The organism is Bacillus thuringiensis, from assembly GCF_001182785.1.
Taxonomy (GTDB): Bacteria; Bacillota; Bacilli; order Bacillales; family Bacillaceae_G; genus Bacillus_A; species Bacillus_A thuringiensis_S.
Genome location: NZ_CP012099.1, coordinates 3681550 through 3912235 on the forward strand (window position 1 = coordinate 3681550; position 230686 = coordinate 3912235).

The following is a 230686-nucleotide window of genomic DNA, read 5'->3' on the forward strand; positions in this document are numbered from 1 at the left end:
GTTGTTTCGCATCAGACTCGCTTTTAATATCGATTTTCCAGCCTGTTAATTTAGCTGCAAGACGCGCATTTTGTCCACGCTTACCGATAGCTAATGATAGCTGGTGGTCTGGAACCACAACAGTTGTTGCTTTTTCATCTTCATCTACAAGTACTTTAACAACTTGTGATGGGCTTAAAGCATTTGCAACATATTCAACTGGATCATTTGACCAGCGAACGATGTCAATCTTTTCACCTTTTAGTTCATCTACAACACGTTGTACACGTTGTCCTTTCGGTCCTACGCAAGAACCAACTGGATCAACATCAATGTTTTCTGCATGCACAGAGATTTTAGAACGATCTCCTGCTTCGCGCGCTACAGAGCGAATTTCTACAGTTCCATCATAAATTTCTGGAACTTCCATTTCGAATAAACGTTTTAAAAGACCAGGATGTGTACGTGATACGTAAATTTGTGGTCCTTTTGTTGTCTTTTCTACTTTTGTAATAAATACGCGAATACGATCATGTGGCTTATATTGCTCATTTGGCATTTGCTCACTTACAGGTAATAAAGCTTCTACTTTACCTAAGCTTACGTAGATGAAACGAGCATCTTGGCGTTGTACAATACCAACCATAATGTCTTCTTCACGATCACTAAATTCTGAGTAAATAACACCACGTTCTGCTTCACGAACTCGTTGTGTTACAACTTGTTTTGCAGTTTGCGCTGCAATACGACCAAAATCTTTTGGCGTTACTTCAATTTCTAGTACGTCGCCATCTTGGTAGTTTGGATTAATTTGTCTTGCCTCTTCTACAGAGATTTCAAGACGTGGATCAAACACATTATCAACAACGTCCTTACGTGCTAAAACTTGAATTGTTCCCACTTCTGGGTTAAAGCTCACACGAACGTTTTGTGCTTGGTTAAAATTGCGTTTATAAGCAGAGATTAACGCTGCTTCAATCGCATCAATAATAATATCTTTACTAATACCTTTTTCTGACTCTAATACGAGCAAAGCATCTAACAACTCAGTGCTCATGAAGATCCCCCTTCTTACTAAAACGTAACAGCAAGTCGCGCATTTGCAACTTTATCCATTGGAATTTGGATTTCTTTTTTACGTGTTTTAATTGTTAATAGTAGTGTAATTGTAGTACCGTCGTAGGAAAGTAACTTTCCTTCAAACATCTTTTCGCCATCAATCGGCTCATATGTTTTAATTGCCACTTGTTTTCCTACCGCTTGCTGGAAGTCTTTCTCTTTCTTTAATGGGCGTTCTGCTCCAGGAGATGATACATCCAAAAAGTAAAGGTGAGGAATTGGATCCTCTTTATCTAAAGCTTCGCTTAAACGTTCACTTACCGCACCGCATTCTTCAATGTCGACTCCCTTTTCAGAATCGATGAATACGCGTAAGAACCAGTCTTGTCCTTCTTTCACATACTCTACATCTACAAGTTCAAGATTTAACTCTTCAACGATTGGCTGCGCAAATGCTTCTACAACTTCTGTGACTTTCTTATCCATAAACAGCCTCCTTCCTGCCGCCATGTACCATTTACAAGAAAAGATCCCGTTCATAAGACGGTCTATCTTATTCTTTCTCGTTAGCTAACAAAAGCCCCTGCCGTTAAGCAGGGAATATCTGTCTTAGTATTACCAAATTTAAGAAGTAAAACTTGTAACAAAATATGTATATACGACAGAAATGTCTTTACTATCTACATGAATAAAATGTAGATAGTAACACGAAAGAGTGGGTTTCCCCACTCTCTTTTTCACAAAATATACATGACATGGTTATCTCGGTTTATAGTATACCATAGCAAATATTGATTTGCAAAGACTTTTCCTACCTATTAGAACAGTGATAATTGGTTTTGATCCGGCAAATCTCCTAAACAACCTTGGCTATCTAAATACTCAATAATTGTTTTCGAAACCTTACTCCGCTGCTGTAAGTCTTCTTTTGATAAGAAGTCTCCATTTTTACGCGCTTCCACAATACTTAAGGCTGCGTTCGTACCAAGACCAGGCACTGCATTAAATGGAGGAATTAAAGTATCCCCATCAATAATAAACTCAGTTGCATGCGAGCGGTATAAATCGACCTTTTGGAATGAATATCCACGCTCACACATTTCCAGTGTCATTTCTAGTACTGTTAATAAACTCTTCTCTTTCGGCGCTGCATCCAATCCTTTTTGAGCAATTTCATCAATTTTCACACGTATGGATGCTGAACCTTTCGCCATCGCCTCTACGTCAAAATCATCTGCACGAACTGTAAAATATGCCGCATAGAATAAAAGTGCAAAATGTACTTTAAAGTATGCGATACGCACAGCCATAAGTACGTAAGCAGCCGCATGGGCTTTAGGGAACATGTATTTAATCTTCTTACATGAATCAATATACCAACCTGGTACATTATTACCTTTCATGTCATCTTCCCATTCTTCCGGTACACCTTTACCTTTACGAACCGACTCCATGATTTTGAAGGCTAATGATGGATCTAAACCTTGATAGATTAAATATACCATGATGTCATCACGACAACCGATAACTTCACTCAGCGTACATGTACCGTTATAAATTAACTCATTTGCATTACCCAGCCATACGTCAGTACCATGTGACAGCCCAGAAATTTGGACCAATTCTGAGAATGTCGTTGGTTTTGTCTCTTCTAACATCTGTCTTACGAATTTCGTACCGAATTCTGGGATACCAAGTGTACCTGTTTTACAGTTAATTTGTTCTTCCGTCACCCCTAACGTTTCTGGACCAGAGAAAATTTTCATTACCTCTGGATCATCCGTTGGGATTGTTTTCGGATCAATACCACTTAAATCTTGTAACATACGAATAACGGTCGGATCATCGTGTCCTAGTATATCAAGTTTCAATAAATTATCATGAATCGAGTGGAAGTCAAAATGCGTTGTTCTCCACTCAGCACCAATTGAATCAGCAGGAAACTGTATTGGTGAGAAATCAAAGATATCCATGTAATCTGGCACAACGATAATACCACCTGGATGCTGTCCAGTTGTACGTTTTACCCCTGTACATCCCGCTACTAAGCGATCAATCTCTGCATTTCGAATTGTTAAATTGTGATCATTTGCATAACCTTTTACATATCCATAAGCTGTTTTTTCCGCAACTGTACCAATCGTTCCAGCACGGTATACATAATCTTCACCGAACAGTACTTTCGTATAGTTATGGGCACGTGGTTGGTATTCCCCGGAGAAGTTCAAATCGATATCGGGTACCTTATCTCCTTTGAATCCAAGGAACGTTTCGAATGGGATATCATGTCCATCTTTTACATATGCCACATTACATGTCGGACAATCTTTATCTGGTAAGTCGAAACCAGAGCCTACCGAACCATCATTAAAGAATTCAGATTGCTTGCATTTTGGACAGACATAGTGTGGTGGTAATGGGTTTACTTCTGTAATTTCCATCATCGTTGCAACGAACGATGAACCTACTGAACCACGCGAACCTACTAGATATCCGTCGACTAACGATTTTTTCACAAGCTTATGTGAGATTAAATAAATAACGGCAAATCCATGTCCAATAATACTTTTCAATTCTTTTTCTAAGCGAGCCTCTACAATTTCTGGTAGTTCTTCACCATATATACTGCGTGCCATTTTATAACTCATATCACGTGTTTCATCATCGGCACCCTCAATTTTAGGTGTATATAGATCATCTTTTACCGGACGAACATCACCAATTAATGACGCAATCTTTTGTGTATTCGTTACAACAACTTCTTTCGCTTTGTCCTCACCTAAAAATGAAAAACACTCTAGCATTTCATCAGTTGTACGGAAATGTACTGGCGGTAATGAATGTCGATTTAACGGATTTGCCCCGCCCTGTGAACTAACTAAAATTTTACGATACATTGCATCTTCTGGATCTAAGTAATGCACGTTCCCTGTAGCGACAACTGGTTTATCTAACGTCTCACCTAGTTTTACTAAGTTAGAGATAATTGTTTTTAATTGTCCTTCATCTCGAACGAGTTCACGCTCTACTAAATGACGCAACACCTCTGGAGGCATTACTTCAATGTAATCATAGAACTGTGCAATTTCTTCTACCTCTTCAGGAGCTTTTTGCATCATCGCCTCAAATACTTCACCTTTATCACAAGCCGTTCCTACTAAAATTCCTTCACGGTATTTTTTTAATAGTGACCTCGGTACTCGTGGTACACGGTAAAAGTAATTAAGGTGAGAATATGAAACAAGTTTATATAAATTTTTCAACCCAACATCTGATGTGGCAAGTAACGTTATATGACTTGGACGGCCACGCTTATACGCATCCCCTTGTCCCATGCTATCATTTAATTGATCGTGATATTCAAATCCCTTTTCAATTACATCTTTCAACATTTTCACAAGCAAATATCCCGTCGCTTCTGTATCATAAATCGCACGGTGATGTTGCGTTAATTCAATATCAAGTTTTTTACACATCGTATTTAATCGATGATTTTTCATTTCCGGGAATAAGAATCGTGCAAGTTCTAACGTATCAATAACTGGGTTATTCGTTTTTTCTATCCCAGCCTTTTTAAAACCTACATTAATAAAGCCCATATCAAAGCTTGCGTTATGGGCAACAAGTGTATGGTCACCCATCCATTCTTCAAACTTTTTAAACACTTCGTCCACTTCTGGCGCATCAGTTAACATATCATCTGTAATACCTGTTAATTCAATAATCGTCGCTGATAATGGTTGATGTGGATTTGCGAAAGATTCAAAGCGATCAATGATTTCGCCACCCTTTACTTTTACGGCAGCCAACTCAATGACTGTATCGTATACAGCTGATAAACCTGTCGTCTCAACGTCGAAAACAACATACGTTTCCTCCGCAAGTAAACGATGCGCTTCGTTATATGCTATCGGTACACCATCATTAACTAAATTCGCTTCTACACCGTATATAACTTTAACTCCAGCTTTTTTTCCCGCAGAATATGCCTCTGGAAACGACTGAGCCACAGCATGGTCTGTAACCGCAATAGCTTCATGTCCCCATTTACCTGCTTGGGCAACAAGCCTAGAAACAGGAGTAACAGCATCCATTTGGCTCATCGGAGTGTGCAGATGAAGTTCTACACGCTTTTCACCTTCTGGCGCTTTATCTTTACGAGACGGCCCTGTTATTTCATTAATATCATTTGCAATCATTACTAAATCTCGAACGAATGTATCGTTTTGAACAGAACCACGTGCTTTCACCCACATTCCTTTTTTCAAGGATTGCAGCATTGGAATATCTTCTTTGTCACGTGAGAACATTTTAATCATAATAGAATCCGTATAATCTGTTATTTTTAAAGTTAATAACGTACGGCCACTACGAAGCTCTTTTGTCTCTACATGGAAGACATATCCTTGAACCGTTTTTCTTCGTTCTTCATCTTGAATTTCTCGCATCGGTGTAATCTCTTCATCCGGCTTAATAAGATACCCGAGTGTAATCGGTCCTTCATACACAACGCTACTTTCTTCAGCTTGCTTCTTCGCCATTTCTTCCATAGCTTGTATAACACGCTCGCGGTCTTCTTGCTGAGTTTGCTCACGAAACTTTTGCATTTCTTCTGCATTTTGCTGTATATGTGTGTCTAACTGGAAACGCGGGAATCCAAAAACTTCGTATTGATCCCCCACTGGTTTCGCAACGTTTTTCTTTAAAGCAGTAGACTCCAGCTCATTATTCACATTTATTAGCAACTTCACTCCATTCACCTGCGGAAGTTGCTTCTTTAAGTACGCGAACATGGGTGAAAATGTAATTCGTTCCGTACAAAGTGGCCAATACGCCCTTACTTCTTCTTCTGTAAATTGTTTATTCTCTGTTTCTAATGCAAATGTTGTTCTTGCAATATGAGAAAATGATTGCTTAAGCTTTGTTTCTAGCAATTCATATAATTCTGTAGGCAAAATACGTGGCACTTGTAAATCAAAATGCCAACTTTTATTCGCTTTATCAATAACGAGTCTTTCAATACCACCGCCTTGTAAATATTGATTTATAAGGTCGTCTGGTATTTGCAACTGCTGGAGCAAAATTTGAAATCGCTCTTGTTGTTCATTTGTTAAAGACATAAGCACTCTCCTTCCATTTGCTATTATAAATTGAAACGTACTACAAAGAAAGATTTCTTCCTTCTTCTTTTACAAAATACGTTTACAAAGAAAGAGAAGGTACCCCATTACGAGGTACCTCTTCTTATTTTAAAATATTTGCAATATATGTTTGAAGTTCTTCTACTTTTACTTCTTCAGACTCACCTGTAGCACGTATTTTCACTTCTACAATACCTTCGTCTGCTTTTTTACCAACTGTAACGCGAACTGGAAGACCGAATAAATCTGCATCTGCAAACTTAACACCTGCACGTTCTGCACGATCGTCTAATAACACTTCATAGCCTTGTTCTTGTAATGAGTTGTAGATATTTTCACCCATTTCACGTTGTGCATCAGATTTCATATTTACTGGAATTACATGCACATGGAACGGTGCTACAGCTTTTGGCCAAACTAAGCCGTTCTCATCGTTAAACTGCTCTGCAATTGCTGCCACTGTACGAGATACACCGATACCGTAACAACCCATAATAAGTGGTTGTGTTTTTCCGTTTTCATCTAGGAATGTTGCGTTCATTGCTTCACTATAACGAGTTCCTAATTTGAATACATGACCAACTTCAATTCCGCGTGCGAAAAGAATTGTTCCGTTCCCATCTGGAGATTGGTCTCCTTCTTGAATGAAGCGTAAATCTGTATATTGACTTACTTTAAAGTCACGTTCTGGATTTACATTTACATAATGGAATCCTTCTTCGTTCGCTCCTGAACATCCGTTAACAATTGATGCTACAGCGTGATCAGCAATAATTTCAATATCACCTGTTACACCAATCGGTCCTAATGAACCAATTTCACAATTTAATAATTCTTTTACTTCTTCATGAGAAGCAAGCTCAACAACTGAAGCGCCGTATACATTTTTCACTTTCACATCGTTTACTTCGTGATCACCACGAACAAGTACAACTACTAATTTCTCATCTACTTTAAATACCATAGACTTAATGCACTTGTCAGCTGCAATGTTTAAGAATGCAGATACTTCTTCGATTGCTTTTTGGTCTGGTGTTGCTACTTTTTCAAGAGCTTTTTCTGCTTCGTCACTCTTCGTATACGTATCTACAACAGGAGCCATTTCGATGTTTGCTGCATAATCAGATGTGTCAGAGTATGCAATTGTATCTTCACCAACATCAGATAATACCATAAATTCATGTGTATCTTTTCCGCCCATTGCCCCAGAATCAGCAATAACTGCACGGAAATTCAAGCCACAACGAGCAAAAATGTTAGAGTATGCTTTATATAAGCGATCGTATACTTCATCTAAGCTCTCTTGTGTAGCATGGAAAGAGTATGCATCTTTCATTAGAAACTCTCTTCCACGTAATAAACCGAAACGAGGTCTTTGCTCATCACGGAATTTTGTTTGAATTTGATATAATGTTAACGGTAATTTTTTATATGATTTCACTTCATCACGCACAAGATCCGTAATTACTTCCTCATGTGTCGCTCCTAATGCGAATTCACGAGCGTTACGATCTTTCATACGCATTAATTCAGATCCGTATGAATACCAACGACCTGATTCTTGCCATAATTCTGCAGCTTGCATAGCTGGCATTAATAATTCTACAGCTCCTGCACGCTCCATTTCTTCTCGAACGATACGTTCTACTTTGTGTAATACTTTTAATCCAAATGGTAGAAAACTATAAATACCAGAAGCATTTTGACGCATAAAACCTGCGCGAAGTAATAATTGATGACTCTTAATTTCAGCATCAGCTGGAACTTCACGTAATGTAGGACTGAATACCATACTTTGTTTCATTTATTTGCACCTCTTCATTTTACTCTTACACGCAGTAAAACCCCTCACCTCGAATTAGGTGAGGGATTTTATTCTACGAGCTCTATTTCATTATTAGTTTCATTCTATTTTACAAGAAAAACTTACGAATGTCATTCCATGTTACAACTAACATTAATAACATTAATAATGCAAAACCAATAAAATGAACCATTCCTTCTTTTTGACGGTCAATTGGTTTCCCTCGTAACGCTTCAATTAAGAAGAAGAATAAACGGCCACCATCTAAAGCAGGAACTGGTAATAAATTAAATAAACCAAGATTAATGCTTAGAACTGCCGCTAAACTTAGTACACGCGTAAATCCATAATCTACAACTTGATCTGTTAGATTATAAATTCCTACTGGACCTGACAACTCATTAATAGAAAATTGACCAGTTACTAATTTCACAAGAGATTCAAAAATTAGTTTCGTCCATTGGTACGTTTGTTCAAATCCTGATTTAATAGAACCCATTACTGTTTTCTCTACAGGAGAATAAACACCAATTCTACCAACTTCGTCTTTTCCTTCTTTATCAAGTGTTGGCGTTACTTTCACATTAAACTGTTCATTATCACGCTTTACTTGTAACGTAATCTCTTTATTCGGGTTTTCACGTACAATATTAACAACATCTTTCCATGTACTTGTGTTTTTCCCATCAATCGCTTGAATTGTATCATTCTCTTTCAGGCCAGCTTGCTGTGCTGCACTATTATCCATCACTTTTCCGACCATTGGTTTGTCAATAGGAACCCCTTGTACAAATCCAAGAATCACAAAAATAACAAATGCTAAAATGAAGTTCATTGCAGGACCCGCAAAGATTGTTAAAGCGCGTTGACCCAATTTTTTAGAACCAAATTGCCTGTTATACGGAGCAATTTGGATTTCTTCTCCAGCAGTAATGATATGAGCCTTTTCATTCACTCGGAATGTTTGAAGCTCTTCCTCATACTCTTCATAGCCTGAAATCGTTAGATTATGCTCTAAATCAGCTTGTTCGACTTCAATAACACGAACATTTGGATATTTTTCATATCCATCAAAAACTAATTTCACAGCTTCGTCTTTTTCATTTAGCACAAGGCCAACCTTTTTCCCTGGCTTTAACTCCACTGTATCTGCATCCTCGCCAGCCATTCTTACATAGCCACCAAGAGGCAGTAATCGAATCGTATACACCGTTTCATTCTTTTCAAATGAGAATATTTTCGGACCAAAACCAATCGCAAACTCGCGGCATAAAATGCCTGCTCTTTTCGCGAAATATAGATGCCCTAGCTCATGGAAAAATACGAGTGCACCGAAAATTAATATAAAGGCAATCGCTGTATTCAATTCCATAACCACCTTTGCTAAATTTGTTCCATCACAAACCGTCTTGTGGCTGCATCAATTTCCAGAATTTCCTCTAAGCTCGGACGTGCAATGACATTGTGATGGTTCATTGCTTTTTCAATGAGGTCTTCCACTGTTAAGAAACCAATTCTCTTTTGTAAAAAAGCTTCAACAGCTACTTCATTTGCTGCGTTCATTACAGCTGGCATACTTCCACCTGCTTTTCCAGCTTCATACGCAAAACGTAAACAACGGAATCGTTCTTGGTCCATTTTCTCAAAATGCAACGTCCCTATTTCCCATAAGTTTAACTGTTTTGTGTCTGAAAGAGGCAATCTATCAGGATATGTAAGTGCGTATTGAATTGGTACTCGCATATCAGGTGAACCAAGCTGCGCCATTACACTACGATCTTCAAATTCAACCATAGAATGGATAATACTTTCTTTATGTAAAACAACATCGATTTGCTCATAAGGGATACCAAAAAGCCAATGTGCTTCAATTACTTCTAGTCCCTTATTCATCATTGTAGCAGAATCAATTGTAATTTTCGAACCCATTGACCAGTTTGGATGTCGAAGCGCATCTTCTACGGTCACATGATGCAATTCATCTCTCGTTTTATCACGGAAACTTCCACCAGAAGCCGTTATAATAAGACGAGAAATTCTTTTTTCATTTTCACCATTCAAGCATTGAAAAATAGCCGAATGTTCACTATCTACTGGAAGTAACGAAACATTATGTTTTCGTGCTGCTTCCATTACAAGATGTCCTGCAGTTACTAACGTTTCTTTATTTGCAATTCCAATTGTTTTTTTCGCCTCAATCGCACGAAGTGTCGGTAACAACCCTACGCTACCTACAACAGCATTTACTACAATCTCCGCATCTGGATGTAATGCTACTTCTAAAAGTCCTTCACTACCATATACAATTTTTGTATTACCAGAAACAGCTTGTAATTTTAAAACATCTTCCTCTCTTTGCACAGAGACGATTTGCGGAGAAAATTCTTGAATTACCTTTACTGCGTAGTCAATATTTTTCCCTACAGAAAAAGCAACGAGACGGAATTGGTCTGGGTGCGAGCGTAATACATCTAAAGTTTGTGTACCAATTGATCCGCTTGCACCTAATAAACTAATGTTTTTCATGACTCCAACCCCTCGTTCATTTATTAATTGTATTGTAATAAGAAGTAGAGAATTGGTAAAACGAATAACCAACTATCTGTTCGATCTAATATACCACCATGCCCAGGTAAAATTGTACCTGAATCCTTTACGCCATAATGACGTTTAAAAGCAGATTGTACTAAATCACCAATTTGTCCAAAAATAGAAATGATAATTGTCAGCACAATTAAAATTACTACATTCGATTCGACTGGGAAGAACACGTTGTAAACAAGTGCCACAATAATTCCACAAACGATGCCGCCTAATGAACCTTCAATCGTTTTATTTGGACTAATTTCTGGCCACAATTTTCTCTTGCCCAATGCTTTCCCTACGAAATATGCGCCTGAATCAGTAGCCCATATAACAAATAATGCACAAAACACATATTTAATTCCTAATATTCTCGTTTCATTTAAATATAAGAATCCCATTGCCACATATGTCGTTGCCATTAGTAAAAATGAAGCATTATCAAAAGTAAATGTATTCTTAGAAAGGACTGTATATGATAAAAGTAATAAAACAATCACAAATGTGATTTCCAATTTACCTAATCCAATCCATGTAAACAGTTCTGATGCACTACTTGGAATTAAAAGAATCCACAATAATACTGCAGCTAAAACTGTCGGTACTGAAATAAGCGTAAGCTTATTCATACGAATTAATTCATATAAACCTATAGAAGCAAGTGCATACACTAAAACCGTAAAAGGCACGCCACCGTATATTACGATGGGAATGAATAGCGCGGCAGCAACCACTCCAGTAATAATTCTCTGTTTCACTACCAAACCCTCTCTTTCTACACGCCTCCGAATCTGCGCCCTCTATGTTGAAAGTCAGTAATCGCATTTAGCAAATGTTCTTCTTTGAAGTCTGGCCAATACACATCTGTAAACCAAAACTCCGAATATGCAATTTGCCATAACATGAAATTACTAATACGTAGCTCTCCGCTTGTTCGGATTAACAACTCTGGATCAGGTAAAGAACTCGTCATTAAGTAGGAGGAAAGCATTTCTTCACTTACCTCTTCAGAACGAATTTTTCCTTCCTCATTATCTTTCATCATATGTTGCACAGCAGAAACGATTTCATCTCGACTTCCATAGTTTAACGCGAAATTAAGAATTAATCCCGTATTCTCTTTCGTATCTTCCATGGCTTTCTCCATCGCTCTGCGTGTATGCGTAGGAAGACGATCTTTTTGCCCTATTACTCGGACTTGTACATTTTCTTCAATCAATTCTGGTAAAAATGTACCTAGAAATTCTTCTGGAAGCTTCATTAAATAATCAACTTCCTTTTTCGGTCTTTTCCAGTTCTCAGTTGAAAAAGCATAAAGAGTTAACACTTTCACATTAAGTTTACTTGCAAATTTTGTAATTTTCTTTACAACTTGCATACCTTCATGATGTCCCGCAATACGAGGCATTGCTCTCCTCTTTGCCCATCTTCCATTCCCATCCATAATGATGGCAATATGTTCTGGGATATATCCTTTTTTCACTTCTTCAACGAGATGATCAAACGATGTGTCCTTTTTACCTTTAAAAAAAGGAAAGTTTTTAAACATCATTCATACCCTCCAACAAGCAGACGTATGCCTAAAAGTGTAAAAAGACCCCCTTAAGAAGAGGGTCATATTTGCGAAGTTATCGCTATTACACTTCCATGATTTCTTTTTCTTTGTTTTTTGCGATTTCGTCAACTTTTGCAATATATTTATCTGTTTCTTTTTGGATATCTTCAGTATATCCTCTTAAATCATCTTCTGTAATCTCGCCAGCTTTTTCAAGCTTCTTAAGATCATCATTTCCGTCACGACGTACGTTACGAACAGCTACTTTTGCTTCTTCAGCATATTTTTTCACAACTTTAACAAGATCACGACGACGCTCTTCTGTTAATGCAGGGAATGCAATACGAATTACAGTTCCATCATTAGAAGGGTTTAAGCCTAAATCTGCTTTTAAAATTGCTTTTTCGATATCACCGATAGAAGTTTTATCATAAGGTTGAATTACAAGTAAACGTGCTTCTGGAACTGTAATGTTCGCTAATTGCACAACTGGTGTTGGTGCACCATAGTAATCAACTTGTACCTTATCTAATACAGACGAGCTTGCACGACCAGCGCGAACTGTTGCTAGTTCACGAGAATAAGCAGCAACTGCTTTTTCCATTTTTTCATTTGAAGATTTCAATACTTGTTGTCCCATATTTATTTCCCCCTTACAACTGTTCCAATATTTTCGCCTAAAACGGCACGTTTAATATTACCTTTTTCCATAACTGAGAATACAATTAATGGAATATCATTATCCATACATAGAGAAGAAGCTGTAGAATCCATTACACCTAAACCTTCTTTTAATACATCTAAGTAAGTAAGCGTTTCGTATTTCGTAGCTGTTGGGTCAATAGATGGATCTGCGCTATATACGCCATCCACATTATTTTTCGCCATTAAAATAACGTCTGCTTCGATTTCCGCTGCACGTAATGCTGCTGTTGTATCTGTTGAGAAGTATGGATTACCTGTACCTGCTGCAAAGATAACAACACGTTTTTTCTCTAAGTGACGAACTGCTTTACGGCGAATGTAAGGCTCTGCCACTTGACGCATCTCAATTGAAGTTTGTACACGAGTTTGGATTCCAATATTCTCCAAGCTATCTTGAAGAGCTAATGAATTCATAACTGTAGCTAACATGCCCATGTAATCTGCTCCTGCACGATCCATGCCCATTTCACTTCCAATTTTCCCACGCCAAATGTTACCGCCACCAACAACAACAGCAACCTCTACATCAAGTTCTGCAATTTCTTTCACTTGTTCTGCAACTGACTTAATAACAGTTGGATTAATTCCAAATCCTTGCTCTCCAGCTAAAGCTTCTCCACTTAGCTTTAAAACGACACGATTATATTTCGGTTTACTCATAATGAACCTCCAATTGCTTACATCTTTATTTTAAAAAAGGGAACACAATGTGTTCCCTAATCTGTATTAGTTACTACCTTTTACTTGGTTCATTACTTCTTCAGCAAAGTTGTCTTCGCGTTTTTCGATACCTTCACCAACAGCGTAGCGAACGAATCCTTTTAATGTTCCGCCTTTAGACTCAACGAACTGACGAACTTTCATATCAGGGTTTTTAACGAATGCTTGGTCAAGTAAGCAAATCTCTTCGAAGAATTTGCCTAGACGGCCTTCAACCATTTTTGCAACGATTTTTTCAGGCTTGCCTTCGTTTAATGCTTGTTGTGTTAATACTTGACGCTCATGCTCAACTTCTTCAGCTGTTACAGCATCGCGGTCGATGTATTTAGGGTTAACTGCAGCGATGTGCATTGCAACATCTTTAGCAGCAGCTTCATCAGTAGAACCTTCAAGAACTGTTAATACACCAATGCGTCCACCCATGTGTAGGTAAGCGCCGAATGCATCTGCATCAGTTTTTGATACGATTTCGAAACGACGAAGTGTAAGTTTTTCACCAATTTTAGCGATTGCTTCGTTGATGTGCTCTTCAACGTTTTTACCGTTTTCCATTGTTTGAGCCATAGCTTCTTCAACGTTAGCTGGTTTGTTAGTTAATAAGTGAGCAGCTAATTCTTTAATTAGTGTTTGGAAACCTTCGTTTTTCGCAACGAAATCAGTTTCAGAGTTTAATTCTAAGATTAAAGCGTCGTTACCGTTTGTTTCGATGAAAGTTAAACCTTCAGCAGCAATGCGGTCTGCTTTTTTAGCAGCTTTCGCAATACCTTTTTCGCGTAAGAAGTCAATTGCCTTCTCCATGTCGCCGTTAGTTTCTGTTAAAGCTTTTTTGCAGTCCATCATACCTGCGCCAGTTTTTTCACGTAATTCTTTTACCATTTGAGCAGTGATTGCCATATTTTTCATCCTCCTAAAATATGTATTTATACCTTTTATAAAGGTGTTTATACCTTAAAAAAGGTGATAAAAGGCCGAACCCCTTATCACCTTTCCAACTTTGTTACGCAGTAACAGTTTCTTCACCTTGTTTTGCTTCAAGGATCGCGTCTGCCATTTTAGATGTAAGAAGTTTTACAGCACGAATTGCATCATCGTTTGCTGGGATAACGTGATCGATTTCGTCTGGATCACAGTTTGTATCAACGATACCGATGATTGGAATGTGTAATTTGCGCGCTTCAGCAACTGCAATACGCTCTTTACGAGGGTCTACTACGAATAATGCACTTGGAAGACCTTTCATATCTTTAATACCGCCTAAGAATTTCTCAAGACGCTCTAACTCTTTTTTAAGTTGAACAACTTCTTTCTTAGGAAGTACTTCGAAAGTACCATCTTCTTGCATTCTTTCGATGTCTTTAAGACGCTTGATACGCTTTTGGATTGTTTGGAAGTTTGTTAAAGTTCCACCTAACCAACGTTGGTTAACGAAGTACATACCAGCACGAGTTGCTTCTTCTTTAATAGCTTCTTGTGCTTGTTTTTTAGTACCTACGAATAAGATGTCTCCACCTTCAGCAGCGATGTCACGCATCGTTCTGTAAGCTTCCTCAACTTTTTTCACAGTTTTTTGTAAGTCGATGATGTAGATACCGTTACGCTCTGTGAAAATGTAACGCTTCATTTTTGGGTTCCAACGACGAGTTTGATGTCCGAAATGAACACCAGCTTCAAGCAATTGCTTCATAGAAATTACTGACATAATATAGTTCCTCCTAAATGGTTTTTGATATCCTCCGTTTACTTCATCTCTAAGCGAAACTACAAACGTAGCACCAACACTTAAATCAGTAAACGTGTGTACTTTGTACTGACACCACTGCTTACTATATCATACTGAAATATTACAATCAAGTCGAAAATGCGAACAATGTAAAACTTTCTTTGTTCATACTCGAATTCTAGTATTACCAACCTTCATTTCTTTTAAGCAAAAAAGTAAAACACAATTAATAGTTTTCCCAGAAACCACGCTTATGGCACTTTTCACAAGCGCCATCAATCCATTGCACAAAAAAAACTCTCCTCGATCGAGGAGAGTTTTTTATAAATTAGTTTGTTTTTAATTTAGCAAGTTCCTGTAGAAACTTGTCGTTTAACACTTTAATGTATGTTCCTTTCATACCTAAAGAGCGAGACTCAATAACACCAGCACTTTCTAATTTACGTAGTGCATTTACGATTACAGAACGAGTAATTCCTACACGATCAGCGATTTTACTTGCAACAAGTAAACCTTCTGTTCCATTTAATTCTTCGAAGATGTGCTCAATTGCTTCTAACTCACTGTAAGATAATGAGCTGATCGCCATTTGAACAACAGCTTTACTACGTGCTTCCTCTTCGATTTCTTCTGCTTTTTCACGTAAGATTTCCATACCTACAACAGTTGAGCTGTACTCAGCAAGGATTAAATCATCATCTAAGAACTCTTGACCAAGACGAGCTAATACTAATGTACCTAGACGCTCACCGCCACCAACGATTGGTACGATTGTAGTTAAACCTTGACCAAATAATTCTCTGTTTTCTACCGGGAATGCTGTATAAGCACTGTTCACATCTAAATTTGAAGATGTTTCTGTAATGTTGAATAAGCTTTGTGTATATTCTTCCGGGAACTGACGCTCTGCAAGCATTTGTTTCATACGCTCATTTTCGATTTGTTGGTGAATTGCATAACCTAGTAATTTACCACGACGACTTACAACGAACACGTTTGCTTCAATTACTTCACACATTGTGTCAGACATTTCTCTAAAGTTTACAGGCTTCCCTGCAGCGCTCTGTAATAACGCATTTAATTTTCTCGTTTTTGCTAATAATTCCATTTCAAAAGTTCCTCCTACATGTTACTTACATATTTTTTCATCACTTGGAAACTAGGGCGAGTCACCTGATGACACTATTACAAAATAAACTGGCTCACATCTTTATTTTTAGCAATTGTTGCTAATTTCTCCTCAACGTATTGAGGTGTTATCGTTATTTTTTCTAACGTAATTTCAGATGCTTCAAACGATAAATCTTCAAGGAGCTTCTCCATAATCGTATGAAGTCTTCTTGCTCCAATATTATCTGTATCCTGATTAACTTGATAAGCAATCTCAGCAATCTTACGAATAGCTTCGTCTGAAAATTCAATTTCTATACCTTCAGTCGCTAATAATGCCATATATTGTTTGATTAACGCATTGTCAGGCTCGATTAATATTTTAACAAAATCATCTGTTGATAATTTTGTTAACTCTACTCGAATCGGAAATCTCCCTTGCAATTCCGGAATTAAATCCGACGGTTTAGACATATGGAACGCTCCAGCTGCAACGAATAAAATATAATCCGTTTTTACTGATCCGTATTTTGTCGCAACATTCGACCCTTCTACAATTGGCAAAATGTCACGTTGCACACCTTCACGTGATACATCTACGCTATTCGACTGCTTACCAGCAATTTTGTCAATTTCATCGATAAAAATAATCCCGAGCTGTTCAGCACGATAAACAGCCTCTTGTGTAACTTCATCCATATCAATTAAGCGCTGTGCCTCTTCATTTGTCAAGAGTTTTCTTGCTTCTTTTACAGAAAGTTTACGTTTTTTCGTTTTTTTCGGCATAAAACTTCCTAATGCATCTTGGAAATTCATTCCCATTTGCTCCATGCCAGTTCCTTGTAACATATCAAACATAGAAGACTGTTGCTCGGTCACTTCAATCGATACAATTTCGTCTTCAAGAAGCCCTGCAGCAAGCTTTCTCTCCACATCTTGACGTTTCTTTTCGATTTCACCATCTTCTTGTGTATCAGACGTTTGACTCGAATTTTGAGCACCACCAAAAAGCATCTCTAATGGATTTTTAAATCCAGATTGCTTCTCCGGACTCGGTACTAAAATTTCAACAAGACGTTGATTCGCTTGCTCTTCTGCTTTATCTTGAACTTTCACTACCATTTCTTCTTTTACGATGCGAACAGATGTTTCTACGAGGTCACGTACCATCGACTCTACATCTCTACCCACATATCCAACTTCTGTGAATTTTGTAGCCTCAACCTTAATAAAAGGTGCTCCAACGAGTTTCGCCATTCGTCGTGCTACCTCTGTTTTCCCAACACCTGTCGGTCCAATCATCAAAATGTTCTTAGGTGCTATTTCATCACGTAAATTTTCAGCCAATTTACTGCGACGGTATCGATTTCTCAACGCTACAGCAACCGCTTTCTTTGCGTCTTTTTGGCCGATGATGTATTGATCTAATTTTTCCACAATTTGGCGCGGAGTAAAATGTAAATGCATATAAAATGCCTCCCTTACGATTCTACAATTCTTCAACAATTATGTTGTGATTCGTGTAAACACAAATATCGCCAGCAATCTCTAAACTCGCTTTCGCAATTTGTTTCGCTGTTAAGTGTTCACTTGCATATTGCTTTAAAGCACGACCTGCAGAAAGTGCATAATTCCCACCAGATCCAATTGCTAAAATACCATCATCCGGTTCAATCACTTCTCCTGTACCTGAAACAAGGAGCATAGTTGTTTTATCCATGACAATGAGCATCGCTTCTAGCTGACGTAACATTTTATCGCCACGCCATTGTTTTGCCATTTCAACAGCAGCACGCTGCAAGTTGCCATTATACTCTTCTAATTTTCCTTCAAACATTTCAAAAAGAGTAAATGCATCAGCAACTGAACCTGCAAAACCAGCTAAAACTTTACCTTGGAAAAGCCTGCGAACTTTACGAGCTGTATGTTTCATTACAACAGCATTTCCCATTGTCACCTGGCCATCTCCAGCCATTGCACATTCTCCATTATGATGAACTGCAAATATCGTTGTAGCGTGGAAATTCCCCATAGAAAAAACTCCTTTATTTGTTTTTATAGCTTTTAAAGCAATTTATGCCCGCGGGTGATGCTTCATGTAAACAGAACGCAATCTTTCTTTAGAGACATGCGTATAAATTTGTGTCGTCGACAAATTCTCATGGCCTAATAGCTCCTGTACAGTACGTAAATCCGCCCCTTCATCTAACATATGTGTAGCAAATGTATGCCTTAACATATGGGGACTTATCCGCATTGTCAGTGAAGCCTTTTTAATGAGTTCGTTTAAAACATAACGAACTCCACGACTTGTTAGCGGCGTACCTTTCGCATTTAAAAATACCATATGAGAGTCTTCTTCAGTCTTATTAACTAACTGTTTTCTCCCATTTTCTATATAGGTAATTAAAGAATCTTGTGCATAGCTTCCGAACGGAATATATCTTTGTTTTTTTCCTTTTCCCATTACTAAAATTGTTCCCACCGCAAAGTCAATATCGGTAAGTTGTAAATTGACACATTCACTCACACGGATCCCAGTCGCATACATCAACTCTAATAAAGCTTGATTCCTTTGACCGAGTGGCGTTCCCGTGTCAGAAACTTCGAATAATTCTTCTAACTCTTCAGCATATAAAAACTTTGGGATTGACAATTCTTTTTTGGGGAGTGACGCAAGTGCAAACGGATTATCCTTCCGATAACCTTCACGCATCAAAAAACGATATAAACTTCGTAAGCTTGATACTTTTCTTGCGACAGATTTACGGGCTAACTTTTCATCGTGCAACGTCGTTAAGTACAAACGAACATCCGCGTATGTAACGTCTAAAAAAGAGGATATGCTTTCTCGCTCCATAAATTGCACAAAATGTTCTAAATCATTTTGATAACTTGCAATTGTATATTTTGAATAATTTCTTTCAATTTGTAAATATCCAACGAATAATTGTAACAATTTCTTCACATTCACACAATTCACCTCAATAAAGGCTACTAAATCGTATCACAACTTAGTAGCCTTTGCAAGAAATTTAACTAAATATTTACAAAATTTTGAATCGTTTCTAAAGCACGTGCTGCGTATGCTTCATTTCGTTCTGCTTTCTTTTTGAGTTTCTTCTCTAACGGTGCAAATAGACCGAAGTTCGCATTCATCGGTTGGAAGTTTTTAGCATTCGTTGCCGTAATGTAATTTGCCATGCTACCCATTGCAGTTACTGGCGGTAATACAATCGGCTCTTCACCTTGCACAAGACGTGCAGCATTAATTCCTGCTAATAATCCTGATGCTGCTGATTCAACATATCCCTCTACTCCAGTCATTTGACCAGCGAAGAATAAATCATCACGTTGTTTATATTGATATGTTGGACGAAGCAAATTAGGTGAATTAATAAACGTATTACGATGCATTACACCATAACGTACAATCTCTGCATTTTCCAATCCCGGAATTAACTGTAGCACTTCTTTTTGTGGTCCCCACTTTAAATGCGTTTGGAAACCTACGATATTGTATAAAGTTCCCGCTGCATCATCTTGACGTAACTGAACAACAGCATATGGCGTTTTCCCTGTTTTTGGATCTTCTAATCCAACAGGTTTCATAGGTCCAAATACTAGCGTCTGTCTCCCTCTACTTGCCATAACTTCTACCGGCATACAACCCTCAAAGAAAATTTCTTTTTCAAACTCTTTTAAAGGCACTGTCTCAGCGGCAATTAAAGCCTCATAAAAACGATCAAATTCTTCTTCTGTCATCGGACAGTTTAAATATGCCGCTTCCCCTTTATCATAGCGAGACTTTAAATATACTTTGTTCATATCAATGCTGTCTTTTTCAACGATTGGCGCTGCTGCATCGTAGAAATAGAAATAATCTTCACCTGTTAGTTCTTTTAATTGCGCAGCAAGATCAGGAGATGTAAGTGGACCTGTTGCAATAATTGTTGGTCCTTCTGGAATTTCAGTAAGCTCTTCATTCACTACAGTTACATTCGGATGATTCTTTACGTATTCAGTCACTTTAGCTGCGAATTCATGACGGTCAACCGCTAAAGCTCCTCCAGCTGGTACAGAGCACTCATCAGCTGCACGAATAATGACAGAATCCATCAAACGCATTTCTTCTTTAATAACTCCAACAGCATTTGTTAATGTGTTTGCACGTAATGAGTTACTGCACACTAATTCAGCAAATTTATCTGTATGATGAGCTGGCGTTTGCCTTACTGGTCTCATTTCATATAATTTTACTTGGACACCACGTTTTGCAATTTGGTAAGCTGCTTCACTTCCTGCAAGACCTGCGCCAATGACGTTTACTACTTGTGTTGTCATATATATCACCTTTCCTTTTCTTCCCGAAAAAAATGTGAGCAGTTACGCTCACATTTGTTGTTCTTCTTCATAATCGCACGAAATACATTGTACTTGCACGCCTTTTTTCAACTTCTTCTCTACAAGCATGCCTTCACACTTCGGACATTTACGACCAATCGGCTTATCCCAAGATACAAAGTCACATTCTGGATACGTACCACATCCATAGAAAAGACGTTTCTTTTTGTTACTACGACGCTCAATAATTTGCCCTTCTTCACATTTCGGACAAGTTACACCGATTTCTTTCACAATCGGTTTTGTATTACGACAATCAGGGAAATTCGAACAAGCCATAAACTTCCCATATTTACCCATTTTAAAGACCATTGGATGTCCGCATAATTCACAGTCTTCCCCAGCTGGCTCATCTTTAATTTCCACTTCACGCATTTCTTTTTCCGCTTTTTCTAAGCGCGGTTCAAATCCTACGTAGAAATCATCAACAATTTTCACCCAATTGGCATTTCCTTCTTCCACTTCATCAAGGCTTTGCTCCATATTGGCAGTAAATTCAATGTTAATAATTTCCGGGAAAAATTCTAAAATAAGTTCAATTACTATTTCACCAAGTTCAGTCGGAACGAAGCGTTTATTATCTAAGCTTACATACCCACGCTTTTGAATCGTTTCAAGTGTAGGTACATAAGTCGACGGTCTTCCAATTCCAAGTTCTTCAAGCGTTCTTACTAAACGAGCCTCTGTATAACGCGGCGGTGGTTGAGTATAGTGTTGTTTCGGCTCTATATCTTTTGAAAATACCGTTTCTCCCACTTCTAACGGTGGCAACATCTTATCCTTTTCTTCCGCACCATCATCTTTTGACTCTACATACACTTTCATAAATCCTGGGAACTTTACAACCGATCCACTTGCACGGAACTGAACATTATTATTAATGAGTCTCGCTGTCACAGTATCCATTATAGCAGACGCCATTTGACTTGCAACAAATCGCTCCCAAATCAATTTATATAATCGAAGTTGATCACGACTTAAGAAACTTTTTAGTTCCTCTGGCTTTCTCATTACCGAAGTAGGACGAATTGCCTCATGCGCATCTTGTGCATTTGACTTTTTCGTTTCTTTCTTCTTTTCTGTTCCTATGTATTCCGTACCATACGCTTCAGTGATGTAAGTACGAGCCTCTGTTTGAGCTGTTTCTGAGATACGTGTTGAATCAGTTCTCATATACGTAATAAGACCTACAGTTCCTTGTTTTCCAAGATCTATCCCTTCATACAATTGCTGTGCAAGCATCATCGTTTTCTTTGCTCGCATATTTAACTTACGTGCTGCTTCTTGTTGCAAGGAAGATGTTGTAAACGGTAATGCAGGATTACGTTTTCGCTCTTTGCGCGTTACATTTTCAACTGAAAACGCATTGTCTTTCATCTGTTCAATTATTTCATTCACTTGCGTTTCATTCGTTAATTGAACTTTTTCACCATCTACACCGTAAAAACTTGCTTCAAATGTGTCTTTTCCTTTTACAAATTCTGTTTTAATTGTCCAGAATTCTTCAGGTTCAAAGCTTTGAATTTCCTTTTCACGTTCGATGATTAAACGAACTGCTACAGATTGTACACGCCCTGCACTTAATCCTTTTTTTACTTTCTTCCATAATAAAGGACTAATATTGTAACCAACAAGACGATCAAGTATGCGTCTTGCTTGTTGTGCATCTACTAAATCCATATTAATTGCGCGAGGATGTTTAAATGATTCTTTGATTGCATCTTTCGTAATCTCATTAAACACAACCCGACAATCTGATTCAACGTCCACATTTAACGTATTCGCTAAATGCCAAGCAATCGCTTCCCCTTCGCGGTCTGGATCGGCCGCGAGATAAACTTTCTTTGCTTTTTTCGCCGCTGATTTTAAATCTTTTAAGACGGGACCTTTACCACGAATGGTAATATACTTCGGGGTGAAGTTGTTCTTTACTTCTATCCCCATTTGACTTTTTGGCAAATCGCGAACATGTCCCATAGACGCGACAACTTTGTATTTTTTCCCTAAATATTTCTCAATGGTCTTCGCCTTAGAAGGCGACTCCACGATTACGAGGTAATCTGACATGCTAGTGCCTCCTTAAGAGGTGGATTCAAGTCTTCATTAATCTTATTGATTTCTCTTGTTTTTGTCAATCAAGAATGAATATACCATACAGCGCCAATCTACCATTTGTCAATAATTGTTTAATAAAAACATAAAAATATAAGGTTAATTTAAAATCTCTTCAAAGATATCTTCTGCATTTCTTACTAGTTTTGCCCCTTGTTGAATAAGATGATTCGTTCCCGATGCCCCCTCTATAAATATAGGTCCAGGGAGCGCAAACACCTCTCTATTTTGCTCTAACGCAAGGTCTGCAGTAATAAGGGTTCCACTTCTCGATTTCGCTTCTACAACTAAAACACCTTTACTTATGCCACTAATAATCCGGTTCCTTTTTGGAAAATACCACTTTTTCGGTGCATAGTGCGGTGGATACTCTGTCAATAACAATATATATTCCTTCCACGTTTCATATAAATGCCTATTTTCTTTCGGATACATAAAAGATAATCCATGTCCTAATATCGCAATAGTCGGGCAATACTGCCTTACTGTAACCTCATGGGACATTGTATCTATCCCTTTTGCAAACCCGCTGACAATAACCCACTTTCTTTCTAATAAAGGGTGCAAAATAAATTTCAAACTCTCATGACCATATAATGATGGCTGCCTCGTTCCAACAACTGCCAATTCATTTACTTTATTCAGAAAATCTTTCTCTCCTTTTCCATATAAAACGAAGGGAGGGTCTTGTATTTCACGTAATAATTGCGGATAAATTTCATCCCATATCGTTATATAAAAGATACGATTTTTCTCTAAATAAGATATATATTGCGGAAGATTTGAACTTTGAAGGAATTTCACTAATTCTGAAGATTTTTTCGAGGATATTCCAGTGTATTGTTCCATTTGTTTTTCGTTAAAAGTATATATGTTCTTTAATTCTGGATCGACATATAGTAGCCTCTCCATCGCTTTCCAATAATCTGCTAGCAAGTAATGAAGATGTAATAATCGCTCTCTTTTCATCTCAATTCTCCTTACCCATAATTTTTATTATGTAAACAGAAAAAGTGTAAAAAGACACCCTCAAGCAAGAAGGTGTCTTTCTACAGATTAATAGTTTTTGCAAGTCTCAAATAGACCTTTTTCTTTTAAAACAGAGATTAGCGTTTCTCCCATAACTGCTGGAGTTTCAGCTACTTTAATGCCACAAGCTTCCATTGTTTTAATCTTTTCAGCAGCAGTTCCTTTACCGCCAGAAATGATTGCACCAGCATGGCCCATACGTTTGCCAGCAGGCGCTGTTTGACCACCAATGAAGCCTACAACAGGTTTTGTCATATTAGCTTTTACCCACTCAGCTGCCTCTTCTTCTGCTGTACCACCGATTTCACCAATCATAATTACAGCATGTGTTTCTTCATCTTCATTAAATGCTTTTAACGCATCAATAAAGTCTGTACCGTTAACAGGGTCCCCGCCGATACCTACAGCAGTAGATTGGCCAATACCTTCTTGTGTTAACTGATGTACAGCTTCATACGTTAATGTACCAGAGCGCGATACGATACCTACATGACCTTTTTTATGAATGTATCCTGGCATAATACCGATTTTACATTCATCAGGCGTGATAACACCTGGGCAGTTTGGTCCAAGTAAACGTGTATGTTTACCAGCCATATACCTCTTTACGTTTACCATATCTAATACAGGAATTCCTTCAGTAATACATACTACTAAATCAATTTCTGCATCAACTGCTTCCATAATTGCATCAGCCGCAAAAGCGGGTGGAACGTATACAACTGAAGCGTTTGCGCCTGTTGCTTTCACTGCATCTTCTACAGTATCAAATACTGGTACACCTTCAATATCAGTGCCACCTTTACCTGGCGTTACACCACCGACAATTTTCGTACCGTATTCAATCATTTGTTTTGTATGGAATAAACCTTGAGAACCTGTAATACCTTGAACAATAACTTTTGTATCTTTATTAACTAATACGCTCATTTTTCTCCCCCGCTTTCTATTAGCCCACTAGTGAAACAATTTTTTGTGCACCGTCTGCCATAGATTCTGCTGCAACAATATTTAAGCCAGACTCATTTAAAATTTTCTTACCTAGTTCTACGTTTGTACCTTCAAGACGTACAACTAAAGGTAACTCAAGACCTACCTGTTTCGTTGCTTCAATAACACCTTCTGCAATAACATCACACTTCATAATGCCACCAAAAATGTTAACAAAGATACCTTTTACATTTTTGTCAGAAAGGATAATTTTGAATGCTTCTGTAACTTTTTCAGCAGTTGCACCGCCACCAACATCTAAGAAGTTAGCTGGGTCACCGTGGTAATGTTTAATGATATCCATTGTAGCCATCGCTAAACCTGCACCATTAACCATACAACCGATATTTCCATCTAAAGGAATGTAGTTTAAGTCGTATTTTGAAGCTTCAATTTCTTTTGCATCTTCTTCATCAAGATCACGAAGTTCTAAAATGTCTTTATGGCGATATAACGCATTAGAATCAAAGTTTAATTTTGCATCTAATGCCATAACTTTACCTTCACCTGTTGTAACAAGTGGGTTAATCTCAGCGATAGAGCAATCTTTTTCGATAAACGCACGGTATAAGCCCATCATAAACTTCACAGCTTGTCCTACAAGCTCTTTTGGAATATTGATGTTAAATGCAATTCGGCGCGCTTGGAAACCTTGTAAACCTACTGCCGGATCAATATATTCTTTAAAGATTTTTTCAGGTGTTTTTTCTGCTACTTCTTCAATTTCTGTTCCGCCTTCTTCAGAAGCCATTAAAACAACTTGAGAAGTTGCACGATCTAAAACTAGACCTACATAATATTCTTTTTTAATATCGCAACCTTCTTCGATAAGTAAGCGTTTTACTTCCTTACCTTCAGGACCTGTTTGATGTGTCACAAGTGTAGTTCCTAAAATGCTTTCTGCATATGTACGAACTTCATCTAAATTTTTTGCAACTTTTACTCCGCCAGCTTTGCCGCGTCCACCAGCGTGAATTTGTGCTTTCACTACACATACATCTGTTCCTAATTCTTTCGCTGCTTCTACAGCTTCTTCTACTGTAAATGCAACCTTCCCGTTCGGAACGCTAACCCCATAGCTTCTAAGGACTGCCTTACCTTGGTACTCATGGATATTCATGGTCCCATCCTCCCCTGTTTTCCTGTTTTACTCGAAAAGTTTTTTAATGTTTAAAAAACATTACATTGCCATTGTATAAGATGATTGGCACGCTGTCTACAATAAAGTGTCAGAAAACTGAAATCGCTTTATTCTTTTTCGGAAATAGTAATGTTTATATGCCAAAATAAAAAATAAGCTGTATATTTACAGCTTATTTTTGAATCATATCTTTAATTGGCGCGAATGACTTTCGGTGTTCATCTAATACTCCATGCACTTCAATTGCCTCTAAATGTTGCTTTGTGCCATATCCCATATGTTGCTCAAATCCGTATTCAGGATGCTTCTCTCCCAGTTCTTTCATCATACGATCTCTCGTCACTTTTGCAATAATGGATGCAGCTGAAATCGAAACACTTTTCGCATCACCTTTAATAATTGAAGTTTGCGGAATTGGTGTAGGAAGCTTCATCGCATCAATTAATAAATGTTGGGGTGTACAAGATAAATTCGCAACAGCATCTAACATCGCTTGTTTCGTTGCTTGGTAAATATTAATTTCATCAATAACTTGCGGTGATACAATCCCTACTCCAATTGCAATTGCTTGTACTTTTATTTCATCATAAAAACGCTCACGTTTCGCTTCACTCAGCTTTTTCGAGTCATTTAACCCTGGAATATAAAAATCCTCAGGAAGAACGACAGCCGCCGTCACAACAGGCCCAGCCAATGGCCCGCGCCCTACTTCATCAATACCTGCGATATATGTGATCCCTTTTTCACGCAAAGCATTTTCATACTTGGACATTTCAAAAAACTTCTCTTTTTCTTTCTGTTCTAACTCTTTTTGTTTATACCACTTCAAAATAAGTTTTTGAACTCCTTTTCGCTCATCTTTCATTAGCAGTTGAAAACGATCTTCTTCTTCATTCATAATTTCTTGCAATACATTTTCCGCTTCTTTTATCGTCATTTTTTGCATATATACAAGCTCCTTTTTAAACGTATCCAAAAAGAAAAGACGCACAAACGCACGTCTTATACTTCTTCTATTTTTTCCACATCTTCTACTTGCTCTGCAAACTCTTCCGGTGTTTCAAACGTCATTTTTCCAAGTTTGCCACCACGAAGCTCACGAAGTACAAGCTCAGATGTCTTATCATAATCAATCATTCCGCCGCCCATTAAGCAGCCTCTATTTTTTCCAATTGCATCGAATAATTCCACAATATCTTCTGGAATCTCATTTAAATTATAGCGTTCTTTCAAGCGTTCTGGATAATGTTTCTCCATAAAACGTAATGCGTAAACAGCTACATCTTGTAAATTTAAAATTGAATCTTTAATTGCACCCGTTGTCGCTAAGCGAAGACCCACTAATTGATCTTCAAATTTAGGCCACAGAATACCTGGCGTATCTAACAATTCCATTTCCTTCCCAACTTTAATCCATTGTTGAGCTGTTGTCACACCTGGACGATCTCCTGTTTTAGCAATATTTTTCTTTGCCAATTTATTAATTAATGTAGATTTACCAACATTTGGTATCCCTACAATTAATGCACGAATCGCTCTCGGTCTAATACCTTTTGCAACCATTTTATCAAATTTTTCTTTAACAAGCACCTTACAAGCTGCTGCAATTTCCTTCATACCTTGTCCAGCTTGCGCGTTAATCGAAATTGCCATATGGCCTTTTTCTTTAAAATATGCGATCCATTGTTTTGTTAAACGGTCATCTGCCATATCCGCTTTATTTAAAACAACAAGCCTCGGCTTATGTGTAATGATTTCATCAATCATTGGGTTTCGAGATGATAATGGTAATCGAGCATCTACAAGTTCAATTACAACATCAATTAATTTTAATTTCTCCGTTACTTGGCGTCTAGCCTTCGCCATATGCCCTGGAAACCATTGAATTACCATGTTGCCACCTTCTTTTTCATTTATTTCACAATACGTGCGTCTTCTAACGGCCAATATAACATATTAGCTTTACCAATTACTTGATCCATTGAAATCGTACCGATTGAACGGCTATCTTTACTAAAACGACGATTATCACCTAAAACAAATAATTGATCTTTTGGAACGGTTTTCTTGCCTGTCATTTCTTCAAGATTAAAATCATATGTAAGCGGTCCGTCAGCAATTTGCTTTTTCTGCTTGTCTAAATACGGCTCCTCATAAGCCTTTCCGTTAACATACAGTTTATCATTACGATACTCTATTTCATCGCCTGGCAGGCCTATAATGCGCTTAATGTAATCTTTATCTTCTGTTGCTCGAAATACGATAATATCAAAGCGTTTTGGATCTCCAATGTGATAACCAATTTTATTCACAATCATTCGATCACGATCATGTAAAGTAGGTGCCATCGATACCCCGTCTACGAGAATTGGCGCAAAGAAAAACTGTCTAATAACACCAGCTAATACAACAGCAATCAAAATTGCTTTAATCCATTCCCAAAGTGAACTCTTCTCTTTTTTCATGCATTTCCCCTCCACGGTTATGTAAGCTGTTCGTATTATACCAAAATTTCATATAGATTGGAAAAAGGGAGCTTGTGCATTTACAAGCTCCCATACATGTCTTATCGAATTTCTTTAATACGTGCTTTTTTACCGCGAAGGTTACGTAAGTAGTATAACTTAGCACGACGTACTTTACCACGGCGAAGTACTTCGATTTTCGCGATTCTTGGCGTGTGAACTGGGAATGTACGCTCAACACCTACACCGTAAGAAATCTTACGAACTGTGAATGTTTCACTGATTCCGCCACCACGACGTTTAATTACAACACCTTCGAAAAGCTGAATTCTTTCACGAGTTCCCTCAACAACTTTTACGTGTACACGTAAAGTGTCACCAGGACGGAATGAAGGAAGGTCAGTTTTTAATTGGCCTTTTGTAATTTCTGCGATTAATTGTTGCATATTAAATTCTCTCCTTTAAACAGATGCTCTTATAAAGTCTTAATAAATTACAGCGGAACATCGTTAATACGGCTACTGATTTCAGTAGCACAAATGTTATAATAGCATATTACTAGGCCTGTTGCAATAGCAAATATATGAAGTTATTACTGCTCTCGCTTTATTTCCTCAAGCCATTTTTTCTCTTGTTTAGATAGATCTCTTTCATCTAACAAATCAGGTCTACGCGTATACGTACGGCGCAAAGATTCCTTATGTCGCCATTCGTCAATATTTTTATGATTCCCTGACATTAATACATCCGGTACCTTCATACCACGAAAATCAGCCGGACGTGTATAATGAGGATGCTCTAATAAACCTGTACTAAACGAATCCTCTACTTGTGAAGCATGATTTCCTAGCACGCCTGGCAAGAGACGTACAACACTATCAGTAATAACCATAGAAGCTAATTCTCCGCCCGTTAATACATAGTCACCAATAGAAATCTCATCCGTTACGAGATGCTCACGAATTCGTTCGTCATACCCTTCATAATGCCCACATACAAAGATCAAATGTTCTTCCTCTGCAAGCTCTTCCGCTTTCTTCTGCGTAAATCTTTCGCCCTGCGGACACATTAAGACAACTCTTGGCTTACGCTCTGTCTCTTTCGTCAAATCTTCTACAGCATCAAAAATAGGCTGAGGAGTAAGCACCATACCAGCTCCTCCGCCGTAAGGATAATCGTCTACGCTATTATGCTTACTTGTTGTATAATCACGAAAGTTAACAACACGAAGGTTTACCGCTTCTTTTTCTTGTGCCTTCTTTAATATAGAAGATCCAAATACACCGGTAAACATGTCTGGGAACAACGTTAAAATATCAATTTTCATTATAGCAACCCTTCCATTACATGAATGGTTACTAATTTATTTTCAATATTAACTTGAAGTACAACGTCATCAATATAAGGAATTAAGAGATCTTGACCCTTCGGACGTTTAATCACCCAAACATCATTTGCACCAGGAGAGAGAATTTCTTTAATTGTCCCTAGCGCTTCTCCTTCTTCCGTTACAACGCTGCAACCAATAATTTCGTGATAGTAGTATTCACCTTCAGCAAGTTCGCCTAACTGCTCTTCTGGTACTTTTATTAAAGAACCTTTAAACTTCTCTACTTCATCTACATTGTTATATCCTTCAAATGTTAATAAATCGAATGTCTTATGTTGGCGATGAGAAGTTACCTTCACCGGAAGGTAGTCTGTGTCTTTCTCATTCGATATGTATAGCGTGTTTCCTACTTTATATCGCTCTTCTGGAAAATCAGTACGAGAAATAACACGGATTTCTCCTCTTACGCCATGAGTATTTACAATTTTCCCTACGTTAAACCATTTTGTCATAAATAGTATGTCACCCCTGGTTTCTATATAAATTAAGCATCTCCATTTCATAGATGGAACATGCAATCTCTATTTAAATGTTAAAAAAGGGAGAGGAATAACTCCTCGCCCTTTTTACGTTTATTGAATTTCCAGTGTTACTTTTTCATCATTATGATGTCCCACTGAATACAAGAGCATTCGAATCGCTTTCGCAACTCTCCCTTGCTTTCCAATGACTTTTCCAACATCCTCAGGATGTACAGTTAATCGATACTTTATCTCTCCGTTGTAAAGTTCCTGTGTAACTTTTACATCTTCAGGATGATCGACAAGAGGCTTGACAATCGTCTCGACTAACTTCTTCATAGTCATTGCCTCAATTACTTACCTTGTTTAGATAAGTGGAATTTCTCCATGATACCTTGGTTAGAGAATAAGTTACGAACTGTATCAGATGGTTTAGCACCATTTCCTAACCATTTTAATGCTGCTTCTTCGTTGATCTTAACTTCAGCTGGTTGAGCAACTGGATTGTAAGTTCCGATTTCCTCAATGAAACGTCCGTCACGAGGAGAACGAGAATCTGCAACAACTACACGATAGAAAGGAGTTTTTTTAGCTCCCATACGTTTTAAACGAATTTTAACTGCCATTTATAAAGCACCTCCGAATTTATTTCACACAGATAATTATATTAGCAAAAAGACTATTGCTTTGTAAAGTATTTTTTCTTAACAGAGCCATCTTTTTTCCTTACATGAATGGAAACTTCAATCCACCTAGTCCTTTTTTCTTGCCTTTTTGCATTCCCGTCATCGTCTTCATCATTTTTTTCATGTCATCGAATTGTTTGATTAGACGATTGATTTCTTGTACCGTTGTACCGCTACCTTTGGCAATGCGCTTTTTGCGACTAGCATTGATTATTTCCGGTTGTTCTCGTTCTAATTTAGTCATAGAACGAATAATTGCCTCAATATGCCCAATTTGTTTTTCATCAACTTGCGCATTTTTCAGCCCTTTAATTTTATTTGCACCAGGAAGCATTCCTAACAATTCATCAAGCGGCCCAAGTTGACGCACTTGTCCAAGTTGTTCTAGGAAATCGTCAAGCGTAAACGAAAGCGTACGCATTTTTTGCTCAAGTTCTTTTGCTTTCTCTTCATCAACTGTAGCTTGCGCTTTTTCAATTAATGTTAAGACATCGCCCATCCCTAAAATACGGGATGCCATACGCTCTGGATGGAACGCTTCAATTGCATCTAGTTTTTCACCCATACCAGCAAATTTAATCGGTGTGTTTGTTACAGCCTTAATAGATAATGCAGCACCACCGCGCGTATCACCATCTAATTTCGTTAATACAACACCTGTTAAACCTAACTGTTCATGGAAACTTTGCGCAACATTTACCGCGTCTTGTCCCGTCATCGCATCGACAACAAGGAAAATTTCATCCGGTTTCGCAACTTCTTTAACTTTCGCTAATTCATCCATTAGTTCTTCATCAATATGCAGGCGACCCGCTGTATCGATTAAAACATAATCGTGATGATCTTCTTTTGCTTTTGCAATCGCTTGTTTTGCAATTTCAACAGGACTTACTTGATCTCCTAAAGAAAATACAGGCATGTCCAATTGCTTCCCTAATGTTTCAAGCTGTTTAATTGCTGCTGGACGGTAAATATCCGCTGCAACAAGCATCGGTTTACGATTATGCTTTTTACGAAGCAAATTCGCAAGCTTACCTGTTGTCGTCGTTTTACCCGCACCTTGCAGACCAACCATCATAATAACAGTCGGTGGCTTATTAGCAACAGCAATTTTGCTTTGCTCTCCGCCCATAAGTTCTGTAAGTTCTTCCTGTACGATTTTAATTACTTGTTGTCCAGGTGTCAAACTTTTCATTACATCTTGTCCGACAGCACGCTCAGACACACGCTTTATAAAATCTTTTACTACTTTAAAGTTAACATCTGCTTCTAAAAGAGCCAGACGAACTTCTCTCATCATTTCTTTCACATCGGCTTCAGAAACTTTTCCTTTGCCGCGGATTTTTTGCATTGTCTGTTGAAGTCGGTCGGCTAATCCTTCAAATGCCATATTGCCGCCCTCCTAATCTAATTTTTCGATAGCTTCAACAACTTGTTTCATTTCTTCATTCACATGCTCTTCTTCGCTGATTAGCTGTTTTAGCTTTGCAACAAGTCGCTGTCGCTCTTGAAACTTTTGAAGTAATACTAATTTATCTTCATATTCTTCAAGCATCGCTTCAGTCCGTTTAATGTTATCATACACGGCTTGGCGACTTACATCAAATTCTTCCGCAATTTCACCAAGAGATAAATCATCTAGATAATAAAGCGACATATAACTTCTTTGTTTTTGCGTTAACAACGATTGATAAAAATCAAATAAATAGTTCATTCTCGTTGTTTTTTCGAGCATGTTGGATCATCCTTTGTTAAGTGATTTCCCTTTACATGAATTAGTTTACATGGAGTACAAAAGAGTGTCAAGTTTTTTTCTTAACATCATATATTTTTATAGAAAAAGAAGCGGAAATACCGCTTCTTTCGCTTATACTTCTTCTGTTTCTACTAAGTTCGCAAATAAACCATACACATATTGTTCTGGATCAAACTGCTGCAAGTCATCCATTTGCTCTCCTAATCCAACAAACTTCACCGGTACATCCATTTCGTTACGAATCGCTAATACAATACCACCTTTAGCAGTTCCATCTAACTTCGTTAAAACAATACCAGTAACATTCGTCGCCTCGCGGAATGTTTTCGCTTGGCTTAAACCGTTTTGTCCTGTTGTTGCATCAATAACAAGCAATACTTCATGAGGAGCACCTGGTACTTCACGCTCAATTACGCGCTTCACCTTCTCTAACTCTTTCATTAAGTTGACTTTATTTTGCAAGCGTCCTGCTGTGTCACATAGTAATACGTCTACCTTACGTGCTTTCGCAGCTTGTACAGCGTCATACATAACCGCCGCTGGATCAGAGCCAGATCCTTGTTTAATTACTTCTACACCAACGCGATCGCCCCATACTTCTAATTGTTCAATCGCTCCAGCACGGAATGTGTCTCCTGCCGCTAATAGGACAGACTTACCTTCTGATTTAAACTTATGTGCCAGTTTACCAATTGTCGTCGTTTTTCCTACACCGTTAACACCAACAAATAAAACAACCGTTAATTGGTCCTCTTGCATATTAATTTCGTTACTAAAATCGCTGTCGCCTTTGTAAATCCCTACTAACTTTTCTGAAATAACAGCTTGTACTTCTTTTGGATCTTGAATGTTACGGCGTTGCACTTCTTCTTTCAATTGATCAATTAATTCCATTACCGTCGCAACTCCGACATCTGCACCGATTAAGATTTCTTCTAGCTCTTCGAAGAAATCTTCATCCACTTTACGGTAACGATACACTAAATCATTCACTTTATCCGCAAATGAATTTCTCGTTTTTTCTAATCCTTGTTTAAATTTCTCAGTAACTGTATCCGTTTGTTTTGAAATTTTTTCTTTTAGTTTTTTAAAAAAACTCATACTTTCCCGTCCTTTCTATTCACTTGTAATAAGTTCTTCCCCGTCATCTAAACGAACCGAAACAAGTTTAGATACCCCTGATTCTTGCATTGTTACACCGTACAACACATCAGACTCTTCCATTGTACCTTTTCTATGTGTAATTACAATAAACTGCGTCTCATCACTGAATTTCTTTAAATACTGTGCAAAACGAGCTACATTCGCCTCATCAAGGGCCGCCTCTACCTCATCTAGTACACAGAACGGTACTGGGCGCACTTTTAAAATACCAAATAAAAGCGCAATTGCCGTTAAAGCACGCTCTCCACCTGAAAGTAAACCTAAGTTCTGCAATTTCTTCCCTGGCGGTTGCGCTACAATATCAATACCCGTATTTAGTAAATCCTCTGGATTGGTCATTACTAAATCCGCTCTACCGCCTCCAAATAATTCAGAGAATACCGATTGAAACTCCATTCGAATGCCTTCAAACGTAGTAGAAAAGCGTTTTTTCATTTCTTCATCCATTTCGGTAATAAGCTGGTGCAATGTCGTTTTCGCTTCTTCTAGGTCGTCTCTCTGCTCTAGTAAGAATGTATGACGCTCCGCTACACGTTCATATTCATCAATTGCCCCTAGGTTCACTGTACCTAACTCTTCTATGGATAATTTAATTAATTTTACTTTCTTACGTGCATCTTCTGCAGGCATTGTCATTGTATATTTTAGTTTTGCTGCTTCAAATGAAATCGTATATGTTTCACGCAAATGTTGTAATCTATTTTCCAACTCGACATCAAGTCGGTTTATTTTCACTTCTTGATCTTTCAACATTTCAAGAATATATTTATGTTTACCTGTCGTTTCTTTCAAATCGCGTTCTAAATGTTCTACTCTCTCTTGCAACGATATACGTTGTTCACGACGAGAGCGAATTAACTCTGAAGTTTGATTACGATCATACGCTTTCTTCTCAATCATATTCGTAATTTGCTCTTCACCACTTGAATTAGATGTCATTTCTTGTTTTAAGAACGCTAAATCCTCTTTCGTTTTTACAAGCGTCGCATCCGTTTCTTCTTTTTCCTTCGTCAATCGTTCAACTTTTTCTTTTTGATTAGATAAGCGTTGTTGCTTTTCAGCTGCCAGTACTTTTAACTCAGTCATTTCTTTTTGAACTTTTTCTTTCGAAGAATGTTGCTCACTTTTTTGTTTTGTTAAAGCTACAATTTTACTATCTAACTCAGTGATATCAGCTTGAAGATTCGTTAAAATCCCTTCTAACTCCTCTTTACGCCCTTGTATTTTTACTCGATCTTGTAAAAACCCTTCAATCTCTAAATCATAAATAGATAAGCGGTCATTAATACGATGTTCTTCTAATTCTAAACGATTAATCTCTTCTCTTAATTTCTGCTCATCTACACGCTCTGCTTCTACAGTTTGCCTTAGTTCGCGTATTTTCACTTCTTTTTCTTGAATCTCTTGTTTTACTGCTTTAACAAAGTTTTCTAACTTCGTTGTTTTTTCTTCCATATCAGTTAACTTGCGAGTCCACTCTTCTAGTTCACGTTGGCGTCCTAATAAAGAAGATTTCGCTTGTTTTACCGCCCCACCAGTCATAGAACCGCCAGGATTCACTACGTCACCATCGATTGTTACAATGCGATAACGGTATTGCAGTTGTTTCGCTAACTCATTTGCTCCGCGTAAATCTTTCGCAACAATAACAGTTCCTAATAAATTTGAAACTACATTTTCATATTTATTGTTGTACTGCACAAGTTCTGCCGCCACACCTACAAACGATGGGTGTTGATTTACAATACGTAATTGCTCAAATGATAACGATCTGCTTTTAATAACAGCTTGCGGTAAAAACGTTGCACGTCCATGTTTATTTTGCTTTAAAAATGCAATCGCATTACGAGCATGTTCCTCTGTTTGTACAACAATATGCTGCATTGCTGCACCTAGAGCGATTTCCATTGCAACTTCATATTCTTTCGGTACCGTTAACAGTTCCGCAACAGCACCCTCGATACCTTGCAACCTATTTTCTCTAGCTTTCAATACTTCACGTACACCTTGATAGAAGCCAGAATAATCTTCTTGCATCTCTTCAAGCATTTCTTTTCGAGAACGTGCCTGTTGCACAAATTGATATGCTTGATACAGTTTTGTTTCATTTTCACTATACTGCGTCTTACATTTCCCAAGCGCCGCCTCTGTCTTCTGTATGTTCGAGATAATGCCAGCTACTTTTTCTTTCACTTGTTCGTAACTTTCTACAAGTTTCGTCTTTTTCGCTGTAATTTCCATACGCATTTCTACATATTTCGCATTTTCTTCATCCAGACGCTCGTTTTTAGACGTTTGCTGTTTAGATTGTTCTTCGATCATAGATAATTCATTACGATGACTAGCTTGTTGATTTAAAAGTTCAATATAGTCACCTTTTAAATTCTCAATCTGTTCCTCTAAATTGTCAGCAAAAGTAGCAAGCAATTGCTCATTATCATGCAATTTTTGCTCCAACTCTTTTACTTCATTCACAAATTGCATTAAAGCTTCTGTACTTGACTCAATTTCACCATCATAACTTTTAGCTTTCTCTGTCAATTCAACAATTAACTGCTCAAGTTGCGCACAATGCGTCGTAGCATTTTGCTTTCTCTCTTTTAGCAACTCACGCTGCCCTTCTAGTTTTTCTAGCTCTTTACTAGAAAGAAGAAGTACTTCTTGTAACGAGTCTACAGACTCATCTACGGCTTGTAATTGTCCTCGTAATTCCTCAAGCTCTTCTTCACTTTTTTGTAAATTCGTTGACATTTTAACTTCTTCGTTTTTATTATGCCCAAACTGATTTCGAAGCGCTTCCCATTTCTCATGCAATTCTTCAATTTCATGGACAATAAGCGCCGCTTCTACTTTCTCTAATTCTTCTTTATTCTCGAGATAATCTTTCGCAATAGAAGCTTGTCTTTCTAAAGGTTCTACTTGACTACTTAATTCATGAATTATATCTTGTACACGATTTAAGTTTTCTTGTGTTTCTGCTAATTTCCCTTCAGCTTTCTTTTTGCGAAGTTTGTATTTCAGTACACCTGCCGCTTCTTCAAATACACCTCGACGCTCTTCTGACTTACTACTTAAAATCTCTTCCACTTTCCCCTGGCTAATAATTGAAAAAGCTTCTCTTCCCATACCAGAGTCCATAAATAAATCGATAATATCTTTCAATCTACATGATTGTTTATTAATATAAAAATCACTATCACCTGAACGAGATACACGACGTGTTACACACACCTCATTGTATTCAATTGGTAACCGTTGATCTTCATTATTTAAAGTTAATGTTACTTCAGCAACATTAACTGCTCTCCTCGTATCACTACCTGCAAAAATAATATCCTCCATCTTTGCACCACGTAATGATTTTGCAGATTGTTCACCAAGTACCCAGCGAATTGCATCAGTAATATTACTTTTCCCGCTTCCATTAGGTCCTACTACAGAAGTTACACCTGGGACAAAATCAACAGATACACGCTCAGCAAAAGACTTAAACCCTGCTATTTCTAATCTTTTTAAAAACACGAAAGGCCTTCCTCCTATTCTCCGTCGTTATAAATGTTCTCTATACAAAAACAAGCTATTATACGGATTTACTTTCTTTTTATTTACAAAAAAAAGAAAGTTTCATTCTATGCATAAGGAATCCCCCTCATTCAAAGGGGGATTCCTTATAGTTGTTCTTTTAATTTTTTTAATGCTTCTGCAGCAGCTTGTTGCTCTGCTTCTTTTTTCGACTTACCACTACCAAGACCTAAAGCTACGTTATTTAACGTAACACGTGACACAAATTCTCGATTGTGAGCTGGTCCTTTTTCTTGCAAAATTTGATACTCAACATTACCACTACCATCACGCTGAATCAATTCTTGTAACTGACTCTTATAATCCATCACATGAGAAAAAGCACCTTCATTAATTTTCGGATATACAATTTCTTTTAAGAATTCCCAAACTGTTTCTAGCCCTTGATCAAGATAAAGGGCACCAATAAACGCTTCAAAGACATCCGCTAATAAAGCTGGTCGTTCACGTCCACCTGTCATTTCTTCACCTTTTCCTAATAAAACTAGGCTACCAAATGACAATTCGTTCGCAAAACGAACAAGAGATGGCTCACATACAATAGCTGCACGTAGTTTTGTTAACTCTCCTTCGCTCATTGTCGGATATTTTTGAAACAGATACTGCGATACAGTTAGTTCCAATACTGCATCTCCAAGGAATTCAAGACGCTCATTATCTTCATGCGGTTTTTTTCGATGCTCATTCACATACGATGAATGCGTAAATGCTTGAATCAATAATTTTTCATCAGTAAACGTAATACCTATCTTTTCTTGAAATACTTTAAATGCTTCACGATATTTTGTTTCGTATTTTTTTTCTCTATGTTTTCGGTACGGCATAGGTCCCTCCAGATATAAGCCGAGAAGCCCCGCTAAAAAACGGGACTTCACTTAAGCATTATAGATGACTCTCTATGTAAGTCACAGCATCGCCAACAGTAGCAATCTTTTCAGCATCTTCATCAGAAATTTCCATTTCGAATTCATCTTCCAATTGCATTACAAGTTCTACTACATCTAGGGAGTCTGCGCCTAAATCTTCTTTAAAGCTCGCAGCTGGTACTACTTCAGTTTCTTCTACACCTAAACGATCAACGATGATTTTTGTTACACGCTCTAAAACATCTGCCATTCCATTCACCTCCCCTCAAATATTATATTAAATATTGTCCAAAAAAACTAGTTGAAATCGATTCTTTTATTACATTACCATTCCGCCATCAACATTTAGCGTTTGTCCTGTAATATATTTGCTTTGATCAGAAGCGAAAAATGTTACAGTATTTGCGATATCTTGTGCTTCACCAAACTGAGCTGCAGGAATTAACTTTAACATTTCAGCTTTTATATTTTCATCTAATACATCCGTCATATCAGTCGCAATAAACCCTGGAGCAATTGCATTCACTGTAATATTTCGGCTCGCTAATTCTTTCGCTGATGTTTTTGTTAATCCAATTACACCAGCTTTAGCAGCTACATAATTCGCTTGTCCTGGGTTTCCTGTTACTCCGACAACAGAAGCGATATTAACAATACGTCCATGACGTTGACGCATCATATAACGAGATACTGCCTTCGTACATAAGAATACACCTTTTAAGTTTGTATTAATAACTGTATCCCATTCTTCTTCTTTCATACGCATTAATAAATTATCTTTTGTTACACCAGCATTATTTACAAGAATATCAACTTGTCCAAATGTATCTACTGTTTGTTTCACCATATTTGTAACATCATCAGCATTTGCAACGTCTGCTCTTACTGCAATTGCATCCGAACCTAATTTCTTAATTTCATCAACTACTTCATTTGCCTTTTGTTCATTACCAGCATAATTTACTACTACATTTGCCCCTTGTTTCGCTAAATCGATCGCAATCGCGCGACCAATTCCACGTGAAGCGCCAGTTACTAATGCTACCTTCCCTTTTAACATCAGTTTTCTCCTCTCAAATTTGAAATGGTATCTTTTAATGTCTCTTCATCGTATATCGCATATGCTTTCACTGATGAATCAATTGACTTCATAAGTCCAGCAAGTACTTTTCCAGGTCCAATTTCAATAAATGTATCTACTCCCTGCTTCACCATACATTCAATAGACGGGTACCATAATACAGGCGAATAAAGCTGTTCGATTAACTTTTCTTGAATGTCTGCACCACTTGTAATAACATCCGCCGTAACATTTGCAATAACAGGAATATTCGTGTCATGAATTGTAATTTCATTTAAAACACTTTGGAACTTCTCAGCTGCCGGCTTCATAAGTGACGAATGGAATGGCCCACTTACTTTTAGTGGAATTGCTCTCTTTGCACCATTTTCTTTCGCTCTTTGAGAAGCAATCTCTACTCCTTGCTTCGTTCCAGAAATCACAAGTTGCTTCGTACTATTCATATTAGCGATTTGCACTGCATATCCTTCACTTGTTACTTCTTCTGTAACTTGTTTCAGCATATGTGGATCAGCACCTAATATAGCCGCCATTGCACCTTCCCCGCCTGGAACAGCTTCTTCCATATATTCCCCGCGTTTCCTTACAGCATATACAGCATCTTCAAAAGTTAATGCACCCGCCGCTACAAGAGCGCTATATTCACCTAAACTATGACCAGCGACAAAGTCAGGTGTAATGTCATACTCTTTTAAAGCTGTCAAAACAGCAAAACTCGTTGTTAATAATGCAGGCTGCGCATTTGTTGTTAATGTAAGCTTTTCCTGCGGCCCTTCAAAAATCACTTCCGAAAGTGAATCTTGCAACACCTCATCTGCTTTTGCAAACACTTTTGCAACCTCTTTATTATTCTCTGCTAATTGTTTACCCATTCCAACTGCCTGTGAACCTTGGCCCGGAAAAAGAAATGCTATTTTTCCCATTTCAAATCCTCCTCTTATTGGAGTGGCTCTTTCTCCATTACGTTTGAAATCGTAGGAATTACTTCTTTCGCTACCATTTCTCTCGTTTGACGAATCGCACTAAATATCGACTGGTCATTAGAAGAACCGTGAGCCTTAATGACAGGTGCTTTCAATCCAAATAATGCAGCTCCCCCATACTCCGAATAATCCATTTTATCTTTTAATACCATAAGTTTTGGCTTTAATACTGCCGCTGCTAATTTACTCGTAAACGAACTCATTAGTTGTTCTTTCAACATAGAGAATAGCGCAAGTGCTGTTCCCTCTAATGATTTCAACGCTACATTCCCTGTAAAACCATCACATACAACAACATCTGCTACACCTTGCAATAAATCTCTTGATTCAACGTTCCCAACGAAATTAATTGGCGCATCCTTAAGCATTGCAAATACTTGCTTTGAAAGCTCGTTTCCTTTTCCATCCTCTGTTCCAACGTTTAATAGTCCAACGCGAGGATTTTCAATTCCTCTTACCTTCTCAGCGTAAACAGATCCCATTACTGCATATTGATATAAATGAATTGGTTTTGCATCAACATTTGCTCCAACATCTAACATAACAAAACCTTTTCCATCAACAGTTGGCATTGTAGGTGATAAAGCTGGTCGTTCAATTCCTTCCATACGACCGACAACAAATAATCCAGCTGCCATTAAAGCTCCTGTACTACCTGCGGATATACAAGCGTCTGCTTCTCCATCCTTTACTTGCTGTGCCGCAAGTACCATTGAAGCTTGTTTTTTTCGACGAACCGCTCTTACTGGTTCCTCCGTCGATTCTATTTTTTCGTCTGTATGAAGAATAGTAATTCGTTCATCACTCGTTAAGTATTGACGAATTTCCTCTTCTTTCCCTACTAACGTAATATGTAAATCAGAATATTCCTTAATAGCTTTCATTGCCCCTAATACTACAGCCTTTGGAGCGTGATCTCCACCCATTGCATCTATTGCGATTTTCATAAGTTGTTACCTTCCTCACTATAATTACTAGATCGATACATTTCAAAAGTGCCTGTAAAAACAAGTTCTTCTCCAACGAAGCTACGCACTTTGACAACCGTCCGTCCCTTATCATTCTCTACATCTTCAACGCGCGCTTTTGCAACAACACGCTCTCCTAATTTTACAGGGCGAATGTAGCGAATGGTAGACTTTGCAGTTAAAGCTAATTCTTCATCAATAACCGCAACAGCTAGTGAGTTTGCTTGCGCAAACAGATGATGCCCACGGGCAATTTGATTTCTTTTAAATACATGTTCTACCTTCACTTCAAAGATAGAGATTGCATGTCTATCTAATTCAATGTCAATAATTTCTCCAACAACCTCTTCTAGCGGTAAAGATTTTACATCTTCTTCATGTTGCTTTGTAGCTACATGTTTAATTCTCTCTCTTAATTCAGGAATAGACAATTCCATACGATCAAGTCGTACTGTTTGTATACTCACTTGAAATTTTTCCGCTAAATCTTCATCCGTAATAAAAGGATTTGATTCGATTGTTTGTTGTAATAACTCTTGTCTTTCTTTTTTACTTCTTCTTTTTTTCATACCGCACCATCCATTTTTATGACTAGGTACTAACAGTAGTATATAATCATTAAAAGTAGAATGCAACAAAAATTTTTGTTGACTCCCTTTAATCGAGCTTCTCTCCTTGGAACACACCTGTCCCATCAAGATACATACGCAAGGCAGCGTACTGATCATTGTGCCAAAACGCTTCTGAATCTACTAGTATCGCCGCATCTTGCCTTGCTGTTTCTAACGCTCGATAATCGTGTACCATGTCAGCAACCTTAAATTCTGGTAAGCCACTTTGCTTACTCCCAAAGAAATCTCCAGGACCTCGTAATTCTAAATCTTTTTCTGACAATACAAATCCATCATTTGTTTCAGTCATTATGCGCATTCTTTCTTTTCCTGTTTCCGATTTAGGGTCTGCTATTAATAAACAATATGATTGTTCACTACCACGCCCGACACGTCCTCTAAGCTGATGAAGCTGCGATAAACCGAAACGTTCTGCATCATAAATAACCATCACAGTCGCATTCGGTACGTTCACACCCACCTCAACAACTGTTGTCGATACAAGAATTTGCACTTTATTTTCACTAAACTGTCCCATTATCTCTTCTTTTTCCTGAGACGATAATCTCCCATGCATCAATCCAACTTGGCATTTCCCTTGGTAATGATGCGTCAACATACTATGTAAGTCGATAGCATTTTGCACATCAAGTTTCTCAGATTCTTCAATTAGAGGACAAATAACGTATGCCTGTCTTCCTTTTTTTATTTCCTTCTCAACAAAACCGAGGACGCGATCTAACATATCATGCTTTGCCCAGTATGTTTCAATCACCTTTCTACCTGCTGGCATCTCATCGATTATCGAAACATCCATCTCTCCAAACGCAGTAATTGCTAGCGTACGCGGAATTGGTGTCGCTGTCATAAATAATACATCTGGACTTTCACCTTTCTCCCGTAAAACTCGGCGCTGCGCTACACCAAATCGATGCTGTTCATCTGTAATAACGAGACCCAACCTATGAAATATAACTTCATCTTGAATTAAAGCGTGCGTTCCAACAAGAATATCTATTTCTCCTTGTTCTAACTTCGCTAAAATTTCTCGGCGTCTCGCACCTTTAACAGAACTTGTTAGCAGTTCCACTTTCATACCAAAATGCGAAAACGTTTCAGCAAGCGATTGATAATGTTGCTCAGCTAAAATTTCTGTAGGAACCATTAAAGCACCTTGATAATGAGCTAATTTCGATGCATAAAGGCCAATCGCAGCAACAACTGTTTTCCCAGAACCAACGTCACCTTGTAATAGTCGGTTCATCCGATAAGGAGATGTCATATCTTTTAAAATTTCATCTACAACTCGGCGCTGCGCACCAGTTAACGGGAACGGCAATGCATCGATAAATTCTTGTAATTCTACTGACGGAATCTCTTTCTTAGTCCCTTTTGAATTTTCCCTCTCCATTTTCCTCAGTGTTTGCATTTTCAGCTGAAATAAGAAAAATTCCTCATATACAAAACGGCGACGCGCTTGCTTTAAATCCTCCTGTCCTACCGGAAAATGCAAAGCCTTAAGTGCTTCATATCTTGGTAATAATTTATACCGGCCTAACAAACCATCCGGTAACACTTCGACTATAGAATCTCCATATTCCTTTAACGCTTGAGCAATAAAACGACGCATCTGTTTTACTGTAAGTTTCCCCTTTACTGAGTAAACAGGCTCCACTTCTTGTTGACGTACAACTGGCCCAAAATGAAGTTCTGATACAGCAATTGTTTGACGATGTTGATCCCATTTACCAGTAATCGTTACCGTTTCATCTAACGTTAATTTTTGCTTATAGTAAGGCCTATTAAAACATACCGCCGTAATTAAATAACGACCGACGAGAACACGAACTGTTAGACGCGATTTCTTCTTACCATAATATTGCAGCAAAGGAGCACTATGAACCTTCCCTTCAACCGTTACACGTTCATCATGCTTTACTTCAGCAAGATCTTTCATCGCATAATCTTCATAACGGTACGGAAAATGTTCTAATAGATGAGAAACTGTATAAATCCCCATCTCATGTAGTAACTCAGATGTTTCTCCTCCGATCCCCTTTACATCCGTAACAGGAACTTGTAAAACATCATTCAAGATTCTCACACCCCGTCACATTATTTTCTTTATTGCATTCTATTTGAGTACCAATTAGCATCTGTAATCGCTCTCTTTCACCTTATATATTCTATCATAGGCATTCTAAGAGAAACTACTCAAATCCCTTATATAAAACAAGTAAAAAAGAGCCTCACTATTAGCAGCAAGGCTCTTTTCTCTCTTCAATATGCTAGCCTTTTGAATAAAAACTAGTAATAAACTTCATATTACTACTTCTTATCCATTAGCAAGTAAGTAATCCATTTATTTTCAAAACGAATCTTATCTTATTCTACAGAGAAGATGAAAGAATACACTGGTTGGTTTCCAGCATGCACTTCTACTTCTGCATCTTCAAATTTCTCTTCTACAAATTCAACTAACTCCGCTACTTCTTCGTCAGTTGCATCTTCACCTTGTAGAATCGTTACGATTTCAGATTCTTCATCAATAAGCGCTTCTAGTAATTGCTTCGCAGCTCCTACTTTTTCAGCATTTGTAGATACAATTTTTCCATCTGCAATACACATGAAGTCATCTTTTTGAATTGCTACACCATCAATTTCCGTATCACGTACAGCATACGTAATTTGACCTGTTTTCACATGAGATAAAGCTTCTTGCATGTTTTCTTCATTCTCTTCTAACGTTCCTACTGGGTTAAATGCTAACATTGCTGCCATACCTTGAGGAACTGTTTTCGAACGAACAACAATAACTTCTTGATCTACAACTGATGCCGCTTGTTCTGCTGCCATTACAATATTTCCGTTATTCGGTAAAATAATGATTTTTTCAGCATTTGCTTCTTCAATTGCCTTCACGATATCCTCCGTACTTGGATTCATCGTTTGACCACCTTCGATAACTTTCGTTGCGCCGATGCTCTCAAATAAAGTTTTAATACCAGACCCCATTGCCACAGTTACGATACCATATGGTTGTTTTTCTTTCGATTGAGCTGGTTGTTCAGGAACCATAGCAGGTTCATCTAATAAAGCAGTATGCTGTTCACGCATATTTTCTACTTTAATCTTAATTAAACTACCGTATTTTTGCCCGTAGTTCATAGCGTCTCCAGGATGTTCTGCGTGGATATGAACTTTTACAATTTCATCATCAGACACAACTAGTAGAGAATCACCATATACACTAATATCTTCACGGAATTTTTGTTCAGAGAAATTATGCTCTTTCACCTTTTCAGCCTCTAATTTCACCATGAACTCCGTACAATATCCATACTTAATATCTTCTGTACTCAATTGGCTTTGTACACTACGGTGATGTTCTGCGCGTACCATCTCATTCATAGATGTTTGCGTCGGTGCATCAGAAGAAATCGTTTCTCCTTTTAAGTCAGCTAAAAATCCTTCGTATACTACTACAAGACCTTTACCACCGCTATCTACAACGCCAACTTGTTTTAATACAGGTAATAAATCTGGCGTACGATTTAACGATGCGTTTGCTTCTTTCACAACGTCTTCCATAAACAAAACAAAGTCGCGCTGTTTTTTCGCAACTGTTACTGCATATTTACCCGTTTCTCTTGCAACCGTTAAAATCGTTCCTTCAATCGGTTTCATAACCGCTTTATAAGCCGCCTCTACTCCAGCTTCTAGTGCTGCAGCAAAATCAACTGTTGTTAATTCTTCTTTTTGTTCAATGGATTTAGAGAAACCACGGAACAACTGAGATAGAATAACTCCAGAGTTACCACGAGCTCCCATTAATAATCCTTTGGCTAAACTTACGCCGACTTTACCAGCATGCTGTGAAGGATTTGCTTTCACTTCACGCGCACCTGAAGTCATAGATAAGTTCATGTTTGTACCGGTATCGCCATCTGGAACTGGAAATACGTTTAATGCATCAACAAGCTGAACATTATTTGTTAAATTATTCGCTCCTTGCATGATCATTTGTGATAAACGTTTTCCATCAATTTTTTGAATTGACACAGATTTTCCTCCTTAATGCACATTACAAGTTTATTACTTTAACTCCTTGTACGTAGATGTTTACAGAATCTACTGCTAGTCCTACAGTTTGATCTAATGTATATTTCACTTTCGTCTGCACATTATGTGCCACTTCTGAAATTTTCGTACCATAGCTCACAATAATATACATATCAATATGTACTTCATCTTCATCTTTACGAACAATAACACCTCTAGTGAAGTTTTCTTTTCGTAAAATGTCTGTTAATCCATCTTTTAACTGATTTTTTGATGCCATACCTACGATACCGTAGCAATCTACCGCGGCACCTCCAGCAATTGTTGCAATTACATCTGTACTAATATCAATTTGACCGTACTTCGTTTTAATTTCAATTGACATCTCGTTTCCCCCTTCATAAATGGTGAAAGTGAGCTAGACTACTTTAGTTACTATCATATAATCTTTTTAAAGAAAATTCCATCGTTCTTTCTTTTCACTCTCATATTTTATGTTTTAAATTACACTTTTTTATGATGAGCAAAATAGTCCATTGTTATTATACAACATGTACCACTATAATATGTCAAGCAATTTTTATGGATTTTAACTTTTCTTCATTGACATATAGTGTCAAGTAAATTTTCTTGATTTCTTTTTTCTACGGTGTTGCATTCTCTTTTTAGTTGTGTTAAATTATAGTAGTGTTTTTAGCATCGCATAAAAGACTAACATTGAAAAATTACGTATGGTAAGGTATCAAGGGAGGGAAATATAAATGGCTCGTGTTTGTGCTATTACTGGAAGAAAAGCTCGTTCTGGTAACTCTCGTTCTCACGCAATGAACGCTACAAAACGTAAGTGGGGCGCTAACCTTCAAAAAGTTCGCGTACGCATCGACGGAAAAGTTCAACGTGTTTACGTTTCTGCTAGAGCATTAAAATCTGGCAAAATCGAACGTGTTTAATAATAAAAAAAAGAGCCGATAGGCTCTTTTTTTACTATAACAATGGAAAAAGCACCGGTGATAGGTGCTTTTTTTAATCTTTTTTGAAGGTATTTAACATTGCACGAACAATTCCACCAAGAAATTTAGGTAACTTAATTGTATAAAATCTCATGGTTTCCCTCCTAATCCCCATTACTCCACTTGGTCACTATATGATGTAAGGAGCAAAATTGTTTCTTCAATCAGTGCTTCTTATCAACATTAATATGCCAGAAGTAAATGAAAAAGTACCTTTTTCCTCAACGAGTTCGTTACTAATACAAAGCGTTGATCCCCACTCTATTGTTTTATTAGTAAGAGGGTACTTAAAACCAAACAATGTAATCCCTTCCACTATTTCAGTAACTGGTACAAAAGATACATAAGGAAAATTTTTATTTTCTTCAATTATATGTGTACCCACTTTTTTAACTGTTATTTCATTTTTATTGTCCACAATACACATTTCTATCTCTACTTCTAACCCTTTTAAAAGCATTTGTATATTTGCCAAACCGTGATCAAGCCTTCCACCGGTAGCACCAAAAATACGAATTAGTGCCGGCTTCTGTCCTAATGCCCAGTTGATTGCAATTTCTAAATCCGTTTGATCTTTTTCCCGCGGAACAATATGTAATTCGTTCGTTTGCTGTCCCATCCATACTAATTCTTCTTCAGTAACTGAATCGTAATCTCCAAACGCAACAGCCGGGGTAATCCCTTTCTTTAATAGACGGTATACTCCCCTATCAACCGCTGCCCACACTACTTCCTCATTCTCATATCGAGCAAAATCTGCGCAATATTCCAAAGGTCCTCCTGCCAAAATATGAATAATCATTTTTTCTTCCCCTTCCATTGTAAAAAGGCAATCTGCCATTCGGTAGATTGCCTTTTTACATATTTTTACCCTATCCTATAAATACCTTACTAGGATAAAGTGAAACTTTAATCAGTGGGGGTTTGTTCATCCCCACTGATTATTAGTTGAACCAATCGGGCTTTTATGGGCAGCCTGATCCCCACCTAACTTATTAGCTTCCGCTTAATTTTAAGGTGGGGGGCTTACTGCCCGTTAGTTCATCACTACCCACGAATTACGCGAATTGCTTCACCGCGGTCTTTTTGATTGTATACTGCTGACCCAGCTACAAGTACATTTGCTCCTGCTTCCACACAAAGTCTTGCTGTTTCAGCATTCACACCACCATCAACTTCAATTTCTACTTCTAGATTACACTCTTTCACCATGTCTGCAACTTGTTTAATTTTCGGTAATACAGAATGGATAAACTTCTGTCCACCAAATCCAGGGTTTACTGTCATAAGTAATACCATATCTATATCTTCTAATACATGCTCAATCACTGAAACTGGCGTATGCGGATTTAATACAACGCCCGCTTTAATACCATGAGATTTAATTAACTGAATTGTACGATGTAGATGCGGACACGCCTCTACATGAACAGTAATAATATCCGCTCCCGCTTGTGCGAAAGTTGGGATATAGTTATCAGGATTTTCAATCATTAAATGTACATCTAATGGTAATGATGTAATCGGACGGATAGCTTCTACAATTAACGGTCCAATCGTAATATTTGGTACGAAATGTCCATCCATTACGTCAACGTGAATGTAATCCGCTCCGCCCTTTTCTACATCTTTAATCTCTTCCCCTAATTTTGAAAAATCTGCTGATAAAATCGATGGTGCAATTTTAATCATAACTAATACCTCGGCTTTCTCTCTCTAATTTCTTCCACGAATTGTTTATAGTTCTTATAGCGATATTCTGTAATCTTCCCTTCTTCAACCGCAGCTTTCACAGCACATTTCGGTTCAGAAAGATGTGTACACCCTCTAAATTTACAGTATTGACTCGCTTCTTTCAACTCTGGAAAACAATATGTAAGATCTTCTACTTCTATATCTATGAAATCTAACGAACTAAAGCCAGGTGTATCTGCAACTAGTCCACTCCCAATTGCAATTAATTCTACGTGCCTTGTCGTATGCTTCCCGCGTCCTAAATGGGAGGAAATATCATTTGTTTTCAGTTCTAATTCTGGACGTAGCACATTAAGCATTGAAGATTTCCCAACACCTGATTGACCCGCAACGACAGAAACACAATTTTCTAAGTATGGTTTTAATATATCAATACTTTCTGACGTATTGATAGAAGTAAATAACACATCATAACCCATCTCACGATAATCGTTCGCATAAGCTTCAACAGTTGCTTTCATCTTTTCATCCACTAAATCCATCTTGCTAATACAAATAATCGGCTTAATGTTATGATATTCAATCAGCACTAAAAATCTATCTAACAGTCCAGGATTAAAATCTGGTTCTACTGCAGAGAACACGAGGATCGCTTGATCAACATTAGCAATAGGAGGTCTAACAAGTTCATTTTTTCGATCAAACACCTCAAGCACATAACCTTCAGTTGGATTATCCGCCTGAAAAACAACTTGGTCTCCTACAAGTGGTGTAATTTTATTTTTTCTAAATACACCTCGCCCACGACATTGCGTAACCCCTTCTTCATGCTGCACGTAATAAAACCCACTTAAAGCTTTTATAATTTTTCCTTCTGGCATAGAATTCTCCTTTTTTGTATAAGGTGATGCTGAATTTAAAAATGAATGGATTTTAATTTTCCAAATAACGATTTCAAAATCTACCATATATACTTTCGCTAATATACATTAATTTTTTTCATTAAATGTAAAAAACATCTACAGCTGCATCACTTTACTAGCTTTTTGAATCATATATTTTTGCCTGCTATACCGTCCACTTTGTAGACAGCATAACAGGCAATAATAATAAGTAGACTTTCACTATTATTGAGTTGGATATGGTACTTCTTTGTCAATAATCGTTACTCCATCTCGTACAATTTTATAGTGTCCCTTTGAACCTTCTTGAATTACAAATTCTAAAGAAATAGTCGCTGATTCAGTAATCGTTCTCGTTTCAACCGGTCTATCCATTTTTTGCTGCATATCTTCTTTATAAATTTCTATTGTTTGCGGCTTTTTCTCACCTGTTACAGCAGGCTCATATGGGACAGAAATATTGTCCACTTTTACCGTTTTAGTCACTTTAGGCTTTGGACCATCAGAGATAATAATAGTTACTTTATCTCCCTCTTTTAACGGCGTACCTGGCTTTGGAAATTGCGAAATTACAAGTCCTTTTTCAACTGTATCTGAATACTCTCGTTTTATATCCGAAGTTAGTTTTCTCTCATTCAAATAACCAGTTACACTATTTTCGGTCCACCCCGAAAAATCACCTGGTCTAATTTGATAAGGGCCTTTACTTACCCAGATTTTCAGTTCTTGCTCCGCTTCTATAACCATTTGATCAGGTGTCGGGATTTGCTCTACAATTTCACCTTTCGGCTTATCATTTTCAATATAATTTACTGTAACTTGTTTATATTTTTCTTCTAACTCAGTTTTTACACTCTCAAAGTTTTGTCCTGTGAAATTCTTCATCTTACTTTTCTTTTTTCCACCTGATTGATAGATAGTAATTTTAGCGTTTTCTTTTACGACTCTTCCTGCTACAGGATCTGTTTTTATTACATTCCCAACCTCAACATCATCTGTATATACAATATTAGGCTCCGTCACCTCAAAGCCCTTTTCTACTAATGTATTCACAGCTGTCGTGTATTTCATACCAGCCACATCAGGAACTTTCACATCTTTCGGAATAAATAATCCTGGAATAACCGTAAGCGCTAATGTTATTCCTATTGCTAAAAATAAAAATGTTGAAATTAAAACTTTAAGCCACTTGTTACTCCGTTTTTTCTTCTTATCTAACTCAGCTGCTTCTGCTCTTATTGGTTCCTCCACCTTACTCCCTTTTAAAACAATCGTTTCATCACTTACATTTGCAAATAATTGTTCTTGTTGAATAATCGGAATCGCTTTCGTCGCTTCCATATCTTCCGGTATGTAAAATGGTTGCTCATTTATCCTCTCTGGATATAGCGCAGTTTCAATATCTCGCTTCATCGCATTGGCAGATTGATATCGATGGAACGGATCTTTTGCAGTTGCCTTTAATATAATATTTTCAACACTTTGCGGAATATTTTCATTCCATCTTTTTGGTGATGGGATTTCACTTTGTAAATGTTTTAAAGCTATAGCAACAGCAGACTCGCCAGAAAACGGTTGTCTTCCTGTTAACAATTCAAACATAACTATTCCAAGAGAATAAATATCCGATTGTTTATTTGCTATCCCGCCGCGTGCCTGTTCTGGTGATAAATAATGGACTGAACCGAGTACTGAATTTGTATGTGTAATTGTTGTTGCACTTGTAGCTGTCGCAATTCCAAAATCTGTTACTTTTATTATTCCATCAGCTCGAATTAAAATATTGTGCGGCTTTATATCACGATGCACAATTTCAAAATGATGGGCGTGTGCCATGGCGGAGGTTAACTGCTCCATAATATCAAGAGCTTCTCCTATAGGTAACATACCTCGCTCAATTATGTATTGCTTCAATGTTTGCCCAGGTACATATTCCATGACAAGATAATATATACCATCTTCTTCTCCGACATCATACATATTCACAATATTTGGATGCGACAACGTTGTAACAGACTGCGCTTCTCGATGGAAACGTTTAATAAACTCTTCGTTATTTGAATAGTCGAGTCTTAATATTTTTACCGCTACATCTCGGCCAAGTATATCATCATGAGCTAAATATACATTGGCCATTCCGCCACCACCAATCATTTTCAGCAGCTTATAACGGTCATTTAAGCGTTTTCCAATCAGCACGTTGCACTTCACCTACTTTCGTTTGTCGAACCCGCATAATCAATAAGAACAAGTGTGATATTATCTTCTCCACCGCGATCATTCGCCAATTGAATGAGACGCTGCCCTTTACCTTCAAGCTGTTCATTTAACTGTAAAATTTGTTGCATATCATCAATAGAAACTTTGTTTGATAACCCATCAGAGCAAAGAAGCAACTGATCATCTTCCTCAAGCACCAACGTTTTAACATCCAATCCAACTTTTTCTTCTGTTCCTAATGCTCTTAATAAAACATTCTTTTTCGGATGATACTCTGCATCTTCCTTTGAAATTTCACCATGTCTCACAAGCTCATTTACAAGCGAATGATCTTCCGTTACAAGCGTCATTTCTCCTTCTGATACCATATAGCAACGACTATCTCCTATATGCCCTATTGTCACAAAACTTGGTGTACAAACAGCTATTATAAGCGTTGTTCCCATACCATTACATTCTACATTTTGCTGAGCGTATTCATATATACGCTCATTAATAATCCCAACACTAGTATGTAACCATTGTTCTACTTTTTTCGGTTCATTCATATTATGCGTTTGCTTCCAATAATCATGGAATAATTGAATAGCCATCGAGCTAGCTACATCACCAGCTCGATGACCTCCCATTCCATCTGCTACTACCGCTAAAACATTTCCATCTAAATTGTGAAAAACTCCTGCACTATCTTCATTATGTTGACGAACTTTTCCTTTATCCGATAGAAATACGGCTTTCATCTCGTCACCTCGTCTCTTCTTTGCGCTCCTTCGCACGCAACTGACCGCAGGCTGCGTCAATATCATGACCTTGTTCACGGCGAATCGTTACATTCACTCCACGATCTTTTAACGTTTTCTCGAACAAGAAAATTTGCTCACGTGGTGTACGTACATAATCACGTTCAGGTACGTAGTTTACCGGGATTAAGTTTACATGACATTTTACACCTTTTAAGAGCGCAGCAAGCTCTTCAGCGTGCTCAACTTGGTCATTTTCTCCTCCAAATAATCCATATTCAAAAGTAATACGGCGCCCTGTTCTATTTACATAGTATTTAATAGCTTCCATTAAATCCGGTAATTTATAAGCACGGTTAATCGGCATTAATTTTGAACGTAATTCTGAGTTTGGAGCATGCAATGAAATCGCAAAATTAATTTGTAGTTCTTCTTCAGCAAACTTATAAATTTTCGGGATAATTCCACTCGTCGAAACAGTCATATGTCTAGCACCAATATGAAGTCCTTTTTCATGGTTAGTGATGCGTAAGAATCCCATTAAATTATCGTAGTTATCAAATGGTTCTCCAATTCCCATAACAACAAGAGAACTTACACGTTCTTCTGTTTCATCAAGCGCACGCTGAACTTCTACTACTTGCGCTACGATTTCTCCAGCTTCTAGGTTTCGTTTTAGTCCACCAAGTGTCGAAGCACAGAACGTACATCCAATACGACAACCAACTTGCGTTGTTACACAAATGGAATTTCCATATTCATGTCGCATTAATACCGTTTCAATAGAATATCCGTCATATAGTTGGAATAAGAATTTAATCGTTCCATCCGAAGACGTTTGTTTTACTAACGTGTTTAAAGTAGTAATATCAAAGGAATTCGACAATTTATCACGCAATCCTTTAGAAAGGTTTGACATATCCTCATAATTTTTTACACGTTTTTTATATAGCCAGTCAAAAATTTGTCCAGCGCGGAACTTCGGTTCTCCTTGTTCCTTTAACCAATCTTGCATTTCATGAAGTTGTAAAGAGTAAATTGATGGTTTCTTCGTTTCTACATTTTTCTTTTGTTTTCTTACAGTTGTTTCCATGATGCTACACCTTCTTCCTTAAACAAGCAATATAAAAGCCATCCGTTGCAAAATAATGCGGTAAAATTTGTACTTGACCTTCATTAATATACGGACTTAATTTTTCTGGCATACGTTCTTTTATCGTAGTATCCCATTCAAATTCAGGATGTTCTTTTAAAAATTTATCTATTACTTGTTCATTTTCTATTTTCTCAATTGTGCACGTACTATAAACAAGACGACCGCCTTGTTTTAATAATGGTGCTATTTTTTCTAGTATCGCAAGTTGAATCGTCGATAATCTTTCACTATCGCCTTTATCTTTTCCTAACTTAATATCAGGCTTGCGTCTAATTACACCAAACCCAGAACACGGTGCATCTACCAATATTTTATCAAACGTTTCATTTGCAAAGTGCTCTTGCACTTTTCTAGCATCTAGCGCTTTTGTTTCGACATTTTCTAAACCAAGTCGCTCTGCTTGCTGTTTAATTAAACGTACTTTGTGTGCATGTAAATCAAGGGACATTACTTTACCAGTTCCCTTTAAACGCTCTGCTATATGCGTAGTTTTACCACCAGGAGCCGCACAACTATCAAGAACTGTCTCTCCCTCATTTGGTTCTAAAGCGCGTGCTACAAGCATAGAACTTTCATCTTGAATAGAAAGAAATCCTTTTTTAAACGCTTCTGTATGCGCTACATTTCCTCTTTCAATCTGAATTGCATCATCTGACAAGTCACCACGTTTTGCTTCTATACCTTCACTTGCCAACAACTCAATCGCTTCTTCTACCGTTATCTTATCAACATTCACACGTGCTGTTGGTACAGGTGGTAACATGTTTACTTCGCACATTTTCTCTGCAGTTTCTAAGCCAAATGCAGAAGTCCACTCTTGTACAAGCCAAACTGGATGACTCGTCGCAATTGCAAGACGTTCTACTGGATCCTTGATTTCATCTACAGAAGGTACACCTTCTCTCTGAATCGAACGTAATACACCGTTCACCATACCAGCAATTCCTTTATGCCCGCGACGCTTTGCAATCTCAACCGCTTCATGAATAGCCGCTCTTTCTGGCACTCGGTCTAAATAAATCATTTGATATAAAGATAAACGAAGCAATACTCTTACCCACGCCTCAACCTTCTTTTTTAAAAAAGGCTGTAAATAATAATCTAATGTGTCACGACGTTGAATCGTTCCATATACAATTTCAGTTAATAAACCAATATCTTTTCGATCAATTGCACTTTTTTCAATTAGATTATTTAAAAGTAAGTTGCTATATGCACCACTTTTTTCCACTTGAATTAAACCATCAAGAGCTAATTCACGAACATTTTGTCTCATGCATTTTCTCCTAACTTCGTTCCAATTTCAGGTTTTGTTCCACGTAAAAATTGTGAACAACTCATACGCTTTTTACCAGAAGGTTGCAATTCAGTAATTTTAACACCTGTTTCATTACTAGTTGCTACAACAAAACCATCTTCTTCGATTGCAACAATCGTACCTGCTTCAGCCGGTTCAGTTACAGGCACTTTTTCTCCCCACCATACTTTAACAACTTGTCCCGCTAAAGTTGTATAAGCAACTGGCCATGGATTCAATCCGCGAATGTGATTGTATACTTCTTCACCTGTTTTTGTCCAATCAATTTTCTCTTGTTCACGTTTTATATTGTACGCAAACGTTACTTCTTCTTCATTTTGCTTAATCGGTTCTAGCTTACCTTGAATTAATAAAGGTACTGTTTTAGATAGAAGGTGTGCTCCTGCTTCACTTAATTTATCAAATAATGAGCCTGTCGTTTCACGCTCTTCAATTTCCACTTCCACTTGCGTTAAGATATCACCAGCATCCAATTTTTCTACCATATACATAATTGTAATACCAGTTTTTTCTTTACCTTCCATAATTGCATAATGAATTGGTGCACCACCACGAAGTTCAGGAAGTAAAGAAGCGTGGACATTAATACATCCATACTTCGGTGCTTCTAAAATTTCATTTGGTACAATCTGACCAAATGCAGCTGTTACAATTAAATCTGGCTCTAATGCCAATACTTTTTCATATTCATCTTTTTCACGAATTTTTAACGGTTGTAACACAGGGATACCATGTTTTTCCGCTTCAACTTTAACAGGTGTAGGTGTTAATACTTTTTTTCTACCTACTGGACGATCAGGTTGCGTCACAACACCTACTACCTCATAGCCATCTTCAATAAGACGACGAAGCACCGGCACTGAAAAGTCCGGTGTTCCCATAAACACTACTTTTATCATTTAAAAACCGCTCCTTTTAACACCTATTCTAGTTCGTTTTCTTCATAATATCTTGTCACTTTCGATGTAAATAAAACACCGTGTAAATGATCGATTTCATGTTGAATTGCACGCGCTAAAAATCCTTCCGCTTCTAATAAAAATACTTTCCCACGGCGATTTTGCGCTCTTACTTTAATATAATCGGCACGTTCTACTTCACCATAAAGTCCCGGGAAGCTTAAACAGCCTTCGGGACCTACTTGTTCACCACGTTTTTCTAATATTGATGGATTGATTAACTCGATTTTCCCAGTATCATCATCGACATCAACAACCGCTACTTGCAAGCTTACACCTACTTGAGGCGCAGCTAAACCGACTCCGTCCGCAATTAACATTGTTTCATGCATATCTTTCAACAATTTCACTAACTTTTTATCAAAGTTAATTACTCTTTCGCATGGTGTTTCTAACACTTCATTTGGATGCTTTATTATTTCTAAAACTGCCATATTTCCCTCCGCTACATTAACATTGTTGGATTAAAATCAATTGAGATTTGTAGCTCTTTTTGCATTTCTGCTTGATAATGTTCATTTACCATTTTGAGCACGTTCTTTAAGTTTGGTTCCCGTTTGTATTTTATCATGCATTGATAACGATATCTATCTTTTATCCTTGGAATTGCTGAAGCAACTGGTCCTAACACCATTGTTTGCTGTGAGCAATGCGTTCGTAAATACGAGGCAATTTTTTCCGTCACTTGCACCGCTTTTAATAATTCTGGATGAGATACGGTTACGAGTACAACATAGTAATATGGGGGATATTGTCTTGTTCGTCTCATTTGCATTTCTTGGTCAAAAAACACATCATATTGTTGGTTCTTCGCTAACTCTATACTGTAATGTTCTGGCGTATACGTTTGAATCACAACTTCCCCTGGCAATTCATGTCTACCCGCTCGTCCACTTACTTGCGTCAATAACTGATATGTCTTTTCACTTGCCCGAAAATCAGGTAAGTGAAGCATCGTATCCGCAGTTAAAACCCCAACAAGCGTTACTTTCGGAAAATCTAATCCTTTAGCAATCATTTGTGTTCCAAGTAATATATCTGCTTTTTCTTCCCCAAACGCCTTTAATAATTTTTCATGCATTCCTTTTCTACTTGTCGTATCTACATCCATTCGAATGACTCGCGCCTCTGGAAATAGTTTTGTAATTTCTTCTTCTACCTTTTGTGTACCTGTACCAAAGAAACGAATGTATGTACTTTGACAAGCTGGACACTCAGTTGGCATATTTTCTTCGTGACTACAATAATGACATTTTAAACGATGATTCATTTTATGATATGTCAATGAAATATCACAATGCGGACATTGTACAACATACCCACAATCACGGCACATAACAAATGTAGAATGACCTCTTCTATTTAAAAAGAGTACCATCTGTTCTTTCTTTTCTAATCGATCTGCTATTTTTTCATGCAGCGCCTTAGAAAACATTGATCGATTCCCGTCACGAAGTTCTTCTCGCATGTCAACAATCTCTACTGTTGGTAAAGCTTGTTCATTCATACGTTTTTCCATTGTTAGTAGTTCATAAACACCTTTTTTCGCCCTTGCAAACGATTCAAGTGTTGGTGTCGCACTACCAAGAACGATAGGACATTTATGATATTGCCCTCTCCAGACAGCTACATCTCTTGCATGATACCTCGGATTATCTTCTTGTTTGTAACTTGATTCATGCTCTTCATCAATAATGATAATCCCTAAATTCTCAAAAGGCGCAAAAACGGCTGAACGCGCACCAACTACAACTTTCACTTCTTTTCTTAAAATCTTACGCCACTCGTCATACTTTTCTCCAACAGACAACGCACTATGAAGAACTGCAACTTGCGAACCAAACCTACCTTTAAAACGATCCACCATTTGGGGCGTTAGTGCAATTTCAGGAACAAGAACGATAGCTTCTTTTCCTTTCTCGAGCACTGCTGCTATAGATTGTAAATATACTTCTGTCTTTCCACTTCCTGTAACACCATATAGTAAAAATGGATTATAAGTTTCATTTGTAATTGATGATAAAATCGGTGTAATAACTTGTTTTTGTTCCTCCGTAAGTGGAAATGGTTTCGTTTGTTCAAAATCATCATCGTCATACGGATTTCGGTATACTTCCACATACTTTTCTGAAATGAAGCCCTTTTTAACAAGTGCTTTTATTGGAGCATCTGTTATTTGTAACTCTTCTGTAATTATTTTCAACGGTACACTTTTATAATTTTCCACAAAATAATAAAGTACATCTTGTTGTTTTTTACTTTTCAGTTCAAATGCTGCTAATTCCAATTTATCTTCTGGCAACTCCGGCTGAACAACTCTTTGCTTCTTCTTTTGTACTTTATCTTTCACTTGATAAACGACTTCAACCGTACCATTTTTAATTTCTTGTTGAATAGTCCGGTATAAATGTGGCTGCTGCTCGATTACTTCAAAATCAATTGCTTCTTTATCCTGAAATAAATATAGTATTTCAGGTGCTATTTCTTCCTGCTTACAAATTTGTAGACGTTTTTTATACGTTGCTTTTATCGCAGTTGGAAGCATCACTTGAAAAGCTGAAATCATGTAGCATAACGTTTCACTTGTAAGCCAATATCCAAGCTTTAATAATTCATCATTTAAAACCGGTGTTACATCTAATATTTCATGGATTGTCTTTAACTTCTTACTTTCTACATCCACCGAATCTTTAATCCCAATAATAAAACCTTGCAATTTCCTTGGCCCAAACGGAACTACTACACGCATTCCTGTCTGTACAATATCTTCCCATTTTTCAGGGATAATGTAATCAAATGGTCGATCTGTCTGACGGGCAGGTACATCAACAATTACACTTGCAAATTTCATAAACGATCATCTTCTAACATCATTCCAATTTGCTTTAATATTTCACTAGCTACCTCTTTTTTCAGTAAAAGTGGTAACTCAATAACTTTTCCATCTTTTCTATACATTGTTACAATATTCGTATCCGTGCCAAATCCAGCTCCTTGCGCTTTTACATCATTCGCGACAATCATATCTGCATTTTTCTCACGTAGTTTTTTCGTTGCATATTCCTCTACATTTGTCGTTTCAGCAGCAAAACCGATAAGTAACTGTTTATCCTTTTTCTGACCTAACGTTTTTAAAATATCCACCGTTCTTTCGAGTTCAATGACAGCATCACCATTTTGCTTTTTCATTTTATTATCATGAACATATTTCGGACGATAATCTGCAACTGCTGCTGTTTTAATGACAACGTCTACGTTTTGATAATGTTGAAGAACTGCTTCTAACATATCTTGTGCAGATTCCACTTGCACTGTCGTTACATGTAACGGTGGATTTAATGCTGTCGGTCCTGAAACGAGTATAACATCAGCGCCTAAATTCGCCGCCACTTCTGCAATCGCATACCCCATTTTTCCAGAAGAAAAATTCGTCATAAAACGAACTGGATCAACTTTTTCACGTGTTGGGCCAGCAGTTATTAATATTCTTTTTCCCTGCAATGGTTTGTGTTCTGAGAAAGCTTCCTCTAACCGTGCAATAATTGCTTCAGGTTCTTCTAGTCGTCCCTTCGCTACATATCCACATGCTAAAAAGCCTTCCCCAGGCTCAATAAATGTATATCCTAGCGTTTTCAATGTCATCATATTTTTTTGAACAATTTTATTTTCATACATATGCACATTCATAGCAGGCGCAATCCATACCGGGGCTGTAGTAGCTAACAGAGTAGTTGTAATCATATCATCTGCAATACCACCAGCTAACTTTCCAATACAATTGGCAGTAGCAGGTGCGACAAGTACAACATCCGCCCAATCTGCTAAATCAATATGAGCAATAACAGCCGAGTCTTTCTCATCAAACGTATCCGTATATACATCATGGCGAGAAAGCGCTTGGAATGTAAGAGGCGTAACAAACTTCATTGCCGACTCACTCATCATTACTTTTACAATCGCGCCAGATTGTGTCAATTTACTCGTTAACGCAGCTGCTTTAAAAACCGCAATGCCTCCTGTTACACATAGAAGTATCTTTTTCCCTTTTAGCATATGACTCGTCCTCTTTCTTTTTCAAACTTATAATACTGAAATAGAATTCCCAGCTCGTCAGTACCAATATTTCATTCCTTTCGTAAAAAAATAACAACCTACTTGTAAATAGGTTGTTACCGTTACATAGAAAATTATAAAGTCTATGTTTTATTTTGTCGAAGGCAAAGGCTTATTCAGCTACTTTATCTTCACTTGGTACGTAGCTTAATGCTTCTGCATCGATTTCTTCTAATGCTTTACCTACACATTTATGAGAAACAGGTTGCTCTACAACACAGTTATTAGCAAGTTGCATTTCACGTGCGCGTTTTGCAGCCACTGTTACTAATGTGTACTTAGAATCGATTTTTTGTAGTAATGAGTCAATTGATGGATTTAACATAATTATAGACCCTCCGTCATTTCTTTATAATATTTTGCTACCCTTTCGCGGCGGCAATGTTCGCCAACCACAATTGCTTTAATTCTATCACAAGCTAATTCAACTTGATCGTTTTCTACTACATAGTCGTAAGCGTCCATCATCTCGATTTCTTCTTTCGCTACAGTTAAACGATTTTCAATAACATCTTCAGTCTCTGTACCACGTCCGACAATACGGCTCTTTAGTTCAGATAAACTTGGAGGTGCTAAGAAAATAAATACACCTTCTGGGAAAGCTTTCTTAACTTGAATTGCTCCTTGCACTTCAATTTCTAAGAATACATCTTTTCCTTCTTGTAATGTTTTTTCAACATAGTCAATCGGTGTTCCGTAATAATTACCTACGAACTCAGCCCACTCAAGTAATCTTTCATTACGAATCATTTCCTCGAATTCTTCTCTTTCTTTAAAGAAATAATCCACACCATCTACTTCACCTTCACGCGGCTTACGTGTCGTTACTGAAATAGAGTATTGAAAACGTGTATCCTCATGGCTAAACAGCTCTTTACGAACCGTTCCTTTTCCAACCCCAGAAGGCCCTGAAAGAACGATGAGCAATCCTCTTCTACTTCTCATAAATATGTAAAACCTACCCTTCCTCACTTAAATCTTCTTTATTATTCAAACGATGTGCAATCGTCTCTGGTTGAATTGGACTTAATACAACATGCCCATCATCCATAACAATAACCGCCCTTGTTTTTCTCCCATACGTAGCATCAAGCAAAGCATTATGTTCGCGTGCTTCCTGTACTGTTCGTTTAATAGGAGCTGACTCCGGACTTACAATAGCAATAATTCGATGAGCAGATACAATATTTCCGTATCCAATATTTAAAAACCGCATGGCCATAGTTTGCGCCTCCTAGTAAGTCTATCCGATTTCTCCACCACGTATAACTTTATATATTTTTTTGAAAGCTACTCAATATTTTGTACTTGTTCACGAATTTTTTCAAGGTTATTTTTCATTTCTACAACATATTTTGAAATTGTTAAGTCATTTGCCTTAGAACCAATCGTATTAATTTCTCTATGCATCTCTTGCACGATGAAATCCATTTTCCTTCCAACAGGCTCTTCAATCTGCAATGTTTCACGAAATTGCTCTAAATGACTTTGCAAACGAACTAACTCTTCATGAATATCACAACGCTCTGCAAAGATTGCGACTTCTGTTAGCAATCTTTGTTCATCTAACTCTTGATTATGTAATTCTTTTAAGCGATTTTCTAATCGTTCACGATATTTTTGTGTAACAATTGGTGCATGTGGAATAATTGCATTTACACAATTGCTAATCTCTTGTAAACGATACGCTATATCTTTATGTAATCGTTCTCCTTCGCCATCTCTCATCGTTTTCAACATATGAGCAGCTTGACGAACAGCCTCATATAAACTGTTCTCAAAATGTTCATTTACATTTTCTATTTCTTCAATTGCTGTTACTTCTGGCATTGCCATTAATTGCTCGAGTGTAATAGAATCTTGTAATTGAAACTTTCCTTTTATATCTTCCATCATCGATTGGTACTGCTCAAGAAGTGACCAATTCACACTTAATTTTCTTTCAACAAGTCCTTCACCTGCTATACTAATAGACACTTCAATGCGTCCACGTCGAACTTGCTGTGCAATTATTTTACGAATTTTGTCCTCAAATACCATCATTTGCTTAGGAAGTCGAATACTCATCTCTAAAAAACGGTGGTTCACCGATTTCATTTCTACTGTAATTTGAAAAGTATCACTTTCTACTTTCGATCTTCCAAACCCTGTCATACTAGAAATCATTTTTTATCACATCCAAGCCATAAAATAACTCAATGAAAAAGGTAATAGAGACAAGGCTCTACTACCTTCTGTAAATTATATCACATTTTCATAACATTGACTATTTCAAGTTTAATCCCTTCTTATATAACATTGGCTTTTTCTTTTTCGCCTTTTTCCCTGTTAATAAAGAACCTACTAGTAAGAAAGTCGGAATTGATGACAAACCTCCAATTAATAACCAATCTCTTACTTGTATCGGCATTGTGCTAAAAATCGGTTGTAACGGTGGATAATATATCACCACTAGCATGAGTAGTAATGAAATGATAACCGCCCCTACTAAATACACGTTCCCAAATGGATTACGATGAAAGACAGAATGCTCACTACGACAATCAAATACATGAATAAGCTGAGCAAGTACCAACGTCGCGAACGCTACAGTTTGTGCATATTTCAGTTCATTTGGATGTTGGTTATACGCAATAATAAACGCTACTAACGTCACTGCCCCAATTAAAAAACCTCGACTTATTATTTTCCACGCAAGCCCTCTAGCGAACACCCCTTCTTTCGGGTGGCGCGGCGTTCTCTTCATCACATCTCCTTCAGCCTTATCCAAACCTAATGCCATCGCTGGTAAACCATCAGTAACTAAGTTCACCCATAAAATTTGAATAGGAACCATCGGCAGTGGTAATGCAAGTAACATCGCAAATAACATAACTAAAATTTCTCCAACATTTGATGCTAATAAATATCGGATGAACTTACGTATGTTCTCGTATATATTTCTTCCTTCTTTAATCGCTGACTTAATTGTAGCAAAATTATCGTCTAGTAAAACAAGTGAAGAGGCTTCTTTTGCAACATCTGTCCCTGTAATCCCCATCGCTATCCCAATATCCGCTGTTTTTATAGCTGGAGCATCGTTCACTCCATCACCTGTCATCGCTACTATATGCCCTTGATTTTGCAGTGCCTTAACAATTTTTAATTTATGTTCAGGTGATACACGAGCGAATACATACGTATCTTCTACAACATTTTCTAATTCCTCCACATCCATATTCGCGAGTTCTACTCCTTCAACAACGCGTCCATCTGGTGGCAAAACTCCTAATTGTTCAGCAATCGCCATTGCTGTCACTTTATGATCACCTGTAATCATTACTGTTCGAATACCAGCTTCTTTACACTCTTTTACCGCCTGCGCCACTTCTGGTCTTGGTGGGTCAATCATACCTTGTATCCCAACCAACATAAAACCTTTTTCAACGTCTCTTTCATGTTCAATAGAATCCGTTATTTTTAAAGGTTTAAACGCAACTGCAATTGTTCGAAGCGCTTGACTACCTAAGCTATGAATAGCCGCCTGTACTTCTTTTCTATATAGCTCACTTAACGGCTGTTGCTTATCCCCCCATAAAATCGTTTGACTCATTTGTAAAAGAACATCCGGTGCTCCCTTCGTAACAATAAACTTTTTCCCCTCTCGATCTCGTACAATAACACTCATCATTTTTCGAGTTGAATCAAATGGAAATTCACGAATAACTTCAAATTTCCCTTTCAATGCCTCACGCGTTATCCCAGCTTTCATTGCTGCAGCTACAAGCGCTCCCTCTGTTGGATCTCCATCTAATACATACGCCTTTTTCTTTTGAATAATATTTGCATTGTTACATAGTGAACCAAATGTAAGTAGCTGATAAAGTGCTTTTGTCTTAGCTGGATTCACTTCTTTTTCACCTTTCATAAAAGAGCCATTAGGTTCATATCCTTGCCCTGTCACTTTCCACAATTCTCCGCCTGACCACATATGTGTTACCATCATTTTGTTTTGCGTCATTGTTCCCGTTTTATCAGAACATATAACGGAAGCACAACCTAACGTTTCTACGGCTGGTAACTTTCGTACAATTGCTCTCTTCTTTATCATACGCTGTACACCAAGTGATAAAGCTACTGTAACAATTGCTGGCAATCCTTCTGGAATAGCCGCAACAGCTAGCGATACGCCAGCTAAAAACATATGATATACTTCATTCCCTTGATACACACCAGCCAATACAACGAGTGCTGTCAAAATAAGAGCCACAATAATTAATATTTTTCCGAGCTGTTCTAACCTTCTTTGCAGTGGTGTTTCCATTTGCTCTGCATTTTGCAACATATTTGCAATTTGCCCCATCGCTGTATTCATACCAGTTGCTACAACGACTCCTGTACCAGATCCTCGCGTAATCATTGTCCCCATAAAAGCCATATTTTTTTGATCACCAATTGCAACATCTTGCCCTTGCAATGCTTCGACCTTTTTTTGTACAGGTACGGACTCCCCTGTCAAAGCAGACTCTTCAATATATAAACTTGATGCTTCAACAAGACGCACATCAGCCCCGATACGATCACCACTGGAAAACTTAATAATATCACCTAAAACAAGTGCTTTAGATGGTGCTTTTACCCACTTTCCATTCCGCATTACAGTAACTTGCGGAGCGGCAAGTTCCTTTAAAGCTTCCAATGATTTTTCAGCTTTTCTTTCTTGAAAAAAGCCGAGAATACCATTGATAATAACAATGGCAACAATAGCAATAGAATCAATGTATTCACCTAAAAACGCAGAAACAATTGTTGCTCCAAACAAAACGAGTACCATGAAATCTTTAAACTGTGCTAAAAATACCATTAGTGCAGAAGGCCTTTTTGCTTCTTCTAATTCATTAGTACCAAATTTCTTTACTCGCCCTTCTGCTTCTTTCTCTGTAAGTCCAACCTTTACATTCGTATTCGTTCTTTCTTCCACTTCATGTGCCCGCATTCCATACCAGTTCATCCTGCCATCGACCTCCTGATTCCAGACATACTCTATTGAAAGCTTATTCAGCCTCGTCCAAAAAAATGCTATAATTAACTTTTAGTTAGAAAGGAGTGTTCATTTATGGCATTCGATGGATTATTTACAAGAGCAATTACACATGAAATTGCAAATTCTCTTTACACAGGAAGAATTTCCAAAATATATCAACCTTCAAAGTATGAGATTTTATTACATATTCGAGCAAACGGAAAGAACCAAAAACTAATTCTTTCGTCTCACCCTACATATGCGCGTCTGCACTTAACGAATCAAAACTACGATTCACCAGCAATACCGCCAATGTTTTGTATGCTTCTTCGTAAACATTTAGAAGGTGGGTTTATTGAAAAAATTGAACAAATTGACTTAGAACGTATTATTCAAATTACAGTTCGCAGTCGGAATGAAATTGGAGACGAATCATTAAAAACATTAGTAATCGAAATAATGGGCCGACATAGTAACATTATCTTAGTAGATACGAAAACAAACGTTATTTTAGATAGCTTAAAACACATATCTTTAGCGGTAAACCGCCATCGTACTGTATACGCTGGAGCTGAATATATTGCACCACCAGCACAACATAAAATTAACCCACTTCAGATTGAAACAAATGATGAATTTATTAGACCACTAGACTTTCTATCTGGAAACATGGATAAACAGCTTGTCGGCACCTTTACGGGAATATCCCCGTTATTCGCAAAAGAAGTAGTGAAAAAAGCTGGTATGGTAAATGAAAAAGCATTAGCGGATGCATTTTTCTCCATACAAAAACCATTATTAACTCATACATATTCACCAGCGATGACTACTTCAAATGGGAAAGAATTCTTTTATCTTTTCCCTCTTGCACACTTGCAAGGAGAAGATAAGACGTTCTCATCTGTTAGTGAATTGCTAGATCGCTTCTTTTTCGGAAAAGCAGAGCGCGATCGTGTAAAACAACAAGCTCATGATTTAGAACGCTTTATGCAAAATGAAAAAAATAAAAACGAGAAAAAACTCATTAAACTCGAAAAAACACTGCAAGATGCTGGAAAAGCAGATAAATATCAACTATTTGGAGAGCTACTTACAGCTAATATGTACGCTGTGAAAAAAGGGGATAAAGATATTGAAGTCGTTAACTATTACGACGAAAATGGCGGAACTGTAAAGATTACATTAGATCCATTAAAAACACCATCTGACAATGCACAACGCTATTTCCAAAAGTATCAAAAAGCAAAAAATTCAGTTGTTGTTGTAGAAGAACAAATCGAAAAAACAAATGAAGAAATTCTTTATTTTGATAGCTTACTTCAACAAATGGAAGCTGCTTCTTCAAAAGATATTGAAGAAATTCGTGAGGAATTAGCTGAAGAAGGTTATGTGCGCAATCGTAAAACGAAAAACGCAAAGAAAAAGCCTACTAAACCAGTATTAGATAAATATTTAGCAAGTGATGGCACAGAGATTTTCGTTGGTAAAAACAATAAACAAAATGATTATTTAACAACGAAGTTTGCCCGCCGTGATGAAATTTGGTTACATACGAAAGACATACCTGGCTCTCACGTTGTCATTCGTTCTTTAGAGCCTGCTGAAGAAACTTTACTAGAAGCTGCCAAAATTGCTGCCTATTACAGTAAAGCGAAAGAGTCTAGCTCTGTACCTGTTGATTTCACGAAAATACGCCATGTCAAAAAACCGAGTGGTGCAAAACTTGGTTTTGTTACGTACGACAATCAACAAACCGTATATGTAACACCAGATGCTGATATTGTAATGAAATTAAAAGCGTAAATACAAAAATGCGTTGCTTATAAGCAACGCATTTTTTATATTCGTTCACACTAGTTCATATACCCATTTACTAATTCATAACATCTTGCTTTTGTCATCTTGTATTTCTCTTCTGAAGCTTCTATACGCCTCATCGTTCCGTTATTTGTATCAGTACCAATTGCTTTAACTTTACTTTCTTTTTCTTTAACCCACGCAATTTGTTTCGTTTTTAACGACTGGAACGCATCAGGTGACATCGTACTTTTTAATGTACTGTAAATTTCATTTAGTTTATTATCCCACAGTTCATAATTTCCTTCTATTTCATTTACTATGTCATTATCTGACGCAACGTTTGCATGTGTTTCTTGATTTTCTAGAGCAGATAATTCATTTAGAGCCTTAGTTTTACCTGCAGCTGTTGAAGATTCTTTTGTAATTTTTTTCTCTTCTTTAGAAGTAACTTGTGAACTCACATTATCTTCCTTAACCGTTTCTTGACCTTGACTACTATTTTCTTTCGCTACCTTTTCCTGTTTTTGTTCATTTATATCATATGTAATAGCCGATGTTTTTGCATCTACAGCAATTGATCTAGTATTTTCTTTGAAAATATATTTTTTGTCACCACTGTGTTCTTCTTTAACAAAATCAACATTCTTAAAGCCTCGAATTTTCAAAAATTCACTAGCTTCTTCCTTCGTAAGTTTTAAATCGCTCGGTGTATGCGATGACCATTTATCTATTAACCATTTTCCATCTTTATAAACGAAAATAAATTCCCATATCTCTGCTTCATTTCCCATATCATTTGAAGGTGTGATAGTTTCAATCGTTAAAATATCTTTTTTCTGTGAATACGTTAATCTCATTTTTGGTTCAATATTAATAGGGAATGGTAACATATCCGTCTCTCTAGATCGATTAAATGTTGCAAGCGACTTAGGAAGCTGATTCTCTACAAACTTTTCTGAAACTAATCCCTTAACTCCTTTTTTAGCTGTCTCTAAATCCCCAGGATTATTTCGGCTCCATCCATTTGCTTTTTCCATCTCACTAAACGCATTTGCTATTCCATCTACACTCTTTCTTACAATCTTTTTCGCTTCTTTTTCTGTCACTTCTGGCGCTTCATCAAGCTGTTCAATCGTTTCATTTACTTGAACTTTGTGTTCACTTGTTTCACACCCCGTTATAACAAGCATACTAGCAGCCAAACAAAATGACATTACTTTACTTAATTTCTTCATACACTCACATTCCTTAACCCAATTTTTTCGTTACATCTCTTTACCTACAAACAAACCGTAACAATCCCTTATTATACCAATTATTTCAATTTATTTATACAAAAAATATAATATTTAAATTAAGAGTATTTCAGTTTACAAGTTTACATTATTGTTCAGTCACATAAAAACTTACTGTAAAAATTTTATATATATTTATTTTACATTCGTCTAGTTTTTTTGACACACAGCTATCCTCTTCTCTTTTATTCTAAATAAATATACTGGCACAATTCTTGCTTTATTAATGTAAAAAGGAGGAATTAAAATGAATGTAAGAATAACTAACATCCAAAAACAACTACATAATTACGGAATCGACGGGTTACTTATTACAAAAAAAGAAAACCGTCAATACGCAACAAACTTTACAGGTAGCGCAGGCGTTGTCTTAATCGCTGCGCATAAAGCTATTTTCATTACTGATTTCCGTTACGTAGATCAAGCAAAAACGGAAATAAAAGTAGCAGAAATTATTATGCATAAAGGAAATTTAGAAGAAGAAGTTGCAAATCAAGTATCAAAATTAAACATTCAAAAACTTGGTATAGAAGACAATAATATGACTTTGCAACAATTTAAGAAACTACAAAAATATATACATACAGAAATGGTTCCAGTGTGTGAGATCATTGAAGATATTCGACTTATTAAAGACACATCTGAAATAGAAACAATGAAAATCGCAGCTACGATCGCTGACGAAGCATTTCACCATATTGTTACATTTCTAAAGCCTGGAATAAGCGAGACTGACGTTCGAGATGAGTTAGAATTTTTCATGCGAAAAAAAGGGGCTACATCTTCTTCATTCCAAATCATTGTAGCCTCAGGCGTTCGTTCTTCACTTCCCCATGGAGTTGCATCAAATAAAATAATCGAACGAGGCGATATCGTTACATTAGACTTCGGTGCACTTTACGACGGATATTGTTCCGATATAACACGTACTGTAGCAATCGGGGAACCATCAGAAGAATTCAAAAAAATATACACTGTTGTACGCGAAGCATTAAAACGTGGAACGGAAGCAATTAAGCCTGGAGAAACTGCGAAAAGTATCGATGATATAACGAGAGATTACATTACAGAACATGGATACGGTCAATACTTTGGCCACTCTACCGGGCACGGTCTTGGGTTAGAAATACATGAACCACTTCGCCTATCCCAAGAAAGCAAGGCAACTTTACAAGAAGGTATGGTTGTTACAGTTGAGCCGGGCATTTACATACCGAACTGGGGCGGTTGTAGAATCGAAGATGATATTGTCATCACCAAAGATGGTTATGACGTTATTACAAAATCAAATAGAGAACTAATTATAATCCCTTGTTAATATTATGAAGGTTTAACAAAACTTTTTCTTTGCACATAGAATTCCTTCTCTGGAGTATTCATTTAAAGAGGGGGAATTTTAATTGAATTTTGTAATTGATAAATTGGAGGGTTTACATGTAGAATTTTCAAAGCTTGTTTCCATGATGAATTACGCTCGCTATACAACAATGCAAGCAGTGGAAAGTTTAACAATTGAAGAACTTGATTATTTATATGATAAGGAAGCAAATTCAATTGGCATGTTATTGTATCATATGGCTGCTATTGAATTTTACTACCAGATTCATACTTTTGAAGACCGTGAACCAACGGAGGCTGAATTAGAACGCTGGTTACCTGGCATTGAATTAGGCGATCTTGGGCGTGAGAAAATAAAAGGAAACGCTATAGAATTTTATATAAATACATTACAAGAAGTACGTTCCAAAACAATCGAGACTTTTCAATCGTTATCTGATGAATGGTTATTTAAAACGACAGACTTTTGGTATGACAAACCAGCAAATAACTATTTTAAGTGGTTTCACGTTTTTGAAGATGAAATCAATCATCGTGGACAAATTCGTTTAATTAAAAAGATGCAAAAAGCTCATGCAGTAAAATGAGGAAATGCCACCGAATAAGGTGGCATTTTCTTTTATTCATTAACGAATAGCTTTTCGTTTACTATTTTAGTGACTACCACTACCAACATTAAAATGCATATTAAATATAGCATTTTCGCAATAAACAACCACCCTTGAAACATTACAATTCCATCTATTATCTCATTTCCTTTCCATAACAAAAACGGAATTGTGCTGATTATAATGACAAATTCGATGCTGAAAACAATTTTCTTTTTGGGGCTATATGCTTTCCATTCATTCCAGCGATACATAGGAGCAAAAATCAATACTCCTATACATAATATAACTGGTACCCATTCACTGTTAAGAAATTGTCCTGAAATAACTGATAATAGTAAACAAACTAGCACACCATAATATCCTATTTTTTCTCTCATTCGTACTCCCCCATTCTACTTCTCCTTTAATATGTAACTTGCTATACTTATAACAATTCTTAGAAAAATAACAACTATAATTACAAGATAAAGACCGTTTGCAGAAGACATCCATTCTTGAAAAATAGACATTTTCTCCATTTGTTTCTGACCCTCTATTAAAATAACCCCTGCGAACAATGAGCAAACAACGATGATACCTATCATAATTCCAATGCTTTTCTTATTATGTTGTTTCATGTCATCCCATCGGTATAACAGTATAAAAACAAACCCAAAAGGAGGGATGATACTTATCCATTCATTGTTTGTAAATAGATTTAAAATGATTAATAGACTACAAGAAATAATAAATCCCCAAAAACCAATTTTTTGCACATACGCCTCCTCTAATTCCATTTTTAGGATTAATTGTATTGTATCATCCATTTTTATTCTTACCATTACAGTACATGAAATTTCACTTCTTTCTGTTTCTTATACTCACATACTTTCCCTACTTTCATACAATAAACTACACGATTGCCTAAGGATGTGAATGTTATGGGAGTTGAATTAACTCTGTTGCACGCTCTCTATATTCTTTGTTTACTCACTATTATTACCTTTTTTATTCTCCGGAAAGATACGACGATTATTTGTATCGTTTTCATCTTTTTATTAGCATTAACCGCTACAAGCTCTATCCCTCTTGCTATTAGCAGTATTTTTCAAAGTTTCATTTACGCCATCACTGAGCTATTACCAACTATATTAATCATCTCCATTATCGTATCAATGAGCAATCTACTCGTTCATACCGGCATAAATGATACGATGATTTCACCATTTACAAAGATGATTCGTACACCTACCCTCGCCTACTGGATTATCGGCCTTTTGATGATGACAATTTCTTTCTTCTTTTGGCCTTCTCCCGCTGTCGCCTTAATGGGAGCTATTTTATTACCGGTTGCTGTACGCGTCGGTCTCCCCCCAATTGGAGTAGCAATTGCTATGAACTTATTCGGTCATGGGATTGCTTTATCCGGCGACTTCGTTATACAAGGCGCACCAAAATTAACCGCAGACGCTGCTGGTCTCCCTGTTTCCAGCGTCGTATCTGCAAGTGTTCCACTCGTTATCGTTATGGGCGTTGTGACAACTTCCGTCGCTTTTTTCTTCTTACGAAAAGAGTTTCATACAGGCTTAGCTATACAAGAATCTATTCTATCAACTGAGTCTTCTAAAACGCTCACTTCATTATCTCCTCGCACAAAGAAATGGCTCGCTATTTGTATCCCTATCGTATATATCATTGATATCCTTTGCATGATTCAATTTCAACTACAAGGAAGCGACGCAACTGCACTTATCGGCGGAACAACCGTTATTATGATTATCATCATTTCTCTCATCGCCTACAAAGGTAATGGACTGAATAAAACGACCGATTATTTCATAGAAGGGCTCCAATTTGGCTTTAAAATTTTCGGACCAGTTATTCCAATTGCTGCACTTTTTTATTTAGGAGATAGCGGCTTTGCGAAAATTATCGGGGACTATTTACCGAAAGGTTCACACGGAATCATTAACGACTTAGGAATCGCCTTATCTCAAACTGTTCCTTTAAATCAATATGTATCGGCAGGGACATTAACTATCGTTGGTGTCATTACCGGCTTAGATGGATCAGGATTTTCCGGCATTTCACTTGCTGGTTCAATTGCAAATCTTTTCGGAACAGCACTTGGTCACGGAACAGCTACATTAACAGCACTCGGGCAAATTGCAGCAATCTGGACCGGGGGCGGGACGTTAATTCCTTGGGCACTTATTCCTGCTGCTGCGATTTGTAAAGTCGATCCATTTGAACTTGCACGCCGAAACTTTTTACCGGTTGCTATCGGTTTAATTGTCACCACGATCGTTGCGATGTTTATCCTATAACGTAAGCAAGTGTTCTCTTGCTTACGTTTTTTGCTTGTAAAATTCATCATGAATTATCAGTTTTCAAGAGGGATTCGTTATTACTTAGCGAAATTATATTAGGAGAGTAATTATTTCAAAACGTTTACGAGAAACAGATTACTGCAATTAGAAAAGGGGACATACCTATGAATGAATTGATTTTCGTCTTATTAATTTGTCCATTATTTATCTTTATCGTATCTGTTATTGGAACATGCAAAACGAAAACGTATTACGTAATGCCGATTGTAACGTTTGCTAGTTTTTTAATAATAGGTGTTATCGCCTTTACTCCAAAATTTTTCTTTTGGGTTGGCATGTATAGCATCTTCTCATTTATTGTTTCTTATATGACGCTATTGTTTGTGAAAGGATATGAGGTTGCTGAAAACGCTAAATAGTTGTTAGCAAGGAGACAGGAATATGATTTTCTTTGATATTGATGGAACTTTACTTGATTATGAGGCTGCTGAAAGAAATGGTATTATAGATTTTTTTCAAATATATAATACTATTTTTTCAGGCAATGAATTAGAGGCAACGAAAGTCTGGCATGAATTATCAGAAGAATATTTCAAAAAATTTTTATCCAGGGAATTATCTTTTCAAGAACAACAAGTAATGCGAATGTATCATTTATTTAAAACATATGGAGTAAACCTATCACCCAAAGAATCTCAGCATAGATTCAATCAATATATAGAACTATATAAGAACAACTGGACCGCGTTTGAAGATGTACACTATACATTACAGAACTTGCAGCAAGGCGGTCACTCATTAGGTATCATTAGTAATGGTGACTATGAACAACAAGTCGAAAAATTAACTGCCCTAAACATTTTAAAACATTTCAAATATATATTTACTTCTAGTGAACTTGGTATATCGAAACCAGATCCTGAAATTTTTCACAGAACCGTATTACAATCGAACCTTGAAATGAAAGATTGCTATTATATTGGCGATCGATTAGAGACTGATGCGATTAGTAGTACAGCAGCTGGGATGCAAGGGATATGGTTAAATCGAGATAACTCACAACTCAAGTACGATATTCCTACTATCTGTTCTTTACATGAAGTTTTAACAATAATATAAAAAGACAACCGCGTTCCCCCGCGGTCGTCTTTTTTCGTGTTACGCTGTGATCCAAGCTTCGTTAGCTGGATTTTTACGCCACTCTTGTAATTTTTTCGTTTCAGCTTGTCCAATCATACCTTTTTCTGCTGCAACTTCAGTTAATGCACTGTAATCACTTAAAGAATATGATGCTACGTTAGCTGCTTCTAGCTTTTCTTTTCCTGCTTCTAGCTCGTATGTGAAGATTGATACGATTCCTAATACTTCACAGCCAGCTTCGCGAAGTGCTTCTACACATGTAATTGCACTCCCGCCAGTTGAAATTAAGTCTTCTACTACTACAACTTTTTGACCTTTTTCAGCTTTTCCTTCGATCTGGTTCCCTTTACCGTGTCCTTTTGCTTTACTACGTACGTAGCACATTGGTAAATCCATACGATCGCTTACCCATGCAGCGTGCGCAATACCAGCAGTTGCTGTTCCTGCAATAACTTCTACAGTTGGGAAGTGCTCTTTAATTAACTCTTCTAATCCAGCTGCAATCGCTTGACGTACTTTTGGATAAGATAAAGTTAAACGGTTATCACAATAAATTGGTGATTTCATACCTGAAGACCATGTGAATGGATCATTCGGTTGTAAAAATACTGCTCCAATTTCTAATAAATGCGATGCGATTTCTTTTTTCATACTGTTACACCTTCCCACTGTTGTTTTACTGTTTTATACGCTTCAAGCGGATTTTCTGCTTTTGTAATACTACGTCCAACTACGATGTAGCTTGAGCCAAGTTCCCTCGCACGTTTCGGTGTTGCTACGCGCACCTGGTCATTTACATCATCGCTTGCAAGACGAATCCCCGGTGTTACTGTTACAAATTCATTTCCGCATACTTCACGTAATTTTGGAACTTCAAGCGTTGAGCAAACAACGCCATCAAGTCCACTTTCTTTCGTTAGTTTTGCATAATGAGCAACCGCTTCTTCTAACGTCTTCTCAATGCCGATCTCTTTTTTCATCATAGCTTCCGAAGTGCTTGTTAGTTGTGTAACTGCAATACAAATCGGTCTCTCTTTTCCTTCTTGCTTACCTTCCTCTAATCCCTCAATCGCAGCTTTCATCATGCTGCTTCCCCCAGCAGCATGAACATTTACCATATCAACATCTAGACTAGCTAGGCTATGCATAGCGCTTTTTACTGTATTCGGAATATCATGAAGTTTTAAATCTAGAAAAATCTTATGTCCTTTTTCTTTTAAGTACGTAATAATTGCAGGGCCTTCTTTGTAAAATAACTCCATACCAACTTTGACAAATAACTCTTCCCCTTCAAAGTGGCGCAAGAATTGTTCTACATCTTGTTTCCCTGGAAAATCTAGTGCAACGATTAACGACTGTGACATGTTTGCTTCCAGCTCCTTCCTTGACATTCCGAAATGTGATCAAATCCTAATTCATCTAGTAATGCTGGTAACTCTTCAATAATTGTCGGACATACGAACGGATCGATAAAGTTCGCTGTACCTACTGCAACTGCGCTTGCGCCAGCGTAGAAGAATTCAATTACATCTTCCGCTGTTTCAATACCACCCATTCCGATAATTGGAATGTTAACCGCTTGGCTTACTTCATGTACCATACGAATTGCTACTGGCTTAATCGCAGGACCTGATAATCCACCTGTACGGTTTGCTAAAATTGGTTTAGCTGTTTTTAAATCTAGACGCATACCAAGCAATGTATTAATCATCGTTAAACCATCTGCACCTGCATTTTCAATCGCTTTTGCAATTTCCACTATGTTTGCCACGTTCGGTGACAACTTCACGTATACAGGTACTTCAGAAACCTCTTTTACTCGCTTCGTTAAATCAGCAGCAATTTCAGGATTTGTACCAAAGGCGATACCACCTGTTTTTACGTTCGGACAAGAAATATTTAATTCTAGTGCATGGACATTAGGCGCTTTAGAAATTTCCTTTGCAACCGCTACGTAATCCTCAGCTTGTGAGCCTGCAACGTTCGCAATGATTGGAAGGTCAAATTGTTCTAACCATGGTAATTCAGAATTCATTACTTTTTCTAACCCTGGGTTTTGAAGTCCGATTGCATTTAACATGCCGCCTGGTGTTTCAGCAACACGAGGCGTTGGATTTCCATAACGTGGTTGTTCTGTCGTCGCTTTAATCATGATTGATCCTAGTACACTTAAATCGTAAAACTGTGCATATTCACGACCAAATCCAAAGCATCCAGATGCCGGTATAATTGGATTTTTTAATGATAATCCTGGTAATTCAACTTGCAATCTGTTCATAGTACAACCTCCCCGATTGGAAATACTGGTCCGTCGCTACACACCTTCTTGTAAGAATGTCCACTTGGATCTTCTTGTAAATGGCATACACATGCGAAACAAGCTCCAATACCGCAGCCCATACGCTCTTCTAATGAAATATAGGCTTTTTTCTCTTTGTAACGTCCTTCTAATGCACGAAGCATCGCTAACGGACCACATGAATAAAGAATGTCAAAGTCAATTCCGTAATTATCAATTACATCTGTGACAAATCCTTTTGTACCGTGTGTACCGTCTACTGTCGCAACGTACGTATCACCAAGTTCTGCAAATTTTTCTTCATAGAAAACTACATCTTTCGTTTGAAAACCTAAGATGTGAATTACACGTACACCTTTTGCAACGAGGCGCTGTGATAGTTCATAAAGTGGTGGTACACCAATTCCCCCGCCTACTAATAAAGCTGTTTGACCAGCTTCTGCTTCTTCTACAGGAAAACCGTGTCCTAATGGTCCTAGTACATCTACCATTTCACCTTGTTTTCTAGTTGCTAATGTTTTTGTCCCTTGTCCTTCGGCACGATATAGCATTGTAAATTCGTTCTTCTCTTGATCTACATTACAAATACTAATTGGGCGGCGCAGAAGGGGCGCAATGCCCTCTGCTACCTTAATGTGTACAAACTGCCCTGGTTCGTTCATTTGCTGTACTAACGTTCCTTGAAGCACTAATTCGTAAATGTTTTTTGCGATTTCTTTTTGGTTAACGACGATCATATTTTGCTTTTGCATCATGCATGTACCACCTCGTGACGCTTTGTTTGCGTAATTTCTTTCATTGAATGAGCTGAGAATGTCATAGATTCTAATACTCGTAAGATTGCTCTCGTTGTATCAAGTGATGTTAAGCAAGCCACACCATTTTCTACTGATTCACGGCGAATGCGGAAACCATCACGCGCTGGTTGTTTGCCTTTTGTTAATGTATTGATTACAAACTGTGCTTTTCCTTGACGGATAATATCAAGTAAGTTATAGTCTTCAGAATCAATTTTGTTTACCACTTGCACTGGAATATTTTGCTCTGCTAACGATTGTGCTGTTCCAGCTGTTGCTAATAAGTTATAACCAATTTCGTGGAAACGTTTTGCAATTTCCATTGCCTCTTCTTTATCTTTATCCGCTACAGTAATGATTACTGATCCGTGCGTTGGGATGTTAATTCCAGAAGCAACTAATCCTTTATATAATGCTTTTTCAAGCGTTAAGTCTTTACCCATTACTTCCCCTGTTGACTTCATTTCAGGTCCTAATGTTGTATCAACTGAGCGTAGTTTCGCGAACGAGAATACCGGTGCTTTTACATATACTTCTTTCTCTTCTGGGTGATAGCCAGTTCCGTATCCTTGCTCTACTAGGTCTTGACCTAAAATAACTTTCGTTGCAACATTCGCCATCGGTACGCCCGTAATTTTACTTAAGAACGGTACTGTACGACTCGCACGTGGGTTTACTTCAATTACGTACACTTGATCTTTGAATACTACAAACTGGATATTTAGTAATCCAACAATGTTTAAACCTTTTCCAAGTGCAATTGTATGTTCAATGATTTGTTCTTTTAGTTTTTCAGATAAGCTTTGTGGTGGGTATACTCCAATTGAGTCACCAGAGTGAACTCCAGCGCGTTCAATATGTTCCATAATACCTGGAATGAATACATTCTCACCGTCTGAAATTGCATCTACTTCAATTTCTTTACCTACCATGTAACGGTCGATTAATACAGGATGCTCTGCATGAACTTTAACTGCATTTTTCATGTAGTGCAGTAGTTCTTCTTGACGATATACGATTTCCATCGCACGTCCACCTAGTACGTAAGATGGTCTTACTAATACTGGGTAACCAATTTCTTCAGCAATTGCTACCGCTTGTTCTACAGTTGTTGCTGTTTTACCAACTGGTTGCGGGATACCTAATTGTGTTAATGCAGCTTCGAATTTATCTCGATCTTCTGCACGGTCTAAATCTTCAAGTGATGTTCCTAGAATTTTCACACCGTGTTCTTCTAATTTCGCCGCTAAGTTAATTGCCGTTTGTCCACCGAACTGAACGATAACACCTTCTGGCTTTTCTAAATCAATGATGTGCATTACATCTTCGATTGTTAATGGTTCAAAGTATAATTTGTCAGAAATACTGAAGTCTGTTGAAACTGTTTCTGGATTGTTATTAACAATGATTGCCTCATATCCAGCTTCTTTAATCGCCCATACAGAGTGAACTGTTGCATAGTCAAACTCAACACCTTGACCGATACGGATTGGTCCAGACCCTAGTACAACCACACTCTTACGATCTGTTATAACCGATTCATTCTCGTCACCATATGTGCTGTAGTAGTAAGGTGTTGCAGATTCAAACTCTGCCGCACAAGTATCTACCATTTTATAAACAGGAGTCATATTGTTTTCTTTACGCATATCGTAAATTTCACGCTCTGTTTTGTTCCAAGCAGCTGCAATGTAGTGATCACTGAAGCCCATTTCTTTCGCAGCTTGTAGTACTTCCATATTTCCTACATTCGCTTTTACTTCGCGTTCCATGTTTACGATGTTTTCAACTTTTTGTAAGAAGAAGAAGTCCATTTCACACCATTCGTTAATTTCTTCTTTCGTTACACCTTGACGAATTGCTTCTGCTACAATAAACAGTCGCTCGTCATCTGCTTTAATGATGCGTTTTTTCATTGTTTCTTTATCAAGTTCTTTTAAATGGTCTAATTCTAAGTGATAAACACCAAGTTCTAAAGAACGAACTGCCTTTAATAACGATTGTTCTAAGTTACGTCCGATTGACATAACCTCACCAGTTGCCTTCATCTGTGTTCCAAGCGTTCTGTTCGCTGATTCAAACTTATCAAATGGCCAACGTGGAATTTTTGAAACGACATAGTCTAATGCTGGCTCGAAGCAAGCGTATGTTTTTTGCGTTACTGGGTTTATAATTTCATCTAATGTTAAGCCAACTGCAATTTTCGCTGCTAATTTTGCAATTGGATAGCCAGTTGCTTTAGATGCTAGTGCAGATGAACGACTTACACGTGGGTTCACTTCGATTACATAGTATTGGAAGCTATGTGGATCTAGTGCAAGCTGAACGTTACATCCACCTTCAATTCCTAGTGCACGAATAATTCGTAATGAAGTGTTACGTAACATTTGGTATTCACGGTCACTTAATGTTTGGCTCGGTGCTACAACGATTGAATCACCTGTGTGAACCCCAACTGGATCGATATTTTCCATATTACATACTACAATCGCGTTATCATTCGAATCACGCATTACTTCATATTCAATTTCCTTACAACCGGCAATGCTCTTTTCTAATAAACATTGTGTTACTGGACTATGTTTCAATCCGCCTGATACGATTTCAATTAGTTCTTCTTCATTACTACAGATTCCACCACCTGTTCCTCCCATTGTAAATGCTGGGCGAACAATAACTGGATAACCAATTTCTTTTACAAATTCATGTGCTTCTTCCAGCGTATGAATAATCGTGCTAGATGGAATTGGTTCATTTAAATCCTGCATTAATGTACGGAATAAATCACGATCCTCCGCTTGCTCGATTGCTGATAATTTTGTTCCTAAAATTTCAACTCCACACTCTTCAAGTATGCCTGATTTCGCAAGTTCAACAGCCATATTTAAGCCTGTTTGACCACCTAATGTTGGTAAGATTGCATCTGGACGTTCTTTACGAATAATGCGGCTTACGAATTCTAATGTTAATGGCTCGATATATACTTTATCTGCTGTTGCAGTATCTGTCATAATTGTTGCTGGGTTAGAGTTAACAAGGATTACTTTGTAACCTTCTTCTCTAAGAGATTGACAAGCTTGTGTACCAGAGTAATCAAACTCTGCTGCTTGCCCAATTACAATTGGTCCTGATCCGATTACTAAAATTGTGTTAATGTCTAGGCGTTTTGGCATAACTCTTCCCCTTCTTTCTTGAAGTTTTCGATCATTGCTAAGAAATCTTCGAATAAATCATTTGCATCTTCTGGTCCTGCAGAAGCTTCTGGATGGTATTGTACTGTAAATGCTGGGAACTTCGTATGACAAAGACCTTCTACTGTTCCATCGTTTAAAGCAACATGTGTAATTTCAAGGTCTGTATTTTCAACTGATTCTTCTTCTACTGCGTAACCATGGTTTTGAGATGTAATTGCTACTTTTCCAGTTGCAAGATTTTTTACTGGATGATTTAAACCACGGTGACCAAATTTCAACTTACTTGTATTTGCACCTGATGCTAGAGCGAATAACTGATGTCCTAGGCAAATTCCGAATAAAGGAACTTTACCGATAATGTCTTTTAACATTTCAATTGCTTCTGGTACATCTTTCGGGTCTCCAGGTCCATTACTTAACATAATTCCATCTGGACTAAGGCGTAAAATCTCTTCTGCTGTTGTGTTGTAAGGAACTACAATTACATCACAGTCACGCTTATTTAATTCTCGTAAAATACCATGTTTCATACCGAAGTCTACTAGTACAACTCGGTGGCCACGACCTGGGCTTGGGTATGGATCTTTCGTTGATACGCGTTTTACATGATCTGTAAATACTGTCGCTTTTAATTGGCTCACAATGTACTCTACATCTGCATCCATGTTACAAAGGCGTCCGCGTAATGTACCGTATTGACGAATTTTTCTCGTTAATTTTCTCGTATCAATTCCTACTAATCCTGGGATGTTTCTTTCTTTTAAGTAATCATTTAACGAAATTTCATTACGGAAATTTGATGGGTGATCACAAATTTCGTTTACGATTAAACCATTTACAGATGGGTGAATCGATTCAAAATCGTCACGGTTAATGCCGTAGTTTCCGATTAATGGGTACGTGAATGTTACGATTTGACCGCAATATGATGGATCAGATAATGTTTCTTGATATCCAGTCATTCCTGTTGTAAATACAACCTCACCTGACTTTTCGATTTCGCCTCCGAAACCTGTTCCAATTAATACTGTTCCATCTTCTAAGATAAGTTGTCTTTTCATACTAATGCACTCTCCTTTTGCCATGCGATCTTACCACCAACGATTGTCATTACCGGCCATCCTTGGCATTTCCAACCTGCGAATGGTGTATTTTTTCCTTTTGATAAGAATGTTGTTGGATCAATCTCTTCTTCTTGTTCTAAATCAATGATTGTAATATCAGCTGCTCTACCTTCTTTTAGGCGACCTGCTTCTAAGCCGAATGTATCAGCTGGCTTTTCTGTTAAGAATTGAATTAACTGTTCTAGCGTAATAACTCCCTTTTTCACAAGGTTTGTGTATAGAAGCGGGAATGCTGTTTCAAAACCAGTAATTCCGAATGGTGCTCTTTCAATTCCTTGTGCTTTCTCTTCCGCTGTATGCGGTGCATGGTCAGTTGCAATCATATCGATTGTTCCATCTAATAAACCTTCAATTAATGCTGCATGGTCTTCTTTCCCACGAAGCGGTGGGTTCATTTTAAAATTAGGATCAGCTGATGGGATATCATCTTCACATAATACTAAGTGATGCGGTGTTACTTCTGCTGTTACTTTAATTCCAGCGCGTTTCGCATCACGGATTACACGTACAGAACCTTTCGTACTTACGTGACATACGTGATAGTGACAATCTGCTGCTTCAGCAAGCAATATATCCCTTGCAATATGTACAGATTCACATACTGATGGGATACCGTTTAATCCGTGTTTCTCAGAAAACTTCCCTTCATGTACACAACCTTTATTAATAAGCGTATTCTCTTCACAGTGCGCAACTACTGCCATATTTAATTTTGCTGCACGTTTCATAGCCGCTAACATCATGCTCGCATCTTGTACGCCTACGCCGTCATCTGTGAAAGCAAATGCTCCAAGTTCTTTTAATGTTTCGAAATCTGTCATTTCAGAACCAGCTTGACGTACTGTAATTGCTCCGTATGGTAGTACGTTAACATGAGCTTTTTCTTTAATACGTTTTTGCAAGTCTTCCATATGTTCCCTGCAATCTGGTACTGGGCGTGTATTTGGCATTGCGCAAATTGTAGTGAATCCACCTTTTGCCGCTGCTAGTGTACCTGTTTCAATTGTTTCTTTATGTTCACCACCTGGCTCACGAAGATGTACGTGTACATCTACTAATCCAGGTGCGATTAACTTTCCGTTCACATCGATTACTTCAGCATTATCTGCCGTAATATTTTCTGCTACCTTAGCGATTTTACCGTCTTGTACGAGAAGATCTGTTGCTACGATTTTTCCTTCTTCATTCATATAACGACCATTTTTAAACAAATAATTCATGTTTCATTCCTCCTAATACATTTGGTAAGGCGCGTTTTAGTACAGCCATTCTTACGTAAACTCCATTTTCCATTTGTTTAAATATGCGTGAACGCTCACACTCAACAAGTTCACTTGCAATTTCAACATCACGGTTTACTGGAGCTGGATGCATAATAATGCTTCCTTCTTTCATACGTTTTTCTCTTTCCACTGTTAATCCATGTTTCTCATGATACTCTTTCATAATGTCTGTTTCATAATGATCATGACGTTCATGTTGTACACGCAGTAACATCATTACATCCACTTCTGGAACAAGTTCATCTAATGGTTTGTATGTTCCAAATGTGTTGTCTTCATCTTTCCACTCTTCTGGACTTGCAAAGTAAATTGTTGCACCAAGCTTCGTTAATGCTTCTGCATTAGAACGTGCTACTCGGCTATGACGAACATCTCCTACTATTGCAATCTTCAAACCTTCAAATCTTCCAAACTCTTGTTGAATTGTAAGAAGGTCGAGTAGGCACTGCGTTGGGTGGTTTCCACATCCATCTCCAGCATTTAAGATCGGGATATTCACCTGATCTTTTAGTTCATCGAAGTAGCGATCTTGCTCATGGCGGATGACCACTGCTTTTGTTCCGATTGATTCCAGTGTTCTTATCGTGTCGTATAAAGTTTCTCCTTTTTGTACGCTAGATGCATCAGCTGAAAAGTTTAAAACATCTAGTCCTAATCTCTTCTCAGCAACTTCAAAGCTAAATCTCGTTCTCGTACTATTCTCAAAGAACAAGTTTGCAACAAAAGTTTGCTCTGTCGTTTTGCTCTCTTTTCCATTCGCAAAATCTTCTGCGTCCTTTAGGATTTCTGAAATTTCTACTTCCGATAATTCACTCATCGTTAACAAATGGCTCATCGTCATCCCTCATCTTTCTGATTTTTATGTTACCACTTTTGCATATTTATAACAACCTTTGTATAAAAATACCCTAGTCATGTAAGACTAGGGTGCAAGGAAGAAGCCACCCTTTTCTGTCTCACAGGACTGAATTAAAAGGTTATTATTATGAAGCAATCTGCTTAGGTTGTTTTATTTGTTTCGTTTCCGGTAGTAGTAGATTTAACAGTACACCTACAATTGCTGCTAGTGCCATTCCTTCTACTTGGAACGATTCCCCTACGTGAAGTACCGCTCCACCAATACCGATTACTAGTATTACTGATGCAATCATTAAGTTTCGTTTGTCACTTAAATCTGTTTTATCATCTACCATCATGCGTAATCCGCTTGATGCAATTACACCGAATAGTAAGATTGATACACCACCCATAACTGGTGTTGGGATCGAATGTATCAGTGCAGAAACCTTACCGATAAATCCGAACATGATTGCGAACACTGCTGAACCGATGAATAAGTATACACTGTATGCTCTCGTAATTGCTAGCACACCGATGTTTTCACCATACGTTGTATTCGGTGGTCCACCGATAAGTGATGCGATTAATGTTGCTACTCCATCACCGAAGATTGAACGGTGTAAACCTGGTTTTTCAATTAAATCTCTTTTAATAACATTTCCTAGTACAATTTGATGTCCGATATGTTCTGATATTGTTACTAGTGCAACTGGTACCATCAAGAGTACAATCTTCCATGAAAACTCTGGTGTGTATGTTACAAATGGTACTGTGAAATCTGGTACAACAAACCATTTCGCCTCAGCTACCGGCTTTAAGTCGACTAGCCCTTGGAAGTAAGCGAAGATATATCCGCCGATAATGCCAAGTAACACTGGTATGATACTGAAAAATCCTCTTCCGAATATCGAGCAGATAATTGTAATTGCTAATGTTACTAATGCTACTGAAAAGTGTGTAAAGCTATATTTGCCATCCGCACCGTTCATCGCCATGTTAACTGCTGTATGTGCTAAAGCTAGACCGATTACCATTACTACTGGACCAACTACGATTGGTGGTAGTAATTTCATAATCCACTCTGATCCTGATTTCTTAATTCCGAGTGAGATTAAGATGTACACAAGCCCTGCTAGCAAACCGCCAAGCATTGCTGCTCCCGGTCCACCTGCCGTTTTCGCTGTTATAATCGGTGCGATAAAGGCGAATGATGATCCTAGATAGGCAGGTACTTGACCTTTCGTTATAAGAAGAAACGCTAGCGTTCCTAATCCACTTGATATTAATGCTACTGATGGATTCAATCCTGTTAAAAACGGAACAAGCACTGTTGATCCAAACATCGCGAACAAATGTTGTATACTTAAAAATAACCATTTTCCCGGTTTCGGTACTTCATTAACGTCTAACACTGGCTTTTGTTCCATTGTTACATCCTCCTTCAGTTTAAATCTTTGCAATAAAAAAACTCTTTGTGCCTGTGCACAAAGAGTCCTACACTTTCGTATGCCAAATTTGACATATGAAAGCCAAGACCCTTTGGCAGCCTCACAGGACTACATTTAAAAGGGCTTTACTTATCGTATATGCTTACTCGATCTTGTTGATCTGTCTCTTGCAAATCAACTTCGATACGCTCTTCACTTGATGTTGGAATGTTTTTTCCTACATAATCAGCGCGAATTGGTAGTTCACGATGACCTCTATCAACAAGAACCGCTAGTTGGATTTGAGATGGTCTACCTAAATCCATAAGAGCATCCATTGCTGCTCGAACTGTTCTTCCTGTATATAATACGTCATCCACAAGGATAACTTTTTTCTTCGTAATATCTACAGGGATATCAGAACCTTTTACAAGTGGTTCTTTATTTTTCGATTGTAGTGTTAAATCATCACGATATAACGTAATGTCTAACTCTCCAACTTCCATTTCTTTTCCTTCAATTTGACCAATTCGTTCTGCCAAACGTTGTGCAATAAAAATTCCACGAGTTTTAATTCCGACAAGAACACAATTATCGACACCTTTATTTCGTTCCACGATTTCATGACTAATTCGTGTTAAAGCGCGGCGAATCATTTGGTCATCTAAAACGACAGCTTTCTCTTGCATGCTCTACACCTCCAAGCTTTTTTTCTTGCGTGAGAGTAATGGTATAAAAAAAGTCCTCTCAGCGTGTGCGAGAGGACTTTTGAAAAAAGGGTACAGCATACCCTAAGTATTTCAAACCGTTACCTTCTCAACCTCACGGGGCTGTGTTAAAGGATCATTATTTAACTGTTGTCAGTATCTCAGTTTTCTTATGATTTGTCAATACTATTTCCGTAAAATATTTAATGCTTCTTCAAATACTTCTGGAATCGGTGCCTCAAACTGAATATATTCACCAGTACGAGGATGATCAAAGCCTAAAATACCCGCATGAAGTGCTTGCCCATTCATATCTAACGTTTTCTTCGGACCATACTTCGGATCTCCCGCAAGTGGATAGCCAATATATTTCATATGAACACGAATCTGGTGCGTACGTCCCGTTTCTAAGCGACATTCTACAAGTGTAAAGTCTTTAAAACGATCTAACACTTGGAAGTGCGTAACAGCGTTTTTACCATTTTCATCAACTGTCATACTTTGACGCTCTTTCTTATCACGAGCAATCGGAGCATCTATCGTTCCCTTATCATGCGGAATCACACCGTGTACAATCGCTTTGTAACGTCTCGTTACTGTTTTGGCTACAAGCTGATTTACAAGCGATTCATGTGCCATATCATTCTTAGCAACCATTAATAATCCAGATGTATCTTTATCAATACGATGCACGATACCCGGACGCATTACACCGTTAATGCCTGATAGATCTGTACAATGGTGCATAAGGCCGTTTACAAGTGTACCACTTGTATGCCCTGGTGCTGGATGTACAACCATACCGCGTGGTTTATTTACAACAAGCACATCTGCATCTTCATAATAAATTTCTAAATTTAAATCCTCTGGTTGAATATCTAACTCTTCCGGCTCAGGAATCGTTACTGTAATTTCATCTTCTTCTTTTACTTTATAATTCACTTTTACTGCTTTCCCGTTTACCGTCACAACATCATCTTTAATCCATTGCTGTACTTGTGAACGTGACCATTCGTTATTTATTCCTGCAACGAATTTATCAATTCGCTCATTTTTTTGCTCTTCTGCAACTGTTACTTGTACTACTTCACTCATTCAATTACTCCTTCGCTTTCTTGCCTTCTAATAATGTTTGAATAATAATTAATACAACACCAATACATAATGCTGAATCAGCTATATTGAATACTGGATAGTTGTACGAGAAAATATACACGTGAATGAAATCCACTACTTCTTGTCTAAATACACGATCAATAAAGTTACCAATTGCCCCGCCCAAAATTAGGCCTAACGAAATACCTAGAAGCTTGTCTGTTTTCGCATACTTTTTCATATAAAATACGATAAACACTACAAAAACAACTGTAATAATGTAGAAGAACCACATTTTATTTTCTAAAATACCCCAAGCAGCGCCTCTATTTCGATGTGATGTTATGTATAATACATTGTCGATAATCGGAATACTCGTACCCAATTCCATGTTCTTTACAATTAACCACTTCGATATTTGATCGATAGCAATGACAAATAACGCTATTACATAATATATCATTTTCATTTCCCCCACAAAGACAGTGTACCTCAAAATTTTAGCATAGCTGCTACCTTTTCACAATGAACCTTTATAGAAGAATAAAATAAATTAAAAAAAGGTAATATAATATCGTTGTGCGTATTCATACATTTACCTTTTCATAGAAGAATTCATGAATCGTACGGGCAGTCGGCATTGTCTTCATTTGCTTTGTCGAAATTAATCTCCCCGTCTCTTCACAAATACCATACATGTCTATTTCCATTTTAAATAATGCGCGTTCTACATCCTTTAAATCCTCTTTTATATCATGTAATAGCAATTTTTTCTTTATCTCTTCCTTAATTTCATATCCAAGCTCTTGGCTGAACTCGACATCATATTTGTGCATTACTTCTTTAGCTAGTCTCTCTTGCAACTCTTTTCTCATCAATTGCAATTCTTCTTTTATTTCCATGTAAATTTCATTCACGTGTACATTCCTCCTAGCTGTAATGTACAGTTAGTGTGTCCGAAATTTATTTGCTTACCTCACACACATTTTTCCTTCACAGGAAAGAGCCTGAAAGTTATTTTGATATATCATCAAAATAAAAAAACTGACTGCATGAATAGCAGTCAGTTTTTTTATTATTTTACATAGTTTTCTTTAACAACTGTTGCACAACGCTCACATAATGTTTCATGTTCAGCATCTTTACCAATTGTTTCTGAAACTACCCAACAACGTTCACATGTTTCACCAGTTGCTTGAGCAACAACAACCGCTGTATGTTCATACTTCGGTGCATCTGCTGGCGCTTCTTCCATCATACCACCAAGTTTATACTCAGAAACGATGAATAATTGCTTTAAGTCTTCGCTAATAGACTCTAACATAGCTTTCATTTCTGCAGTTGGATATAGCGTAATGCTTGCATTTAATGACTTACCGATTACTTTTTCATTACGAGCTACTTCTAGTGCTTTTAACACGTCATCACGTAATGTCATAAATGCATCCCATTTTGTTTTTAATGCTTCCGCGTCATCTAATTGTACAGCTTCTGGCATATCAGTTAATTGTACACTTTCTTCTGTTACGCCTGGAATGTATGGCCATACTTCATCAGCTGTATGCGGTAAGATTGGTGTTACAAGTTTCGTTAACGCAACAAGAACATCATATAATACAGTTTGAATTGCACGACGATCTTCGTGGTTTGCACCTTCAATGTATAAAATGTCTTTTGCAAAGTCTAAGTAGAATGAGCTTAAATCAATTGTACAGAAGTTATGAATTGCATGATACACAGCAGCGAAGTCGTATGTCTCATATGCTTCTTTAACTTTTGTAATTAAGTCATTTAATTTCACTAACATGTAACGATCTACTTCACGAAGTTCAGATACAGCTACTGCATTTTCACTTGGCTTAAAGTCGTCTAAGTTTCCTAATAAGAAACGGAATGTGTTACGGATTTTACGATACACTTCTGCTACTTGTTTTAAAATATCATCTGAAATACGTACGTCAGATTGATAGTCAACAGAAGATACCCATAAGCGTAAAATATCTCCGCCTAATTGATCCATAATTTTCTTCGGTACGACGATGTTTCCAATCGACTTACTCATTTTACGCCCTTCACCATCTAGTACGAAACCGTGACTTAATACGCCTTTATATGGAGCTTTACCTGTTACAGCAACTGCTGTTGATAATGAAGAGTTAAACCAACCACGATACTGGTCAGATCCTTCTAAATATAAATCAGCTGGACGCTGTAAATCTTCGCGCTCTTCTAATACCGCTTGGTGAGAAGAACCTGAATCGAACCATACATCCATGATGTCTGTTTCTTTACGGAATTCGCCATTTGGGCTACCTAGATGTGTAAATCCTTCTGGTAATAGATCTTTCGCTTCACGCTCGAACCATACGTTTGAACCGTGTTCACGGAATAAATCTGCTACATGGTTAATTGTTTCATCCGTAATAATTGGATCACCATTCTCAGCATAGAATACCGGAATTGGCACACCCCATGCACGCTGACGAGAAATACACCAGTCACCACGGTCACGAACCATATTATGAAGACGAGTTTCTCCCCATGCTGGTACCCATTTTGTTTCCGCTACAGCTTCTATTAATTCTTTACGGAATGCTTCAATAGATGCAAACCACTGTGCTGTCGCACGGAAAATAATTGGTTTTTTCGTTCTCCAATCATGTGGGTATGAATGCGTAATGAATGTTAGTTTCAGTAAAGCGCCTACTTCTTCTAATTTTTCTGTAATTGGCTTGTTAGCTTTATCATAGAATAAGCCTTCAAATCCAGGTGCTTCATTTGTTAATACACCTTTATCATCAACTGGGCAAAGTACTTCTAATCCATACTTTTTACCAACAATGAAGTCATCTTCCCCATGTCCTGGTGCTGTATGAACACAACCTGTACCTGCATCTGTTGTTACATGATCTCCTAGCATAACTAATGAATCACGATCGTAGAATGGATGTTTTGCAACTGTGTACTCAAGTTCGCTACCTTTTACTGTCTTCACAACTTCAGCATTTTCCCACTCTAACGTTTTTGCAACTGTCTCAAACAGCTCAGAAGCAATAATATATTTCTCATCATTTACTTTTACAATGCTATATTCAAGCTCTGGGTGAACAGAAATACCTAAGTTTGCAGGTAATGTCCAAGGTGTCGTTGTCCAAATGATGTACTTTTCATCACCTTCTAATACGTTCTTTCCGTCTTTTACAGGGAATGCTACGTAAATAGATGCTGATTTTTTATCTTGGTATTCAATTTCAGCTTCTGCTAAAGCAGATTCACTCGTTGGAGACCAGTAAACTGGTTTTTGCCCTTTATAGATATAACCTTTTTTCGCCATGTCACCAAACACTTTAATTTGTTGTGCTTCATAAGCTGGCTCTAAAGTAATATATGGATTATCCCAATCTGCACGTACACCTAGACGCTTAAATTGTTCACGTTGACGTTCTACTTGTTCATATGCATACTCTGCACATAACTTACGGAACTCAGCAACTGTCATTTCTTTACGTTTTACACCTTTATTTGTTAAAGCTTGTTCAATTGGTAAACCGTGCGTATCCCATCCTGGAACATATGGCGCACTAAAACCAGTCATTGATTTATAACGAACAATAAAGTCTTTTAATACTTTATTTAATGCATGTCCCATATGAATGTCACCATTCGCATATGGAGGTCCATCATGCAATACAAATAAAGGACGACCTTTTGTATGTTCTTGTACTTTTTCGTAAATATTCATTTCAGCCCATTTTTCTTGCATTGCAGGCTCACGTTTTGGTAAATTCCCACGCATTGGGAACTCTGTTTTCGGCATCAGTAATGTATTTTTGTACTCCATGCTCAATTCCTCCTTACATGTATAAAAGAAATACTTAAAAAACGGAATAAAAAAGAGACTTTCTCATCCCAAAAAGGGACGAGAAAGTCTCCCGCGGTACCACCCTAGTAGATTTTATACATATGTATAGAATCCTCTTATATTCTTAACGCGAATACACGCCTACGCTTACTCTATTTGTTCAGCGCGGAACTCCAGGGTGATATTCCCACTATCTCCTTATCCTGAGCTTACACCATCCTCAGTTCGCTATATAAGGTTTGAAAAGGTACTTATCCCTATCTTCGTTTTTCTTAATAAATATGTTGTTTAAAATTATATGTAATAATGAGAAAAACGTCAAGCTTACACTGTTTCTTCTTTCTTCAACAGTTCATCTACTTCGTCTTCTAACTCAATTAGTTTATCCCAATCATCGTTGTTTAACATTTCAAGCTGTGTTTCTAATAACATACGGAAACGAGTTCGGAATACTTTCGCTTGTTTCTTTAGCTCTTCAATATCAAAAGCAACTTTTCTTGATTTTACTAATGCTTCGTTAATAATACGATCTGCATTCTTTTCAGCTTCACGCACAATTAATTTCGCTTCTTTTTGCGCATTACGTTTTACTTCTTCCGCTGCTTCTTGTGCAACAACGATAGATTTGTTTAACGTATCTTCAATATTAGAGAAATGATCTAACTTCCCTTCTAACTGCGCAACTTTTTCTTCTAAAGCTTTTTTCTCACGAATGACCAATTCATAATCTTTGATAATTTGATCAAGAAACTCATTTACTTGATCTTCATCATAGCCACGGAATCCGCGACCAAATTCTTTGTTATGAATATCTAATGGTGTTAACGGCACAACGCCACCTCCAAGTAGTTATCTAAATTTCCTCTTTCAATTATATCTTTTCTTCGACAAAATAGGAGGATTTCCTTCTAAAAAACCAATCATTTTAGTATACCATACAAAATTCTCCATTTGTCGCGTTTTGTTCTACCTTCTACAGAAAATAATTTGCTTCGTCCATATCCTCTAACAGAAAAAACATCTCCTGGATAACATTCATAAGAAGTTTGCTCCACTGTTTTCCAATTGACTTTTACTAAACCATTTTTTATGAAAGGTTGTACTTTCTGTCTAGATAAATGTAACATTTCAGCTAACATAACATCTAAACGAAGTGAAGAAACCGTTCCAGATTTCTCCCCCCACGTTTCATGTATCTGTAGAATTTGTTCTCCTTGCACTGACACTAAAGAGACTTTTACTTTCCCTATTGATTGTAAGTTCATCTCAATATACGATACGATTTCTTTCGCAACTACAATTTGGGCACGATTTTCTTGCAGCAAAATATCACCACATTTTTCTCTCGTTAAACCAAGTGACATAAATGTACCTAATATTTGCCTATGTTCTAGCGTATAAAACTTGGAAGGATAGTCAATTTCTAATACTTCTACTTGAAATTCTTCTTCATTTAATTCTAGATAGTCTGGATAAATGAGTGCTCTTTTACGCTCTGCATTAGGCGTTGCACCACCAAATTGCACAGCAACATCTCCTTGTCCAATTACCATAGAAACAATTTGTTGCTGTCTTGGATCAAGGAAGTCTGTTAATTTCACTTGATGGTACTCCGCCGTTCGCTTCCACTCTAGCACTTTATCTACAAAGACCTCTTCATCAGGCCTAAAATGTTCGTAAATGCTCATGTATTTAACCTCTTACTATAAGAAATAGCTGAACAAACTGAACAAACCACTTTTAGCAAGTTTTAACGCAAAAATCGCAACGAGTGGAGAAATATCAATCATACCAAGCGGCGGAATAAATCTGCGGAATGGTTCTAAATACGGTTCACAAATTCGCGCCAAGAACTCTCCAAAAGATGATTCCTTTGCACCAGGAAACCATGATAGGAGAATGTAAATAATCAGTGCCCACGAGTAAATCTCGATAGCAGAACTTAACACCATTAAAACTGTTGTCATGGCGTATTACCACCTCTTTATATTTGTTTCTTCTTCTTCACCGAATAACTCTGAAATTGCACCAACAATATCTACATTTTCAGGTGTACACATAAATGTTTTCGGTCCTATTTTTTGAATGTCCCCGCCTATAGCGTATACAGTACCACTTAAAAAGTCAACGATACGTACCGCTTGATCAGTAGACATTCTCTGCAAATTAATTACAACAGCTCGTCTACCTTTTAAGTGGTCCGCAATCCCTTGTGCTTCCGAATATGTGCGTGGTTCTAATAAAACAACTTTTGAAGATTGTTTTGCTGTTTCAATACTCACAACATTTTGCTTCGGTTGCGCTTTCGGAAACGTAACATCTTGTTGTTCTGGTGGATCTTGCTGCTTTTTCATGTCTGTTTGCTCCTTTTCATAACCATATTGAGCTGCCTCTTTTTCTTCCGGTGTATCAAAAAAGAAGTATTTTACTTTTGACCAACTCATAATAAGATTCTCCTTCCTTTTACGCTTTTCCTACTAAAATCGTTCCCAAACGAATATATGTAGCCCCTTCTTCAATTGCAATCGTGTAATCGTTGGACATTCCCATTGATAATTCTTTACATGGCGCATGTAATAACTCTAGCTCCTGCACCTCTGTTTGTAGCATACGTAATTCCTTAAAACAGCGTCTGATTTCTTCCTCTTCTTCTGTAAATGGAGCCATCGTCATTAGTCCAACCACTTCAATTTTATCGAATTCTTGCAAACTTTGAATAAAAGAAACAACCTCTTCTATTGCCAATCCTTGCTTCGATTCTTCAGATGAGGTTTTCACTTGAATAAAGCATTTCACTTTCTTATCAGCACGTTTCTGAATTTCTTTCGCCAGGGAAAGACGATCTAACGAATGTAAATAATCAATTTCATTAATAATTTCTTTTACTTTTCTCGTTTGTAATGAGCCAATAAAGTGCCAATTAACTTTTGAACCGAAATGCTCATATTTCTGTAAGAAACCTTCATTTCTATTTTCACCTAAATCGATAATTCCAGTTTCAATTACTTCGTTTGTTTTTTCAATCCCTACAGTTTTTGTAACTGCAATAAGTTTAACATCTTGCAACGAACGTCCAGCTCGAGCGCAAGATTCTTTAATAGCTTCGTTTACAATTACTAAATTTTCTTGTACTGTCACTTGCTTCCTTCCTCCTTAAAACCTATGAAACTCAACATTCTTCCTGTCTTACCTTGATCACGACGATGAGAGAAAAATAGTTGCTCTTCACAGCTTGTACAAAGAGATGACATTACAATATGCTCTTCTTTTATGCCTGCTTGTACGCATAATATACGATTAATTTCTTTTAAATTAATTGCGTACTGCCCGTCAGAAATTTTTTGATGAGGAACAGCACCGTTAATTACTTTCTGTGCTGCTGTTAATACACGATCATCCACAACATAACAACAAGATCCGATCGACGGCCCAATTGCAACATGAATTTCATCACTTGAAATACCTTCTGCATTCCACTTTTGAATCATTTCCTTTGCAATCTCTTGTACAGTGCCTTTCCATCCAGCATGCGCAAGTCCTATCATACCATGTGATGGTGCATAAAAATAGAGCGGAACACAATCCGCGTAACAAGACGTTAACAGAACATCTTCATTACTCGTATAAATGCCATCTGTTTTTGAAATGCCGTCCTCATATGAATAGACGCCACTTCCCTTTTCCTGTTGTCCTACTTTTTCAACATGATGATCATGAACTTGTTCAGAGCAAACCCAGTTTTCTAATGGTTTTTGTAACTTATTTGCTAAAATGCGTCTGTTTTCATGAACGTTCTCCACGATATCATTCACATGTAATCCTAAATTCATCGCATGAAAGGAGCCCGTACTTATCCCACCATCTTTTGTCGTAAATCCAGCAGTAATGTTTCCAAGTTCTTTCCACGCTTGTAAATACAGTATACCGTCCACATATTTAAATGGTTCTCTCATAATAAAGCGGCTCCTTTTAATTAAAATAACAGAAAAAGCATGGTACTTCCTGTCTATTTTACCATACTTTTATTTTTTCATAATCCTAACAGAAAAAAAAGAGGAATTTGTAATATTCTTTATGAAATTGTCGGTGTTTGTATTGATTCTGTTACAGTATTAACAGGATCTACTCTTACAAGTATGACATCCTCCCCAATTTTCACAATTTCCTTCCAAGGAATTACAATTTCAACATCTTTTCCAAAAATACCTAGCATACGTGTCTGTTTGGAAATAATAACAGAACAAACTTTCCCTGTGTTCATATCAATTTCAATATCTCCAATATTCCCAATCCTTTTTCCATCTGAAATATTTATAACATCCTTCATCTGTAACTCTGAAATTCGTATCACCATTTTTATCCTCTCCCTTATATGACGAATTGGAAGCTGTTTCTCATATTTACAGGAAGCCACCTATACGAAACACCATGCTAGTTTCATTATATGAACACTAATCCCCTACTATGAGCACAAACCATATTACATATAAAAAGGTCTCACCATAATTGGTGAGACCTTATCCTTGAATCGTTTTATTCATTTGTTTAATAGCTGACTTCTCTAAACGTGATACTTGCGCTTGGGAAATCCCAATTTCTTCTGCAACTTCCATCTGTGTCTTTCCTTGGAAGAAACGTTTTCTAATAATCATTTTCTCTCGATCATTTAAACGCTTCATTCCTTCTTTCAACGCTAGTTCTTCAACCCACTGCTCGTCCTTTTGTTTTTCATCACTTAACTGATCCATAACAAAGATAGGATCTCCCCCATCATTATAAATCGGTTCAAATAATGAAACTGGATCTTGAATCGCGTCTAATGCAAAAACAATTTCTTCATGAGTCACTTCAAGCACTTTTGCAATATCCATTGCTGTTGGTTCTTTTGAATTTTCTGCAATCAATTTCTCTCTAACTTGTAACGCTTTATACGCAATATCTCGTAATGATCGAGATACGCGAATCGGGTTGTTATCACGCAAATATCTGCGTATTTCCCCAATAATCATCGGCACAGCATACGTTGAAAATTTTACATTTTGGCCTAAATCAAAATTATCAATGGATTTCATAAGTCCGATGCAACCAACTTGAAATAAATCGTCAACATATTCTCCTCTGTTATTAAATCTTTGGATGACGCTCAGTACAAGACGTAAGTTTCCATTCACTAATTTCTCTCTTGCGCTTATCTCTCCACTTTGCATTTCACGAAATAATTTACGCATTTCATCATTTTTTAGTACGGGAAGTTTAGCTGTATCAACACCGCAAATTTCTACTTTGTTTCTCGTCAAAGTGTTCCCTCCTATCGGGAGTTGCTGTACAGTGTAAAGTATTTCCTTTGAAGGGGATTTTATGCATGCGGTTTTCTCTTCATTTTTCATTTTCGTTATCTCTTCCCATACAACGAAAGAGAATAAGACCAGCCTAGATAACGGCTGGTCTTATTCTTTACACCATTTTATTAAATTCTTTTCGTAATCTTTTTATGATTCTTTTTTCTAAACGTGAAATGTATGACTGTGAAATCCCAAGCATATCCGCCACATCTTTTTGCGTCTTTTCCTCTTCTCCAGCAAGCCCAAACCGAAGTTCCATAATTTGTTTTTCACGATCATTTAATTGGTGTAATGCTTTCATTAAAAGGTGACGATCTACAGTAGCTTCTAAATCTTTTGTAATAATATCATCATCTGTACCTAACACGTCAGACAACAACAGTTCATTCCCATCCCAATCAATGTTTAGCGGTTCATCAAAAGAAACTTCCGAACGATTTTTGTTATTCCGACGTAAATGCATTAAAATTTCATTTTCTATACAACGCGATGCATATGTTGCTAATTTTATTTTCTTTTCTGGATTAAATGTATTTACCGCTTTAATAAGGCCGATTGTTCCTATACTAATTAAATCTTCAATATTTATCCCTGTATTTTCAAACTTTCTTGCTATATATACAACGAGCCTTAAGTTACGTTCAATAAGTAATGACCTTGCTGCCTGATCTCCTTTTGGCAATTTATTCAAAAGAACTTCCTCTTCTTCTTTCGTTAACGGTGGTGGCAACGCTTCACTTCCACCAATATAATAAATTTCATCGGTCTTAATTCCTAATTTCAGCAATACTTTATACCAAAGGTATACTAAATAAAATTTTAATTTCATCATATTATCCCGCCTCTCATTATTAAGCGATCACCATTTTTTGTGAAATCAACATTTTTGGATGCACAATACATTGATACTCCCCATTAGTAGACAGTTGTTGTGTATTTAATCCAATTAATACTTTGTTTACAACAATAGAACTACCTTCATGATCAACTTGCACACTGTCAGGCTTAATTGCCCACAAAAATTGACTTTCTACTCCTACTGCACGGAAAGGAATTAAACGTAATTTTGTCGCCCAACCAGAATCATTTTCTGGTATTTGAGGAATTTCTGTTTTGGAATAAATTTGTTCTGTTAACCAAGATGGTAAGCAATGTTCTAATGATGAAACATGCATAATCATAACGGGTGTTTTTGTTAATGGGTCGTAAAGTTGGTTCCCACTGTCAATAAGACCTGCCAGTTCTAGTTCTTCTTCGGCCAATTGAATTTTTACTTTCACAATTTGGTCATAGTGTATTTTCGTGACCTCTACGCTTTCAATACGCTTTTTAGAAAAATAATAAATTACCGGAAAACCAAAAATAACAAATAACCAACTAATTGGATCGCCGTAAGAAATTGACTGAGATTGAACCAATCCATTTACCATTTCATTCGTTTGCAAAAAGAAATGAGTTCCAATTAATCCTCCGCCAACCATAAAGGTTACAAAGTAAAAAGTAAAAACAGTTTGTGCATAATTTCTAAATGTTGTAAACCCAAATGCTGTATACACAATAAGCAACGAGTACAGTAGTTTCATAATTGGATGTGTCATCATAGAAGCAAAAGGAGTAAAGGCAAAAATAACAATAGTTGAACCTATAAATGCCCCTAACACAAGCCTCCATCTTTTGATCTTCTTTTTTAACACGGTAGCTGTTAATAAAAGCAAAAGAAAATCAATGCAGGCGTTTAACAACCAAACAACGTCGGCGTAAACAACCAAACAATTCACCTCTTTTTTCAAGTTGAGACTAGTATAATGCATATCCAATAGGAAAGTGTGTCAATTTGCGGAGGTGTTTTTTTGTTATTTTGTGATTTCTAGACAAAATCTGTCGGTAAAAAATAAAAGTACAAATTCATAGAATGATATACTCTTATTTTCACCAACAAAATATATTGAAATATACGAAATAAAAAAAGACCTGCTAAACAGGTCTTTTCCATTTAAAAAACAAAAAAGGAGCATAAAAGCTCCTTTTTTTATCGTCTACGACGGTTACGTAAAAATGCTGGAATATCGATATCATCTGAATCTGAATGACGCTCATGTACAACTGGCTCTTCACGCTTCATTTCACGTTTTACTTCACGTTGTTTTGAAGGTTGAGCTACTGGTTGTTGCTGTTGTTGAGTGTGGTTCGCATTCGGACGAATAATTGGTTTTGGTGGTTGAGTTGCAATGCTATCATCAAAACCAGTTGCAATTACAGTTACAACGATATCATCTTTTAATCCTTCGTTAATAACAGAACCGAAGATCATATTTACTTCTGGATCTGAAGCTGAAGCTACGATATCTGCCGCTTCTTGTACTTCATATAAGCTTAAGTTAGCGCCACCCGTAATGTTCATGATAACACCTTGAGCTCCATCAATAGATGTTTCTAGTAATGGACTAGAAATCGCTTTTTTCGCTGCTTCTGCAGCACGATTTTCCCCGTTACCAGAACCAATCCCCATTAAAGCAGAACCTCTATTAGACATAATTGTCTTTACGTCTGCAAAGTCTAAGTTAATTAAACCTGGCGTTGCAATTAAATCCGAAATACCTTGAACACCTTGACGTAATACGTTATCAGCTTCACGGAATGCTTCTAACATTGGCGTATTTTTATCAACAATCTCTAATAAGCGATCGTTTGGAATTACAATAAGAGTATCTACATTTTCTTTAAATGCTGCAATACCAGATGCTGCTTGCGTCGCACGCTTACGTCCTTCAAAAGTAAATGGACGTGTTACAACACCAACTGTTAAAGCACCTAATTCTTTTGCAACTTGAGCAACAACTGGAGCTGCACCAGTTCCAGTTCCACCGCCCATACCAGCAGTTACGAAGACCATATCTGCACCACGAAGTGCTTCTTGGATCTGTTCTTTACTTTCTTCTGCAGCTTTTTTCCCTACTTCAGGGTTTGCGCCTGCACCAAGTCCACGCGTTAATTTTCCACCAATTTGCATTTTCGTTTCAGCTTTTGATAGATTTAATGCTTGTGCATCAGTGTTCACAGCGATAAAGTCTACACCTTGTACACCGTGTTCAATCATACGGTTTACAGCATTGTTTCCGCCACCGCCGACACCGATAACTTTTATATTCGCTAATTGATCTTGAGTAGTATCAAACTCTAACATGTCGAAATCCCCCTAGAACCTCATTTTTCGTGTCCAATTTTAATCCCATAAATAACGGAATACACGTTTTACTTTTGACATCATGCGGTCATCATTTTGATTATTATTGTTTTGATTACGAGTTTTTTGTTTTGCAGGTTGCTGTTGTACCGGCGTTGGTGCTGGTGCTGGTACTGGTTCAAAATGCTCTTGCTTTTCCTGCACATTTTTCCCACGTAATTTAGCTTTTTGATAAGAATGTTTAATTAATCCAACTCCACTTGTATATTGGGGCTCACGCACACCAATATAATCAGGAGTTGCTACACGAACATTTTCATGTAAAATATCATATGCAAGATCAAGAACACCCGGCATAGAAGCAATTCCGCCAGTTAGTACATAACCAGAAGCCACTTGCTTTACTCCTAACTTACGCACTTCATCTTGAACAAACATTAAAATTTCCTCTACACGAGCCTCTATTATATCCGATAATTCCAACTGAGAATATTGTTCTGTTTGATCACTTCCCATAATAGGAACCGTAAACATCTCTTCTTCAGATGCTGTATCATAAAAAGCATGTCCATATTTCAACTTAATTTGATCTGCATTTTCTGTTGAAGTTTTCAACCCAATCGCAATATCCTTCGTTATATGGTCTCCACCTAATGGTAATACGCTCGTCGCTTGTAACTCTCCATCTTTAAAAATAGATAGAGTTGTAGATCCTCCCCCCATATCAACAAGGGCTACTCCTCTATTTTTTTCATCTGAAGATATAGCAACTGTTGCAGCCGCTAAAGGTTGAAGACAAATATCAACAATTTCAAGACCTGCTTTTTCTACACAACGAAGTAGGTTATGTAGTAAAGTTCTCGAGCCTGTAATAAGTGTACCTTCCATTTCTAATCTTACACCGATCATCCCGCGTGGATCGTTAATCTCGTCAAGACCGTCTACGATGAACTGTCGAGGTACCACATCAATAAACTCACGTTCTGGAGCAATTGACACAACTTGTGCTGCATCTAGAACGCGTAAGACATCTTCATTCCCGATTTCACGATCTTCATTTGAAACAGCGACTACTCCGTGACAAGGAAGTAGCTGTACCTGGTTTGCATTGACACCTACTACAACTTGCTCAATGTGGATTCCCACCATGCGCTCAGCTTGTTCAATTGCTTTTTTAATTGATCGAACAGTCTCGTCTATATCAACTATCGATCCCTTCTTTAAACCATTTGATTTTACATTTCCAACACCAATAATGTTTAAGCTGTCATTAACCATTTCACCAATGATGACTTTAACATTGGATGTACCGATGTCAAGACTAACATATATTTCATTGCTGTTCATTCTTTGGCACCTCCTTCTTTATTTATACCATACAACTCAATATATGGAACAACAATCGCAACTTTACTATTTATAAGAAAAATATTCAACGTCTTTATACGTTTCCCTTTTTTAACCCTATATTTTTCTTATTTTTATTTAGCATTTCAATTAAGAATATCGCAGTAAACTATAAATAACTGCTTATCTTGAAATAATTCTATTTCGAGTGTAAAGTTTACCGCCAAGTATAAGTCTACACTAAGATGTACTCATAGAAAAGTGAAACTTGTACCAATACTAGTATGAATCTAAGAATTTTTACATATTTTTCATCAAATGAACCATTCTTCTAAATTCGTATACATATAATAGAACATTCGTTTCGTTTTTTCTGCTATAAGCAACGAAAACTACCATTCTATTCTTTTTTTTCTTCCGCACCTAATTCTTTCGTATATGCACCTACTTCTAAGTCAATTAATACCTTCTTACCTGGCTCAATTGTTTTTAAAATAAGTGGATAGGCTTCCATACGTTTTGCGAAATTTTGAATCGTAGTGCTCACTTCATAACCTTCATTCATATATAAAGTAAGATGATCTTCATTCGCATTCGTTGGTGAATAGCGAATCTCCGAAATAGATTTTAAAATAGCTGGTGTTAATTTTTCTAGTTCAGCGATTAACTCCTTCATTTTCTCTTCTTTAAAAGGTTCGAAAATCGGTGCTGCAACAGGAAGTTTTCCATTAGGTAGTACATCAAGCGTTTTTCCATTCTCTAATAACGGTTGTAATTTTCCCTCTTTATTTATATAACCAATCGTTAAATATTCTTCGATATGAATATCAATCTTGTTTGGAAAACGTTTTTTTACATTTACTGCTTTAATTTCTTTTCGCTTCGTTAAGTTTTCTTCAGCTTTATGTGCTGTCACTCGGAAATAACTTGTATCATATGTCACGCCTGAATCCTTCATTACTTGCTCATCCGTCATATAGTGATTTCCAAACACACTAATCTTTTTTATATTACTAAGCGGAGACCGAAAATAAATTAAAAAGAGCACTAATAAAAATAAAATTGATATGTATAAAATCAATCGATGATTAACATTTTTTTTGTTTTTTTTCTTTTGATTTTTCAATTTTGGTACACGATCTTGTAGTTTAATCACTTTACTATTATTCATGTACGATCCCCCTATGTAACATAAAGAACGGCATGTTCCTCATGCCGTTCTTATCTTCTTATTATAACATAAATGATAATGAGCGGAACGAATAACCGTTATCTTCCAATGATTTCTACTTCTGTGTGCATATCTACATCAAATTTATCCTTAATTGTATATTTTATTAATTCAATTAAAGACAATACATCTTGCGCTGAAGCTCCCCCGGTATTAACAATAAAATTGCCATGCATTTCAGAAATTTGAGCTCCACCAATCCTATAACCACGAAGCCCTGCTTTTTCTACTAAATCTCCTGCAAAATGTGGGATTGGATTCCGAAATACACTTCCTGCACACGGGTGATTCCATGGTTGCGTTTCACGGCGGTAATCTTTATTATTTTGCATGCTGCGTACAATTTCTTCACGTTTTCCCGCCTTTAATTGAAACTCCGCCTCTAAAACAATACCAGGACGTTTCGTTTGCAATACAGATGCCCGATAAGAAAACTCCAGTTCTTTATTCGTTAACCAGTCAATTGTACCGTCTTCAAACAGAATGAGAGCCTTCGATAATACACTCGATATATCCGATTTATGTGCACCTGCATTCATATATACTGCACCACCGACACTTCCTGGAATACCGCTTGCAAACTCCAATCCAGCTAGCCCTTGACGACTAAGTAAAGTTGACAATTTAATAAGAGGATATCCACTACCAACTCTTACCTTATGTTTTTCGACCTCTAAGTGATCTAATCCTTCTCCTAAACGAATAACAACACCTTCTATGCCTTGATCAGATACAAGAAGGTTTGAACCGCGCCCAATTACAGTCCACTTCGTTTTGTATTGCTTTACTAACTGTAATGTTTTTTCAATACCGGCTACATGCTTTGGCACAATTAAAATATCCGCTGGTCCACCTATTTTCATAGTTGTATAACGTGCTAACGACTCGTTAACTAAAACACGACCAACATCTGCTTCTATAAGCTCATTTACTAATTGTTCCATAGACAATCTCCCCCATATTAAGTCTCCTTATGACAATAATATGCAGGGCGTTCACCTAACGTTATCCCTCTATTTACGGGCAGTACAGCTCCTAAATCAAAATTCGGCGGTAACAAAGAAGTTAAGTGGTATCGGGATGCCAGTAAACATCCGATTAGTAAAAGGTAATAATCAACGAGAGAGAATCACTCCCCACTGATTAAAGCCTCACTTTATTTTTTTACAAGCTTATTCATTACTTCATACAGCTTATTTGCTGCATCTGGAATACCTAGTTGCTTAGCAGCTAGCTTCATATTTTGTAATGTTTGTGCATCCAATAAAATCTCATCAATATCACGAATAAGCGTTTCAGCTGTTAAATCTTTTTCAAGTAACATTTTTGCTGCTCCTTTATCAACAACTGAACGTGCATTCTTTTCCTGATGATTATTTGTTACGTACGGACTCGGTATTAACACACTTGGTTTTCCTAACGCTGTTAATTCTGCAAGTGTTGTTGCCCCAGCCCTTGAAACAACAAGGTCTACACCAGTTAGTACCTCTGGCATATTATGAATGAACGGCTTAATAATAACATTGTTCGGGTTCCCTTTTTGCTTCACGGCTTCCATCACTTTGTCATAATGCACTTCACCTGTTACATATAGTATTTCGTAGCTTTTGTTCCCAAACTGTTCAATCGCTTCAACAAAGGCATCGTTAATCGGTCTAGCCCCGCGACTTCCACCAAATATAAGTACAGACTTTTTAGGAAGAGAAAGTCCAACTGAACGTTTCCCTTTCATTCCACTTTGATCCATTACCTCTGATGCTCGTGGATTACCTGTCATTACTACTTTTGACTCTGGAAAATGCTCTGTAGCTGCTTCAAAACAAACAGCAACTTTATCAACATAACGGCTTAAAAATTTGTTCGTTACACCTGGTACACTATTTTGTTCATGTACAATAGTTGGAATACCCAATTTGGCTGCAGCGTATACAACTGGTCCACATACATATCCACCCGTTCCAATTACGATATCTGGATTAAAACGACGAATATATCGTTTACTATCTTGTACACCTTTTAGAAAACGCATTACTGTTTTCACATTATCTAATGATATTTTTCGTTTAAATCCACTTATAACAATAGATTGAAATGGTATACCTGCTTTTGGAACGATTGTACTCTCTAGTCCATTTTCCGTACCAATATATAAAAATCTTGCTTCTGGATTTAACTTTTTTATTTCTCTAATTAAAGCAAGAGCTGGATAAATATGACCACCAGTACCCCCACCACTCACTAATACACGCACTACTAACTCCTCCGCTTCTCTTTTCTTATTTCCATTATATTTATTTCTATATACATATTGCATTTTTACACACACATACGAAAAACCCTGTCTTATAAACAGGGTTTAGTAGCGAGAATGGCGACTTATATTTAATAATACACCTACTGCCATTAACATTAATGTCAAACTTGATCCACCATAACTTAAAAACGGCAAGGTAATACCCGTAACAGGCATCAGCCCTGTTACAACACCAACATTAATCATTACTTGAATCGCAATCATCGCCACAATACCTACTGCTAAAAACGTACCATATAAATCTGGCGCTCCTAATGCGATACGAATCCCGCGCCATAATAATAGACTAAATAATAATAACACAAATGAACCACCAATAAAACCTAATTCCTCGGATAAGATCGCAAATATAAAGTCAGTTTGTGGTTCAGGTAAGTAAAGAAATTTTTGTCTACTTTGTCCAAGTCCAAGCCCAAATAATCCACCAGGTCCAATTGCGAGTAGTGATTGGATAATTTGAAATCCACTTCCAAGCGGATCTGCCCACGGATCTAAATATGATGTAATGCGTTTCATTCGATACGGTGCTGATGCGATTAACGCTACAAATCCTGCTACACCAAGTAAACCAAACATTGCAAAGTGAAAGACCCTCGCTCCCGAAATAAATATCATAATTATACATGTTCCAACCATTACCGTTCCTGTCCCAAGGTCTGGCTGTAACATAATCATCCCAAAAGCAAGAAACACAAAACTAAGAGCCGGTAATAAACCACGTTTAAAAGATGTAATCAATTTTTGCCGTTCCGCTAAAAACTTTGCCAAGAAAATAATCATCGCAAACTTCATAAATTCTGACGGTTGAATCGAAAAGGCTCCGATCCCAATCCAACTTCGTGCTCCTCCTCGGACAAGACCTACTCCAGGAATAAGAACGAGAATAAGAAGAATGAAGCAAACTAGCAAAATTACTTTTGAATACGTACGCCACACCCAATAATCAATTTTCATAATAAAAAACATAGCTACTACACCAAGACCCGCAAACAATAATTGTCTTTTGGCAAAAAAGAATGAGTCCCCCATTTTATAAGAGGCCCAAACCGCACTCGCACTATAAACCATAATCATTCCGATTGTCAACAAAGAAAGTGTTACGATGATGAGAATAAAATCAGGCGTTTTCTTCATTACCCACAAACACCACCTCTTTAGGCAGAACCTTTTGCCCTATGTAACAAAACATCAGTAGGTGTTAGCCTACTGATGTTTTGATTTACTTTATATAAGTTTATGCACAGCTTGTATAAAAATGTCTCCTCTTTCTTCAAATGTTTTAAATTGATCCCAGCTTGCACACGCTGGAGAAAGAAGAACAACATCACCATCTTTAGAATGAGCATAAGCTTTCACCACTGCTTCATCTAAAGTATCGACACTTTCAATTATATCTAATCCCGCTTTTTCTGCCGCTCTTACTAGTTTGGGAGCTGTTTGTCCAAATGTTACAATCGCTTTTACATTTTTGAAATACGGAATTAAATCATCGAATTCATTTCCGCGATCAAGCCCACCTGCTAGTAACACAATCGGTTGTGTAAACGCAGATAATGCTTTCTCAGTCGCTAACATATTCGTTGCTTTTGAATCATTATAAAACTTACGGTTGTTAATCGTTGTTACATATTCTAATCGATGTTTTACACCCGTAAAACGTTTTAACACGACCGTAATTGCTTCATTAGAAGTACCTAATAATTTCGCAATACTCATCGCAGCTAAAATATTTTCTAGATTATGTTGACCAGGTAAAACGATATCGCTTACTTCAACAACTTTTTCACCTTTGAAATAAAGAGCGTTGTCTTTTATACACGCGCCATCTTCAATTTCTTTCGTTGTCGAAAACAGGATTTTTTGGCCTTTAGTATCTGCAGATAAAGCCATCACGTCTGCATCATCCGCATTTATTACACTATAGTCGTTTTCTGTTTGGTTTTTAAAAATATTTGCTTTTGCTAAACCATATTCCTTCTTCGTCCCATGATAATCTAAGTGGGCTTCAAATAAGTTTAAGAACGCTGCAATTTTAGGTTGGAACGATTCTACTCCCATCAATTGGAATGATGAAAGTTCTGTAACTATAACTTCATTTTCTTTTGCATCCTGTGCTACTTCACACGCTACTGTTCCAATGTTCCCTGCAATTACAGGATGCTTTTGTCCTTCTTTTAGCATTTCAAATGTAAGCATTGTCGTCGTCGTTTTACCGTTAGACCCCGTAATCCCAACAAATGGTGCTTTTGAAATACGATATGCTAATTCAACTTCCGTAACAATTGGAATTTGCTTTTCTTTCGCAGCAACTAATATTGGATTAGAATACGGAATTCCTGGATTTTTTACTACAAGAGAAATATTTCTCTCTAATAATTCTAAAGGATGACCACCGCATACAACGTCCATTCCTTTTGCTTGTAATTCTGCAGCAAGTACATTGTCTGCTAAAGGTTTTCCGTCATTTACAATAACATTTGCCCCTAACTTTTGTAACAATGTAGCTGCTGCATAACCACTTTTTGCAATGCCTAATACAAGAATATTCTTATTTTGAAATTCAGTTACAGTTTTCAATTACATCCACACCCCGATATAAATTCCTAACACAGCTAATAAAAATCCTGCAGACCAAAACGTCACAACAACACGCCACTCTGACCAACCACATAATTCATAATGATGATGTAATGGACTCATTTTAAAGACACGTTTTCCTGTTGTTTTAAATGAAATGACCTGAATAATAACCGATAAAGTTTCCATTACGAATACTCCGCCAATAATTACAAGTAGCAATTCTTGTTTTAATAAAATCGCTACAGCTGCAATGGCTCCACCTAAAGCTAATGAACCTGTATCTCCCATAAACACTTTTGCTGGATTCGCATTGAATACTAAAAATCCAAGTACAGCTCCTACAACTGCCATACAGAATATCGCTACTCCAAATTGCTCTTGTGCCACAGCAATAATACTAAATGCTCCAAATGCAATAGCCGCTGTTCCTGATAATAAACCATCTAAACCATCAGTTAAGTTAACTGCATTTGATCCACCAATAAGCATAAATAGTACAAGTACAAAATACGCCCAACCTAATTCAAACTTAACATCCGTTCCCGGAATCATGATGTATGTGTGGAACGCTTGCCCTTTTCCAATTAAAAAGAACGCAATAGCAATAACAAGCTGACCTACTAATTTTTGTTTTGATGTTAAACCAAGATTTCTCTTCTTAACTACCTTTATGTAGTCATCTAAAAATCCGATCAACCCGTAACCAAATGTCACTAATAGTAATAACGAAACCTCTGCACCTAAATAATTAAACTTAATCGCCATAATAAGTGAAGTTACCATCATAGATACGTATATGACGATACCACCCATTGTCGGTGTCCCTGATTTTTTTTGATGTGACTTTGGTCCCTCATCACGAATACTCTGTCCGAACTTTAATTTTCTTAAAAATGGAATAAACAATGGCGAAAGGGCAACAGAAATTAAGAATGCTACCCCAGCCGTTACTAATAAACCTTGCTCAAGCACATGTAGTCCTCCTCTCACGTTGTTACTCTTCGTTGTTTAAACGCCCTATAATTGCTTCTTTAGCAACTTCACGATCATCAAAATGATGAACTTCTTTACCAATAATTTGATACGTTTCATGACCCTTACCAGCAATAATAATGATATCATCTGCTTTCACTTTAGCAATTGCATGGTGTATTGCTTCTTTTCTATCAATAATCACTTCATAATTATTCCCACTTGCACCATGTACCATATCATCTAAAATAGCCGCTGGATCTTCACTTCTTGGATTATCTGATGTATAAATTGCATGAGTTGCATATTTCGTTGCAACACTTGCCATTATCGGTCTCTTCGTTCGATCCCTATCGCCGCCACAACCAACGATACAATACACATCACCTTTTGCAAATTGTTTTGCAGTTTTTAATACATTTTCTAAACTATCCGGCGTATGTGCATAATCAACAATAACTGTATAATTTTGTCCGCCATCAACAACTTCAAAGCGTCCTGGAACCCCAGCTAGTTCCTTTATAACAGCAATGATTGTTTCTAATTTCACACCCGAAACAAGTCCTGCTGCTGTTGCTGCAAGTACGTTATATACATTAAATTTACCTATTAATTTCATCGTAACATTTACACTTTCATACGGTGTGACAAGCGTAAATGTAGTCCCGCCACTCGTCATAACGATATTTTTGGCCATAATGTCACTTGTTGTGTCAATACCATATGTTACAACTGTTGCTGCAGTACTTCTCATATACTCTTCTGTTACATTATCATCGCTATTCAGCACAGCGTATTTTTCACGATTATGATTATAACTATTGCCAAGCTGTGCAAATAGTAACCCTTTTGCATGTTTATATTCTTCCATCGTTTTATGATAGTCTAAATGATCTTGTGTTAAATTCGTAAACACCGCTACATCGTAATCACATCCATGTACACGCCCAAGATCTAACGCATGTGACGAAACTTCCATTACCGTGCTGTCCACACCTTGTTCAACCATTTTTGAAAACGTCTGTTGAAGTGTTAGTGCATCTGGTGTTGTATTTTTCACCTCAAATGTTTCATCACCGATTTTCATATTAATCGTTCCAATTAGCCCTGTTTTATGACCATGTGCTCGCATAATCTCATCCATAATATGCGATGTTGTTGTCTTTCCATTTGTACCTGTAATTCCGATTAAATGTAACTTGTGTGTCGGTTGACCATAAAAATAATCAGCTAAAACCGCTAACGAACGAAAAGTATTTTTCACAAGTACAACTGGAACGTCAACATCAATTGGTCTTTCCGCAACAATAGCAGCCGCCCCTTGTGCCGCTGCTTGCTTAGCAAAATCATGGCTATCAACCGTATATCCTTTCATACATACAAATAAGCTTCCTTCTTTCACTTTACGTGAATCAGCTTCTATAGATGTGATTTCTGGATTTTCTTTTGGAACAACTGGAAAATCATGCAAACATGATAAAAGTGTATGCAACTTCATTTCACTAAACCCTCTCTACATTGTTTATTTATCTTTTTTTCAGTAAGCAACACATTACCTCCTATATAAGGAGGTAAGTGCTACTGGCCTATTTATGAATGAGACACTTATTGTCTCAAATTAAGTAACTGTTCTATAAAGAACTCACTTCCACCAATTGTACCATAAAACGTACTATGTTACCTTTAATTCCCGAAGTAAATTCTAATTTTTGAGCCTTCTTTTACTTTAGCTCCCGCTTCTGGTGATTGCTTAATTACTTTCTCTCCATCTCCACTTATATCAAGCTTCAAATCGACGAGTTGTGTTTGTAAGTCTTTCTTTTTCATTCCAATTAAATTCGGAACTTCCACAGTTGGTGTATCGCCCCATTTATATTCTTTCTCAACTTGTTCTTTTCTCGGTTTCACTCCCATAACAGGAAGCGCATCTCGAAGGATATTCCCGACAATTGGAGCTGCTACCACTCCACCAAACTGTGTAACTCCTTTTGGATTATCAACAGCAACATACACAACAATCTCTGGATCATCCGCTGGAGCAAATCCGATAAAAGATACTATATAATTATTCTCTAAATATTTACCATCTTTCACCTTTTGAGCAGTACCCGTTTTTCCACCTACACGATATCCATCAATATAAGCTCCTTTACCAGAACCTTTCGCTACAACATTCTCTAATGCATAACGAACTTTTTCTGAAGTTTCCTTGGAAATAACTTTTCTTTTCTCAACAGGTGTCTTTTTACTAACAACTTGATTATTTTCCGGATCAATAAATTCCTTAGCTATATACGGCTGGTACAATGTTCCACCATTTACAGCCGCCGCTACAGCTGCCACTTGTTGAATTGGTGTAACAGAAACCCCTTGGCCGAATGAAGTTGTTGCTTGCTCTACTGGACCAACTTTATCTAAATTAAATAAAATCCCACTGCCTTCACCTTGCAAGTCAATTCCTGTTTTCTGTCCAAAGCCGAAATTACGAATGTATTTAAATAATCGGTCTTTACCAAGGCGATCACCAAGTTCAATAAATCCCGGGTTACATGAGTTTTGAACGACTTCTAAAAACGTTTGACTGCCATGACCTCCTGCTTTCCAGCATTTCAATCTAGCTCCACCGACTTCAGCTGCTCCATCATCATAAAACGTATCCTTCTCTAAGTCTACTAAATTTTCATTCAATGCTGCAGCTAGTGTAATGATCTTAAATGTTGAACCAGGCTCATACGTACTCCACACAGGTAGATTTCTGTTATACACTTCTGGAGAGACACTTTGAAAATCCGCTGGATCAAAACTCGGCCGACTAGACATACCTAAAATTTCACCATTTTTAGGATTCATTGCAATTGCAATCATACCGTCTGGATTATAAGTTGACTCCGCAATATTCATTTCTCTTTCCATAATCCTTGTAATACGCGCATCGATTGTTAATCCTAAATTTAAACCGGCTTCTGGTTTTTTGAAATCATCCCCAACATTAGGCATCCTTTGTCCTTTCGCATCTGCAAAAAAACGCACATGACCTTTGTCCCCATTTAGCTCTTTATCATAATATTTTTCTAGTCCCATAAGACCTTGGTTATCGCTACCTGCAAAACCTAATACATGTGATAAAAAGTTTCCAAATGGATAGTACCGGATAGAATCTTCTGCGATATACACGCCCTTCAAACTTAATCCTCGTACTTCTTTCGCTTTGTCATGTGATATTTTCCTTCCGCCTTTATCTAACCTTACAATCGATTCTTTTTTTGTAATCCTTTTATAAATCTCATCTTTTTCCACACCTAATACTGCAGCTAACTTCTCTGCAGTCTCTGCTGGTTTTTCAATTTGCCTCGGTACAACAAAGACAGTTGGAGCACTTTTATTCGTGGCAAGTTCCACACCATTTCGGTCTAAAATTTTCCCACGTTCGGGTTCAAAAGTAATATTACGACTCCATGAATCTTTCGCACGATCCGTTAACATATTCCCAAGAAAAAATTGCACATATCCAAGACGAATATCGATAATAGTGAAAATAAGTATACCTGATATAAGTATAAAAATAAGTCGTTTTCTAACTGTTACATTTGATACACGCATATCGGAACAAGCCTCCCTTACGCCTAGCTTGTTCCAATATATGCTTGTACTTATTTAATTAGAACTTCTTCTCTTTTACCATTACGGCTTTTCTGCTTCTTGTTGTGGTTCGAGTGGCGGTACGAGTGTGACACCTAATTCTGTACCAGGTTGTAATAACGTTCCTTCCGCCACACTTTGTTCTGTTACGTATCCAGTACCAGAAGGCTTCAAGTTAAGCTGTAATGTCTTCGCTAAATTCATAACATCACGTAATGCCCATCCTTGTATATTTGGCATTGTAGGCTTATCTCCTACCAAGAAGACTCGGTCACCTTTCAATGTTTGTTCAGTCGCTTTTGGTACTTGTTGCTGTACTTTCCCTTCACCTAATACGATTGGACGAAGTTTTGCTTTATCAATTGCTTTCCCCGCTTCAGCCATCGTTTTACCAGTTACATCTGGAACAGTAGTTTGTTGCTCTTTCAGATGTTTTTTCGGGTCTTTCACTTCATTTGGCTTAATCTTTAAATACTCTAAACTATTTTTTGTTACATATTTAAAAATATCAGCTAAAGGCTGTGCACCGTTCTCATCATCTTTTAATTTCGGCTGTTTAACAGCTACATACACAACAAGTTGTGGGTCGTCCATTGGTGCCATACCTAAGAATGAGAATATATAATTCTGTCTTCCTGTCATATAGCCGCCTTTTCCATCCGGAATTTGCGCTGTTCCTGTCTTACCACCAACTGAATATCCATCAATTTTATAAGCTGTCCCTGTACCTTTCGGAGATGTAACAACGCGTTCTAATAACTGTCTTACTTGCGCTGCTGTTTCCTTTGTAACAGGTTTTCCTACTTCTTCTGGCTTATGTTCTAATTTCACTTTCCCTGTTATCGGATCTACAATTTTATCAATTGCATAAGGTTTCATCATTTTCCCATCATTTGCAATGGCCGTTGCAGCTTGTACAAGCTGAATTGGTGTTACAGTGGAACCTTGTCCAAAAGCTGTTGTCACTTGTTGTATTTGCTGATCGAATAAAATTGTATTCGATCCTTCACCTGATAAATCAATGTTCGTTTTTTCATCTAATCCAAAACTATGAATATATTTTCGGAAACGTTCTGGACCAAGTTTTTGGTCTCCTAAAATTGCAAACGCTACGTTTGAAGAACGCTCTACCCCTTCATCAAAGGTGATAGAACCCCAACCAGCACCACCGTTATGGTCTTTTATTTTCCTATTTCCGACTTGATATGTCCCAGACTGATAATAATCTTGTCCTTTGTACACACCTTCATTAATAGCTGCCGCTAACGTAAAAATTTTCATTGTTGATCCAGGTTCAAATGCATTTGCGATTGCATCATTGAAGAAATATTTAATTTGACGATCATTAGGGTCATAACTAGGTTTAGTAGACATCGCTAATATTTTTCCAGTTTTCGGATCTGCAACAATCCCTATTAAACTTTCTGGCTCATATTGCTTACTTGCTGCTTTCATCGCGTCTTCTAAATAACTTTGGACACGTTGATCAATTGTTAAATACGCGTTATCTCCATTTTTAGGTGCCTTTACGTTAACTTTTCCACCATCAAGGGATACACCTTTACGATCACCTGTATATGCTACTTCTCCGTTAGAAGCACTTAAATATTTATCCAAGCTTTTCTCTATACCAAATTGACCTACCGAGGTCCCATTCTCATTTGGTTTTGCATGACCTATAACGTAAGATGCAAAATCACCGTTTGGATACACCCTTGCATTTTCTGTAATAAAAGATATTCCCGGCAACTTCAACGCTTCTATTTGTTCCTTCTTTTCTTTCGTCAAATCCTTACCTAACGTTCCAAATTCGACTTGACTTCTACCTTCCTTATTCAAGGAAGCTAAAATATCCTCTTCGCCTTTTCCAAGTACTCCTGCAATTTTCTTTGCAGTATCTTCTTTATTCTCAACAGAGTTAGCACCTTTTAGCGCAGCTACTATTTTATAAGAGTTTGCGTCTTGCGCTAACACATGACCATTTTGATCATAAATGGTGCCTCGGTTCGCTTCAAGAACTCCTTTTTTACTATGCTTTTGTTTAGCAAGTGCATCTAAATCTTGATTATGCACTGTTCCTGTTGATTGTATGTAAAAAAATCGGGCTAATAACAGCAAAAAGAGCAGGAGGAAAAATATCATAAAATAACCTGCTCCCTTATTGGTATGAAATTTAGTCATATTCTTCTTCATCTTTCCTTCACACCTATTGCCTTATTTGAGGCCTTTCACATTATTCGCATTAATTTCTAGCCCGTGTTTTTTTGCAACTTCAGCGATTCGTTCATAGCGACTTAACTTCTCTACTTCAGCTTGTAATTCTTGATTTTCTTTTTGCTGCTGTACAATTTTTTCTTCTATCGTCGCTGCTTCTACATTAACTTGATAAAGGCCTGCTTTATTTCCAATAAACGCGACACAGGCATACAATAAAAAGCCAATAAACGCTACATACAACATTTTTTCGATTCTTGTAATTTTTGCTTTAACCTTCGGCTTAGCCATCTGCTGTGGGGGCGTTTGAATTTGCACCTCTTCTTGCGCTTGTTGTTTGTACTTTACAGCTAAATTAGTCATACCTCTCTCTCCCTTTTATCGTTTTTCAGCGATTCTCAACTTCGCAGAACGCGCACGATTATTTTCTTCTAGCTCTATATCAGAAGGTAAAATCGGTTTTCTTGTAATAAGCTTTAATTTCGGCTTAAATTCATCAGGAATAATCGGTAATCCTGGCGGCAATTGTGGCGTTGTACTATTTCGCTTAAACGTTGTTTTACAAATGCGATCTTCTAATGAATGGAATGTTATAACACTAACCCTTCCACCTGGTTTAACCATCTCAATAGCAGATTCCAATGCTTCTTCAAATACTTTTAATTCATCATTTACAGCTATACGAATTGCCTGAAACACTCGCTTAGCAGGATGCCCACCAGTTCTACGAGCAGGAGCCGGAATACCTTCTTTAATTAGCTCTACTAATTCTCCTGTCGTTTCAATAGCTTTATTCTCACGATAAGCTTCAATTTTTCTTGCAATTTGTTTTGAAAATTTCTCTTCACCGTATTGGAAGAAAATCCTTACAAGTTGTTCATATGACCAGCTATTTACAACATCATATGCTGTTAATGGGGCATCTTGATCCATCCGCATATCTAACGGTGCATCATGATGATAACTAAAGCCTCGCTCTGGTGTATCTAATTGTGGGGATGAAACACCTAAATCAAATAAAATACCGTCTACTTCTGTTATACCTATTTCTTGCAGTTTTTCAGCTAAATAACGGAAGTTACTCTTTACTGTTATAAACTGTTCACCGTATGAAGAGAACTTTTCTTTCGCGTTTTGAATCGCTATCTCATCTTGATCAAACGCTATTAATTTTCCACCTTCAGTTAATTGGGATAATAAATAAGAACTATGTCCTCCTCCCCCCAGTGTACAATCTACATATGTACCATCTGGCTTTATATCTAAGCCGTCTACTGTTTCCTTTAAAAGCACTGTTACGTGTTTAAACATTGTTGCACCTACTCTTTTTCCAATTAATTATGTTGAATGTATCCCTTCCTCTAAGCACATATTTCACGCTTAGAGAATGAAATAATACGAAAGAACGACTCATTTAACTTACCAACAAAGGCAACATACTATACAAATCGCTATTTTCTTTTATTATATACTAAATTTTATCATCTTTTGCGGGAATTTAAATAAAAAACTGTCGAAAAAGCGAATAATACGTTTACATTTTGTGCTATTTTGTCATATATTTAAGTATCCAACACAATTACCATATCTAACACTTTTTTTGATTGATAATTCAGAAAAAAATCACTTCACAGTAAATTCAACGGAATAAAAATAAAATCCTGCTCCAAAGAGCAAGATTTTACAGTTTTATAACATGATGTTTTCCGTCCCAAGAAAAAGGGTTTTCCATTACACGATCAACGAAATCCAAACCAAACTGATTTAAATAATAACATACATTCCACACACGTTCTTGCGGCACACCTAATGGACGAAGTGCGAATTGTATACGGCGGAATTTATTTAGTTGAACCTCATACTTTTTCTCAACATTTCTTTTCAACATTCTTTCCAGCAGTTCAATTTGTTCATTAATTTTCAATTCGTTTTTCCCTGCAAACGCACCTAACCCTGGCTCTATTTTCTTTACAAATTGCTGTAAAGATGTATGAATATCAGCAATTTCTTTTTTTGCCTTTTCAAAATGATCATCAATCGGTTCCTCTATTCGATTAGACAACCAGTTTTCACGCAGTTTATCGACACCATTTAAAAACGGATCACTTTCTCTCAATTGCAGATCGAATAAATCTGTCGCTATATCTCTCTCCACATAAGTAATTGTAAGACGAGGAACGACAGGTGGCATTTGAAAACCGACAGTATGGAATACTTGTTGTAATTCACTCCAATAAGCTAATTCCCCTGGACCTCCAATAAATGCGAGCGTAGGAAATACATACTCTTGCATAAGAGGACGCGTTACAACATTATTACTAAAACGTGCCGGATTTCTCTCCATTTCTTCAATCAACTCTTCATATGAAAAGGAATGCGCCCCATCCTTTCCAACAAACTTACCTTGATGCTCTTCAAGCAATATTCGTTCATTATCTATTTCCATGAATATATGCACTGCATGAGACTTCGTTTCAATAATCGGTTTGTATCCTAGTTCTTTAATTACTTCCTGCTGATTACGAAGCCCCTCTTGCACCTCTTTATACTTACTTATAATTCGCTTGAAAAATGGAATTTCTAACTTTCTTAATTCAGGATGATGTGAATCAACAAGGATTAAACCAGAATTAGCAAAGATTTTCGTAATAAGATGAGCAAAGAAATCTACATACGTATTCGATTTTTTCAAAGCATCATCAACAAATTTTAATACATCCTTTGTAAAATTTGTTTCTGGGTATGTTTTAAAAATCTCTTCAATCCAACTTCTACAATCTTCAACAGAAAGTTCAGACTCAGAAGCACTCGCCTTTTTCGGATTACGATCATAAAAAATAGTTTTTTTCATCTTTTTATTTTTCGCTACAAAAGTATGGTTAATCTCATCCATATCATGGTCTTCACCCGCAATCCAGAAGACAGGGACAACTTTAACTCCTAAACTTTCTTCCTTTTCCTTTGCAAGCTGTAAAATTGAAATAACTTTATGAATTGTATAAAGCGGTCCAGTTAATAATCCCGCTTGTTGTCCAGCTATAACAACATATGTATTTCCATCTCCAAGCGCTTTTACATTTTGAAGTGTAGATTCTCCCGCTTGTAATTTTGTATTATATTCTAATAAATGCGCTACTAAATCTTGGCGGAAAAACTCCCTTTCACGCAAATCATGTAAACGTTGTTTAAAAGCATCTTCTGTTAACATATAATCAAAACATGACTGTATCTCTTTTTTACCGTTCATATAGTCCGCTACAACACCTTGTTGCGGAACAGAGATTTCTTTTATCTCCATATAATTCTTCCTTTCGTATCCAGTTCTCTCACCAATCCACATTGTAGTCAATGTTTCACGTAAAAGCAAAGAATAACACTTATACTCTTGTTTCTAACCCTTTTATTGCATCGAACAAAAATTGAAGTGTCGGAACTGGTCGTTGCTGTTTCTTAGCCTCTTCTAATACATACCCAACAATCGCATTAATTTCCGTCTGTCTATTCGCTCTTACATCCGCTAACATAGAGGATGTATTACGAGACGTTCCTTCACACACATTTCGTACCATTTGCCATACCATCGCTTTTTCTTCTCTAATAAGAAATGCGACCTCCTGAAACACTTGCTCCATCATCTGATAAAAAAAGCGATTCGTGATTAATTCACCATTCTTAACTCCCAATAGCGCTGTCAACGGATTGATACATACATTTACTACTAATTTTTCGCGCATAATCTCTTCCCAATCCGTTTCTATTTGAACTGGGAAATAAGCAACAGGAAAAGAATGAAATATTTTTTTAAAATGTATAGATTGGCCACAAACCACGCCAAATTTTGTTACACCTACTCCAGTATGATGAACGATATGCCCTGCCTCTTTTTTCGCACCATGTTCTACAATACCAACAGCTATATTTTCACTCCCTATTTGCAGCATCTTTGGAAGATGCGACATTCCGTTTTGCAAAAAGATTAATGATGATGCACCTTCCAAAAACGGTAGTATGTCATCTATATGATATTGCTTCACAGCAATAAATATATAATCTAAATTTTGCGCTACCATACTTTCTATCGGTAAAACAGCTGGATATACCGTTTCACATCTTCCATCTCTAATACAAGTTATACCTGTTTCATTTAACTCTTCAGCTTGCTTAGCTGTTCTTGTAAACAACGTAACATCTTGGTTACTTTTTTGTAAATAAAATGTATACAATAGACCAATAGCACCTGGTCCGACAATTCCAATTTTCATTTTCACACAAGGGATTCACATTAAGCGCCCTTGCCTCCCCCCTTTTTTATATCTTTTTAAAGTACATAAGCACACCCTCTAATTTCGTTGTCCTCTGCCAAACAAATACACTCTCATTTTTCACTATGTATATACTGCCTATTAATACACTTATACTCTTAGTTTAGCAAATCCTCAAAAAAATAATAAAAGAAATATACTATCTTCTTCATAAAAATAAAAAAATGAGTTATACTATTATTATAAATATTTTTACTTTTCTGCATTCAACGAGATAAGAAAAGGATGTGATGTAATGGGATTCCCAAAAGTTGAGCGCTTGCTCATCAATTATAAAACGTTAGATGAATTCAAAAAATTTAAAGGGTGCGGAGCCCAGGAACTATCTATGCTGGAAGAATTACAAGCAAACATTATTGAAAACGACAGTGAATCTCCATTTTACGGTATTTATTATGGCGGATCACTAATCGCACGTATGAGTCTATATATGAAAAGAAACGGCGGAGAACCATTCGAAATTACAGGTCCTTACCTAGAACTTTATAAACTTGAAGTATTACCAACTTTTCAAAAACAAGGATTCGGACAAATGCTTGTAAATCATGCGAAACAACTGCAATTTCCTATTAAAACGATAGCGCGTATTCATTCAGCTGGTTTTTGGGATAAATTAAATTTCAGCCCCGTATCAGTAACTGATGGAGATTTTTATATTTGGCATCCAGAAACAAATTTGAATGCGGTTACAAACGAAGAATCGGCTTAAGAAATAAAAAAACAGCTGTATAACAGCTGTTTTTTATTTCTTAAGCTTCTCTAACTTCTCAGTCGAGCGAGCATTGTTTCTTTCCGCTACCATTACACTTCTTTTTTGATCGATATAATCAAGCAATGTTCTATACTCTTCCTCATATACTGATAATCGCTCCAGAAGACGCTCTCTTTCTGTTTGTAATGATTCAACTTGTTGTTGCAACACCGTTAAAGAGTTTTCATCTTTATAATTTTGCAAGAAATCAATAACATCATTCAACGTAATTGACGTAGGTTCTAACACCTTTGTCTCTTTCACTTCATAATTTTCTACTTTACGAAGTTGCTTCGCTTCCTCAATACGTTCTTTATATTGCTTTCTTACGTAAGAATTCCATCTAAATCCACATGCTGCTGGTGTACGAGATAAATTTTTCCCCACTTCCTTAAAGGCAGAAAGTTGTGTTCCACCTTCTCGAATATGCCGGAGTACTACTTCTGCCAGAAGCAAATCTTCATCATCAGTCCAAGCATCTTGTCTTGTTGTCGCCATTTCTCTAGTCCTCCCTATGCATTTTTTATTAAGCATATGCAGTTACTAGAAAAGATAGAATACAACAACTAAAGATTAAGACAAAAAAAAAAAATAAACGCAGAAGATATCTTCTGCGTTTATTTCCCCGCAATTACTTGCTGATTACTTCTTTACCTTTGTAAGTACCGCATGCTTTACATACACGGTGAGCTAATTTCGCTTCACCACAGCTTGGGCACTCTACCATACCAGGTACTGATAATTTGAAATGCGTACGACGCTTTCTTTTTACTGTTTTAGAAGTTCTTCTAAAAGGTACAGCCATTCTTCCCACCTCCTTAAAAGAAATAGTTATTTTCATATGAAGGCCTGAACCAGTCTTCCGATTATTTGTCAAAAAACTTTGCAAGTCCTGCCAATCTTGGATCAACAGTCTTTTCTTTGTCTTCTTCCGAAATCACTTGCCAGTCTTGACCTTGCGTCGGTGCTCCACCAGAAACATCATCACTGAAAATTTGCATTGGAATCTCCAAAAGTATATTTTCCTTGATTACGGGCAGTAAGTCAAGTACTTCTCCTTCTAAACAATGAATTTCAGCTTCAGTTTCAAATTCTTCTTGTGAAGTTTGGAACACCTCAGTTGTTTTAATGTCAAATGGTAATGTCACATCTACTAAAGAGCGAGAACATGGTAAAACCATGCTTCCAGTTATATGTAGATGAAACGTAAACTTACCGGAGCCAAAATCAACTCTTCCCGTTACATGAACAGGATTAATTTCACGAATATCTTTCTCGACCTCTTTTAGCTCACTTACATCTACCATCTCATCCAATGTCAATCCTTTATTTCTCAATTTATTCAATTGATGGATGGACCATTTCATATCATATCACCTCAAGGCAACAAACAAAATTATAGCTAGCCATTTTATATTTGTCAATGTTTTTTCTTTACACTATAATGAAGTCATCATAGTAAATAATATATAGAGTATCACGTTTTTCAAAAAGATGCTACATCGAAAGGAGAGATTACCATAAAAGCTAGTGGTATTGTTGTTGAATATAACCCTTTTCATAACGGTCATCTTTATCATGTGCAAGAGACAAAAAAGTTAACACAATCCGATATAATAATTGCCGTTATGAGTGGTCCTTTTTTACAGCGTGGTGAGCCCGCACTCATTTCCAAATGGTATCGCACTAAAATGGCCTTAGCAAACGGCGTAGACCTTGTTGTAGAGCTTCCATACGTCTTTGCAACACAAAAGGCTGAAACCTTCGCAAATGGTGCCATTTCCATTTTAAATGCCCTACATGTTTCTGAAATTTGTTTCGGTAGTGAGGATGGACAAATCGAAAATTTTTATAATACCATCTCCGTACAAAAAAACGAAGAAGAGACTTTTAACTGCCTTGTAAAACAATTCATGGACGCTGGCAATAGTTATGCAAAAGCAACATCGGATGCTTTTGCACACATTTTAACATCCGAAAAAAACATAGATATGTCACAACCAAATAATATTTTAGGCTTCCAATACATTAAAGCAATTCTGTCACAAAATAGCTCTATACAAGCTCAAACTATAAAAAGATTCGCCTCTCATTACCATGATGAAACATTTAATGACCAACATATTGCAAGCGCGACAAGCATTCGAAAACAACTCTTTAGCGAAGAAGGATCATTTACAACAATTGAACCTTTTCTCCCACAGGCAAACGCTTCGCTTTTAGCAAATTACAAACAAAACTACGGGATATTACATAATTGGGAACAATACTTTTCATTTTTTAAATATAAACTCATGACGATGTCTCCAGGGGACTTACGACATATATATGAAATAGAAGAAGGTTTAGAGCATCGTATTTTATCAAAAATACAAAACAGTTCCTCCTTCTATTCATTCATGGAAGCATTAAAAACAAAACGTTATACATGGACTAGATTACAAAGAGCTTGTACACACATTTTAACAAACACAACAAAAGAGGAAATACGTAGCGCAAATATAGAACAACATGCACCATATATCCGCCTGCTAGGCATGTCACAAAAAGGACAAACTTACCTTTCAAAAAACAAGAAAAAAATTGAACTTCCAATCCTTACTCATACAAAAACATTTGACCATGCTGCTTTAGATATAGAGAAAAAAGCAAACTCTGTATATTTTTCCATCATGCACGAACCGTTACGCACGCAACTATTAAAACAAGACATAACACACCATCCTATTCGCTATGATGAAACAACGACAAAATTTCTATAAAAAAACCTCTCTATTTGAAGTGAACCCTGAAAACGGGACACCTATCAAAACACCTAAACCACTTGTTCCCTAAATTCTTTAGGGGATAGGTGGTTTAATTTTTCTTGAATTCGCACACAATTGTAGTAATGAATGTATTCTAGCACAATCTTTCGCACAGTTGTGTTGGATACTTTTGTTATCTCTTGTGAATAGAAGGCTTCACTTTTCAAATGACCAAAGAAGCTTTCCATGACGGCATTATCATGGCAATTTCCTCTCCGGGACATGCTGGTGATAATGCCATTTTCTTTGGCATATGCTTGAAATTCCTTCGCTGTATAAATACTTCCTTGATCTGAGTGAAGAAGGACATCTTTTACTTTTCGCCCTCTCATTGCTTGTTTTAATGTCTTCATTGCTAATGGCAGTGCTTGGGACTCGCTGATGACATAACTAATAATTTCACGATTAAAGGCATCCATAATCGTTGATAAATACAAGGTACGCTCTCCAAATAATAGATACGTCACATCCGTAAACCACTTTTCATTTGGTGCGGATGCATCGAATTGGCGTTCCAATCGATGAGGGGCTATTACTGGCTCCGCACCACTGATATATTTCTTTTTCTTTCGACGAACTTTTGAGAGAATCTGATTTTGTCTCATGATTCGTAATACTTTTTTATGATTCACACACAGTCCCATTTTCCGAAGAGTTGCGGTCACTCTTCGATATCCATATCGTAATTTATGCCGAAGACAAACATCCTTTATTTTCTCTTCTATCTCATCTCTTAGGTCCACTGTTCGTTGTAACCAACGATAAAATGTAGACCGGGGTAATTCTAATACATTACACAATTCTTTTACCGTTAGTTTTGTTTTGAAATCGGTCCATAAAGTAACTACAGTTTCCAGGTTCAACTCCTTTCGATTTCCGGATACTTTCCCCATATCAGTAATTTTGTTTTTAACTGTTTATTTTCTAACCGTAGCTGTTCCAATTCATTTAACTCTTTTGGCCCTTTTCCATAAGAATATTGCTTTCCTACAGGTTGTTGAAAACGGTACGTTTGACCGGTACGATACCACTTCATCCATGTCTTAATTTGGGAAACATTTTTAATTCCAAACTTCTCCATAATGGTCCGATTGGAATATCCATCCTTTTTCATTTCAATCACTTTCCACTTTATTTCTTCTGGGTAATGAACTCTTGTCTTCAAACCAAAAACACCTCCATTGAATTTGCATACTTAGTATGCGAATTCAGGAGGTGTTTTTTTCATGTACCACTATTCGGGTTCACTTCAATTTCAGAGAGGTTTTTTCTTTATCCATCTTTTCTAAATATGTTAATGCATCATCCAGCGTATCCACTGGTACAATTTTCATTTTTGTTTTAATATCCTTTGCAGTCTCAAGCGCATCTTTATAGTTCGATTTCTCCGCACCTTTTTCATTTGGCGCAAAGAACACTTCAGCCCCGGCATCGCTAGCAGCCACCACTTTTTGATTTATACCACCAATCGGACCAACTTCTCCTTTTTCATTTATCGTACCTGTTCCAGCTATTTCATGTCCTTTTGTTAAGTCTTCTTCCACAAGTTGATTATATATTTCTAATGTGAACATTAAACCTGCGGATGGTCCACCAATTTCATGAGAATTAATTTTCACTTTCGGATCGACTACTAATTCTCTCTCCGTAACGATAGAAACACCTATACCCACACGTCCATTTCCATTAGGAATCGTCTTTACATTTAAATTTTCTTTCAATTGTTTTCCATTTCTCATGTACTCAATATTTACAGCATCACTTTCTTTTTTCCCAGTCATATATTCAATAAATTGCTCCGTTTTTTCAAATGTTTTTCCGTCAACAGCTATAATAACATCACCAAGCTTAAGCTTTCCTTCTGACGGCATTCCCTTTGCCACACCAGCAACTAATACACCTTTATTTTCAAAAGAAACGGAGCGATTCGCACGTTTATATGCATTATAAATTGCTGCATTTTGTGAATCTTTCATCGCATAATTTTGGCGAAATTGATATTCTTCATCACTCTCACCTTTTTGCAATATTTCTTCCGCTTTTGAAATATGTGTATATTTATTAAACTGTGCCGCTATTAAATTCACCACATTTGCTGGTCCCATTGAAACCGTAACAAGCATAAAATCACCAGATTCTTTCGTTCCACCCTCAACTTGAACGTAAGGCTCTAATTTGGCAGCCATTCCTGGTTTTGTTACATAATACGGTAAACGCACATAAACAAGTAACATCGCCAATATAACCCCTATTAAGATTGCATATATAAACCGAAAACGCTTAAACATTATGTTTCTCCTTCCACTGCTCAATTAATAAATAAATATTTGAAATATGTTTTTCCGCTTCTACTTCTCCAACTCGAATAATGTCTTCAATGTTTGTAAAAGCACGTGAACTAAATTGCTCTACAGCTGGTCGCATCATTAAATCCGATGCAATTTGCCGATTCATTACAAGCTCATGCTGCATAATTTCAATACTTTGCATGATTACGTCATAAATGGACGTAACATCGCCATTCACCTTAATTGGAGACACATCAACAGCGATAACAATATCGGCCCCTAATTCTTTTACAACCGATACCGGGATGCGATCAATAACTCCACCATCCACTAATAATCGTCCATCTATTTTTTCTGGTACAAACACTCCAGGAACAGATATACTAGCCCTCACCGCATCTGCAACTGGCCCACTTGTAAAGACCACTTTTTCCCCCTTCAATATGTCAGTAGCCACAACAGCCGTCGGGATATCTAACTCTTCTAGATTTTTATTATATGTAAACATTTTAATCATATCTTTGACACGTTTTCCAGCAATAAATCCCATTTTGGGTACGGTGAAATCTAAATAATACTTCCGCTTAAAAACAGATGCCAATTTATACAATCTTTCAACGTTACTACTTGCCGCATAAAACGTACCTATTAGCGCCCCCATACTACTTCCTGCAATCATATGAATGGGGATACCCGCTTCCCTTAAAACCTTTATTACACCGATATGAGCAAACCCTTTCGCTCCCCCAGACCCAAGTGCTAAACCAATCTTTGGTTCTTTCATTTTTCTCACCCTTTAATTTTTTTCATTCCTTTTTCATACTTATGGTCTAAATTCACTACGTATCCACGTATACTGAAATGAACGTTTTTTGGGACAAAGGGGGATTTACTTACATGTATGAAAAATGGAAAACCGCTTTCCTTACCATATCAACGCTATTTTTAACCTTTTCTCTTGTACTCCACCCCCAAGCCGCTTTGCAAGCTTCTATTCGCGGGTTAAATATATGGTGGGAAGTTGTATTCCCTTCACTACTACCGTTTTTCATCATTGCAGAACTTCTAATTAGTATCGGTGTTGTAAAATTTATTGGCGTTATATTAGAACCACTCATGCGCCCACTTTTTCGCGTTCCAGGGATAGGTGGATTCGTTTGGGCGATGGGAATGGCTTCAGGTTTCCCTGCAGGCGCCAAATTAAGCGCTAGGCTACGAAAAAGCAATCTTTTAACTCAGATTGAAGCGGAACGCCTCGTTTCTTTCACAAATTCTTCTAATCCACTTTTTATTTTCGGTGCTGTGTCTATCGGTTTTTTTAATAATCCGAAATTAGGGATTATATTAGCGGCTGCCCATTATTTAAGTAACTTTGCTGTCGGATTAATTATGCGTTTTTACGGCCATAATACCGCTTACAAAAATAATAAACACACTACAAAAAAACGACCCTTTCAAAACCCTTTTTTAATTCTTCACGAGACACGCTTACAAGAAAAAAGACCAATCGGAAAATTACTTGGGGATGCTATTGTTTCTTCTATTCAAACATTACTTATGATTGGCGGATTTATTATTTTATTCTCTGTGTTAAATAAAATGATTACTGTATTCCACATTACAGCAACTCTTTCTTTTATTATGCAACATATTTTATCATTCTTCCAACTAAGTACAGATTTTAGTATGCCTATATTATCAGGTATTTTCGAAATGACACTCGGAAGCCAAATGATTAGTCAAATAAATGAAACACCCCTCTTACAACAAGCTATGGTAACAAGCTTCATTTTAGCATTTAGCGGTCTTTCTATTCAGGCACAGGTTGCTAGCATATTAGCTGAAACAGACATCCGATTTAAACCCTATTTTTTCGCACGAATTATTCAAAGTATTCTTGCCCCTATTTTTACATTTATATTTTGGACACCATTTTATGAGAAAGTGAGTTCTTTCTCACCTATGCAAAAAGATATTCCTGTATTTTTATCCAAGCATCCTTCTATACTACATGAAATTTGGACATCTTTTATACATTACGGACCAATTTTTACATTATTTTGTCTATATTTATATGTTATTTTATTATTTTTTCGCACGTATAAAGAAAAACCCCGTTCACTTTAACGGGGTTTGAAACTTTTCTTTTAAAGCACGCTCTACAATAGGAGGCACAAGATCTACTACACTTCCTCCATATCTCGCAACTTCTTTCACAATACTCGAGCTTAAAAATGAATATTGGTTGTTCGTCATAATAAAGAAGGTTTCAATGTTTTCATCTAATTTTCGATTCATAGAAGTGATTTGCATCTCGTATTCAAAATCAGATACCGCTCGTAAACCACGTAATATCGCGTTTGCATTACGCATTTTTGCATACTCCACCAATAATCCACTATGTGAATCTACTTTCACATTCGGGATATCCTTTGTTGCTTCACGAATTAATTCTAAGCGCTCTTCGACTGAAAAGAACGGTTTTTTTGATGAATTGTTTAAAACAACTACATATACCTCATCAAATACTTTTGCTCCCCTTTTAATAATATCCAGATGCCCTAGGGTAATTGGATCAAAACTTCCTGAAGAAATAGCTATACTTGTCATTCCGTCCCCTCACCTTCATACTTATAAATCGATATCGCTGTAATACCATAATTCTCAGCCCGCACTTTGGCAAGCCCCCCTATGGAATCAGGTAAAACTACATCATTACCATGCTCTGCCATAATTAATCCATCACTATGTAGCAATCCATGTTGATCCATTACACTAATTAAAGATACAATTTTTTGCTCTTTATATGGTGGATCTATTAATATAAGATCGAATGACATTTCACGTTTTATAAGCGCCTTTACTGCACGTTCCGCATCATTTCGATATACTTCAGCTTGCTCCTGTATTCTACAACTTTCTAAATTTTGATGAATTACTTTTATCGCTTTACTATCCCGATCAACAAAAATTGCTTTATCGATCCCTCTGCTCAAAGCCTCAATTCCCAGACCACCACTACCCCCAAATAAATCAAGGGCGATACCACCATCAAAATAAGGACCTATCATATTAAAAATAGATTCTTTTACTTTATCTGTCGTTGGACGTGTTGTATTACCAGGAACCGCTTTAAGTGGGTGTCCTTTACATTTTCCTGAAACTACTCTCATCTGTTGTCACTACCTTTATTTCAATCTATCGAGCGATTATAGAAAGCCATTCTCACTTCGGTAACCGTTAACAAACCACATTCACTTAACTATAGGAAAACTCGGCATCAAATAACCACTCATTATTTTTATGTATTCATCTCATCATTCACTAATATGAATCCAATATGTATATTAGTTCCACTTTATCTTTTTTATCCTATCATAAAATAAAAAAAAGAAAAATAAGAAGCCCTACATAAAATTTAATTTCATTATGTATATCTTCATTTAGATTGGACATAAATAATTATAACAACATCACCTTCGATGTTGTTGCCAACCGCGGAGAAGACTTACGTTTCCCCATAAGTTCTTCCTCCGGTTTCTCCTCTCCCTTTGCCTTCTTACTAGTACATGCTAGTATAAGAAGGGCCCTGCTATGCAGGGTTTTTTTTTCTTTGTGTGCTTTTCATTTAAAAAGTGAAATGGTACAGTAAAAGAAAGAGGAGGAAAAAATATGATTCAACGCTTTATAGAACTCGGAGAAGGCTACTCTGATTTATATGAATTACTTGAAATTGCCAAAACAAATCAAGAACGTATAGCACATATGTTACAATTTGAAACGATAAAAAACGATAAAAAAGTGTGTTCGCTTGTTGTAATATTAAAACCAACTACTACTGGTGATTTCCAACCATTATACATATGTCGTGAAGGCATTCCTGTATTTGAAAATAAAAAAAGTAAACGTGTCGTTTTATTTGAAGAAACGGCAGCGCAACTCGGGAAAAAAGTGGCTACCTTTACTGTAAAGCCATCTACAACTTTCCCAGAAAAAGAACTATTTTTTAATCATTTAATTGGTATTTTACGAATGAACAATTTCATTCCTCCGATGAAATAACACTTTATTTCAAATGAAAAATCCCCCACTAAATTTAGCAGGGGATTTTTTCTATTAGCTATAATCGTATTCTTTTGCTCGATCAGGACGGGAATTTTCAAATTCCGTTTTTAAATACGGGCGATACGACTGTTCTATCTTTTTCACAAAAGGAAGTTTGTTCAACTTATGCATCATATGCTCAATTTGTTCCATGTCACAATATACTACAGCATATTTTAATCGTTTTGATATGTAATGTATGTTACCATATTTCCTTAAAATCTTGGCATGTTTCAATGAATGTAAATAAACAATCATACTTTGTCGTTGCCCGAACATAATCTTCTCCATCTTCTCCTTTTAAAAACATATATTTTATATTCTATGAAAACCAATCAGAAATTTATAACATTACAGGACAAACTCTGTATACGTTTTCTTCCAACTTCTAAAAAACGGGGTACATCACCCCGTTTTTTTACAACCACAACCTCCGCCAGTACCACAACCTCCACCACAGCCACCAGCATCAAAGAATGGATTTCCTGTTGGCACCTTAATGGAAGAAGACACTTCCGAACCGATTGCTACACTAACTTCGTCTAATAACTTCTGCAAAGCAGTTTCTGCTCTTTTAAAAGCTGCAACCTTATCATGTAAGTCCACAGAACGCTTTAATTCTCTCATTTTCATCGACACGGTAGTATAGTCAGGATGGTATTTTCCAAAACGCTGTACTTCCTCATACCGTTCTTTCATCGCTGTAAATTGCTGAATTAACGTCTGAAGTTCCATATCTTCATGTAATTCTCTATAATACTTACGATAATCTTCTGCTATATCTGAACAGATAATCGCTTTTGCAAGCTGCTCTGCCTTATCTAATATTAATACGCTTTCTAGCGTCGCTACAATCATGAGAGACACCTCCGAGTATCCATCATACCACATTTAGATTAGAACTACTAATTGAAGTGACTTACTCAAAAGAAAGATATAATGAAACTATTTTCACACTATATCCGTACACACTTATACATTAATATGTTCCGCTATATTATATTTAAGAACATCCCATTTCCCACTATTTTGTTTCACATAACTAATACACGCATTTTTTAATGGTGTCTTAAATGTAATTTCATCTGGTTCAATGGCATGTAAAATCGCTTTTATCGCGTGTGAGTGAGCAACAATAATAATACGTTTGCCAAAATGAGTTGTTGCAACATCTTCTAAAGCAGCAAAACAACGAGCTACAATCTCTTCATCTTGCTCCATACCTTCTACTTTACCCTCAGCAATCAACTCTCTAACAGCCGCAACTGGCTTCCCTGAAGCTTCTCCAAAATTCCGTTCAACAAATCGCTCATCTAATAAAATCGATTGTAATCCAGCTGCCTTTGCGATTTCATTAGCCGTTTCTTGCGCTCTAATTAACGGGCTACTTATAATAATATCCCACGTTTCTTCTTGTAAAGCAGCTGCACTTTGACTCGCTTGCTTCTTACCAACTTCATTAAGCGGAATATCTTCTCGCCCCTGAATAATTTCTTGAAAGTTCCAATCAGTTTGTCCATGTCGTACTAAACAAATTTCCGTCATGCTGCAACTCCTTTTTAAATAATCAACCTCTATTGTAACAAAAGTTCTGCATGACGGACATATTTTTCACTTCCAATTAGGTTGCATTTTGTTGCTTCATATACTGAAACATATCAATCATGATCGAAGCAACGGCCAATTGATTTTGAAATTTTTCCACTTTATCTGGTATTGTTTTTTTGAAATGTTGCATCGCCGCTAACTCAAAAGCCTCTTTTTCTTCAGGATTTCGCGTTAATTTTCTATACCAGTACGGTTGCTCTCTAATATAGCGAGATAAATCCTCATCAGCCTTTATAAACTCCATAATTTCTGCTCTCATCATCTTTCCCCCTAATCCTTTTGAAAGAAAAACGGGTTATTTTCTGAAGTACTTTGTTCTTGCTGCGTACGGTTACCTTGAAATTGCTGAATAACTTGTTGCACGCTCCCAATAGCACTCGTCACATTGGCTAAATGGTTCTGCATTTGTTCCACGTCCAACTTTTTAAAAAAAGAAAGCATTTGCCCCATCACATCAGCAGTTTTTTCCTCTTCAGTTCGATTATCTTTTTCTTTCTTATTTTCTTTTACCGAAGAAAACGCAGGCGCTCCATCGGGTCTATAAGTTGCCCATATTGGATCTTCTTCACCAAGTAAGTACCATTCTTCATAAAATTGTTGCCAAGTTTTGTGACCACTTCTAACCTCATGAACCATTTTAGGGTGATGGTTTACAAATTCTTTAAACTGTTGAACCGATGGATGTAACGGTCCTTTTGTTGTTGGCATAATCCTCACCTCTCCATGTATATCTACTATATAGTAAGAAAAAAAAGGCGCATGGTTCGCCTATTTTTAGACGATTCATGCACCTTTTTTTCTGCTATTTGCATACGGTCAGATTCCCACCTACAATTCAGTGAATACGAAGTAACTAATTAGGTGATGTAACACCCCACCGCTTACAGTTTCGCTTTATTTTCGAATAAAATTTTGTGTATAAAATTTATCGTATACACCAACACCTAATCCTGTAAATTGTTCATTTAATAAATTCTTTCTATGCCCCTCACTATTTAACCAGCCTTGCACTGCCGCAATTCCATCACTATGTTGCGCCGCTATGTTCTCACCAGCAAGTTGAAATCCTACTTTCCCGCGCTGTAAACGATCTCCTAGCGTACCTAATGTAGGTGAGTCATGAGAAAAATAATTATTGTCTTTCATATCTTTACTGTGACCAACAGCAACATCTGCTGTTTCCTGATCCCATGTTAATAATGGTAATTTATGACGACTTCGAATGATATTTGTTAAATCAAAAATTTGTTGCATATTCCCATTTTCTACTTGTTTTATCTTTTCTGGAGTCAATGGTTGTTCCGCTATTAATTCACCTGAATAAACGAGCTGATACGGTCTTTGATGTAATAAAGTTTCATCATCCATATAACGAACACCAACAAGCTCATGTGTAAATTGATCAAAATACAATTGCGCCCATCCATCTTCTACAGGTATTAACGGTTGTTCCATGACTTCAGTATCAGATAGTTCAAATTGATAACTATTTTTCCCTCTTTTTAATGAAATTTCATGCGAAAGCGGACTTTTTTTATATACTTCTTCATATTTTTCATTTATATAATAAGGCGGAACCTTAACTTGTTCACCAGCAGCATACGCCGTTACAACTTTACGTTCAGAAACTCCAAATTGAACATACTGAGTTAAATCCTGATTGTATACCCACCATTCATATCCGTATGCAGATGGCTCAATTCGAGAGGGTTCTCCCCACTTCGCTAATAAATTTTCAGAGTCTTCACCAATCATATTTAAAACAGTGTCTGAGGAGTCTTCCTTAATTTGCTTTTTCTTTTTCACAATTTTATTTTCTTGCTTTGATTGAGATGGCGTTAATATATATTGTGAAACGAGTAATTTCCCGTATAAATCAACAGCTAAAATTAAAATTGTAATCATTACGATACGCAATAATTTCTTCAAACGATATACCTCCTGAACAAAACATAAAATTGAGATATACACAAATCATTTTCTTTCTTTTTGTGTGTACCGTACTCTTTTCACTATATCATATTTTTGTGAAAAAAGTCTGGATTATCCCTTTTCTCTCAATATGAATTGCACTTTCTTATTATTCATACTATTATAAAAATAATGGTGTAACATTAAAAAAGGAGGTATTATATGCAATTTACAAATACGAAATTTAATGGATCCGTCGTTGAATTAACTCTTTTAACTGAAATCATGGAAAACAACCACTTCGTACTTGCTGGACAGTGGGATTATGAACGGGTTACATACGATTATAAATTTGAAATATTAAAAGATGTTTATTATTTACGAGTGCAAGGAGTTGCTGTTGAAGGTGATATCGGCAGCAGACACGCTGAAGTAAAACTACTCCCTCCCTTATTAGGAAAACATTATTATCCTCATGGCGTTGAATATGGTGATGATGAGACTTTCCCAACGAACGTACTTCAAAAAAGCGAACAACTCCTACAAAATGTCGAAAAAGAGTTAAAAGAATTTCAAATTATTGATTAACAAAAACAAGCGCATCAATATGATGCGCTTGTTTTATTTCTCTTCCCTAAGAATGAATCGTTTTTTTTACTGGATATCCATAAATAGATCCATCTTTTACTTTAATCTCATCCTCCCAAGGAACCTTATATTTACCTTCAGCTAAATCTTTTACAAACGTATATGGATTTTCTTTCACCCCACCAGGAGTTGCTACATATCCCCTTGACCCTAGATTATATATATTATTTTCTAATCCCCATCCTAATCTAGCCTGATCTGCTAGTTCCGGATATACTTCAGCAGTCACAATCTCCCAAGGATTTCGATGCCCCTGTACTAAAGTAGTCCCATCAAAATTACATACTTGTCCTTCACCAAAGTAATAAAATACACCATCATAACCCGCTAAGTTTACCGACAATGTATACATTAAATTTTGCCATGCATTTGAACGATTGGTTAGCATCCATTGTTCACTAACTTGTGTGCTATATCCAGAAATACGGATCAAGACATTTGCTCCTTTATAGGCCGCTTCACGAGCTACTTCAGGGAACATGCCATCATGACAAATACAAACAGCTAATTTACTTCCTCCAGGTCCATCACAAACAGGTAAGCCTAAATCTCCAGCTTTCCAAGGCTCGACTGGCACCCAAGGATTTAGCTTACGATACTTCAAAATCATTTCACCTTGTGGATCAATAATAACTGCTGTATTATACGGTTCTCCACCATCAGGATTTTTTTCCATTATTGAAAAAACACCATATACTTTAGATTCTTTGCATGCCTCAGCAAATAAGTCGGTTTCTGGCCCAGGCACTGTACATAAAAATTCTTCTGTAGTCCATTTTTTTGTATTGAGCCCTTGTGTGCTATATTCAGGAAATACTATCAATTCTAATCCAGGGTAACCTGATTTAGTCGAATGAATTGTTTTTATGATTTGTTGAATTTGTTTATCAATGTCTGCACGTGACTCTACTACTGGTACTGGATATTGAATTAACGCTGTCAAAAAACCACTAATCGGCTTTACCATACTTCCACTACTACCCATTTAAATTCCCCCTTAAAATAGTCTATGTTTATTAAAGAAAACACTATAAAGTGAAACTTTAATCAGCGGGGTGTCCATCCCTCACTGATTATTAACCTTCACCAATCAGGCTTTTACGGACAGCCCGACTCCCGCAAATAGCAGGAGAAAGTTGTAAATCTCTAAAAAACTTGCACTACATATGGAAATATTACGTCTTAAAGCTAGTAGTAAATTTTATATCCACTTTTAGTACATGCCTACACTAAGTTAACATAAAAGGTCAGAAAATTCAATCTTTTATACTCATTATAATTTAAAAGAAAAAAGTGCATGAGATCTCCCATACACTTCTTCTACTTAGTCTGCAAATAAGGTGGTAATTGCTGCAACTGCTCCTTATCCTTTTCACGCTCTCTACGTGCCCATCTAAAGAATACATAGCCTATAATTGTACCGTACACTATTTCCTGGACAATTTTCATTATGATACCACCAGTTTGTTGGTCTTGTACTACTGGCATCCAGTGTAAAAATTCTGGTCCAGTTATATTTAAATCTGATAAAGTGCCCGCCGGTACACATAGTTCCATTGCTTTCATCCAAGCGGCTGGATCCGTATACGTTGCGAATAACGGAGCCGTCGCAAAAATTATTAACGCACAAGCTGGCGTTAATAATATACCGTTAGCAAACATGTAACCAAGTTTCTTTATATCACTTAACGTTTGATATTCTGGTAACGGATTTAGCATCGGCCACCACATCATGATTGCTGTAAAAAACAATATAGTGAGACAAATAGGATGAGCAATTTGACTTTGTTTTACCGTATCAAAAACAACTGGTAAATGATAAAAAGAAAACAGGCCGTTAAATACAAACAATGCAATAAGTGGTTTAGCAAATACCTTTAATATAATTTGAACGAACTTAAAAGAAGTAATGTAACGATATAACCAAATTGGTATACCAAGCAACAGTAACGGTGGAACTGCAATATACATGACTGCCATTTCAAACATATGAGCACTAAATATAATATGGCCAATTAAATCAATAGGCCCTCCCTTTACAAAATACAAAAGAACAATACCAGTCGTAAAATAAATAATTTGCTTCTTACTTACCTTCGTCGCATTTTCAAATCTCATTCTATAAGGCCCAATAATTAAGAAGTACCCAATAAGAATCGAAAGCATAAATAATAAAAAAATTGGACTCCATAGAGCCTGAAAACCAAATATCCATAAGTTACTCATTGTCACACCTACCTTCTTAAGGTTATTCCATAATATGAAGAGGGAGCTGTGACAACACAAGCTCCCTTATTTTTCACTTTTCAAACCCACACGATTGTCATAAAAGCTAAAATTGTAATTAACCCTATTAGCAGACCAGAGTAAAGAAAGAAACTTGCCGCTTCATGTCCTTTATGACTCATATGCATAAAATAATACAATTGAAAAATCACTTGTACCACTGCTAATAGTAAAATAAATGGCACCGAGAAAGTCGGACTAAAAGTTTTTGGATACGCCACTGCTACAAATGCAACTAATGTTAAAAAAATCATTAATGCAAACGTAATAACTTGATGCTTCATTTCCTCCGCACTTTTTCTCTTCCGATAAACAAGATCAACTTTAGGATTATTCGTTTGCTTTATCGCCATTGTTTATCCCACCATTCCCATTAAATATACTACAGTGAAAATAAACACCCAAACTACGTCAATAAAGTGCCAATAAATCGATGCAACATAAAACTTCGGTGCATTGTATAAATTTAGACCTCTCTTCGCATTTCTAAAGATTAATGTTAAAATCCAACACAATCCAAACAATACGTGGAGTCCATGTGTACCAACAAGAGCATAAAACGCAGAGCCAAACGCACTACTTCTCATAGTATGCTTAAATTCATGTGTATAATGATAAAACTCATATATCTCAAACCCTAAAAAACCTAAACCTAGCAATACAGTTACTAGTAACCAAAGTTGCATTTTCTTAAAGTTAAAGTTTTTCATATGGTACATCGCATATACACTCGTTAAGCTACTCGTTAATAAAAGCATCGTCATAATGAAAACGAGCGGCATTTGGAACATCTCTTGAGATGTTGGTCCACCATTTGTAGAATTCTTTAGCGCTAAATATGTGCCAAACAAGGAAGCGAACAACACTGTTTCGCCTCCAAGAAATAACCAAAAGCCGACAAACTTATTTTTCCCCTCAAGGGTTGCTTTTTCAGGCTCTGCTGGAAATGTTTCATTCGTTAATTTTTCATCTACATGCATTATGCCTTGCCCCCCTTATCCTCTAAATCTTCCTTATGAATATGATATCCATGATCATCGATTACTGAACGTAGGAACATTGTGCCAAATGTAATGATTAAACCAATAATTGCTACTAATAACCAGAACTTATCTTTTCCGCCCTGCATATACATTGCACCAAATGCCGCTATAAACAATCCGAAAGAAATGACAAATGGTGAAAACGAAGGATTTGGCATATGAATATCACCAACTGGTTCCGCTGCTGTCATCTCTTTATTACCTTCACGTTTTTCAATCCAAAACGGATCTAATCCGCGAACAAATGGTAGTTGTTTAAAGTTATATTCTGGTGTCGGTGCTGGCATCGTCCATTCTAATGTACGTGCATCCCACGGATCACGACCAGCTTTTTCTTTTGATACTGTCGTTTTAATTACATTGAATAGAAGAACAATCGTCCCAAGAGCCATAAACACCGCTCCGATAGAACTAATCATATTCCCCATTTCCAACCCTTGCCCTTCAAGATATGTGTAGTAACGGCGTGGCATACCAATCAAGCCAAGGAAATGCTGAATAAAGAACGTTAAATGGAAACCGATAAAGAATAGCCAAAACGTTATCTTTCCTAATGTTTCATTTAATACTTTATTAAACATCAGTGGCCAATAATAATGAGCTCCTGCAAGTAAACCAAATACAACACCGCCAACGATTACATAATGAAAATGTGCTACTACGAAATAGTTATCATGAAATTGATAATCAGCTGGTGCAGATGCTAGCATAACCCCTGTAACTCCACCCATGACGAATGATGGAATGAAAGCTACTGCCCACATCATCGGTGTTGTAAAACGAATATTTCCGCCCCACATTGTAAAGAGCCAGTTGAATATTTTGATACCAGTCGGAACCGCAATCGCCATTGTTGCAACTGAGAAAATAGCATTAGCAACTGGACCAAGTCCAACAGTAAACATATGATGCGCCCATACCATAAATCCTAAAAATCCAATTAATACAGTCGCAAACACCATCGATGAATAACCAAACAATCGTTTTTTCGAAAATGTCGCGAAGATTTCCGAGAATATTCCGAAAGCTGGGAGTATAAGAATGTATACTTCTGGATGACCGAAAATCCAGAATAAATGCTCCCATATAATTGTATTCCCGCCCAATGCTGGATTAAAGAAACTTGTTCCAAATAAACGATCTAACATTAAAAGTCCTAATCCTACAGTTAACGGTGGAAAAGCGAATAATATAAGCGAAGATGTTACAAATGTCGTCCATGTAAACATCGGCATACGCATATACGTCATTCCTGGCGCACGCATATTAATAATGGTTACAAGGAAGTTAATACCTCCAATTAATGTACCAATACCTGAGATTTGCAAACCGAGTACATAGAAATCAACACCATGACCTTTAGAGGCTAAAGCTAAAGATGCATAAGATGTCCATCCTGCATCAGGTGCTCCACCTAAAAACCAACTTAAATTTAAAAATACTCCACCAAAGAAAAATAACCAAAATCCGAGTGAATTCAAAAACGGGAACGCTACATCACGTGCACCAATTTGAAGTGGTACAGCGGCGTTCATAAATGCAAACACGAGTGGCATAGCTGCGAGGAAAATCATTGTTGTACCGTGCATCGTCAATACTTGATTATAAGCATCCCCAACAAGAAAAGCGTTGTTAGGAATCGCTAATTGAAGGCGAATAAATAGAGCTTCTATTCCGCCTATTACAAAAAACAATCCACCTGCAATTAAATAGAGAATGGCAATCTTTTTATGGTCTACTGTCGTTAAATAATCCCATATGACAGCACCCATCCCCTGTTTTTTTGCTACAGAACTCACGTTTTCAACCTCCCCTTCGCGAATAATCCCTCTTTACTTTTCAACTTTTAACGTTTGTAAGTATGCATTTAATGCATCAATTTGATCATCCGTTAAGTTGCCATATTTGCCAGTCATTTTGTTTCCTGGCTTCATATTTTCAGGATCTTTCAGCCATTTTTTTAAGTTTTCTTCATTGTTTTCGGCAATACCGGCAACCATATCGCGATCCGCAAAGTTTGCTAAGTTTGGTGCGATACGAGCGGAAGGTGGTCTACTATCATTAGATCCAACTGCGTGACAACCAATACAGCTTTTATTAAATATTTCTTGGCCCTCTTGCGCCTTTGTTGAAGCTACTTCTTTCTTCCCATCAATCTTCTTCATATCAGCAAGCCAATTTTTGTACTCGCTTTCATCTAAAGCTTTCACTTTAAATTGCATTAAAGAATGTGATGGGCCGCAAAATTCTGTACAAAAACCATTATAAGTGCCCGATTTATCTGCCTTTAACCACATTTTGTTCACATTGTCTGTATTTGTATCCATTTTCCCAGCTAAAGATGGAACCCAAAATGAGTGTTTAATATCGGCACCCTTCAAATTTAAATACACTTTCTTACCTGTGGGGATGACTAAATCTTGCGAAGTTACTATCTTTTCTGATTTATAAGAAAATTCCCACCAATAAAGATTCGCTGTTACATCAACAACGATAGTATCTTTATCAATATTCTTTTTCTCCATCGCACTTACATCAGCAAGTTTGAATGTATATGTAACCGTTGGAACAGCTAAGATTAGTAAAAGAATAATCGGAATAACTGTCCATATAATTTCTAGCTTGTGATTTCCTTCAACTTGCTCTGGAATATAATCTTCCTGACCTTTCTTTTGTCGGAAACGCACAATTACATACAAGAAAATAATAGTAACTACTAGTACTACTCCTACCATGATTGCACTCGCCAGTAGAAGTAAATCATATTGCATTTTTGCTACTTCTCCTTGCGGAATTAAAGTAGATTGAAAGGCTTTACCGCATCCCCCTAACAGTAAAGCCAGCAGTGAAACGAACGAAAGCAGTCGCCACTGTTTCTTCATACAAACAACCCCCACTTTCCTTGTGAATTAGATTGTACTTTATAGTTAAGTAAAGTAAATCTCAACGTAAAGAAATCCAATTATGTCGTTGTCTTAGAAGAATGTAACTACAATCATTGATACAAATAAGATTGTTAAATAATTTAGGGAATAAACAAACATTTGCACGGACCATTTTATGTCATCTTTCTTACGGAAGCCATAAAATCCTAAAGCGATCCATCCGATGTTAAGCAGTGTTGCAATTACCATAAATGTTATCCCTAGTCCACTCATATAAAATGGTAGTGGTAATAAACATACTGTCCAAATCATAATTTGGCGTTTCGTAATTTCAAATCCATGAACTACAGGAAGCATTGGAATTCCTGCATTTCGATATTCATCAACACGTTTCATCGCTAATGCAAGGAAATGTGGGATTTGCCAAATAAACATAATTAAAAATAACATCCAAGCAATTGGATGACCTAAAGATGGATCGATTGCTGCCCATCCAATTAAAGGTGGAACTGCTCCAGATATACTACCTACAACAGTATTTAGTGTATACTTTCTCTTTGTCCATAAAGTATATAGGACAACATATGTGAAAGCACCAATAAATCCCATTAAAACTGCCATTGGTGTTGTTAATAATAAGAATACAAATCCAAGAAGTAATATAACTAGTCCAAATGTAAGTGCAAATCCTGGTTTATACTTTCCAGTAACTGTTGGACGAGTCTTTGTTCTTTCCATTAACGGATCGATGTCTCTATCGATGTAGTTATTTAAACAACATACCCCCGCCATAATTAATCCAGAACCAACGATTGTAAAAAATAGCTTATCCAGATTGTCCATCACACTTAATCCATTAAAGTGTAACGCCAACCAAAATCCTGTAAATACAGTAAGTGTATTTGAGTTTACAATCCCCATTTTAACGAGTGCTGATAAATCTTGTAACCGAGTTGTTTCCGGTACACTTGTAACAGCGGACTCATCATGCAGCTCACTTGTTGCATGGTTCATCACTCTAACCCCCTCTTAAAACTTTCATCTTTCTTTTTGCGCCTATTTCAAATGAAATAATTCGCTTCTATATAGCAATATTATTACAGTAGAAACATTGTTAACCCATTCTACTACTAATCTACGCCCATACTCCAATATATTAAATCATATTTCCCGAACAATTTGTGAAGAAAACATGAACTTTTTGTGTCGAATATAAAAAACTTCATTCTGACTTGTCCTTATCATAACATGATGTTACATTCTATAATAAACTATTTTCTCCTATTTAACACGTATTCTCCCCATTTCTTTTCAAAATAGCCTATTTTTCACCTAAATTTTTCCTTACGAACCCTGTTTTCACACCTATTTTCTCTCCCTTGTCTTCCCCCTCCATTTCTTTGCTATTTTATTATTTTTTATATATCATAGGAACTAGCGCGTTTTATTCTATACATAATGGAATGAAAATATTTCGCAATAACTTCATAGCAGAAAGATGGTGAAAGAGATTGCAACGCTTTATTAAATGGTTAGCAGTCATTACAAGCCTTGATTTATTAATAGTTTTATTAGGAGGCGCTTTAGTTACAAAAACAGGTTCTGGTCAAGGTTGTGGTAAATCATGGCCACTTTGTAACGGTGAATTTGTTCCATCTAATTTATCAATGGAAACTATTATTGAACTTAGCCACCGATTAACATCAGGATCAGCTGGAATTCTTGTCACTCTCCTTTGTATTTTATCCTGGAAATATTATAAACATGTGCGTGAAACAAAAACGTTAGCAATTTTATCCTTCGTATTTTTAGTTGCACAAGCATTAATGGGAGCAGCAGCAGTTGTTTGGGGACAAATGCCAGCTGTACTTGCTATCCATTTCGGTATTTCCTTAATTTCATTCGCTTCTGTCATTTTATTAACGTGTCTTATCTTTGAAATTGACCAAAAATTTGATGCACGTTCACTTATTATGGACAAAAAAATGAAATTTCATATTTATGGTGTAACAATTTACAGTTATATCGTCGTCTACACAGGCGCTTTAGTACGTCACGAACGAGCTAGCTTAGCCTGTCCAGACTTTCCTTTATGTAGCAAAAACAGACCTATGCCAACTCAACTACATGAGTGGGTTCAAATGGGCCATAGAGTTGCAGCAATGTTAATTTTCGCTTGGATACTTTACGCGATGATTCTCGCTATTCGTCATTACAAACAGCAACCTGTAGTATATTGGGGATGGATCATTTCATTTATCCTTGTTACACTTCAAGCTGTAGTAGGAATTTTAGTTGTATTTACAAACGCTAGTTTAGCAATGGCATTGTTACATTCTCTATTCATTTCTTGCTTGTTTGCCGTACTATGCTATTTAGTTATGTTAGGAACAAGAAGTAAAGTGAATGCAAAAGAAGCCGAATCAACTTCTAAACAAACAAAATAATTTAAAACTAAAATCCCTTGCCAATTCGGCAAGGGATTTTTTGCAATAAAGAAAAGAGCTGTATTTACACAGCTCTTTTCTTTATTTTAGTGATCTAATTCAATAAGTAAATCACCCGTTTGAATTGCATCACCATCGTTAACATATACTTTCTTCACTTTACCATTGAACGGCGCTTGAACTGTCGTTTCCATTTTCATCGCTTCTGTAATTGCCATAGAATCGCCTTTTTTCACTTCATCGCCTTCTTTTACAACTACTTTAATTACCGTTCCTGGCATTGTTGCACTAATGTGATTTGGATTTTCACGGTTTCCTTTCACACGTTGTGCAACTGTTGCTTTCACACTCTCGTCTTTCACGATAATTTCACGTGGTTGACCATTAAATTCCAAGTAAAGGACACGATTTCCATCTGGCTGTGGCTCCCCAATGGAAACTAGTTTAACCATCAATGTTTTACCTTGTTCGATTTCCACATTAATTTCTTCACCAAGTCTCATACCATAGAAGAATGTCGGTGTATCAAGTACAGATACATTTCCATAAAGCTCAGCAACTTTTTCATAGTCCATAAATACTTTTGGATATAATGCATATGCAACTACATCAAAAATTGTTACTTCGCGTCCAAGTTTATGGAATAATTCTTCTTTTAACGCGTCGAAATCTACTGGCTCTAGTAGTTCACCTGGTCTTACTGTTAACGGCTCTTTCCCTTTTAAAATAATCTTTTGCAATTCTTTCGGGAAACCACCGTACGGTTGACCTAAATCACCAGCGAACATTTCAACAACAGATCCAGGGAAGTCCAAAGCATGTCCACGCTCTAAAACATCTTGTTCTGTCAGATGGTTTTGAACCATAAATAATGCCATATCGCCAACAACTTTTGATGACGGTGTTACTTTTACAATATCTCCAAACATGTCATTCACACGACGGTACATTACTTTCACTTCATCAAAGCGATCTCCTAAACCAACCGCCTTCGCTTGTTGCTGAAGATTACTATACTGTCCACCTGGCATTTCATGCATATATACCTCTGTGTGAGGTGCATTCATACCACTTTCAAACGGTGCATAGTATTTGCGTACATCTTCCCAATAATGAGATAGCTTTTCTAAAGAATCGATATTAACATCTGGTTGTCTTTCATTTCCACCTAGTGCATAGAATAATGTGTTCGCACTCGGTTGTGACGTTTGACCAGCCATAGAACTCACTGCTACATCGACAATATCAACACCTGCTTCAATTGCCTTCGTATACGTTAATATACCATTTCCACTCGTATCGTGCGTATGCAGGTGAATCGGAATCGATACCGTCTCTTTTAATGCTGAAACTAAATCATATGCTGCGTTTGGTTTTAGTAAGCCAGCCATATCTTTAATACCTAAAATGTGAGCTCCCGATGCTTCCAACTCTTTTGCTAAGTTTTTATAATAATTCAAATCATATTTACTACGTAATGGATCATGAATATCTCCTGTGTAGCACATTGTTGCTTCTGCAATTTTACCAGTATCTCGTACAGCATCAATTGCAACTCTCATACCTTCTACCCAGTTTAAACTATCAAAAATACGGAACACATCAATGCCTGCTTGAGCAGAACACTCCACAAATTTTTGAATTAAATTATCTGGATAGTTTTTGTAGCCAACTGCGTTTGACGAACGTAGTAACATTTGGAATAAAACGTTCGGCATTTTTTCACGAAGATCTAGTAATCGTTCCCATGGATCTTCTTTTAAGAAACGATACGCGACATCAAACGTTGCACCGCCCCACATTTCAGCTGAGAATAGGTTTGGTAACATTCTCGCTGTTGGCTCTGCAATTTGATGTAAATCTTTTGTACGAATACGAGTTGCAAGTAATGACTGATGTGCATCACGGAATGTTGTATCCGTTAAAAGTACACGGTTTTGATCCTGTACCCATTTTACTAATCCATCTGCTCCACGCTCGTCCAAAATTTGTTTCGTTCCATTTTGGATTGGCTCTGAATGTTTTAAACATGGAATACGAGCATCTGGGAATATTGGCTTTTCTTTTTTCCCTACTCCTGGGAAGCCATTTACTGTTACTGAACCAATATAATTTAACATTTTCGTTCCGCGGTCTTTACGTTTCGGGAACAAGAATAGTTCAGGTGACACATCAATAAACGAAGTATCATATTCTCCTGATAAGAAGTTTTTATGTTTTACTACATTCTCTAGGAATGGAATATTTGTTTTAATACCACGAATACGGAATTCTTTTAAGTTACGTTCCATTTTTGCAGCAGCTTGCTCAAAAGTAAGTGCCCAAGTTGTAACTTTTACAAGTAAAGAATCGTAGTATGGTGTAATAACTGCACCTTGGAAGCTATTTCCTGTATCAAGACGCACACCAAAACCACCGCCTGATCGATACGCCATAATTTTTCCTGTATCCGGCATAAAATTATTTAGTGGGTCTTCAGTTGTTACACGAGATTGGATTGCAAATCCATGCACAACTACTTCCTCTTGCTTCGGAACACCTACTATTTTACTATGTAATGCATGTCCATCAGCTATTAAAATTTGTGATTGAACGATATCGACTCCTGTAATCATCTCTGTAATCGTATGTTCTACTTGAACACGTGGATTTACTTCAATAAAGTAAAACTCATCATCTTTTACAAGGAATTCTACTGTTCCTGCATTTAAATAGTTTACATTTTTCGTTAACTTCACAGCAGCATCACAAATACGCTGACGCAGATCATCTGAAAGTGATACACTCGGTGCTATTTCTACAACTTTTTGATGACGACGTTGTACAGAACAGTCACGCTCGTATAAATGGACAACATTGCCTTCTTCATCTGCTAAAATTTGTACTTCTATATGTTTAGGTTTTTCAACGAATTTTTCGACGTAAACTTCATCATTACCAAAGGCTGCTTTCGCTTCTGATTTCGCTCGATTATATGATTCTCCTAATTCCTCACTAGTACGCACAATACGCATACCACGACCGCCACCACCAAGAGATGCTTTAATAATAATCGGGTAATCATACTTTTCAGCAAATTTTTCGACTTCTTCTAATGAATTTACTGGACCGTCACTACCAGGTATAACTGGAATTTGTGCTAGCTGCGCTTGTGTTCTTGCTTTCACTTTATCTCCAAACATATCTAAATGCTTGCTTTTCGGACCGATAAAGATAATCCCTTCTTCTTCACAACGTTTCGCGAATTGAATATTTTCTGACAAGAAACCATATCCAGGGTGGATTGCATCTACATGATTACTTTTTGCAATCTCAATAATGCCTTCAATATCTAGATAAGCATCAATTGGTTTTTTTCCTTCCCCAACTAAATAGGACTCATCGGCTTTATAGCGATGATAAGAACCACTATCCTCTTTAGAATAGATTGCAACTGTTTTTAATCCAAGTTCCGAACAAGCTCGAAACACACGAATTGCAATCTCTCCACGGTTAGCTACCAATACTTTTTGAATACGTTGCAGCTTTGTCATGATTTTCCCCCTCTACTTTCCTACCACTCTAGAGATAAAATATATACACACCTTAAAAAGCGTGAAGTTCTTCACTTTCCACATTATATTATACTTAGAAAGCTTCACTTTATTTTTATCCATCATACCTTATTTTTTAACAAATGATAAGTTTTCTGTACAATTTGTTTCACAAAAATAGTATAGCATACCTCTTCCTTTTCTAACAACTTAATTGTATATCACATTTAACAAAATGTGATATATCTTTTAACTGAAACAGAAAATAATACATCATATTTAAAACTACTTGAAAATAAAAAACACATCATGCTCTAAAGCACGATGTGTTTTTTATTTTACAACTACAAGATGTGGTCCATTTTGTTCTCTTTCTTTTATTACACCATTCTGTTGTTTTTCTTCTCGTTTTACATGACTAGCAATATTAAGTAGTATTCCCATCGCAAGTAGATTAGCTAATAAAGAACTACCACCGTAACTGACAAACGGTAATGGTACTCCTGTAAGTGGTATTACTCCAGACATACCACCAACATTAATAAACGTTTGAACTCCAACCAAGCTTGCAATTCCGATAGCTATTAAACTTCCAAATGGATCTGTACACTTTTGTGCAACTCTAAATGATCGAATAATAATAAGCAATAGACAGATTAAAATAATAGCTACACCTATAAATCCAAGCTCTTCAGATATAATCGCCATTATAAAATCTGTTTGCGGCTCTGGTAAATAACCATACTTTTGTACACTATTTCCTAATCCTCGACCATTTAACCCACCTGAAGCAATTCCAATAAATGAATTTATTAATTGGAACCCATCCTTTTGTGGATCACTAAATGGATCAAGAAAAACTGAAAAGCGTGCCTTTTGATACGAACTTAATGCATAATTCCCAAGAAAATATAGCGCTGGAATCCATACTATAGAAGTTAAAACAATTCGTTTAATCCATAAGTTAATCCGTACTCCTGAACAAAGAAACATAATTCCTACTGTCCCCATAATTAACAAATCAGTCCCTAAGTCATTTTGCTTTAAAATTAAGAACATAATTAAACCAACACCCAAAAGTACTGGCCCTGACCCTTTAAAAACAGGCGTATTCGTTTCCTGCCTCTTCGCAAAGAAATTGGCCAACACAAGAATAACTGTTATCTTAACAAATTCCGCAGGCTGTATTCCAAATATCCATCCACTTGCACCATTTACTGTCTTAGCAAAAAATGCAGCTGCTGCTAATAATGCAACACTAATTCCATAACTTCCCAATAAAAAGATTCGTTTTCTCCACACTTTATATGGGATAATAGCAAGAACTATTAATAACACTGTTCCAGCAGCTAGAGTAATTAATTGTCTTTTAAAAAAGAAATTTGCTGGTTTATCAAACCTCGAAATCGCAACAATGGAACTCGAACTATATACCATTATAACTCCCAGCACACATAAGATAACAAGAGGAAGTAACAATGAATAATCCATTGATTTCCATACTTTTTTCATTTCATTTCCTCTTTCTGTTTCAATTTAATTATTGTTGTATTCCATATGTACATTGATTCTTCCTGCTTTATTATACAAATAAAAAGCTCAAACTAATTTAGTTTGAGCCCCCTTATTTGAACCCGTTATTGTTGTTTGTTTGTAAACGCTTCATGAAGTGCAGATAACTCACGTTCGAGCTCACCTAACATTGCTTTCCCTTGTTCTTCTGCAATAAGACCAAGGCGAACTGCAAAATCGACCTCGCGGGATAGTCCAAACATTTGTGTGTCTAACACTTCTTCATATAATGGACATTGCGGCATTGTAAGATGGTCCATTTGCACCTTAATAAGTCTTAAAATCTTCTCTGCATCCGCTTGTAGAAGGGCTAGTGCCTTTTCCTGATGATTTGCTACTGTCTCAGACGCCAAATTGATTCCCTCCGTTTCCGTCCTACTCTCCTCTATCCTATCTATTAATATTAGCGATAGTTTTAATAAATTGCAATAGAAACATTTTTTGTGACAATAGTGTCTAATGCTATTATACTGAAAAGTGGGAGTATAACACAAATGGGGGAACAACAATGAGCGAAATTTTATTTATTAACGGAAAAGTACGTTTTCCAATCACTATTGATCCAACTGTTTGGATCTTTGATGATCGAAAAGTAGATTTGACAACTTACTTTGATGAAACTAGAGAAAACACGTCTGAACTAGAAACTTATTTAAAAAACACTTCAGAGCATTGGGATCGTGAAATTCGTGATGGTGCTGCCTTCCCGCCGATACAACAAAGTGTAAAGAAATATAAAAAAGAACAGCTGATTACTGGAACATTTGGTATACCATTTCATCCATTCCTTGCTAACGCTGAAATTTTAGAAGACGCTACGCAAGTTGAAATTGAAACGGTAGATCATACAATGACACTTCCATTAGAAACTGTCAAAAATGCTATACTAGGCTTTTCAAAAGAAGGAAAACCATTAAAAGAAGATGGGCCTGTTCATCTCTATTTCAATGATGGATCTAATCAACAAAATCCAATCCGTAACATCCGTCAATTTACAATTATTTAAAGAAAAGGAGTGAGCTTAAGCTCACTCCTTTTTACAATAAATCTGCTGCTAGTTGAGCTAAATTAGATCGCTCCCCTTTAACAAACTTCACATGACCACTAATACGCTGTTCTTTAAACTTCTCTACAACATACGTTAAGCCATTATTATATTCATCTAAATATGGGTGATCAATTTGCTGAGGATCTCCCATCAATACAATCTTACTCTTTTCCCCTACCCTAGTTAGTATCGTTTTTACTTCATGCTTTGTTAAATTTTGTGCTTCGTCAATGATAATGAACTGATCTGGAATACTTCTCCCGCGTATATAAGTAAGGGCTTCTACTTCAATCGAACCCATTCCAGCTAAAATAGCATCTAACTCTCCTGGCTTTTTTGTATTAAATAAATACTCTAGGTTATCAAAAATTGGCTGCATCCATGGTCTTAACTTTTCTTCTTTTTCTCCTGGTAAATAACCGATATCTTTTCCGACTGGAACAATTGGCCTTGCAACGAGTAATTTTTTATATAACCCTAAGTCTTCCGTTTGCATGAGTCCCGAAGCTAACGCAAGTAACGTTTTTCCTGTGCCGGCTTTCCCCGTTAACGTTACAAGCGGAATATCTTCACGAAGCAACAATTCTAACCCCATAATTTGCTGCACGTTTCGTGGTCGTATCCCCCACACTTGTTCATTGTGAAAAATAAGTTTCTTTACCTTCTTACCTAAGTGATCCACAATGCCAAGCGCAGAACTAGAGCCCCCTAATGCATCTTTCATTACTACAAATTGATTTGGGTAAAAAGGGTGATTCGCAATTTCAGATAGAGGCAATTCACCTTTCTCATAAAAATAATCCAATTGTTCTTTTGATATATATCCTTCTAAAAAGCCAGAATATATATTTTCTACTTCAATTACGCGATCACTTAAATAATCTTCAGCCTTCAAACCAATTGCATCAGCTTTTACCCTTACGAGTACATCTTTACTTACTAAAATAACAGACTTCCCGTCCTCTTTTTCCTGTTCTTCTAAAGATAGATTTTTTGCTACAGCTAAAATTCGATTATCATTTGTTTTTTCTACAAAAATATCTTGTAGTTGCACAAATGAACGATGGTTTAATTCAATACGAAATGTTCCGCCATTTTCTAGCGGGATACTTTCATGCAGCTTTCCTATTTCACGAAATTTATCTATTAACTTAGATACATAACGAGCATTTCGTCCTACTTCATCCATATAACGTTTTTTCGAATCAACCTCTTCTAATACAACTGCTGGAATCACTACTTCATTGGTTTCAAATGAAAAAATAGATAAAGGATCCTGCAAAAGTACATTCGTATCTAACACATAAATTTTATCCAACCTGTTACCCCCTGACTCCACTTTTAAATTTGTAGAACAAGGGTTTCATCCATAAAATATGGACGAACCATTGTTATAATTATATGTACCGTGTAAACGAGGTAGAATCGAAAATCATAGTCATTAAACCTTTTATTTATTCTTTATTCATTTCTGTTCAATATATTACTTTTTATTATAATTATTAACGTTAAATCACAATAACCGATTACAAAAGTGAATAAACGAATTTCTTATTTAGCACATTTATAATTCTCTTATTCCTACTAGCACTTCGTTATCCAACTTTTTCGCCGCCCGAAGATCGTATGTTTTTTCATATGTTGGTTCAATTGCAAGTTTCGCTCCATAAAACATAACATCACGTACTTCTTGCACATTAACTTCTATTACAGTTAATTTCAAAGAAATACCTTCCATTCTATCTGTCAAAATTTCACCTGCACCACTTATGGAAAATACGGATTCATTCGCCATTATAGTCAATACTACCCCTGTATTATGCCTTATATTTTCCACAATACGTGACCGTTGATCTACTGCAAATCGAATACTAGTTTTGCTCACTGCATACACCCAAGAAATAGCACTTACGTTAGGAACTTGTTTTTCAAAATCTGTCGTTGCTATCATCACAATACACTCTTTACGCAACGTTTGTACTAAACCCTCTGTTAAAGTAGGCTCTACTACATTCGCCATATTTTCACCTCCAAACATACTTGGTATATCCTTATCATAACTTATTTTTCGAATTGCGAAAATATTATTTTTTCCCACTATTATTCAAAAACATTATACTTCCATGATATACTTATACTGATAGAATTCGTATTGAGGTGACGAAATGAGAGTCAAATGTATGATTTGTGATAAAAAAGATATGTTAGATGATGAAAATCCTATGGCAAAAAAACTGCGTAATCGCCCTATTCATACATATATGTGCATGGAATGTTCGGAACGAATTGCAGAGCGTACAATGGAACGTCATGCAAGTGGTAATTTCCGATTATATCGTGATAAAAAAGTCGAAGACGATTGGTAAAATGTAAATAAGTCCTTACTCATATAGATAAGGACTTATTTATATTTTTCTGGCTCACGGTTCATCTGATCCAAGAAACAATCAATGGCTTCTAGCGGAAACCTTGCAGATTTCCTTTCCCCATTCATTTCATATGTAATTAAATACATTTCCTCGTTCTTTTTAACTTCCACATCTTTTAATTTATGTTCTTCATATATCATATTTTGAAATAACAAATATGTTTCTTTTGCAGCACTATCATCCGGACGTGCTTCCGCAACTGTTTTAATTGTTAACCAATTATATAGTACATCTTGTACTGAACGCATAAAACTTCGCCCCCTCACCCTGCTTTTTGTTGTTTCGCTTGACGTAATCGTAACCTATAAATTCCAAGTACAATTGCCGCTACAACAAGTCCCTCTCCAACAGGTAAAAAAACTGCAAAGAAAGTTAACACTGTACATCCAATCGCTAACGATATATATATCACTATATTTTTTATTATTGATAGTTTTCTTGCAAAACCTAAATTATACACAAGTGCACTTAATATAATAATGATGCCATACAGTAACCACATCCCTAATTCTGGATTTTCATCAACTTTACATAATTTCGCAAAAAAAGACATTCTTTCTAACACTATTTATCCCCCCTTCTCATAAAAAAACAAAATTTCTTTATGTACTTAATACAAGAGTAACCCGCGAAAAAAATACTGTCCACTAAAAAGAGTAAATATTCTAAAAATAAACATAAAAAAACAGCTACCTTAATTTAAGGTAGCTGTTTTATTTTTTACGCTTCTACAGATTTCTTTTTCTTAGCAGCTCTTTCACGTTCGCTCTTATCAAGAATCTTTTTACGTAAACGAATTGATTCTGGAGTTACTTCACAGAACTCGTCATCGTTTAAGTACTCTAATGACTCTTCTAGAGTCATTAAGCGTGGTTTTTTCATTGTTGAAGTTTGATCTTTCGTTGCAGAACGAATGTTAGTTTGTTGTTTCATTTTCACAACGTTAACTGTTAAGTCGTTCTCACGAGTATGTTCTCCTACAATCATACCAGCATATACTTCTGTACCTGGTTCAACGAAGATTACACCACGGTCTTCAACTTGCATAATACCGTATTGTGATGCTTTTCCTGTTTCAAGTGAAACTAGAACACCTTGGCGACGTCCACCCACTTGTCCAGCATGTACTGGTTGGTAGCAATCGAATGTATGGTTTAAAATACCGTAACCACGAGTTAATGTTAGGAATTCTGTTGTGTAACCAATTAAACCACGTGCCGGAACCATGAAAGTAAGGCGAACTTGACCGTTTCCGTTATTCACCATGTCTAACATTTCACCTTTACGTGCACCCATTGATTCCATAATAGAACCAGTGTATTCTTCAGGAACATCGATTTGTACGCGCTCTACAGGTTCACATCTTACGCCATCGACATCTTTAATAATTACTTCAGGCTTAGATACTTGTAGTTCATAACCTTCACGACGCATGTTTTCAATTAAGATAGATAAATGCAGTTCCCCGCGTCCAGATACGATCCATGCATCAGGAGAATCTGTATTATCTACACGTAAACTTACATCTGTTTCTAATTGTGAACGAAGACGCTCTTCAATTTTACGAGATGTAATGAATTTACCTTCACGACCTGCAAATGGGCTGTTATTTACAAGGAATGTCATTTGTAGTGTTGGCTCATCAATACGTAATAATGGTAAAGCCTCTTCATGCTCAACCGGACATACCGTTTCACCTACGTTAATGTCTTCCATACCTGAAACAGCTACTAAATCTCCAGCTTTTGCTTCTTCAATTTCTTGACGTTTTAATCCAATGTAACCGAATAATTTCGTTACGCGGAATTGTTTTACACTTCCGTCAACTTTCATTAAAGCAACTTGTTGTCCAACCTTCATTGTACCGCGGAATACGCGTCCAACTCCAATACGTCCAACGTAGTCGTTGTAATCAAGAAGTGCTACTTGGAATTGAAGTGGCTCTTCGCTGTTATCAACTGGTGCTGGAATATGTTCGATAATTGTATCGAATAATGATTTCATATTCTCTTCTTGATTTGCTGGATTTGAATCTAAGCTTGCTGTTCCGTTCATTGCTGATGCAAATACAACTGGGAACTCTAATTGATCTTCGTTTGCACCAAGTTCGATGAATAAGTCAACTACTTCATCAACTACTTCATCAGGGCGAGCGAAGTCACGGTCAATTTTGTTTACAACAACGATTGGAGTTAAGTTTTGCTCAAGAGCTTTCTTTAAAACGAATCGTGTTTGTGGCATACAACCTTCATATGCATCAACAACAAGTAGAACACCATCAACCATTTTCATGATACGTTCTACTTCTCCACCGAAGTCAGCGTGACCTGGTGTATCTAAAATGTTAATTCTTTTATCTTCATAGTGAATCGCTGTATTCTTCGCTAAAATTGTAATACCGCGTTCTCTTTCTAGATCATTTGAATCCATTGCGCGTTCTTCAATATGTTCATTCGCACGGAATGTCCCCGCTTGACGTAATAACTGGTCAACAAGTGTTGTTTTACCATGGTCAACGTGGGCAATAATTGCTATATTACGTAAATCTTGTCGTTTTTTCAACATGTCCAACTCCTAATGTCTTTTTAATCCTTCTCTATTATAAGAGCGAAGGGGATACAATAGCAATTAAAATAAAAGCAAGAATGAAAATATAGTTGTATTCTTACTTTTGTGAAAGTAAAATGAGATTGGAGGGTGAAGAAATGGAACACATTCAATATCGCTTTTTATTAACCGCAATTATCGGTGTTATTTTCTTAATCGGTATCGGCATTATGATTGCTGAAAATAGTCCAATCGGTATTATTATTTGCATTATCGGTACATTTGTTGCAGTTGGATACGGTTTTGTAACAAAAAGAAAAATGCGCAAATCACAATAACGCTAAAAAGTAAGAAGCTTATACACAGCCTCTTACTTTTTTTGTTGCTCTCATATAAATGATAACACTTCTTCATACACTCCTGGTTTTGCAACTAACACACTGCTCTTCTCTATGATAGAAAGTGGTGCTCCAGCGAATGTCGTTACCTTACCTCCAACTTCTTCTACAATTATCTGTCCTCCGCCAAAATCCCATGGTGATAATCTCGGCGTTACATATGCATCTATTCTTCCTGTTGCAACATATACCATCTCTAACGCTGCACAGCCATATGATCTCGTGCCCCTTGCTTTCTTAACAAGTGCCATCATACTTTCCATATTAAGCAATGGATTATCTGTAAGCCATATCGCATTTAAAGCTACAATACTTTGCTCTACAGTCCCTTTTTCCAATGGAGGAATTGATATATCATTACAAAAAGCTCCAGACCCCTTGACTGCATGATATAGTTCATCATGTACTGGATCATAAATAAGTCCAATCTTTCCGATACCGTTCTCATAAATCCCAATTGAAATTGCAAAATTTCTTTTTTGATGAACAAAGTTCATCGTGCCGTCAATTGGATCAATTAACCAAACAACCCCGTCAGAAGACGTTATCTCGTCTCCATAACCCTCTTCTCCTAAAATATTATGATTCGGGAATGTTTCTTTAATTTTCCCAATTAAAAACTGTTCTATCTCTCGGTCCATATTTGTAACTAAGTCAGCTGCATTGGATTTTGTTTCTATAATAAGTGCTTTTTTCATGGATGCCATTAAATGCTCTCCTGCATCCCGAATCCACCGTTTGGCGTGTGCATCGATGTCTTTCCATACTTCTTGCATGTTTAAACACTCCGATCTATACTGTTCACAGAAAAAACGAACCCTTTATAAGGTTCGCACCAACTAATTTTTTATACATATACTATTATTACGCTTCTAAACGAATCATTTCAAGTCTTAACACTTCTAACTTTTGTACACACTCTTCTTTTTTCTGTTTATCATCTTCCATCATCGCATCATATAAAGTTGCTAATTCATAATCTAGCTCCAAACGTAGCACCGGTATTCTCTTTTCGGCATCTGTTCTCTTTAACGCATTAATCACCTGTCTCATATTATTTGCCTCCTCCCAATATTCGTCTGCCCTCGGACTAGAATTAATTCAATTTTCTGATTTTTTGTTTTATACTATACTATGTTGGATAAATCATCTATGCAACAAAATTATATTTTTTTATTTAAATTTTTTTGTGCTGTTTTTTTTATGAATAGTACAAGCTATGCTAAAATAAAAGCAAAATAGGAGTTGGAGGAACAATCATGACAATACAAACATTCAAGTCAACTGATTTTGATGTCTTTACAGTTGATGGTCTCGAAGAACGAATGAGTGCAATTAAAACGAACATTCATCCTAAGCTAGAAGCTTTAGGGGAACAATTTGCAGAATACTTATCCCAACACACTGATGAGAACTTTTTTTATCATGTTGCAAAACACGCACGCCGCAAAGTCAATCCACCAAACGATACTTGGGTTGCTTTTTCAACAAATAAACGAGGATATAAAATGCTACCGCATTTCCAAATCGGCTTATGGGGTACTCATGCCTTCATATACTTTGGTTTAATCTATGAGTGTCCACAAAAAGTTGAGACGGCTCATGCCTTCTTAGAACATTTAAATGATTTAAAAACAAATATTCCAAATGACTTCGTTTGGTCCATTGACCATACTAAACCAAGTGTGAAATTACATAAGACACTTGAAACTGAAGACTTACAAAAGATGATTGAACGACTAGCTACTGTAAAAAAAGCAGAATTATTAGTTGGTATTCATATATCACCAGAGGAGTTTTCAGCAATGACCAACGAACAATTCCTTGCTAAGATTGAATCTACGATGCAATCACTCCTTCCTTTATATGCACTTTGTAATCGATAGTAGAAAACGGACAATTTATATTGTCCGTTTTTAGTTGTTATCACATTATATCACTTCAGTTTTTATTTTTCAAAATATTTTTTACATTTTTACAAGCTTTTGTTCTTCGACTTCCTTTGCCCTTTGAATAGCACGATATATAGAGTATCCACTTACTTCTTGAAACTCTTTATCAATTTTCTTTTCTTCTGCTTTCGATGGAACAATCTCTTTAAAACGACGATATAAACCCATTAATTCTTCTCTTATAATTCCTTTTTCATAAGCTTTCTCAATCGCTTCATAAAACTTCACAATTATAACCATTTCCTCATTTGACCAATCATAATCTAACGGATATTGATATTCCATTTCGCACCTCATTTATCATTTCTTCTTGTTTCAATATAGCCACTCTGCATTATACACTATTTATTCATTTTAATGGAATTGTCTTCCTCTATTCATTAGTTGAGGCTAACTATTAAACATACTCACCTTAAAAATATTTTTTTCTATACATCTATAATTATTGGTGATATAATGCTTTTGTTTTATAGAAAATAAAGTGAAGCTACCATCTCAAAAACGATTTTTTGAATGGCAGAAAAACAAGCCTTATTCTAAAAAAGGACTTACTTTTTTAGAGCAGGATTATATAAAACAAATTATACTAAATATTACGAAGAAGAAGGGGTGTATAGATTGTCCCAATACGAAACACCATTGTTTACCGCTTTAGTTGAGCACAGTAAGCGAAATCCAATTCAATTCCATATTCCTGGTCATAAAAAAGGACAGGGCATGGATCCTACATTTCGCGAATTTATTGGGCATAATGCATTAGCAATTGATTTAATTAATATTGCGCCACTCGATGATTTACATCATCCAAAAGGTATGATTAAAGAAGCACAGGATTTAGCAGCCGCTGCATTCGGTGCAGATCATACTTTCTTTTCTATTCAAGGTACAAGTGGCGCTATTATGACAATGGTGATGAGCGTTTGCGGTCCTGGTGACAAAATCCTAGTACCACGAAACGTGCATAAATCAGTAATGTCAGCTATTATTTTCTCAGGTGCAAAACCGATTTTCATGCATCCTGAAATCGATCCGAAACTCGGTATTTCTCATGGAATCACAATTCAATCTGTCAAAAAAGCACTTGAAGAGCACTCAGATGCAAAGGGCTTACTTGTTATTAACCCAACGTACTTTGGATTTGCTGCAGACTTAGAACAGATTGTACAATTAGCACATTCTTATGACATCCCTGTACTAGTCGACGAGGCTCATGGTGTTCATATTCATTTTCACGATGAATTGCCGATGTCGGCGATGCAAGCTGGTGCAGACATGGCAGCAACAAGTGTTCACAAATTAGGAGGCTCTTTAACTCAAAGTTCTATTCTTAATGTGAAAGAAGGCTTGGTGAATGTAAAACATGTCCAATCTATTATTAGCATGCTTACAACTACATCAACTTCTTACATCTTGTTAGCATCACTTGATGTTGCGAGAAAACGTCTTGCTACAGAAGGAACAGCACTCATAGAACAAACAATACAATTAGCTGAACATGTTCGTGATGCTATAAATTCTATTGAGCATCTTTACTGTCCTGGAAAAGAAATGTTAGGTACAGATGCTACCTTTAACTATGATCCTACAAAGATAATTGTATCTGTAAAAGATTTAGGTATTACCGGCCACCAAGCTGAAGTATGGCTTAGAGAGCAATATAACATTGAAGTAGAACTCTCAGATTTATACAACATACTATGTCTTATCACTTTGGGAGACACAGAAAGTGATACAAATACACTTATTGCAGCATTACAAGATTTAGCAGCAACATTTAGAAATAGGGCAGATAAAGGTGTTCAAGTACAAGTAGAGATTCCAGAAATTCCAGTGCTAGCACTTTCTCCTCGAGATGCTTTTTATTCGGAAACAGAAGTCATTCCATTTGAAAATGCATCGGGTCGTATTATAGCTGATTTTGTTATGGTTTATCCGCCAGGGATTCCAATCTTTACTCCGGGGGAAATTATTACACAAGAAAACTTAGAGTATATTCGTAAAAACTTAGAAGCAGGTTTACCTGTACAAGGTCCTGAAGATATGACATTACAAACATTACGTGTTATTAAAGAGTACAAGCCTATCAGTTGATAGGCTTTTTTTTCACCTTTTTTCCTTTTCTTCATACGATACTAAAGAATGTAACGTATAGGTGGGGATACTATTATGATTGTAATAGGCCGTTCTATTGTACATCCTTATATTACAAATGAATATGAGCCATTTGCAGCAGAGAAACAACAAATTTTATCAATAATGGCAGGAAATCAAGAAGTTTATTCCTTCCGAACAGCTGATGAACTCAGCTTTGATCTCAATTTACGAGTTAATATTATTATCTCTGCACTAGAACTTTTTCAAAGTGGATTTCAGTTTCGCACATTTCAACAATCCTTTTGCAACCCCCAGTATTGGAAAAGAACATCCCTTGGAGGATTCGAGCTTCTTCCAAACATACCACCTTCCATTGCCATACAAGATATTTTCAAAAACGGAAAACTATATGGAACTGAATGTGCAACCGCTATGATCATTATTTTTTATAAAGCTTTATTATCATTGTATGAGGAAGAAACTTTCAATCGTCTATTTGCAAACCTTTTACTTTATACATGGGACTATGATCAAGATCTAAGGCTCATAACAAAAAACGGTGGCGATCTTGTTCCAGGTGACCTCGTTTACTTTAAAAACCCACAAGTGAATCCAGCTACGATTGAGTGGCAAGGAGAAAACACAATCTATTTAGGAAATTTCTTTTTTTACGGACATGGCGTAGGTGTAAAAACAAAAGAAGAAATTATTTATTCATTAAATGAACGACGTGTCCCTTACGCTTTTATTTCAGCTTTCTTGACCGATACTATTACCCGTATAGATAGCCGTATAATGAGCCAATACGCTTCTTCTAGTACACCACAGACATCCATAAGCTTTATTCCAATTAGAGATGATGCAATCGTTGCAACAGTTGGCCATACAACTACAATTTATTAAAAAAGCGCCTACACATGTAGGCGCTTTTTCTTATTATTAAGCTTTTGTATGTTCTTTATGGTCACATTCGCAATGAGATCCACATTTCCCGTATAGTACTGTTGATTTTTCATCTTCAAAATGTCCAATTGTTCCTTCACATACTTGGCATACGATTGTTCCCATTTTCATTTCCCCCTGAGTTTTAATAGTAATCTATTTATTTATCATTAAGCTTTCGCATTATCTTTTCTAGCACAGTCACAATTTGTTCCACATTTTCCGTAAAGTACTGTCGTTTTCTCATCTTCAAAATGTCCGATTGTTCCTTCACATACTTGGCATACGATTGTTCCCATTTTTCATTTCCCCCTAAGTTTATGGTCCTAAAAACTTTTAGCTGTCCATTTCCTATCAATTATTGGGCTTTTGTATGCTCTGTGTGATCACATCCGCAAGATCCACATTTCCCGTAAAGTACCGTTACTTTCTCATCTTCGAAGTGTGCAATTGTACCTTCACAATCTTGACATACGATTGTTCCCATTTTTCATTTCCCCCTAAGTTTATAATCCCAAAAACTTTTTTGTAACCGCTTAACTTTCTGTCTTTATTTTAATATGTTATACTTTTTACGTCAATAGGTTTTTAGTATAACACATTAAATATTTTAAATTTTAATTAGTATGCGATATTCAAATAAAAAACAGCCATATTTATAAGTACGACTGTTTCACATTAATTATTCTTCATATTCCGCATGTAAAGAAGTTGACGGAACTAGAAATTTGAAAAACTGAGCTAACTCCTTCGCTTCCTCTTCTGATCCTAATTTAAAAATCTCCTGTATATATTGAACATTCTCTACATCATCTCGTCCGAGTAAAGTAGACCTTCCTGTTTGCATACAAACAATGAGCGGTTTTCCAAAAAACATATTTGTATAAATAACACCAAAATCATAACGTGTATCATGTGTCATAAATCCTAAAAATCGTACCTTCACACTTTCATGCTCATCATACAATTTTTCAAACATTGGTTTCCACCTTTCTACATCACGTTTCATTACTAGTATATTAAACAAAACATGTAATACTCCTTTTAATTGTCAAAAAATTCAGTAGGATGTAGAATGATAGTATTCTACTAAGTTAGGGGGAACTTATATGCAACACGCCTTTATTACGCTTGTACCTAAATCCAATCAACAATCTGTTTCAATAGATGATATAAAACAACTTTTTCATTATTATAAAACAGTTACTTCTAAAACTGGTGCCCAAATTAATTTCACGTATACAAATACCGCTTTTCCTTATGAAATTTTAGATACATCTACAACAACATTAAAACTTCAATCCAATCACGATCGGTATGACTCAATTTATATTGGTGTTGGTATAGAAAATGAACAATCTTTCATCCAAGTTTCTTTACCACCTAATGCAACATATGGTGACAAAGGGAAAGCAAATGAATTTTGCCGTTTTTTAGCGAAGAAATTAGAAGGAGAGTTACAATTATTTAATGGAAGAACAATGTATTTTTATAAACGTTAATTTAAAAAATAAATAATACGATTAAAAATAGTATACAATTCGAACATGTAAGAAATAACGCTTGCTTTCTTACGTGTAATACAAAATATGCTATTACATAGGCTAAATACAGGAACACGAAAAAAAGAATAACTTTATAATGAAACTTATCACCATTCGATAATGTTAATACAGTGGAAAAGCCACTCCATAGTAGTAAATGATAAAATATAACATGTAATATTTTCATGGAACCTTCTCCTTTGACATGCTCTATTTTATTAATATATGGGGTTAAGTTTGAATCAATTACATATTATAGGATGATATATATTACCTTTGAAGTAAGTTACGCCTAAATCATTTGTTAAAGTATTATATATTCATTCGACAAGTACGTTTAAAGACCTTGCAAGTCATTTGATGAAAATAAAAATAGCCCCTCTCTTATAATAAGAGAGGGGCTATTTACATTACTTAAATTATTTTACAATGTGAATTGGCATTCCAAGAGCAACTTCAGCTGCTTCCATTGTGATTTCACCTAATGTTGGGTGAGCATGGATTGTTTGAGCGATATCTTCAGCTGTCATTCCAGCTTCGATAGCTAAACCAATTTCAGAGATAATATCAGAAGCACCTGCACCTGCAACTTGAGCACCTACAAGAAGACCATCTTCTTTACGTGTTACAAGTTGTAGGAAACCGTCAGTGCTGTTTAATGATAATGCACGACCGTTAGCAGCGAATGGGAACTTAGATACAGTTACAGTCATTCCAGCTTCTTCAGCTTGTTTTTTAGTGTAACCAACAGATGCTAATTCTGGATCAGTGAAGCACACTGCAGGAATTCCGATGTAATCGATAGCTGATGCATGGCCACTAATTGCTTCTACAGCTACTTTACCTTCGTAAGAAGCTTTGTGAGCTAATGGTGGTCCAGGAACGATATCACCGATTGCATAGATGTTTGGTACATTTGTACGACATTGCTCATCGATTTCGATGATGCCGCGGTCAGTCATTTTAACTCCAACTTGCTCAAGACCGATTTCTTGAGTGTTTGGACGACGACCTACAGTTACTAATACGTAATCTGCTTCTACAGTTTGGATTTCACCTTTAACTTCAAAGCTAACTTTTACGCCAGTTTCTGTTTCTTCAACGCCTTTAGCCATAGCTTTTGTATGGATATTTACGTTACCTTTTTTCTGTAGAGCACGTTTAACAACAGAGCTCATAGCTTTTTCGAAACCAGCTAAGATTTCGTCGCCAGCTTCTACTACAGTAACTTCTGTACCGAAGTTAGCATATGCAGTACCTAATTCCATACCGATGTAACCGCCGCCGATTACAACAAGTTTTTTAGGAATTTCAGGTAAGCTTAAAGCACCTGTAGAGTTGATAACACGTTTAGAGTATTTGAATCCTGGAATTTCGATTGGTGTAGAACCAGTTGCAAGAACAGCATTTTTAAACGTATAAGTTTGAGCTGCATCTTCAGTCATAACGCGTAATGTATTAGCATCTACGAAGTAAGCTTCACCGCGAATGATTTCAACTTTGTTACCTTTAAGAAGGCCTTCAACACCGCCAGTTAATTTCTTAACTACGCCGTTTTTCCATTCTTGAACTTTTGTAAAGTCAACTTTTACGTTCTCTGCAGTGATACCCATGTCATCAGAATGCATTGCATTCTCATAACGATGACCTGCATTGATTAACGCTTTTGAAGGAATACATCCAACGTTTAAGCATACGCCACCAAGGTTAGCTTTTTCAATGATTGCTACCTTTTGACCTAATTGTGCTGCACGAATTGCCGCAACGTATCCACCAGGACCTGCACCAACAACGACTGTATCTAATTCAATTGGGAAATCTCCTACTACCATTGTTATTACGCCTCCATTACTAATAATTGTGGGTCATTCAATAGACGTTTAATTTGGTTTAACGCTTTTTGAGCAGTTGCGCCGTCAATTAAACGATGGTCAAAGCTTAGAGATAATGCTAATACTGGAGCTGCTACGATCTCACCATTTTTCACAACTGGTTTTTCAGCGATACGGCCGATACCAAGGATTGCTACTTCTGGGTGATTGATAACTGGAGTGAACCATTGTCCACCTGCAGAACCAATGTTTGTAATTGTGCAAGAAGCACCTTTCATTTCAGTTGGAGCTAGACGACCTTCACGTGCTTTACCAGCAAGATCATTGATCTCGTTAGAAATAGTGAAGATAGACTTGCGATCTGTATCTTTAACAACTGGTACTAATAGACCTTTGTCTGTATCAGCTGCGATACCGATGTTGAAGTAATGCTTATGAACTACTTCTTGAGATGCATCGTCTAAAGAAGTGTTTAACATTGGGTATTCACGTAATGCAGATGTTAAAGCTTTAACAACGTATGGAAGGTAAGTTAATTTAATACCTTTGTCAGCTGCTACTGCTTTGAACTTCTTACGGTGAGCAACAAGCTCAGTTACATCAACTTCATCCATTAATGTTACGTGAGGAGCTGTATGCTTAGAGTTAACCATTGCTTTCGCAATCGCTTTACGGATACCACTCATTTTCTCACGAGTTTCTGGATATTCACCAGCTGGAATTGGTTGTGCTTTTGGTGCTTCTTCTTTCGCTGCTGCTGGAGTAGCTTCTACTGCTGCTGGAGCCTCAGTTGCTGCTACAGTTTGTCCACCATTTGCAAATGCATCGATGTCAGCTTTTACGATACGGCCATTCTTACCAGTACCAGCTACTTTATGAATGTCTACACCTTTTTCACGAGCGTATTTACGAACAGATGGCATAGCGATTACGCGCTCATTTACTACTTCTGCAGTTGCTGCTGGAGTAGCTTCCGCTGCTGGAGCTTCTACTGCTGCTTCTTCAGCTTTTGGAGCTTCATCATGATCGTCACCTTTAAATTTAAGGTTTTCGTATCCAGGAGCATCAAATTTAATTAATGTATCTCCTACGATTGCAACTGTTCCTTCTTCTACAAGTACTTCAAGTACTTTACCTTTAACAGGAGAAGGGATTTCTACTACTGCTTTATCATTTTGTACTTCAAGAAGTACATCGTCTTCATTTACTTCATCGCCTGGTTTAATAAACCATTTTACGATTTCACCTTCGTGGATACCTTCACCGATATCTGGTAGTTTAAATTCAAATGCCACGGAATTCAGCCCCCTGATTCATTTCATTATTATGGAATATGTACAAAAGAAACCAGCATGTGCTGATTTCTTTTGCACATGAAAAACTAAAAATTAGAAGTTCATTACTTTGTTTACAGCTTCAACAATATCCTTGTGGTTTGGTAACCATACGCTCTCTGCTTGAGAGAATGGGAATACTGTATCAGCAGCTGCAACACGTACAACTGGAGCTTCTAAGTTTAAGATTGCACGGTCGTTAATTTCCGCTACAACGTTAGCTGCAATACCAGCTTGTTTTTGAGCTTCTTGAACTACAACTACGCGACCTGTTTTTTCAACAGAAGCGATGATTGTTTCGATATCTAATGGTTGAACTGTACGTAAGTCAACAACCTCTAAAGAGATACCTTCTTTTTCAAGTTCTTCAGCAGCTTTTAATGCAGCGTGAACCATAGCACCGTAAGCGATAACAGATACATCTGTACCTTCACGTTTGATATCAGCTTTACCTAAATCAATTGTGTATTCGCCTTCTGGTACATCTTGACGGAATGAACGGTACAATTTCATATGCTCTAAGTAGATAACTGGATCGTTGTCACGAATCGCAGAGATTAAAAGACCTTTAGCATCGTATGGAGTAGATGGAATAACAACTTTTAGACCAGGTTGTTGAGCCACTAATCCTTCTAAGCTATCAGCATGTAGTTCAGGAGTATGAACACCACCACCGAATGGAGAACGAACTGTTACTGGAGCAGTCCAACGTCCACCAGAACGGTAACGCATACGAGCCAATTGACCAGAAATTGAATCCATTACTTCAAAAACGAAACCGAAGAATTGGATTTCTGGAACTGGACGGAATCCTTCAAGTGCAAGACCAACTGCAAGTCCACCAATACCAGACTCTGCAAGTGGAGTATCCATTACACGATCTTCACCAAATTCAGCTTGTAAACCTTCAGTAGCACGGAATACACCGCCGTTTACACCAACGTCTTCACCAAATACAAGTACGTTAGGATCATTTTTCATTTCAACGCGTAAAGCATCAGTGATTGCTTGAATCATTGTCATTTGAGCCATGGCTTACTTCGACTCCTTTTCTTTGTAGATTTCATATTGTTCAGCTAAGTTGTAAGGCATTTTTTCGTACATGATTTCCATTAAATCAGTTACTTTTTGTTTTGGAGCTTGGTCAGCCTTAGCAATTGCTTGTTTGATATCTTCTTTTGCTTCTTCGATTACTGTCTCTTCAACTTCTTGAGACCATAGGCCTTTAGCTTCTAAGAACTTACGGAAGCGTACGATTGGGTCTTTTTGTTCCCATTCGTTTTCGATATCTTTTGTACGGTAACGAGTTGGGTCATCACCAGCCATTGTATGTGGACCGTAACGGAATGTTAAAGTCTCGATTAAAGTAGGACCTTCGCCATTTACTGCGCGCTCACGAGCGAAAGCAGTTGCTGCGTATACAGCTAATGGATCCATACCGTCTACTTGAATTCCGTAAATACCTGCTGCTACTGCTTTTTGTGCTACAGTTTTAGCTGCAGATTGCTTTTCTACTGGAGTAGAAATTGCATAACGGTTGTTTTGAACAACGAAGATTGCTGGAGCTTTGAATGCACCTGCAAAGTTCATACCTTCGTAGAAGTCACCTTGTGAAGCACCACCGTCACCAGTGTAAGTAATTGCAACAGATTTTTTACCACGTAGTTTCATACCTAACGCAACACCAGCAGTTTGGATGATTTGCGCACCGATAATGATTTGTGGAGCTAATGCATTTACATTCTCAGGCATTTGGTTACCCATGAAGTGTCCACGAGAGAATAAGAATGCTTGGTATAATGGTAATCCGTGCCATACTAATTGTGGTACATCACGGTATCCTGGTAAGATGAAGTCTTCTGCTTCAAGTGCGAAATGACTCGCTAATTGAGAAGCTTCTTGTCCAGCTGTAGGTGCGTAGAAACCTAAACGTCCTTGACGGTTTAAAGAAATAGAACGTTGATCTAATACGCGAGTATACACCATACGACGCATTAATTCTTTTAATTGATCATCCGATAATTCAGGCATAGCTGCTTCATTCACAACTTCACCGTTTTCATTTAAAATTTGTAATGTTTCAAATTGAGCTGCGATAGCTTTCATTTGCTCATCAACATTAAATAGGGTCTTTTTTGTTTTAGTACCCATTCCGTTCACCTCTTCCTCTCTTGAACCATATTCTGAAACGCTTTCACTGGCTATTTTCCAGTTTAAAAAGCGCAACGATGTAAACCAACATGTTTGTCTGTCGGTTGAGAATAATTTTGTGTACCTAACAATCTGTACTAATGTTTTTTCAGAAACATATTAATACAATCTTGATCACGTTTTTTAGTTTACAACTATTCTAATTACGATGTCAATTACTTTGAATACGTTTTTTTATAAATAATATGCAGGTTTCTACTACACAAACGTGTTTTTATTTTTTACATCTGTATTAGTAAGCATTGACCTACTGTTATATTATTCCCTTTTTCACTTATTTTTTCTCTTAGAATAATATGTAAACGATTTAATTCTCTTTAGTTTTTCTCTCTTCGTAACAAAAATATACAAACTACTCTTCCTTTTTTAGGTAAATACCTATACATTCCTCCCCTCTCTTCCATACATTATAGTAACCGCAGTATTAGCGGGAAATGATAAAGGAGGTCATCTCATGTACGGATACTCATATTGCTATCCAACTTGTTCATATCCTTCCTACGGTTATGGCGGTTCTTGTGGCGGGTCTGGACGCGGCTTCGCCTTAATCGTTGTGTTGTTTATTCTTTTAATTATCGTTGGTGCTGCTTGCATTCGCTAATGTAAAACGAAACAACTATGGAAAGAAAAAGACGGCTTTGCCGTCTTTTTTTGTTTATCACATACATAACTACTCTATAATAGAACGATTTCCAAAATGCCTTCCCTTTCTTGCCGATGACTTTTTCCATCTCCTTTGGTAGACTAAAGAGGAAAGGAGAGATTACATATGCTTACAATGAAAGATGTTATTCGCGAAGGAGATCCTATTTTGCGCAACGTTGCAGAAGAGGTGTCATTACCGGCAAGCGAAGAAGATACAACTACCTTAAAAGAAATGATTGAATTTGTAATAAATAGCCAAGATCCTGAAATGGCTGAAAAATATAGTTTACGCCCTGGAATCGGATTAGCGGCTCCGCAAATCGGTGTTTCAAAAAAAATGATTGCAGTTCATGTAACCGATGCGGACGGTACATTATATAGCCATGCATTATTCAATCCAAAAATCATTAGCCATTCTGTTGAACGTACATATTTACAGGGTGGTGAAGGCTGTCTATCTGTAGACCGCGAAGTACCTGGTTATGTTCCTCGTTATACAAGAATTACAGTAAAAGCAACTTCTATTAACGGAGAAGAAGTAAAATTACGTTTAAAAGGTTTACCAGCAATCGTATTCCAACACGAGATTGACCATTTAAATGGCGTTATGTTCTATGACCATATCAATAAAGAAAATCCTTTTGCCGCTCCTGATGATTCCAAACCTCTAGAGCGATAATGATAAAGTGAAACTTTAATCAGCGGGGGGTGTTCATCCCCAATGATTATTAGTTGAACCAATCGGGCTTTTACGGACAGTTGATCCCCCACCTAACTTCTTTGCTTTCGCTGCATTTCGAGGTGGGGGTCTTACTGCACGTTAATGCGGGATAAAAAGGCGGAAGTTAATCTTCCGCCTTTTTATTATGAAATGGGTTCCATATTCACTTATAGCAATCCAGCCCACTTTAGTCCATGATATATACCGTCTTCACTAACATCCTTTGTCACATGATTTGCAAGTTTTTTCAAGTCTTCATGGCCATTTCCCATCACAATACCTGTGCCAACCGCTTCGATCATTTCTAAATCATTTAATCCATCTCCAAATGCATACACTTGATCACGATTAAAACCTAACTTTTCAATATATTTCTCAATTCCTTTTGCCTTAGAACCACCATTCGGAATGATATCCATTGAATATGCATGCCAACGAATAAAATGAAAATCTGGATAATGATTAATAAACTTTTCCTCTTCATTTACTTCACAAAAAAGTAGTGTTTGATAAATATTACGTTCCTCATAAAAATTAGGCTCATATGCTGGATGCTCAAAGTTTAAGCTTCCAAAGCCTTCTTTCACATAATCATGATATTCCACTGATGCTCTCATATCTTGATGGTCAAGATATACAAGTGGATATCCTTCTTGTTTTGCAAACTGAGTAAACTTATGTAAAGCATCTGGATGTAACGGATTATTAAATATTACCTCATCTTCAAAGACAACATATTGTCCATTAAAACTAACATAATTATGTATATCAAGTTCCTTGCGAATATCTTCGAACATAAATGGCGCGCGCCCTGTCGCAATTGCTACATGTACGCCTTTTTCTTGTAACTGTTTTACTGCATCTCGTGTAGATTGCGGAATTTTTTTATCATGATCTAATAATGTTCCATCAATATCAAAAAAGACAATTTTATCATTCATTTGTCAAAATCCTTTCTGGCACTCTATATTCCTATTTTGAATATCACTTTTCAAATTCTAAAAAAAAGTATAACATATTAAACATCTGTGAAGAAAGCGTTCCCTTTCTGACCTTATTTACAAACTTTGCATATATATATTAGTAAAACATGTGGATACTTGTTCGGATGAATTTTCTTTTCCATTCTTCCTCATACTATACCTATAACTAACGGCTACCAATCGTTACTATAGAATAACTTTCACTGTATGGGATAGGACAAGACTCACCATTCACTTTTGTCCTATCTCTTATATCAGAGATAGAATTTTCACTAGTAATATGCATGTTTAAAATAAGGAAAGGAAGGAGTAATCATGCTGAAGAAGCTGAAGAAAAAGCTCAAGCGTTATTTAAACGGTCTGGTCCGTAAAAAGACAATCGCTTAAATTGTGCCCATTTCGGGCTTTTTCTTCATTCTCATTCGAAAAAACATGAAAATCGTGACTGTTTGCTTTATAATAAGTAACAGATAATGCAAAACATAGACAAGGAGAGGTTTTCCAAATGATTTTTAAAGTATTTTATCAAGAAAAATTAACTGAGGTTCCAGTACGTGAAAATACAAAAGTTTTATATTTAGAGGCTACGTCTGAAAAGGATGTTCGTAAGAAATTAAATAAGTTCGCATATAATATCGAGTTCGTTCAGTCTGTTACTGGTGCTCATCTTGAATATGAAAAAGAAAACGCTGATTTAACATTAGCGGAAATCGTATAGCGATATGAAATTTCTAAAAAACGACCAAGTTGCTGTATTTGCTCTCGGTGGGCTTGGTGAAATCGGTAAAAATACATACGCTGTTCAATTTCAAGATGAAATTATTATAATTGATGCTGGAATTAAATTTCCAGAGGACGAACTTCTCGGAATCGATTATGTAATACCAGACTACACTTATTTTGTGCGAAACGAAGATAAAATTAAAGGTTTATTCATTACACATGGTCACGAAGATCATATCGGCGGAATCCCTTACCTATTACGTCAAGTGAACATCCCGATTTACGGCGGAAAATTAGCAATTGCACTCATCAAAAACAAATTAGAAGAACACGGCTTACTTCGTAAAGCAAAACTTTACGAAATTCAAGAAGATGACGTTATTAAATTCAAAAAAACGTCTGTATCCTTCTTCCGTACAACTCACAGTATTCCAGATTCGTACGGCGTTGTTGTGAAAACACCTCAAGGTCAAGTTGTTCATACAGGTGATTTCAAATTTGATTTCACACCAGTTGGTGAACCAGCTGATTTAACAAAAATGGCTGAAATCGGTAAAGATGGCGTGCTATGTCTATTATCTGATAGTACGAACAGTGAAGTTCCAAACTTTACTATGTCTGAGCGTCGCGTTGGTGATAGCATTCAAGACATTTTCCGTAAAGTAGACGGACGGATTATATTCGCAACCTTTGCATCGAATATTCATCGCTTACAACAAGTTATTGAAGCTGCTGTTGAAAACAACCGTAAAGTAGCTGTGTTTGGTCGAAGTATGGAAGCAGCAATTGAAATCGGACAAAACCTTGGTTATATTCGTTGCCCGAAAGATACATTCATAGATGCATCTCAACTAAACCGCTTACCAGCTAATAAAGTTGTTATTTTATGTACAGGTAGTCAAGGTGAACCGATGGCAGCACTTTCACGTATTGCAAACGGTACACACCGCCAAATTCAAATTATTCCTGGAGATACAGTTGTTTTCTCTTCTTCACCAATTCCAGGAAATACAATTAGCGTAAGTCGTACAATTAACATGTTGTACCGCGCTGGTGCTGATGTAATTCACGGGAAACTTTCAAATATCCATACAAGTGGACACGGTGGACAAGAAGAACAAAAGTTAATGTTACGTCTAATTAAACCAAAGTACTTCATGCCAATTCATGGTGAATATCGTATGCAGCGTATGCACATGAACATAGCAAATGATTGTGGTATCCCTGAAGAAAATTGCTTCATTATGGATAATGGCGATGTTCTTGCTTTACGTTCGGATGAAGCTAGCGTAGCTGGAAAAATCCCATCTGGTTCGGTCTACATTGATGGAAACGGTATTGGAGATATCGGCAATATCGTATTACGAGATCGTCGTATCCTTTCTGAAGAAGGACTTGTAATTGTAGTTGTAAGCATTGATATGAAAGAATTTAAAGTTGCAGCAGGACCAGATATCATCTCACGCGGTTTCGTTTATATGCGTGAAAGCAGCGATTTAATCAATGATGCACAAACATTAATTACAACTCATTTAGAAAAAGTAATGGAGCGTAAAACAACACAATGGTCTGAAATTAAAAATGAAATTACAGACACATTAGCTCCATTCCTATATGAGAAAACGAAACGCCGTCCAATGATTTTACCAATCATTATGGAAATATAAGAAAAAGGACAATGCCATGAAGGCATTGTCCTTTTCTCTTATCTTAAAAAATGTTTAAATCGATCCACTTCATCGTCATGACCAATGACAATTAATATATCTCCTGCTTGAATATTCTCCGTAGCCCGAGGGGATACGATAACTTCTTTACCTCGTTTAATTGCTACAATATTCAATCCAAACTTCGCACGAATATCTAATTCAATTAAAGAGTGCCCATCAATTTTTTTATTCGCAATAATCTCTACAATACTATGCTCATCTGAAAGCTCAAGGTAGTCTAACACATTGCTTGATGCAATATTATTGGCAATCCTTTTTCCCATATCACGCTCTGGATGCACAATATGATCTGCACCTATTTTACTTAACACTTTTTCATGATAATCATTTTGAGCTTTTACAGTAATATTTTTTACACCCAACTCTTTTAAAATCAAAGTCGTTAAAATACTTGAATTTAAATTATCTCCAATAGCAACGACTACGTGATCAAAATTTCGAATACCAAGGCTTTTTAATACCATCTCATCTGTTGAATCTGCAATTACAGCATGCGAAGCTATATTTGCAAATTCATTAATTTTATCCTCATCTGAATCGATTGCCATTACTTCCATACCTAATTGAGCTAGTTCTCGGCAAATACTTCCACCAAAGCGACCAAGTCCAATGACAGCAAACTCTTTTTCTTTCTCACCCACAGGAATTCCTCCAATAACTTCAAGTACTATTTATTTTCAGTGTAACACACTTTATATGCGTCACAAAAACTGTAATTAGCTCTTATTTTTGTTTTTGTATATAAAAATATTGTTGCAAGTAAAAAGCGATACCAACAAGTAACATAGCAAATACAAATATATTTCCAAACGAACTAAATGTTTCAAAAACGAATAATAATGTTTCTTGACCAAAAAAGGCAAATAGAAGCTGTATGAATGCAAATAACAACGCCCATATGTAGTGATGTTGATGGAATAAATAATGCGTGGCACCTAAAAAAGCAATAAACGAAAAGATAAAAATCCACCAATTTTCTAAAAATAGTTGCCAATTAGAAAATTGATATCCATTTACCAATATCGCAATAAGCGCGATAACTGCCATCGTCGGCACACTCCAAAATAATGCCCGTCCTCTAAAGAAACGAGTGCCTTTAACATCTCCTTTTTCATGTGCAATATATGTTAGTACTACTGTGCTTATATACAATACAGAAAGAATTGTTAAAACGATAATGAGCCAAAAATGTAATTGATAATATTCATGTTCTATATTTGTCACGATTGCAGCTAACATACACGGAATTAACATTCCTGTCCAACCATCTACTTTTCTTTCATTCCAAAAGACCGTATTACCAATCCTTATTCCTAACAACATAAAAATAATGATACCCAATACAAATAACGTAGTTTTATTCCCTACTAAACTCGTTGAGAAAGCAATTAATCCAATAAATAAAAAGAGCACAAACCCATTCATAATTTCTAGTACAGGTGATAAATATCTCTTCACCCATTTGTATGTTTCGTCATATTCATTATTATCTACTAGACGATAGGCATAAAAACTTATCCCAAAATAAACCGCCGCAATAATAACATACGCATATAAGACGAAACATAAAATCGCACTGCTAATTTGCACGTAATTCCCCACCCTTTTTTCTATGTTTCACATTGATTTTACACACTTTTCATATTAAAAGTAAACATATATAAGTTAGTCAAATAATTAATAATGAGCAGTGGCTCCCCCCCCCCCTGCTCATTATTAAAACAGTCCAATTAACTTTATTCTTATTTGTATGTAAATGTCTAAAATCAATCTATACGAGCGTTACTTACACCTCAGAACAAAAAGTTTTTTGGAACCTTCAAGAAAGCGGGAGTTTTATTTTCTATTCCCTTTCCACTTTACATATTGACTTAAAAATGTAATTGCCTTTTCAATCACTTCTTCGTCTGGTTTTAATTTCGCATGATGTAAACCATATTCTGAATTTACTCCAAGCCAAAACATAAATCCAGGGATTTCTCGAAGCATATAACCAAAATCTTCACCTGTCATTGCCTCAGTACATGTAATAACATTCATATCTGTTTGTTTATGTACAAATTGCATAAACTCTCTCGTTAACTCTTCATGGTTATATACTTGATGATACATTGCTCCGTAATCTATAATCGCCTCGCACTGGAAAGAAGCTTCGATACCTGCAACAATTGCCTCAATTCTGCTTTTCACACGCTTCATTGATTCCACTGATAATGTTCGAATCGTTCCTTCTAAACGAGATTTTTCTGCAATAATATTTTGAACCGTACCACCTGTAATTTTCCCGATTGTAATTACTGCACTATCAAGGGGATTTACATTGCGACTAATAACGGATTGAAGCTGTGTAACAAGATGACTCGCTGCAACAATCATGTCATTTGCAGTATGCGGATAGGCAGCATGGCCACCTTTCCCTTTTAAATCAATATATAATTCTGAAGTATTGGCAAATAACAGTCCTTCTTTCGTTGCAATTGTCCCTACAGCGTATTCTGGTGCAATATGAAGACCAAGAATTATATTTGGTTTCCATTCTTTTAACTCTTCACTTTCTAACATAGGAAGAGCACCGCCTGGTCCTTCTTCTGCTGGCTGGAATAGAAATACAAGGTCATCATCTATTCTTTCGCTCACAGCTTTCGTTAGAAGGCCTAAACCGATTGTTGTATGTACATCATGGCCACATGCATGCATCATTCCTTCGTGAATAGAAGCAAACTCATATCCAGTTTCCTCTGTAATTGGTAAACCGTCTATATCTGCACGATAACCTATTATTTTTTCTGGATTTTTTCCATTTACTTTAACGATTACACCTGTTTTCCATGTCTTCACTTCCACAAATTCATGAGAAAGTGTTCCTATATAATCTAAAATATACTGTTGTGTTTTCCATTCCTTGAATCCAATTTCTGGAATTCTATGTAGATCCCTACGAATTTGGACAAATTTGCTTACTGTCATTTTTGCACCTCTATCTATAAAAAGCGTAAGAGCCCATTTACGCTCTTACGCTTTTTTTACTTTTTATTTCTCTGGGTTTAATTGACGAAGCTCTTGTTTAATTTCTGTTTTTGCTTTTGTCTTCTCATCAATTTCTTTAATTACACGTGCTGGAGTACCTGCAACAACTGTGTATGGAGGCACATCTTCTGTTACAACAGCTCCCGCTGCTACAACTGCACCTTTACCTACTGTAACACCCTCTAAAACAACTACGTTTGCACCGATTACTACATCGTCTTCAACGATAACTGGTTTTGCAGAAGGTGGCTCAATAACACCTGCAAGTACAGCACCTGCACCTACGTGACAGTTTTTACCGACCGTTGCACGTCCACCAAGTACTGCGTTCATGTCGATCATAGAACCTTCACCAATTACAGCACCAATGTTAATTGTTGCATTCATCATAATTACAGCGTTGTCACCAATTTCAACATGGTCACGAATAATAGCACCTGGCTCGATGCGAGCTTTAATACCTTTTAAATCAAGCATTGGGATTGCAGAATTACGACGATCGTTTTCTACAACGTAGTCAACGATGTGCTTATTATTCTCATCAAGAATTGTCTTAATTTCAGACCATTCTCCGAATAATACACCTGATTTTTTATTCACAAATGCTTGTACTGTTTCAGGGAATGTTACTTCTTTTAAATCCCCTTTTATGTATACCTTTACAGGAGTTTTCTTTTCACTTTTTTGAATAAACGAAATAATTTCGTTAGCGTCCATCATTTTCATTCTTGTTGCCTCCTAAATCCATTTATAATGTTACTCTACCAAACGAAAGAGCGAGTAGCAAGATAATAATCTTATTTTTCCCTTTGAATTTCTTCTATAATTTCTAAAAATGCTTGTACTTGCTTCAACTGCCTTGCCGAGTCACTTGTTAACAACCATGTTTCTCTTGTCAATTGAACAGGTGTTTTATACATATTTTCCTGTACTTCCTTTAAAACAGTAGAAGGTAAAAGGGCATAACCTATACCATTTAAAACAAGTTGTTTGCATGTTTCAATTTGGTCAACTACAATCGTTCGCTTAGGCGGATTAGAAAATAAACCATACCACCAATTTTGTATTTGTCCATAATAAGTCGAGTCACTTTTAAATTGAATGAACGGTCTGTTTGTTTCTTTTAGCATCGAAATATCTTTTATTTCTTTATCAACTAAATACAGTTCATCTTCAAATAATTTTTGCTTCTGACCTTTATATTCTTGTGTTCCCCTCAGTATAGCAACATGAACGTCTCCTTCATAAAACTGCTTTTGCACTTCACTACTCCATCCAGTAAACAGCGATATCTTTACAGAAGGATATTTATGCACAAACTTTTTCAAAACAGGAGGGAGCCAATATTGACCAATAACTGATGCAACAGCTATTTTTAACGTTCCATGAGTTTCCGTTCTAAAAACAGCTAGCTCACTTTTTATATCCTCTTCTTTTTGCAACATTTCTTTGGCATAATTTGCAACTTTTTCCCCTTCAGGTGTAATTGTCAATCCTTTTTGTGAGCGAATAAAAAACTTCATTCCCCATTGTTTCTCCATAGATTGTAATCGTTGACTCAGCGCAGGTTGGGAAACAAATAAACGTTCCGCCGCTTTTCTCATATTTGATTCCTGAGCTAACACAACCATCATTTGAAAATCATCAATTTGCAACTTTCTCCCTCTTTCCTTAGCTTCCATACACCTTATTTCAATAAGCTTTCATTCAGAAAATACAATTTTCTAGCGCAAACTTTCCTTATGTTTTATGTCTTTTTAAATATAATACATACACAAGTGATATGCACGAAAAAAAGTGACTTCTTCGTTTCTATGAAGTCACTTTTCTCACGTTATCGATTATGTTGTCTTACTTTCTTGTTCAACAATTTTAAAATAGCCCGACGTGTTAAAATCCCCTCAAAATATCCTTCTTCATTAACAGCGCAAATAAAAGGATGATCAATTGTCATTTCTAAAGCTTTTGCAAATGAATCTTCTAATTTAAGAAAAGGTATATCTTCCTTCATCACCTGCTCTACTTTCATATCATCAAGTCTTTCAAACTCAATACGCTCTAATCCTAACATACCATCTAATATCATGGCAGTACTAATCAAACCATGTAATTTATACATTGGATCTAAAACAGGTATCGCCGAATATCCAGATTTCACAAGAACGAGTAAAGCGTGTTCTAAACCATTTCCAATTTGGACATGAGCTACTTTTTCCGATGAAATCATTAAATCCTTCACAAGAATTTGTTGAAATTCGTCTTTCGGAATACTAATCATATTACATCCCCCATTTTCCCTTTTTCCTGCTTATGTTCATAACTCTATTCACATTTTATAACAGCGTTTTCATATTATTATTTTGTCCTAAATTTATTTCAATAAAAATACAATCACACAGCTATTTTAGCATACAGCACAAAAAAAAGACTACCATTCCGGTAGCGCTTAATACCCTTTATTTTTTAATCTGTAAAATAACCTTGTGATTTTTTTATATTGCATCACATCTGTCTGTTTCAAACCATTCTCAATATCTGTAAGTTCTACAGCTAAAATTTCACTTGCATAATTTTGCTGAAATAAAATATCTAGTAGTAAACTTTCTTCTTCCTTCGTTAAAACAACTTCCCTTTGCATATACCCCTCTCCTTACACTCGCATCGTTACTCTTATTATATAAAAAATTTAACTCATTTAATAGATGTAATATTCAGTTTTTGCCAAAAGATATGTAACAATCGTAAACATACAAAAAATCATTTCGTATATCGATTTGCATAGCTAAACGCCGCATAAGCATCCGGCTTAATTTTTGCAGTTAATCCCATCGCTCGAATTTTTTCTGTCATATCTAAAATAAATTCTTTTGTTAAACCATCATTCCCAATGTCTAAATGAATTTCCATTATGAATCCAGCCCCATCTTGAGCATAAGGATGCAATAACTCCCATATTGTTTGTATATGAGTAGGCGTAAATAGACATGCGATTTCTTGACTAAACTGCGTTTCTAAATATATTTTCTCACGTAAAGTTGCTGGCTTATCTTTTACTGATCTATGGTGTAAACACCCCCAAGCGCCTTTTCCAACACGATGAATATGGATTGCTGTAATAAACCTCGTATCCTTTTGATGTGCTTGCGAGTCTGTCCCAATGGATAATCGATATAAATTTCGTGGATCCTTTTCAATGAAACTACAAATACGGTTAAAGACCATATCAAAATTTAAATGTCTCTCTGAAACATTGTAAAATTTATGTGCACCGTCCACAGAGTCACGTCCTTTCAATTAGACAGACTTTTCGTATTCTCATTGTATGGGACAAAAACTAAAATTATAACTTCCTATCCTTTATTCGTTTCAATATTTCGAATTACAAAGTGACAAACTTGGCACGTATAAATTACATTTTGATTAGATTGAGCCGTTAATACATGAATAATCTCAGCAGAACTTTGACAATTAGGACAAATCACAACTGGTAAACGTTCCATACGATAACCTCCTAGTTATATTTCTCCCGCTATTTGCAGAACCCAGCAATTGTGAGAAGTTTAGCTTCACATATTCACCCGGTTGGCGGGACTACTTATCCACATGGATAGGCAAACTTGCACGGATTAATTTTCATTTTAATACCATTGTAGGAAAAATAAAAAACTTCTATACATTACGCTAGAAAGTAATAGAACTAAAAAAGGTACTGCCATATGGCAGTACCTTTTTTATATGTATCAAGAAATGATATCGTAAATCTCAATTGCAACCATGTCGATATTATCGAATTGGTACACTTGAGGTTTTTCACCTTGTTGATACACTTCTAACTCATACATTTCACTTTTATCGAAAAATTTCACGCTACATTTGCGCTCACCGTTCACTTCAAAATAGCGTTGTGCTACTTCACCGCTTTCAGCTTGTTCTTGTAGACTAACAAGTCGAGTTAAAATTCCTTGGAGTAGAGACATGAAATCTCTCCTTTCTCTGATCTTCCTACCAATAGGTTTTACAGCTATACTCATTCTATCCGTCATAACAGAAAAAATGTTCCACACTCTAGGATAAAGGTTATTGGCCAGAAACTCAACTAAAAATTGTCGAAATGCGAAGGAAAAAACAGAAAGAACATATTTCCCCTTCTTTATTGCGGTTTTTATACTGGAAGAATATAATAAAAAACAGAAAAAAGGAGGAATTACAATGAAAAAAATTGAGGTTTATACACAACCCGATTGTCCGCCATGTGTTATTGTGAAAGAATTTTTGAAGCATAATAACGTTGCATATGAAGAATTTGACGTAAAAAAAGACGCTGCTGCTCGCAATCGTCTTTTATACGACTATGATTCCTATTCAACTCCAACAGTCGTAATTGATGGCGAAGTAGTTGCAGGTTTTCAAATTGAAAAGTTACAACAACTACTCAATATAGAATAGGAATAGGTAAATACCTATTCCTATTCTTATCCCGCTATTTGTAGGTAGTAAAACTCCCACCCAAAATTTAGCTAAAGTCAAAAAGTTACATGAGAGAGTACTCCCTCCCACTAATTAAAAGTTTCACTTTATAATTGTTGCAACCTTTTTATTTCAGTTAAAAGTTCCTGACTTTCATGATATCCTGCTAACTTCCATTTATCTTGATCCCTTTTTAATGTTACAATTTGATATTGCCCACTTTTTGTCCGCTCATATACATATAAATTTTTATGTTCTTCATCATACGACATTTTCGTTTCTGAATTAAAAGAAAACGGTGCTTCTTTTGCCGGAAGTAAATATTCACCACTTTGTTTATCACTTCTGCTATTTTCATCTGTAAATACTTGAAGGAAATTATCTGTAAAATACGGTGATAACGTCTCTATCATCTTATTCATCGGCAAATGCTTCCCACGAATTGAAAATTGGGTTTCATAGCCTTTTTGTATCGTTGTAAATACTTCTTTCCGATCAACTTCCACTTCCTCTTTCCCTAAAACAGTCGTAACACTATAACCAACTAGAAAGGCAACACATACAAATAGAACAAGCCATATTCCATATTTCCTCATTTTTTCACCTTCCTTTTAAAAGAACTTGTCTTTGTAGTATTCATTGTAACAATGATTATGCAAAGAAAGGACAGATTTCGTTCGTAAAATCTTTACAACGATAGACAGCATTTTCATCACCATTTTCACTATTACCAATTTATGATAAAAACAAACAAAAAATGCACGAATCTCTTCGTGCATTAAAATAAAACATCTTCTTCATATAAATATTCATAAGATAAATCTATAAATAAAAAGTTGTCATCATCAATCGGGAAAGAAAATGTTCGTACCATTTCACCCGTTTCGATATCTGCATATAAATCTGAAAGCCTCGCCTTATTCTCAAAACGCATTTTCATGATATTCTCGAGAAAATACGGGCGCCAACTCCAGTTCTTCATATAATAATCCGGCATCACAATCCATTCTCCATCTTTTTTCATAACATTTCCTGATTGTTGGAAACCATCTTCATTACAAATAAATATACGAAAACTACACTGTGATACACTTTGACTAAATTGTAATAACCAATTATTTACATCTTCATTCTTTTTTTGTTTTGATAAAACATCGCCAATTCGATCGCGTAACATCTCTGTTAAATTATAAATTTTTTGTAACTTCTTCTTTTCATGCTGAATAAACTGATGACATTCATTACCAAGTCGCTCTTTCAAAACATTCGTTTCAATAAAATCAGGTAAACATTCTTTCAAATAATTACCTTGATAATATCTTCCACCGTTTTTCCAAGCATATTGCAGTTGATAAAAAGCATCTATTTCTTCATATAACAAGGTTGCACCAATTCTTCTAGCAAGTAATGATAAAGAATATAAAATATCTTGATAAGATTGTAAAAGTGCTGTTTGCCTTAAGTTCGTTAAATCTACTTTTAAAATATCAGGTGCTAACACGCTAATACGCTCTAAATTACTTGTGCCCGTTCCGACTTTATTAATCGAAATTTGAATACCATATGTACGATAATACATAAGCAAATGATTAAATTGCTCTATATCTTCTTTACATTCATGCTCTGTAATCTCTAAAACAATTTGTTTTAAATTTAAACCTTGTTCTTCATACCTCAATAAAAGTTGAAGCAAGCTTTCATCATCATCATTCATTAATACATTAGCATTTCGATGTATAAATAATAATAATTTTTGATCGCTTTCTAAATAACGATTTAAAGCTTTTTCTACTATAATGTTATCCGCTTCCAGTTGAAATTCACTTGGAATCGAATCATCGTGAAAGAAAGAAGCTAAACTTTGTATGCCCTCTTCTGTTTGAATACGTCCTACTACTTCATATCCAATTACAGTATGCTCATCAGCACTAAAAATAGCTTGATAATAAGGAAGGACTTTATCCAAGTTACTCATTACATCTAATGCATCTATCAACGTGCTTCCCTCCCTTTACTTTTCAAAAATTATAACATGATATTTACGGAAAAATAATAAAAAATCCCTTCAGTTTTCCTGAAGGGATTAGAGGGGTAAAATGCTAAGGGGAATTAGCAATTCTACTATGAAGAAAAAAGAGGTCTTAAATATAACGTATATATGACCTCTTGTAAACACTTTTCTTTCACATGTAACAATTCTGTCACATTTAATCATAAAAAAATGAATCAAACATTCATTTTTTTATCCCTTTTAAAATGGATATTGATGTAAATGTTGTCCTCCATCCATTGTCATGCAAGTTCCATTTATGTACGCAGCTTCATCTGAGCATAAATAATAAGCTAGACCAGCGATTTCTTCTGGCGTACCCAACCTTCCAAGCGGAACACTTTGTATCGTACGCTTAGCCATTTCTTCTGAAATCCATAATTTATCAGCACCGCCCGTACGTTCAATTGGTCCTGGCGCAATAGCGTTAACTCGTATTCCATATTTACGTCCCCACTCAACAGCGAGCGTCTTCGTCATCGCTAATACTCCTGCCTTCGCTGCAGCCGAATGAATCACTCCTGGCCCTGCATCCCATGCATACGTTGCTACCATGTTAATGATATTCCCTTTTATACCTTTTTCAATCCAATATTTTCCGACAGCATGGCTACAATAAAATGTACCGTTTAACACAATATTAATGACTGAATTCCAGCCATTCACAGATAAATCTTCTGCTGGACAAATAAAGTTGCCAGCTGCATTATTTATTAAAACATCAATTCGACCAAACTTCTCATCAATCTGTTCAATCATTTTCTGAATGTCATCTGTATTTCTTACATCCATTTGTACAGGTAATACTTGCCCTGGAAATTGTTCAATTTCCAACTTTGTTTCCTCTAGTTTTTCCTTTGTACGTCCTGTAATAACAACTCGTGCCCCTTCTTTTGCAAAACGAGTTGCCATTCCTTTTCCCATTCCACTCGATCCACCTGTTATAATAACTACCTTTTCTTTCACATACATCCCCTCCAAAAAATGAATACACATTCATTTTATCACTTTATTTAATAGAAATCTTTATATTTTTAAATTTTTCTGATATTTTAACATAAAGAACTTTCTTTCATTCATTTTTTTCGTAATCTATACTAATTTTTTGTTATGTAAAATATATTTTAAATAAACTGAAAGGAGATTTGAGTATCCTATAAATGGAATAAAAACATTGAGGTATACTCATATTTTTATGAAGCACATTACAAGAAGAGATTTTTTAAAAATTGGTATGCGTACTTGTCTCTATTCATTTATAACCAGTAGCATCGGATACTACTATGCTAAATATATAGAGCCCCATTTCATTTCTTTTACACAGCACACATTAAAATCACAACTCATCCCAAAAAGTTTTCATGGTATGAAAATTCTTCAATTCAGCGATTTACATCTCGGATACTATTTCTCGCTTCAACATTTATCTCAAGTTGTTTCTAAAATTAATGCTGTAAATCCAGATATTGTCCTTTTTACTGGAGATCTCATTGATAATTACCAAACGTATACTGACACCCCTTTCGTTGCATCCATTTTAAAAAATATACAAGCCCCCTTCGGGAAATTCGCTATTTATGGTAACCATGATCACGGTGGATATGGAACGGAATACTATGAGCACATCATGCGTGAATCTGGATTTGAACTATTGCTAAATAGTGAAAAAAGAATTCATCTAATGGATAATAGTGAAATTTCTATTTTCGGTCTCGATGATATACTACTAGGCAAACCAAAAATAGAGAAAACATTAGAGCATGCACGGCAAAATACTTATAACATTGTTCTTGTTCACGAACCAGATATCGCGCCCAAAGTTTCCAAATATCCAATCAACTTGCAACTTTCTGGTCATAGCCACGGCGGACAAGTACAAATTCCTTTTTTAGGAGCTATTATTACACCATCACTCGCCAAAGACTATATTGAAGGCTTCTATACAATTCAGGATTTAACTCTCTATGTCAATCGAGGCTTGGGAAGAACACGTGTCCCATTCCGTTTTATGTCAAAACCTGAAATTACACTTTTTATACTCCAACATTCGTAATAATTCGCCTATTTTCTTGCATATCCTTTCTTGTACGCGCTCATCCACGTTTCATTTACCATATGATGAAAGTGAGTCCAATAAAGGAGGTATGTTCATGTATCCATATTATCAACCAATCCCAGTCCGTTCAGCACCTATTGGTCCAGTAGGCGATTCACGCTTCTTCCCGTTTTTTGGCGTTCCCTTTCTAGCTGGAATTGCTGGTGGATTACTCGGCGGAGCATTAGCTTTCGGCCCGCGACCATTTTACCCACCTTATCCACCACCTTTCCCGCCGCCAGCACCTTATCCTTGTTACGGTGGACCATGTCAACAACCATACTATTACTAAGTTAAAATAACTATTCTTTCAAATATTATTCTCTCAACGAGCCACCTCATTACACGCTTATAATAAAACTATTGTTTCTACTCATCCTTCCATTTTGGGAGCATATGAGTAGAAAAAAGTAAAAACCTCTTATGGACATAAGAGGTTTTTACTTTTTTCATTTTTCATTATTCAGCGTCTGTATTTTGATACGCCATCTTAAACAACTTCACTTGGCTATCAATTTCTTCTGTACTACCATTAATAACATAATAGTAATCACCATCTTTATTTTGTTCACGTGTTTTCACATTATCAGCTAATGTAAGCTGTAAAATCGCCTTAATTCGTGCCTTCATTTCAATATCTAATATCGGGAAAGATATTTCCACTCGCTTCTCCATATTTCGCGTCATCCAATCAGCTGAAGATAAATATATTTTTTCCTCGCCATTATGATGGAAATAATAAATACGGCTATGTTCTAAATATCTTCCAACAACACTAACTACACGAATATTTTCACTTACATTTGGAATACCAGGTCTTAGACAACATGTTCCTCGAACAATGAGCTCTACCTTTACTCCAGCTTGTGATGCTTCGTACATTTTTTTAATTAATGGTTTATCTGTTAATGAATTCATCTTAGCGATAATGTATCCATTTCCATATTGCCTATGATAACGGATTTCTTCATCTATTAAATCCATAAATTGCTCTCTTATATCAAATGGAGCAACCGATAAATGATGAAAATGTGGCTTTGTTGTATAACCACTTAAATAATTAAAGAAATTGGTTGCATCGACCCCAAAGTCTTTTCTTGATGTAATATATCCAAAATCAGTATATAACTTCGCTGTTGCATCATTATAGTTTCCAGTCCCGAGATGTACGAACCTTTCAATTTTTCCGTTTTTTCTTCTTACAACTAACGTAATTTTACTATGTGTTTTCAAGTGACTTACACCGTAAATAACATGACAGCCTGCCTGTTCCAATTCTTTAGCCCAATGAACATTGTTTTCTTCATCAAATCTTGCCTTTAATTCAACTAATACCGTCACTTGTTTTCCTTTTTCAGCCGCTATCTTTAACGCCTGAATAATCGGTGAATCACCACTTACTCGATATAACGTTTGTTTAATGGCAAGTACATTCGGATCGTCTGCCGCATCACGGACAAAATCAACTACCGGCTGAAATGATTCAAAAGGATGATGTAATAAAATATCATGCTCAATTGCTTTTTCAAATACATCTTCTTCATCACCTAAGTCTTGAGGCGGTTGCGGAATAAGAGCCGGATATACAAGATGTTCATATAAAGGAGCTAGTTTTTTATATAAAGAAAACAAGCATGTTAAATCTAATGGACCATCCATTATATATACATCTTCATCTTTTACTTCCAGAACCTCATATAATAACGCTAATACTCTTTCATCAATGTGTTCTTTCCCAACTTCTAAACGTACAGCAGCCCCCCACTTACGCTTTTTTAATTCTTTTTCAATTACCTTTAATAAATCTCTCGCACCTTCTTCATGAATCGTTAAATCGGCATTGCGTGTAATACGGAAACGAGTAACAGATGATACTGTATATCCCGTAAATAATTTATGAGTAAAGCTACTAATTACGTCTTCTAATAAAATAAATTTATGCTTTTGCCCTTCGCTCGGTAAAATTATGAAGCGCTCAAGTAATGAAGGAACTTGTACAATTCCTAACTTCGTCCTGTTTTCTTCTTCCGCTTGCTTCTCATCATATAAAAGAGTAGCTAAATTCAAACTTTTGTTTAATAACATTGGAAATGGACGATATGCATCAATAGCTACAGGAGTTAACACAGGAAAAATTTGCTCATCAAAATACTCTTCTATAAATTCTCGCTGCTCTTTCGTCAAATCATTGAATGTTAAACGTTCAATCCCCTCTAATTCAAGCGCTGGCAATACATAATTTTTAAATGTATCATATTGTACTGTCATTAGTGCATGGGCTTTTATCGCAATTTTATTTAATTGCTTTTTTGGTGTGAAGCCAGCTTTATTTTCTGGTTGGTTAAATCCAGCACTCACTTGATCCTTTAATCCCGCTACGCGTACCATAAAAAACTCATCTAAATTCGAACTAAAAATACTAATGAATTTCAATCTTTCCAACAGTGGATTATTTGCATCTTGCGCTTCTTGTAAGACACGTTCATTAAATGCTAACCAACTTAGCTCTCGATTATTGTAATAAGCTGTATCATTTAAATTTACTGCATTCCCCTTCAATAATTCCATTCTCTTCACACTTCCCCTTGAAACTTTTTTACTATAATTTAGTTACTTTTATTTTAGCAAATTACAATATTATAAAGTGTAAATTTTTTGTAAAGACATCCGTACAACCTAATGTTTTAGTTCAAATGACAAGTTAATATTCGTTTTTAGTACTCTTTCTAACTGTTTTTTTTGTTTTTCAGCTTGCACTTTTTCCGCTAATGCCGATTGTTCACATAAAGCTTTAAACGTTAATCCTTCTTCATTTTCTGTTATAGATATCGTATCAACAAGCGATCGTTGCCTTACATTTAAAGTAGCTGAAAATTGTAAAACAGCTCCTAATAGGCGGATTTTTTTTTGTTCGCTTTTATCAAACCAACCTTCAAATGGAGATAAATGTTGTTTAAATAACATTTTTGATTTATACGATGCAATAAGTGCTAGCCTTACTCGATCTTTATGCATCATGCCATCAATTGTCTTATTCGCTAATAAATAAAACGTATGTAAACGGCTCGCTTCTTCGTCTATATATTTGCCTATATTAAATACTTTCGCTGCTTGATGGAACACTTCCCAGTCTTTTACTGACATAGAAATAAGCCCTATTTCCTCAAGTTGTTTGCAAATTAGTCTTCCATGTTTAATAAGTTGAATAACAAATTCCATATCCATTTCATATTCGTGTGATAGTAAATGCAAACTTTCTTCAACTACGTTCGGATAATATGAAATCCCCAAATCTTTTGTCAACTCTTCATAGAAAACACCTTCTCTTAACCCTTTTCTACTTAATACAAATGCCGGTGCCTCTATAACATTAACAAGTGTATGAAATACTTCAACCGCTGGAATAATCGTATCCGCTCGATCTTTTGCCAAGCCTTCCAATTTCTGAAGTTCTATGAACGACAATTTTTCCAATTCATCTTTTACATTTTCAATATCCTCTTCTGTCATCTTGTATAAATGTAATCCTGCTATAGGATAACATATTAAATTTTGATGGATTTTTACTAAGTTCCTCGCACTACCACCAATTGCAATAAGAGGCAATTTCTTATTGATTAACCATGGTAACGTTCGAAATTGAAACTCTAAATACTGTTGCATTCCCTCTAACTCATCTGTAGTAGGAATATCGCCTTTAATAAATTGTTGCTTTAAAGAAAGTGCCCCAAAAGGAAAACTATGGTACTCTAAAATCTCTCTATTTCTAAAGTATGTAACTTCCGTACTTCCCCCACCAATATCTACCGTTATTCCTTCTGAAAACGATGTAGAATTCATAACCGCCAAGTATCCGTAACGCGCTTCCTCATATTCTGATAATACTCTAAGAGTAAAGTCCGTTTGTCCTTCAACAAGCTTTTTAATTTCCTCTTGATTCTCAGACTGTCTAATTGTTGCTGTTGCAACACAAAGTACATGATGCAACTGATGGAACCTTGTACTTTCTTGAAATTGCACTAATGTCTGTAATAATACTTTTATTCCCTCTTCATTCAACACACCATCAATTAAGTAATTTCTTAACCTAGCAACCACTTTCGTATTTTCAATCTCTTTATAAAAACCTCCATTTTGCTTTTCATAAATAACTAAACGCATTGTATTAGATCCAATATCTATAATGGCATACTGTTGTTTTAATATTTCTTTCAAACTTCTCACTCTTTCATTATCAAATTTCAAAAACATATTCTATTACTATTATACAAAATAGTTGTTTTTTGTAACAATATTGCTTTAATATTGAAAATATATACAATCACTTTTTGCATATAATAAAAACCTCTTTTATTTATGGTATAATAATGAAAAATTGAAAGGAGATTCAATATGAAACCTTCACAACCACAATCTCAATTACAAAACCAACATTCTATTAATCGACTAGCTCAATCTATTTTCGTTGTGAATCGTCATGCTAAAGCAGCTACTAACCCTAAATATTTATACTGGTTAAAAAAGACAGCTTTAGAACGTTTGATTGCTGAAAAAAAAGCAATTAAAGAAGGATTACATTTTTCTAGAAACCCACGTTTTAGCCAACAACAATCTGATGTCCTTATACGTTTAGGCGATTATTTTTTCCACATCCCTCCTACAAAAGAAGATTTTCGAATTCTACCGCATCTTGGTCATCTTGAATCCTCCTATCGAAATCCGAAAACAACCTTATCTTTAACAGTAGCAAAAAAAACACTTCAAGATTATATTGGTCCTGAAGCATTGAAACAAGAAAAAAAATTAAGTGAACCTGTTCCATGGTATAGTCGTACTTATACAAAAAAATAAAACAGTTTGGCCAAGTGTAGGCCAAACTGTTTTATTTTTTCTCTTCTTTAATTTTAATATTTGCTTGTTTATAAAAAGCTACTTTTTCTGTATTATAAGACTTTGTGAATTCATTAAATTTATCTTTTTCTGACTCAATATCCTTATAAGATTGATTTACTACTTTTACTTTTTCACTAATATCTTTTAATTTAGTACCTTTATCTTGTAACATTGTATATAACTCTTTTTCTTGTTTTAAAGATTTATTATAGCTGTCATACATTTTATTAAATGAATCGTGTCGTTTCTCATAAGTGCTTTTCACTTTATCAGCTTGATTTTTCAACTTATTATCTTCAATTTTTTTCACATACTTATCAGCTGACTTCACTTCTTCTTGCGCTTTATTTAAAGCCTCTTTTTCTTTTGTAAGTACTTTTTCTCGTTCCGTTGTATTCTTTGCTGCTTGATTCAGTTTTTCTTTAACAGTTTGATTATTATCTTTTCCCTCTTGCACAATCTGGTTATATAATTCTTGTCCTTCTTTCTCTAAATCCTCAAGTTTTTTTGCATCTTCAAACATTGTTTTTTCTTGTTTAGCAGCGTTTTCAAACGCTACATATAATTCTTCTTCCGGTTTCGGTCCAAAACAACCGGCTAATAAAGTCATTGATAATGCAGTTATAATTGCTAATTTACTATATTTCAACATCTCTTCCTCCTACTTATAAACGACCATCGTGTAATATAAAAAAGTTATAAAATATGTAATTGTTCTATACACTCGCATCTTTTTTACGAAGATCATTAATATTGTTTATACAAATTATTACTTAATATTACATTATTCTTTTTGAAGTATTTAGCAGTTCCATATCCATTTTTAAGTATAGTACTTCGTGTTTTTTAAAACCTGTTCACACTATGTATTCCCTTAATGGCCACAGAATTTCACCTCAGTCTTAATAAGACTATAATAGTTCACCTGATAAAAGGTGATCGTTCCGCTCTCACGTCTATCATTCCCTTTCCAGCTTTCTATCAAATAATCTCTTTGTTCATTTTACACAGTACAATCGATATCTCGCAACAACTTACAAATATTCTTTTCATTTCCTAAAAAGGAAAAGTGTAGAGCTTGCTTTCCTCTACACTTTTAAAATAAAACACATTGTGCAAATTGCATTGGCACTACCATCATAATTATATGCTTATTTCATATATTTTTAAAGACTTTTATTACAAACGCAGCTTTTTTTGTAATAAAAGTCAAAAAAATGTTACAAATAAAACTTCTTCCTATCATATATCTTTAAATCAAAGTTTTACTCATTTTCTTGTAAATTTCTATACTGGTACAATTGATTTTGCGACTTTCTCAACAGTTCTTCAAATGTTTTTCCTTCTACTGGATAGCTAGCTGCTCCAAATAGAAGAGTGACACTGAGTAAATCACCTTCTATTTCACTTTCAATATTTTTCATTAATCTGTTTGTTATTGTTGATGTTTCATGACCATTATCAATTGCTACAATAACATACTTATTTTCATCCCACTTTGTAACAACATCTCCCTTCCGGATTGTCTTTACAATGGTACTCTCCAATTTTTTTACTAACACTCCCAATTTTTTTTCTTGCAACGTGTCTTTTAATCCTTCCCATTCTTTTACAGAAAGAATGTACACTGTAATATTACGGGAATCTCTTTCAGATAAAGCGGCTACTTTCCCAAAAAAATCAACAACAAAATCGTTGCTTGCCATTCCTCCTACTTCCACATTCATACGCTTGCTCGCTCTTTTATCGTACCAATGTCCAAAATAATAACTTAGTATCATTTGCAATATATAAATAATAAAGACGGTATAAAATGATCGTGAATCCAGTTTTGCAATTACATCCTGAAGTGCAATCCATTCTGTAACTGCCACTGTATTCCCAAGTAATAACCCACTAATTTTCCCTTTATGTTTCATACTTCTCCCCCCTTTTATACCAATATATGTTTCTATATCAATAATGTTTTTCTACAAAATAAAAAATGTACATATCCAATGTACATTTCTGTTTAAGCTTGTATACCTTTTCTACTCTATTTCATATATATAATATATAACTTTTATAGAAAGGAGTAATCTATATGCTACAAAAAGAGAATCTATCAGATTCTATGCGTTTACTAGCTGGTTTTCTATTATCATTAAAATTATTATTTACCTCTTTCGGCATACACTTTATTACAAACGATCAAATCGACGCTATTGTTAATGTTGTTTCATTTTTATTTATTCTATACTTTGGCTACAAAAATAACTATGTAGGAAAAAAAGGAACCTTTTGTATAGGTTCCTTTTTATCATTGACGCACAACAACTTCATTTGTTTGCAGTGGACCATATGATATCTCTTTATCTTGAAATGTATATGTAGCCTGAAAGAATGCTTGTTTAAGAGCTTTATCTTTATTAGCTTTTATTTTACAACGTAGTTCCACCTTTTCATTCGGTAACAAATCATCAATTCGCCACCTTACAAGCTGGAATAAAAACTCACTTATCCCCTTATCAACTTTTAAAGAATTAGGAATATAAGCAAAGTAATCTCGAATCATATGACTTACAACAACTCTCGAAATCATTTCTACCCCTTTATTTTCCACTTCAATTCGCATAATAAGTATGTCGTTTACATCGTAGGTCAATTCATACGAAAATTGTTCTGTATACATACTACCGATTTGTAATGTAACGGCTACTTGAGGAAATTCATTTTCCTTTTTCGATCCGTCAATCCACAATACTGGTTGTAGCGGTATTGAATACTTTCCTGTATTCGAAATTCGCCCCCATATTTTCATAATATATATTCACCTCATTTCAGATGTACCATACACACAATGAATTCCCAAAATTACTAAAGCTTGCTACAAGCAATGTTTAATATTTCTCTTCCTTTTATCTTATTCGACAATATGAAGAAAAAACCATTTTTCATCTATTAACAGAAGGTGTTCTTAATGAAATTTTTTTACAATTTCCTTCATTAACTTTATGGCAATATTCAGTATGTCTCACTCTTTCTCTACTCATACGAAAGAATATTTTGACGGAAGAAAAAGTTTGCCTTATAGTCAAATTTGACTATAATATTCTTTATGGCATATTAGTGTACTTATGGAAAAGAAATTAAAATCAACTATACATTTAAATTTTTTATCCACTGCACTCAAAACTTAATATAGTTTACTTATTTCTAAAGGAGGGTTATATTTGGAAACTCAACCATTAAAAAAAGACGCCAACAAGACAAAATTTGTTGTTGCTGGTTTACTGCTTGGTATATTAATGGCGGCAATGGATAATACAATCGTTGCAACCGCAATGGCAACAATCGTTGGAGACCTAGGAGGCTTTGATAAGTTTGTTTGGGTCACATCAGCTTATATGGTAGCAACAATGGCAGGGATGCCTATCTTCGGGAAACTTTCTGATATGTACGGGCGGAAACGTTTTTATATTGGGGGCCTCATTCTTTTCTTATTCGGTTCTGCGCTTTGCGGAACAGCTTCAAGTATTGAGCAATTAAGTATTTATAGAGCTATTCAAGGTATCGGTGGTGGTGCCCTTATGCCTATCGCCTTTACAATTATGTATGATATCTTCCCACCAGAAAAACGCGGAAAGATGACAGGGCTATTCGGTGCTGTTTTCGGGACATCTAGTGTATTCGGTCCTTTATTAGGTGCTTATATTACAGACTATATAAGTTGGCATTGGGTCTTCTATATCAATATTCCATTAGGACTTATCTCCTTTTTCTTCATTACTAAATACTACAGTGAGTCTCTAGAATTTAGAAAACAAAAAATTGATTGGGCTGGTGCTATTACACTTGTCATAAGTATCGTTTGCTTAATGTTCGCATTAGAACTTGGTGGTAAGGAATATGCCTGGAATTCCACTGTAATTATTGGCTTATTTACAACAGTAGTTATTACACTTATTATTTTCTTCTTTGTAGAACGAAAAGCAACCGAGCCTATTATTTCGTTCCATCTATTTAAAAAACCTTTATTCGCAGCTAGTCAAGGAGTTGCCTTTTTCTATGGTGCTGCTTTTATTATCTGTACAGTTTATATTCCAATCTTCATTCAAGGCGTTCTTGGAGGTTCGGCCTCTAATGCTGGATTAATTTTAACACCAATGATGGTTGGTTCTGTAATTGGAAGTCAAACAGGAGGACAATTAGCTTCTCGAACAAGCTATCGTAACATTATGATGGTATCTGGTGTCTTCTTCGTTCTTGGTATTTATTCATTAAGTACTTTAACAATGGACACACCTCGTTTACTCGTAACACTATTTATGATTCTCGCTGGGCTTGGTGTTGGCTTCTCATTCTCAGTATTAAGTATGTCTTCTATTCACAAGTTAGAAATGCGAGACCGCGGTTCGGCGACATCAACAAACTCATTCTTCCGATCACTCGGTATGACTCTTGGTGTAACGATTTTCGGTACAATTCAAAATCATGTTTTTACAGATAAACTAAACTCTGTGTTCCCCCCTGAACTAGCAAAATTAGCTCCAAAAGGTGGAGACACAAGCTTCTTATTATCACCAGACGCTACCGCAAAAATTCCTGATGAAATATTAGCTGGTATTAAAGAAGCTCTCGCTACATCTATTGCGAACACATTCTTCTGGGCACTCATCCCGGCTGTACTAAGTGTTATTTGTATTTTACTTATGGGAAATGAACGCCTCTTTACAGGCCCTAAAAAGAAAGAAAAACAAAAGCAAGTCAGTTAATATAAAAAAGAAGCGGCATATCCCTTTATGAAAAAGGATATGCCGTTTATAATATGTATAAAGTTTTTATATACAGGAGTTGAGACAGCATGAGCATGAAATTAGTCATTCTCGGCTTGCTACTCGAAGGAGATAAACATCCATATGAAGTGCAGCATATTATGAAAGAACGACAAATGGATTGTTATATTAAATATGCTAAAGGATCACTTTATTACGCCTTCGAGCAATTAGAAAAGCAAGGCGCAATTCATATTACAAATGTAATTAGAGACACAAATCGACCTGACAAAACGATTTTTCATATAACAGAAGAAGGCAAAAAACTATTCCACACTTTACTATTAAAACAATTCGAAGCAAAAAACCAAATATATAAACCTATTTATTCAGCCTTATCTTTCGCTCACTTTAGCAATGATCACGAATTAGTTCCTATTTTAGAAAAAAAGAAAAACGATACTCTTCAATATTTACATACTATGCAAACGATATATGATTGTAATAAAGGAAAGGTTTCACGTGCACAACTATATATTTTACAAAGTGTAATTGAGCATATTACAGTTGAATTACAATGGCTAAACACCCTCCTTAAAGATGCTATAGCAGGCCGACTTTCAGAAGTTGCTATAGATGAAAATTGAGCTATGAAAGAAGGCATCCCTACTTCTTTCATAGCTCAATTTCTCTTTTTATACTGTAATATTATTAGTTACTTCAGAGCTAAAAAGTCAGAATAATAAGAAATAAAAACTTTGGAATTTTCTTATTTTAAAACAGTAGACAAAATTCCAAAAATTGTGTTAGAATTTGTTTCAATATCATATCGCTTGTTAAATTCCTTTCAAAAGGAAAATAGGTACACGAACATTTCGTTTCGTGTTTAAAAGGGAAGCTTGGTGAAACTCCAACACGGTCCCGCCACTGTAAATGCTGAGATTTCTTTTTGGTGCCACTGTGAAAACGGGAAGGTGAAAGAAATTATATGAAGCATAAGTCAGGAGACCTGCCTGTTTTAACAACACTGATAGATTCACGGATGATGATGAGGTGTTAAAACAAAAAGGAAGGCTTATTTTCTATGTCTTTGCACTTTTTGTTATAGGTATTTCCTAGTAAACGGAAATGCTTACTTTCAATTAGGGAGGAATTTAAAATGGCAATTCAAACAAGTAACTTAGGTTATCCACGTATCGGACTACAACGAGAGTGGAAAAAAACATTGGAAGCTTTTTGGTCCAATAAAATTGATGAAGAACAATTTTTAACAACAATGAAAGAAATTCGCCTTCAACACGTAAAAGTACAGCAAGAAAAAGGGATTGAACTCATTCCAATTGGCGACTTTACATATTATGATCACGTTTTGGATACTGCCTATATGCTAGGATTTATCCCATCACGTTTTTCTGAGTTTACATCTTACCTTGATGTATATTTCGCAATGGCGCGTGGCTCTAAAGATCATGTAGCTTCCGAAATGACAAAATGGTTTAACACAAACTATCACTATATCGTTCCTGAATATGAAGAGGGATTACAAATCTCTTTAAAAGATAATCGTCCACTTCGCTTATACGAAGAGGCAAAACAAGAATTAGGAGTAGATGGAAAGCCTGTTATTTTAGGTCCATATACTTTCTTAAAATTAGCTAAAGGCTATACACAAGAACAATTTCCTACCATTTTAAAACAGTTAGTTGCACCTTACGTACAACTGCTTTCAGAACTACATGCAGCTGGTGCACAAGCCATTCAAGTTGATGAACCGATTTTCGCTTCTTTAACTAAAGAAGAAGTTCAACAAGCAAAAGAAATTTATGAAGCTATTCGTAAAGAAGTTCCAAATGCGACTCTTCTTTTACAAACATATTTTGATAGCGTAGAAGAAAACTATGAAGAAATTATTACATTCCCGGTATCCGGTATTGGATTAGATTTCATTCATGGTAAAGAAGGTAATTTAAATGCTATTTCAAAATATGGATTCCCAGCTGATAAAACTTTAGCTGTCGGTTGTATAGACGGCCGTAACATTTGGAGAGCTGACCTTGATGAAGTTCTTGAGTTATTTACAACGTTACAAAAACAAGTTCAAACGAAAGATTTCATCGTTCAGCCTTCTTGTAGCTTATTGCATACACCGATCGATAAAACAGAAGAAACTCACTTATCGACTGAGCTATTTGATGCGTTAGCATTTGCAAATCAAAAATTAGAAGAGTTAGTTCTTATTCATTCTGCTCTCACTCAAGGTACAGAAAGCATTAGTAATGAGCTGGAAACATATCGAAACGTACATCATACAATTCGTTCATCTGCTGCACGTAACCGAGAAGATGTCAAAGCAGCACGAACAGCACTAAAAGAAGAAGATTTTTCACGTCCTCTTCCATTTGAAAAACGATACGAATTACAACAAGTTGCCCTGGAGTTACCGCTATTACCAACAACGACTATTGGTAGCTTCCCACAAACAACTGAAGTTCGTCAAACGCGAAAAGAGTGGCGTAACGGCGTTATTTCAAATGAACAATATGAACAATTTATTGAAAAAGAGACAGAAAAATGGATTCGTTACCAAGAAGAAATTGGTCTTGACGTCCTTGTACATGGTGAATTTGAAAGAACTGACATGGTCGAATATTTTGGTGAGCGCCTTGCTGGTTTCTCATTCACTAAAAACGGTTGGGTACAATCATACGGTTCCCGCTGCGTAAAACCACCTGTTATTTATGGTGATGTAGCCTTTATTAACGGAATGACTATTAAGGAAACTGTTTATGCACAAAGCTTAACGGAGAAAGTTGTAAAAGGAATGTTAACTGGACCTGTTACGATTTTAAATTGGTCCTTCGTTCGAAATGACATTCCAAGAAAAGAAGTTTCGTATCAAATTGCACTAGCTCTTCGTCACGAAATTGAACTACTTGAATCTTCCGGAATTAGAGTAATCCAAGTCGATGAGCCAGCACTTCGTGAAGGAATGCCACTAAAAGAAAAAGATTGGGATGCTTATATTACATGGGCAGTACAATCCTTCCTTTTAGCAACTTCTTCTGTAGCAAATGAAACACAAATTCATACTCATATGTGTTACAGTAACTTCGAAGATATTGTTGACGCGATTCGCGCATTAGATGCAGATGTAATTTCTATCGAAACATCAAGAAGTCACGGAGAATTTATTGATACGTTAAAACATACAACATATGAAAAAGGCATCGGTCTAGGTGTATATGATATTCATAGCCCACGTGTACCGAGTAAAGATGAAATGTATAAAATCGTAGAACAATCTTTAGAAGTATGCGATCCTAAATATTTCTGGATTAATCCTGATTGTGGTTTAAAAACGAGAAGAACAGAAGAAGTTATTCCAGCTTTAGAACATATGGTGCAAGCAGCGAAAGATGCTCGTTCCCTTTTAAAAACAAACGCATAAAAAAAATGGGTTATCCTTTTCTCAGGATAACCCATTTTTTATTCTTTACTTTCAAAGAAGAATTCGTATTGTATTTTATATAATTCATCATCCGTTGGCTCTTCAAGAGGAATCGCTTGTAAGACAACTGTATAATCACCATTTGGAATAGGTATTTGAAATTTGTTTGAAAGAATACTCGTTATAACGATACTTTCATTTTCAACCGTAAAAGGAACCGTAATCGTTCTAACCACTTCTTCTTTTTCAATATGTTTCCCTGGGGTCACTTTCACTTCACAAGTATAATCAGAAAGTGCTTCAAAAATAACAGTTCCCTCTGCCTCAGCATAACCTCTTTCAAAATCTTCATCCGTCCAGTCTACATAAGGCTGCTCACCGTCATAGTTCATCAACATTAATTGCGAATAAGAAATTGTTAACTCCATAGTTCCCCTTCTCCTTCATTATGAAATGTACAAATACTACTTCACTTCAAACTTCACACGCGTACCATCTGGATATTTATCTAACTTATTCCCTACCCAAGAGCCTGCTCCGCGGTTATCCGCCGGACTTATATATTCAATATGTGCTCCTTTTCCGCCTTCCTTGCACATTGCCATTGGCCATTCATCACGATCATACCCTTTTTTTGATGGATATGGTGCTAACGACAATTTCCTTCTATCTGCAGCACCACCACGATCGATTGTACAAACTTCTGAATGCCCTTCTTTTATAGCATCCGTAATATGTTTTCCTGTCTCTGGATAACGTTCTTTCGGAAATTCTAACACTTGATCATACGTATTCGTTTTCTTTACACTTGTTTCCTCTGGCACAAGTACTTCATAGACTGCTACTAAAATAGACAGGATTGCGATAATTGAAATGATAATACCTTTTAATTGCTTCATGTATACCTCCATGTTTCTACCAGTTTCTTTTCCTCCGTTATTATAACAAACTTCTCCTGTATATGTTTTCAGACATTATTTTAGTTATTCCTTGCCATTCCGCCAAAAATTTTCATTTTTTCACTAATGCTGTAGAAAACTAATAGCCTTCCGACATTCTTTTTCAAAGGAAGTCCTCATAAAAGATTGAAATGATATATACGATACTTTTTGGGGAGGAAATATCATGGAAGCTACCTATAAAACGAAAGATGTCACGAATAAAACAGGCATCCCAAAACATATAGTCCGCAAATATAGTCAACTGTTAGAGGAACATGGTTATATGATTTCTAAAACAGCTGATGCTCGTATTTATAAACTTGATGATTTAAAACTATTGAAATCTATACATGAAAGAGCTGCCACATTACAAGAAGATATTTCAGAAACGATACCGATTATTTTAAAAGAAAAAGAGGCCCCACCTGTACCAGTTATACAAGATAAGCAAGAGATACAACCGAAAGAAAAAGAAGATGGGCGTAACTTTGAGGAGTTCATGTTGAAACTTGAAATGCTAGCTCAATTAAATGAAGCAATTATTCATCAAAATTCTACTCTAATTACACAAAATCGTTTAAAGGATGAGAAACTAGATGAATTGATGCAACAAGTTTATGTAAAAGAAGGATCTCAAGAAAAAATGCTTCAAGAGTTAGTCGAGCACGCCGCTCAAACAGATGCATTGCAAAAAGAAAAGATGGACTTATTAATGAATCATATGTATAAACGAGAATCCAAACAGGAAGAAAAAATGAATAAACTTGTCAGTCAAATTTATAACAAGGACAGTAACCGTGATGCACAGCTTATGCAAGTGATTCGAGAAATTCAAGAAACAAAAAGAATGGTTGCTGCCTCAAAAGAGCAAAGCTTCTTTCAATCATTTAAAAGTTTATTTAGCCGAGCAAAACAAGAAAAAACAAATGAATAAACAATATAAAATAAAAAGTTACCTTCCATCGGTAACTTTTATTCCTTATTTTGTACAGCTGGTAATATAATAATTGCTTCAGTGCCTTTTCCACTTTCACTCTTATATTCCAATGTACCATTATGCGCTTGTAAAATACTAAATGTTACCATAAGCCCTAGTCCTGTCCCTTTTTCTTTTAAAGAATAATATGGTTGCCCCAGCCTTACTAACTGTTCTTTCGTCATACCAACACCACTATCTTTAACTCTTATTATGATTGTTTCGTCTTTTTGAATAGCTGTTACTTTTAAATATCCTTTATTTCCTTGAATTGCTTCAATACCATTTTTAACAACATTCATAATAGCTTGCTTTAATTTTGTCTTATCACCAATCGTATAAAGACTTTCTGAAATTTCAACTTGTAAATATACACCTTGCATCGCCGCAAATGACGACATGAGAGTGGTCATTTCTATTAATTGGGCTGATAAACAAATGTGTTCTTTTTTCTCAATTTGCGGCCTTGCTAAATTCAAGTAATCTGAAATAATTTGTTCCGCCCGATCCAATTCAGCTAATACGAGACGCATATAATCCTTATTCTTCACATCTTCTGTACTTTCTAGCAATTGGATAAATCCACGAACAACAGTAAGTGGATTACGAACTTCATGTGCCACACTTGCTGCTAACTCACTTACAATATTAAGCTTTTCTGATTTTTGCATCTCTGTACGTAGCAATGCATTTTCATTTAAATATTCAGTTAAATACACCTGAAATACCATTGTCATGACCATGATAAGCGAGGCAAATATAAATCCGCTATATATTTGCGAAATATATGGTGTAAATCCTGTTTCCAAAAGAACATTAATCATGCCTAATACTAAAGATACAAGCACATAAAATGATGAAATCATAAATGCTAAAATTAATTTCTTATCTCTTGAAAAAAGAGACCATTTCTTTGATAAAAACAGCGGAACTATCAATAGAAATGTTACTTCTAAAACTGGAAGAAAGCTCATTCCCTTTAGTAACCATTCATATGCAACAAAAATAACCGCTGGGATTAAACCAACAATCCCACCATATAAAAAACCACTGACAATTGGAATTGGGTGAAAGTTATACCCACACACATTACCAAAACAAATAGAGTATGTCATGGAGAGAACGAGCGTAACGCTAGATAAAAACATAATAAAGTAACGATTTGGCTTCGGAGGCATTTCTTGATAGCGATTTAAACGAATCGCTTCATATAAAAATAGTGGTAAAATTATGATGGCAATTTGAATCAACAAATCACGGATAAGCTCCATAACCTCTCATCCCCTATATGTATTTTGATATGATTATATCATTTTATAGGTTTATTTGTTTTAAAATTTTGATTTTTCTTAACATATTTGTTAATTCTTTGTTAACAACTCATAATAATTGTTACAGATTTTCGAAATGATTGTAAACCCTGTACCAAATTTCCTTCGTGCAGTATACAATGAATACGGATTACAAAGAAAATGTAAAAATACTTTTTTAGACGGACAACTATAGCAAAATACAGCATATAATCCATACTATCTATGTTTACAAATAAGTGATCATTACTTTAGTAGGAGGAAGATAAATATGGCGGGTACTACGCTTGTTTTAAAAGAAGAAAATTTGGTTGTTCTAGAAAATGTTGAAAAATCAGTATATGAAGAGTTACAGCATAAAGCAGGAGATGAAGATTGCACATGTGCTGTGAACGAATCAGTTGTTCACCTTGGCAAGGTATCCTCTGTACTCTGGAATGAAGATGAAATAGATTGGGAATACGGATATTAAAAAGTCGCTTATAGCGGCTTTTTTCTCTTTTCTCTCTCTTTCTAAATTACATATACAAAGCGCAATCATAGAAAATATGATAAAATGAACTTAATTTTCAAACGGAAGAAAGGGAGATACAATGGAACAATTCATTAACCCTAGAGTGAAGGATATCCAAATTTCTGGAATCCGTCAATTCTCTAACATGATTCAAAACTATGATAATTTGATTTCTTTAACAATCGGACAACCCGATTTCCCTACACCTTCTCTCGTAAAAGAAGCGGCAAAACGGGCTATTACAGAAAACTATACAAGCTATACACATAACGCTGGTTTACTAGAATTACGTAAGGCAGCTTGTAACTTCGTAAAAGATAACTACGATTTACATTACTCACCTGAAAACGAAACCATCGTTACAATTGGTGCTAGCGAAGCGATTGATGTTGCATTCCGAACGATTTTAGAGCCAGGAACAGAAGTAATTTTACCTGCTCCTATTTATCCAGGTTACGAACCTATTATTCGATTATGCGGTGCAACGCCCATTTTTGTAGATGTTCGTGAAACTGGATTCCGTTTAACAGCTGACGCGCTAAAAAATGCTATTACAGAAAAAACAAGATGTATCGTACTACCATATCCTTCTAACCCAACTGGTGTAACTTTATCCACAGAAGAATTAAAAGATATTGTAGATGTTTTAAAAGATAAAAATATTTTCGTCCTTTCAGATGAAATTTATAGCGAGCTTGTATATGCACAAAAGCATACATCTATCGCTCATTTCCCAGAAATGCGTGAAAAGACAATTGTCATTAACGGCTTATCTAAATCACATTCTATGACTGGCTGGCGTGTTGGACTTTTATTCGCACCAAGCTATTTAGCAGGACACATATTAAAAGTTCATCAATACAATGTAACGTGTGCTACTTCAATCGCTCAATACGCTGCAATTGAAGCATTAACAGCAGCTAAAGACGCACCAAAAATGATGCGCCATCAATATAAAAAACGCCGTGATTACGTATATAATAGACTCACTCAAATGGGCTTAACAGTTGAAAAACCAACAGGTGCATTTTACTTATTCCCATATGTTGGTCATTTGACATCTTCATCATTTGATTTTGCACTTGATCTTGTCAAAGAAGCTGGACTAGCTGTCGTTCCAGGAACAGCATTCTCTGAGTATGGTGAAGGCTATCTTCGCTTGTCCTATGCGTACAGCATCGAAACATTAAAAGAAGGTTGCGATCGATTAGAAGCCTTCCTAAAACAAAAAGCTAAGAGTTAAACTCTTAGCTTTTTTCTGCATAATGATCACAAGTGTGACGCTTTAGCAATTTATGTGGAATAATGATACATTTCGCAGTAGACTCCGCATTCTCTACTTTATCAACTAAAGCTTTTGCTGCTTCATATCCTAGTTGATAAATATTCACATCCACTGTTGAAAGCGGAGGACTCGCGATTTCTGATAGTAAAGCATTATTAAAACTTACAATAGAAACGTCCTTCGGTACAACGAATCCTTTTTTAGAAAGAGCACTTAACACACCCAGCCCAATTAAATCATCCGTTGCCATAATTGCTGTTGGCGGTTGCTTTAGTCCCATTAATTCTTCCACGGCTTGTTGACCACTTTCCCTTGAAAAATCAAAATGTAGAATATACTCTTTTGATAACGTAATGTCCGCTAGTTTTAAAGCATCGCTCATACCAGCTAAACGATCTCTCGTTACAAGTAAATCTGACCCACCACCAATGAACGCGATTTGCTTATGTCCCAATGAAATTAAATACTCTGCTACTTCTCTCGCAGCTGCATAATTGTCATTATCTACATATGTAATTTCATTTTTTCGATCATATGGTTTTCCTATTAGAACAAACGGGAAATTTTGTTCATGTAAATATTGAATAATCCGATCGTTCTCTCTTGAATATAAAAGAATAATGCCACCAATTTGGCGTCCCTGTACCATCTTTACGACACCATTAAAAATTTCCTCTTCCGTTTCACCTGTCGACATATAAAGCGCATATCCTTCTACATGTGCAAATGAACTAATCCCTCTTATAACTTCTGGGAAAAATGGATTTTGAAAAGCTTTACTTGCAGAACTTGGCATAACAAGACCAAGTGTCTTCGTCGTTTGGTTCGCAAGATTTCTCGCATTTAAATTGGGATGATACCCTAATTCACTCATCACTTTCCTAACACGGCGCTTTGTCTTTTCACTTATACTTGGATTATCAGCAATTACACGAGAAACTGTTGATGGTGCAACATTCGCTTGCTTCGCCACATCTTTAATTGTAACTGTCATAAAAATCCCCCTCCTCTCATTTCTCTGTCATTTTTCATATATTTTATCTCGCACTCATTGCAAGTCATAAACTTTCATTTCTTATATCTTGCAAAACTAATCCTATTCTCCCTCTTCATGTATTGTAAGGGATATAGCTATTTTTTCCTATACTATAATATACTATTTATTTCACTTCTTTTCACATGTGATGTCAAATCTCTTTTCATCTCCCTATAAAGTTATTTATAGGGAGATGAAAAGAAAAATGGGACGTAATGTCCCATTTTTCATCCTTTTGTACCTCCAGCTGTTAAACCAGAAATAAAGTATTTTTGTAGTGATAGGAATAAAATTGAAATTGGGATCGCAATTAACACAGAACCCGCTGCAAACGTTGTAAATTCATTACCGAATTTCTTCGCAACCATTTCATATAATCCAACTGCTAAAGTATAATTTTCTGGTGTTCGCAAAATAATACTCGCTAAAATGAAATCTGTAAATGGACCAATGAAAGTAAATAACGCTACAACCGCTACGATTGGCTTTGCAAGTGGCATAATGATTTGCCAAAAAATACGGAAATGTCCTGCTCCATCCATACGAGCTGATTCATCCAGTTCTTTCGGAATCGTATCAAAATACCCTTTCATAAGCCATGTATTCATCGGAATGGCCCCGCCTACATAAATTAAAATTAATGCAAGGTGTGTATCAATTAATCCTGTTAACTGAGCTAATACGTATAGAGCAATTAACGCTGCAAAGTTTGGAATCATTTGCAGAATTAAAAATGTTAATAAACCATTTTTTCTTCCAACAAAACGATATCTCGAAAATGCATAAGCAGTAAAGCTAATTGCTAGCACTGAGAAAATCATCGTTAAAACACTTACTTTTAATGTGTTTTTATACCATAGTAAGTAATTACTATTCTCTAGATCTAATAGCTTACGATAATGATCTAACGTTGCATTTTGTGGAATAATACTTGATCCAGATAAACTATCACCCGGATTAAACGATGAGCCAATAATCCATAATAACGGATAGAAAATGATGGCACACATTACGAAAATAACTAAATAACTTAATGAGAGACGTAACATCTTCTGTCTTTTAATATTCATTTACATCATATCCTCTTCTTGGAATGATTTTGTTCTCTTAAATTGCCATAACGCAACTGTAATAACGATTAACGATAATATCATTGTAAGAGCTGCTGCTTTTCCGTACTGCGCTGAAGTCATCGTTAACTTATAAATCCATGAAATTAAAATATCCGTTCCACCTGCGTCTTGTCCAGCTACAGCAGGACCTCCACCGTTAAATAGATAGATGATACTAAAGTTATTAAAGTTAAACGTATATTGCGTAATTAATATTGGTGCTGTTGCATATAACACAAGTGGCAATGTAATTTTACGAAACTGTTGCCAAGCTGTCGCTCCATCTACTGTAGCCGCTTCGTATAATTCTCCTGGAATCGATTGCAGTATACCTGTTGTCATAGCAAAGACGAACGGGAATCCAAGCCAAGTTTGAATCATAATTAAAGCAATTTTCGCCCAAAATGGATCGGTCATCCAAGCAATCTTTTCAATTCCGAATAAAGCTAATACTTGATTGTTAATTGCTCCAAATGTTTCATTAAACATACCAGAGAAAACAAGAATAGATACGAATGCTGGAACCGCCCACGGTAAAATGAAGATTGTTCGAATAATCGCCTTTCCTTTAATACCAGGCTGATTTACGATAATTGCTAAGAAAATCCCAAGCGCAACTTGTAATGTTGTTGCAACGAATGTCCAAATGACAGTCCAAGAAAATACACTTACAAATGTCTCTCTCCACATCGGTAAAGTGAAAATATCAATAAAGTTTTTAAAGCCCACCCAATCTACTAATTTAGCTGGAGGAGAGTGATATAAATCATAGTTTGTAAATCCAATTAAAATTACGAAGATGATTGGAAATACGACAACAAAGATAAGTAGTAGAAAACCTGGTGAAACCATTAAATAAGGAAAACCTTGATCTAACAAATTACGATATTGCTCTTTTACAGAATTTAACGGTGTTCCGATATCACGTTTCTTTCCATTTTGATATGCATCATATAAGTTAAATGCATATATGCCAAGCCCAAACGTGATAACGATAAGGGCCAAGATTCCTTCTACTAATAGAAAGACAGAATGGTCACGTGGAACTTCTGTGCCGAGCGTTACAATACCCCATAATCCCATATTCAATAAATCAGCAAAGGCTACAATAAATGAACCTGTTAATACTAGAAAAATAAGACCTTTTACAAATTGTTTATTATACATTTGGCCCACGCCTGGAATGATTGATAACATGGTTGCCATTTTCCTATGCTTTGAATGGTTTAACCCATTTGCTGGTTCCATAGATGTTTGCATGTTCCTTCCCCCTTTTTTCTTCCTACATGGAAGGGAGAGAATTCGTGCCTCTCATATTAGAGGCACGAATTTCACCTTATTTTTTCTTGTTATGATTTGCCTCAATATTACCTTTAATTTGTTTCACTGCACTATCAAGCGCCGCTTTTGGTGCCTCTTTATCTGTAACAACTAATTGAAGCGCATCTCCAGCTGGTTTCCAAACTTCTTGCATTTCTGGAATATTTGGCATTGGAATTCCATTTTCAGATTGCGTTGCAACCGCTTTTGCAGCTTCGTTATCTTTAATAATTGGATCTTCCATTACTGATTTTACTGGAGGAATTTCTTTCGTTTTCTCAAATCGAATTTTTGCGTTTTCTTCATTCGTTACCCACTCAGTGAATTTTGTAGCTAAATCATTTTGTTTAGAGAAACTTGTTACATGCCATCCTTTAACCCCAACAAACGTTTTCATCGGTTGACCATTTGGTAATTTCGGCATTGGAGCAACGCCATAATCAATTCCGTTCTTTTCCATTGCTTGGAACGCCCATGGTCCGTTCATAATAGATGCTGCTTTTCCTTCATTGAATAGTCCATCAGCAGCAGGCCCACCTGATTCACCGATAATACCTTTCGGGAATAATTTTTCTTTGTACCATTTTTGAAGATATTCAGCACCTTGTACTGCTCCGCTATTATTTAATCCAACATCACTTGCATTTGGCTTTCCATCTTTTTCACCAAATACATAACCGCCCATACCTGCCATGAATGCATTAGCAAAGTAGAAGTTATCTCCTAATGCTAAAAATCCGTACTTGCCATCTTTCGTAAATTCTTTTGAGAAGTTAAACAGCTCGTCCATCGTTTCTGGCGCTTTTGGCATTAGTTTTTTATTGTAAATAAAGACTGGTGTCTCAATTGCTTTTGGTAAACCATATAATTTTCCGTTATATGTCTGTGCTTCTATTGATGAATTAGTAAATTTACTCTTTACAGCATCATCCGCTTTCACTTCAGAAAGTAGACCTTCTGTTACTGCATTTCCGATTTGATCGTGTGGCAATGTTACAACATCTGGTCCAGTCCCCGCTGGCCCATCAAGGCGTAACTTTTTCACTTGATCTGTCATTTGCATTTCAACAACTTTTACTTTTACTTTATATTTTTCCTCAAAGCTTTTCACTGCTGGTTCTAAACCAACACCTTTTTTATCATCTTCCCAAACAAGAAGATCATAGTCTTTTTTCGCTTTACTTTCCTCTTTTTTCCCTGAATTTTTCGGTCCACATGCAGATAACATACCAATAGATAATGCGGAAACCGTTAATAATGATAATGCTTTCTTCATCCCAAAAACCTCCCTAAATTGTCTATGTACCTTAGTAACTGAAAACGTTTGCATTTAATAGTTTAATTGAAGCGCAAACAATATCTCAAATCTATGAAAACGTTTGCGCTATTTGTCTATCATTATACATTCTTTTATTCATTTTGCAAATATTAATTTAAAAATTATGTCATTATACTCTTTATACATTGACTTTATATGAAATGAATACTACTCTTATAAGCAATATTAAAGCTATAAGAAAGGCAATCGTTTGCAATACAGGCTTTATTATTACACTTAAGGGAATACTATGTATAGAGATATTGAAGGGGGATTTTCCATATGTTTAAAGAAGCCATTTATCATAGGCCGAAAGATAATTATGCATACGCTTACAATGAACAAACAATTCACATCCGGGTACGTACTAAGAGAGATGATGTTCAATGTGCCACTCTTATTTACGGTGATCCTTACGAATGGAAAGACGGGAAATGGATTTCATTAAGTACACCAATGAAAAAAACGGGTTCTACTGCATTATTTGATTATTGGTCCATTTCAATCGAACCAAAATTTAAGCGCTTACGTTATGGATTTGAATTAAAATCTGAAACAGATACTCTTATTTATACAGAGCGAGGATTCTTTTCTAACATTCCAAATGATGATGTTGGTAATTTTTTCTGTTTTCCATTTATTCATGCAGATGATGTATTCAAAGCACCATCCTGGATTAAAAACACCATTTGGTATCAGATTTTCCCTGAACGATTCGCTAATGGCGATAGTACGCTGAATCCAGAAAACACCCTTCCTTGGGGAAGTACGAATCCAACTCCAACTAATTTTTTCGGTGGGGATTTTGCTGGTGTTATTCAAAACCTTGATTACCTTGTTAAGCTTGGCATTTCCGGAATATATTTCACACCTATTTTCAAAGCTCATTCAAACCATAAATATGACACAATTGACTATATGGAAATTGATCCACAATTTGGGACGAAAGAAACTTTCAAAGAGCTCGTTGAAGAATGTCATAAGCACGGTATAAAAGTAATGCTCGATGCTGTGTTTAATCATAGTGGATACTTTTTCGAGAAATTTCAAGACGTTCTAGAGAACGGTGAGAAGTCTGCATATAAAGAGTGGTTCCACATTCATGAATTTCCAATTATAACCGAGCCACTTCCAAATTATGATACTTTCGCCTTTACACCGTATATGCCTAAATTAAATACAGCTCATCCAGATGTAAAAGAATACTTACTTGAAGTAGGACGTTATTGGGTACGAGAATTCAATATAGATGGCTGGCGCCTTGATGTCGCAAATGAAGTCGATCACAACTTTTGGAGAGAATTCCGAACTGAAATAAAGACATTAAATCCTGAAGTATATATTTTGGGAGAAATTTGGCACGATGCCCTTCCGTGGCTACAAGGCGATCAATTTGATGCTGTCATGAGCTACCCTGTTACAAACGCTCTACTTTCTTACTTTGCTAACGATTCCATTAAAGCAAGTGAATTTATGAAGCAAATTACAGAATCTCTACATTCCTACTCTATGAATGTAAATGAAGCAGCCTTTCATTTATTAGATAGCCATGATACTCCAAGAATTTTAACAACATGCAATGGAGATAAAAATAAGTTAAAATTGCTCTATGTATTCCATCTTTCTTTCATCGGCTCTCCTTGCATTTATTACGGAGATGAAATCGGCATGGATGGTGGTATGGACCCCGATTGCCGTAAATGTATGATTTGGGATACTAAAGAACAAGATCATGCATTATTTACACATATACAAACATTGATTTCATTACGAAAACAACATGAAGCTTTTGGAGGACATGGTACTTTTCAATTCATCGAAGCAAATGATGAACATAATTATATTTCTTATACGAAAACATATGAGGATGAAACTATCTTTTTCGTTTTAAACCCTACTAATAGTGAAGTTACAGTTTCACTCCCTCTTCATGTTACTGGTAAGAAAATAATTAACATTTATACAAATGAAGAATTTTCAGCGGAAGCAAGTGTATTACAAGTTACACTTCCTCCATATGGATTCTCCATATTAAAATGGTAATCAAAAAAGCCTTATGCCATAGTGGCATAAGGCTTTTTCTTATTTCAATTTGAATACCATCGCTTCATACGGACGTAATGTAATGTTATCTATCAATCCGATTTCTACATCGTAATTGTGTATGAATAATTCTGATTCACTATAACTAATATCTTCAGGCATTTCAAATACACTTTCATCCGCAGTAAAGTTTGCAATAACAAGTAGTTTTTCGTCTCCATATGTTCTTACATAAGCAAAAATAGAAGGATTATTCTCTAATATTAAATCATATGATCCATATACAACTATTTCATTATTTTTGCGTAGCTCAATTAATTTCTTATAGTAATAAAAAATTGAACCTTCATCTTGGATTGCTTGTTTCACATTAATCTCTTTATAGTTAGGATTTACAGTAATCCAAGGTTCACCTGTTGTAAATCCAGCGTGATTCTGATCATCCCACTGCATCGGAGTTCTAGCATTATCACGACCCTTTATATAAATAGATTCCATTACTTTTTCTATATCTTCACCATGGTCTATCACTTTTTCTTTATACATATTTAACGTTTCAATATCTCGATATTCATCAATTGATTGGAATCGAACGTTCGTCATTCCGATTTCTTCACCTTGATAAATATATGGCGTTCCCTTCATCATATGAAGAACTGTCGCTAACATTTTTGCAGATTCAATGCGATACATTCCATCGTTACCAAAACGAGATACAACGCGAGGCTGATCATGGTTATTCCAATAAAGGCTATTCCATCCGGTATGCTCTAATGCTTTTTGCCACTTTGTTAAATTCTCTTTTAAAGTAAGAAGTGAGCATGGTTTTACATCCCACTTTCCACCTTCTCCTGAATCTAAATCCATATGTTCAAATTGGAATACCATTTGCAACTCTTTTCGTTCTTCTCCAGTATACAATTTGGCCTCTTCTGTCGTTACACCTGGCATCTCACCAACCGTCATAATATCATAATGCGATAATACTTCCTCATTCATTTCATGCAAATATTTATGAATGTTTGGACCGTTCATAAAATGTTTATGACCTGAAACATAGCCATCTTCATCTGTTTCAACAGTTGGTAAGCCTTCTTCTTTAGAAATAAAATTGATAACATCCATGCGGAATCCATCAATTCCTTTTTCTAACCAAAACTTCATCATCTCATAAACATCTTGTCTTACCTTTTCATTATCCCAGTTTAAATCTGGTTGTTTTTTAGAAAACAGATGTAAATAATATTCATCCGTCATTTCATCATACTTCCATGCAGATCCACTAAAAGCAGCTCCCCAGTTGTTCGGTTCTTTCCCTTCTTTTCCAGGACGCCATATATAGTAATCTCTATATTTATTATCTTTTGATTTACGTGATTCAATAAACCAATTATGTTCATCAGATGTATGATTAACAACTAAATCCATCATCAATTTCATATTACGTTCATGCATTTCATGTAATAGTTCATCCCAATCTTCCATTGTTCCGAACTCGTTCATAATTTTACAATAATCACTTATATCGTAACCATTATCATCATTTGGAGATTCATAGACAGGTGATAACCAAATCACATCAATCCCTAACTCTTTTAAGTAATCTAGCTTTGAAATAATCCCTTGAAGATCTCCTATACCATCACTGTTACTATCCATAAAGCTACGAGGATAAATTTGATATACTACGCTTTCTTTCCACCATTGTTTTTCCATTATGCTACCCCATTTCATTCATAATTCATTTTTCTCTTTTTTAAGGCGCAAACGTTTTCATTAATGAATGATAACAGATTCTATCTCAATTTAAAATAGCGCTTACAATTTTTATTGTTCTTTTTCTAAGAAAACATGCGAAAATCACTAATAACTCTCCAATATATGAAAACGTTTTATTTTTTTATTTATTTTTTGAATCTATTCGTTTATAATGAACTCAAAGAAAACGTTTGCATAATTATTTCTAGGGGGAAATACCATGGCAGAACTTAAATTAGAAAACATTTATAAGATATATGATAATAACGTAACAGCTGTAACTGATTTTAATTTACACATTCAAGACAAAGAATTTATCGTATTTGTCGGTCCTTCTGGATGCGGAAAATCTACAACATTACGAATGGTAGCTGGACTCGAAGATATTTCAAAAGGCGAGTTTTCAATTGATGGTAAACTAATGAATGATGTTCCTCCAAAAGATCGAGATATCGCAATGGTCTTCCAAAACTACGCTCTTTATCCACATATGAGTGTATATGATAATATGGCATTTGGATTAAAACTTCGAAAAATACCAAAAGATGAGATCGATCGTCGTGTGAAAGATGCAGCAAAAATTTTAGGGCTTGAACAATATTTAGATAGAAAACCGAAAGCATTATCAGGTGGACAACGCCAACGTGTTGCGTTAGGTAGAGCAATCGTTCGAGATGCAAAAGTTTTCTTAATGGACGAGCCATTATCAAACTTAGATGCTAAACTCCGTGTTGCAATGCGCTCAGAAATTTCTAAGCTACATCATCGCCTTGGAACAACAACAATTTATGTAACACATGACCAAACAGAAGCAATGACTATGGCTTCGCGTCTTGTCGTTATGAAGGATGGAAAGATTCAACAAATTGGAACTCCAAAAGAAGTATATGAAACACCAGAAAACATTTTCGTGGGTGGATTTATCGGATCACCAGCGATGAACTTCTTCCGTGGTAAATTGACTGAAACCGATTTCGTTATAGATAATGCCATAAAAATCAAAGTATCTGAAGGAAAAATGAAGATGCTACGTGAACAAGGCTATGTAAATAAGGAAATTGTTTTAGGTATTCGCCCGGAGGACATTCATGATGAACTACTATTTTTAGAAGCTTCACAATCTACTACTTTCACAACAAAAATTGAAGTTGCTGAATTGTTAGGTGCTGAATCTATTTTATATATGAAACTTGGAAATCAAGATTTTGCAGCACGTGTTGATGCAAGACATATATTCTCACCTGGAGACCAAATTAAATTGGCATTTGATTTAAATAAAGCGCATTTCTTTGACAGCCAAACAGAACAACGTATTCGCTAAAAAAATTTCCTTCTATATAACATACAAAAAAACCGTCCACATATATTGAGGGCGGTTTTCATTATTATACTAGGGCTTCTACTGTATGAAATGATTGTCCTTTCGTGCCAATAATACCGAAAATCGGTAAATCACTAAGCACCACTTCTTCTTGCTGTTTCATAAAAGATGACGTTAATTGTTTTATCTCTATCCAAACGTCATTAATACAAAGTACATTGGAATCGTTCTCTTGTTGGCGAGAAAAAATAGAATCTATTTTATATAAACCAGCATTTTGAAAAAGCATATCAATGCGACTGAATGCATTCAAAGTAATGCTAATAACGCGTTGCCAATCTCCTTGCTTTTCCATATCATAGAATACAAAAAGTGCTTCTCCGCCTAGATTCGTAATTTCCTCCACTGTTGCTTGTCCACTTTCTTGATCAATGTCCGTCACAATTACTTTTGCGCCTTGTTTAGCCAACAAAAGAGCTGTATTACGTCCAATACCGATACCACCGCCAGTTACGATAGCAACTTTTCCTGCAAGCTTCATTTTCATTACCCCTTCTATAAGTCTTACCGTCATTCAGTATACTCCTTTATGAGATTATTCTGCAAGCAAGAAAAATTGCTATTTAATTTGTAAGCGTTCACTTTTTATCCTTCTTTTTTCTTACTATTACGCTGATCAAGAACTAGACCGATAAAAATGAGAATGCCCCAAAAAATTATGCTACCTCCTGTCATCTCAACTTCCCCCTTATTATATAAAGTAAAACTTTAATCAGCCCCAAATGGTGAGATAAAGATATTATTTTTAATTATTATACCATTATCTTAATTTTCAATCTATTGTAAATAAAAATGACACATTTTAGCTTTTCCTTACTGTAAACATTCAAAATAGACTTATAAAATCAAAAAGACCTTTTTATATATAAAAAGGTCTTTTTTTATTTTATTATACAAGACTTATTACTTTCGTTTTTGTAATTAAATCCTGAAAACCACAATTATCTTTGCGGAACAACATCATATATACGTTACATATTAATGGAATTCCTAATAGCAATACGTTCGGTAATAACACTACAAAAAATCTTATAATTAATGTTTGCAACGTTAGCTTTTCACTCTTCAATGAAATTAATTTTATTCTCGTTACCTTTTTGCCAAGTGTAACACCGTTCCAAATAAAGGGTAACACAATAAAATATATCGCCATTAATATGAAAACTACTGCGAAATCATATCTAAAATCACCTAAGCTTATATTAAAGCGCTTAAACATAGCACTATAGTTTCCGGTCATAATAGCTACTACTGCACCATACATAACCGAGATTAAAAACATGTCAATTAGGGAAGCACCTATGCGATTCATTACAAGCGCTGGACGATGCATCTTTAACTTCATTTTATGTCGACTCCTTCATATCCTTCTTTACCCGTCTCATCGTACCACTTCTAAAAAACATTGTAAACTAGCGTTTCTCTTACTTTTCTTGTACAATTTGTTACAATAGCATTATAAAGGAGGTTCCCATATTGAAAAAATGGATAATCCTATTCGTCGCCTTCCTATTAACTGGTTGTGCAGGAAACACAAGTCACTTAACTTATACGGTTAACGATGAATACGAACTCATACGTACTTCTGGAAATGCATTTGAACTTTTCCCCTCGCAAGATGCTGTATATGCCACACAATACATCCCTGCAAAAATTACAGACATTGCTTGGGATGATAAATACATTATTGCAAAACAAACTGAGGAAAAATCAGATCCAAATAACCCTGACGCAGCAATTGCAAATAAAAAAAGTGAACATTATTGGATTATTGACGTAAAGCACAATAAACGTTTCGGTCCCTACAATGAAAAGCAATTTAACGAACAAAAAGATGCGTTTAAAATTAAGGTGCCTTTTCAAAATGTAGATTCATACATAAAAGAAATAAAAAAACAGTCAGCATAATATTTGAGTGCTGACTGTTTTTCTTACATTATTTTAAAAACACCTTACTCCGAAAGTGAGATATTAAACGTTTGTGACTCTTTTACAACATCTTGTGTTTCTGAATCTCCTGCAAGTAAATCATCAGTTGTAAACTGAATATCCTTTACCTTGTCTTTTCCATCGTCAAGTATTAAACCAATAATACCATCTCTTGTTTCACCAGGCTTATAGTCTTCTCTTGACACATTTTTTGTACCAACTAACGTATCTTCATCATATAAAAAGTTTTGAGTCGCTACTTTAAAATGTTGCTTACCATTAATCATAACATCACTCATAGAGAAAAATTGCATATTTTTATTCCCGCTATTCTCCACTTTATATGTAATCTCAACATAACGAATTGTATTACTAATCTCTGTTCCACTTAGCGATGCATATAATTCTGCATCTTCTTGGCTTACTTTATCCCCTAATCTACGTTTTACTTCTTCAGGAGTTAGTGCCGTGTATACTTTCAATGTATTTTTTGCTTTTTCACTCATCTGTGATAAAGAGATTACTTTCACATCTTGTACGTGAATTTTCATTGGCGCTACTTCAAATGTTTGATTCACAGAGTGCATCTGCTCTAACTTGAAAGTACCCCATCCTGTTTCTTTCACTTTTTGTCCTACTTTTTTCAGCTCACGCCCACCATATTCTTTCGTTTCAGGAATAGATTCTTTCTTCTTCGGTTCAGCTTTCTTTTCTTCTTGATGGAAGCAACCACTTAACATAAGAAGAAAACTACATAAAACAAAAATACTTTTCCATGCTTTCATCATTTCATTTCTCCTAACACTATCATTCATGAATATAAAATTAGTCCCTTGCTTTGTAAACTATAGAAACAATGAAAAGTCCACAAAATGAACTTGTCAGTCCAGATACTATTATACCTCCAATTTGGAAAATATGAAAATAGGGATCTAGGAACGCATGCACGATAAATATAATAGTTGCCACAACAATTACTGAAATCCAATACTTTCTTTTTTCCGAAGCTAAAATAAGATCTTTACCAATTCCATTTCTATACTTCCATAAAACGTATACTAATAATAGAAAACCAATACATGTACTTCCATGTTGCATATATTTATAAACAGGGATACCATACCATTCTCTTTGCAATAATGGTATTTTCATAACAAAATAGCCTGTCTTATGAGTGAATGCATCCCAAACAACATGCGTTAACATACCGAATAATGCTGAATAACAAAATACAAAAAGATCCTCCCATGTATGAAGCCCCCATCTCTTGTCTATTGCATATGTATAGTAGCCAGCAAATGGTTTAGGTAAATGTGTTATAAAAGGCTTTTTTAAAACGTAATGATATATACATGCTAACAAGAAGACAAGTGGTAAATTTAAATACAAGAACCCAAGCCACGTATGCCCAATAACACCATACGGTCTAAAGTGTAAAAAATATTCAAAGTCAGGCGCCATACTACCTAATATAAGAGCCGTTACTGACATATATTTAGAATGCTTTTTCGCCAAAGGAAGAACTGCTGCTGGATGTGCAAATGTAAACGGCATACTTTAACTCCTTCTCACATTTTCAATAGAATACCATCTATCATAACGAGAGAATAGATCTTCATGCAATATTTATTTTCACATTGGAATATGATAGTTTAAATGATATAATCCACATAAAATATTCAGAAAATAAGGAAGGGATTCAGGTGTCATTAACACTTGTATTTGCTGCCTTTTTAGATTCAAAATCCGTTATGAATTGAGGTTTATATATTGATTGACGTACCCTTTTTACAAAATGTCACATTAAAAAAAGAAAATATCCCTAGTTTTTCCGCATATCCTTACTGCTTACCCGCTATCCGAACATTACAATCACTAGCTTTCCATCCAAATGTAACATTCATTATTGGAGAAAACGGAACGGGTAAATCAACATTACTTGAAGGAATTGCAATTGCGTTAGGTTTTAATGCAGAAGGTGGAACGAAGAATTTCCGCTTTAGCACAAACGATTCACATTCATCTTTACATGAATACCTTCGAATTTCAAAAAGTTTCAATACACCAAGCGACGGTTTCTTTCTTCGCGCTGAATCATTTTATAATGTCGCTTCTTATATTGATGAAATAGATGCTATAAAATCTTACGGCGGCGTTTCACTACACGAACAATCTCACGGTGAATCATTCTTTTCCTTATTTATGAATCGTTTTTCAGGACAAGGTTTATACATTTTAGATGAGCCTGAGGCAGCTTTATCACCGATGAGACAACTTTCCATGCTCATTCGAATGCACGAACTAGCTGAACAAGGTTCACAATTTGTTATTGCGACGCATTCTCCTATTTTAATGGCTTACCCTGAATCTACTATATACTCTTTAACACAAGAGGGGATTCACGAATCCACATTAGAAGAAACTGAGCATTACCAAACGACGAAACTTTTCTTTGAAAATCGTGATCGATTATTTCATCATCTATTTGAGTCATAAAAAAAGAAGCAGCAATAGCTGCTTCTTTTTTATAGTGCTTCTATAAATAAGGCAACCCCGATACCGCCACCGACGCATAAAGAGGCAATTCCTTTTTCTAACCCACGTCTTTTTAATTCGTGAATTAAACTTACCGTAATACGAGCCCCTGTACAACCAATTGGATGCCCAAGTCCTACGCCACTACCGTTTACGTTCACTTTTTCACGGTCTAAACCTAACTCTTTCTCTACAGCTAAATATTGAGCCGCGAAAGCTTCATTAATTTCAAGTAAATCTGCATCTTCTAATGACCAATCCACTTTTTCTAAACCTTTACGAATTGCTGGTGCTGGTCCAATACCCATAATTTTCGGATCTACCCCAGCTACTGAATATCCAACAATTCTAGCTAACGGTTGTAAACCTTTTTCTTTCGCTTTTTCTTCGCTCATTAATACTAGAACTGCACTCCCGTCATTAAGACCAGATGCGTTCCCTGCAGTTACTGATCCATCTTTACGGAATGCCGGCTTCAATCCAGCTAATTTCTCAGCTGTAATATCTGCACGTGGATGCTCATCCTTCGAAAATACTACTTCTTTTCTACGTTCTTTTATTGTAATAGGAACAATTTGATTGTCAAAGTGTCCAGACTCGATTGCTTGTAGTGCTAGTGTATGACTACGAAGCGCAACTTCATCTTGTTCCTCTCTTGTAATTTCATATTGTTCAACTAAATTTTCCGCTGTTTCACCCATCATAATATGGTGAATCGGATCTTCTAACACTTCCCACACCGTATCACGAATTTCTCCGTGCTGTAGACGTTGTCCCCAGCGGTGCTGTTTCAATGCATAAGGGCTCGAACTCATCGCTTCTACTCCACCTGCAACAACCACATCACTTACACCTAATTGGATTTGCATTGCAGCTGACATAATTGCTTGCATACCTGAAGAACATTGGCGTTGGATTGTATATCCCGTAACTGTGTCAGGAAATCCTGCCGCTAATGCAGCAGTTCTCGCCGTATTTGCTTCATCAGTTCTTTGAATACAATGACCTAAAATTACTTCATCAACTTCATGTGGTTCTACCCCGCCTCGTTTTACAGCTTCCTGAAGTACAGGAACAGCTAATTCTACTGGCGTTACATTTTTTAGCGCTCCTCCAAAAGTTCCAATTGGCGAACGAACTGCAGCTGTAATAACAACATTATGCATTTTGTACTTGCCCCTCTCTTATGTACCCTAGTAAGTTTTTAGGTGAAATTCCATAAGATGTATATCTACAACTATCATACTATAAACATACTAAAAAATCAAAATATTTCATATAATAAAAATAGAAGAATTAACCTTCTATTCTGTCAGCGCATATAAAAACTTTTGCAAAATTTTCTCTGTCGTTTCATTCAATTTTGGCAACTTATCTACTGGAAAATATTGAAGTTTCAACCCTTCATGATCGAGCTTTAATTCCCCGCTCACATGATGTGCCTGATACAGATGAATGACATTGAAAATTTCATCGCCATTCGGATAACGGAAATATACTTCTTTTCCTGATAGAACACCAAGAAATTGCATTATTTTTGCAGTTAACCCCGTTTCCTCAAATAACTCTCTACGTGCCGTTTCTTCTGTCGTTTCACCCAGTTCCATCGCCCCGCCAGGTACACCCCAATCATATGTATCTGAACGATATTGAAGCAATACTTCTTGTTTATCATTTAATATAATGATTGCTGATCCTACGAGAATAAGCGGCCTTGTACCAACGACTTTGCGTAACTCTTCAATATACCCCATATGTAAATTCCCCTTTCCCTAACCTCCCTTATCATAACAAAATTTCTCTCTTTTTGTTCATGTAATTTTAAAGAAAAAAAGGAAGCTTTCGCCTCCGTTTTTTCATCTTTATTTCTTAAAACTTTCATATTTTACAGCTTCAAAAGCTTCCTCAATTTCATCATTACGATAATGGACATATGTAAAACGACCCAATTCTACTAATCTCGCTATTTCCTGTAACGCTTTATGCTGCTCATATGTTTCTTTCAGCTTAATATGTACATAAAACTTCATTAAAGGATGTTCATATAAAGGTTCTCCCACCTCTACATATACATCTTCAACCCCTTGTACAACTCTTACATAACTCGCAAATTGATAAAGTGCTTCTCTGTCTGAAACGATTTTTAATGTATACATATATTCTCCCCCTTTCCTTTACTATATCAAAAAGACGACCACACCATGTTATAGAACTATGAAATTTTTTCGACTTGTCATCTATATATTCAATAAAGAAGGCGTTTATCCATACATGACATCTTTTTCCCACATATATTATAGGAAGAACTTTTTTCATTTGAGGTGTTCCTTATGGATCCATACGTCAATATATGTATTTGTATTACTCCCGGCGCCGATATTTCTGATGACCGCATCGCAAAAGATTTAGCTGTTGCAGAATCAATTTGGCACCCCATTACATTTCAAATTCAAGAAGTAATTGTATTAAATGAACTTTTCCGTTTTTTTGACCGTGAAATCAGTTATAAAAATTCCATTCAAAGTCAAGAAAAGTTGGCATCCTTTTTCCAAACATGTGTAAATGAAGCTCCTGAATGCGACCTTTATATTTGTTATATTGGCAGTGATTATTTCAAAGAAACAGCAGTAATTGCCTGCGCTTATTCTTTAGCAAAACAACAGCAACTTACTGGCTATATCGTTTTAACAAATTCGGCTGCCCCTATGAAAAATATATATACGCTCGCTCACGAAATCGGTCATATTTTATTTACAAGACGTATTCATGGAAAACTTACTCATGCAGATCCTCATTCTCCAACCGGCTCGGAGCACCACCCTTCTCCAACAAATCTTATGTATCCGATAGTCCCTCGTCCAGAAAACGTTCATATTCATTCCTTATTAACAACAGAACAAAAAGCGCTCTCTTTACAAAGCTCTTTACTACAAAGAAAAAAACAGTAACCTTCATGTTACTGTTTAAAACAACTTGTTCCAATCAACAAACCAAATCCCGGCTGCTAGAAATAAAAATAGACAACTAAATGTAAATGTAATCCCTCTAAAAATCCCTATATAATATTTCTTTGGAAATAATTTTTTGTATATCCAGAGCAGCCCTTTTCCAATTAAACCGAAGAACAGAATATAACCCGATGTGTCATCTAATAAAGTATCGAAATAGTCATCATGTACCTTTTTCGAAAAGGTAGTATAGAGCCCAAAAATCGTTAAACCTAAAAACACAATAGACAATATACCTAGAAATATACTTTGCATATTCGTTCCCCCCTTGATAAAAAATTCAGTTCGTTCACTTCACTATTAGTATAAAACTAGCTTACAGTTTTTTTCTCTTCATTTTTTAAAGACCATCTCATTAATACATATAAACTTCCGTACAGAAGTAAAGTCTCTAACATTCCCCAATATGGGTTTTGCTTCCCTAATTCTTTAAATACAAACATAATTAATAACGGTATGATAACAGCTAATATTCCAATCCATCCAAGTATGTACGCTTCACCAATTAGCAGTACTAATAAGATTATTCCAGCTAGTATATAACTTTGCATTGTAGTTAATTGCAATACAGGTGTCCCGTACCATTTATTCATAAACATTAATAGTACTAGTAATAAAATTGGTAGCAAAGCTGCTACATAAATCATGCTAAATTCTTTTATTTTGCTCTTAAATGATGACATTTTAAAAGCAAATATAACGCCTGCAACAGTAACCATTAATATAATTGGATATCCAATCAACTGCACATTCGTTAATACAAATTCATGATTAGAACTTTCAAATAAAATATTTGTAAGTAACCAATATCCGCCTATCCCAATTATCATTCCTAAGACACTTTTTATACTCCCACCTTTATCCTTCTCCATCTCTTTAGCTAACTCTTCCGCATACTCTTTTGGTGAGTCACCAAATATGTCCCTTACCGTCTTCCCCTTTTTTTCACCTTCTATTAAATGAAGCTCTGCATCTTCTAGAAAAGCATCCACATCTTCTTCTTTAATTCCCTTAGTTATTAAATATACTTTCGTATCAATTAAAAACTTTTCTCCTTCTTTAGAAATCTTCATGATAATCCCCCTTTATTTAACCATTTCTCTTCTATTCGTCTTCATCATAATTTCAAGGAAAATCAAAATAAACAAACTTCCGTATAAACATATAATTTGAAATAGCATTGGCATAAGATCTTCCGATGTAAATGTTTTAAACAGTAACATAATAGAAAGTGGAATGATTAAATATAAGTTTTTAAACCATCCTTCAAAATATATATTTATAGCTACTGTGATGATAAAAATCCCACCAGCTAATATATAACTTTGGACTTCGGTGAATGTGAGCATTTTTGTAGGATATATCACATCTAATATCGTAACAGCTCCTAATAAAAACAATGGAGCAATCATAACTAAAGACCACATGGAAAACCATGTTTTTGTAAAGCTTGTGACGAAGGCCATTTTGCGAAGTAGAAAATTAGGACCCATAACAACTAAAATCAATGAAAAACTGTAACCGATACACTGCATAAGTGAAATCTGTAACATTCCATTATTCACTATTAAGATAGAAGCAATAATCCAAAACGATACGATATTCATTACTGTAAAACCAATTTGCTTCCACGTTTCCTGTCTATCTCTTTCCATCACTTTTACAATTTCATTTGCATATTCTTTCGGTGAGCTTCCGAAAATATCTTCTACACGCTTCCCCTCACTCTCACCTTCTATTAAATGCAATTCTGCATCTTCTAAAAAGTTTTCAATATCACTTTCTTTCACACTCTTTGCCGTCAAAAATAATCTCATATCTAACAAAAACTTTCGAGCTTCACTTGATAACATTATTTTCTCCTTCCCTTCCCTTCAAGTAGACGTTCTACACTACTTTGCATCGCTTCCCAGCGATCCATAAATTCATCAAGTGCTTCCTCGCCTTTTTCTGTTAATGTATAATATTTTCTCTTTGGACCAGATGGCGATTCCTTCATTACGCTTGTTATTAGTCCTTCTTTTTGCATTCGTATTAATAACGGATAAATACTTCCCTCACTCGCCATTGTAAAACCATACTTTGCTAGCTTTTCACTCATTTCATAACCGTATATTTCGCCTTCAGAAATAATAGCAAGTAAGCATCCTTCTAAAATCCCTTTCAACATTTGACTTGTCGACATAATTCAAATCCTCCTACTATCTTGTTTTACAAGATAGATAAGCGTAAGTATCTTGCTTTACAAAATAGTATAGCAAAGACTATTTTGCAAAACAAGATAGCTAACGATATTTTTTCCAAATGTTTGCAGGAATTTCATTATAACCTCTCTAAATAGAGCACTATGAAAACTTTATTATGAAGGGATGTTTTTCATCATGGTTACAAATCGAGTTGTCTTTTTAACAGGTGCTGCGAGTGGTATTGGATATGAAATGGGAAGTGCTTTTGCAAAAGAAGGTGCAAAAGTTGTGATTACTGATCGTCTTGAAGAACGTGCGAAAGAAGCTGCTGAACAATTACAAAATGAAGGTTTTCAAGCTATCGGTTTAAAATGTGACGTTACATCTGAAGAGGAAATTACAGCATCAATTTCTCAAACAGTTAGTCATTTCGGTTCATTAGATATATTAATTAACAACGCAGGAATGCAACACGTTTCACCCATTGAAGACTTTCCAACTGAAAAGTTTGAGCTACTAATTCAAATTATGCAAATTGCTCCGTTTATCGCAATTAAGCATGCCTTTCCGATTATGAAACAACAAAAATATGGTCGTATTATTAATGTCGCTTCTATTAACGGCCTTGTCGGGTTTGCTGGAAAAGCTGCCTACAATAGTGCAAAACATGGCGTAATTGGATTAACAAAAGTTGCCGCTTTAGAAGGTGCTACGCATGGTATTACTGTTAATGCCCTTTGCCCTGGTTATGTCGATACCCCTCTTGTACGTAATCAACTACAAGACTTAGCTACTACACGAAATGTACCACTTGAAAATGTTTTAGAAGATGTTATTTATCCACTCGTCCCACAAAAGCGCTTATTACAAGTACAAGAAATCGCTGATTATGCTATGTTTTTAGCGAGTGAAAAAGCTAAAGGTATAACTGGTCAAGCTGTCGTTATCGATGGTGGCTATACTGCTCAATAAAAAATAAAGTTTGCTCAAGAAGAGCAAACTTTATTTTTTATCGCGAGGATCTTCGTACTTTAGTAATTGCCGCGGGAGCTTCTCAATTGCAACAATTACCCCCTCTAATTTACTTTCAATACGGTGGAGTAAATATAATGTTACAACAATTGGAAACCCTACATTACCTATCATCTTGATCCACTCTTCCATCCTCTTCTCCTCCTTTCATTATATAAGTAAGAGAAAACAATGCATTTAGGCATAAAAAAACAAGCTATTATGTATTAGCCTGTTTTTCAAATAATGATGCAATTTCTCGTTTATAATCCCCGCTTATAATACCTTTCTCAGTAATAATTCCTGTAATTAATTCGTTCGGTGTTACGTCAAATGCAGGGTTATAAACATTCGTTCCGATTGGTGCTACTTGTTTTCCAAAGATTTTCGTAACTTCTGTTTCATCTCTTTCTTCAATAATTATTTCGGCTCCAGTTTCTTTCCTAACATCAAATGTTGACAGTGGCGCAGCAACATAAAATGGGATATCAAAGTGCTTTGCTAAAATAGCTAAATTCATTGTCCCTATTTTATTTGCCGTATCTCCATTTGCGACAATTCGATCCGCCCCTACAATAATTGCATTTATTTCTTTCGTTTGAATAGCATGAGCTGCAGTATTATCTGTAATAAGGGTCACATCAATATTTGCTTGCTTCAATTCCCAGGTCGTTAAGCGACCACCTTGTAAAACTGGTCTCGTTTCACACGCATATGCATGTAAACGCACACCTTTCTCTTTTCCAATATAAAAGGGAGCTAATGCAGTTCCATATCTGGCAGTTGCGATACTTCCAGCGTTACAGATTGTTAAAATATTATCGCCATCTTTAAAACATGTTAACGCATATTCCCCAATATTTCGGCACACCTCTTCATCTTCCTGCTGAATGCGAAGCGCTTCTTCTTCTAATGTTTTTTGTGCTTCTTTTATTGTAGTAATCTCTCGAATAGATTCTCTCATACGATCAATTGCCCAAAATAAATTTACTGCTGTCGGGCGTGACGTTCCTAAATAATTACAATCTCTATTAAACTTCTTTTGAAATTCTTCAATATGTACAGTGTTATATTTTTTTGATGCAAGCGCCAAGCCAAATGCAGCTACAATTCCAATTGCAGGCGCTCCTCGTACTTCTAACATTACGATGCTTTTCCAAACCTCTTCAATAGTCGTCAATGTTTTGTATTCTGTGCTATGCGGCAATTTCGTTTGATTTAATACCGCAATTGCATCACCTTTCCAGCTTACAGATCTCGGAACAGTAACAATTGTACTCACGCTTTTACGCCCCCTGAAACTGTCTGTTGAAATAATGTTCGAAACAGTTGAATATCTGCACTTTTAGATTCATATTTTATTAGTTCTTTACCTAAGGATAGCGCTTGCTTCTTAGCTTGAATTCTTGTTTCTTTATTTTCTATTTCATCTAAATCTGCTACATGAGCTAAACCAATTGTTCTACGAATCAGTTCACATCCGGCAAATCCAACTGCATCAGTAAAGATATTTTGCAAAATAATTGGTAACCATTGTTTTTCTTTCGTATATACTTCTACACCTTCTCCAATCCATAACTTTGTAAAAGTCTCTACAAAATAACTCCACGTCTTTTCTATATGGAAAAATAGTACACTTCTTTTTTCTTCTTCTCTAGATAAAGCATTTAATAATAGATTTGCAATAAATTGACCTATGTCAAATCCAAATGGGCCATATGTCGCAAATTCTGGATCAATCACTTTCGTTTCAGAAGGTGACGAAAAAATACTACCAGTATGTAAATCACCATGAATAAGAGTTTCTTTTCTTGTTAAGAACTTATATTTATATTGTGCTACTTTTAGTTTTAAAGTTTTATCACTCCAAAGTTCATCAACCACGAGCTGTAAATCTGGCTCATAATCATTTGTATCATAATGTCCAAACGGATCTGTAAACACTAAATCCTCTGTAATTTTACAAAGGTCCGGATTTACAAAGGTACCTTCTAGTACCCTCTTCTCTTCTGACTGTAAACCAAAATCTGAAGTATAAAATAAAACATGTGCTAGAAAACGGCCGATATGCTGGGATAAAAGCGGATATTCTTCTCCGTCTATTAATCCTTTTCTTGTAATTGTTAGTCTTGATAAGTCTTCTATTACCGTTATCGCTAACTCTTCATCATGACTGTACACTACCGGAACATAATCCGGTACATACTGCGCAAAAATTTGCAGTGCCTTGCTTTCAATCGTTGCTCTTTTTATAGACAATGGCCAGCTTTCACCAACTACTTTCGCATAAGGCAGTGCTTGTTTTATTATAATTGATTTCTCTCCATCATCTAATTTGAACACGTAATTTAAGTTTCCGTCTCCAATTTCATGACAAACGACATTTGCCTTCGCTTCAAAATAGCCATGATCTTTCGCATATTGTACAGCTGTTATTTCTGTTAATGAATAATATCCCATCGTCTTCTCCCCCTTTTTAAATTCAGAGGTTTTTCTAACATAGAAAAACCTCTTTCCACTAAGAAAGAGGTTTGAAGTTTATCTTCTCCCCTCTTATCTGCCAGAAAGTTTTACTTTCTGCTGGAATTAGCACCGTGCCTTTTGGCGTAATAAACGCCCCATTTCACAATGGTATTACGGTCGGTTGCTGGGCTTCATCGGGCCAAATCCCTCCACCTGCTCTTGATAAGAGTTGTATAATTTTTTGAATTTTTAACTTTATGTTGAAGACTATACCAAGAATAAAAATCACTTGTCAACATTTTATTTGTATAATTCTGGACGGCGATCCGCAAAAACTGGAATTCCTTTACGTACTTCTTTAATTTTCTCGAATTCAAGCTCTCCAAATAAAATTGATTCCTCTTCATTCGCCTCTACTACAACTTCACCCCAAGGGTCCACAATTAAAGAATGACCCGCAAATACATTATTTGGATCCTTTCCTGCTCTATTACACGCAACAACATAACACTGATTTTCAACCGCTCTTGCTTGCAATAGCAAACGCCAATGTGCTAAACGAACTAATGGCCATTCTGCTACAACAAATAATACTTTTGCCCCTTTAGCAGTATGGACACGCATCCACTCTGGAAAACGAATATCATAACAAATTGTTCCAGCACATTCAACATCATCTAGCTTAAATTCGCCCGTACTATTACCAGCTATTAAATATTTATGTTCATCCATAAGCTGAAATAAGTGTACTTTACTATATTCGTTGACTAGCTGTCCTTCATTATTTACAACATACATCGTATTTGTAACGCCTTGCTCCGTTTGCTTTGCTATGGACCCACCAACAATATGTACATCATATTGCTTCGCCCATTCTATTAACTTTTCTTTCGTTTCCACTCCATCCCTATCTGCAATTTCAGAAAGTCTCGTTAAATCATATCCTGTTGTCCATAACTCTGGTAAGACGATAACATCTGGCCTTTCCTTCATAGCTTCGCTTATTTTATTTTTAGCATTCTCAATATTTTTTTCTACATCTCCAAAAACAATATCCATTTGAATACATGCGACTTTCATTTTTTCAGCCCCATTCTTATTTTTCTCTTTACAAAATACTGGAAAGATTATATCATTTGTCACTAGAATTGTAACAACTTTCAAAAGAGGTGGAAAGTATGAAATTATTTCAACCTTCTGAGATAGTAACATCATTGCCAACACAATTTTTCGCTTCACTTGTTGCAAAAGTTAACAAAGTCGTTGCAGCTGGTCACGATGTTATTAATCTAGGTCAAGGTAATCCAGATCAACCAACACCGCAGCATATCGTAAAAGCTTTACAAGATGCTGCCGAAAAGACCATTCATCATAAATATCCGCCATTTCGCGGACATGAAAGCTTAAAGGAAGCCGTAGCTACATTCTATAAATGTGAATACGGCGTCGAATTAAACCCAAAAACTGAAGTTGCTATTTTGTTTGGCGGAAAGGCTGGACTAGTAGAATTACCGATTTGTTTTACAAATCCTGGTGATACGATTCTCGTTCCGGATCCAGGCTATCCAGATTATTTATCCGGGGTTGCCTTAGCAAAGGCACACTTTGAAACCATGCCACTTATTGCAGAAAATCATTTTTTACCGGATTATAAACAAATTGATGACTCTATCGCTGAGCAAGCAAAGTTAATGTTTTTAAACTATCCAAATAACCCTACCGGTGCTACTGCATCAAAAGATTTTTTTGATAAAACCATTCACTTTGCTAATAAACATAATATATTAGTTGTTCACGATTTCGCTTACGGCGCTATCGGATTTGATGGTCAAAAACCTGTTAGTTTCTTGCAAGCAGATGGTGCCAAAGATACAGGAATTGAAATTTACACTCTATCGAAAACTTTCAATATGGCTGGCTGGCGTATTGCTTTTGCAGTAGGGAATGAAAGTGTCATTGAAACCATTAACCTATTGCAAGATCATATGTATGTTAGTATTTTTGGTGCAGTTCAAGATGCTGCCCGCGAAGCACTATTAAGTTCACAGTCTTGCGTAATAGACCTTGTAAATAGTTACGAATCTCGAAGAAATGTCCTTATAGAAGCTTGTCATTCCATTGGTTGGAATGTTGATATTCCAAAAGGATCATTCTTTGCATGGCTTCCTGTACCAGAGGGCTATACATCTGAGGAATTTTCTAATATTTTATTAGAAAAAGCACACGTTGCAGTTGCTCCAGGTGTTGGCTTCGGTGAGCACGGCGAAGGTTATGTTCGCGTTGGGCTCCTGCATACAGAGGAGCGATTGCGGGAAGCAATTAATCGAATTGAGAAATTAAAAATTTTCAAAAAGCCATTGACAACATGAAAAATATCTGACAAAATTCAGTTATCTTAAAAATTTAAACATTTCTAAATACTTCTTATCAAGAGCAGGTGGAGGGACGAGCCCGACGAAGCCCGGCAACCGATCTACAATTGTAGACACGGTGCTAATTCTCGCAGCATTATGCTGACAGATAAGGAGCTGGTTGTAAAAAAACCTCTCCTTAGCTGAGAGGTTTTTTTATTTAACTAGGGGGTTATAACAATGAGCGGAATTATAGCGACGTATTTAATTCATGACGATTCACATAACTTAGAAAAAAAGGCGGAACAAATTGCACTCGGATTAACAATTGGTTCTTGGACTCATTTGCCACACTTATTACAAGAACAATTAAAACAGCATAAAGGCAACGTCATTCATATTGAGGAATTAGCTGAACAAGAACATACGAATTCATATTTACGCAAAAAGGTAAAACGTGGGATTATTAAAATCGAATACCCGTTATTAAATTTCAGTCCAGACTTACCAGCGATTTTAACAACTACATTCGGAAAGCTATCCCTTGATGGCGAAGTAAAATTAATTGACTTAACTTTTTCAGACGAGTTAAAAAAACATTTTCCTGGTCCAAAATTCGGGATAGATGGTATTCGAAACCTTTTACAAGTGCATGATCGTCCCCTTTTAATGAGTATTTTTAAAGGAATGATTGGACGAAATATTGGGTATTTAAAAACGCAATTACGTGATCAAGCAAGTGGTGGTGTAGATATAGTAAAAGATGATGAAATATTATTTGAAAATGCATTAACACCACTTACGAAACGCATTGTATCTGGAAAAGAAGTTTTACAATCCGTATATGAAACATACGGACATAAAACGTTATATGCCGTAAATTTAACAGGACGAACTTTTGATTTAAAAGAAAATGCGAAACGTGCAGTGCAAGCTGGAGCTGATATTCTATTATTTAACGTATTTGCTTACGGACTAGATGTACTACAATCACTTGCAGAAGATGATGAAATCCCAGTTCCTATTATGGCACACCCTGCTGTAAGTGGTGCTTATTCGGCATCGAAGTTATATGGAATTTCATCTCCATTATTACTTGGAAAGCTACTACGTTATGCTGGTGCAGATTTTTCTTTATTCCCGTCTCCATACGGAAGCGTTGCATTAGAAAAAGAAGAAGCTCTCAGCATTTCAAAATATTTAACTGAGGAAGATGCATTTTTCAAGAAAAGTTTTTCTGTCCCATCTGCGGGTATTCACCCTGGTTTCGTTCCCTTTATTGTACGAGATTTCGGTAAAGATGTTGTTATTAATGCTGGCGGCGGGATACATGGACATCCAAATGGAGCGCAAGGCGGTGGTAAAGCTTTCCGTACTGCAATTGATGCTACTTTGCAAAATAAACCACTCCATGAAGTAGATGACATAAATTTGCATAGTGCACTACAAATATGGGGAAATCCCTCTCATGAGGTGAAATTATGAGTATTCAAGTATTTTGTGATTTCGATGGCACGATTACAAATAATGATAACATTATGTCCATTATGGAAAAATTCGCACCACCAGAAGCTGAAGAAGTAAAGAATAGAATTTTATCACAAGAGCTATCTATTCAAGAAGGTGTTTCTCAATTATTTCGATTAATACCTACTCATCTGCACGATGAAATTATTCAATTTTTAATAGAAACTGCTGAAATTCGTAATGGTTTTCATGAATTTATACAATTTGTAAATGAAAATAACATTTCTTTTTACGTTATATCAGGTGGAATGGATTTCTTCGTCTATCCACTCTTACAAGGGATCATTCCAAAAGAACAAATTTATTGTAATGAAACAGACTTTTCAAAAGAGTTCATTACAGTTAAATGGCCTCATTCTTGTGATGATCATTGTCAAAATTATTGCGGATTATGTAAATCATCATTAATTCGTAAATTAAGTGATACAAATGACTTTCATATTGTAATTGGTGATTCTATTACTGATTTACAAGCTGCGAAACAAGCTGATAAAGTATTCGCTCGCGACTTTCTTATTACAAAGTGCGAAGAAAATCATATTGCTTATACACCGTTTGAAACATTTCAAGATGTGCAAGCTGAATTAAAACTTTTGTTGGAGGTGAGGGCATGAAACAACTTTTTCGTCAGTGGTATGACTTGAGCGAGATAAAAAAAGAATTAACAACTCGAAATTGGTTCCCAGCAACAAGTGGTAATATTTCTATAAAAGTTAGTCATGAGCCACTTACTTTTCTCATTACAGCAAGCGGTAAAGATAAAACAAAAACCACTCCAGATGATTTTCTATTAGTAGATCATGTAGGAGTTCCCGTTTTAGAGACTGAATTACGCCCTTCAGCAGAAACAATATTGCATACACATATTTATAACAATACGAATGCTGGGTGCGTACTTCATGTTCATACAACTGATAATAATGTCATTACAAATTTATATAGTGATGCAGTTACCCTTCAAAATCAAGAAATTATTAAAGCTCTCGATATTTGGGAAGAAGGTGCAACAATTCACATTCCTATTATCGAAAACCATGCCCATATCCCAACGCTTGGAGAAAACTTCCGAAAGCATATACAAGGTGATTCGGGAGCGGTATTAATCCGTAACCACGGTATTACCGTATGGGGCCGAGATAGCTTTGATGCAAAGAAGAGATTAGAAGCTTATGAGTTTTTATTCCAATTTCATATAAAACTATTATCAATTCAAGGAGGCGTTTCTAATGGCGCAAATTCGTATTCATGAAGTAAATACTCGTATTGAAAATGAAGTAGAAGTATCTAAATTTCTACAAGAGGAAGGCGTTTTATATGAGAAATGGAATATTTCTAAACTTCCTACTCATTTAAATGAAAATTATTCTTTAACAGATGAAAACAAAGCTGAAATATTAGCTGTTTTTTCAAAAGAAATTGCTGATGTTTCAGCACGTCGAGGTTATAAAGCATATGATGTAATTTCACTTTCAAATAGCACACCTAACCTTGACGAATTATTAATTAATTTCCAAAAAGAACATCATCATACAGACGACGAAGTTCGCTTTATCGTCAGTGGTCATGGCATTTTCGCTATTGAAGGCAAAGATGGGAAATTCTTTGATGTTGAACTTGAGCCAGGCGATCTAATATCTGTTCCTGAAAATGCAAGACATTATTTTACCTTGCAAGATGATCGTCAAGTTGTAGCTATTCGTATTTTTGTGACAACTGAAGGCTGGGTTCCAATCTATTAAGGTAGTTAGTTGAATAAAAGGACTTGGACCCCCTTTTCCAAACTTTTATTCACTCTACATATATACATCCTCCTATGGAACAGGCTTATTTCACTTTTGAAATAAGCCTGATTTTTTATTTACTCAAAAGTACCATTTCACCACAAATTTAACGTCTTGATTTTTCAAGTGTATTTTTCGAACATTTTTTGAACATTTATTGAATTTTTTCTGAAAATTCTGTTTTGTATGTGATATACTACAATTAACTAAGAAGGAAAATAATATCGCAAACAGAGGGGGATAATCATGAGCTTACTTATCGCACTTATACTTGGAGTTACATGTGGAGCATTTCCTGTTATTTTAGGAGCTATTATGGAAGAGTTAGAAATTGGTGTTTTAGGATTTGTCGCATCTTGTGTAAGCGCTTTATTGTTTGGTTTATTCGGCGCTATTCCTGTTTCAATTCTGTGTGCTTTTTATATAATACGCCATGCTCGTACAAAACAATTTGGTCCTAATCACATCGCACAAATTATCCCATTCCCGGTTGAACGGTGCCGCCGCGCTTCTAACTTATAATTATAAAAATTAAAGATGACTAAATAAATAAAAGTCCTCAAATGAGGACTTTTATTTATTTTCTTCTAGAAATTGAAACAATTCTTGTAGATGTAGGGCATCTTCACCATAGCTAACAGATACATGAAATATACCGTCAATCTCAGCTTGCATATAAAGATCCACTCCATCACGATCATATTTCAATGCCAAATAAAATTCCATTTCTTCTAACATCTTTTTAGAGGTTCGAATTACATAATGCCCTTTCTCATCTCTTCCATATTCAAATTCTGGTTCAAAATCATATTTTTGTTTAAAAGCTCCTTTTTGTTTTTCATTAATTTTCATACAAGTAGCTCGCTGTACAGTATCAATCATCTCATCAAACTTTTGAAGGTCCACCTCGTTTACCCCCTTATATATTTTTTATATAATACTTGTGTTCCACTATTTTCTTCGCCATCCTTAATTAACTCTTCATACAATTCTTTCGCCAAACTTAAGCCCGGGACTGGTAATTGTAATTTTTCTGCTTCCTCTAAAGCAATTTTCATATCTTTCATAAAATGCTTCACATAAAATCCTGGCTCAAAGTCTCCTTTTAACATTCGAGGAGCTAAATTACTTAATGACCAGCTACCTGCTGCCCCTGTTGAAATACTCTCTAACACTTTATCTGGATTCAATCCAGCCTTCTTCGCGTAAGCAACAGCCTCACATACTCCAATCATATTGGAAGCAATCGCAATTTGATTGCACATTTTTGTATGTTGTCCACTCCCAGCTGGTCCTTGTAATTGAATGTTTGTTCCTAACTTTTCAAGTAAAGGTAAGCATCTATCATATATTTCTTTCTCTCCACCTACCATAATTGCGAGTTTTGCTTCTTTCGCACCAACATCTCCTCCTGAGACAGGTGCATCTAACGTATATATATTTTTGCTTTTTGCAACTTCATTAATACGTTTTGCTAAAGTAGGTGTAGATGTCGTAAAGTCAATTGCTATCGTACCTTCTTTTGCATGTTCTATAATTCCTTCTATACCAAAATACACTTCTTCTACATCATGTGGATATCCAACCATTGTCATTACAACATCAACTTGCTTCACTAACTCTTTTGGCGTATCACACCATTGTGCACCATCTTGCACTAAAGAATCTGTTTTTGCTTTCGTTCTATTATATACATATACTTTATGACCATCTTGCATTAAGTGATAAGCCATACTTTTTCCCATTACGCCAATACCAATGAAACCTATTGATAAAGTTTTATGTTCCATTTTCTCATCCCCTTTGTTCTAATAAATCATTTACCATCTTTCGAAACTCTTTATTAAAGTCATCATCCATACTATTTTTCACATTTGAAAATAACATAACAAAAATCCCTTTTTCTTTATTAAAATTATTGAAAGTGTTCCAACCAGATAATACACCATGATTATGAAAATAATCTGGATATATATAAAAACTAAATGCATATTTCCGTTCTGCTGAAGGCGAAAACATTGCTTGTATACTTTGTTCAGAAAGAAGTTTTCCATTTATAATTGCTTCGTCTAACTTCTTCATATCTCCAACTGTCGTATACATCTCACCGCAACCATATAGCCAATCCATGCCTAACTTCTGCGCTGGTACAAGTTCTTGATCTTTTTTCACATAACCCTTTGTAAAATTTTTATCTCCAGGTACCATATTTCCCATACCGGATTCATGCATATCTGCTTTTACAAATATGTTTTCTTTTATGTAATCTCCTAAAGGTTTTTTCGATATATGTTCTATTATATAAGCAAGCACCATATAATTATAATCTGTATATCTCCAACCTGTTCCTGCAGGAAATTCTAAATTTTGACGTCCAATCCAATTAATTAACTGTAAACGGGAAGCAGCATTCACATTGCCTTTTGCGTGTTCAGGTAAACCAGAGGTATGTGTTAATAAATGATATAGCGTAATATTTTTATTCTCCGGAAATGAAGGAATATATTTATTTACATTATCTTGAATATTCAATTTCCCTTGTTCTTGCAACTGTAAAATAGATGTGGCAACAACTGTTTTCGTAATAGAACCGATACGATATTTTGTTTGAGGTGTATTTTCTATTTTATTTTGAACATCAGCATACCCATATCCTTTATTCAATATAACACGCTCTTTATCTGTTACCAAAACTGTTCCATTGAATTGCTTTCCGACTAAATATTGATCTAATTTTTGAGATATGCTAGCATAATCAATTTGTTGCTCTTCTTTTTCTTCTATATTCCCTTGTACTTCCGATTCAATAGTAGGATTCACTTTAGTTGTTAATACAGTGTTTTCCTTTATATTAGGGCTAACAAGAAAATAGTATACTCCGCCGCCAACTATAACAGACAGTGAAGCCATTATCATTACTTTTTTTATCATATTGATCCTCCATAATTCCTTCGCTAAAAATTGTCCCCCTATTCTATTATCAAACAATAAAAAAAAATCGCAACAATTTGTTGCGAAAAATTACATTTTTTCTTTTCTATACACACATACTTGATTCTTGCCATTTTTTTTCGCTTCATATAATGCAATGTCCGCTCGTTGCATTAATTCTTCTCTTGTAGTTCCTTGTTCATATAACGCAACTCCAAAGCTAGCTGTTAACTTCGAAATTCCAGTGAATTGCTTTGTTTCAATGAAGAATCGTAATGACTCCGCAACTTGAAATGCTTCCTTTTCTACTGTATTTGTCACTAATATAATGAATTCTTCTCCTCCCCATCTTGCAAATACATGTTGCTGCTCCACTTTAGATTTCATAAGCTCTGCAAGTTGTATTAATGCCAAATCACCAAAATCATGACCATATGTGTCATTAACTGTTTTAAAATTATCTATATCAAATAAAATAATTGCTATTTTCTCATCACTACGTATTACCTTTTCCCACTCTACCTCTAGTATTTGTTGAAACTTTAAACGATTATAAATCTCTGTCAATGAATCTACCATAGCAAGTCTTTCTTGCTCTTGATAGATTTCATCTAATTCTGTAATTTCCGTGCACTTTACAATAAATCTTGATAAATCTTCTGGCAATGGTGTCGCACGTAATAGAAAAGTAGATACTGCCCCTTCATAATTT

General features: G+C 36.1%; 236 protein-coding genes, 3 riboswitches and 1 other annotated feature (2 of these 240 running past the window's edge). Of the genes, 47 read left to right on the plus strand and 189 right to left on the minus strand.

The features are described 5' to 3' along the window. The 42 genes from nusA to AC241_RS19025 form a co-directional block, all read right to left on the minus strand. Positions 1–1036, minus strand: partial view of a transcription termination factor NusA gene (gene nusA / locus AC241_RS18820; RefSeq protein WP_000102598.1) — the 5' portion only. The gene continues 71 nt to the left of window position 1, outside the view; only the first 1036 of its 1107 coding nucleotides appear in the window; its start codon is at positions 1034–1036; its stop codon lies beyond the left edge, outside the window. 17 nt (positions 1037–1053) lie between these two features. Beyond that, positions 1054–1524: a ribosome maturation factor RimP gene (gene rimP / locus AC241_RS18825; RefSeq protein WP_000359095.1), complete on the minus strand. Its 471-nt coding sequence runs from the start codon at positions 1522–1524 to the stop codon at positions 1054–1056. Positions 1525–1856: 332 nt separating this feature from the next. Beyond that, on the minus strand, positions 1857–6158 hold the full coding sequence (locus AC241_RS18830; RefSeq protein ID WP_050844448.1) for a PolC-type DNA polymerase III: 4302 nt from the start codon (positions 6156–6158) through the stop codon (positions 1857–1859). A 124-nt stretch (positions 6159–6282) separates the two neighbouring features. After that, positions 6283–7983, minus strand: coding sequence for a proline--tRNA ligase (locus AC241_RS18835; RefSeq protein WP_050844449.1), 1701 nt, complete (start codon positions 7981–7983; stop codon positions 6283–6285). Positions 7984–8092: 109 nt separating this feature from the next. Continuing rightward, the gene (gene rseP / locus AC241_RS18840; protein WP_050844450.1) at positions 8093–9349 is read right to left on the minus strand and encodes an RIP metalloprotease RseP; all 1257 of its coding nucleotides are present in this window, start codon (positions 9347–9349) and stop codon (positions 8093–8095) included. A gap of 17 nt (positions 9350–9366) precedes the next feature. Then, positions 9367–10509, minus strand: coding sequence for a 1-deoxy-D-xylulose-5-phosphate reductoisomerase (dxr, locus tag AC241_RS18845; protein ID WP_000790358.1), 1143 nt, complete (start codon positions 10507–10509; stop codon positions 9367–9369). Positions 10510–10532: 23 nt separating this feature from the next. Next, complete coding sequence (gene cdsA, locus AC241_RS18850; protein ID WP_000813592.1) at positions 10533–11324, minus strand: phosphatidate cytidylyltransferase; 792 nt, start codon at positions 11322–11324, stop codon at positions 10533–10535. A gap of 17 nt (positions 11325–11341) precedes the next feature. Further along, positions 11342–12118, minus strand: a complete 777-nt coding sequence (uppS, locus tag AC241_RS18855; protein WP_000971296.1) for an undecaprenyl pyrophosphate synthase — start codon at positions 12116–12118, stop codon at positions 11342–11344. Between the two features lie 85 nt (positions 12119–12203). Next, positions 12204–12761 carry a ribosome recycling factor gene (gene frr / locus AC241_RS18860; RefSeq protein WP_000531505.1) on the minus strand — a complete coding sequence of 186 codons (558 nt, stop codon included), beginning with the start codon at positions 12759–12761 and terminating at the stop codon, positions 12204–12206. 2 nt (positions 12762–12763) lie between these two features. Beyond that, positions 12764–13486 (minus strand): UMP kinase, encoded by a 723-nt coding sequence (pyrH, locus tag AC241_RS18865; RefSeq protein ID WP_000042669.1) that lies wholly within the window; start codon positions 13484–13486, stop codon positions 12764–12766. 66 nt (positions 13487–13552) lie between these two features. After that, positions 13553–14440 (minus strand): translation elongation factor Ts, encoded by an 888-nt coding sequence (gene tsf, locus AC241_RS18870; protein WP_016080531.1) that lies wholly within the window; start codon positions 14438–14440, stop codon positions 13553–13555. A gap of 103 nt (positions 14441–14543) precedes the next feature. Beyond that, positions 14544–15245: a 30S ribosomal protein S2 gene (gene rpsB, locus AC241_RS18875; RefSeq protein WP_000111485.1), complete on the minus strand. Its 702-nt coding sequence runs from the start codon at positions 15243–15245 to the stop codon at positions 14544–14546. Positions 15246–15594: 349 nt separating this feature from the next. Next, positions 15595–16374 (minus strand): GTP-sensing pleiotropic transcriptional regulator CodY, encoded by a 780-nt coding sequence (gene codY / locus AC241_RS18880; protein WP_000421290.1) that lies wholly within the window; start codon positions 16372–16374, stop codon positions 15595–15597. Positions 16375–16451: 77 nt separating this feature from the next. Beyond that, positions 16452–17843 (minus strand): ATP-dependent protease ATPase subunit HslU, encoded by a 1392-nt coding sequence (hslU, locus tag AC241_RS18885; RefSeq protein ID WP_000550084.1) that lies wholly within the window; start codon positions 17841–17843, stop codon positions 16452–16454. 22 nt (positions 17844–17865) lie between these two features. Continuing rightward, a complete protein-coding gene (gene hslV, locus AC241_RS18890; protein WP_000526274.1) occupies positions 17866–18408 on the minus strand; it encodes an ATP-dependent protease proteolytic subunit HslV in 543 nt (180 codons plus the stop codon). Between the two features lie 42 nt (positions 18409–18450). Further along, positions 18451–19350 carry a tyrosine recombinase XerC gene (gene xerC / locus AC241_RS18895; protein WP_016080529.1) on the minus strand — a complete coding sequence of 300 codons (900 nt, stop codon included), beginning with the start codon at positions 19348–19350 and terminating at the stop codon, positions 18451–18453. 65 nt (positions 19351–19415) lie between these two features. Further along, positions 19416–20720, minus strand: coding sequence for an FADH(2)-oxidizing methylenetetrahydrofolate--tRNA-(uracil(54)-C(5))-methyltransferase TrmFO (gene trmFO / locus AC241_RS18900; protein WP_016080528.1), 1305 nt, complete (start codon positions 20718–20720; stop codon positions 19416–19418). 48 nt (positions 20721–20768) lie between these two features. Next, positions 20769–22847 (minus strand): type I DNA topoisomerase, encoded by a 2079-nt coding sequence (topA, locus tag AC241_RS18905; protein ID WP_016080527.1) that lies wholly within the window; start codon positions 22845–22847, stop codon positions 20769–20771. Between the two features lie 144 nt (positions 22848–22991). Further along, a complete protein-coding gene (gene dprA / locus AC241_RS18910) occupies positions 22992–23861 on the minus strand; it encodes a DNA-processing protein DprA (RefSeq protein WP_050844451.1) in 870 nt (289 codons plus the stop codon). Positions 23862–23948: 87 nt separating this feature from the next. After that, positions 23949–24851 carry a succinate--CoA ligase subunit alpha gene (gene sucD, locus AC241_RS18915; protein WP_000115178.1) on the minus strand — a complete coding sequence of 301 codons (903 nt, stop codon included), beginning with the start codon at positions 24849–24851 and terminating at the stop codon, positions 23949–23951. A 19-nt stretch (positions 24852–24870) separates the two neighbouring features. Next, positions 24871–26031, minus strand: coding sequence for an ADP-forming succinate--CoA ligase subunit beta (sucC, locus tag AC241_RS18920; protein WP_001020790.1), 1161 nt, complete (start codon positions 26029–26031; stop codon positions 24871–24873). 193 nt (positions 26032–26224) lie between these two features. Then, positions 26225–26998: a ribonuclease HII gene (locus tag AC241_RS18925; RefSeq protein ID WP_029443116.1), complete on the minus strand. Its 774-nt coding sequence runs from the start codon at positions 26996–26998 to the stop codon at positions 26225–26227. 56 nt (positions 26999–27054) lie between these two features. After that, the gene (gene ylqF / locus AC241_RS18930) at positions 27055–27945 is read right to left on the minus strand and encodes a ribosome biogenesis GTPase YlqF (RefSeq protein ID WP_000236702.1); all 891 of its coding nucleotides are present in this window, start codon (positions 27943–27945) and stop codon (positions 27055–27057) included. Between the two features lie 20 nt (positions 27946–27965). Further along, positions 27966–28517: a signal peptidase I gene (lepB, locus tag AC241_RS18935; RefSeq protein WP_000711853.1), complete on the minus strand. Its 552-nt coding sequence runs from the start codon at positions 28515–28517 to the stop codon at positions 27966–27968. A 101-nt stretch (positions 28518–28618) separates the two neighbouring features. Beyond that, positions 28619–28963, minus strand: coding sequence for a 50S ribosomal protein L19 (gene rplS / locus AC241_RS18940; protein ID WP_001186516.1), 345 nt, complete (start codon positions 28961–28963; stop codon positions 28619–28621). A gap of 146 nt (positions 28964–29109) precedes the next feature. Beyond that, the gene (gene trmD / locus AC241_RS18945; RefSeq protein ID WP_016080524.1) at positions 29110–29844 is read right to left on the minus strand and encodes a tRNA (guanosine(37)-N1)-methyltransferase TrmD; all 735 of its coding nucleotides are present in this window, start codon (positions 29842–29844) and stop codon (positions 29110–29112) included. Further along, positions 29844–30359, minus strand: coding sequence for a ribosome maturation factor RimM (rimM, locus tag AC241_RS18950; RefSeq protein ID WP_000170272.1), 516 nt, complete (start codon positions 30357–30359; stop codon positions 29844–29846). Before rimM ends, trmD begins: the two co-directional genes overlap by 1 nt. Before the next feature lie 120 nt (positions 30360–30479). Beyond that, positions 30480–30707 carry a KH domain-containing protein gene (locus tag AC241_RS18955; protein ID WP_000737399.1) on the minus strand — a complete coding sequence of 76 codons (228 nt, stop codon included), beginning with the start codon at positions 30705–30707 and terminating at the stop codon, positions 30480–30482. A 14-nt stretch (positions 30708–30721) separates the two neighbouring features. Beyond that, entirely contained in the window at positions 30722–30994 is a 273-nt protein-coding gene (rpsP, locus tag AC241_RS18960) for a 30S ribosomal protein S16 (RefSeq protein WP_000268750.1), read from the minus strand. Positions 30995–31094: 100 nt separating this feature from the next. Next, the gene (gene ffh, locus AC241_RS18965) at positions 31095–32444 is read right to left on the minus strand and encodes a signal recognition particle protein (protein WP_002173106.1); all 1350 of its coding nucleotides are present in this window, start codon (positions 32442–32444) and stop codon (positions 31095–31097) included. A gap of 12 nt (positions 32445–32456) precedes the next feature. After that, complete coding sequence (locus tag AC241_RS18970) at positions 32457–32789, minus strand: putative DNA-binding protein (protein WP_000891061.1); 333 nt, start codon at positions 32787–32789, stop codon at positions 32457–32459. A gap of 132 nt (positions 32790–32921) precedes the next feature. After that, positions 32922–33911 (minus strand): signal recognition particle-docking protein FtsY, encoded by a 990-nt coding sequence (gene ftsY / locus AC241_RS18975; protein ID WP_000007655.1) that lies wholly within the window; start codon positions 33909–33911, stop codon positions 32922–32924. A 15-nt stretch (positions 33912–33926) separates the two neighbouring features. After that, positions 33927–37496 (minus strand): chromosome segregation protein SMC, encoded by a 3570-nt coding sequence (smc, locus tag AC241_RS18980; protein WP_050844452.1) that lies wholly within the window; start codon positions 37494–37496, stop codon positions 33927–33929. 146 nt (positions 37497–37642) lie between these two features. Beyond that, positions 37643–38380 (minus strand): ribonuclease III, encoded by a 738-nt coding sequence (gene rncS / locus AC241_RS18985; protein ID WP_016080522.1) that lies wholly within the window; start codon positions 38378–38380, stop codon positions 37643–37645. 58 nt (positions 38381–38438) lie between these two features. After that, positions 38439–38672 carry an acyl carrier protein gene (gene acpP / locus AC241_RS18990; RefSeq protein ID WP_000786062.1) on the minus strand — a complete coding sequence of 78 codons (234 nt, stop codon included), beginning with the start codon at positions 38670–38672 and terminating at the stop codon, positions 38439–38441. 69 nt (positions 38673–38741) lie between these two features. Further along, the gene (fabG, locus tag AC241_RS18995) at positions 38742–39482 is read right to left on the minus strand and encodes a 3-oxoacyl-[acyl-carrier-protein] reductase (protein ID WP_016080521.1); all 741 of its coding nucleotides are present in this window, start codon (positions 39480–39482) and stop codon (positions 38742–38744) included. Continuing rightward, positions 39482–40426: an ACP S-malonyltransferase gene (gene fabD, locus AC241_RS19000; RefSeq protein WP_043937877.1), complete on the minus strand. Its 945-nt coding sequence runs from the start codon at positions 40424–40426 to the stop codon at positions 39482–39484. Before fabD ends, fabG begins: the two co-directional genes overlap by 1 nt. A gap of 14 nt (positions 40427–40440) precedes the next feature. Next, a complete protein-coding gene (gene plsX / locus AC241_RS19005; RefSeq protein WP_016080519.1) occupies positions 40441–41433 on the minus strand; it encodes a phosphate acyltransferase PlsX in 993 nt (330 codons plus the stop codon). After that, positions 41430–42023 carry a transcription factor FapR gene (gene fapR / locus AC241_RS19010; protein WP_000747349.1) on the minus strand — a complete coding sequence of 198 codons (594 nt, stop codon included), beginning with the start codon at positions 42021–42023 and terminating at the stop codon, positions 41430–41432. The genes plsX and fapR overlap by 4 nt, the downstream gene beginning before the upstream one ends. A gap of 88 nt (positions 42024–42111) precedes the next feature. Next, a complete protein-coding gene (gene recG / locus AC241_RS19015) occupies positions 42112–44160 on the minus strand; it encodes an ATP-dependent DNA helicase RecG (protein WP_050844453.1) in 2049 nt (682 codons plus the stop codon). A 290-nt stretch (positions 44161–44450) separates the two neighbouring features. Next, the gene (locus tag AC241_RS19020; RefSeq protein ID WP_050844454.1) at positions 44451–46127 is read right to left on the minus strand and encodes a DAK2 domain-containing protein; all 1677 of its coding nucleotides are present in this window, start codon (positions 46125–46127) and stop codon (positions 44451–44453) included. Positions 46128–46149: 22 nt separating this feature from the next. Continuing rightward, positions 46150–46512 carry an Asp23/Gls24 family envelope stress response protein gene (locus AC241_RS19025; protein WP_000021109.1) on the minus strand — a complete coding sequence of 121 codons (363 nt, stop codon included), beginning with the start codon at positions 46510–46512 and terminating at the stop codon, positions 46150–46152. Between the two features lie 376 nt (positions 46513–46888). Here AC241_RS19025 and rpmB point away from each other — a divergent pair, with 376 nt between their 5' ends. Beyond that, positions 46889–47077, plus strand: coding sequence for a 50S ribosomal protein L28 (gene rpmB / locus AC241_RS19030; protein WP_000124776.1), 189 nt, complete (start codon positions 46889–46891; stop codon positions 47075–47077). A gap of 73 nt (positions 47078–47150) precedes the next feature. Here rpmB and spoVM read toward each other — a convergent pair whose 3' ends face one another. The 17 genes from spoVM to AC241_RS19115 form a co-directional block, all read right to left on the minus strand. Next, a complete protein-coding gene (spoVM, locus tag AC241_RS19035; RefSeq protein WP_001213599.1) occupies positions 47151–47231 on the minus strand; it encodes a stage V sporulation protein SpoVM in 81 nt (26 codons plus the stop codon). A 66-nt stretch (positions 47232–47297) separates the two neighbouring features. Then, a complete protein-coding gene (locus AC241_RS19040; RefSeq protein WP_016080517.1) occupies positions 47298–47978 on the minus strand; it encodes a thiamine diphosphokinase in 681 nt (226 codons plus the stop codon). A 206-nt stretch (positions 47979–48184) separates the two neighbouring features. Further along, entirely contained in the window at positions 48185–48829 is a 645-nt protein-coding gene (gene rpe / locus AC241_RS19045; protein WP_050844455.1) for a ribulose-phosphate 3-epimerase, read from the minus strand. A gap of 2 nt (positions 48830–48831) precedes the next feature. Next, positions 48832–49713 (minus strand): ribosome small subunit-dependent GTPase A, encoded by an 882-nt coding sequence (gene rsgA, locus AC241_RS19050; RefSeq protein ID WP_001113932.1) that lies wholly within the window; start codon positions 49711–49713, stop codon positions 48832–48834. A gap of 246 nt (positions 49714–49959) precedes the next feature. Next, positions 49960–51933, minus strand: coding sequence for a Stk1 family PASTA domain-containing Ser/Thr kinase (pknB, locus tag AC241_RS19055; RefSeq protein WP_029443121.1), 1974 nt, complete (start codon positions 51931–51933; stop codon positions 49960–49962). Between the two features lie 8 nt (positions 51934–51941). After that, a complete protein-coding gene (locus AC241_RS19060; RefSeq protein WP_000648708.1) occupies positions 51942–52694 on the minus strand; it encodes a Stp1/IreP family PP2C-type Ser/Thr phosphatase in 753 nt (250 codons plus the stop codon). Between the two features lie 4 nt (positions 52695–52698). Then, on the minus strand, positions 52699–53787 hold the full coding sequence (gene rlmN, locus AC241_RS19065; RefSeq protein ID WP_000450550.1) for a dual-specificity RNA methyltransferase RlmN: 1089 nt from the start codon (positions 53785–53787) through the stop codon (positions 52699–52701). A gap of 4 nt (positions 53788–53791) precedes the next feature. Continuing rightward, positions 53792–55126 carry a 16S rRNA (cytosine(967)-C(5))-methyltransferase RsmB gene (gene rsmB, locus AC241_RS19070; RefSeq protein ID WP_016080514.1) on the minus strand — a complete coding sequence of 445 codons (1335 nt, stop codon included), beginning with the start codon at positions 55124–55126 and terminating at the stop codon, positions 53792–53794. Then, on the minus strand, positions 55123–56067 hold the full coding sequence (fmt, locus tag AC241_RS19075) for a methionyl-tRNA formyltransferase (RefSeq protein WP_000598805.1): 945 nt from the start codon (positions 56065–56067) through the stop codon (positions 55123–55125). The genes rsmB and fmt overlap by 4 nt, the downstream gene beginning before the upstream one ends. A 23-nt stretch (positions 56068–56090) precedes the next feature. Next, positions 56091–56561: a peptide deformylase gene (gene def, locus AC241_RS19080; RefSeq protein WP_000279455.1), complete on the minus strand. Its 471-nt coding sequence runs from the start codon at positions 56559–56561 to the stop codon at positions 56091–56093. Positions 56562–56572: 11 nt separating this feature from the next. Continuing rightward, positions 56573–58978: a primosomal protein N' gene (priA, locus tag AC241_RS19085; protein WP_048564398.1), complete on the minus strand. Its 2406-nt coding sequence runs from the start codon at positions 58976–58978 to the stop codon at positions 56573–56575. After that, positions 58975–60180 (minus strand): bifunctional phosphopantothenoylcysteine decarboxylase/phosphopantothenate--cysteine ligase CoaBC, encoded by a 1206-nt coding sequence (coaBC, locus tag AC241_RS19090; protein ID WP_050844456.1) that lies wholly within the window; start codon positions 60178–60180, stop codon positions 58975–58977. Before coaBC ends, priA begins: the two co-directional genes overlap by 4 nt. Positions 60181–60352: 172 nt before the next feature. After that, complete coding sequence (gene rpoZ, locus AC241_RS19095) at positions 60353–60565, minus strand: DNA-directed RNA polymerase subunit omega (protein WP_000933961.1); 213 nt, start codon at positions 60563–60565, stop codon at positions 60353–60355. Between the two features lie 2 nt (positions 60566–60567). Beyond that, complete coding sequence (gmk, locus tag AC241_RS19100) at positions 60568–61185, minus strand: guanylate kinase (protein ID WP_001257742.1); 618 nt, start codon at positions 61183–61185, stop codon at positions 60568–60570. 13 nt (positions 61186–61198) lie between these two features. After that, a complete protein-coding gene (gene remA / locus AC241_RS19105) occupies positions 61199–61462 on the minus strand; it encodes an extracellular matrix/biofilm regulator RemA (protein ID WP_001251456.1) in 264 nt (87 codons plus the stop codon). A 68-nt stretch (positions 61463–61530) separates the two neighbouring features. Further along, positions 61531–62406 (minus strand): YicC/YloC family endoribonuclease, encoded by an 876-nt coding sequence (locus tag AC241_RS19110; protein ID WP_016080510.1) that lies wholly within the window; start codon positions 62404–62406, stop codon positions 61531–61533. Positions 62407–62506: 100 nt separating this feature from the next. Beyond that, the gene (locus AC241_RS19115; RefSeq protein ID WP_048564399.1) at positions 62507–65230 is read right to left on the minus strand and encodes a calcium-translocating P-type ATPase, SERCA-type; all 2724 of its coding nucleotides are present in this window, start codon (positions 65228–65230) and stop codon (positions 62507–62509) included. 105 nt (positions 65231–65335) lie between these two features. Between AC241_RS19115 and AC241_RS19120 the strand changes: the two genes are divergently transcribed. Further along, on the plus strand, positions 65336–67045 hold the full coding sequence (locus AC241_RS19120; RefSeq protein WP_043937041.1) for an Rqc2 family fibronectin-binding protein: 1710 nt from the start codon (positions 65336–65338) through the stop codon (positions 67043–67045). A 50-nt stretch (positions 67046–67095) separates the two neighbouring features. Here the strand turns inward: AC241_RS19120 and AC241_RS19125 are convergent, their stop codons facing one another. Then, entirely contained in the window at positions 67096–68277 is a 1182-nt protein-coding gene (locus tag AC241_RS19125; RefSeq protein ID WP_029443123.1) for a lysozyme inhibitor LprI family protein, read from the minus strand. A 307-nt stretch (positions 68278–68584) separates the two neighbouring features. On the opposite strand from AC241_RS19125, the gene AC241_RS19130 reads away from it, so the two are divergent. Beyond that, positions 68585–69655 carry a M24 family metallopeptidase gene (locus AC241_RS19130; protein ID WP_050844457.1) on the plus strand — a complete coding sequence of 357 codons (1071 nt, stop codon included), beginning with the start codon at positions 68585–68587 and terminating at the stop codon, positions 69653–69655. An 82-nt stretch (positions 69656–69737) separates the two neighbouring features. Further along, on the plus strand, positions 69738–70262 hold the full coding sequence (locus AC241_RS19135) for a DinB family protein (protein ID WP_016080505.1): 525 nt from the start codon (positions 69738–69740) through the stop codon (positions 70260–70262). Between the two features lie 32 nt (positions 70263–70294). Here the strand turns inward: AC241_RS19135 and AC241_RS19140 are convergent, their stop codons facing one another. Both AC241_RS19140 and AC241_RS19145 read right to left on the minus strand, forming a co-directional pair. Beyond that, positions 70295–70663, minus strand: a complete 369-nt coding sequence (locus tag AC241_RS19140) for a YoqO family protein (RefSeq protein WP_016080504.1) — start codon at positions 70661–70663, stop codon at positions 70295–70297. A gap of 15 nt (positions 70664–70678) precedes the next feature. Beyond that, on the minus strand, positions 70679–71062 hold the full coding sequence (locus AC241_RS19145) for a YoqO family protein (RefSeq protein WP_080990897.1): 384 nt from the start codon (positions 71060–71062) through the stop codon (positions 70679–70681). 144 nt (positions 71063–71206) lie between these two features. Between AC241_RS19145 and AC241_RS19150 the strand changes: the two genes are divergently transcribed. From AC241_RS19150 to AC241_RS19160, 3 genes are all read left to right on the plus strand, one after another. Then, a complete protein-coding gene (locus AC241_RS19150) occupies positions 71207–72592 on the plus strand; it encodes a hypothetical protein (RefSeq protein ID WP_050844458.1) in 1386 nt (461 codons plus the stop codon). Between the two features lie 167 nt (positions 72593–72759). Next, a complete protein-coding gene (locus AC241_RS19155) occupies positions 72760–73014 on the plus strand; it encodes a YbeF family protein (protein WP_029443127.1) in 255 nt (84 codons plus the stop codon). A gap of 22 nt (positions 73015–73036) precedes the next feature. Then, positions 73037–73714, plus strand: a complete 678-nt coding sequence (locus tag AC241_RS19160) for an HAD family hydrolase (RefSeq protein ID WP_000575793.1) — start codon at positions 73037–73039, stop codon at positions 73712–73714. 39 nt (positions 73715–73753) lie between these two features. On the opposite strand, the gene pyrE is transcribed toward AC241_RS19160, so the two are convergent. From pyrE to panE, 39 genes are all read right to left on the minus strand, one after another. Then, complete coding sequence (gene pyrE, locus AC241_RS19165) at positions 73754–74386, minus strand: orotate phosphoribosyltransferase (RefSeq protein ID WP_000711449.1); 633 nt, start codon at positions 74384–74386, stop codon at positions 73754–73756. Next, positions 74383–75099 (minus strand): orotidine-5'-phosphate decarboxylase, encoded by a 717-nt coding sequence (gene pyrF / locus AC241_RS19170; protein WP_029443128.1) that lies wholly within the window; start codon positions 75097–75099, stop codon positions 74383–74385. Before pyrF ends, pyrE begins: the two co-directional genes overlap by 4 nt. Next, positions 75084–76013, minus strand: coding sequence for a dihydroorotate oxidase B catalytic subunit (gene pyrD / locus AC241_RS19175; protein ID WP_001081057.1), 930 nt, complete (start codon positions 76011–76013; stop codon positions 75084–75086). Before pyrD ends, pyrF begins: the two co-directional genes overlap by 16 nt. Then, positions 76010–76789 carry a dihydroorotate oxidase B electron transfer subunit gene (pyrK, locus tag AC241_RS19180; protein ID WP_000983359.1) on the minus strand — a complete coding sequence of 260 codons (780 nt, stop codon included), beginning with the start codon at positions 76787–76789 and terminating at the stop codon, positions 76010–76012. The genes pyrD and pyrK overlap by 4 nt, the downstream gene beginning before the upstream one ends. Further along, the gene (carB, locus tag AC241_RS19185; RefSeq protein WP_029443130.1) at positions 76786–80004 is read right to left on the minus strand and encodes a carbamoyl-phosphate synthase large subunit; all 3219 of its coding nucleotides are present in this window, start codon (positions 80002–80004) and stop codon (positions 76786–76788) included. The genes pyrK and carB overlap by 4 nt, the downstream gene beginning before the upstream one ends. After that, on the minus strand, positions 79989–81086 hold the full coding sequence (locus tag AC241_RS19190) for a carbamoyl phosphate synthase small subunit (protein ID WP_050844459.1): 1098 nt from the start codon (positions 81084–81086) through the stop codon (positions 79989–79991). The genes carB and AC241_RS19190 overlap by 16 nt, the downstream gene beginning before the upstream one ends. Then, the gene (pyrC, locus tag AC241_RS19195) at positions 81083–82369 is read right to left on the minus strand and encodes a dihydroorotase (protein ID WP_016080487.1); all 1287 of its coding nucleotides are present in this window, start codon (positions 82367–82369) and stop codon (positions 81083–81085) included. The genes AC241_RS19190 and pyrC overlap by 4 nt, the downstream gene beginning before the upstream one ends. Next, the gene (pyrB, locus tag AC241_RS19200; RefSeq protein ID WP_029443131.1) at positions 82353–83267 is read right to left on the minus strand and encodes an aspartate carbamoyltransferase; all 915 of its coding nucleotides are present in this window, start codon (positions 83265–83267) and stop codon (positions 82353–82355) included. Before pyrB ends, pyrC begins: the two co-directional genes overlap by 17 nt. 148 nt (positions 83268–83415) lie before the next feature. Next, on the minus strand, positions 83416–84699 hold the full coding sequence (gene uraA / locus AC241_RS19205; protein ID WP_029443132.1) for a uracil permease: 1284 nt from the start codon (positions 84697–84699) through the stop codon (positions 83416–83418). Positions 84700–84845: 146 nt separating this feature from the next. Then, positions 84846–85388 carry a bifunctional pyrimidine operon transcriptional regulator/uracil phosphoribosyltransferase gene (gene pyrR, locus AC241_RS19210; RefSeq protein WP_001156491.1) on the minus strand — a complete coding sequence of 181 codons (543 nt, stop codon included), beginning with the start codon at positions 85386–85388 and terminating at the stop codon, positions 84846–84848. A 204-nt stretch (positions 85389–85592) separates the two neighbouring features. After that, complete coding sequence (locus AC241_RS19215; RefSeq protein WP_016080485.1) at positions 85593–86501, minus strand: RluA family pseudouridine synthase; 909 nt, start codon at positions 86499–86501, stop codon at positions 85593–85595. Between the two features lie 4 nt (positions 86502–86505). Next, positions 86506–86964 (minus strand): lipoprotein signal peptidase LspA, encoded by a 459-nt coding sequence (lspA, locus tag AC241_RS19220; RefSeq protein WP_000642180.1) that lies wholly within the window; start codon positions 86962–86964, stop codon positions 86506–86508. A 124-nt stretch (positions 86965–87088) separates the two neighbouring features. Continuing rightward, the gene (locus tag AC241_RS19225) at positions 87089–87418 is read right to left on the minus strand and encodes a TraR/DksA C4-type zinc finger protein (protein WP_001002956.1); all 330 of its coding nucleotides are present in this window, start codon (positions 87416–87418) and stop codon (positions 87089–87091) included. 158 nt (positions 87419–87576) lie between these two features. Further along, the gene (gene ileS2, locus AC241_RS19230) at positions 87577–90342 is read right to left on the minus strand and encodes an isoleucine--tRNA ligase (protein WP_050844460.1); all 2766 of its coding nucleotides are present in this window, start codon (positions 90340–90342) and stop codon (positions 87577–87579) included. 71 nt (positions 90343–90413) lie between these two features. Beyond that, positions 90414–90636 (minus strand) — a binding site (T-box leader). Between the two features lie 51 nt (positions 90637–90687). Beyond that, positions 90688–91194 (minus strand): septum site-determining protein DivIVA, encoded by a 507-nt coding sequence (gene divIVA, locus AC241_RS19235; RefSeq protein WP_001131611.1) that lies wholly within the window; start codon positions 91192–91194, stop codon positions 90688–90690. Positions 91195–91283: 89 nt separating this feature from the next. Then, positions 91284–92051 (minus strand): YlmH family RNA-binding protein, encoded by a 768-nt coding sequence (locus AC241_RS19240; RefSeq protein WP_016080482.1) that lies wholly within the window; start codon positions 92049–92051, stop codon positions 91284–91286. A gap of 15 nt (positions 92052–92066) precedes the next feature. Then, the gene (locus AC241_RS19245) at positions 92067–92330 is read right to left on the minus strand and encodes a YggT family protein (protein ID WP_000214324.1); all 264 of its coding nucleotides are present in this window, start codon (positions 92328–92330) and stop codon (positions 92067–92069) included. A gap of 6 nt (positions 92331–92336) precedes the next feature. Continuing rightward, complete coding sequence (locus AC241_RS19250) at positions 92337–92807, minus strand: cell division protein SepF (RefSeq protein ID WP_000119129.1); 471 nt, start codon at positions 92805–92807, stop codon at positions 92337–92339. 19 nt (positions 92808–92826) lie between these two features. Continuing rightward, a complete protein-coding gene (locus AC241_RS19255) occupies positions 92827–93501 on the minus strand; it encodes a YggS family pyridoxal phosphate-dependent enzyme (protein ID WP_016080481.1) in 675 nt (224 codons plus the stop codon). Continuing rightward, complete coding sequence (gene pgeF / locus AC241_RS19260) at positions 93498–94316, minus strand: peptidoglycan editing factor PgeF (protein WP_029443134.1); 819 nt, start codon at positions 94314–94316, stop codon at positions 93498–93500. The genes AC241_RS19255 and pgeF overlap by 4 nt, the downstream gene beginning before the upstream one ends. 119 nt (positions 94317–94435) lie before the next feature. Next, entirely contained in the window at positions 94436–94717 is a 282-nt protein-coding gene (locus AC241_RS19265) for a YlmC/YmxH family sporulation protein (protein WP_016080480.1), read from the minus strand. Between the two features lie 163 nt (positions 94718–94880). Next, positions 94881–95660, minus strand: coding sequence for an RNA polymerase sporulation sigma factor SigG (gene sigG / locus AC241_RS19270; protein ID WP_000197753.1), 780 nt, complete (start codon positions 95658–95660; stop codon positions 94881–94883). Positions 95661–95817: 157 nt separating this feature from the next. Beyond that, positions 95818–96537, minus strand: coding sequence for an RNA polymerase sporulation sigma factor SigE (sigE, locus tag AC241_RS19275; protein WP_000976947.1), 720 nt, complete (start codon positions 96535–96537; stop codon positions 95818–95820). Positions 96538–96556: 19 nt separating this feature from the next. Next, complete coding sequence (gene spoIIGA / locus AC241_RS19280) at positions 96557–97474, minus strand: sigma-E processing peptidase SpoIIGA (protein ID WP_000261975.1); 918 nt, start codon at positions 97472–97474, stop codon at positions 96557–96559. Between the two features lie 260 nt (positions 97475–97734). Further along, the gene (ftsZ, locus tag AC241_RS19285; protein WP_000888984.1) at positions 97735–98889 is read right to left on the minus strand and encodes a cell division protein FtsZ; all 1155 of its coding nucleotides are present in this window, start codon (positions 98887–98889) and stop codon (positions 97735–97737) included. A gap of 39 nt (positions 98890–98928) precedes the next feature. Further along, positions 98929–100236, minus strand: coding sequence for a cell division protein FtsA (gene ftsA, locus AC241_RS19290; protein WP_001087557.1), 1308 nt, complete (start codon positions 100234–100236; stop codon positions 98929–98931). A 400-nt stretch (positions 100237–100636) separates the two neighbouring features. Continuing rightward, on the minus strand, positions 100637–101407 hold the full coding sequence (gene divIB, locus AC241_RS19295; protein ID WP_001065789.1) for a cell division protein DivIB: 771 nt from the start codon (positions 101405–101407) through the stop codon (positions 100637–100639). Between the two features lie 98 nt (positions 101408–101505). After that, positions 101506–102411 (minus strand): UDP-N-acetylmuramate dehydrogenase, encoded by a 906-nt coding sequence (gene murB / locus AC241_RS19300; protein ID WP_016080478.1) that lies wholly within the window; start codon positions 102409–102411, stop codon positions 101506–101508. Positions 102412–102623: 212 nt separating this feature from the next. Further along, entirely contained in the window at positions 102624–103718 is a 1095-nt protein-coding gene (gene murG, locus AC241_RS19305; protein ID WP_043315791.1) for an undecaprenyldiphospho-muramoylpentapeptide beta-N-acetylglucosaminyltransferase, read from the minus strand. Positions 103719–103823: 105 nt separating this feature from the next. After that, positions 103824–104915: a stage V sporulation protein E gene (gene spoVE, locus AC241_RS19310; RefSeq protein WP_016080476.1), complete on the minus strand. Its 1092-nt coding sequence runs from the start codon at positions 104913–104915 to the stop codon at positions 103824–103826. Between the two features lie 90 nt (positions 104916–105005). Further along, positions 105006–106358, minus strand: a complete 1353-nt coding sequence (murD, locus tag AC241_RS19315; protein WP_016080475.1) for a UDP-N-acetylmuramoyl-L-alanine--D-glutamate ligase — start codon at positions 106356–106358, stop codon at positions 105006–105008. Beyond that, positions 106359–107333, minus strand: coding sequence for a phospho-N-acetylmuramoyl-pentapeptide-transferase (gene mraY, locus AC241_RS19320; RefSeq protein ID WP_000893060.1), 975 nt, complete (start codon positions 107331–107333; stop codon positions 106359–106361). A gap of 22 nt (positions 107334–107355) precedes the next feature. Then, a complete protein-coding gene (murE, locus tag AC241_RS19325; protein ID WP_016080474.1) occupies positions 107356–108831 on the minus strand; it encodes a UDP-N-acetylmuramoyl-L-alanyl-D-glutamate--2,6-diaminopimelate ligase in 1476 nt (491 codons plus the stop codon). A 185-nt stretch (positions 108832–109016) separates the two neighbouring features. Beyond that, entirely contained in the window at positions 109017–110933 is a 1917-nt protein-coding gene (locus AC241_RS19330) for a stage V sporulation protein D (RefSeq protein ID WP_016080473.1), read from the minus strand. 81 nt (positions 110934–111014) lie between these two features. Then, a complete protein-coding gene (locus AC241_RS19335) occupies positions 111015–113165 on the minus strand; it encodes a penicillin-binding protein (protein WP_080117117.1) in 2151 nt (716 codons plus the stop codon). A 21-nt stretch (positions 113166–113186) separates the two neighbouring features. Next, positions 113187–113549 carry a cell division protein FtsL gene (ftsL, locus tag AC241_RS19340; protein WP_016080471.1) on the minus strand — a complete coding sequence of 121 codons (363 nt, stop codon included), beginning with the start codon at positions 113547–113549 and terminating at the stop codon, positions 113187–113189. Positions 113550–113564: 15 nt separating this feature from the next. Further along, positions 113565–114497 (minus strand): 16S rRNA (cytosine(1402)-N(4))-methyltransferase RsmH, encoded by a 933-nt coding sequence (rsmH, locus tag AC241_RS19345; RefSeq protein ID WP_000472508.1) that lies wholly within the window; start codon positions 114495–114497, stop codon positions 113565–113567. A 370-nt stretch (positions 114498–114867) separates the two neighbouring features. Continuing rightward, entirely contained in the window at positions 114868–116484 is a 1617-nt protein-coding gene (gene bshC, locus AC241_RS19350; protein WP_043937056.1) for a bacillithiol biosynthesis cysteine-adding enzyme BshC, read from the minus strand. Positions 116485–116563: 79 nt separating this feature from the next. Continuing rightward, positions 116564–117448: a 2-dehydropantoate 2-reductase gene (gene panE / locus AC241_RS19355; RefSeq protein ID WP_050844872.1), complete on the minus strand. Its 885-nt coding sequence runs from the start codon at positions 117446–117448 to the stop codon at positions 116564–116566. A gap of 295 nt (positions 117449–117743) precedes the next feature. On the opposite strand from panE, the gene AC241_RS19360 reads away from it, so the two are divergent. Next, the gene (locus AC241_RS19360; protein ID WP_000506690.1) at positions 117744–118217 is read left to right on the plus strand and encodes an N-acetyltransferase; all 474 of its coding nucleotides are present in this window, start codon (positions 117744–117746) and stop codon (positions 118215–118217) included. Between the two features lie 33 nt (positions 118218–118250). On the opposite strand, the gene AC241_RS19365 is transcribed toward AC241_RS19360, so the two are convergent. From AC241_RS19365 to AC241_RS19375, 3 genes are all read right to left on the minus strand, one after another. Further along, positions 118251–118757 carry an RsfA family transcriptional regulator gene (locus AC241_RS19365; protein WP_000246469.1) on the minus strand — a complete coding sequence of 169 codons (507 nt, stop codon included), beginning with the start codon at positions 118755–118757 and terminating at the stop codon, positions 118251–118253. A 133-nt stretch (positions 118758–118890) separates the two neighbouring features. Beyond that, positions 118891–119064, minus strand: coding sequence for a 50S ribosomal protein L32 (rpmF, locus tag AC241_RS19370; RefSeq protein WP_001984764.1), 174 nt, complete (start codon positions 119062–119064; stop codon positions 118891–118893). Positions 119065–119125: 61 nt separating this feature from the next. Next, complete coding sequence (locus tag AC241_RS19375; RefSeq protein ID WP_000872146.1) at positions 119126–119626, minus strand: YceD family protein; 501 nt, start codon at positions 119624–119626, stop codon at positions 119126–119128. Positions 119627–119839: 213 nt separating this feature from the next. On the opposite strand from AC241_RS19375, the gene AC241_RS19380 reads away from it, so the two are divergent. Next, a complete protein-coding gene (locus tag AC241_RS19380) occupies positions 119840–121021 on the plus strand; it encodes a nucleotidyltransferase (protein ID WP_029443140.1) in 1182 nt (393 codons plus the stop codon). 53 nt (positions 121022–121074) lie between these two features. Here AC241_RS19380 and AC241_RS19385 read toward each other — a convergent pair. From AC241_RS19385 to AC241_RS19400, 3 genes are all read right to left on the minus strand, one after another. Continuing rightward, a protein-coding gene (locus AC241_RS19385; RefSeq protein ID WP_155417042.1) for an IS3 family transposase occupies positions 121075–122231 on the minus strand; the annotation gives its coding sequence in 2 pieces (ribosomal slippage) (positions 121075–121982 and positions 121982–122231; 1158 coding nt in all). A 79-nt stretch (positions 122232–122310) separates the two neighbouring features. Beyond that, positions 122311–123354, minus strand: coding sequence for a SepM family pheromone-processing serine protease (locus AC241_RS19395; RefSeq protein ID WP_043937982.1), 1044 nt, complete (start codon positions 123352–123354; stop codon positions 122311–122313). Next, positions 123347–124138: a patatin-like phospholipase family protein gene (locus tag AC241_RS19400; protein WP_000662588.1), complete on the minus strand. Its 792-nt coding sequence runs from the start codon at positions 124136–124138 to the stop codon at positions 123347–123349. The genes AC241_RS19395 and AC241_RS19400 overlap by 8 nt, the downstream gene beginning before the upstream one ends. A 113-nt stretch (positions 124139–124251) precedes the next feature. Between AC241_RS19400 and ylbJ the strand changes: the two genes are divergently transcribed. Continuing rightward, complete coding sequence (gene ylbJ / locus AC241_RS19405; RefSeq protein ID WP_016080466.1) at positions 124252–125481, plus strand: sporulation integral membrane protein YlbJ; 1230 nt, start codon at positions 124252–124254, stop codon at positions 125479–125481. Here the strand turns inward: ylbJ and coaD are convergent. Together coaD and rsmD are read right to left on the minus strand one after the other, a co-directional pair. After that, a complete protein-coding gene (gene coaD, locus AC241_RS19410) occupies positions 125473–125964 on the minus strand; it encodes a pantetheine-phosphate adenylyltransferase (RefSeq protein WP_000200601.1) in 492 nt (163 codons plus the stop codon). The two genes, ylbJ and coaD, sit on opposite strands and share 9 nt — an antisense overlap. Continuing rightward, on the minus strand, positions 125961–126527 hold the full coding sequence (gene rsmD / locus AC241_RS19415; protein WP_016080465.1) for a 16S rRNA (guanine(966)-N(2))-methyltransferase RsmD: 567 nt from the start codon (positions 126525–126527) through the stop codon (positions 125961–125963). The genes coaD and rsmD overlap by 4 nt, the downstream gene beginning before the upstream one ends. 499 nt (positions 126528–127026) lie before the next feature. On the opposite strand from rsmD, the gene AC241_RS19420 reads away from it, so the two are divergent. Then, positions 127027–127416 carry a DUF7147 family protein gene (locus tag AC241_RS19420; RefSeq protein ID WP_029443143.1) on the plus strand — a complete coding sequence of 130 codons (390 nt, stop codon included), beginning with the start codon at positions 127027–127029 and terminating at the stop codon, positions 127414–127416. Positions 127417–127470: 54 nt separating this feature from the next. Here AC241_RS19420 and AC241_RS19425 read toward each other — a convergent pair whose 3' ends face one another. The 6 genes from AC241_RS19425 to AC241_RS19450 form a co-directional block, all read right to left on the minus strand. Continuing rightward, a complete protein-coding gene (locus AC241_RS19425) occupies positions 127471–127737 on the minus strand; it encodes a YlbG family protein (protein WP_002082261.1) in 267 nt (88 codons plus the stop codon). 126 nt (positions 127738–127863) lie between these two features. Further along, the gene (locus tag AC241_RS19430; RefSeq protein WP_000634366.1) at positions 127864–128316 is read right to left on the minus strand and encodes a YlbF/YmcA family competence regulator; all 453 of its coding nucleotides are present in this window, start codon (positions 128314–128316) and stop codon (positions 127864–127866) included. A 114-nt stretch (positions 128317–128430) separates the two neighbouring features. Then, a complete protein-coding gene (locus AC241_RS19435) occupies positions 128431–129003 on the minus strand; it encodes a histidine phosphatase family protein (RefSeq protein WP_029443144.1) in 573 nt (190 codons plus the stop codon). Between the two features lie 76 nt (positions 129004–129079). Further along, entirely contained in the window at positions 129080–129325 is a 246-nt protein-coding gene (locus tag AC241_RS19440; protein ID WP_001200990.1) for a YlbE-like family protein, read from the minus strand. An 11-nt stretch (positions 129326–129336) separates the two neighbouring features. Next, on the minus strand, positions 129337–129774 hold the full coding sequence (locus AC241_RS19445; protein WP_001143346.1) for a YlbD family protein: 438 nt from the start codon (positions 129772–129774) through the stop codon (positions 129337–129339). Positions 129775–129960: 186 nt separating this feature from the next. Continuing rightward, complete coding sequence (locus AC241_RS19450) at positions 129961–130995, minus strand: CAP domain-containing protein (protein ID WP_029443145.1); 1035 nt, start codon at positions 130993–130995, stop codon at positions 129961–129963. A gap of 204 nt (positions 130996–131199) precedes the next feature. Between AC241_RS19450 and AC241_RS19455 the strand changes: the two genes are divergently transcribed. Further along, a complete protein-coding gene (locus AC241_RS19455) occupies positions 131200–131565 on the plus strand; it encodes a YugN family protein (protein WP_016080460.1) in 366 nt (121 codons plus the stop codon). A 46-nt stretch (positions 131566–131611) separates the two neighbouring features. Here the strand turns inward: AC241_RS19455 and AC241_RS19460 are convergent, their stop codons facing one another. The 7 genes from AC241_RS19460 to ctaB all read right to left on the minus strand — a co-directional run bounded on the left by AC241_RS19460 (position 131612) and on the right by ctaB (position 138853). Continuing rightward, on the minus strand, positions 131612–132610 hold the full coding sequence (locus tag AC241_RS19460) for a formamidase (RefSeq protein WP_000535802.1): 999 nt from the start codon (positions 132608–132610) through the stop codon (positions 131612–131614). Positions 132611–132945: 335 nt separating this feature from the next. Then, positions 132946–133851, minus strand: a complete 906-nt coding sequence (gene ctaG, locus AC241_RS19465; RefSeq protein WP_016080459.1) for a cytochrome c oxidase assembly factor CtaG — start codon at positions 133849–133851, stop codon at positions 132946–132948. Between the two features lie 80 nt (positions 133852–133931). After that, positions 133932–134264, minus strand: a complete 333-nt coding sequence (gene ctaF / locus AC241_RS19470) for a cytochrome c oxidase subunit IVB (protein ID WP_016080458.1) — start codon at positions 134262–134264, stop codon at positions 133932–133934. Between the two features lie 3 nt (positions 134265–134267). Next, complete coding sequence (ctaE, locus tag AC241_RS19475) at positions 134268–134891, minus strand: cytochrome c oxidase subunit III (RefSeq protein WP_000557861.1); 624 nt, start codon at positions 134889–134891, stop codon at positions 134268–134270. After that, positions 134891–136726: a cytochrome c oxidase subunit I gene (ctaD, locus tag AC241_RS19480; RefSeq protein ID WP_172452085.1), complete on the minus strand. Its 1836-nt coding sequence runs from the start codon at positions 136724–136726 to the stop codon at positions 134891–134893. The genes ctaE and ctaD overlap by 1 nt, the downstream gene beginning before the upstream one ends. Positions 136727–136786: 60 nt before the next feature. Then, positions 136787–137836: a cytochrome c oxidase subunit II gene (gene coxB, locus AC241_RS19485; protein ID WP_000745273.1), complete on the minus strand. Its 1050-nt coding sequence runs from the start codon at positions 137834–137836 to the stop codon at positions 136787–136789. Between the two features lie 93 nt (positions 137837–137929). Continuing rightward, a complete protein-coding gene (ctaB, locus tag AC241_RS19490) occupies positions 137930–138853 on the minus strand; it encodes a protoheme IX farnesyltransferase (protein ID WP_001015060.1) in 924 nt (307 codons plus the stop codon). A 497-nt stretch (positions 138854–139350) separates the two neighbouring features. Here ctaB and ctaA point away from each other — a divergent pair, with 497 nt between their 5' ends. Next, positions 139351–140286, plus strand: coding sequence for a heme A synthase (gene ctaA, locus AC241_RS19495; protein ID WP_016080456.1), 936 nt, complete (start codon positions 139351–139353; stop codon positions 140284–140286). Between the two features lie 86 nt (positions 140287–140372). On the opposite strand, the gene pyc is transcribed toward ctaA, so the two are convergent. The 3 genes from pyc to AC241_RS19510 form a co-directional block, all read right to left on the minus strand. After that, complete coding sequence (gene pyc / locus AC241_RS19500; RefSeq protein WP_050844461.1) at positions 140373–143819, minus strand: pyruvate carboxylase; 3447 nt, start codon at positions 143817–143819, stop codon at positions 140373–140375. A gap of 333 nt (positions 143820–144152) precedes the next feature. Beyond that, on the minus strand, positions 144153–145331 hold the full coding sequence (locus AC241_RS19505) for an FtsW/RodA/SpoVE family cell cycle protein (protein WP_029443148.1): 1179 nt from the start codon (positions 145329–145331) through the stop codon (positions 144153–144155). Between the two features lie 125 nt (positions 145332–145456). Then, a complete protein-coding gene (locus tag AC241_RS19510) occupies positions 145457–145744 on the minus strand; it encodes an Fpa/YlaN family protein (protein ID WP_000135694.1) in 288 nt (95 codons plus the stop codon). A 155-nt stretch (positions 145745–145899) separates the two neighbouring features. Between AC241_RS19510 and AC241_RS19515 the strand changes: the two genes are divergently transcribed. Continuing rightward, complete coding sequence (locus tag AC241_RS19515; protein WP_043937979.1) at positions 145900–146397, plus strand: molybdopterin-binding protein; 498 nt, start codon at positions 145900–145902, stop codon at positions 146395–146397. 31 nt (positions 146398–146428) lie between these two features. Here AC241_RS19515 and AC241_RS19520 read toward each other — a convergent pair whose 3' ends face one another. Then, positions 146429–147757, minus strand: coding sequence for a PhoH family protein (locus AC241_RS19520; RefSeq protein WP_000358083.1), 1329 nt, complete (start codon positions 147755–147757; stop codon positions 146429–146431). Positions 147758–148003: 246 nt separating this feature from the next. After that, positions 148004–148459: a pyridoxamine 5'-phosphate oxidase family protein gene (locus tag AC241_RS19525; RefSeq protein ID WP_000024600.1), complete on the minus strand. Its 456-nt coding sequence runs from the start codon at positions 148457–148459 to the stop codon at positions 148004–148006. A 145-nt stretch (positions 148460–148604) separates the two neighbouring features. Between AC241_RS19525 and AC241_RS19530 the strand changes: the two genes are divergently transcribed. Continuing rightward, on the plus strand, positions 148605–148805 hold the full coding sequence (locus AC241_RS19530) for a YlaI family protein (RefSeq protein ID WP_001995040.1): 201 nt from the start codon (positions 148605–148607) through the stop codon (positions 148803–148805). 35 nt (positions 148806–148840) lie between these two features. On the opposite strand, the gene AC241_RS19535 is transcribed toward AC241_RS19530, so the two are convergent. From AC241_RS19535 to typA, 3 genes are all read right to left on the minus strand, one after another. Further along, positions 148841–149116, minus strand: coding sequence for a hypothetical protein (locus AC241_RS19535; RefSeq protein ID WP_043937977.1), 276 nt, complete (start codon positions 149114–149116; stop codon positions 148841–148843). A gap of 14 nt (positions 149117–149130) precedes the next feature. After that, positions 149131–149433, minus strand: coding sequence for a YlaH-like family protein (locus AC241_RS19540; RefSeq protein ID WP_016080452.1), 303 nt, complete (start codon positions 149431–149433; stop codon positions 149131–149133). 155 nt (positions 149434–149588) lie between these two features. Then, positions 149589–151433: a translational GTPase TypA gene (typA, locus tag AC241_RS19545; RefSeq protein WP_016080451.1), complete on the minus strand. Its 1845-nt coding sequence runs from the start codon at positions 151431–151433 to the stop codon at positions 149589–149591. Between the two features lie 140 nt (positions 151434–151573). Here typA and AC241_RS19550 point away from each other — a divergent pair, with 140 nt between their 5' ends. Next, complete coding sequence (locus AC241_RS19550; protein ID WP_000400123.1) at positions 151574–151753, plus strand: DUF5325 family protein; 180 nt, start codon at positions 151574–151576, stop codon at positions 151751–151753. A 50-nt stretch (positions 151754–151803) separates the two neighbouring features. Here the strand turns inward: AC241_RS19550 and AC241_RS19555 are convergent, their stop codons facing one another. After that, the gene (locus tag AC241_RS19555; RefSeq protein ID WP_016080450.1) at positions 151804–152589 is read right to left on the minus strand and encodes an inositol monophosphatase family protein; all 786 of its coding nucleotides are present in this window, start codon (positions 152587–152589) and stop codon (positions 151804–151806) included. A gap of 88 nt (positions 152590–152677) precedes the next feature. Continuing rightward, positions 152678–152866 carry a hypothetical protein gene (locus AC241_RS19560; protein ID WP_001250164.1) on the minus strand — a complete coding sequence of 63 codons (189 nt, stop codon included), beginning with the start codon at positions 152864–152866 and terminating at the stop codon, positions 152678–152680. A gap of 206 nt (positions 152867–153072) precedes the next feature. Between AC241_RS19560 and AC241_RS19565 the strand changes: the two genes are divergently transcribed. Next, entirely contained in the window at positions 153073–153699 is a 627-nt protein-coding gene (locus AC241_RS19565; protein ID WP_000155318.1) for a YktB family protein, read from the plus strand. 81 nt (positions 153700–153780) lie between these two features. Here the strand turns inward: AC241_RS19565 and AC241_RS19570 are convergent, their stop codons facing one another. Beyond that, positions 153781–154050 (minus strand): UPF0223 family protein, encoded by a 270-nt coding sequence (locus AC241_RS19570; protein ID WP_000456546.1) that lies wholly within the window; start codon positions 154048–154050, stop codon positions 153781–153783. 333 nt (positions 154051–154383) lie between these two features. Here AC241_RS19570 and speA point away from each other — a divergent pair, with 333 nt between their 5' ends. Continuing rightward, positions 154384–155856, plus strand: coding sequence for an arginine decarboxylase (speA, locus tag AC241_RS19575; RefSeq protein ID WP_016080448.1), 1473 nt, complete (start codon positions 154384–154386; stop codon positions 155854–155856). Between the two features lie 75 nt (positions 155857–155931). After that, on the plus strand, positions 155932–156762 hold the full coding sequence (locus AC241_RS19580; RefSeq protein ID WP_000635337.1) for a protein-glutamine gamma-glutamyltransferase: 831 nt from the start codon (positions 155932–155934) through the stop codon (positions 156760–156762). Positions 156763–156798: 36 nt separating this feature from the next. Here the strand turns inward: AC241_RS19580 and AC241_RS19585 are convergent, their stop codons facing one another. From AC241_RS19585 to AC241_RS19600, 4 genes are all read right to left on the minus strand, one after another. Continuing rightward, a complete protein-coding gene (locus AC241_RS19585; RefSeq protein WP_000536796.1) occupies positions 156799–156927 on the minus strand; it encodes a GapA-binding peptide SR1P in 129 nt (42 codons plus the stop codon). A 44-nt stretch (positions 156928–156971) separates the two neighbouring features. Further along, the gene (locus tag AC241_RS19590; protein WP_000536803.1) at positions 156972–157100 is read right to left on the minus strand and encodes a GapA-binding peptide SR1P; all 129 of its coding nucleotides are present in this window, start codon (positions 157098–157100) and stop codon (positions 156972–156974) included. A 59-nt stretch (positions 157101–157159) separates the two neighbouring features. After that, complete coding sequence (locus AC241_RS19595) at positions 157160–157288, minus strand: GapA-binding peptide SR1P (protein ID WP_000536778.1); 129 nt, start codon at positions 157286–157288, stop codon at positions 157160–157162. Positions 157289–157483: 195 nt separating this feature from the next. Beyond that, the gene (locus AC241_RS19600) at positions 157484–157780 is read right to left on the minus strand and encodes a DUF3055 domain-containing protein (RefSeq protein ID WP_000462038.1); all 297 of its coding nucleotides are present in this window, start codon (positions 157778–157780) and stop codon (positions 157484–157486) included. Between the two features lie 130 nt (positions 157781–157910). Here AC241_RS19600 and AC241_RS19605 point away from each other — a divergent pair, with 130 nt between their 5' ends. Further along, positions 157911–158303, plus strand: a complete 393-nt coding sequence (locus AC241_RS19605) for a DUF1885 family protein (RefSeq protein ID WP_029443150.1) — start codon at positions 157911–157913, stop codon at positions 158301–158303. Between the two features lies 1 nt (position 158304). Here AC241_RS19605 and AC241_RS19610 read toward each other — a convergent pair whose 3' ends face one another. From AC241_RS19610 to pdhA, 5 genes are all read right to left on the minus strand, one after another. Beyond that, the gene (locus AC241_RS19610; RefSeq protein ID WP_000697470.1) at positions 158305–158532 is read right to left on the minus strand and encodes a hypothetical protein; all 228 of its coding nucleotides are present in this window, start codon (positions 158530–158532) and stop codon (positions 158305–158307) included. Between the two features lie 232 nt (positions 158533–158764). Continuing rightward, complete coding sequence (gene lpdA / locus AC241_RS19615; protein ID WP_000260104.1) at positions 158765–160177, minus strand: dihydrolipoyl dehydrogenase; 1413 nt, start codon at positions 160175–160177, stop codon at positions 158765–158767. A 5-nt stretch (positions 160178–160182) separates the two neighbouring features. Next, entirely contained in the window at positions 160183–161472 is a 1290-nt protein-coding gene (pdhC, locus tag AC241_RS19620; RefSeq protein WP_000863420.1) for a pyruvate dehydrogenase complex dihydrolipoyllysine-residue acetyltransferase, read from the minus strand. Positions 161473–161565: 93 nt separating this feature from the next. Continuing rightward, complete coding sequence (gene pdhB / locus AC241_RS19625; RefSeq protein WP_000068163.1) at positions 161566–162543, minus strand: pyruvate dehydrogenase complex E1 component subunit beta; 978 nt, start codon at positions 162541–162543, stop codon at positions 161566–161568. 3 nt (positions 162544–162546) lie between these two features. Next, a complete protein-coding gene (pdhA, locus tag AC241_RS19630; RefSeq protein ID WP_000536895.1) occupies positions 162547–163662 on the minus strand; it encodes a pyruvate dehydrogenase E1 component subunit alpha in 1116 nt (371 codons plus the stop codon). A gap of 514 nt (positions 163663–164176) precedes the next feature. On the opposite strand from pdhA, the gene AC241_RS19635 reads away from it, so the two are divergent. Both AC241_RS19635 and def (AC241_RS19640) read left to right on the plus strand, forming a co-directional pair. Further along, the gene (locus tag AC241_RS19635; RefSeq protein WP_000274562.1) at positions 164177–164323 is read left to right on the plus strand and encodes a YjcZ family sporulation protein; all 147 of its coding nucleotides are present in this window, start codon (positions 164177–164179) and stop codon (positions 164321–164323) included. Between the two features lie 168 nt (positions 164324–164491). Further along, positions 164492–165046, plus strand: coding sequence for a peptide deformylase (def, locus tag AC241_RS19640; protein WP_000957048.1), 555 nt, complete (start codon positions 164492–164494; stop codon positions 165044–165046). A 209-nt stretch (positions 165047–165255) separates the two neighbouring features. On the opposite strand, the gene AC241_RS19645 is transcribed toward def (AC241_RS19640), so the two are convergent. Next, positions 165256–166029, minus strand: coding sequence for a Cof-type HAD-IIB family hydrolase (locus tag AC241_RS19645; RefSeq protein WP_000998269.1), 774 nt, complete (start codon positions 166027–166029; stop codon positions 165256–165258). Positions 166030–166576: 547 nt separating this feature from the next. Between AC241_RS19645 and AC241_RS19650 the strand changes: the two genes are divergently transcribed. Both AC241_RS19650 and rnjA read left to right on the plus strand, forming a co-directional pair. Then, positions 166577–166789 (plus strand): DNA-dependent RNA polymerase subunit epsilon, encoded by a 213-nt coding sequence (locus tag AC241_RS19650; protein ID WP_016080445.1) that lies wholly within the window; start codon positions 166577–166579, stop codon positions 166787–166789. A 4-nt stretch (positions 166790–166793) separates the two neighbouring features. Next, a complete protein-coding gene (gene rnjA, locus AC241_RS19655) occupies positions 166794–168461 on the plus strand; it encodes a ribonuclease J1 (protein WP_000670375.1) in 1668 nt (555 codons plus the stop codon). Positions 168462–168499: 38 nt separating this feature from the next. On the opposite strand, the gene AC241_RS19660 is transcribed toward rnjA, so the two are convergent. The 10 genes from AC241_RS19660 to AC241_RS19705 form a co-directional block, all read right to left on the minus strand. Beyond that, entirely contained in the window at positions 168500–169165 is a 666-nt protein-coding gene (locus AC241_RS19660) for a potassium channel family protein (RefSeq protein WP_000504032.1), read from the minus strand. Between the two features lie 82 nt (positions 169166–169247). Then, entirely contained in the window at positions 169248–170114 is an 867-nt protein-coding gene (locus tag AC241_RS19665) for a hypothetical protein (protein WP_001167320.1), read from the minus strand. A gap of 246 nt (positions 170115–170360) precedes the next feature. Further along, on the minus strand, positions 170361–171491 hold the full coding sequence (locus AC241_RS19670) for an N-acetyldiaminopimelate deacetylase (RefSeq protein ID WP_000218671.1): 1131 nt from the start codon (positions 171489–171491) through the stop codon (positions 170361–170363). Between the two features lie 63 nt (positions 171492–171554). Beyond that, positions 171555–172277 (minus strand): 2,3,4,5-tetrahydropyridine-2,6-dicarboxylate N-acetyltransferase, encoded by a 723-nt coding sequence (gene dapD, locus AC241_RS19675; protein WP_000783241.1) that lies wholly within the window; start codon positions 172275–172277, stop codon positions 171555–171557. 71 nt (positions 172278–172348) lie between these two features. Continuing rightward, positions 172349–173233, minus strand: coding sequence for a transcriptional regulator CcpC (locus AC241_RS19680; protein ID WP_003261853.1), 885 nt, complete (start codon positions 173231–173233; stop codon positions 172349–172351). 152 nt (positions 173234–173385) lie between these two features. Beyond that, positions 173386–173829, minus strand: coding sequence for a cyclic-di-AMP-binding protein CbpB (gene cbpB, locus AC241_RS19685; protein ID WP_000623573.1), 444 nt, complete (start codon positions 173827–173829; stop codon positions 173386–173388). A 168-nt stretch (positions 173830–173997) separates the two neighbouring features. Next, a complete protein-coding gene (abbA, locus tag AC241_RS19690; protein ID WP_001188692.1) occupies positions 173998–174189 on the minus strand; it encodes an antirepressor AbbA in 192 nt (63 codons plus the stop codon). Positions 174190–174308: 119 nt separating this feature from the next. Continuing rightward, a complete protein-coding gene (locus AC241_RS19695; protein WP_000348489.1) occupies positions 174309–174827 on the minus strand; it encodes a ribonuclease H-like YkuK family protein in 519 nt (172 codons plus the stop codon). 74 nt (positions 174828–174901) lie between these two features. After that, the gene (locus AC241_RS34855) at positions 174902–175051 is read right to left on the minus strand and encodes a hypothetical protein (protein WP_000440540.1); all 150 of its coding nucleotides are present in this window, start codon (positions 175049–175051) and stop codon (positions 174902–174904) included. Between the two features lie 240 nt (positions 175052–175291). Then, the gene (locus tag AC241_RS19705; RefSeq protein ID WP_000055151.1) at positions 175292–175528 is read right to left on the minus strand and encodes a YkuJ family protein; all 237 of its coding nucleotides are present in this window, start codon (positions 175526–175528) and stop codon (positions 175292–175294) included. A 232-nt stretch (positions 175529–175760) separates the two neighbouring features. On the opposite strand from AC241_RS19705, the gene AC241_RS19710 reads away from it, so the two are divergent. Next, the gene (locus AC241_RS19710) at positions 175761–175997 is read left to right on the plus strand and encodes a glutaredoxin family protein (protein ID WP_000717875.1); all 237 of its coding nucleotides are present in this window, start codon (positions 175761–175763) and stop codon (positions 175995–175997) included. Between the two features lie 128 nt (positions 175998–176125). Here AC241_RS19710 and AC241_RS19715 read toward each other — a convergent pair whose 3' ends face one another. The 3 genes from AC241_RS19715 to fadH form a co-directional block, all read right to left on the minus strand. Beyond that, entirely contained in the window at positions 176126–176614 is a 489-nt protein-coding gene (locus AC241_RS19715) for a DUF3993 domain-containing protein (RefSeq protein ID WP_001233804.1), read from the minus strand. Positions 176615–176796: 182 nt separating this feature from the next. Beyond that, complete coding sequence (locus AC241_RS19720) at positions 176797–178014, minus strand: EAL domain-containing protein (RefSeq protein ID WP_050844462.1); 1218 nt, start codon at positions 178012–178014, stop codon at positions 176797–176799. Positions 178015–178269: 255 nt separating this feature from the next. Beyond that, entirely contained in the window at positions 178270–179034 is a 765-nt protein-coding gene (gene fadH, locus AC241_RS19725; protein WP_000660913.1) for a 2,4-dienoyl-CoA reductase, read from the minus strand. A gap of 229 nt (positions 179035–179263) precedes the next feature. Between fadH and AC241_RS19730 the strand changes: the two genes are divergently transcribed. After that, positions 179264–180121: a metallophosphoesterase gene (locus AC241_RS19730; protein WP_016080442.1), complete on the plus strand. Its 858-nt coding sequence runs from the start codon at positions 179264–179266 to the stop codon at positions 180119–180121. A 97-nt stretch (positions 180122–180218) separates the two neighbouring features. Then, on the plus strand, positions 180219–180455 hold the full coding sequence (locus tag AC241_RS19735) for a hypothetical protein (protein ID WP_000283738.1): 237 nt from the start codon (positions 180219–180221) through the stop codon (positions 180453–180455). A 167-nt stretch (positions 180456–180622) separates the two neighbouring features. Here AC241_RS19735 and AC241_RS19740 read toward each other — a convergent pair whose 3' ends face one another. Further along, positions 180623–182731 carry a polyphosphate kinase gene (locus AC241_RS19740; protein WP_016080441.1) on the minus strand — a complete coding sequence of 703 codons (2109 nt, stop codon included), beginning with the start codon at positions 182729–182731 and terminating at the stop codon, positions 180623–180625. A gap of 108 nt (positions 182732–182839) precedes the next feature. After that, positions 182840–184414 (minus strand): Ppx/GppA family phosphatase, encoded by a 1575-nt coding sequence (locus AC241_RS19745; protein ID WP_043937821.1) that lies wholly within the window; start codon positions 184412–184414, stop codon positions 182840–182842. Between the two features lie 141 nt (positions 184415–184555). Between AC241_RS19745 and AC241_RS19750 the strand changes: the two genes are divergently transcribed. Then, positions 184556–185014 carry a YkyB family protein gene (locus AC241_RS19750; RefSeq protein ID WP_000804864.1) on the plus strand — a complete coding sequence of 153 codons (459 nt, stop codon included), beginning with the start codon at positions 184556–184558 and terminating at the stop codon, positions 185012–185014. Positions 185015–185045: 31 nt separating this feature from the next. Here the strand turns inward: AC241_RS19750 and AC241_RS19755 are convergent, their stop codons facing one another. Together AC241_RS19755 and AC241_RS19760 are read right to left on the minus strand one after the other, a co-directional pair. After that, positions 185046–185708 carry a YkyA family protein gene (locus tag AC241_RS19755; RefSeq protein WP_016080439.1) on the minus strand — a complete coding sequence of 221 codons (663 nt, stop codon included), beginning with the start codon at positions 185706–185708 and terminating at the stop codon, positions 185046–185048. A 613-nt stretch (positions 185709–186321) separates the two neighbouring features. Next, positions 186322–186975: a diguanylate cyclase domain-containing protein gene (locus AC241_RS19760; protein ID WP_016080438.1), complete on the minus strand. Its 654-nt coding sequence runs from the start codon at positions 186973–186975 to the stop codon at positions 186322–186324. Between the two features lie 164 nt (positions 186976–187139). On the opposite strand from AC241_RS19760, the gene AC241_RS19765 reads away from it, so the two are divergent. After that, on the plus strand, positions 187140–187400 hold the full coding sequence (locus AC241_RS19765) for a phage holin (RefSeq protein WP_230690607.1): 261 nt from the start codon (positions 187140–187142) through the stop codon (positions 187398–187400). Here the strand turns inward: AC241_RS19765 and AC241_RS19770 are convergent. Continuing rightward, positions 187356–187856: a hypothetical protein gene (locus AC241_RS19770; protein ID WP_016080436.1), complete on the minus strand. Its 501-nt coding sequence runs from the start codon at positions 187854–187856 to the stop codon at positions 187356–187358. The two genes, AC241_RS19765 and AC241_RS19770, sit on opposite strands and share 45 nt — an antisense overlap. A 412-nt stretch (positions 187857–188268) precedes the next feature. On the opposite strand from AC241_RS19770, the gene AC241_RS19775 reads away from it, so the two are divergent. From AC241_RS19775 to metE, 3 genes are all read left to right on the plus strand, one after another. Further along, a complete protein-coding gene (locus AC241_RS19775; protein ID WP_029443156.1) occupies positions 188269–189810 on the plus strand; it encodes an MDR family MFS transporter in 1542 nt (513 codons plus the stop codon). 89 nt (positions 189811–189899) lie between these two features. Beyond that, a complete protein-coding gene (locus AC241_RS19780) occupies positions 189900–190457 on the plus strand; it encodes a PadR family transcriptional regulator (RefSeq protein ID WP_016080434.1) in 558 nt (185 codons plus the stop codon). A 196-nt stretch (positions 190458–190653) separates the two neighbouring features. Then, a riboswitch (cobalamin riboswitch) is annotated at positions 190654–190841 on the plus strand. Between the two features lie 128 nt (positions 190842–190969). Then, entirely contained in the window at positions 190970–193258 is a 2289-nt protein-coding gene (metE, locus tag AC241_RS19790; protein ID WP_043937823.1) for a 5-methyltetrahydropteroyltriglutamate--homocysteine S-methyltransferase, read from the plus strand. 38 nt (positions 193259–193296) lie between these two features. On the opposite strand, the gene AC241_RS19795 is transcribed toward metE, so the two are convergent. Further along, positions 193297–193686: a competence protein ComJ gene (locus tag AC241_RS19795; RefSeq protein ID WP_016080432.1), complete on the minus strand. Its 390-nt coding sequence runs from the start codon at positions 193684–193686 to the stop codon at positions 193297–193299. A 36-nt stretch (positions 193687–193722) separates the two neighbouring features. Next, on the minus strand, positions 193723–194157 hold the full coding sequence (gene nucA / locus AC241_RS19800) for a DNA-entry nuclease (protein WP_000811494.1): 435 nt from the start codon (positions 194155–194157) through the stop codon (positions 193723–193725). A gap of 226 nt (positions 194158–194383) precedes the next feature. Between nucA and AC241_RS19805 the strand changes: the two genes are divergently transcribed. After that, entirely contained in the window at positions 194384–195133 is a 750-nt protein-coding gene (locus AC241_RS19805; protein ID WP_000388467.1) for a DUF3967 domain-containing protein, read from the plus strand. Between the two features lie 38 nt (positions 195134–195171). Here the strand turns inward: AC241_RS19805 and kinB are convergent, their stop codons facing one another. Beyond that, positions 195172–196446 (minus strand): sporulation sensor histidine kinase KinB, encoded by a 1275-nt coding sequence (gene kinB, locus AC241_RS19810; protein ID WP_048563883.1) that lies wholly within the window; start codon positions 196444–196446, stop codon positions 195172–195174. 310 nt (positions 196447–196756) lie between these two features. Here kinB and AC241_RS19815 point away from each other — a divergent pair, with 310 nt between their 5' ends. Both AC241_RS19815 and AC241_RS19820 read left to right on the plus strand, forming a co-directional pair. Then, the gene (locus AC241_RS19815; protein WP_000929276.1) at positions 196757–196957 is read left to right on the plus strand and encodes a hypothetical protein; all 201 of its coding nucleotides are present in this window, start codon (positions 196757–196759) and stop codon (positions 196955–196957) included. Positions 196958–197078: 121 nt separating this feature from the next. Next, complete coding sequence (locus AC241_RS19820; protein ID WP_043937828.1) at positions 197079–198242, plus strand: aminotransferase A; 1164 nt, start codon at positions 197079–197081, stop codon at positions 198240–198242. A gap of 4 nt (positions 198243–198246) precedes the next feature. Here the strand turns inward: AC241_RS19820 and malR are convergent, their stop codons facing one another. The 4 genes from malR to AC241_RS19840 form a co-directional block, all read right to left on the minus strand. Further along, the gene (gene malR, locus AC241_RS19825; RefSeq protein ID WP_016080429.1) at positions 198247–199278 is read right to left on the minus strand and encodes a maltose operon transcriptional repressor MalR; all 1032 of its coding nucleotides are present in this window, start codon (positions 199276–199278) and stop codon (positions 198247–198249) included. Positions 199279–199547: 269 nt separating this feature from the next. Beyond that, entirely contained in the window at positions 199548–200390 is an 843-nt protein-coding gene (gene malD, locus AC241_RS19830; RefSeq protein WP_001022608.1) for a maltosaccharide ABC transporter permease MalD, read from the minus strand. Beyond that, the gene (gene malC, locus AC241_RS19835; protein WP_016080428.1) at positions 200391–201692 is read right to left on the minus strand and encodes a maltosaccharide ABC transporter permease MalC; all 1302 of its coding nucleotides are present in this window, start codon (positions 201690–201692) and stop codon (positions 200391–200393) included. Positions 201693–201768: 76 nt separating this feature from the next. Beyond that, positions 201769–203028, minus strand: coding sequence for an extracellular solute-binding protein (locus AC241_RS19840; protein ID WP_050844463.1), 1260 nt, complete (start codon positions 203026–203028; stop codon positions 201769–201771). Between the two features lie 324 nt (positions 203029–203352). Between AC241_RS19840 and AC241_RS19845 the strand changes: the two genes are divergently transcribed. Beyond that, positions 203353–205113, plus strand: coding sequence for an alpha-glycosidase (locus AC241_RS19845; protein ID WP_043937831.1), 1761 nt, complete (start codon positions 203353–203355; stop codon positions 205111–205113). A 39-nt stretch (positions 205114–205152) separates the two neighbouring features. Here AC241_RS19845 and malL read toward each other — a convergent pair whose 3' ends face one another. Continuing rightward, entirely contained in the window at positions 205153–206829 is a 1677-nt protein-coding gene (gene malL, locus AC241_RS19850) for an oligo-1,6-glucosidase (RefSeq protein ID WP_050844464.1), read from the minus strand. 262 nt (positions 206830–207091) lie between these two features. Between malL and AC241_RS19855 the strand changes: the two genes are divergently transcribed. Further along, positions 207092–208192, plus strand: coding sequence for an ABC transporter ATP-binding protein (locus AC241_RS19855; RefSeq protein ID WP_016080422.1), 1101 nt, complete (start codon positions 207092–207094; stop codon positions 208190–208192). Positions 208193–208256: 64 nt separating this feature from the next. Here AC241_RS19855 and AC241_RS19860 read toward each other — a convergent pair whose 3' ends face one another. The 3 genes from AC241_RS19860 to AC241_RS19870 all read right to left on the minus strand — a co-directional run bounded on the left by AC241_RS19860 (position 208257) and on the right by AC241_RS19870 (position 209597). Further along, a complete protein-coding gene (locus tag AC241_RS19860; RefSeq protein WP_000218413.1) occupies positions 208257–208766 on the minus strand; it encodes an SDR family NAD(P)-dependent oxidoreductase in 510 nt (169 codons plus the stop codon). A gap of 71 nt (positions 208767–208837) precedes the next feature. Continuing rightward, the gene (locus tag AC241_RS19865; protein ID WP_016080421.1) at positions 208838–208927 is read right to left on the minus strand and encodes a hypothetical protein; all 90 of its coding nucleotides are present in this window, start codon (positions 208925–208927) and stop codon (positions 208838–208840) included. 214 nt (positions 208928–209141) lie between these two features. Continuing rightward, positions 209142–209597, minus strand: coding sequence for an RDD family protein (locus AC241_RS19870; protein ID WP_000769081.1), 456 nt, complete (start codon positions 209595–209597; stop codon positions 209142–209144). Positions 209598–209728: 131 nt separating this feature from the next. Here AC241_RS19870 and AC241_RS19875 point away from each other — a divergent pair, with 131 nt between their 5' ends. Then, complete coding sequence (locus tag AC241_RS19875; protein ID WP_000758789.1) at positions 209729–210160, plus strand: DUF3997 domain-containing protein; 432 nt, start codon at positions 209729–209731, stop codon at positions 210158–210160. Between the two features lie 44 nt (positions 210161–210204). Here the strand turns inward: AC241_RS19875 and AC241_RS19880 are convergent, their stop codons facing one another. Both AC241_RS19880 and AC241_RS19885 read right to left on the minus strand, forming a co-directional pair. Continuing rightward, positions 210205–210969 (minus strand): hypothetical protein, encoded by a 765-nt coding sequence (locus AC241_RS19880; protein WP_050844465.1) that lies wholly within the window; start codon positions 210967–210969, stop codon positions 210205–210207. Between the two features lie 37 nt (positions 210970–211006). Further along, a complete protein-coding gene (locus AC241_RS19885; RefSeq protein ID WP_050844466.1) occupies positions 211007–211735 on the minus strand; it encodes a DUF4184 family protein in 729 nt (242 codons plus the stop codon). 216 nt (positions 211736–211951) lie between these two features. Here AC241_RS19885 and AC241_RS19890 point away from each other — a divergent pair, with 216 nt between their 5' ends. Further along, positions 211952–212677: an AAA family ATPase gene (locus tag AC241_RS19890; protein WP_000568005.1), complete on the plus strand. Its 726-nt coding sequence runs from the start codon at positions 211952–211954 to the stop codon at positions 212675–212677. 29 nt (positions 212678–212706) lie between these two features. On the opposite strand, the gene AC241_RS19895 is transcribed toward AC241_RS19890, so the two are convergent. The 3 genes from AC241_RS19895 to AC241_RS19905 form a co-directional block, all read right to left on the minus strand. Then, entirely contained in the window at positions 212707–213882 is a 1176-nt protein-coding gene (locus AC241_RS19895; protein ID WP_050844467.1) for an acetyl-CoA C-acetyltransferase, read from the minus strand. Positions 213883–214020: 138 nt separating this feature from the next. Continuing rightward, positions 214021–214470, minus strand: a complete 450-nt coding sequence (locus tag AC241_RS19900; protein WP_002005651.1) for an NUDIX hydrolase — start codon at positions 214468–214470, stop codon at positions 214021–214023. Positions 214471–214578: 108 nt separating this feature from the next. Next, positions 214579–214872 (minus strand): DUF3928 family protein, encoded by a 294-nt coding sequence (locus AC241_RS19905; RefSeq protein ID WP_000288330.1) that lies wholly within the window; start codon positions 214870–214872, stop codon positions 214579–214581. Between the two features lie 174 nt (positions 214873–215046). Between AC241_RS19905 and AC241_RS19910 the strand changes: the two genes are divergently transcribed. Next, positions 215047–215664 (plus strand): ImmA/IrrE family metallo-endopeptidase, encoded by a 618-nt coding sequence (locus AC241_RS19910; RefSeq protein ID WP_000371606.1) that lies wholly within the window; start codon positions 215047–215049, stop codon positions 215662–215664. Positions 215665–215679: 15 nt separating this feature from the next. Here the strand turns inward: AC241_RS19910 and AC241_RS19915 are convergent, their stop codons facing one another. From AC241_RS19915 to AC241_RS19930, 4 genes are read right to left on the minus strand one after another with little or no spacing between them, the layout of a single operon-like run. Then, the gene (locus tag AC241_RS19915; RefSeq protein ID WP_050844468.1) at positions 215680–215979 is read right to left on the minus strand and encodes a hypothetical protein; all 300 of its coding nucleotides are present in this window, start codon (positions 215977–215979) and stop codon (positions 215680–215682) included. Positions 215980–216035: 56 nt separating this feature from the next. Next, positions 216036–216797, minus strand: coding sequence for a DUF1129 domain-containing protein (locus tag AC241_RS19920; protein ID WP_050844469.1), 762 nt, complete (start codon positions 216795–216797; stop codon positions 216036–216038). Positions 216798–216809: 12 nt separating this feature from the next. Then, positions 216810–217577, minus strand: coding sequence for a DUF1129 domain-containing protein (locus tag AC241_RS19925; protein ID WP_050844470.1), 768 nt, complete (start codon positions 217575–217577; stop codon positions 216810–216812). Then, entirely contained in the window at positions 217577–217909 is a 333-nt protein-coding gene (locus tag AC241_RS19930; RefSeq protein WP_000107977.1) for a PadR family transcriptional regulator, read from the minus strand. The genes AC241_RS19925 and AC241_RS19930 overlap by 1 nt, the downstream gene beginning before the upstream one ends. A gap of 196 nt (positions 217910–218105) precedes the next feature. Between AC241_RS19930 and AC241_RS19935 the strand changes: the two genes are divergently transcribed. Further along, positions 218106–218882, plus strand: a complete 777-nt coding sequence (locus AC241_RS19935; RefSeq protein WP_016080416.1) for a 3-hydroxybutyrate dehydrogenase — start codon at positions 218106–218108, stop codon at positions 218880–218882. 30 nt (positions 218883–218912) lie between these two features. Here the strand turns inward: AC241_RS19935 and AC241_RS19940 are convergent, their stop codons facing one another. From AC241_RS19940 to AC241_RS19955, 4 genes are all read right to left on the minus strand, one after another. Then, a complete protein-coding gene (locus AC241_RS19940) occupies positions 218913–219074 on the minus strand; it encodes a YvrJ family protein (RefSeq protein ID WP_000393336.1) in 162 nt (53 codons plus the stop codon). Positions 219075–219141: 67 nt separating this feature from the next. After that, entirely contained in the window at positions 219142–220203 is a 1062-nt protein-coding gene (mtnA, locus tag AC241_RS19945; protein ID WP_000104611.1) for an S-methyl-5-thioribose-1-phosphate isomerase, read from the minus strand. Further along, positions 220200–221381 (minus strand): S-methyl-5-thioribose kinase, encoded by a 1182-nt coding sequence (gene mtnK, locus AC241_RS19950; protein ID WP_000542676.1) that lies wholly within the window; start codon positions 221379–221381, stop codon positions 220200–220202. Before mtnK ends, mtnA begins: the two co-directional genes overlap by 4 nt. Positions 221382–221471: 90 nt before the next feature. Continuing rightward, positions 221472–221613: riboswitch (SAM riboswitch) on the minus strand. A gap of 71 nt (positions 221614–221684) precedes the next feature. After that, entirely contained in the window at positions 221685–222548 is an 864-nt protein-coding gene (locus tag AC241_RS19955) for a carbon-nitrogen family hydrolase (protein ID WP_016080413.1), read from the minus strand. A 14-nt stretch (positions 222549–222562) separates the two neighbouring features. On the opposite strand from AC241_RS19955, the gene AC241_RS19960 reads away from it, so the two are divergent. The 6 genes from AC241_RS19960 (at position 222563) to AC241_RS19985 (ending at position 227565) form a co-directional block, all read left to right on the plus strand. Then, positions 222563–223753, plus strand: a complete 1191-nt coding sequence (locus AC241_RS19960) for a pyridoxal phosphate-dependent aminotransferase (RefSeq protein WP_050844471.1) — start codon at positions 222563–222565, stop codon at positions 223751–223753. A 52-nt stretch (positions 223754–223805) separates the two neighbouring features. Then, positions 223806–223911, plus strand: a riboswitch (SAM riboswitch). Between the two features lie 64 nt (positions 223912–223975). Continuing rightward, complete coding sequence (gene mtnW, locus AC241_RS19965; RefSeq protein ID WP_050844472.1) at positions 223976–225220, plus strand: 2,3-diketo-5-methylthiopentyl-1-phosphate enolase; 1245 nt, start codon at positions 223976–223978, stop codon at positions 225218–225220. Further along, positions 225217–225876: a 2-hydroxy-3-keto-5-methylthiopentenyl-1-phosphate phosphatase gene (locus AC241_RS19970; protein WP_029443177.1), complete on the plus strand. Its 660-nt coding sequence runs from the start codon at positions 225217–225219 to the stop codon at positions 225874–225876. The genes mtnW and AC241_RS19970 overlap by 4 nt, the downstream gene beginning before the upstream one ends. Further along, positions 225873–226511, plus strand: coding sequence for a methylthioribulose 1-phosphate dehydratase (locus AC241_RS19975; RefSeq protein ID WP_000811341.1), 639 nt, complete (start codon positions 225873–225875; stop codon positions 226509–226511). Before AC241_RS19970 ends, AC241_RS19975 begins: the two co-directional genes overlap by 4 nt. Further along, positions 226489–227001 carry a 1,2-dihydroxy-3-keto-5-methylthiopentene dioxygenase gene (locus AC241_RS19980; protein ID WP_029443178.1) on the plus strand — a complete coding sequence of 171 codons (513 nt, stop codon included), beginning with the start codon at positions 226489–226491 and terminating at the stop codon, positions 226999–227001. Before AC241_RS19975 ends, AC241_RS19980 begins: the two co-directional genes overlap by 23 nt. A gap of 288 nt (positions 227002–227289) precedes the next feature. Further along, the gene (locus tag AC241_RS19985; RefSeq protein WP_000054659.1) at positions 227290–227565 is read left to right on the plus strand and encodes a hypothetical protein; all 276 of its coding nucleotides are present in this window, start codon (positions 227290–227292) and stop codon (positions 227563–227565) included. A gap of 51 nt (positions 227566–227616) precedes the next feature. Here AC241_RS19985 and AC241_RS19990 read toward each other — a convergent pair whose 3' ends face one another. From AC241_RS19990 to AC241_RS20005, 4 genes are all read right to left on the minus strand, one after another. Further along, complete coding sequence (locus AC241_RS19990; RefSeq protein WP_029443179.1) at positions 227617–227949, minus strand: DUF3909 family protein; 333 nt, start codon at positions 227947–227949, stop codon at positions 227617–227619. Between the two features lie 5 nt (positions 227950–227954). Next, positions 227955–228833: an NAD(P)-dependent oxidoreductase gene (locus AC241_RS19995; RefSeq protein WP_016080407.1), complete on the minus strand. Its 879-nt coding sequence runs from the start codon at positions 228831–228833 to the stop codon at positions 227955–227957. Positions 228834–228837: 4 nt separating this feature from the next. Next, complete coding sequence (locus tag AC241_RS20000) at positions 228838–229974, minus strand: serine hydrolase (RefSeq protein WP_029443180.1); 1137 nt, start codon at positions 229972–229974, stop codon at positions 228838–228840. Positions 229975–230064: 90 nt separating this feature from the next. Continuing rightward, positions 230065–230686: the end of a GGDEF domain-containing protein gene (locus AC241_RS20005; RefSeq protein WP_029443181.1), read on the minus strand. It continues 671 nt past the right edge of the window; only the last 622 of its 1293 coding nucleotides appear in the window; its start codon lies beyond the right edge, outside the window; it ends in the stop codon at positions 230065–230067.

Excerpts from the sequence above, each read along its gene's own strand:
- rimP (WP_000359095.1), bottom strand. The coding sequence starts at position 1,524 with ATGGATAAGAAAGTCACAGAAGTTGTAGAAGCATTTGCGCAGCCAATC.
- AC241_RS18830 (WP_050844448.1), bottom strand. The coding sequence starts at position 6,158 with ATGTCTTTAACAAATGAACAACAAGAGCGATTTCAAATTTTGCTCCAG.
- AC241_RS18835 (WP_050844449.1), bottom strand. The coding sequence starts at position 7,983 with ATGAAACAAAGTATGGTATTCAGTCCTACATTACGTGAAGTTCCAGCT.
- dxr (WP_000790358.1), bottom strand. The coding sequence starts at position 10,509 with ATGAAAAACATTAGTTTATTAGGTGCAAGCGGATCAATTGGTACACAA.
- uppS (WP_000971296.1), bottom strand. The coding sequence starts at position 12,118 with ATGATGTTTAAAAACTTTCCTTTTTTTAAAGGTAAAAAGGACACATCG.
- frr (WP_000531505.1), bottom strand. The coding sequence starts at position 12,761 with ATGGGACAACAAGTATTGAAATCTTCAAATGAAAAAATGGAAAAAGCA.
- pyrH (WP_000042669.1), bottom strand. The coding sequence starts at position 13,486 with ATGAGTAAACCGAAATATAATCGTGTCGTTTTAAAGCTAAGTGGAGAA.
- tsf (WP_016080531.1), bottom strand. The coding sequence starts at position 14,440 with ATGGCAATCACTGCTCAAATGGTAAAAGAATTACGTGAAAAAACTGGC.
- rpsB (WP_000111485.1), bottom strand. The coding sequence starts at position 15,245 with ATGTCAGTAATTTCTATGAAGCAATTGCTTGAAGCTGGTGTTCATTTC.
- codY (WP_000421290.1), bottom strand. The coding sequence starts at position 16,374 with ATGGAATTATTAGCAAAAACGAGAAAATTAAATGCGTTATTACAGAGC.
- hslU (WP_000550084.1), bottom strand. The coding sequence starts at position 17,843 with ATGCATTTACATTTTACTCCGCGCCAAATTGTGGAAAAATTAGATCAA.
- hslV (WP_000526274.1), bottom strand. The coding sequence starts at position 18,408 with ATGGGGAATTTCCACGCTACAACGATATTTGCAGTTCATCATAATGGA.
- trmFO (WP_016080528.1), bottom strand. The coding sequence starts at position 20,720 with ATGACAACACAAGTAGTAAACGTCATTGGCGCAGGTCTTGCAGGAAGT.
- topA (WP_016080527.1), bottom strand. The coding sequence starts at position 22,847 with ATGTCAGATTACCTCGTAATCGTGGAGTCGCCTTCTAAGGCGAAGACC.
- dprA (WP_050844451.1), bottom strand. The coding sequence starts at position 23,861 with ATGAAAAGAGAGCGATTATTACATCTTCATTACTTGCTAGCAGATTAT.
- sucD (WP_000115178.1), bottom strand. The coding sequence starts at position 24,851 with ATGAGCGTATTAGTTAATAAAGATACAAAAGTTATTGTTCAAGGTATT.
- sucC (WP_001020790.1), bottom strand. The coding sequence starts at position 26,031 with ATGAATATCCATGAGTACCAAGGTAAGGCAGTCCTTAGAAGCTATGGG.
- AC241_RS18925 (WP_029443116.1), bottom strand. The coding sequence starts at position 26,998 with ATGCAAAAAATGACGATAAAAGAAGCGGAAAATGTATTGCAAGAAATT.
- ylqF (WP_000236702.1), bottom strand. The coding sequence starts at position 27,945 with ATGGTAATTCAATGGTTTCCAGGGCATATGGCGAAGGCTAGACGCCAA.
- lepB (WP_000711853.1), bottom strand. The coding sequence starts at position 28,517 with ATGAAAAAAGAGAAGAGTTCACTTTGGGAATGGATTAAAGCAATTTTG.
- rplS (WP_001186516.1), bottom strand. The coding sequence starts at position 28,963 with ATGCAACAATTAATCGCAGAAATTACAAAAGGCCAATTAAAAACTGAC.
- trmD (WP_016080524.1), bottom strand. The coding sequence starts at position 29,844 with ATGAAAATTGATATTTTAACGTTGTTCCCAGACATGTTTACCGGTGTA.
- rimM (WP_000170272.1), bottom strand. The coding sequence starts at position 30,359 with ATGACAAAATGGTTTAACGTAGGGAAAATTGTAAATACTCATGGCGTA.
- AC241_RS18955 (WP_000737399.1), bottom strand. The coding sequence starts at position 30,707 with ATGAAGAAGTTAGTCGAGACGATTGTCAAGCCTCTTGTCGATCATCCT.
- rpsP (WP_000268750.1), bottom strand. The coding sequence starts at position 30,994 with ATGGCAGTTAAAATTCGTTTAAAACGTATGGGAGCTAAAAAAACTCCT.
- ffh (WP_002173106.1), bottom strand. The coding sequence starts at position 32,444 with ATGGCATTTGAAGGATTAGCCGACCGACTTCAACAGACAATGCAAAAA.
- AC241_RS18970 (WP_000891061.1), bottom strand. The coding sequence starts at position 32,789 with ATGCTCGAAAAAACAACGAGAATGAACTATTTATTTGATTTTTATCAA.
- ftsY (WP_000007655.1), bottom strand. The coding sequence starts at position 33,911 with ATGAGTTTTTTTAAAAAACTAAAAGAAAAAATTTCAAAACAAACGGAT.
- rncS (WP_016080522.1), bottom strand. The coding sequence starts at position 38,380 with ATGCCGTACCGAAAACATAGAGAAAAAAAATACGAAACAAAATATCGT.
- acpP (WP_000786062.1), bottom strand. The coding sequence starts at position 38,672 with ATGGCAGATGTTTTAGAGCGTGTAACAAAAATCATCGTTGATCGTTTA.
- fabG (WP_016080521.1), bottom strand. The coding sequence starts at position 39,482 with ATGTTAAAAGGGAAGGTAGCATTAGTAACTGGCGCTTCACGTGGAATT.
- fabD (WP_043937877.1), bottom strand. The coding sequence starts at position 40,426 with ATGGGAAAAATAGCATTTCTTTTTCCGGGCCAAGGTTCACAGGCAGTT.
- plsX (WP_016080519.1), bottom strand. The coding sequence starts at position 41,433 with ATGAAAATCGCAATAGATGCAATGGGTGGAGATCACGCTCCAAAGGCT.
- fapR (WP_000747349.1), bottom strand. The coding sequence starts at position 42,023 with ATGAAAAAAAGAAGAAGTAAAAAAGAAAGACAAGAGTTATTACAACAA.
- AC241_RS19025 (WP_000021109.1), bottom strand. The coding sequence starts at position 46,512 with ATGTCAATTGAAATTAAAACGAAGTACGGTCAAATTGATATTAGTACA.
- rpmB (WP_000124776.1), top strand. The coding sequence starts at position 46,889 with ATGGCTCGTGTTTGTGCTATTACTGGAAGAAAAGCTCGTTCTGGTAAC.
- spoVM (WP_001213599.1), bottom strand. The coding sequence starts at position 47,231 with ATGAGATTTTATACAATTAAGTTACCTAAATTTCTTGGTGGAATTGTT.
- AC241_RS19040 (WP_016080517.1), bottom strand. The coding sequence starts at position 47,978 with ATGGCAGATTGCCTTTTTACAATGGAAGGGGAAGAAAAAATGATTATT.
- rpe (WP_050844455.1), bottom strand. The coding sequence starts at position 48,829 with ATGATTAAAATTGCACCATCGATTTTATCAGCAGATTTTTCAAAATTA.
- rsgA (WP_001113932.1), bottom strand. The coding sequence starts at position 49,713 with ATGCCAGAAGGAAAAATTATAAAAGCTTTAAGTGGGTTTTATTACGTG.
- AC241_RS19060 (WP_000648708.1), bottom strand. The coding sequence starts at position 52,694 with ATGAAAGCCGTATTTCTATCGGATAAAGGAAAAGTTCGTCAACATAAT.
- rlmN (WP_000450550.1), bottom strand. The coding sequence starts at position 53,787 with ATGGAAACAACTGTAAGAAAACAAAAGAAAAATGTAGAAACGAAGAAA.
- rsmB (WP_016080514.1), bottom strand. The coding sequence starts at position 55,126 with ATGAGACAAAATGTTCGTGAATTAGCTCTTGATGGTTTAATTCAAGTG.
- fmt (WP_000598805.1), bottom strand. The coding sequence starts at position 56,067 with ATGATAAAAGTAGTGTTTATGGGAACACCGGACTTTTCAGTGCCGGTG.
- def (WP_000279455.1), bottom strand. The coding sequence starts at position 56,561 with ATGGCAGTTTTAGAAATAATAAAGCATCCAAATGAAGTGTTAGAAACA.
- priA (WP_048564398.1), bottom strand. The coding sequence starts at position 58,978 with ATGAAATTTGCAAGTGTAATTGTTGATGTACCTGCCCGTCAGACAGAT.
- coaBC (WP_050844456.1), bottom strand. The coding sequence starts at position 60,180 with ATGCTAAAAGGGAAAAAGATACTTCTATGTGTAACAGGAGGCATTGCG.
- rpoZ (WP_000933961.1), bottom strand. The coding sequence starts at position 60,565 with ATGTTAAATCCATCAATTGACTCATTACTACAAAAAATCGATTCTAAG.
- gmk (WP_001257742.1), bottom strand. The coding sequence starts at position 61,185 with ATGAGAAGTAGAAGAGGATTGCTCATCGTTCTTTCAGGGCCTTCTGGG.
- remA (WP_001251456.1), bottom strand. The coding sequence starts at position 61,462 with ATGGCCATGCGGTTTTTAAATATTGGATACGGAAATATTGTATCTGCT.
- AC241_RS19110 (WP_016080510.1), bottom strand. The coding sequence starts at position 62,406 with ATGATTTCTAGTATGACAGGGTTTGGAAGATCGAAAGTAGAAAGTGAT.
- AC241_RS19115 (WP_048564399.1), bottom strand. The coding sequence starts at position 65,230 with ATGAACTGGTATGGAATGCGGGCACATGAAGTGGAAGAAAGAACGAAT.
- AC241_RS19120 (WP_043937041.1), top strand. The coding sequence starts at position 65,336 with ATGGCATTCGATGGATTATTTACAAGAGCAATTACACATGAAATTGCA.
- AC241_RS19125 (WP_029443123.1), bottom strand. The coding sequence starts at position 68,277 with ATGAAGAAATTAAGTAAAGTAATGTCATTTTGTTTGGCTGCTAGTATG.
- AC241_RS19130 (WP_050844457.1), top strand. The coding sequence starts at position 68,585 with ATGAATGTAAGAATAACTAACATCCAAAAACAACTACATAATTACGGA.
- AC241_RS19140 (WP_016080504.1), bottom strand. The coding sequence starts at position 70,663 with ATGAGAGAAAAAATAGGATATTATGGTGTGCTAGTTTGTTTACTATTA.
- AC241_RS19145 (WP_080990897.1), bottom strand. The coding sequence starts at position 71,062 with ATGGAATTAGAGGAGGCGTATGTGCAAAAAATTGGTTTTTGGGGATTT.
- AC241_RS19150 (WP_050844458.1), top strand. The coding sequence starts at position 71,207 with ATGGGAGTTGAATTAACTCTGTTGCACGCTCTCTATATTCTTTGTTTA.
- AC241_RS19155 (WP_029443127.1), top strand. The coding sequence starts at position 72,760 with ATGAATGAATTGATTTTCGTCTTATTAATTTGTCCATTATTTATCTTT.
- AC241_RS19160 (WP_000575793.1), top strand. The coding sequence starts at position 73,037 with ATGATTTTCTTTGATATTGATGGAACTTTACTTGATTATGAGGCTGCT.
- pyrE (WP_000711449.1), bottom strand. The coding sequence starts at position 74,386 with ATGAAAAAAGAAATCGCATCGCATTTATTAGAAATTGGAGCAGTATTT.
- pyrF (WP_029443128.1), bottom strand. The coding sequence starts at position 75,099 with ATGTCACAGTCGTTAATCGTTGCACTAGATTTTCCAGGGAAACAAGAT.
- pyrD (WP_001081057.1), bottom strand. The coding sequence starts at position 76,013 with ATGAACAGATTGCAAGTTGAATTACCAGGATTATCATTAAAAAATCCA.
- pyrK (WP_000983359.1), bottom strand. The coding sequence starts at position 76,789 with ATGATGCAAAAGCAAAATATGATCGTCGTTAACCAAAAAGAAATCGCA.
- carB (WP_029443130.1), bottom strand. The coding sequence starts at position 80,004 with ATGCCAAAACGCCTAGACATTAACACAATTTTAGTAATCGGATCAGGA.
- AC241_RS19190 (WP_050844459.1), bottom strand. The coding sequence starts at position 81,086 with ATGAAAAGACAACTTATCTTAGAAGATGGAACAGTATTAATTGGAACA.
- pyrC (WP_016080487.1), bottom strand. The coding sequence starts at position 82,369 with ATGAATTATTTGTTTAAAAATGGTCGTTATATGAATGAAGAAGGAAAA.
- pyrB (WP_029443131.1), bottom strand. The coding sequence starts at position 83,267 with ATGAGCCATTTGTTAACGATGAGTGAATTATCGGAAGTAGAAATTTCA.
- uraA (WP_029443132.1), bottom strand. The coding sequence starts at position 84,699 with ATGGAACAAAAGCCAGTGTTAGACGTTAATGAAGTACCGAAACCGGGA.
- pyrR (WP_001156491.1), bottom strand. The coding sequence starts at position 85,388 with ATGCAAGAGAAAGCTGTCGTTTTAGATGACCAAATGATTCGCCGCGCT.
- AC241_RS19215 (WP_016080485.1), bottom strand. The coding sequence starts at position 86,501 with ATGAGTGAAGTAGTACAAGTAACAGTTGCAGAAGAGCAAAAAAATGAG.
- lspA (WP_000642180.1), bottom strand. The coding sequence starts at position 86,964 with ATGATATATTATGTAATAGCGTTATTTGTCATTGCTATCGATCAAATA.
- ileS2 (WP_050844460.1), bottom strand. The coding sequence starts at position 90,342 with ATGGAGTACAAAAATACATTACTGATGCCGAAAACAGAGTTCCCAATG.
- AC241_RS19240 (WP_016080482.1), bottom strand. The coding sequence starts at position 92,051 with ATGAGCATTTACGAACATTTTAGGCCTGATGAAGAGGTCTTTGTAGAT.
- AC241_RS19245 (WP_000214324.1), bottom strand. The coding sequence starts at position 92,330 with ATGACAACAGTTTTAATGGTGTTAAGTTCTGCTATCGAGATTTACTCG.
- AC241_RS19250 (WP_000119129.1), bottom strand. The coding sequence starts at position 92,807 with ATGAGTTGGTCAAAAGTAAAATACTTCTTTTTTGATACACCGGAAGAA.
- pgeF (WP_029443134.1), bottom strand. The coding sequence starts at position 94,316 with ATGAGAGAACCATTTAAATATGTGGACGGTATACTGTATTTACAAGCG.
- AC241_RS19265 (WP_016080480.1), bottom strand. The coding sequence starts at position 94,717 with ATGGTGATACGAATTTCAGAGTTACAGATGAAGGATGTTATAAATATT.
- sigE (WP_000976947.1), bottom strand. The coding sequence starts at position 96,537 with ATGATGAAATTAAAATTTTATTTAGTATACCTTTGGTATAAAGTATTG.
- ftsZ (WP_000888984.1), bottom strand. The coding sequence starts at position 98,889 with ATGTTAGAGTTTGATACTACTCAAGATCAATTAGCGAATATAAAAGTT.
- ftsA (WP_001087557.1), bottom strand. The coding sequence starts at position 100,236 with ATGAACAGCAATGAAATATATGTTAGTCTTGACATCGGTACATCCAAT.
- divIB (WP_001065789.1), bottom strand. The coding sequence starts at position 101,407 with ATGAATAATAGTAAAGTGATTAAACTACAAGATCGTGTACCAAAATTG.
- murB (WP_016080478.1), bottom strand. The coding sequence starts at position 102,411 with ATGGAACAATTAGTAAATGAGCTTATAGAAGCAGATGTTGGTCGTGTT.
- spoVE (WP_016080476.1), bottom strand. The coding sequence starts at position 104,915 with ATGAAGAAAACGCCTGATTTTATTCTCATCATCGTAACACTTTCTTTG.
- murE (WP_016080474.1), bottom strand. The coding sequence starts at position 108,831 with ATGAAGTTGCATACACTTTTATCATGTTTGCATGATTTTCCAGTTGTT.
- AC241_RS19330 (WP_016080473.1), bottom strand. The coding sequence starts at position 110,933 with ATGCGTGTATCAAATGTAACAGTTAGAAAACGACTTATTTTTATACTT.
- AC241_RS19335 (WP_080117117.1), bottom strand. The coding sequence starts at position 113,165 with ATGAAGAAGAATATGACTAAATTTCATACCAATAAGGGAGCAGGTTAT.
- ftsL (WP_016080471.1), bottom strand. The coding sequence starts at position 113,549 with ATGACTAATTTAGCTGTAAAGTACAAACAACAAGCGCAAGAAGAGGTG.
- rsmH (WP_000472508.1), bottom strand. The coding sequence starts at position 114,497 with ATGTTTAAACACGTAACAGTGCTTTTAAAGGAAACAGTAGACGGCTTA.
- bshC (WP_043937056.1), bottom strand. The coding sequence starts at position 116,484 with ATGGAGATAAAAGAAATCTCTGTTCCGCAACAAGGTGTTGTAGCGGAC.
- panE (WP_050844872.1), bottom strand. The coding sequence starts at position 117,448 with ATGAAAATTGGAATTGTCGGACCAGGTGCTATTGGTCTATTGTATACA.
- AC241_RS19360 (WP_000506690.1), top strand. The coding sequence starts at position 117,744 with ATGGGATTCCCAAAAGTTGAGCGCTTGCTCATCAATTATAAAACGTTA.
- AC241_RS19365 (WP_000246469.1), bottom strand. The coding sequence starts at position 118,757 with ATGGCGACAACAAGACAAGATGCTTGGACTGATGATGAAGATTTGCTT.
- rpmF (WP_001984764.1), bottom strand. The coding sequence starts at position 119,064 with ATGGCTGTACCTTTTAGAAGAACTTCTAAAACAGTAAAAAGAAAGCGT.
- AC241_RS19375 (WP_000872146.1), bottom strand. The coding sequence starts at position 119,626 with ATGAAATGGTCCATCCATCAATTGAATAAATTGAGAAATAAAGGATTG.
- AC241_RS19395 (WP_043937982.1), bottom strand. The coding sequence starts at position 123,354 with ATGTTTAAGCGTTTTCGGTTTATATATGCAATCTTAATAGGGGTTATA.
- AC241_RS19400 (WP_000662588.1), bottom strand. The coding sequence starts at position 124,138 with ATGAAAGAACCAAAGATTGGTTTAGCACTTGGGTCTGGGGGAGCGAAA.
- ylbJ (WP_016080466.1), top strand. The coding sequence starts at position 124,252 with ATGTATGAAAAATGGAAAACCGCTTTCCTTACCATATCAACGCTATTT.
- coaD (WP_000200601.1), bottom strand. The coding sequence starts at position 125,964 with ATGACAAGTATAGCTATTTCTTCAGGAAGTTTTGATCCAATTACCCTA.
- rsmD (WP_016080465.1), bottom strand. The coding sequence starts at position 126,527 with ATGAGAGTAGTTTCAGGAAAATGTAAAGGACACCCACTTAAAGCGGTT.
- AC241_RS19420 (WP_029443143.1), top strand. The coding sequence starts at position 127,027 with ATGATTCAACGCTTTATAGAACTCGGAGAAGGCTACTCTGATTTATAT.
- AC241_RS19425 (WP_002082261.1), bottom strand. The coding sequence starts at position 127,737 with ATGTTCGGGCAACGACAAAGTATGATTGTTTATTTACATTCATTGAAA.
- AC241_RS19430 (WP_000634366.1), bottom strand. The coding sequence starts at position 128,316 with ATGATTGTAGCGACGCTAGAAAGCGTATTAATATTAGATAAGGCAGAG.
- AC241_RS19435 (WP_029443144.1), bottom strand. The coding sequence starts at position 129,003 with ATGACGGAAATTTGTTTAGTACGACATGGACAAACTGATTGGAACTTT.
- AC241_RS19440 (WP_001200990.1), bottom strand. The coding sequence starts at position 129,325 with ATGAGAGCAGAAATTATGGAGTTTATAAAGGCTGATGAGGATTTATCT.
- AC241_RS19445 (WP_001143346.1), bottom strand. The coding sequence starts at position 129,774 with ATGCCAACAACAAAAGGACCGTTACATCCATCGGTTCAACAGTTTAAA.
- AC241_RS19455 (WP_016080460.1), top strand. The coding sequence starts at position 131,200 with ATGCAATTTACAAATACGAAATTTAATGGATCCGTCGTTGAATTAACT.
- AC241_RS19460 (WP_000535802.1), bottom strand. The coding sequence starts at position 132,610 with ATGGGTAGTAGTGGAAGTATGGTAAAGCCGATTAGTGGTTTTTTGACA.
- ctaG (WP_016080459.1), bottom strand. The coding sequence starts at position 133,851 with ATGAGTAACTTATGGATATTTGGTTTTCAGGCTCTATGGAGTCCAATT.
- ctaF (WP_016080458.1), bottom strand. The coding sequence starts at position 134,264 with ATGGCGATAAAGCAAACGAATAATCCTAAAGTTGATCTTGTTTATCGG.
- ctaE (WP_000557861.1), bottom strand. The coding sequence starts at position 134,891 with ATGCATGTAGATGAAAAATTAACGAATGAAACATTTCCAGCAGAGCCT.
- ctaD (WP_172452085.1), bottom strand. The coding sequence starts at position 136,726 with ATGGGTGCTGTCATATGGGATTATTTAACGACAGTAGACCATAAAAAG.
- coxB (WP_000745273.1), bottom strand. The coding sequence starts at position 137,836 with ATGAAGAAACAGTGGCGACTGCTTTCGTTCGTTTCACTGCTGGCTTTA.
- ctaB (WP_001015060.1), bottom strand. The coding sequence starts at position 138,853 with ATGAACCATGCAACAAGTGAGCTGCATGATGAGTCCGCTGTTACAAGT.
- pyc (WP_050844461.1), bottom strand. The coding sequence starts at position 143,819 with ATGACAAAGCTGCAACGTATTCAAAAAGTATTGGTAGCTAACCGTGGA.
- AC241_RS19505 (WP_029443148.1), bottom strand. The coding sequence starts at position 145,331 with ATGAAAAAAGTATGGAAATCAATGGATTATTCATTGTTACTTCCTCTT.
- AC241_RS19515 (WP_043937979.1), top strand. The coding sequence starts at position 145,900 with ATGAGCGAAATTTTATTTATTAACGGAAAAGTACGTTTTCCAATCACT.
- AC241_RS19525 (WP_000024600.1), bottom strand. The coding sequence starts at position 148,459 with ATGGCGAATGTAGTAGAGCCTACTTTAACAGAGGGTTTAGTACAAACG.
- AC241_RS19530 (WP_001995040.1), top strand. The coding sequence starts at position 148,605 with ATGAGAGTCAAATGTATGATTTGTGATAAAAAAGATATGTTAGATGAT.
- AC241_RS19535 (WP_043937977.1), bottom strand. The coding sequence starts at position 149,116 with ATGCGTTCAGTACAAGATGTACTATATAATTGGTTAACAATTAAAACA.
- typA (WP_016080451.1), bottom strand. The coding sequence starts at position 151,433 with ATGTTGAAAAAACGACAAGATTTACGTAATATAGCAATTATTGCCCAC.
- AC241_RS19550 (WP_000400123.1), top strand. The coding sequence starts at position 151,574 with ATGGAACACATTCAATATCGCTTTTTATTAACCGCAATTATCGGTGTT.
- AC241_RS19555 (WP_016080450.1), bottom strand. The coding sequence starts at position 152,589 with ATGCAAGAAGTATGGAAAGACATCGATGCACACGCCAAACGGTGGATT.
- AC241_RS19560 (WP_001250164.1), bottom strand. The coding sequence starts at position 152,866 with ATGAGACAGGTGATTAATGCGTTAAAGAGAACAGATGCCGAAAAGAGA.
- AC241_RS19565 (WP_000155318.1), top strand. The coding sequence starts at position 153,073 with ATGACAATACAAACATTCAAGTCAACTGATTTTGATGTCTTTACAGTT.
- AC241_RS19570 (WP_000456546.1), bottom strand. The coding sequence starts at position 154,050 with ATGGAATATCAATATCCGTTAGATTATGATTGGTCAAATGAGGAAATG.
- AC241_RS19580 (WP_000635337.1), top strand. The coding sequence starts at position 155,932 with ATGATTGTAATAGGCCGTTCTATTGTACATCCTTATATTACAAATGAA.
- AC241_RS19585 (WP_000536796.1), bottom strand. The coding sequence starts at position 156,927 with ATGGGAACAATCGTATGCCAAGTATGTGAAGGAACAATTGGACATTTT.
- AC241_RS19590 (WP_000536803.1), bottom strand. The coding sequence starts at position 157,100 with ATGGGAACAATCGTATGCCAAGTATGTGAAGGAACAATCGGACATTTT.
- AC241_RS19595 (WP_000536778.1), bottom strand. The coding sequence starts at position 157,288 with ATGGGAACAATCGTATGTCAAGATTGTGAAGGTACAATTGCACACTTC.
- AC241_RS19600 (WP_000462038.1), bottom strand. The coding sequence starts at position 157,780 with ATGTTTGAAAAATTGTATGATGAGCATGAAAGTGTGAAGGTACGATTT.
- AC241_RS19605 (WP_029443150.1), top strand. The coding sequence starts at position 157,911 with ATGCAACACGCCTTTATTACGCTTGTACCTAAATCCAATCAACAATCT.
- AC241_RS19610 (WP_000697470.1), bottom strand. The coding sequence starts at position 158,532 with ATGAAAATATTACATGTTATATTTTATCATTTACTACTATGGAGTGGC.
- lpdA (WP_000260104.1), bottom strand. The coding sequence starts at position 160,177 with ATGGTAGTAGGAGATTTCCCAATTGAATTAGATACAGTCGTTGTTGGT.
- pdhB (WP_000068163.1), bottom strand. The coding sequence starts at position 162,543 with ATGGCTCAAATGACAATGATTCAAGCAATCACTGATGCTTTACGCGTT.
- pdhA (WP_000536895.1), bottom strand. The coding sequence starts at position 163,662 with ATGGGTACTAAAACAAAAAAGACCCTATTTAATGTTGATGAGCAAATG.
- AC241_RS19635 (WP_000274562.1), top strand. The coding sequence starts at position 164,177 with ATGTACGGATACTCATATTGCTATCCAACTTGTTCATATCCTTCCTAC.
- def (WP_000957048.1), top strand. The coding sequence starts at position 164,492 with ATGCTTACAATGAAAGATGTTATTCGCGAAGGAGATCCTATTTTGCGC.
- AC241_RS19645 (WP_000998269.1), bottom strand. The coding sequence starts at position 166,029 with ATGAATGATAAAATTGTCTTTTTTGATATTGATGGAACATTATTAGAT.
- AC241_RS19650 (WP_016080445.1), top strand. The coding sequence starts at position 166,577 with ATGATTTTTAAAGTATTTTATCAAGAAAAATTAACTGAGGTTCCAGTA.
- rnjA (WP_000670375.1), top strand. The coding sequence starts at position 166,794 with ATGAAATTTCTAAAAAACGACCAAGTTGCTGTATTTGCTCTCGGTGGG.
- AC241_RS19670 (WP_000218671.1), bottom strand. The coding sequence starts at position 171,491 with ATGACAGTAAGCAAATTTGTCCAAATTCGTAGGGATCTACATAGAATT.
- dapD (WP_000783241.1), bottom strand. The coding sequence starts at position 172,277 with ATGAAAATGATGGACGCTAACGAAATTATTTCGTTTATTCAAAAAAGT.
- AC241_RS19680 (WP_003261853.1), bottom strand. The coding sequence starts at position 173,233 with ATGGAAGCTAAGGAAAGAGGGAGAAAGTTGCAAATTGATGATTTTCAA.
- cbpB (WP_000623573.1), bottom strand. The coding sequence starts at position 173,829 with ATGATTAGTATTCCGAAAGACGAATTTCAACAAATTCTTGTGAAGGAT.
- abbA (WP_001188692.1), bottom strand. The coding sequence starts at position 174,189 with ATGCAAAGGGAAGTTGTTTTAACGAAGGAAGAAGAAAGTTTACTACTA.
- AC241_RS34855 (WP_000440540.1), bottom strand. The coding sequence starts at position 175,051 with ATGGAACGTTTACCAGTTGTGATTTGTCCTAATTGTCAAAGTTCTGCT.
- AC241_RS19705 (WP_000055151.1), bottom strand. The coding sequence starts at position 175,528 with ATGTCTCTACTCCAAGGAATTTTAACTCGACTTGTTAGTCTACAAGAA.
- AC241_RS19710 (WP_000717875.1), top strand. The coding sequence starts at position 175,761 with ATGAAAAAAATTGAGGTTTATACACAACCCGATTGTCCGCCATGTGTT.
- AC241_RS19715 (WP_001233804.1), bottom strand. The coding sequence starts at position 176,614 with ATGAGGAAATATGGAATATGGCTTGTTCTATTTGTATGTGTTGCCTTT.
- AC241_RS19730 (WP_016080442.1), top strand. The coding sequence starts at position 179,264 with ATGAAGCACATTACAAGAAGAGATTTTTTAAAAATTGGTATGCGTACT.
- AC241_RS19735 (WP_000283738.1), top strand. The coding sequence starts at position 180,219 with ATGTATCCATATTATCAACCAATCCCAGTCCGTTCAGCACCTATTGGT.
- AC241_RS19740 (WP_016080441.1), bottom strand. The coding sequence starts at position 182,731 with ATGGAATTATTGAAGGGGAATGCAGTAAATTTAAATGATACAGCTTAT.
- AC241_RS19745 (WP_043937821.1), bottom strand. The coding sequence starts at position 184,414 with ATGTTTTTGAAATTTGATAATGAAAGAGTGAGAAGTTTGAAAGAAATA.
- AC241_RS19750 (WP_000804864.1), top strand. The coding sequence starts at position 184,556 with ATGAAACCTTCACAACCACAATCTCAATTACAAAACCAACATTCTATT.
- AC241_RS19755 (WP_016080439.1), bottom strand. The coding sequence starts at position 185,708 with ATGTTGAAATATAGTAAATTAGCAATTATAACTGCATTATCAATGACT.
- AC241_RS19760 (WP_016080438.1), bottom strand. The coding sequence starts at position 186,975 with ATGAAACATAAAGGGAAAATTAGTGGGTTATTACTTGGGAATACAGTG.
- AC241_RS19765 (WP_230690607.1), top strand. The coding sequence starts at position 187,140 with ATGCTACAAAAAGAGAATCTATCAGATTCTATGCGTTTACTAGCTGGT.
- AC241_RS19770 (WP_016080436.1), bottom strand. The coding sequence starts at position 187,856 with ATGAAAATATGGGGGCGAATTTCGAATACAGGAAAGTATTCAATACCG.
- AC241_RS19780 (WP_016080434.1), top strand. The coding sequence starts at position 189,900 with ATGAGCATGAAATTAGTCATTCTCGGCTTGCTACTCGAAGGAGATAAA.
- metE (WP_043937823.1), top strand. The coding sequence starts at position 190,970 with ATGGCAATTCAAACAAGTAACTTAGGTTATCCACGTATCGGACTACAA.
- AC241_RS19795 (WP_016080432.1), bottom strand. The coding sequence starts at position 193,686 with ATGGAGTTAACAATTTCTTATTCGCAATTAATGTTGATGAACTATGAC.
- nucA (WP_000811494.1), bottom strand. The coding sequence starts at position 194,157 with ATGAAGCAATTAAAAGGTATTATCATTTCAATTATCGCAATCCTGTCT.
- AC241_RS19805 (WP_000388467.1), top strand. The coding sequence starts at position 194,384 with ATGGAAGCTACCTATAAAACGAAAGATGTCACGAATAAAACAGGCATC.
- kinB (WP_048563883.1), bottom strand. The coding sequence starts at position 196,446 with ATGGAGCTTATCCGTGATTTGTTGATTCAAATTGCCATCATAATTTTA.
- AC241_RS19815 (WP_000929276.1), top strand. The coding sequence starts at position 196,757 with ATGGCGGGTACTACGCTTGTTTTAAAAGAAGAAAATTTGGTTGTTCTA.
- AC241_RS19820 (WP_043937828.1), top strand. The coding sequence starts at position 197,079 with ATGGAACAATTCATTAACCCTAGAGTGAAGGATATCCAAATTTCTGGA.
- malR (WP_016080429.1), bottom strand. The coding sequence starts at position 199,278 with ATGACAGTTACAATTAAAGATGTGGCGAAGCAAGCGAATGTTGCACCA.
- malD (WP_001022608.1), bottom strand. The coding sequence starts at position 200,390 with ATGAATATTAAAAGACAGAAGATGTTACGTCTCTCATTAAGTTATTTA.
- malC (WP_016080428.1), bottom strand. The coding sequence starts at position 201,692 with ATGCAAACATCTATGGAACCAGCAAATGGGTTAAACCATTCAAAGCAT.
- AC241_RS19840 (WP_050844463.1), bottom strand. The coding sequence starts at position 203,028 with ATGAAGAAAGCATTATCATTATTAACGGTTTCCGCATTATCTATTGGT.
- AC241_RS19845 (WP_043937831.1), top strand. The coding sequence starts at position 203,353 with ATGTTTAAAGAAGCCATTTATCATAGGCCGAAAGATAATTATGCATAC.
- malL (WP_050844464.1), bottom strand. The coding sequence starts at position 206,829 with ATGGAAAAACAATGGTGGAAAGAAAGCGTAGTATATCAAATTTATCCT.
- AC241_RS19855 (WP_016080422.1), top strand. The coding sequence starts at position 207,092 with ATGGCAGAACTTAAATTAGAAAACATTTATAAGATATATGATAATAAC.
- AC241_RS19860 (WP_000218413.1), bottom strand. The coding sequence starts at position 208,766 with ATGACGGTAAGACTTATAGAAGGGGTAATGAAAATGAAGCTTGCAGGA.
- AC241_RS19865 (WP_016080421.1), bottom strand. The coding sequence starts at position 208,927 with ATGACAGGAGGTAGCATAATTTTTTGGGGCATTCTCATTTTTATCGGT.
- AC241_RS19870 (WP_000769081.1), bottom strand. The coding sequence starts at position 209,597 with ATGAAGTTAAAGATGCATCGTCCAGCGCTTGTAATGAATCGCATAGGT.
- AC241_RS19880 (WP_050844465.1), bottom strand. The coding sequence starts at position 210,969 with ATGATGAAAGCATGGAAAAGTATTTTTGTTTTATGTAGTTTTCTTCTT.
- AC241_RS19885 (WP_050844466.1), bottom strand. The coding sequence starts at position 211,735 with ATGCCGTTTACATTTGCACATCCAGCAGCAGTTCTTCCTTTGGCGAAA.
- AC241_RS19895 (WP_050844467.1), bottom strand. The coding sequence starts at position 213,882 with ATGCATAATGTTGTTATTACAGCTGCAGTTCGTTCGCCAATTGGAACT.
- AC241_RS19900 (WP_002005651.1), bottom strand. The coding sequence starts at position 214,470 with ATGGGGTATATTGAAGAGTTACGCAAAGTCGTTGGTACAAGGCCGCTT.
- AC241_RS19905 (WP_000288330.1), bottom strand. The coding sequence starts at position 214,872 with ATGTATACATTAAAAATCGTTTCAGACAGAGAAGCACTTTATCAATTT.
- AC241_RS19910 (WP_000371606.1), top strand. The coding sequence starts at position 215,047 with ATGGATCCATACGTCAATATATGTATTTGTATTACTCCCGGCGCCGAT.
- AC241_RS19915 (WP_050844468.1), bottom strand. The coding sequence starts at position 215,979 with ATGCAAAGTATATTTCTAGGTATATTGTCTATTGTGTTTTTAGGTTTA.
- AC241_RS19920 (WP_050844469.1), bottom strand. The coding sequence starts at position 216,797 with ATGAAGATTTCTAAAGAAGGAGAAAAGTTTTTAATTGATACGAAAGTA.
- AC241_RS19925 (WP_050844470.1), bottom strand. The coding sequence starts at position 217,577 with ATGTTATCAAGTGAAGCTCGAAAGTTTTTGTTAGATATGAGATTATTT.
- AC241_RS19930 (WP_000107977.1), bottom strand. The coding sequence starts at position 217,909 with ATGTCGACAAGTCAAATGTTGAAAGGGATTTTAGAAGGATGCTTACTT.
- AC241_RS19935 (WP_016080416.1), top strand. The coding sequence starts at position 218,106 with ATGGTTACAAATCGAGTTGTCTTTTTAACAGGTGCTGCGAGTGGTATT.
- AC241_RS19940 (WP_000393336.1), bottom strand. The coding sequence starts at position 219,074 with ATGGAAGAGTGGATCAAGATGATAGGTAATGTAGGGTTTCCAATTGTT.
- mtnK (WP_000542676.1), bottom strand. The coding sequence starts at position 221,381 with ATGGGATATTATTCATTAACAGAAATAACAGCTGTACAATATGCGAAA.
- AC241_RS19960 (WP_050844471.1), top strand. The coding sequence starts at position 222,563 with ATGAAATTATTTCAACCTTCTGAGATAGTAACATCATTGCCAACACAA.
- mtnW (WP_050844472.1), top strand. The coding sequence starts at position 223,976 with ATGAGCGGAATTATAGCGACGTATTTAATTCATGACGATTCACATAAC.
- AC241_RS19970 (WP_029443177.1), top strand. The coding sequence starts at position 225,217 with ATGAGTATTCAAGTATTTTGTGATTTCGATGGCACGATTACAAATAAT.
- AC241_RS19975 (WP_000811341.1), top strand. The coding sequence starts at position 225,873 with ATGAAACAACTTTTTCGTCAGTGGTATGACTTGAGCGAGATAAAAAAA.
- AC241_RS19980 (WP_029443178.1), top strand. The coding sequence starts at position 226,489 with ATGGCGCAAATTCGTATTCATGAAGTAAATACTCGTATTGAAAATGAA.
- AC241_RS19985 (WP_000054659.1), top strand. The coding sequence starts at position 227,290 with ATGAGCTTACTTATCGCACTTATACTTGGAGTTACATGTGGAGCATTT.
- AC241_RS19995 (WP_016080407.1), bottom strand. The coding sequence starts at position 228,833 with ATGGAACATAAAACTTTATCAATAGGTTTCATTGGTATTGGCGTAATG.
- AC241_RS20000 (WP_029443180.1), bottom strand. The coding sequence starts at position 229,974 with ATGATAAAAAAAGTAATGATAATGGCTTCACTGTCTGTTATAGTTGGC.